Genomic DNA, 230,686 nt, shown 5'->3' with positions numbered 1-230,686 from the left:
TGCGGCAGCTCCTACAGAGAACGTATTTCCCTGTAGGAGCTGCCGCAGGCTGCGATCTTTTGGGACCGCCTCAATCTTTGTCAGGCGATATCGCGCAACTCCCGCCGCAGGATCTTGCCCACCGGCGTCATCGGCAACGACTCACGCAACACAATGTGCTTGGGTACTTTGTATGCCGTGAAGTTTTCCTTGCAGTAGGCCTTCAACTCTTCAAGGCTGACCCCCGATTCACGGGCCACCACAAACAACTTCACCGCCTCCCCGGAACGCTCGTCCGGCACACCGATCACCGCGCAGTTGGCGACTTTCGGGTGGGCCATCACCACGTCTTCGATTTCGTTCGGGTACACGTTGAAGCCCGAGACGATGATCATGTCTTTCTTGCGGTCGACGATGCGCACGAAACCGTCCGGGTCGATCACCGCAATGTCGCCAGACTTGAACCAGCCCTCGGCATCCAGCACTTCGGCGGTGGCTTCGGCTTTCTGCCAGTAACCCTTCATGATCTGCGGGCCCTTGATGCACAACTCGCCCCGCTCGCCCAACGCCAGCTCGACGCCTTCATCGTTGATGACTTTGAGCGTGGTGCCCGGCACCGGCATGCCGACCGTGCCGATCCGCGATTTATCGCCGTAGGGGTTGGTGCAGGCCACCGGCGACGTTTCGGTGAGGCCGTAACCTTCAGTGATCCGGCAACCGGTGAGCTGCTCCCAGCGCTCGGCGGTGGCCTTGACCAGCGCGGTGCCGCCGGAGTTGGTGAGCTTGAGGCTGGAGAAATCCAAGGTCTTGAAGTCGGGGTGATCCATCAGCGCGACGAACAGCGTGTTGAGCCCCAGCAACGCCGAGAATCGCCAGTTCTTCAGCTCCTTGATAAAGCCTTTGATGTCCCGCGGATTGGTGATCAGCACGTTGTGGTTGCCGGTCACCATCATGCACATGCAGTTCGCTGTGAACGCATAGATGTGGTACAGCGGCAGCGGCGCGATCATCACCTCCTGCCCTTCGCGCAACAGCGGCTGACCGTCGTTGCCGAACTGGCCCAGGCACGCCCGCGCCTGCTGCATGTTGGCCACCAGGTTGCCATGGGTGAGCATCGCGCCCTTCGCCAGGCCGGTGGTGCCGCCGGTGTATTGCAGCACCGCAATGTCGCCAAGGCTAACGTTCAGCGGCTTGATGCCCAGGCCCTTGCCCAGACGCAACGCACTTTTAAAGGAAATGGCCTGGGGCAAGGCATAGTCCGGGACCATTTTCTTGACCTTGCTGACCATGGTGTTGACCAGCCAGCCTTTGGCGACGGGCATCAGGTCGCCCATCTTCGCTTCGATCAGGTACTGAATGTCGGTGTCGGCCAGCACTTCCTGGACCTTGGCCCCGAACATGTTCAGGTAAACCAGCGCCCGGGCCCCGGAATCCTTGAACTGGTGACGCATCTCCCGCGGGGTGTACAGCGGGTTGGTGTTGACCACGATCAGCCCGGCGCGCAGGGCGCCAAACACGGCAATCGGGTAATGCAGGACGTTGGGCATCTGCACCGCGATGCGATCCCCCGGCGCGAGATCAGTGTGGGCTTGCAGGTAGCCGGCGAAAGCGGCGCTGTAGCGTTCCAGTTCGGCGTAGGTCAGGGTCACGCCCATGTTGCTGAACGCCGGGCGATCCGCGAATTTCTTGCAGGAACGCTCGAACACCTCGATCACCGACTTGTAGGCCCCAAGATCGATGTCCAGGGGCACGCCGGCCGGGCGTTTGTCATTCCAGAAATCAGGTTGCATTGTTCTTGTCCTCTTTACCTGAATCTATCCGGGGCCACTTTTCTGTCATTCTTGAGAAAGGAAAAGCGGAGCTTCACGGACACTAGCAGCTATAGCGAATCAGGCAAATACAGCCAATGCCGTCATAGATCGTGTGAATCTTCCTAACGTGCCGTGGCCTGATCAGACGGCAAGCGTGGGATGCGCTATACAATGCAACGACATCGTGCAAAGGAATCGCCATGATCCACGACACTTTCTGGCTGACCGCAAGTGACCACAGCCGTCTTTTCGTCAACCAATGGCTGCCCGCCCCGCCGTTAAAAGCCGTGATCCTGCTGGCCCATGGCATGGCCGAGCACAGTGGTCGCTACGCCCGGCTGGCGGAGAAACTCTGTGATCAGGGCTACGGCGTGTACGCGCCGGATCTGCGTGGACATGGCAAAACTGCCGAGAACGGCACACTCGGGCATTTCGCCGATGACGATGGCTGGTGCAAGGTGGTCGGCGACCTGGCCAGCCTCAACCAGCACATCGGCCAGCAACATCCCGGCATGCCGATTGTGCTGCTTGGCCACAGCATGGGCAGCTACATCGCCCAGGCCTATCTGCTGCACCACAGCGCCAGCCTGCACGGGGCGATTCTCAGTGGTTCGAATTTCCAGCCGGTGGCGCTGTATCGTGCGGCGCGGCAGATCGCCCGGCTCGAGCGGCTGCGTCAGGGGCCCAAGGGGCGTAGCGCGCTGATCGAGTTCCTGTCCTTCGGCTCGTTCAACAAAAAATTCAAACCGGCGCGCACGCGATTCGACTGGCTGAGCCGCGATCCGCTGGAAGTCGACAAATACGCCAACGACCCACTCTGCGGCTTTCGCTGCACCAATCAACTGTGGGTCGACTTGCTTGGCGGCTTGCAGCAAATCAGCAAAGCGTCCAATCTCGTTCAGATCGATCCGGGCCTGCCATTGCTGGTGATGGGCGGCGAATGTGATCCGGTGAGCGAAGGCAAGCGTCTCAAAGATCTGGCCCATGCGCTGCGCGCGGCCGGCAGCCAAAACCTGCAATTGAATATTTACCCGCAGGCACGCCACGAACTGTTCAACGAGAGCAACCGCGATGAAGTGACTGCCGACGTACTGAACTGGATCGCCCAGGCGCTGAGCCACCGCCGTCCGGCCAGAACCGAATAGCTTTTTTGTGGATTTTTTAATTCGTCACAGGAATTGAGACAGATGACCCAGGTTACCAACACCCCTTACGAAGCCCTTGAAGTCGGCCAGACCGCCAGCTACAGCAAGACTGTCGAAGAGCGCGACATTCAGCTGTTCGCCGCGATGTCCGGCGACCACAACCCGGTGCACCTGGACGCCGAGTTCGCCGCGGGCACGATGTTCAAGGAGCGCATCGCCCACGGTATGTTCAGCGGTGCGCTGATCAGCGCCGCCGTCGCATGCGAGTTGCCTGGGCCGGGCACGATTTATATTGGTCAGCAGATGAGCTTTCAGAAGCCCGTGAAAATCGGCGACACCTTGACCGTGCGCCTGGAAATCCTCGAGAAACTGCCGAAGTTTCGCGTGCGCATTGCCACTCGCGTGTTCAACCAGCGCGATGAGTTGGTCGTCGATGGCGAGGCGGAGATTCTGGCGCCGCGCAAGCAGCAGACGGTGACGTTGCCTGTACTGCCAGCCATCAGCATCGGCTGATTCTTAAATAGCTAAAAGATCGCAGCCTTCGGCAGCGCCCACAGGCGCGTAGGAGCTGCCGAAGGCTGCGATCTTTTGATCTTCAAAAAAAAACGCCAGTCAGACTGGCGTTTTTTATAACTGCGACAAACCCTTAAGAACGAGCACGCGCCTGGTTACGCAGGGCTTTCACTTGATCGTGGTTACGTTGCACGCCGTGGTACTGACGCTCAACCAGGTCACGAATGCCCACCAGGTTGTGCTTGGTGATTTTTTCCAGCGCTTCCTTATAGGCTTTCAGCGCATGGTCTTCACCGCGCTCGGCTTCGTTCAGCACGGCTTCTTCATCCTTGCCGGTGAACATCGCTTTCACATCGACCCAGCGACGATGCAAATCACCGCTGACGCTGGTGGAAGTTTCCGGATCGCCGCCCATCGAACGCACTGCGCTCTGGAGTTCGGCAGCAGCGGACGCGCAATCGGCAGAACGCTGGACGAACAGGGTTTTGAGTTCTGGATGCTTGATGTCTTCAGCGCAAGTCTTGAACCCTTCCTGACCGTCTTTACTGGTTTCAATCAGGTCGTTGAGTACAGAGATGGCTTCTTTATTCACGTCGGTCATTTTCAATTCCTCGCGGGTTGATGAGAGATGCAATAGCTATTGCAGCCTGCATGCCAGCTTCGAATCGAATATTTATTCCTTGCTTTTCAAGTAGTTAACTTTAGCGTCTAAATCTGTATCCGCTTTATTTGCATGATCTGTCATTTGGCCTGCATGCAGAATGCCTGTATTTTCGAGGCTGTTTGAATCAAGACGACTGAGTGATGAATCCTGAAAAGCTCGAACTGCTGATTACCCGTGAAATGCCCTTCGGCAAATACAAGGGTCGCATCATCGCCGACCTGCCCGGCCAGTACCTGAACTGGTTCGCTCGCGAAGGTTTCCCCCATGGCGAACTGGGTGGACTGCTGGCCCTGATGCAGGAAATCGACCACAACGGTTTATCGGAACTGCTCGAACCGCTGCGCGCCAAGCATGGCAAACCAGCGCCCCGCCACTGAACTGACTGAGTAGCCCATGCCCGATAACACCCGCCGTGCCCGTGATGAAGCCTTCTGGCAGACCTTTGCCGACCGTTACGCTGTCGAACCTGGCCCCATCAATCTGGAGAACGGTTACTTCGGGCGTATGTCGCGCACCGTGGTCGAGGAGTACCAGCGCAATATCGAGTTGATCAATCGCAGCAACTCGGTGCATGTGCGCCAGCGCTTCGAACAGGGCGAAAGCCTGGAGATCCGCGCACAACTGGCCGAGATGATGGGTGTGCGTGCGCAATCGGTTGCCCTGACCCGCAACGCCTCGGATGGTCTGCAATCACTGATCCGCAACTACAACCGCTTGCAGCCCGGCGATCAGGTGCTGCTGTGCGACCTGGAGTACGACACGGTCAAGGGCGCCATGCGCTGGCTGGCCCGCCATCGCGGCGTGGAAGTGATCGAAATCGACCACCAGCACCCCGCCACGTTTGACAGTTTGCTGGCGACTTACCGTGAAGCCTTCGTGCGTTACCCACGTCTCAAGCTGATGGCCCTGACCCACGTCACCCACCGCACCGGCCTGGTGATGCCAGTGCAGGCGATTGCCGCGCTCGCCAAGGAGCATGGCATCGATGTGATCCTCGATGGCGCCCACGCCCTGGGCCAGATCGAATTCAATCTCGATGCACTGGGCGTCGCTTTCGCCGGTTACAACCTGCACAAATGGATCGGCGCGCCACTGACCCTGGGCTTCATTTACATCGCGCCCCAGCGCCTGGCCGATATCGACCCGGACATGGGCGAGATGCATTTCCCGATCAACGACATTCGCGCCCGCACGCCCTACAGCACACCCAACATCCCGGCACTGCTGACCCTGCCGCTGGTGTTCGAAGAACATCAGGCCATGGGCGGTGCGGCCGCCAAGGGCGCGCGGCTCAACTACCTGCGCAACCGTTGGGTCAGCGCCGTGCGCGAACTGCCGGGGATCGAAGTGATGACCCCGGACGATCCTCGGTTGTATTGCGGCATCACCTCGATGCGCTTTACCCGGCACGCCGACCAGCACGTCATGGTCGAACGGTTGCTCAACGACTACAACCTGTTCACCGTGGCACGCAGCGGTGCGGCGAGTGGCCCGTGCATCCGCATTACCCCGGGGCTGACGACCACGGCGACAGAAATAGACGTGCTGGTCCGGGCGCTCAGCGAATTGCGCTGACGCTTACACCGTGTACTTGTCGAAGTCCTCGGGTTTGATCTGGGTCGACACCGCAAAGGTGTCGATGCCGATGGTCATGTGCCCGAAAAAGCCGTCCTCCGTGGTGTCTCGACCGATGCTGTGAACCGTCAGGGTCGAGGCTTCGCCGCTCATCTGTTGGTAGTAAGGGTCTTGCTCGTTGGTCAGCGGCGACACGGTTCGGCCACGGTACTCCCTGGCGTTGAGCACCGACCGGGAAGCGACCTCGGGAAAATACAACTGGCCGACCCAGGCCACATGCCGCTCTTCGAGGTAGTTGTTGCCGCCCGTGATGCGTACCGCGACGTGAATGTGCAGTGCGCGGCCGGCATAGAACCCCGGATAGACCGTGGTAAACCGTACCGTGCCTCTTTGGTCGCTGAATTGTCCGCCGCGCAGGTAGGTGTCGTCATCGGTGCGGGCAATGGTACCGATGCCGTCCACATCGACTTCAAGGTCCGGATTGATCCGGCCCCAGCCCGAATAAGCGCCTCGGGCGTTGCAATGCCAGATATCCACCAGCACCCCGCTCACCGGTTCACCGGTCATGGCATCGACAATCACCAGCCGCAGCACCAGCGGAATACCGTCCTGGCCTTCGCTGATGTTTCTTCGGATGAGTTTGGGGTTTCGGAAATACGGGCCGGCGATTTGCTCCGGGGAGAGCAGGCAGACGGTTTCGTGGGGAGTAGCAGAGGTGTAATCCATGAGGTTCTCTCTTCCATAAGATGCTTCAAGGATAGAGAGAGATGGCGGGCTGTCTGCGGTAACTATGTATCGGCTGATGTTTTTGTGCAGGAGCAAAGCTTGCTCGCGATGGAGGCGCCGCTATTCAACAGATAGACCGCGTTATCGTTGATCGCGAGCAAGCTTTGCTCCTACAGGGGCATTTTTTTGCAGGCAAAAAAAAACGGTGCACCGACCAAGCGCACCGTAAAGCCGTAGAACACACAACGAAGTGTTTGTTACAAATCAGTCCAGCAGCGCCAGGGCCTCGGCGGTGCATTCCTGAATGCGGGCCCAGTCGCCGTTCTTGATCCACTCCGGATCAAGCATCCAGCTACCGCCCACGCACATCACGTTTTTCAACGCCATGTAGCTCTTGATATTGGCCGGGCTCACGCCGCCGGTCGGGCAGAATTTCACTTCGCCGAACGGGCCGCCCAACGCTTTGATGGCCGCGACGCCACCGCTGACTTCCGCCGGGAACAACTTGAAGCGGCGATAACCCAGGCCATAGCCTTCCATGATGCCCGAAGCGTTGCTGATGCCCGGCAACAGCGGGATCGGGCTGTCGACACTGGCTTCGAGCAAGTCACGGGTGATGCCCGGGGTGACGATGAATTGCGAACCGGCGCGCTCGGCGGCGGCGAGCATCGTGCGATCAAGCACAGTACCGGCACCGGTCACCAGCTCCGGACGCTGCTCACGCAGGATCTGGATGGCTTTGAGGCCGAACTGTGAACGCAGGGTCACTTCCAGGGCGGTCAGGCCACCGGCGGCCAAGGCGTCGGCCAGCGGCAAGACGTCCTGTTCGCGGGCGATGGTGATCACCGGCAGAATCCGCGCCTTGGCGCAGAGGCTGTCGATCAGGGCAACTTTGTCCGCCATGGAAACGGTCGGGGATGGGTTTGTCATAGCGGCTGATCCTTGGCTCATGGGCACCAGTAAATCTCTAACGTAGGTTGCAGAAACGCGCGAATCGGCATGGCGGCGACGTCGTCACCGGCCAATGCGGCACTCAAAGTGGTCAGTTTGGACTGACCGGAAATCGATAGAACGGTGTTCTTCGCCGAAGCCAGCAGCGCCAGGCTCATGGTCAGGCGCTGGTGCGGCACGGTCGGCGCCAGCATTGGCCAGCAGCGACGGGTGCCATCGGCTTTCAAGGCTTCGGCCAGGTTCGGGCTGTTGGGGAACAGCGAGGCGGTGTGACCGTCATCGCCCATGCCCAGCACCAAAACATCAATCGGCGGCAGCTCGGCCAACAGGCGATCGGCTTGCTCGGCGGCCAGTTCAAGGTTGGCGGTGGCGCTGTACAGACTCAGGAACTGAGCCTTGGCCGCCGGGCCTTGCAACAGGTAACGCTTGAGCAAACCGGCATTGCTGTCGGTGTGTTCGACCGGCACCCAGCGCTCGTCGGCCAGGGTCACGACAACCTTGGACCAGTCCAGCGTCTGTTTGGCCAGGTGCTGGAAAAACGCCACCGGGCTGCGACCACCGGAAACCACGAGGGTCGCCGTGCCGCTTGCATCGATGGCCTCGCTCAGTTGCTTGGCCACATTCAGCGCCAAGCCTTCAGCCAACAGCACCGGACTCTTGAACTCATGGGCGTTGACGCCCTGAGGCAGTTTCAATTCAGATATCGCCATACCACGACCTCCCGTCCCGCGTGATCAGTGCAATGGAGCTCATCGGTCCCCAGGACCCGGCCGCGTACGGCTTGGGCGCATCACCGGATTTTTTCCACCCGGCGATCAACTGGTCACACCACTTCCACGCGGCTTCGATTTCATCTTTACGGACAAACAGGTTCTGATTGCCGCGCATTACTTCCAGCAACAACCGCTCGTAGGCGTCGGGAATCCGCGCGCTACGCCAGGTGTCGGAAAAATTCAGCTGCAACGGACCGCTGCGCAACTGCATGCCCTTGTCCAGGCCTTGTTCTTTGGTCATCACGCGCAAGGAAATGCCTTCGTCCGGTTGCAGGCGGATAATCAGCTTGTTGCTGATTTGCAGGCGCTGCTCCGGGGCGAAAATGTAGTGCGACGGTTCCTTGAAGTGGATGACGATCTGCGACAGTTTCTGCGGCATGCGCTTGCCGGTACGCAGGTAAAACGGCACGCCGGCCCAGCGCCAGTTGCGGATGTCGGCACGCAGGGCGACGAAGGTTTCGGTGTCGCTCTGGGTGTTGGAGTTCGGCTCTTCCAGGTAGCCCGGCACCGGTTTGCCTTCGCTGTAACCGGCGATGTACTGGCCGCGCACCACTTGTGTGGTCAGGCCTTCCGGGCTGATCGGCGCCAGGGCCTTGAGCACTTTGACTTTCTCGTCACGGATGCTGTCGGCGGACAGGTCGGCCGGCGGGTCCATGGCGATCAGGCAGAGCAGTTGCAGCAGGTGATTCTGGATCATGTCCCGCAACTGGCCGGCCTTGTCGAAGTAACCCCAGCGGCCTTCGATCCCGACCTTCTCGGCCACGGTGATTTCCACGTGGGAGATGTAGTTCTGGTTCCACTGGGTTTCAAACAGGCTGTTGGCGAAACGCAGGGCGATCAGGTTCTGGACGGTTTCTTTGCCCAGATAGTGGTCGATACGGTAGGTGCGGTTCTCCGGGAAGAACTGCGCCACAGCGTCGTTGACCTTGCGCGAGGATTCCAGGTCCGAACCGATGGGTTTTTCCAGGACGACGCGGGTATTTTCCGCCAGGCCGACCTTCGACAGGTTCTCGCAGATCGCGCCATACACGGCGGCCGGGGTGGCGAAGTAGGCAATCACCCGCTGGGCGGTGCCGGCCATCTCAGCCAGGGCGACATAATCGTCAGCCTTGAGGAAATCGACGTGCAGGTAATTCAAGCGAGCGAGGAAGCGCTCGACCACGGCTTCGTCCAGCTCTTTGGCATCGACGTAGCGGCGCAACTCCGAGGCGATGAACCCCAGGTGTTGCTGCTCGCTGCCGGGTTCACGGGCCAGCGCGATGATGCGCGTGTCCTCGTGCAACAGGCCGGCGCCGTCCAGTTGATAGAGGGCAGGAAACAGCTTGCGCAGGGCCAGGTCGCCCAGGGCGCCGAACAAGGCAAAGGTGCACGGTTCAACCGTAATCGAAGGCATGATGTTTGTTCTTTTATCAAGTTAAGCTACAAATACCTTTTTTCAAGGCATCACTCAAGGGAAAATGTAGTAATAACCACAACATTTTCGCAAAATACAGATTCCGAGTGGTGGTCGGTCGGAGCCATCAGTAGGATAGGCCACCGTTACGGGCCGCATCAAAGGCCCTTTTTGCATAGCAGACTGCGTGTTTGCGCTGCTGACTTAAGGAACATCTATGGACCGCGTGCGAAATTTACTGGAACAAATCCAGAGTCGCCTCGAAGACCTGAACAAGGCCGAACGCAAAGTCGCCGAAGTGATCCTGCTCAACCCACAGCAGGCCACCCGGTTCAGCATCGCCGCCCTCGCCCAGGCCTCCAAGGTCAGCGAGCCGACGGTCAACCGCTTCTGCCGTTCGTTCGGCGTCAGCGGCTACCCGGAACTCAAACTGCAACTGGCCCAGAGCCTGGCCAGTGGCGCGGCGTATGTCAGCCGTGCGGTCGAGGCCGACGACAATCCGGAGGCCTACACCCAGAAGATCTTCGGCAGCGCCATCGCCTCCCTGGACAGCGCCTGCCAGGCCCTGGACCCGAACCTGATCAGCCGCGCCGTCGATCTGTTGATCCAGGCCCGGCAGATCCACTTCTTTGGCCTCGGCGCTTCGGCCCCGGTGGCGCTGGATGCGCAGCACAAGTTCTTCCGGTTCAACCTGGCCGTGACCGCCCACGCCGACGTGCTGATGCAACGCATGATCGCTTCGGTAGCGCACACCGGTGAGTTGTTCGTGATCATTTCCTACACCGGCCGCACTCGCGAACTGGTGGAAGTAGCGCGCATCGCCCGGGCGAACGGCGCATCGGTGCTCGGTTTGACGGCGGAAAACTCGCCGCTGGCCAAGGCCAGTACGTTGAGCCTGAACATTCCGTTGCCGGAAGACACCGACATCTATATGCCGATGACCTCGCGGATTATTCAACTGACCGTGCTGGATGTGCTGGCGACCGGCATGACCTTGCGTCGCGGGGTGGATTTCCAGCCGCATCTGCGCAAGATCAAAGAGAGTTTGAATGCCAGCCGGTATCCGGTGGGTGACGAGTTTAATTAATCCGTTGTGTCGAAAAGATCGCAGCCTCGTTTCACTCGACAGCTCCTACACAGGTGAACGCCGATTCTTCTGTAGGAGCTGTCGAGTGAAACGAGGCTGCGATCTTTTACTCTTGCTTCAAACCCCAACCCGCGCCTGCAAACTCAAATGCGCACGCTCCCCCGGCGCCAGGCTCAGGCTGTCGGTCCCGCCACTCGCCGCCTCGACACACACAAATTCCAACACCTCGTTCCAACTCACCCCCAGCAACGGCCGCGCCCCCGGATGCCAGACCACCGTGTCCGCCTGATCCCCGGTGTCGATGCACAACTCGCGCTGCCAGGCGTGATCCTTGAGCTGCAATTCGCCGTCATGCTGAAACACCCGCTGACAACCGCCATCGACCCGCAACTCGCCTTACTGATGGCAAATCTGGCGACTCAACTGATCGTAACCTTGCGCCCCTTCGAGTCCAGACAGCGCTACCTCACCCACATCACCAATACGCCAATAGGCATGCAACGCTTGGCTCAACTGGCACGGCAGGCTGTCCTGATGCTCGGTGCTCAGGCGCAAATCCATGCGTTCGCCCAGGTGCGCGTGCAGTTCGACGGTCCAGTCGCACAGTTGCAATTGCCAGTGCAAATGCACGCCCTCATCGTCATGGCGACTGTCCAGCAACTTCCAGTCGAGCAACCGCGCCCAACCATGGGACGGCCAGGCGTTTTCGCTCGGATGCCGACCAAACCACGGCCAGCACACCGGCACGCCGCCGCGAATGGCCCCCACGTGCGGCCACTTCGCTGCGCACCACAACCAGGGCTTCTGCCCCGTTGGCTGAAAGTGCAGCAACTGCGCGCCCTGACGACTGAACACCGCCTGACACAGCGGGTGATCGATCACCAGCACATCGCGCATCTGATAGCGCTCCCACGCAAACACCGGACGTTCGCGCAAGGATTTGAAGAAGCGTTGTAGCGGATGCTCATGCATGTGCCGCAGTCCTGAAAATCATCTGTAGCCCAGGGTGTGCAGCCCCCAAAAAAAAGCGGACAGCCTTGGCCGTCCGCAAATATGCGCACATAGAGAGGAGCTTATCGCAACAGCGTTAGAACACCGACTGAATTTTCAGACCGGCCACCAGCGCGTTGTCGACTTCATCCACACCGCCCGGGTGAGTGATGTATTGCAGGTTGGGACGTACGGTCAGCCAGTTGGTGACATGGAAGCCGTAGTTGATTTCGTAGTTGTACTCGGTGGAACGCAGTGGCGCGAACAGTGGATCTTCATAGTCGCTGACGCCATTGGAAGCGTTGATCAACTCGGCGTTTTTCTTCACGTCATCGTTGACATGGATACGGGCGAAGCCGATACCGACGTCGTCTTTTGGACGTGCATCAAACGGGCCTTTGTAGACAAACATCAGCGACTGATAGTTGTCGACGACGTTGGTGTCCTTGTCGTGGAACGTGGCGTTGGCGGCAACGTTCAGACCACGGGACGCGTCACCGTTGTGGGTGGTGAGTTGTTGCTGTGCAACAAACCAGTAGCCGTGTTTGCTGTCATGACTGCGGTAAGCGTTGCCGCTGGTGGCCGCGTCATTGCCGTTGTCGTCCTTGAGGACGTCATCAGCCTTGGCCGTGCTTTTGTAGTAACCGACACGGTATTCGCCCGGCAGGTTGTTCGGGTTAGGCAGCCAGACCAGTTCGACCGGAATGACGGTACCCGCCGTACCACTGCCGCTGAGCTTGAAGCCGTTGCCGTGTTCCAGTTGCGACGGGTTCTGGTTGTACGCGCCGATCTGCGCATAGAACTCAGGCGAGATGTTGTACTTCACGCGAACAGCCGCCTGCATGACCGGCCAGTTGTACCAGATGTTGGTCGCCCAGTTACCTGCCTGGGAACCGCAGAACGCCAGGTTCTGGAACTCGCAAGGGAAGGTGTTGAAGTCTTCGCCTTCGCCGAAGTAACCAGCCTTGACGTCCAGTTTGCCGTCGAGGAACTGGTGCTTGATCCACATCTGGGTCAGACGGACCATGTGGCCACGACCGTAGACTTCCTGGGAGGAACTCAAGGTGCCGGCACGCGGGTCGCCGACACGGTCATTGGAGATGTTTTCGCCGTTACGGTTGGTGAACTGGACCTTGGCCTGAGTGTTATCCCAGCCCAGCAGTTTTTGCAGATCCAGCGCTACGCCCAGGCCGAACTGGTCGGAGTAACGTGCAGTCTTGTCGTTGTTGTAGCCGCCGTGAAGGTTACCGCCCACTTCACCGACATAGTCCATCTTGATGTCGACACCTTGCTCGATCAGCTTGGTCCGCTCGCCGCCCCAGTCACCGGTCATCCACTGGGAATCGGCGCTGAACGCGTCAGCCGCATGAACGCTACCGGCCATGGTCATTACCGCAACAGCTGACAGTTGGCAGATAAGCTGAGCGTTGTTCTTCTTCTTCATCCCTACATCCTCGTTTTATTGTTATTAACTGTTTTTACCTAACGCGGTTTACATCGATTGCGCCGGATGTCCCCATCCGCCGCGAATCCCCCTGTAGGAGCCAGGCTTGCCGGCGAAGGCGTCTTTGAAATCGCCTTCGCCGGCAAGCCTGGCTCCTACAGTTTCTGATCCTCAGCGCCCCTTGAACTGGGCGACGTTGCCTACCGATGCTTCGGCTTTCGGCACACCGGCAACGCCGAGGCGCTCACCGGTCTTGGCATCGAACAGCAACACTTTCGACGGATCGAATTGCAGGGTCAGGGTCTCGCCCACACCCGGTGCAACGTCTGGCGCCAAGCGGCAGCAGACCTTGGTTTCGTTGAGGTTGACGAACACCAGGGTGTCCGGGCCGGTCGGCTCAGTCACTTGAACTTCGGCGCGAATGGTCGGCAAACCATTGGCGTCGGCGCCGGCCAGAACGATCTGCTCCGGGCGCAGGCCGAGGATCACTTCGCGATCTTCCAGACCGGCGTCCTGCATGCCCATCGGCAATTCGCAACGGGCCTGACCGCTGTCGAGCAGCGCCACCAGACGACCGTCCTTGCGCTGCAAACGCAGGGGGATGAAGTTCATCGGCGGCGAACCGATGAAGCTCGCCACGAACAGGTTGGCCGGGTTGTTGTAGATGTCTTTCGGCGTGCCGAACTGCTGAATGATCCCGTCCTTCATCACCGCCACTTTGTCGCCCAGGGTCATCGCTTCGATCTGGTCGTGGGTCACGTAGACCGTGGTGGTTTTCAGGCGCTGGTGCATCAGTTTCATTTCGGTACGCATCTCGACCCGCAGCTTGGCGTCGAGGTTGGACAGCGGTTCGTCGAACAGGTAAATCTTCGGCCGCCGCGCCAAGGCACGGCCCATGGCCACGCGCTGTTGCTGACCACCGGAGAGCTGGCCGGGTTTACGGTTGAGCAGGTGTTCGATCTGCAACAGCTTGGACACCCGCGCCACTTCCGCTTCGATGTCGGCGGCGGGCATTTTGCGGATCTTCAAACCGAAGGCGATGTTCTCGCGCACGCTCATGGTCGGGTACAGCGCGTAGGACTGGAACACCATGGCGATGTCGCGGTCTTTCGGGCTCATGCCGCTGACGTCCTGGTCACCGATCATGATCGCGCCGCCGGTGATGGTTTCCAGGCCGGCGATGCAGTTCATCAGGGTCGATTTACCACAACCCGAAGGTCCGACCAGGATCAGGAACTCACCGTCCTTGATCGACAGTTCGATGTTCTTGAGGGTGTCCGGCAGGCCTGGGCCATAGGTCTTGTTTACATTGCGAAGTTCGAGCGTAGCCATGATTACCCCTTGACTGCGCCGGCCGTCAGCCCGCGCACGAAATACTTGCCTGCGACCACATAGACCAGCAGGGTCGGCAGCCCGGCGATCATCGCCGCCGCCATATCAACGTTGTATTCCTTGGCACCGGTACTGGTGTTGACCAAGTTGTTCAGCGCCACTGTGATGGGTTGCGAATCACCGCTGGAGAACACCACACCGAACAGGAAGTCGTTCCAGATCTGAGTGAACTGCCAGATCAGGCAGACCATGATGATCGGGGTGGACATCGGCAGGATGATCAACCGGAAGATGGTGAAGAAACCCGCGCCATCGAGCCGCGCCGCTTTCACCAGCGCATCGGGAACGCTGACGTAGTAGTTACGGAAGAACAGCGTGGTGAACGCCAGGCCGTAGACCACGTGCACGAACACCAAGCCCGTGGTGGTACTCGCCAGGCCCATCTTGCCGAGGGTGAACGAGGCCGGCAGCAGCACGGTCTGGAACGGCAGGAAGCAACCGAACAGCAACAGGCCGAAGAACAGTTGCGAGCCACGGAAGCGCCACATCGACAGCACGTAACCGTTCAGCGCACCGATGGCGGTGGAGATCAGTACCGCCGGGACGGTGATCTTGATCGAGTTCCAGAAATACCCGTCAACCGTGCCCCAGGCCTTGATCCAGCCAATGCCGGTGACCACGGTCGGCCAGCTCAGCAAGTTGCCGGTGTTGATGTCTTCCGGCGTCTTGAAACTGGTCAACAGCATGACCACCAGCGGAATCAGGTACAGGAATACGGCGAGGATCAGCACCGCGTAGATCGCGATACGACTCAGGCTGATGGAAGGTTTGGCAGCGAAACTAGTCATGACGCTTGGTCCTCAGCTCGGAGTACAGGTAAGGCACGATGATTGCGAGAATCGCACCGAGCATCAGAATCGCACTGGCCGAGCCCATGCCCATCTGGCCGCGACTGAAGGTGAAGGAGTACATGAACATCGCCGGCAGGTCGGAGGAATAACCCGGGCCACCCGCCGTCATGGCCGCGACCAGGTCGAAGCTCTTGATCGCGATGTGAGCGAGGATCATCACGGCGCTGAAGAACACCGGACGCAGGCTCGGCAACACCACTTTGAGGTAGATGCGCGGCATGCTCGCGCCGTCGATCTGGGCGGCACGGATGATCGATTGATCAACGCCACGCAGACCGGCGAGGAACATTGCCATGATGAAGCCCGAGGCTTGCCAGACTGCGGCGATCACCAGGCAATACACGACGCGATCCGGGTCGATCAGCCAGTCCAGGCGAAAGCCTTCCCAGCCCCAGTCCCGCAGCAATTTGTCCAGGCCCATGCCCGGGTTGAGCAGCCACTTCCACGCGGTACCGGTGACGATCATCGAGAGCGCCATCGGGTACAGGTAAATGGTGCGAATGAAACCTTCGCGACGAATGCGCTGATCGAGGAACACCGCCAGCAGCACACCGATCACCAAGGTGATGCCGATGAACATGCCGCCGAAAACAGCCAGGTTTTTGCTCGCTACCCACCAACGGTCGTTCTCGAACAGCCGCTGGTACTGGGCCAGGCCTGCCCACTTGTAGGTCGGCAGAAAGGTCGAACTGGTGAACGACAGCACGAACGTCCAGAGGATATAGCCATAGAAGCCCACCAGGACGATGAACATGCTCGGCGCCAGCACCAGTTTTGGGAGCCAGCGCTGCAATGCATCGAACGGCGAGGCCTTGCTGAACACAGCAACAGAACTCATGGGAAGATCCAGTACGAAGAGAAAGGGATTACGGGTGCATTCCCTTGTGGGAGCGAGCCTGCTCGCGAAGGCGGTGTATCAGTCGACATCAACGTTGAATGTCAGACCGCTTTCGCGAGCAGGCTCGCTCCTACAGGGGCCAAGCATTACTTGGCAGACTTGACCGCTGCGCCGAGTTTCTTGGCGGCATCGGCCGGATCGGCTTTCGGGTCGTTGATGAAGTTGGTCACCACATCAAAGAACGCGCCCTGTACCGCCAGCGTGGTCGCCATGTTGTGCGCCATGCTTGGTTGCAGGCCGCCGGACTTGGCGTCCGCCAGGAAGTCCTTGGCCGCAGTCTGGGCGCAGGAGTCGAAACCGTATTTGCCCATGTCGTTCAGCATGTCGATCCGAACCGGGATCGAGCCTTTGTTGATGCTGAAGACTTTCTGGAAGTTCTCACCCAGCACGACCTTGGCAATGTCCTGCTGACCGGCCGCAGTGCCCGCGTCTTTCTGCTTGAACACGGCCAGGGAGTCGATGTTGTAGGTGAACGCCTTGTCGGTGCCCGGGAACGCTACGCACTCGTAGTCCTTGCCGGCGACTTTCTTGGCGGCGGTCCATTCGGACTTGGCCCAGTCACCCATGATCTGCATGCCGGCCTTGCCGTTGATGACTTTGGCCGCTTCCAGGTTCCAGTCCTGGCCTTTGCCGTCGACGTCCATGTAGGTCGCGACTTTCTTCAGCTCGGTCAGCGACTTGACCATTTCAGGCCCGGTCAGTGCCGCGTTGTCCAGGTCAACCAGGGCTTTCTTGTAGCCGTCGACGCCCATGACCGAAAGGACCACCGCTTCGAACACGGTGCTGTCCTGCCAAGGCTGACCGCCGTGGGCGAGCGCGATGAAGCCGGCTTTTTTCAGCTTGTCGCCAGCGGCGTAGAACTCTTCGAGGGTGGTCGGGGCTTTTTCAATACCGGCTTTCTTGAAGACTTCCGGGTTGATCCACAGCCAGTTGACGCGGTGAATGTTCACCGGCACGGCCACGTAGTCACCTTCGTACTTCACGGTATCGGAGACTTTCTTGTCGAGCAGGCTGTCCCACTTTTCCGATTTGGAAACGTCTTTCAAGACGTCGGTGTCGAGCAGACCGGTAGACGCCCATTCCTGGATGTCCGGACCTTTGATCTGTGCGACACCCGGCGGGTTACCGGCAACGGCGCGGCTTTTGAGCACGGTCATGGCAGTCGCACCGCCACCACCGGCCACTGCGCCGTCCTTCCAGGTAAAACCGTCTTTTTCGACTTGGGCCTTGAGCACATCAACAGCGGCTTTTTCGCCACCGGACGTCCACCAGTGAACGACTTCTACCGAACCTTTGGAATCGGCGGCAAGTGCACTGACAGGGAATGCAGAGATAGGAAGCAATGAGGCAAGAGAAATGACAGTAGCGAGGCGAGAAATCGCATTCATCTAGAATTACCTTTCTTGTTGTTATGCATGCAAGTCTGGTGCTTGCGCTGCAGGGGATTTTAAACAGGAGTTATCCCTTCGCAGGTAACGAAGGGACGCGTGAATGTCACCACATGGTTACACAGGAACGCTCTGGGACAACTGCCCCAAGGCTGTCGCCATGCTCGGCGCCAACGGCAGACGCGGAATCAGCACGGCTTGCCAAGCGTGATACAGGTCGGGTTTACCGCCCCAGATATCGGCGCTCGGACGGTTTTGCGGGTCGAGTTCGTGATGCCAGCTACCGTCACAACGGTCGATGAAATGACTGTCACAAAATTCCCAGAACAGCCGGTACCAGGTTTCGTAACGCGCATCGCCCGTGCGTTTGAGCAAGGCACTGGCGGCGGCGCTGGCTTCGCAATGGGTCCAGTGCAAACGATGGCGAACCACCGCGCGATTATCCCAGTCGAGGGTGTAGACAATCCCCGGCAGCCCGTCGACGTTCCAGCCGTGACGGCAATTGTGATCGAAGAGTTTTTGCGCATCGGTCGCCAGCCAACCGGGCGTGAGCATCCCGGCCTGCACCCGCGCCGCTTCGAGGTGCAGCAACAGCCGCGCCCATTCGAAGCCATGGCCCGGGGTGGTGCCGTAAGGGCGAAAACCATCGGCCGGGTTGTCGTGGTTGTACTCGCGCAGCGGCTGCCAATCACGGTCGAAATGCTCGACCACCAGGTAATCGTTGGCGGCGGCGTGATCGTGGATCACCCGCTCGACGATCCGCTGCGCGCGGCATAACCAGCGGTTGTCTGCGGTGACATCCGCCAGCGCAAGGAAGGCTTCGGTGGCGTGCATGTTGCTGTTGGCGCCGCGATAGTGTTCCTCTTCACTCCAGTCGCGGTTGAAGGATTCGCGCATTGTGCCCTCCTCCTCGCTCCAGAAATGCGTGTCGATGATCTGGATCGCATCATCGAGCAACGCTTGCGCGCCGGGCCGTTGCGCGACCACCGCCGAACTCGCGGCGAGGGCGACGAAGGCGTGCAGGTAAGCGGCTTTGCCGGTGTTGTCGTCGCGATGATGGGCGGTGGCGAACCAGCCGCCGTGTTTAGCATCCTTCAACGGGCCGTTGAGGGCGTGGACGCCGTGATCTACCAGCTCGGCAAACCCCGGCAGGCCCTGGATATGAGCCATGGCGAAGCTGTGGGTCATGCGCGCGGTGTTCATGGTTTCGGCGCGGGCGTTGGCCGGGAGGCGGCCCTTTTCATCGAGATTGCCGAAGCCTTCCGCGAGCTTCGAAGCCTTGGCGAACGCCAGCAGGCGCAGGCCCTCGGCGGCGAGCCATTGCTGATGGGCAGGCGCATTCAGCCAACTGCTGAACGCGGGTTGGAACGTGTCCATGGGGGGCCTTTTTTGTTGTTATGACTGGGGGGCAGTCTAAACAACCGTCAAGGCGTGGCAGGTAACGAAGGGGGCGGGTTTTGTCACCAGGCTGTGACAAACGGAAAAGCCAGATCAAAAGATCGCAGCCTTCGGCAGCTCCTACAGAGATCGGTGTAGGAGCTGCCGAAGGCTGCGATCTTTTAATCTTTCAATCGATTGAACGCGGCAACTGCAGCGTCACCCGTAACCCGCCTTCACGAAGGTTTTGCAGGCTGACCTCACCGCCATGGCTATGGGCAATATTGCGCGCAATCCCCAACCCCAACCCGTAACCCTGCTGCTGCCCGGCCAGGCGGAAATGCGGTTCGAACACTTGCTCCATCCGCTGCTCCGGCACGCCCGGGCCTTCGTCGTCCACATGCAAAATGAACGCGCTGTGGTCATCATCGATATGCAAGTGCGCGTTTTGTCCGTACTTCAAGGCGTTGTCGATCAGGTTGCCGATGCAACGCTTGAGCGCCAGCGGTTTGCCGGGGTATGCCGCCAGCGCCCGGCCCTGCTGGGTTACGCGACCATTGCCGTTGGGCGCCAGATACGGCTCGACCAAACAATCGAGCACGTGATTGAGGTCCACCGGCTCGATGTTTTCGTGAATGTCGGTGTCTTTCACGCATTGCAGCGCGCCTTTGACCAACAACTCCAATTCATCCAGATCGCGGCCGAACTTGGCTTGCAGCTTTTCGTCTTCGAGCAATTCGACCCGCAGGCGCAAGCGAGTGATCGGTGTGCGCAGGTCGTGGGAGATGGCGCTGAACAACTGGCTGCGTTCGGTCAGGTAACGGCTGATGCGCTCGCGCATGGCATTGAACGCGCGGCCCACTTCAACCACCTCACTGCCGCCGCCCTCGGGCACCGGCTCGACTTCGGCACCGAGGGACATGTCCCGCGCCGCCCGGGCCAAACGCTTGAGCGGACGGCTCTGCCAGTGCACCAGCAAGCCGATGAACAACAGCAACAAGCCACTGGTGAGCACGATAAACCAGACCTGCTGCGCCGGCAGGCCTTGCTCTTCAAGACTGGTGTAGGGCTCGGGCAACAACGAGGCGATGTACAGCCATTCACCCGGCGCCATCTGGATTTGCGTGACCAGCACCGGCGGGTTCACCGGTTCCAGGGTCAACGCGTAATGCGCCCAGGAGCGCGGCAACTCATCGAGCTTCAGACCGCTGTTGAAGATCCGCAGGTCTTCGGGGCTGACGAAGGTCACCGAGATATCCGTGTCGTGGCCCAGGGACTCGCGCAACACTTGGTCCACCGCTTTGAGCACGGCTTCTTTGCGTGGTGTGCTCGGCAGCACTTCCATGCCCAAGGGTTTGTCGTTGAGGGTTACCACGAACCGGGTGCCGCCCATGCTGCGCAACTGGTCGAGCACCAGCGGCCGGAACGCCACCGGCAACGAGCGGAAGTAACTGACACTGGCAGTCATCGAATGAGCAAGGCTACGGGCGCTGGTGACCAGGCCTTCAAGCTGAGTGGCGCGCAGTTGCGAGACCCAGATCACGCTCGACAGCGCCTGGGCAAACAGCACCACCAACAGAGTCAGCAGCAACATCCGCCCCAACAGCGAACGCGGCACCGGCACCCTGGCGGCGAGCCGGCGCAGAAACTCAGTGGCCATTGCTGGCAACCACATTGGCCGCCAGTTGGTAGCCGCTGCCACGCACGGTACGGATCAATCGCGCAGGCTTTTCGGTGTCACGCAGGCGTTGGCGCAAACGGCTGACGGCCATGTCGACGATCCGGTCCAGCGGCATCAGATCGCGGCCACGGGTGGCGTTGCCGATGGTGTCGCGGTCGAGGATTTCCTGGGGGTGATCGAGGAACAGTTTCAGCAATGCAAAGTCGGCGCCGGAAAGAATCACTTCCTCGCCGTCGATGTGAAACAGCCGATGGCTGACCATGTCCAGGCGCCAGTCATCGAAGGCCAGCACTTCACCACCGGAGCGGTCCTGACCGAACTGTGCGCGGCGCAACAAGGCCTTGATCCGCGCCTGCAATTCCCGGGGGCTGAAGGGTTTGCCGAGGTAATCGTCGGCACCCAGTTCCAGGCCGATCACACGGTCGGCTTCGTCGGAGCTGGCGGTGAGCATAATGATCGGCACCTGGGCCTGGCGCGGGTGCTGGCGAATCCAACGGCAGAGGCTGAAACCGTCCTCGTCCGGCAGCATCACATCGAGGATCACCAGATCGCTCGGTGCCTCGTTCAGCGCCTGACGAAAGCCTGCGCCATCCGGCGTGGTGCGCACCTGAAAACCTGCACGGGTAAGGTAGGTGTCCAGCAACTCGCGTATCTCTTGATCGTCATCGACCAACAAAATCGACTTGTTGACTGAGCTCACAGGGGCGGCGTCCTTGTTGTTTGAATTGGGCGGATTATGCCTGATCGTGCGTAGATCGTTGGTGTCTGTGCGGACGCCATCGCGGGCAAGCCTCGCTCCTACAGGATTAGCGTCGATCCAAAGAACACCGACAACCTGTAGGAGCGAGGCTTGCCCGCGAAGGGCGCAACGCGGTTTCAAGCCTGATCGAGTGCCACACCCGCGCCCATCAGCCCGGAGTACGGCGCCGTCACCAGCCACACCGGGATGCCTTTGAAGTAATCGCTCATGCAGCCCTTGTCGGCGAAGCACCGGGCGAAACCGCTTTTGACGAAGAAATCGGCAAACCGTGGAATCACCCCGCCAACGATGTACACACCGCCGCGCCCACCCGTGGTCAGCACGTTGTTGCCGGCCACGCGACCGAGCCAGCAGCAGAACTGCTCCAGCACTTCCAGGGCAATCGGGTCACCCGCCAGACCGGCCGCGGTAATCGCCTCTGGGGTATCGAGCACCGGCTCATGACCGTCCACCGCGCAAATCGCCCGATAGACGCGCGGCAAACCGCCGCCACTCAATGCCGTCTCGGCACTGACATGCCCGATCTCATTGAAAATGTGTTGCCACAGTTGAGTTTCCCGTGGGCTGCTCAACGGCAAATCGACGTGACCGCCCTCCCCCGGCAACGCGGCAAACCGCCCTTCGCCGAGATCAAGCAATGTACCGACGCCCAAACCGGTGCCGGGGCCAATCACCACTGCCGGGCGCAACGGTTCCGGCGTGCCTTCGCAGACCACCTGGAACTCGCCCGGCTGCAAACGGGTCATGCCCAGGGCCATGGCCGAGAAGTCGTTGACCAGCAGCAGTTGATCCACCTGCAACGTCTGGCAGAAGGCCTTGCGGCTCAGGCGCCAGTGATTGTTGGTGAACTTGAATTCATCGCCACTCACGGGACCGGCCACCGACAGGCACACCGAGCCGATGGCCCCCGGCGCCAGGCCCAACCCGCTCAGGTAGACACCGATGGCCTCCTCCGGGCTGGCGTGATCCACCGTCGCCAGCACCTGGACTGATTCCAGTTGCTGGTTTTTCCACAACGCGAAACGTGCGTTGGTCCCACCGATGTCACCGACCAAAGCCAGTTTCAATTAAGCGTCTCCAGGGCAGAAGTAAAGGCGCTGGCGCCCTGCTCTGCGGAGCTGAAGGCCATGCGCATAAAACCAAACAGCTCGCGCCCGCTGCCGATGTTGTTGCCCAACAGGCCTTTGGCGGGAGTGCGCGCTGCGAATTCTTCGGCGTCCACCTTAAGCTCCAGGGTGCCTTTGACGCCATCGACGCGGATGATATCGCCCTCTTGCACCCGCGCAAGCGCGCCGCCCACATAGGCTTCGGGGCTGACGTGAATCGCCGCCGGGATTTTCCCCGAGGCGCCGGACATCCGCCCGTCGGTCACCAGCGCGACTTTGAAGCCGCGATCCTGCAGCACGCCGAGGAACGGCGTCATTTTGTGCAGTTCCGGCATGCCGTTGGAACGCGGGCCCTGGAAGCGCATCACCGCGACAAAATCCTTCTCCAGCAAACCGGCCTTGAACGCATCGGCCAGATCCTGTTGATCCTGGAACACCATGGCCGGCGCTTCGACCACCTGGTTTTCCAGCGCCACGGCGGAGACTTTCATTACCCCGCGACCGAGATTGCCTTCCATCACCCGCAGGCCGCCCTCGGGCGAGAACGCGCGAGCGACCGGGCGCAGGATGGTTTCGTCGAGGCTTTCAATCGGGCCTTCGCGCCAGACCAGTTCGCCGTTATCGAGGAACGGTTCGACGGTGTAGCGGCTCAGGCCATGGCCGAGCACGGTGTTGACGTTTTCGTGGAGCAGCCCGGCTTCCAGCAGTTCGCGGATCAGGAACGACATGCCGCCCGCAGCCTGGAAGTGGTTGATGTCGGCTTTGCCGTTCGGGTAGACGTGGCTCAGGGTCGGCACGACTTCAGAGAGGTCGGCCATGTCCTGCCAGGTCAATTGAATGCCCGCCGCCATGGCGATGGCCGGCATGTGCAAGGTGTGGTTGGTCGAACCGCCGGTGGCGTGCAGCGCCACGATCGAGTTGACCAGCGAACGTTCGTCGACGATTTCGCCGATCGGCATAAAGTCGCCGTTCTGCTTGGTCAGACGCGTGACTTGATGCGCGGCTTCGCGGGTCAGGGCATCGCGCAGCGGGGTGTTCGGGTTGACGAACGAGGCGCCCGGCAAGTGCAGGCCCATCACTTCCATCAGCAACTGGTTGGTGTTGGCAGTGCCGTAGAAGGTGCAGGTGCCAGGGCTGTGGTAGGAGTTCATTTCCGATTCCAGCAGCTCTTCGCGGCTGGCCTTGCCTTCGGCGTAGCGCTGGCGCACATCGGCTTTCTGCTTGTTGGAAATGCCCGAGACCATCGGCCCGCCCGGGACGAAGATCGTCGGCAGATGACCGAAACGCAGCGCGCCCATCATCAGGCCCGGCACGATCTTGTCGCAGATGCCGAGCATCAGCGCGCCGTCGAACATGTTGTGGGACAACGCCACCGCCGTGGACAACGCGATCACTTCGCGGCTCGGCAGGCTCAGTTCCATGCCGGGCTCGCCCTGGGTCACGCCATCGCACATGGCCGGGGTACCGCCGGCGAACTGGCCGACCGAGCCGATTTCGCGCAGGGCTTTTTTGATCTGTTCAGGAAAGACTTCGTACGGCTGGTGCGCCGAGAGCATGTCGTTATATGACGAAACAATCGCGATGTTCGCGGAGTTCATCATCCGCAGGCTGTTCTTGTCTTCCGTGCCACACCCGGCCACGCCATGGGCGAAGTTGGCGCATTGCAGCTTGCCGCGCATCGGACCGTCGCTGGCAGCGCCGCGAATGAGCGCAAGGTAAGCCTCACGAGTTGCACGGCTGCGGGCGATAAGCCGTTCGGTGACCTCAAGGACGCGGGGATGCATGTGTAGAACTCCAGGCTAACGGATGTGGCGACCTGATTGTCTATGCTGATCAAGGGCCGTTGTCGATGGGCTGACGGGCGGTTTCTTGATCGATCGGACCAGTTGATTCAGGTCACTCGTTGTAGATTGAACAAAATATTGCCATTAAAAAGGCTTGTTTTCTATTTTTATGCGAATAATCTTGTAATTCCAACAACAAAACGACGGCGGCGCTGTTAAATGACTCTTCGAATCGCAATCAATGGTTTTGGCCGAATTGGCCGTAACGTCCTGCGCGCACTCTATACCCAAGGCTATCGCCAGGATCTGCAGATCGTCGCCATCAATGATTTGGGCGACAGCTCGATCAACGCTCATCTGCTCAAGTACGACACCGTTCACGGCACTTTCGACGCTGATGTCCAGCACGATAACGAAAGCCTGACCGTCAACGGCGACCGCATTTCGGTCAGCGCCATTCGTAACCCGGCTGAACTGCCATGGGCCGCCGAGAAGATTGACGTGGTATTCGAATGCACCGGTTTGTTCACCGACCGGGCCAAAGCCGCCGCGCATATTACGGCCGGCGCGCGCAAAGTGATCATCTCGGCCCCGGCCAAAGGCGCTGACGCCACCGTGGTTTATGGGGTGAACCACGACATTCTGCGCCAGTCGCACCAGATTATTTCCAACGCCTCGTGCACCACCAACTGCCTGGCCCCGGTGGCCCAGGTGCTGCACCGTGAACTGGGTATCGAAAGCGGTCTGATGACCACGATCCACGCCTACACCAACGACCAGAACCTGACCGACGTCTACCACACCGACCCGTACCGCGCGCGTTCGGCCACCCAGAACATGATCCCGAGCAAAACCGGCGCCGCTGAAGCGGTGGGCCTGGTGCTGCCGGAACTGGCGGGCAAACTGACCGGCATGGCGGTGCGTGTGCCGGTGATCAACGTGTCGCTGGTGGACCTGACCGTGCAGCTCAAGCGCGAAGCGTCGGCCGATGAAGTGAATGCGCTGCTCAAAGAAGCCGCCCAGCATTCCAAGATTCTTGGCTACAACACCCTGCCGCTGGTCTCCAGCGACTTCAACCACAACCCGCTGTCGTCGATCTTCGACGCCAACCACACCAAGTCCAGCGGCAAGCTGCTCAAGGTGTTGGCCTGGTACGACAACGAGTGGGGCTTCTCCAACCGCATGCTCGATAACTGCCTGGCGCTGTGTAACGCGGAATAAGCCACAGCTTATTTTCCTATTGGCACGACGTCATTACGTGCCAAAGCGCGGACCTGTAGGAGCTGCCGAAGGCTGCGATCTTTTGATCTTGTTTCTCAGCGATCCCGGAAAGATCAAGATCAAAAGATCGCAGCCTTCGGCAGCTCCTACGCGGCGTATTACGCCTGGGAGCAGCATTCGATGATCGGTATCAGCTTCACGCAAAAGACCCTGGCGGCGCGCAAGCGTATCGCCCTGGTCGCCCATGACCACTGCAAAGTGTTTTTGCTGGAATGGGCCGAGCGACAAAAAGACAAACTCGCGCAACATGAATTGGTCGCCACCGGCACCACGGGGTTGTTGTTGCAACAACGCCTCGACCTGCCCGTGGAAAGCATGATCAGCGGCCCGTTGGGCGGCGATCAGCAACTCGGCGCCCGCATCGCCGAGCAGCGGGTCGACATGCTGGTGTTCTTCTGGGACCCGTTCGAACCGCAGCCCCACGACCCGGACATCAAGGCATTGCTGCGGGTCGCGGCGGTCTGGAACATCCCGGTGGCCTGCAACGAATGCAGCGCCGATTACCTGTTGAGCAGTCCGTTGATGGATCAGGTGCACACGCACCGGATTCCGGATTACGCGACCTATCTGGCGGGTCGCGGTTAACGCTTTACAAATCAGCACTTGACCATTTGAGCGGATGATAAGCATTATCATTCGCTCAAAATGGATCAGGTCCTCCCGTGAGTCAATCGCGCTTCAATCACGTCTTCATTGCCCAGCGGGTTTCCCTGCTGCGCACCCTGGAGCGGATGGTCAACAATCACAGCACCGCCGAAGACCTGTTGCAGGAAACCTACCTGCGCGTGACGCGGGCGCTCAGTGAACGGGCCATCGATCACCTCGAACCCTTCGTGTTCCAGACTGCCCGCAACCTGGCGCTGGACCATTTGCGTGCGCGGCGCATTCAATCGCGGACCCTGCTCGACGACGTCCCGCCGGAGGTGGTGGAAAGCATCGCCGCCCCCGTCAGCAGTGCCGAAGACGCCGCCCATGCCGAACAATTGCTGGAGCGTTTGAACGTGAGCCTCAGTGAACTCAGCAACCGTCAGCAGCAGATTTTCATCCTCAGCCGCCTGCATGGGCACAGTTATCTGGAGATCGCCGAGAAGCTCGACGTCTCGTTGAGCACCGTGCAAAAAGAGCTGAAGCTGATCATGGCGATTTGCATCGGTGTCGCAGAACGGCTAAATGCCGACTGAGCCTGTAGGTTTTTTCTGTAAGTGCCTTGAGCGACTGCGCAGGCCTTGCGGCTTTGCTACCCTTGCCGCACTTTCAAGCTTCACTAAAAAACAGCCGTGCACAGACACTGCCGAGGAAACACCGTGACGGACACCCACCGCTCCTCAGCGCCCTCCCCGGCGCGGGACCCCGCCAGCGCGATGGACCAGGCTTTGGACTGGCTGATCGTGCTCGGCAGTCCGAGCGAAGAACAGACCCGACAGTTTCACGACTGGCTGGCCGCCGATCCCTTGCACGCAGAAGCCTTCGCCAAGGCCCAGTCGATCTGGGACGGTCCGTTGATCACACAGTGTGCGCAAAGCCTTGCCGATCAACCGGCGAAAGTCAGCGTGCTGTCGCGCCTGCGTCCGCACTGGAAACCCTTGGCCACGGCGGCGGTGTTGATCCTCGGTTTGTTCAGCTTCAGCAATCTGCCGATGCGCCTGCAGGCCGATCACCTGACTGTGGTCGGTGAGCGCCAGCGTCTGCAACTGGAGGACGGCTCGAAAGTCCTGCTCAATACCAATTCGGCATTTTCCAGCACCATCAATGATCAACAGCGCGTGGCCCGGTTGTATCAGGGCGAGGCGTTTTTCGAGGTGCCGGCCAACCGTGGCCAGGCCCTGGAAATCGATGCCGGGCCAGTCCAGGCCAGCGTGCGCAATACTGCGTTTTCCGTGCGCTACCTCGACGGCGTGGCGCAGGTTCGTGTGCAGCGCGGCGATGTGGATTTGCGCGCCACCCGTGACGATGCGCGAGTGCGGCTCTCGGCCGGCGAAAGCATCCGCATCGGCCCCAACGGTTTCGACCGCCCGGCCAAGCTCGATGCCGCCACCGACCTGGCCTGGGTCCAGGGCCGACTGGTGTTCGAAAACTGCCCGATGAGCCAGGTGCTGGCGGAACTGCGGCGCTACTACCCGGGCTGGATCATCAACAACAACGAGCAGTTGGCCGACGTCGCCGTCACCGGCAATTACCGACTCGACCAGCCGCTGGACGTGGTCCGTTCCCTCGCCCACATCACTTCTGCAAGGCTCCAGGAATTTCCCGCTCTGGTGATCTTGAACTAAATGAGAATTATTTTTACTCGATAGCCGAAGCTCGTACGTCTCGTTATAGCCAATGCAATTGATTCGCATCTATCGATGCCAATCTGCACCTATAAAGATTCGTGCGACACGGAGCACTATCGATGTCCTCTCGCCTCACCCGCCAAGCGTCTTCACCTTCCCGCGTGCTGTCACTGCTGACTGCCGCCATCCTGATGGCCGGCGCCGCGCCGCTCATGGCGGCCACTGCCGCCGAGCAGCCGAGCCGTAACATGGGCGATTACGCCTTCGCCATTCCACAGCAGTCGCTGGTGTCGGCACTCAATGCCTTTACCGCCGTGACCGGCTGGCAGGTCGGTTTGCCGGCTGAACTGGCGCAAGGCGTGGCCTCGCCGGGTGTGCGCGGTTCCCTCTCGCCGGAAAGAGCCCTGGATCGCCTGTTGGTGGGGACCAACCTGAGCTATCGCAAACTGGGCACTAACAACATCGTGCTGGAAAAACGCAGCACCAGTGGCGCCCTCAACCTGCAACAAGTCACCATCAGCGCCACCCGCCAGGAACAGAGCATCGACAGCGTCCCGGCCACCGTCAGTGTGCAGACCCGCGAAGACCTGGACCGCAACAACGTCAACACCATCAAGGATCTGGTGCGCTACGAACCGGGTGTTTCAGTAGGCGGTGCCGGCCAGCGCGCCGGGCTGACCGGCTACAACATCCGTGGCATCGACGGCGACCGCGTACTGACCCAGGTTGACGGCGTGCAAGTGCCCGACAGCTTCTTCAACGGCCCTTACGCCCAGACCAACCGCAACTACGTCGACCCGGAAATCGTCAAACGCGTCGAAATCCTCCGCGGCCCGGCCTCGGTGCTCTACGGCAGCAACGCCATCGGCGGCGCGGTCAGCTACTACACCCTCGACCCGGACGACATCATCAAGCCTGGCAAAGACGTCGGCGCCCGTTTGAAGACCGGCTACAGCTCGGCGGACGATAGCTGGCTGACCTCCGGCACCGTCGCCGGCCGCACCGGTGACTTCGACGGCTTGCTGCACTTGAGCCAGCGCAACGGTCATGAAACCGAATCCTACGGCGAAACCGGCGGCACCGGCCTGAACCGTACCGAGGCCAACCCCGAGGACGTGCGCACCACCAACGTGCTGGCCAAACTGGGCTGGAACTACGCCGACGATGCGCGCCTGGGCCTGACCTACGAGAAATACAAAAACGACCGCGACACCAACCAATTGAGCGCGGTCGGCGGTCCGTTCAACGCCGGACGCGGGTTTGGCTTCTACAAATCCCGCACCGGCAACGACACCGTCACCCGCGAACGTTTTGGCATCGAGCACAGCTTCGGCCTGGACACCGCGCTGGCCGACAACATCAAGTGGTCGCTGAACTACCAGATCGCCAAGACCGACCAGAGCACCGAAGAAATCTACGCCCCATCGCGCACCGTGCTGCGCGAACGCAACACCAACTACAAGGATCGCCAATGGGTGTTCGATGCCCAGGCCGACAAGTCCTTCGCCATTGCTGACACCGATCACACCGTCACCTACGGCACCACCATCAAGCAAGACAAAGTCACCGGCCTGCGCACCGGCAGCGGCACGTGCCTGACCGTGGCCGGCGCTTGCCGCGTCATCGGTGCACCGAGCGCCGCCGACACCCTGAAACCGGCCAGCGACTTCCCGGACCCGACCATCAACAGCTATAGCCTGTTCGCACAGGATCAGATCAGTTGGGGCAACTGGACCTTCCTGCCCGGCGCGCGCTACGACTACACCCAACTCAAGCCGCACATCACCGACGAGTTCCTGGCCACCGCCGACCAGAGCGGCAACGGTGTGATCAGCGACGACACCAAGACCTGGCATCGTCTGTCGCCGAAGTTCGGCACCACGTACAGCTTTAACGATAACTACACCTGGTACGGCCAATACGCCGAAGGCTTCCGCACGCCGACCGCCAAGGCCTTGTACGGCCGCTTCGAAAACCTGGCCGGTGGTTATCAGGTCGCGCCGAACCCGGATCTGGAACCGGAAAAAAGCAAAAGCTATGAAACCGGCCTGCGCGGCAACTTTGAGGCGGGCACCTTCGATGTGGCGGTGTTCTACAACAAGTACCGCGACTTCATCGACGAGAACGCGATCACGCCCGGCTACACCGAGACCACGTTCCAGAGCAACAACATCAAACACGCCACCATCAAGGGCGTGGAGCTCAAGGGTCGCCTGAACCTCGACACCTTCGGCGCGCCGAGCGGCCTCTACACCCAAGGCTCGGCGTCGTACCTGTATGGCCGTAACGATGACACTGGCCAGCCGCTGAACAGCATCAACCCGCTGACCGGCGTGTTCGGCCTCGGTTACGACCAGGACAACTACGGCGCGCTGTTGAGCTGGACCCTGGTCAAGCGCAAGGACCGCGTCGACAGCACCAGCTTCAAGACCCCGGACGGCACCAGCACCCAGTTCAAGACCCCGGGTTATGGCGTGCTCGACCTCGCCGGTTTCTACAAGGTCACCGACGATGTGACGGTCAACGCCGGTCTCTACAACCTGACCGACAAGAAATACTGGCAGTGGGATGACGTGCGCGGCTACGACAGCGTCGGCGAAGCCTCGGTGACCCAACCGGCCAACCTCGATCGCCTGACCCAGCCGGGTCGCAACTTCGCGATCAACCTGGTCTGGGACATCTGACCCTGAACACCTCGCTGCGACACATTTGTTAATGAGTCGCCGTGAGGTTTTTTTACGCTCAGGCGTCTTCTTGTTCGTCTCGTTACCAAGTGCCTCTTTTTCTCAAGGATTTTCCATGACCTCCCCGGACACTGCTCAACGCCCAGCCCTGCGTTCGCAACGTTTGAACCAGATCACTCACGAGCCACATAGCAAACTCGATACCTTGGTCAAGGCTCACGCACCGTTCGAAACCCAGGCCAACTTCGCCCGTTTCGTGGTCGCGCAGTACTTGTTTCAGTCGGAACTGGTGTCGCTGTACAACGATGCCGAACTGACCGCCATCGTCCCCGACCTGCCGGCACGCTGCCGCGCCGAAGCGGCCAAGGCTGACCTGGCCGATCTGGACACCGAAGTTCCGGCACCGGTGGCTGGCGCGGTGAACAACCCGAGCAAAGCCTCGGCCCTGGGCTGGCTGTTTGTCTCCGAAGGCTCGAAACTCGGCGCGGCGTTTCTGATCAAGCGCGCCGTAGGCCTGGGCTTGAGCGAAACCTTCGGCGCCCGTCACCTCGGCGAGCCGGCCGGTGGCCGTGCGGAAGGCTGGAAGAGCTTCGTCAAAACCCTCGATGCGCTGGAGTTCAGCGCTGAGGAAGAAGCTGAAATCGAGCAGGCTGCGGTTGATGCGTTCAACCGTTTTACCGTGCTGCTGGAACAGGCCTACACCCCGGAACTCGCTTAACAACACCTTCGCAGGTACGCTGGCACCTGACAGGGATATCCCCGTGTAGGAGCTGGCGAAGCCTGCGATCTTTTGATCCTGATTCTCCTGTGTCCCAAAAAAGATCGCAGCCTTCGGCAGCTCCTACCACCATGCCCCACAAACCTCTAGCCTCCTCCAAACTCGTCCGTCTCCTGTTCGGCCTGCTGGCCTACGTCAGCCTGGGCATCGGCTTGATTGCGATTGTCGTGCCGGGCCTGCCGACCACCGAATTCATTCTGCTCGCCGCCTGGGCCGCGACCAAGAGTTCACCGCGCCTGAGTGCCTGGCTGGAAAACCATCGGTTGTTCGGGCCAATCCTGTGCAACTGGCGCAACGGCAAGATCATCGCCCGCCGGGCCAAAGTCAGCGCCACCGTCAGCATGTTTCTGTGCGCCGGTTTGATGCTGCTGATGCTCGATCACGGCTGGCCGATTTACCTGGCGATCGCCGGCATGAGCCTGGGCAATCTGTGGATCTGGTCGCGCCCCGAATCGGCGCCACAACCTTCCTGAAACCTGCACATCTCCCTCGCCACACAATCACCGCAAATCACCTGATTTTCAGCCTCTTTTCAGGGTATTTCCCCGCGCAAACGGTCAACTGCTACCGCTCGTCGGCGTGCCATTCATGCGAGCCCTGCCCGCGCCGATGTGCATTAAATGGCGCTGAATGGACTTGGCGGACGGGAGTACTCCCGTTTCTTGGCCAACACCTCATCCATTTGCGAGTTCGCCCTATGTTCGACTCTCTGTCCATCCGCCTGAAAATCGTCCTGTTGTCCGGCCTGTGCCTGCTCGGGGTCGTCGCCCTGATCGTCGGCATGAACATGTACCAGACCAATCAGAATGACGAACTGGTCAACGCCTCCAGCAGCAAGATGCTCACCGCCAGCGTCCAGGACTTGCTCCAGGCCAAAGCCGCCGAGCAAGCCGTGCGGGTGCAGAAGACCTTCGGTGAAAGCCTGCTGGTGGTCACGGCCCTGGGCGACCAGATCAAGGACATGCGCACCATGGCCGCCAAGCGTTCGCTGGACGCCGGGGCCCTGCGCGAAGAGTTGAACCAGAGCCTGAAAACCGCGTTCGAGCGCAACGGCAAAGTGCTGGGGATCTGGCTCGCGTTCGAACCCAACGGGCTGGACGGCAAGGACAGCGAGTTCGCCAATGACGCGGCCCGCCAGTCCAACGAATCCGGGCGTTTCGCCAGTTACTGGAGCCGCGCGGGCGGGGTCGGGTTGAACACGATCATGGTCGAAGACGACATGACCAAAACCACCCTGAGCCTCAGCGGTACGCCGTACAACAGTTGGTACACCTGCCCCCGCGACAACAAGCGCACCTGCCTGCTCGACCCGTATTCCGACACCGTGGGCGGCAAGGAAGTGCTGATGACCACCATTTCCGTGCCGCTGCTGGTGGACGGCAAGGCCATCGGCGTGGTCGGCGTCGACATTGCCCTCGACGCATTGCAAGCGGCGGCGGTGGATTCCCAGCGTGAATTGTTCAACGGTGCCGGCCACATGCTGATCGTCTCCGGCAGCGGCGTGCTCGCCGGTTACAGCGTCGACGCCAGCAAGGTCGGTAAAAGCATCGGCGACACCTTGGGTGCCGATGGCAAGGAAGCCCTGCAATTGCTCAGCGGCGGCTCGCCAAAGATTCTTGAACAGGGCGACCTGATTCGCTCGGTGTACCCGGTCAGCCCGATCCCCGATTCAAAAGCCTGGGGCGTGGTGATCGACCTGCCGAAACAAGTGCTGCTGGCCGACTCGGTGAAGCTGCAAGCGGTGCTCGATGACGCGCAACAAACCGGCACGATCAAGGCGTTGCTGGTGGTAGTCGCGGCGGGCCTGGTCGGTCTGCTGCTGATCTGGCTGACCGCGTCGGGCGTTACCCGGCCGATCAACAGCGTGGCGCAAATGCTCAAGGCAATCGCCAGCGGCGACGGCGACCTGACCCAGCGTCTGAACTACAGCAAAAAAGACGAACTCGGCGAACTGGTGAGCTGGTTCAACCGCTTCCTCGACAAGCTGCAACCGACCATCTCGCAGATCAAGCAAAGCATCACCGACGCCCGTGGCACCGCCGACCAGTCTTCGGAAATCGCCCGCCAGACCAGCGAAGGCATGCAGGTGCAGTTCCGCGAAATCGACCAGGTCGCCACCGCTTCCAACGAAATGAGCGCCACCGCCCACGACGTCGCCAACAGTGCGTCGAACGCGGCTAACGCGGCCAAAGGCGCCGACCAGTCGGCCCGCGATGGCATGCAGATCATCGAGCGCAGCACCCGGGACATCAACTTGCTGGCCGACGAAGTCAGCAAAGCCGTGACCGAAGTCGAAGCCCTGGCGGTGAACAGCGAACAAATCGGTTCGGTGCTGGAAGTGATCCGCAGCATCGCCGAACAAACCAACCTGCTGGCGCTCAACGCAGCGATTGAAGCGGCCCGTGCCGGGGAAAGCGGTCGCGGTTTTGCGGTGGTGGCCGATGAAGTGCGCAACCTGGCCAAACGCACCCAGGACTCGGTGGAAGAAATCCGCATCGTGATCGAACGCATCCAGACCGGCACCCGTGGCGTGGTCGCGACCATGCATTCGAGCCAGACCCAGGCCCACAGCAACGCCGGGCAAATCCAGCAAGCGGTCCAGGCGTTGGGCAAAATCAGCGATGCGGTCACGGTGATCAGCGACATGAACCTGCAAATCGCCAGCGCCGCCGAACAGCAAAGCGCCGTGGCCGAAGAGGTCAACCGCAACGTCTCGGCGATCCGCACCGTCACCGAGACCCTGACCGGGCAAGCCACCGAGTCGGCGCAGATCAGCAGCCAGCTCAATGCATTGGCGACCCACCAGATGAAATTGATGGATCAGTTCCGCGTTTAGCCTTTGAAAGATCGCAGCCTTCGGCAGCTCCTACACCGATCTCCGTAGGAGCTGCCGCAGGCTGCGATCTTTTGATCTTTTGCACTATGCTGCCCTCTCATTCCGGAGGGCCTTCGATGACTGGTTTACTCACGTCCATTCAAGCCGCACTCGGCTTGCCGCACACTCCAATTCCCTTCATGTCGAGCGGCGCCCTGCCCTCGGCGTTTGCCGTCACCGACCTGGCCTGCGCCAGCATTGCCGCCGCCGGCCAGGCTGTCAGCGAGCTGCTGCATGCGCAAACCGGCCGCGTGCCCGGCCTTGAAGTCGACCGTCGCCTCGCTTCGTTCTGGTTTGCCACCTCGATTCGCCCGCAGGGCTGGAGCGTGCCGCCGCTGTGGGACCCGGTCGCCGGAGACTACGCGACGAAGGACGGTTGGATTCGCCTGCACACCAACGCCCCGCATCACCGCGCCGCCGCTGAAAGCGTGCTCGGTGCGTGTGCTGACCGGGCGGCCATGGAAAGCCAAGTGGCGAAGTGGGCCAAAACCGATCTGGAACTCGCCGTGGTCGAGGCCGGTGGCTGCGCCGCCGAAATGCGCACCTGGGCGCAATGGCAGGCCCACCCCCAAGGCATCGCAGTGAACGCCGAGCCGTTGATCCAATTCACCGCCGGCAGTCACCCAAACCCCCAACCGTGGCAAGGCTCGGTGGCGCGACCACTGGCCGGGATCAAGGTGCTGGATTTGACCCGCGTACTCGCCGGCCCCGTTGCCAGCCGTTTCCTCGCGGGGCTCGGCGCCGACGTATTGCGCATCGACCCGCCGACCTGGAACGAGCCCGGCGTCGTCCCGGAAGTCACCCTCGGCAAACGCTGCGCACGTCTGGACTTGCACGACCCGGCTGACCGCGCGGTGTTCGAAAATTTGCTCAAGGACGCCGACATTCTGCTGCACGGCTACCGCGCCGATGCGCTGGAACGACTGGGTTACGGCGTCAGCAAGCGCCAGCAACTGGCCCCCGGTTTGATTGATGTCAGCCTCAACGCCTACGGCTGGAGTGGGCCGTGGCAGAACCGCCGGGGCTTCGACAGCCTGGTGCAGATGAGCAGCGGGATCGCCGAGGCCGGCCAGCAGTGGAAGAAGGCCGAGATACCAACCCCATTGCCGGTGCAGGCGCTGGATCACGCCACCGGGTATTTGATGGCGGCAGCGGCGATCACGTTGTTGGGGCGTGGCGGTTCGGCCCGGTTGTCGCTGGCGCGGACGGCGAAGTTGTTGATCGAGAATGGACCTGGGACTGATGAGCCGCTGCGGGCGGAGGATGAAAACGATCAAGGCCTGCTGATAGAACAAACACCTTGGGGGCCGGCGCATCGGCTGCACGTACCGCTGAAGATCAACGGGACGCCGTTGCAGTGGGCCATTCCGGCTGCGGATTTGGGTTCCCATCGCGCGCAGTGGTGGTGATCTTCAGATAGCGTTCGCGAGCAAGCCCGCTCCCACAGAGAGTATGCATTCCAACTGTGGGAGCGGGCTTGCTCGCGAAGAGGCCGGCCCCGCCACCACAAATTCCGCCCCTGCTCACAATGACAACAACCCGCTATACAACCCATACGCCGCCAGCCCCGCACCGCTGACGACACAGGCAAAAATCCCCTTCTCGATAGGGGTGAACAACGGTTCACCCTGCTCGCGCTTGGCCTTGGCAAACAGGATCACCCCCGGCGCGTAAAGCAGCGCCGACAGCAGCAGGTACTTCACCCCGCCGGCATACAACAACCACACCGCATAGCTCAACGCGATACCGCCAATCAGCAGGTCTTTGGTGCGCTCGGCCGAAGCGTGTTCGTAGGTTTCGCCGCACCCGCTCAACAGCACCGCATAGGCCGCCGACCACAGGTACGGCACCAGAATCATCGAGGAAGCGAGGTAGATCAGGCTGGTGTAAGTGCCGGCGGAGAACAGGGTGATCAACAGGAAAATCTGGATCATAGAATTGGTCAGCCACAGCGCATTGACCGGCACATGGTTGGCGTTTTCCTTGGTCAGGAACGCCGGCATGGTTTTGTCTTTCGCCGTGGCGAAGAGGATCTCGGCGCAGAGCAACGCCCAGGACAGCAGCGCCCCGACGAGGGAAATCGCCAGGCCAATGCTGATCAGCAGCGCGCCCCAGGGGCCGACGATACGCTCCAGTACCGAGGCCAGCGACGGGTTCTGCAACGCGGCCAGTTCCGGCTGGCTCATGATCCCCAGCGACAGCACATTCACCAGCACCAGCAGCGCCAACACCCCGAGAAAACCGATGACCGTCGCCCGCCCCACGTCAGCACGTTTTTCCGCCCGGGCCGAGTACACGCTGGCCCCTTCGATGCCGATAAACACGAACACCGTCACCAGCATCATGTTGCGCACCTGGTCCATCACCCCGCCGAAGTTCGGGTTGCTCTCGCCCCAGATGTCACGGGTAAAAATGTCAGCCTTGAACGCCACGGCGGCGATAACGATGAACATGATCAGCGGCACGATCTTCGCCACGGCGGTCAGTTGGTTGATGAACGCCGCCTCCTTGATCCCGCGCATCACCAGAAAATGCACCGACCACAACAACACCGACGCGCAGCCGATGGCGATCGGCGTGTTGCCCTGGCCAAAGATCGGGAAGAAATAACCGAGGGTGCTGAACAGCAAGACGAAATAGCCGACGCTGCCCATCCACGCGCTGATCCAGTAACCCCAGGCCGAAGAGAACCCCATGTAGTCGCCGAACCCGGCCTTGGCGTAGGCGTACACCCCGGAGTCCAGCTCGGGTTTGCGATTGGCCAGGGTCTGGAACACGAACGCCAGGGTCAACATGCCGACAGCGGTGATCGCCCATCCAATCAACACCGCCCCGGCATCGGCCCGGGCCGCCATGTTTTGCGGCAGAGAGAAGATCCCGCCACCCACCATCGACCCGACCACCAGGGCGATCAACGCGCTCAGGCGTAGCTTTTGCGTCGGTTGCGACATTCCTGCATTCCTCTTTATTGAACTGAATCTGTGGCGAGGGGCCCCCTCACCACAGCAAACCCCTGGCCACAGCAACCGTCACACAATTGAATTTAACTAAATAGATAAGGCGTTATTACGTTTATTAATTAACGCCCATGAACGTCTCTTATTTATAGCCGATCAATCTATCGCTATTGGCGTATAGCAGTTTTATGTGTCAATCCTGATAAAGCAATTCTGTACTGAAAACAGACACCAAAAAGTTGCGAAAACCAGAATACGAACTAGCTTAAAAAGCTCCATGCACTACGGGTTATACCCGTTCGATCTATCCAAGCCGTCTGGAATGGGCTTTCCAGCGATACCTTTATGCCGGCGAAAAGTTCATAAGTCTTTCATTAACAATGGAATGTGCCCATGCACTGATCTATATCAGCTAATTGCACAGTTAACAGATTTAATCTGTTGTCTCTCTTCTCCTGCATTGGAGTCATGCAATGTCTGAATCCCCCGGAAAACTGAAACTCGGCGCGCTGGTTGCGTTAGTGGTTGGCTCAATGATTGGTGGCGGGATCTTCTCCCTGCCGCAAAACATGGCGGCCAGTGCTGACGTCGGCGCCGTATTAATTGGTTGGGCCATTACTGCCGTTGGCATGCTGACCCTGGCGTTCGTCTTTCAAACCCTCGCCAACCGCAAACCTGACCTGGACGGCGGTGTGTACGCCTACGCCAAGGCCGGTTTCGGTGACTACATGGGTTTCTCGTCAGCCTGGGGTTATTGGATCAGTGCCTGGCTGGGTAACGTCGGCTACTTCGTGTTGCTGTTCAGTACCCTCGGCTACTTCTTCCCGATTTTCGGCGAAGGCAACACGGTCGCGGCGGTGATCGGCGCCTCGGTGCTGCTCTGGGCCGTGCACTTCCTGGTGTTGCGCGGGATCAAGGAAGCGGCGTTCATCAACCTGGTGACCACCGTTGCCAAGGTCGTGCCGTTGCTGCTGTTTGTATTGATCGCCGTGTTCGCGTTCAAACTGGACATCTTCACCGCTGACATCTGGGGCGCAAAAAACACCAGCCTGGGCAGCGTGATGAACCAGGTGCGCAACATGATGCTGGTCACCGTCTGGGTGTTCATCGGCATCGAGGGCGCGAGCATCTTCTCGGCCCGCGCGGAAAAACGCAGCGACGTCGGTAAAGCCACCGTGATCGGTTTCATCACCGTGCTGTTGTTCCTGGTGCTGGTGAACGTGTTGTCCCTGGGCATCATGACCCAACCGGAACTGGCCAAGTTGCAGAACCCGTCGATGGCGGCGGTGCTGGAACATGTGGTCGGTCACTGGGGCGCGGTGCTGATCAGCATCGGCCTGATCATTTCCTTGCTCGGTGCCTTGCTGTCCTGGGTGCTGCTGTGTGCGGAGATCATGTTCGCCGCCGCCAAGGACCACACCATGCCGGCGTTTTTGCGCCGCGAAAATGCCAACCATGTGCCGGCCAACGCGCTGTGGCTGACCAACGCGATGGTGCAGATATTCCTGATCATCACCCTGTTCTCGGCCAGCACTTATCTGTCGCTGATCTACCTCGCCACCTCGATGATTCTGGTGCCGTACCTGTGGTCGGCAGCCTATGCCCTGCTGCTGGCGGTACGCGGCGAGACTTATGAAAAGGCCCTGGCCGAACGCAAGAAAGACCTGACCATCGCCGGCATCGCCGTGATCTACGCGGTCTGGCTGCTGTACGCCGGCGGCATCAAATACCTGCTGCTCTCCGCTTTGCTCTACGCCCCCGGCGCGATCCTGTTCGCCAAAGCCAAGATGGAAGTGGGCAAACCGGTTTTCACCAATGTCGAGAAGCTGATTTTCGCTGCAGTTGTCGTGGGCGCCCTGGTGGCGGCTTACGGGCTGTACGACGGCTTCCTGACCCTGTAACACCTGAATGATTTGTCATCTGGAGGATCACTGTAATGACCACGGAAAAAGTTAAGTACGGCGTACATTCCGAAGCCGGCAAACTGCGCAAAGTCTTGGTTTGCTCCCCCGGCCTGGCCCACCAGCGGCTGACCCCGAACAACTGCGACGAATTGCTGTTCGATGACGTGCTGTGGGTCGCCCAGGCCAAGCGTGACCATTTCGATTTCGTCACCAAAATGCGTGAACGCAACATCGACGTGCTGGAAATGCACAACCTGCTGACCGACATCGTTGCGATCCCCGAAGCCCTGGACTGGATTCTTGAACGCAAGATCACCGCCAATTCGGTGGGCCTGGGCCTGGTCAACGAAGTCGGTTCGTGGCTGCGCAGCCTGGAGCCGCGCAAGATCGCCGAGTTCCTGATTGGCGGTGTGTCCGCCGATGACCTGCCGAACAGCTTCGGCGGCAAGACCATCGAGATGTTCCGCGACTTCCTCGGCCACTCCAGCTTCATTCTGCCGCCACTGCCCAACACCCAGTTCACCCGCGACACCACCTGCTGGATCTACGGTGGCGTGACCCTGAACCCGATGTACTGGCCGGCGCGCCGTCAGGAAACCCTGCTGGCCAGCGCCATCTATAAATTCCACCCCGAGTTCACCAACGCCGACTTCCAGGTCTGGTACGGCGACCCGGATCAGGAACACGGCAACGCGACGCTGGAGGGCGGCGACGTGATGCCAATCGGCAATGGCGTGGTGTTGATCGGCATGGGCGAACGCTCGTCCCGCCAGGCCATCGGCCAATTGGCGCTGAACCTGTTCAAGCACAAAGCCGTGGAGCGCGTGATCGTTGCCGGTCTGCCGAAGTCCCGCGCCGCGATGCACCTGGACACCGTGTTCAGCTTTTGCGACCGCGACCTCGTCACCATTTTCCCGGAAGTGGTCAGTCAGATCGTCGCCTTCACCCTGCGTCCTGACGAGAGCAAACCGGGCGGCATCGACATCCGACGCGAAGAAACCAACTTCCTCGACACCGTCGCCAAGGCACTCAACCTCAAAACCCTGCGTGTAGTGGAAACCGGCGGCAACAGCTTCGCCGCCGAACGCGAGCAGTGGGATGACGGCAACAACGTGGTGGCCCTGGAACCGGGCGTGGTGATCGGCTACGACCGCAATACCTACACCAACACCCTGCTGCGCAAGGCTGGCGTGGAAGTGATCACCATCAGCGCCGGCGAACTCGGTCGCGGCCGTGGCGGCGGCCATTGCATGACCTGCCCGATCATTCGCGACCCTATCGACTATTAATTCGTATGCCCTGCTTCGTGCTTATAAAGCGCGGAGCAGGCGGATAACCGAAACCCAAGGAGATCCAAAATGGCTTTTAACATGCGCAACCGCAGCTTGCTGAGCTTGATGCACCACACCACTCGCGAGCTCAACTACCTGATCGACCTGTCCCGGGACCTCAAACGCGCCAAGTACACCGGCACCGAGCGTCCACACCTGCAAGGCAAAAACATCGCGCTGATCTTCGAAAAAACCTCGACCCGCACCCGTTGCGCCTTCGAAGTCGCGGCCCATGACCAGGGCGCCCACGTCACCTACATCGACCCGGTGTCGTCGCAGATCGGCCACAAAGAAAGCATGAAAGACACCGCTCGCGTGCTGGGCCGGATGTTCGACGCCATCGAGTACCGTGGCTTTGAACAGGAAATCGTCGAAGAGCTGGCCAAGTTCGCCGGCGTGCCGGTGTTCAACGGTTTGACCGCTGAATTCCACCCGACGCAAATGATCGCCGACGTGTTGACCATGCGTGAGCACAGCGACAAACCGATGCACGAAATCAGCTACGCCTACCTGGGCGACGCGCGCTACAACATGGGCAACTCGCTGCTGATGATCGGCGCCAAACTGGGCATGGACGTGCGCATCGCCGCGCCGAAAGCCCTGTGGCCACACGCGGACTTCATCGCCCAGTGCAAAGCCTTCGGCGAAGAAAGCGGCGCGCGCATCACCATCACCGAAGACCCGAAAGAAGCGGTCAAAGGCGTGGACTTCATCCACACCGATATCTGGGTGTCGATGGGTGAGCCGGTGGAAGCGTGGGACGAGCGCATCGAGCAACTGCTGCCGTACCAGGTCAACACCAAGATGATGAAAGCCTCGGGCAACCCGCGCGTGAAATTCATGCACTGCCTGCCGGCGTTCCACAACAGCGAAACCAAGGTCGGCAAAGACATCGCCGCGCGTTATCCGCACCTGGCCAACGGCGTTGAGGTGACTGAAGAAGTCTTCGAATCGCCGGCCAACATCGCCTTCGAGCAAGCGGAAAACCGCATGCACACCATCAAGGCGATCCTGGTGTCGGCGTTGGCGGATATCTAACAGCCGAAAACAGCTTCATGACCTGACCCCGTAGGAGCTGCCGAAGGCTGCGATCTTTTGATCTTGATTTTAAAAAGCAAAGTCAAAAGATCGCAGCCTTCGGCAGCTCCTACGGGGACGATGATCGTTCCCACGACCCAACGTGAACGATCATTGTGCTGCCCGTTCCCTTTTCTGAAAGGACTGCATTATGCGTATCGTCGTTGCTCTGGGCGGTAACGCCCTGCTCCGCCGTGGTGAACCCATGACCGCGGACAATCAACGCGCCAACATCCGCGTCGCCACTGAACAGATCGCCAAGATCTACCCCGGCAACCAACTGGTCATCGCCCACGGCAATGGCCCGCAAGTCGGGCTGCTGTCGTTGCAAGCGGCGGCCTACACCTCGGTGTCGCCCTACCCGCTGGACGTGCTCGGCGCCGAAACCGAAGGCATGATCGGCTACATCATCGAACAGGAACTGGGCAACCTGCTGGACTTCGAAGTGCCGTTCGCCACCCTGCTGACCCAAGTCGAAGTCGACGCCAAGGACCCGGCCTTCCAGAACCCGACCAAACCCATCGGCCCGGTGTACCTGAAAGCCGAAGCAGAAAAACTCGCCGCCGAAAAAGGCTGGGCGATTGCCCCCGATGGCGACAAATATCGCCGCGTGGTCGCCAGCCCACGGCCGAAGCGCATCTTCGAAATCCGCCCGATCAAGTGGCTGCTGGACAAGGGCAGCATCGTGATCTGCGCCGGCGGTGGCGGTATCCCGACCATGTACGGCGCCAGCGGCAAACTCGAAGGCGTGGAAGCGGTGATCGACAAGGACCTGTGCTCGGCGCTGCTGGCCGAGCAACTGGAAAGTGATCTGCTGGTGATCGCCACCGACGTCAGCGCCGCGTTCATCGATTTCGGCAAACCGACCCAGAAAGCCATCGCCCAGGCCCACCCCGACGACATGGAAAAACTCGGCTTCGCCGCCGGGTCCATGGGGCCGAAGGTCCAGGCCGCCTGCGAGTTCGCGCGCAATACTGGCAAAGTCGCGGTCATCGGTTCACTCTCGGACATCGAAGCAATCGTCCAGGGCAAGGCCGGCACCCGCATCAGCACCGCGACACCCGGCATTACTTACCTCTAAAAAGAAACTCAGCGGCAGGCCCGGGGTCTGCCGTTCTCCAATGCCTTCGAAGGAGAAACGCTTATGGCCACGTTCGAATCCGGTCACTTGCACATCGAGCGTCATGCGCTGAACGGTGACGATGTCAGCTACAACGTGCACATCGATTATGAGGTGACGCAAGATCCTCATGACGGCAAGGGAATGCTGTTCACCGTGCATGGCACGATTCAGGGCAAGGAAATGAAAGAGTCGTTTTTCCTGCCCAAGGATCAGGCCTACAACTTCGCCAGCAACGTGACGAAAATCGCCGAGCAGTACGGGATTCCCAAGACCCACAGCCAGATCGGCTCGGTGCACAAACATTACGATGCGATGTTTGAAGATGTGCGGGTGCAACTGAATATGAAATCCGGCGACCCGGTAAGCCCCGAACACCTCGAATAACCGTTGAAAGATCAAAAGATCGCAGCCTACGGCAGCTCCTACGCCGAGCGTGTACCCCCGTAGGAGCTGCCGAAGGCTGCGATCTTTTCCGCCAATCCCCATTGCCGATTTCACCTGACACCCCGCTCCAAGGCATACTTGCCACCCTCCGCACGCCAGAACCAAAAACCGCCCCATGCGTATCCACGTCAGCTTCATCGACCGCGTTGGCATTACCCAGGAAGTCCTGGCCTTGCTCGGTGGGCGCAATCTCAATCTGGATGCGGTGGAGATGGTGCCGCCCAACGTCTACATCGACGCCCCGACCCTGAGCCCGGAAGTGCTCGAAGAGCTGCGCGATGCGCTGTTCAGCGTGCGCGGCGTGCAAGCGGTGACGGTGGTCGACATCCTGCCGGGCCAGCGTCGGCACTTGCAGCTCGACGCCTTGCTCGCAGCGATGACCGACCCGGTCCTGGCCCTGGACAGCGCCGGCAAAGTGCTGCTGGCCAACCCGGCGCTGATTGCCCTTTACGGTCGCGAACCGGCCGGTGAAAGCATCGCCGATCTGTTTGCCGACCCGGCGCTGCTCGATGCCTTGCTGGAAAACGGCTTTCGCCTGCCGCTGCGCGAGATCACCGTCAACGGCCAGACCCTGCTGCTGGACGCCACGCCGATCACCGACGCCGGCGCCCTGTTGACCCTGTATCAACCGAGCCGCATCGGCGAACGCCTGTCGGCGCTGCACCACGATCATGCCGAAGGCTTCGATGCGCTGCTCGGCGAATCCCCGGCGATTCGGACGTTGAAGGCCCGTGCCCAACGGGTCGCGGCCCTCGATGCACCGTTGTTGATCCAGGGCGAAACCGGCACCGGTAAAGAACTGGTGGCCCGGGCCTGCCACGCCATCAGTGCAAGGCACAGTGCGCCGTTCCTGGCGCTGAACTGCGCGGCCCTGCCGGAGAACCTCGCCGAAAGCGAACTGTTCGGCTATGCCCCCGGCGCCTTCACCGGCGCGCAACGGGGCGGCAAACCGGGGCTGATGGAACTGGCGAACCAGGGCACGGTATTTCTCGATGAGATCGGCGAGATGTCGCCGTACTTGCAGGCCAAGTTGCTGCGCTTTTTGAATGACGGCAGTTTTCGGCGGGTCGGCGGTGATCGCGAGGTCAAGGTCAATGTGCGCATCCTCAGCGCGACCCACCGCGACCTGGAAAAAATGGTCAGCGAAGGCACCTTCCGCGAAGACCTGTTCTATCGCCTCAACGTGCTCAACGTCGAAGTCCCGCCATTGCGTGAACGCGGCCAGGACATTCTGCTGCTGGCCCGCTACTTCATGCAGCAGGCCTGCGCGCAGATCCAGCGCCCGGTCTGTCGCCTGGCGCCCGGTACTTATCCGGCGCTGCTGGGCAATCGCTGGCCCGGCAACGTGCGCCAATTGCAGAACGTGATCTTCCGCGCCGCCGCGATCTGCGAAAGCAGCCTGGTGGACATCGGCGACCTCGACATCGCCGGCACCTCGGTGGCACGCCAGAGCGACAGCGAAGTGGATAGCCTTGAGCAGGCCATGGAAGAGTTCGAGAAAAACCTGCTGGAAAAACTCTACGTCAGCTACCCCTCGACCCGGCAACTGGCCAACCGCCTGCAAACCTCCCACACCGCAATCGCCCATCGATTGCGCAAGTACGGCATTCCCAACAAACCGTAAGCCTCGGCTCCCCAAACACCAAAGCCCCGTAGGAGCTGCCGAAGGCTGCGATCTTTTGACTTTGACCTTGCGGCGCCAAGAACAAAATCGCAACAACCCACATACATGCACAGACCCCCGTAGGAGCTGCCGAAGGCTGCGATCTTTTGACTTTAGCCTTGCGGCGCCAAGAACAAAATCGCAGCAACCCACATACATGCACCCACCCCCCGTAGGAGCTGCCGAAGGCTGCGATCTTTTGACTTTAGCCTTGTAGTGCCTGGGACAAGATCGCAGCCTTCGGCAGCTCCTACGGGTCGGGTTTCAATTCGAGGGCTTTTAACCTGTTTAAAAGCGACCTGCATCTGTACTGAAAGCGCTACAGCGGAATGATATCGTTACACCCTCTTCCAATCACCGCTGTGCAAGGCTTTGATCCTCATACGCTTTTTTCCAGGCTTTGGGCTGTAGCGATTTCGCTACACGCTTTTAATTCGCCCGCCCATTACAAACTCTTAACTCATTGTTTTATAAGCACTTAACAACATTGGCCGCGATTTTGCTAAGTAACCGCTCATAAAGCAGGGCTTTTAGCCCGAGCCTTCAATCGCGTCCACCAGACGAGTCTGGCCCCCTTAGGAGTTTCCATGAGCGAGTTGCGTTTTACTGAAGATCACGAATGGCTGCGCACCGAAGCTGACGGCAGCGTCACCGTCGGCATCACGGCTTTCGCACAGAACGCCTTGGGCGACGTGGTTTTCGTACAACTGCCGGAGCTGCAGTCCTACGACAAAGGCGCAGAAGCCGCCACCGTGGAATCGGTCAAAGCCGCCAGCGGCGTGTACATGCCACTGGACGGTGACGTGCTGGAAGTGAACCCGGCCCTGGACAGCAGCCCTGAACTGGTCAACGAAGATCCACTGGGCGAAGGCTGGTTCTTCCGCTTTCAGCCAACCGACGCCTCGGCGGTCGCCAAGTTGCTGGATCAAGACGCCTACGACCGTCTGATCAAAGCCAACGCCGAAGCCTGAGGAGCCGCCATGACGATCAATCTCAGCACTGCCAACGAATTCATCGCCCGCCACATCGGCCCACGCGCCGGTGATGAGCAAGCGATGCTCAACAGCCTCGGGTTCGACTCCCTGGAAGCCCTGAGCGCCAGCGTGATTCCGGACAGCATCAAAGGCACCAGCGTGCTTGGCCTCGAAGATGGCCTGAGCGAAGCCGATGCCCTGGCGTTGATCAAATCCATCGCCAGTAAAAACCAGCTGTTCAAGACCTTCATCGGTCAGGGTTACTACGGCACCCACACGCCGTCGCCGATCCTGCGCAACCTGCTGGAAAACCCGGCCTGGTACACCGCTTACACCCCGTATCAGCCAGAAATTTCCCAGGGCCGTCTCGAAGCGCTGCTGAACTTCCAGACCCTGATCAGCGACCTCACCGGCCTGCCGATCGCCAACGCCTCCCTGCTCGACGAAGCCACCGCCGCTGCCGAAGCCATGACCTTCTGCAAACGCCTGAGCAAGAACAAGGGCAGCCACGCCTTCTTCGCTTCCGTGCATTGCCACCCGCAAACCCTCGACGTGCTGCGCACCCGTGCCGAGCCGTTGGGCATTGACGTGGTGGTCGGCGACGAACTCGAACTGACCGACGTGACGCCGTTCTTCGGCGCACTGCTGCAATACCCGGCCAGCAACGGTGACGTGTTTGATTACCGCGAACTGACCGAACGCTTCCACGCCGCTAACGCGCTGGTCGCCGTAGCCGCTGACCTGCTGGCCCTGACCGTGCTGACGCCGCCGGGCGAGTTCGGTGCTGACGTGGCCATCGGCAGCGCACAACGCTTCGGCGTGCCGCTGGGTTTCGGTGGCCCGCACGCGGCTTATTTCTCCACTAAAGACGCGTTCAAGCGTGACATGCCTGGCCGTCTGGTCGGTGTCTCCGTGGACCGTTTCGGCAAGCCGGCCCTGCGCCTGGCGATGCAGACTCGCGAGCAACATATCCGCCGCGAGAAGGCCACGTCGAACATCTGCACCGCACAAGTGCTGCTGGCCAACATCGCCAGCATGTACGCCGTGTACCACGGTCCGAAAGGTCTGACGCAGATTGCCAACCGCATTCATCACCTGACCGCGATTCTGGCCAAGGGCTTGAGCACAATCGGTCTGACGGTTGAGCAGGAAAACTTCTTCGACACGCTGACCATCAAGACCGGCGCCCACACCGCCAAGCTGCACGACAAGGCACACGCCCAGCAGATCAACCTGCGCGTGGTCGATGCCGAACGTCTGGGCCTGTCCCTCGACGAAACCACCTCGCAAGCCGATGTGGAAACCCTGTGGGCGCTGCTGGCCGACGGCAAAGCGCTGCCGGACTTCGCGGCATTGGCTGCAAGCGTTCAAAGCACAATCCCGGCCGATCTGGTTCGCCAATCGCCAATCCTCAGCCACCCGGTGTTCAACCGTTACCACTCGGAAACCGAGCTGATGCGCTACCTGCGCAAGCTCGCCGACAAGGACCTGGCGCTGGATCGCACCATGATCCCGCTGGGTTCGTGCACCATGAAACTCAACGCTGCCAGCGAAATGATCCCGGTGACCTGGGCTGAGTTCGGTGCCTTGCACCCGTTCGCCCCGGCCGCACAAAGCGCCGGTTACCAGCAACTGACCGACGAACTGGAAGCGATGCTCTGCGCCGCGACTGGCTACGATTCGATCTCCCTGCAACCGAACGCCGGTTCCCAGGGTGAATACGCTGGCCTGCTGGCGATTCGCGCCTATCACCAGAGCCGTGGCGAAGACCGTCGCGACATCTGCCTGATCCCGTCCTCGGCCCACGGCACCAACCCGGCCACCGCCAACATGGCCGGCATGCGCGTAGTCGTCACCGCGTGCGATGCCCGTGGCAACGTCGACATCGAAGACCTGCGCGCCAAAGCCATCGAGCACCGCGAGCACCTCGCCGCGCTGATGATCACGTACCCGTCGACCCACGGCGTGTTCGAAGAAGGCATCCGCGAAATCTGCGGCATCGTTCATGACAACGGCGGCCAGGTGTACATCGACGGCGCCAACATGAATGCGATGGTCGGCCTCTGCGCACCGGGCAAGTTCGGCGGCGACGTGTCGCACTTGAACCTGCACAAAACCTTCTGCATCCCCCACGGCGGTGGCGGCCCGGGCGTTGGCCCGATTGGCGTGAAATCGCACCTGACGCCGTTCCTGCCGGGCCACGCCCAGATGGAACGCAAGGAAGGCGCGGTCTGCGCGGCACCGTTCGGCAGCGCGAGCATTCTGCCGATCACCTGGATGTACATTCGCATGATGGGCGGCGCCGGTTTGAAGCGTGCTTCGCAACTGGCGATCCTGAATGCCAACTACATTTCCCGTCGCCTCGAAGAGCATTACCCAGTGCTCTACACCGGCAGCAACGGCCTGGTGGCGCACGAATGCATCCTCGATTTGCGTCCGTTGAAAGACAGCAGCGGCATCAGTGTCGATGACGTCGCCAAACGCCTGATCGACTTCGGTTTCCACGCACCGACCATGTCGTTCCCGGTGGCCGGCACCTTGATGATCGAGCCGACCGAAAGCGAATCCAAGGAAGAACTGGACCGCTTCTGCGACGCCATGATCCGCATCCGCGAAGAAATCCGTGCGGTGGAAAACGGCACGCTGGACAAGGACGACAACCCGCTGAAAAACGCTCCGCACACCGCAGCGGAAATTGTTGGCGAGTGGACGCATCCGTACAGCCGTGAGCAAGCGGTGTACCCGGTTGCCTCCTTGATCGAAGGCAAATACTGGCCGCCGGTCGGTCGCGTCGACAACGTGTTCGGTGATCGCAACCTCGTGTGCGCCTGCCCGTCGATCGAAAGCTACGCTTGATCTAGAGGGGGCGGGCTTGCTCGCCCCCTCAAGAACACCCCATACCCCGTAGGAGCTGCCGAAGGCTGCGATCTTTTGATCTTACGTATCAAGAGCAAGATCAAAAGATCGCAGCCTTCGGCAGCTCCTACGGGTGCAATTCCGTGATGTTGGCGGCTATAACAAGAAACCGGAGAACAACTCATGTCGTTAAGCGTGTTCGACCTGTTCAAGATTGGTATCGGCCCCTCCAGCTCCCACACCGTCGGCCCGATGCGCGCAGCCGCGCGTTTCGCCGAAGGTCTGCGCCGTGAAGGGCTGCTGACGGCAACCGCCAGCATCAGGGTCGAGCTCTACGGCTCGCTCGGCGCCACCGGCAAGGGTCACGGCAGCGACAAGGCTGTGCTGCTCGGCCTGGAAGGCGAACACCCGGACACCGTGAACACCGAAACCGTCGCCGCCCGCCTGCAAGTCATTCGTGGCAACGGTCGCTTGAACCTGCTCGGCGAACACAGCATTGCGTTCAACGAGAAAGAACACTTGGCAATGATCCGCAAACCATTGCCCTACCACCCCAACGGCATGATCTTTCGTGCGTTCGATGTGGCCGGCCTGCAGATCCGCAGCCGCGAGTACTACTCGGTCGGCGGCGGCTTCGTCGTGGATGAAGACGCCGCCGGCGCCGACCGCATCGTCGAAGACGCCACGCCGCTGACCTTCCCGTTCAAAAGCGCCAAGGACTTGCTCAGTCACTGCACCACCTACGGCTTGTCCATCAGCCAGGTGATGCTGACCAACGAAAGCGCCTGGCGCCCGGAAGCGGAAACCCGCGCCGGGCTGCTGAACATCTGGCAAGTGATGCAGGACTGCGTCGCCGCCGGTTGCCGCAACGAAGGCATCTTGCCCGGTGGCTTGAAGGTCAAGCGGCGGGCGGCGGCGCTGCATCGGCAATTGTGCAAAAACCCGGAATCGGCCCTGCGCGATCCGCTGTCGGTGCTGGACTGGGTCAACCTCTACGCCCTGGCGGTCAACGAAGAAAACGCCAACGGCGGACGCGTGGTGACGGCGCCCACTAACGGTGCGGCCGGGATCGTCCCGGCGGTGCTGCATTACTACATGCGCTTCATCCCCGGTGCCAATGAGGACGGCGTTGTACGTTTTCTGCTGACCGCAGCGGCCATCGGCATTCTCTATAAAGAAAACGCCTCGATCTCCGGCGCTGAAGTCGGTTGTCAGGGTGAAGTCGGCGTGGCTTGCTCGATGGCGGCCGGCGCGTTGTGCGAAGTCCTCGGCGGCAGCGTGCAGCAAGTGGAAAACGCGGCGGAAATCGGCATGGAACACAACCTCGGCCTGACCTGCGACCCGATTGGCGGCCTGGTGCAAGTGCCGTGCATCGAGCGCAACGCCATGGGTTCGGTGAAAGCCATTAACGCGGTACGCATGGCCCTGCGCGGCGACGGTCAGCATTTCGTCTCCCTCGACAAAGTCATCCGCACCATGCGCCAGACCGGCGCCGACATGAAAAGCAAATACAAGGAAACCGCCCGTGGCGGTTTGGCGGTCAACATTATCGAGTGCTGATGCGCGCGCATCGGCATCTGCACACTTTTTCAGGAGCTGAATATGTCCACCGAACCATTGCTGAAAACCCCACTGCACGCCCTGCACATCGAACTCGGCGCGCGCATGGTGCCGTTCGCCGGCTATGACATGCCGGTGCAATACCCGCTGGGCGTGATGAAAGAACATCAACACACCCGTGATCAGGCCGGGCTGTTCGATGTCTCGCACATGGGCCAGATCCGCCTGACCGGCGCCCATGCTGCCAAGGCCCTGGAAACCCTGGTGCCGGTGGACATCATCGACCTACCGGTGGGCATGCAGCGTTACGCGATGTTCACCAACGCGACCGGCGGCATCCTCGACGACCTGATGGTCGCCAACCTGGGCAACGACGAACTGTTCCTGGTGGTCAACGCCGCTTGCAAGGATCAAGACCTGGCGCACCTGCGACAGCACATCGGCGATCAGTGCACCATCGAACCGCTGTTCGAAGAACGTGCGTTGCTGGCCCTGCAGGGGCCGGCCGCCGTGACAGTACTTGCGCGCCTGGCGCCTGAAGTGGCGAAGATGACCTTTATGCAGTTCGCCCGGGTGAAGCTGCTGGGCGTGGATTGCTTTGTCAGCCGTTCGGGCTACACCGGTGAAGACGGTTTCGAGATCTCCGTACCGGCCGCGAATGCCGAAGCCCTGGCCCGCGCCCTGTTGGCCGAACCGGAAGTGGCCGCCATCGGCCTCGGCGCTCGCGACTCCCTGCGCCTGGAAGCCGGCCTGTGCCTCTACGGCCATGACATGAACACCCAGACCACCCCGATCGAGGCAAGCCTGCTGTGGGCCATCTCCAAGCCACGTCGTGCCGATGGCGCGCGGGCCGGCGGCTTCCCTGGCGCGGAAAACGTGTTCGCCCAGCAACAGGGCGGTGTCAGTCGTAAACGCGTTGGCCTGCTGCCGCAAGAACGCACGCCGGTGCGCGAAGGCGCGGAAATCGTCAACGAAGCCGGCGACATCATCGGCAGCGTGTGCAGCGGTGGTTTCGGGCCGACCCTCGGCGGTCCACTGGCCATGGGTTACGTCGACAGTGCTTACATCACACTCGACACACCGGTTTGGGCGATAGTTCGTGGGAAAAAGGTGCCTTTGCTTGTAAGCAAAATGCCATTTGTTCCACAACGCTACTATCGTGGTTGATTGACTGTTTCTATAAGTAACGCGGTTGCGTTAACAGTGCACTAATCTGTAACGCAACCGCCATAAAACAGTGCAAGCTTTCGCTTATGAACTTGGCTTATAACGATCGAAAACATTTGAACACTGCAATCGTATAAGCCTGCACTAGTGGACCGACTAACAGCCACCAAGCCGAGCAAAACCGGGCCTCACACAGGGGGTTGTTTTTTATCGGCTAGTTGGCGTAGAGTTTGTTCACTGTGTTTGCATGGGTCGCTTGGAATCGTGACCTGGGCAGTAGCCTACAAGTTAGCTACATCCCGTTCGACGTCTTCTTACTCTCCTGCAACCAGCCCCAGTACTCTTTCATGAGAAGGAGACTGTCATTAATTTTTGCGTCAAAGGAAATAAGAAATGTCCCAACGTCAGAGCGGTACCGTCAAGTGGTTTAACGACGAGAAAGGTTTTGGTTTTATCACTCCTGAAAGCGGTCCGGATCTGTTCGTGCATTTCCGCGCCATCCAGGGCAACGGCTTCAAAAGCCTGAAAGAAGGCCAGAAAGTGACTTTCGTCGCTGTGCAAGGCCAGAAAGGCATGCAGGCTGACGAAGTACAAGCAGAAGGCTAACCTTCTGTAACGAAAAAGCCCCTGATGCTGACATCAGGGGCTTTTTTGTGCGCGTAAATCCGTAAAATGGCTTCTTTTTCCGCCCAGAGGCTGCCATGTCGAAACACCTGCTCAACCCCCAGGGCGACTTTCCCGCCGCCACCCTGGGTCGTCGCCTGGCAGCGATGTTCTATGACTTCCTGTTGTGCACCGCCCTGCTGATCGTCACCAGCGGCATCTACAAGATGATCCAGATGGCGATCATCGGCGAAGACAAGATGCGCACCCTGACCGAAGCCGGCGCACTGGACGGTGATCCACTGCTGTCGACGGTGCTGTTTTTCGTACTGTTCGGTTTCTTCGCCAAGTTCTGGACCTGGTCCGGCCAGACCCTGGGCATGCAGGTGTGGTGCATCCGCGTGCAGAATGCCGATGGCTCGTCGATCAGCCTGTGGCAGGCGCTGCTGCGGTTTGTAGTGTCGATTGCGTCGTGGCTGTGCGTGGGGCTGGGGTTTATCTGGCCGCTGTTCGATAAACAGAAACGCAGCTGGCATGACATGTACTCCAACACCCAGCTCGTTCGTATTCCAAAGAAACAAAAGTAGCGCCCACAAAAAAGATCGCAGCCTTCGGCAGCTCCTACGGGGTTTTGCATACACCTGTGCAGGAGCTGCCGAAGGCTGCGATCTTTTGATCTTGCCTTTAAATTCCGCTCTATTAAGCGTTACCCGCCAACTTCATCCGCGCCGCCTGAGTAAAGTCCAGCATCCGCTTCAACGGCCGAATCGCCTGCGGAATCAACGCCGGATCAACAAAGATCTCATTCGTCCCTTCCTTCAAGCTCTTGAGCGTGCGCTCAAGGGTGTTCATTGCCATCCACGGGCAATGTGCGCAACTGCGGCACGCTGCACCGTTACCGGCCGTTGGGGCCTCGATAAAGACCTTGTCCGGGCACAACTGCTGCATCTTGTAGAAGATGCCGCGGTCGGTGGCGACGATAAAGGTCTTGTTCGGCAGGGTCTGCGCCGCAGCGATCAACTGACTGGTGGAACCGACGGCATCCGCCAGCTCAATCACCGACGTCGGCGACTCCGGGTGCACCAAAATGGCCGCGTCCGGGTACAGCGCCTTCATGTCTTCGAGCTGCTTGGACTTGAACTCCTCGTGAACGATGCAGGCACCGTCCCACAGCAGCATGTCCGCGCCGGTCTTGCGCTGGATGTAAGTGCCCAGGTGTTTGTCCGGGCCCCAGATGATCGTCTCGCCGTTGTCCATCAGGCTTTCGACGATCTCCAGCGCGCAGCTGGACGTCACCACCCAGTCGGCCCGGGCTTTGACCGCCGCCGAAGTGTTGGCGTACACCACCACCGTGCGCTCCGGGTGCTGATCACAGAACGCCGAGAACTCGTCCACCGGGCAACCCAGATCCAGCGAGCAAGTCGCGTCCAGGGTCGGCATCAGTACGCGTTTTTCGGGATTGAGAATCTTCGCGGTTTCGCCCATGAACTTAACGCCGGCGACCACCACGGTCTTGGCCGGATGGGCATTGCCGAAGCGCGCCATTTCCAGGGAGTCAGAGACGCAGCCCCCGGTTTCTTCGGCCAAGGCCTGAATCACCGGATCGCAATAGAAGTGAGCCACCAGCACCGCGTCCTGAGCCTTGAGCTCGGCGGCGATGGCAGCGCGGTAGTAAGCCTCTTCCTCAACCGTCAGCGGCTTGGGCTGCTTGGCGTCGAGGTGGGCTTGAACCAGTAGGCGTTCGGAAATTTGCGTCATGATCGCAAGACCTGCGGGCGCTTTCGCGCGAAAGTCGAGTATACACCCGGCTCCGGACCCTACTGGGTACCGCCGGGAGAGTGAGTATTCATCAGGCACAGCGTTGGAGCTGGGCAAGGCTACAGAATATCCCTCGGATGCAAAAGATGATTCTGACCTGCGTCATATGGCGCAGCCCCGGACGTGAACAAGCACAAATCGCGGGCAAAAAAAAATCCGGAAATCCTCACTTGCGTGGGCCTTCCAGACTTTTAAAACTGCTACAAAAATGGTGGGTCGTGTGGGATTCGAACCTACGACCAATTGGTTAAAAGCCAACTGCTCTACCAACTGAGCTAACGACCCGCTGTGTGGTGGCGCGTATAATACTGATTTTTAAGGACTATTCAACACCTAATTTGAAATAAATCAAAAATAAGGGGTTGGGTCAGTGATTCCGGCGGCTGCGAAGCCCTCTGCACGCAGGCGGCAGCTATCGCATTTGCCGCATGCATAACCTTTATCGTCGGCCTGATAGCAGGAAACGGTCAGCCCGTAATCGACGCCCAGCTTCACGCCAACCTCGACAATCTGCGCCTTGCTCAGGTTTTGCAGCGGTGCCTGGATACGGAAACCGTTGCCCTCAACCCCGGCCTTGGTCGCCAGGTTGGCCATGCGTTCGAAGGACTCGATGAACTCGGGGCGGCAGTCAGGGTAGCCGGAGTAATCCACCGCGTTCACACCGATAAAAATGTCACGGGCACCGAGCACCTCAGCCCAGCCGAGTGCAAGGGATAGGAACACGATGTTGCGCGCGGGCACGTAAGTCACCGGAATGCCTTCACCTGGCGCTTCCGGAATATCGATGCTGCTATCAGTCAGTGCCGAGCCGCCCATACCGTCCAGGTTCAGGCCGATCACTTTGTGTTCGACCACACCCAGGTCACGAGCGACCCGCGCAGCCGCGTGCAATTCGGCGTGAGAGCGCTGACCGTAGTCGAAGCTCATGGTGTAGCAGCTATAGCCTTCAGCACGAGCCATGGCCACGACGGTCGCCGAGTCTAGGCCGCCGGACAGCAGGATCACTGCGCGTTTTTCGGTAGTGTTCAGTTGTTCAGTCATCTCAGCGCCCCGGCTCGTCATTCCAAAGATATTTATGCAGCTGCAATTGCAGACGCACTGGCAAGTTGTCCGCCACCACCCAGTCAGCCAAGTCTCGTGCATTGAGGTCATGGTGACTCGGCGAGAACAGCACTTCGCCGGCACGTCGCTCAAGACCGTACTGAATCAGCTTGGATACGGACCAGTCGTAGTCTTCCCGCGAGCAGATGACAAACTTCACCTGGTCGTTGGGCGTCAGCAGTTCGATGTTTTCGTAGCGGTTGCGGTGTGCTTCTTTCGACCCCGGTGTTTTCAGGTCGACAACGCGACTGACTCGGGAATCTACCGCCGAGATATCGATCGAGCCACTGGTTTCCAGTGACACTTCGTAACCGGCGTCACACAACTGCTTGAGCAATGGGATGGCATTGGGTTGCGCCAACGGCTCGCCGCCGGTGACACAAACATAGCGCGGACGAAAACCGGCCACTTGCTCGAGGATGTCCTCGAGCGTGCGGACAGTGCCGCCAGTGAACGCGTAGGCGCTGTCGCAGTATTGGCAACGCAACGGGCAACCGGTCAGGCGCACAAAAACAGTGGGCAGCCCGGCAGTCCGCGTTTCACCCTGCAACGAGTAGAAAACTTCGGTAATTCTCAATGTGTCTTGCATAGTTGCCACGGGCGTAACAGCTAAACAGGCTGTCCGCCTCCGTCAGGCTCTTCAAGGAACCCCGCCAACGCGCGAATCCCAAAAAGCGTGTTTCAGAAAAAGGGCGTGAATTCTAACGAAAAAACCCGCGACAAGCGCGGGTTTCTTCCTGAACGGATCAAGCAGCCTTACATGCGTTGCAGATCGCGTTGAGCCAGCTGAGCGGCGGAAGTGCCCGGATATTGGGACACAACCTGTTGCAGAATGCCTTTGACCTTGTCGGTATGACCCAGGCGGCGCTCTACATCAGCGAGCTTGTACAGCGAATCAGGCACTTTGGCGTGCTTGGGATACAGCTGCGAAACCTTGGCAAACGCCTGACCTGCGCCTTGCAGATCGCCTTTGGCCAAGTTGACTTCGCCCAACCAGTACTGGGCGTTGCCCGCGTATTGGCTGTTCGGGTATTTGCGCAGGAAAGCGGCGAAGGCCTGGCTGGCCTTGTCGAAATCCTTGGCTTTGATCAGGTCGAAGGCAGCATCGTAATAGAGCTTTTCCTTCGCCGGATCACCCGGTTCACTGCTGGCGGCCGGGGCTTGAGCGGCAACCGCTCCAGCACCTGCGCCTGCAGCGGCTGCTGCACCGGGGGCATTCAAATTGCCACCGGTGGAAGAATTATCAGGAGTCGCGGCTGGTGCAACGCCGGTTCCTATGCGCCGATCAAGATCCTGGTATCGCTCCAGGTTTTCCTGCTTCATGCGCGCTACATCATTTTGCAGAACTTCAATCACACCCTGTTGGCGCGAGATCTGCTCTTGCATCGATTGCAGTTGGTTGAACAGCTCGCCCTGTGCCGAGACAGGGGCCGAAACCCCTCCCCCGGCATAGGCGCCGTTCGTACCGTAACCCGCAGGCGGATAACTGCTCCCGCTATTGTTATAACCGGAGTTGTTATCGACCACAGGAACCGCAGCCCACACCGCAAGCGGTGCGAGACTGAGAGCCAAAACAGTTACAGCACGACGGCACGTTCGCATGACGAATTACTTACGCAGTTCGACGCGACGGTTTTGAGCCCAGGACTGCTCGTCGTTGCCGGTAGCAACTGGACGCTCTTCGCCGTAGGAAACCAGTTCCAGCTGAGCTGGGGAAACACCTTGCAGTACCAGGTAGCGCTGAACGGCTTTCGCACGACGCTCGCCCAGTGCCATGTTGTACTCACGAGTACCACGTTCGTCGGTGTTGCCTTCCAGAACAACGCGAGCGCCGTTAGCTTTCAGGTCTTTAGCGTGAACATCCAGAGCGCGCATGGCTTCTGGCTTCAGGTCCGAGCTATCGTATTCGAAGTAGAAAGTGGTGATTGCGCGCAGAGCAGCTTCTTCGCTCAGGGAGCCGTCAACTGCACCAGTGTTAGCGCCGTAACCAGCGTTTGGATCAACAGCGCCTTCACCGGCATTGTCGCCGCCTTTGGACGAGCAACCTACAGCTACAGCCATGGCCAGAGCCAGCGCAGCAAATTTACCAAACTTCAGCATTTCCATCGTGAAACTCCTAATGAACCCCAGTGTGTTAAGTAAAACGTGTAGCGCCGCGTCAGTTCAGGTAAGGGGACCAGGAAGGTTCTCTGACTTCGCCTTGTGCGGTAGGAAGCGGGAGCCTTACGCGTCCATTAATGGACACGAGCATCAAGACTCCCCGGCCCTGCTGGCGGGTGGCGTAGATTACCATGGTGCCGTTGGGCGCAACAGTAGGCGACTCGTCCAGAGTGCTATCAGTGAGGATTTTTACGCTTCCGCGCTGCAAATCCTGGGCCGCCACCTTGAAATTAGTGAAGCCATCCTGGCGATGAATCATCACCAGGGTCTTTTCATCGGCCGAAAGTTTCGGGTTTGCGTTGTAGTTACCGATGAAAGTCACACGTTCAGCACCGCCACCACCGACGCTGGTCTTGTAGATTTGTGGCTTGCCGCCACGGTCGGAGGTGAAGTAGATGGTCGAACCATCCTTGCCCCAAAACGGTTCGGTGTTGATGCCGGGACCGTTAGTGACGCGGGAAATCTGACGAGAACCCAGGTTCATCACATAGATGTCAGGGTTACCGTCTTTCGACAGTACGAAAGCCAGGCGATTGCCATCCGGTGACCAGGCTGGTGCGCCATTCAGGCCTTCGAAGTTGGTGATCTGCTCACGGCGACCGGTGTCGATGTTCTGCATGAAGATACGCGGACGCTTCTGCTCGAACGATACATAAGCGATGCGCTTGCCATCCGGTGCGAAACGCGGCGACAGGATCGGCTCGCGCGATTGCAGCAGGGTCACGGCGCGGGCACCGTCGTAGTCCGAACGTTGCAGCGTGTAACGCGTGTTCTTCTCGGAGAAACGCTCAGCCGTTACGTACAGCAGACGCGTCGAGAACGCACCTTTGATACCGGTGAGTTTTTCGAACGACTGGTCAGCGATGTAGTGCGCCATGTCGCGCAGTTGATCGACGCTGCCCGATACGCTGCCGGTCAGCACTTGCTGCTCGGTGGCGACGTTGAACAAAGCGTATTGAACCTGCAGGCGACCGCCCGCAGGGACAATGCTGCCGACCATGATGTATTGAGCGCTGATCGCCTTCCAGTCACGGAAAATGATTTCGCTGGCCTGGCTCGGCTGGCTGATCATCTGCTGCTTGGCAATCGGCGAGTAGTAGCCCGAGTTGCGCAGGTCATTGCCAATGATTTCGGCCATGTCGTCCGGCAGGACGGTGCCGCCCTGGAAGCCAAACGGTACAACTGCGATCGGGGTAGCCCGATCACTGCCGCTGGTGACCAGAATGTTTTTTTCATCTGCTACCGCCATCCCTGCCAGGCAGCAGATAACGACAAGCATTCCTCGAAGAAGGTTTCTCACAAGGCTAGATCCTCAGGTGTGAATGTCATCTTGAATGAACGATACGGAGCAAAATCGCTCGGCTTCATTCCCTGCATTTCTGTCAAACGTCCAATATTCTTGACCGCAGCAACAGCCGACGAGTCGAACGGACCGTCACCACTGGACTTGGAAACGCTGACCGAAGTCACCGTACCGTCCGGCAACATGCCGATTTGCAACACGACCGTCATGCCTTTGCGTGCCGAAGGTGGACGAGCCCAGCCTTCCGCTGCACGAGCACGAATCAAATCATCGAAACTGCCGGCGACTTCGTCACCCTGCTCATCGGCCAACGCCTGCTGACGCTGTGGCGTGTCGGAAAGCAAATCTGCCAAGGCCTGGGCCTTTTTGTCTTCGGTAGATTTACGTGCCGCATCCTGCGATTTCTTCTTCGCAGCATCGGCAGCAGCTTTCTTCTTCGCTTCGTCGGCGACTTTCTTCTTCGCCTCTTCAGCTTCAGCTTTCTTCTTGGCGTCGTCCGCGGCTTTCTTCTTCGCGTCTTCGACGATCTTTTTCTTAGCTTCTTCAGCGGCCGCTTTCTTGGCCTCTTCTTCAGCAGCCTTTTTGGCTTCTTCTTCAGATTTCTTCTTGGCTATATCAGCCAATTGTTTCTCTTCTGCCTTTTTGGCTTCGGCGGTCTTCTTGGCTTCGTCGGCTTTCTTGGCTTCATCTGCCTTTTTCGCCTCGTCCGCTTTCTTCGACTCGTCGGCCTTCTTGGCTTCCTCGGCTTTTTGAGCCGCTTCTTCTTTCTTTTGTTCCGCAGCCTTCACCGCTTCCTGCTCGACCTTCTTCTGTTCCATCTGTTCGACTTCGGTTTGACGCGCAGCAGACTTCACCGCTTCACCCGCAATCTTTTGATTGGTCTGGGTGGTCGCCCGACTTTTCGATTTCAGCTGGTACAGGGTCGCCTGGACAATCGGCTTGGCCGGCGGCAACTCAGGCGTCATGGCGAAACTGACAAACAGCATGCCGAAAACCAGCACGTGCAAGCCAATCGCCCAGACGCTAGGCCAGAAGTAGCTTTCCGAGGCTGTTGGCTCTCGTTGTTGCTGCATCAGGGCGCCTCGGTAATCAAGCCAACATTACCGACTCCGGCCTTCTGCAACCCGCCCATGGCGCCCATGACCGAACCGTAGTCGACGGTCTTGTCGCCACGAATGAAGACTTGGGTGTGCTTGCCGTTTTCGTTGCCGGCGCTGATGATTTTGGTCACGGCGCTGGTCATCTGCGGCAAGGTCATGGCCTTGTCCTGCTGCTTATCGGTGTCGACTTCGCTGCCAAGGTTCCAGTAGTAGGTCTTGTCAGCCTTGATCGAAATGGTCAGGACCTGGGTGTTGTTGTCCTGCGGCAAGGCTTCGCTGGAAACCTTGGGCAGATCAACTTTCACGCCCTGATTGAGCATCGGCGCGGTCACCATGAAGATGACCAGCAGCACCAGCATCACGTCGATGTAAGGCACCACGTTCATCTCGGCAACCGGCTTGCGCTTTTTGCGAGCTCGAGCGATTAAAGCCATTGGAAATTACCTGCTTATTCTTCGCTGGTGTGCACTTTGCGGTGCAGGATCGCCTGGAATTCATCGGCGAAGGTGTAGTAGCGGCTCAGCAGGGTTTCGCTGCGAGCAGAAAAACGGTTGTAAGCGATAACCGCTGGAATGGCGGCGAACAGGCCGATGGCGGTGGCCACCAGTGCTTCGGCGATACCCGGGGCCACGGTGGCCAGGGTCGCTTGCTGGGCCGTTGCCAGACCACGGAAGGAGTTCATGATGCCCCAGACCGTACCGAACAGACCGATGTACGGGCTGACGGAACCGACGGTGGCGAGGAACGGCAGGCTCTGCTCGAGCTTCTCTTCTTCGCGGGAAATGGCGACGCGCATGGCACGGGCCACGCCTTCCATGACTGCTTCCGGATCAACGCCTGGCTGCTGGCGCAGACGGGAGAATTCCTTGAAGCCGGCGCGGAAGATCTGCTCGACGCCCGAATCCGGATCAGGGTTGCTGCCGGCCTGACGGTAGAGTTTGGACAGGTCGATCCCGGACCAGAAGCGCTCTTCAAAGCTCTCCAGGGCACGTCGACCGGCACGTATCAGATTGCTGCGCTGAAAAATCATGATCCATGAGGTCACCGATGCGGCTACCAGAATCAGCATTACCAACTGCACCACGACGCTGGCATTGCTGACCAGGCTCCACATGGAGGAATGGTCGACGACGTTAGCTTCCACGCTTTATCTCCTGCTTTAAGTGTGTACCCGCGCCGCTCACGTCGGCAAAGGCCGCACGTAGAGCTTCGGGAATGGCCCGGGGTTTCAAACTGTTAGTGCGCACACAGGCCACCAAAAACTGCCCTTCACAGAGCAGCACATTATCCGTAGCCCGCCTGACCTGCTGTTTAAAGCGCAGGCTGACACGGTTCAATTCGATTACTTCAGCGCTTACCAGCAGTTCGTCATCCAGTCGCGCCGGCGCGTGGTAACGCGCTTCGCTGGAATGCACGACGAACAACAGGTCCTCCCCTGCCAGCTGGGATTGGGCAAAACCCAGATCCCGGAGCCGTTCGGTTCGAGCCCGTTCCATAAACTTGAGGTAATTAACGTAATACACGATGCCGCCCGCATCGGTGTCCTCGTAATAAACGCGACAACGATGTGCGAAAGGCTCAAGCCCGTTTTGCGCGCGCATACTCTAGTGCTTACTCCTCAGGTTGCCAATCCGGCGAGGCAACTGTTTTTCATTGTTGTGCGGCTTTCTAGTGAAAGATTCGTCATGTGAGCCCCTAGGACCACACAAACCTTCATTCGATCAGCCCGCAAACGTTAATTAATCGTCCACTGCATCGAGAAACTCGTCTACCACGGGCATCTCGCCCAATCGTGACGGAATGTTTAAACCGAAATGCAGATAAGCGTGCCGGGTCACTACCCGCCCCCGTGGTGTACGCATGATGTAGCCCTGCTGGATCAGGTACGGTTCCAGCACGTCTTCAATGGTGTGCCGCTCTTCACTGATGGCCGCTGCCAGGCTGTCGACACCGACCGGACCGCCATCGAATTTCTCGATCATGGTCAACAGCAGGCGCCGGTCCTGATGATCGAAGCCGCGTTCATCGACATCCAGTAGGTTCAGGGCCAAGTCGGCAATCGGCTTGGTGATGTGGCCCTTGGCACGAACTTCGGCGAAATCCCGCACCCGACGCAGTAAACGGTTGGCAATTCGCGGCGTGCCACGGGCGCGACGGGCGATTTCGAAGGCGCCCTCCGGATCGAGCGGCAGGCCAAGAATGTTCGCCGAACGGCTGACAATCGTTGCCAGGTCCGCAGTGCTGTAGAACTCCAGACGCTGGACGATCCCGAAACGGTCGCGCAACGGGTTGGTCAGCATGCCGGCACGGGTGGTCGCACCGACCAGAGTGAATGGCGGCAGATCCAGTTTGATCGAACGCGCGGCCGGCCCTTCACCAATCATGATGTCGAGCTGGAAATCTTCCATGGCCGGATAGAGCACCTCTTCGACGATCGGCGACAACCGATGGATTTCGTCGATAAACAACACGTCATGGGGCTCAAGGTTGGTCAGCAACGCCGCAAGGTCACCCGGGCGCTCAAGCACGGGACCCGAAGTGCTCTTGATCGACACGCCCATTTCCTGGGCAATGATGTTGGCCAGGGTGGTTTTACCCAAACCCGGCGGACCGAAGATCAGCGTGTGGTCGAGGGATTCGTTGCGACCACGGGCGGCCTGGATGAACAACTCCATTTGCTCGCGAACGGTCGGCTGGCCGATGTACTCGGCCAGGCTGAGGGGACGAATCGCGCGGTCCTGGACTTCCTCGCGGTCGCGAGGGCCAGGCGTGGCGGCAATCAGACGATCAGCTTCAATCACTTAAATCATTCCCTTCAGGGCACGACGAATCATGTCTTCACTGCTCAAGCCTTTCTCCTTGATCGCGGAAATCGCCTTGCTGGCCTCCTGCGGCTTGTAGCCCAGGGAAATCAGCGCGCTGACCGCGTCATTTTCGGCGGTGGCCACCGGGGCCGGGGCATCCGGCCCACCCGGTTGGTTCGGCACCAGCGCGAACATCGCCGGCACGGTTTCCCAGGCCTTGAAGCGGTCCTTGAGTTCCACCAGCAATCGCTCGGCAGTCTTCTTGCCCACGCCCGGCACCTTGGTCAGTGCCGAGGTGTCCTGAGATTGCACGCAACGGACCAGTTCATCGACTTCCAGGCTCGACATCAGGGCCAGGGCCAATTTCGGCCCGACACCATTGAGACGGATCAACTCGCGAAAAAAGTCTCGCTCACGCTTGCCGTAGAAGCCATAGAGTAACTGCGCGTCTTCGCGTACGACTAAATGGGTGTGCAAGGTCAGCGGTTCACCGACCGACGGCAAGCGATACAGCGTGGTCATGGGTACTTCCAGCTCATACCCCAGACCATTTACATCCAGAATCAGGTGCGGCGGCTGTTTCTCAGCCAGGGTGCCGCGCAAGCGTCCAATCACGTTTCAGATCCTTGAGCGTTGGCCAGCCCGAGGCCAGCGACTGACAGAACAAGGAGTTGACGCCGACAACCCAGGCGCAAAACCCTCATCCCGTAAAAATGATTGCTGATGCTATCAGAGACGCAGGCGCCCGCCACGACTGCGTGCAGTCCCCAGGCCATGAGGCAACAGGCTGGAACGGGTGTGCGCGTGACAAATCGCAATTGCCAGGGCATCCGAGGCGTCGATTTGCGGCTTGCTGGTCAATTTGAGCATGTGCATGACCATCATCTGCACCTGCTCTTTATTCGCCGCACCGGTCCCGGTCACCGCTTGCTTGACCTGGGTTGCGGTGTATTCAGCGATTTCCAGGCTTTCTTCGGCGCCGGCAACGATGGCTGCACCGCGGGCCTGACCGAGTTTCAGCGCAGAGTCAGCGTTACGCGCCATAAACACCTTTTCGATGCCCATGGTCACCGGGCCGTAGGTCTGAATGACTTCCCGCACGCCGCGATAGACGATTTGCAGTCGCTCGTGCAACTCGCCGGAGCCGGTGCGAATACAACCCGATGCCACGTACACGCAACCACGCCCGGTATCGCGTACCACGCCATAACCGGTGATGCGCGAACCGGGGTCGATACCAAGAATTAAAGTCATAACGCCTGCGGAATGTGGTGCGATAGCTGAGGGTAACCGTAGGAGCTGCCGAAGGCTGCGATCTTTTGGCTCTTAAAATCAAAAGATCGCAACCTTCGGCAGCTCCTACAGTGTAGGCCTGGCGAAGGTTGCGATCTTTATCAATGCATCAACCGAGCTGTGCGGCGACCGCCTCCGGAATGTCCGCGTTGGAGTAGACGTTCTGCACGTCATCCAGGTCTTCAAGCATGTCGATCAGCTTCAAAACCTTCTCCGCACCGTCCAGGTCCAGTTCGGCACTGGTGGTCGGCAGCATGACGATTTCCGCGTCATCGCCTTTAAAACCGGCTGCTTCCAACGCGTTACGCACCGAGTAGAAACCAGCGAACGAGGTGAACACGTCGATCGAGCCGTCTTCGTGGGTGACCACGTCATCGGCATCGGCTTCCATCGCCGCTTCCATCAGCGCGTCTTCGTCAACGCCCGGCGCGAAGGAAATCTGCCCCTTGCGCTCGAACAGATACGCCACCGAACCGTCAGTGCCCAGGTTACCACCACACTTGCTGAACGCATGGCGCACGGCGGCGGCGGTACGGTTACGGTTGTCGGTCATGCATTCGACCATCACCGCCACGCCACCCGGGCCGTAGCCTTCGTAGCTGAGTTCGACCATGTCGTCGGTATCGGCGGCACCGGCACCGCGGGCCACCGCGCGATCAATGATGTCGCGGCTCATGTTGGCGCCAAGCGCCTTGTCCAGCGCCAGGCGCAGACGCGGGTTGGAGCCCGGATCGCCGCCACCCTGACGGGCCGCAACGGTCAGCTCACGAATCCACTTGGTGAAAATCTTGCCCTTCTTGGCATCCTGACGTTCTTTGCGGTGCTTGATGTTCGCCCACTTGGAATGACCCGCCATATCTCGCTCCGAATTCTCTTTGAAACTTTGCCCGCCGCGCGTCTTCGCGCCGGCCAGCAAGAAAAAATCTCGACCTGTAAAAAAGGCGCATCCCATGAGGATGCGCCTTCAGGGTCAGCCTTACTCAGCCTTTGGCGTTTCGCGCAGACGAATGTGCAATTCGCGCAATGCCTTGGCATCGACCACACCCGGGGCCTGCGTCATGACGTCGGCAGCACTCTGGGTTTTCGGGAAAGCGATCACTTCACGAATCGACTGGGCGCCGGTCATCAGCATCACCAGACGGTCGAGGCCGAAGGCCAAGCCACCGTGGGGCGGCGCGCCGTATTTGAGGGCGTCGAGCAGGAAGCCGAATTTCTCTTCCTGTTCCGCTTCATCGATACCCAATAGGCGGAACACGGTCTGCTGCATTTCCTTGCGGTGGATACGGATCGAACCGCCACCCAGCTCGGTGCCGTTCAGAACCATGTCATAGGCACGGGACAGCGCGGTCGCCGGGTTGGCTTCCAGCTCTTCCGGGGTGCACTTCGGCGCGGTGAACGGGTGGTGCAAGGCACTGAAGCTGCCGTCGTCGTTCTCTTCGAACATCGGGAAGTCGACAACCCACATTGGCGCCCACTTGCAGGTCAGCAGGTCCAGGTCGTTGCCGACCTTGATCCGCAGTGCACCCAGCGCTTCGCTGACGATCTTCGACTTGTCGGCGCCGAAGAACACGATATCGCCATCAACCGCGCCAACGCGATCGAGGATCACGTTGAGGTTGGCTTCAGGGATGTTCTTGACGATTGGCGACTGTAGGCCTTCAACGCCCTTGGCGCGCTCGTTGACCTTGATGTACGCCAGGCCCTTGGCACCGTAGATGCCGACGAACTTGGTGTAGTCGTCGATCTGCTTGCGCGGCATGCTCGCCCCGCCTGGAACGCGCAGTGCGGCGATGCGGCATTTCGGGTCGTTGGCCGGGCCGCTGAACACCTTGAAATCGACTTCTTTGAGTTGGTCGGCAACGTCCACCAGTTCCAGCGGGTTACGCAGGTCCGGCTTGTCGGAACCGTAACGACGCATGGCTTCTTCGAAGGTCATGTGCGGGAAGTCGCCGAATTCCAGATCCAGCACTTCCTTGAACAGGTTGCGGATCATTTGTTCGGTGATCGCCATGATCTCTTTTTCATCGAGGAAGCTGGTCTCGATGTCGATCTGGGTGAATTCCGGCTGGCGGTCGGCACGCAGGTCTTCGTCACGGAAGCACTTGGCGATCTGGTAGTAGCGGTCGAAGCCGGCGACCATCAGCAGTTGCTTGAACAACTGCGGCGATTGCGGCAAGGCGAAGAAGGAACCGGCGTGGGTACGGCTCGGCACCAGGTAATCGCGAGCGCCTTCCGGCGTGGCGCGGGTCAGGATCGGCGTTTCGACGTCGAGGAAGCCGTTTTCGTCCAGGAAGCGACGGATGCTGGTGGTCATGCGCGAACGCAGACGCAGCTTCTCGAGCATTTCCGGGCGACGCAGGTCGAGGAAGCGATAGCGCAGGCGGGTTTCTTCGCCAACGTCGGAGAACTCGTTGAGCGGGAACGGCGGGGTTTCCGACTCGTTCAGCACTTCCAGCTCGTAACCCAACACTTCGATCATGCCCGACGCCATGTTGGCGTTGGTGGCACCGGCCGGGCGCAGACGCACCTTGCCGGTGACCTTCACGACGTACTCGCTGCGCACGCGATCGGCGACAGCAAAGGTGTCAGCCCGATCCGGGTCGAACACTACCTGGGCCAGACCGTCACGATCACGGATATCGAGGAAAATCACCCCGCCGTGGTCACGGCGACGGTGTACCCAACCGCAAAGAGTAATTTCCTGGCCTTCCAGGGCTTCGTTCAGCTGGCCGCAATAATGGCTGCGCATCATGGTAGTGGTTTCACTTCTCGTAATCGAAATTCGGTTGGAGGCCTTGCACATCAGATGATGCAAGAACTCGCTCGTGTCGTTCAACTCAGGTTCCAGACCTTAGTCAGCTTTGTCGCCGCCAGCCAGATTCTTCTTGGAACCGGTCTTGAAATCGGTTTCGTACCAGCCGGTACCGCTGAGGCGGAAACCCGGCATGGACAGCATCTTCTTCAACTCTGGCGCCTGGCAGGCAGGGCAGTCGACCAGCGGTGCTGCGCTGATCTTTTGAATGGCTTCCAACTGATGACCACAGGAAGCACATTGATAGTCGTACATCGGCATGGGGGTTGTCTCGGCGATCAGATTGCTACCGCATACGCAGGGTTTTGCGGCAAAGAGCGGGATTATATCCATTAAATGCAGCCTGTGCAGCCGTAAGACTGCACAGACCGATACTACTTCAGGCTGTGTACGACACAGACGACGCGCACCAGCCCGCTGAAATTCTTCACACCGCCGTGACGCAAATGCACCTCGCGATCCACATGGGACAACAGGGCACTGACCGAGCAGCCATTGAGTGTGGCCATTTCACCCAAAATCTCCCAGTAGACCTGCTCCAACCGCAGGCAGGTGGAAAAACCATTCAAGCGAACCGAGCGGGATAACGGCTTGGCCAGCCCCATATCAAACTCACTGACGAACGGATCAACCTTTATAGCCGGCTGCGAACCGGGTCTCCACTCGCTTCGACCTTCTCCATAAACCATACCGTTGACACTCCTTTGCCATCCCTGGTTTTCATAAGAGCAACTCCTGTTTCCTTATAAAAACGCAGGCGCAAAGTTATATCCAGATGACTTTTTGACGGTCATCGTAGGATAAGCCAACAAGGTGGAGAGGATCATGGAGACGGTCCTACGCCGGACCTTTTCCTACCGACTGCGTGCTGTTTTCCTGAACCGAGAGGGCATTTGCCTGAGAGAAAAGCTGCACGCGAACAACGCCCCCAGGCGCCATCCGCGTATTGACGGTGTTACTGATCCAGCAGCGAGCGCAGCATCCACGCGGTTTTTTCATGGACCTGCATACGCTGGGTCAGCAAATCCGCCGTGGGCTCATCACTGACTTTGTCCAGCAATGGGAAGATGCCGCGCGCCGTGCGGGTGACGGCCTCCTGCCCTTCGACCAGTTGCTTGATCATGTTTTCGGCGCTGGGGACACCCTCCTCTTCTTTAATAGAAGAAAGACGCGCATACACCGAATAGGCACCCGGCGCCGGAAAGCCCAGGGCACGAATCCGCTCGGCAATCAAATCGACCGCCAGGGCCAACTCGTTGTATTGCTCCTCGAACATCAAGTGCAGGGTTCGAAACATGGGCCCCGTGACGTTCCAGTGGAAGTTGTGGGTTTTCAAATAAAGTACATAGGTGTCCGACAGCAGACGCGACAGCCCGTCGACGATGGACTTGCGGTCCGCTTCACTGATACCGATATCAATTGCCATGTTTACCCCCTAAAGGTGATGAAATTCATCCAACAAGTGCCAGACCACTGTAGCAAGGCTGTCCACACCCTGCAGCCTCGGTTGGCCGATCGACCTGCGACAAATCGCCCACACGGGCACCGCTGGACTCCCTGATTTGAGTAGCCGCAGGCTTTGCTGTTAAATAGGCAGTGTGTCGCCACGCCCCTATTTTTCGGGGTGTTGCGCATAGGCTGGTAGCGGGTACGTGTCCACCGCCTCTTATTGTTCTGAAGCGGACCGTGCTCAATCAGCTCTTCCTTGTGATCCGTCTTAACGTGAGTCAATCAAAATGTTGAAAATCGTCCACCTGCTAATGGGCGCAGCAGCCTTGCTGCTGTCCTTCATCCCTAGCTTGCGATCCGAAGCAGTACCTTACCTGCAACAACCCGATGCGCTGTACCTGGCCTTTTTCGGCTTGCTCAACCTCACCCTCGCTCCGGTTATTCCTTACTGGAACAAAGGTCCTCGTCATCAACTGCAAAACCTGGTCAGCGCCCTGCTGGTCCTGGCTGTCGTGCTGCAAACCCTGACACTGATCGCACCCATGCCGGTTATCGCCGGTCAACCTGCGGTGCTGTTCAGCCTGGTCATTACCCTGGTCGCCGTGCTCCTGCACCTGGCCATCAGCTTCTACAAATCGTCACCGGCCGCCGCCTCGCCAAGCTATGACATGAGCAACCGCGATACCGGCACCGTCAAGTGGTTCAATACCTCCAAAGGCTTCGGCTTTATCTCCCGTGATTCCGGCGATGATATTTTCGTGCACTTCCGGGCCATTCGTGGCGAAGGTCACCGCGTTCTGGTCGAAGGCCAGCGCGTTGAATTCTCCGTCATGAATCGCGACAAAGGCCTGCAAGCCGAAGATGTGATTGCCGCATTGCCCCGTCGCTGATTCCAGGCGATAAAAAAACCGCGAGCAGCCTGGCTGTTCGCGGTTTTTTTTGGTCTGGACTCTAAGCCAGTCACTCAATAGTGCGGCGGCGGAGCCTCTTCTTCAGAGGATTCGAACTGACCAACCATCTCTTCCTGACGCCGCAGCAACGCAGCCATTTGCAGTTGCAGGCGCTCGACGACCCGCTGTTGCGTCACCAGGATATCGTTCAATGACTGAATGGTGTCGTCCTGGAACGCCAGTTGGCTTTCCAGATCGTTGACGCGCTCTTCAAGGCTCATGGCTCAGCCCTCCAGAAACGTGAATTGATCGGTCAGGACCAGGCGCAGCCGTTCGCGAATCACGGCGACCTGCTCGACTGTATAAGGCTTGGCCGGGTGTTTGCCCCAGACCGGGGCCGGCCAGGCGGCATCCTCGCGCTTGCGCACAATCACATGCATGTGCAACTGGCTGACCACGTTACCCAACGCGGCCACATTCAACTTGTCGGCGTCGAACGAGTCCTTGAGCATCTCTGCCAGGGCTGTTGTTTCCTGCCATAGCTGCTGTTGATCTGCGACATTTAACTGAAACAACTCGCTGATATCCTCGCGGCGTGGCACCAGGATGAACCAGGGGTAGTTGGAATCGTTGGACAGCAGCAACCGGCAGAGTGGGAAATCCCCAATCGGTAACGTGTCTTGTTGAAGTCGTGGATCTAAAGCGAACACTGTGCGCACTCCCGCCTGTTCATCATTTTCAGCTTAGCGCCTCTCATCCGAGGCAGTGCGCCAAGCGACAGGACGGCAGCATACCTGCGAATGCCCCGAGCTTCACGACGAACCGCATTTGTAGCCTGCCCGGTCATTCTTCAATCGAAGACACGCGCCCCGACATGAGACATTTTTTGCCGGAGCGCACCATTACGGAACCAATAGCCACACAAAAAACGCTGGAATGACCCATTGCGAACCGTGCGTTCCGCTAATGCAAACGTGCGCACTGTATGAAATAGGTACAGCGATTAAAATTTTTTGCACCAAAACCGCACAGCGCGTCTACGCTGAGTGCGTCGGGGTTGCGCCAATTACTCACTTTTGGGGTGAACCGGTAACGTTTTTTGTGGTCGCGCGATGAGCGCGACGTTGCAACACCATGCAATCCATGGCGTCAAGCGCAAACAAAAGGCGCTTGAAAGCCCCGGTTTTATGAGGTTTTTACAGCGGCAAGCGGGCCTTCAGAAAAAAACAGCAACAGATTTCTGGTTTGAGCACGCTTGTTGCATTCACACCCATATCGTCTATAAGTGCACCGCTGGAAGTGGGAGCCTTAAGACAAATAAAAACAGTGGCAGGGTTGCCCGATGGAGATTCAAACGTTTCACCAGGGACTCTTTTTACCGATGCTCAAGCCCCGAAAAACAACGCTCAAGTTGTCAATCCGGTTGCGTCGGGGCAGTGAATTTGCGACATCTACCAAGCCATTTGCGACAGGGTCGTAAAGAAGCTGAAAGGTTAGATACGCAAGTATCGCCAACATTGTCGGCGTGATATAAGTTTGCGCCGACACAAAAAGAAAGAGCCGCCCAGATAATAAAACAGGTGGGACGGCAGTACTCTTCTAAAAACCAAAGGAGCAAATCACGATGCGCGTGATGAAGTGGAGCATGATCGCACTGGCAGTTGCAGCAGCAGCCAGTACTCAATTGGCTACGGCCGCACCTTTCGTAAGCGACCAGTCCGAAGCCAAAGGCTTTGTAGAAGACAGCAAGTTGGATTTGCTGGTTCGCAACTACTACTACAACCGTAACAAGAAAGACGGCGCAGTCGATGACAAAGACTGGACCCAGGGCATCCAGGGCGTATTCAGCTCCGGTTACACCCAAGGTACCGTTGGTGTCGGCGTTGAAGCTTGGGGCCAATTGGCAATCAAACTGGACGGCTCCGACAAGTATTCCGGTTCGGGCAACCTGAGTGTTAACTCTCAGGGCGAGAACGATGACAGCCAAGGCAAAGCCGGCGCAGCCATCAAGTTCCGCGTATCCAAAACCGAACTGAAAATCGGTGATCAGCAGCCAAGCACCTCCCCAGTGTTCGCTGTTGGTGGTTCGCGCATCCTTCACCAAACTGCTAGCGGTATCCAACTGCAGAGCAGCGAAGTCAAAGACCTTGACCTCGAAGCCGGTCACTTCTATTCGGCTACCAGCCAGGACCGCAACGCCCGTGACGGCGACCTGTGGGCTACCTACGCTGGCGTGAAAGCCAACTCCATCGACTACTTCGGTGGCAAATACGGCATCAACGAAAACCTGTCCGCATCGCTGTACGGTGCCAAGCTGGAAGACGTCTGGAACCAGTACTACGGCAACCTGAACTACACCATCCCAATGGGTGGCGATCAGTCGCTGAACCTGGACGGTAACCTTTACCGTACTACCGATACCGGCAGCGCTAAAGCTGGCGATATCAGCAACACCGCGTACTCCCTGGCTGCTGCTTTCTCGTTCCTGAAAGCACACACCCTGACCGTAGCCTTCCAGAAGGTTAACGGCGACACCCCGTTCGACTACATCGGTGTGGGTAAAAACAACCGCGGCGGCGACTCGATTTTCCTCGCCAACTCCATCCAGTACTCTGACTTCAACGCCCCAGGCGAGAAGTCGGCTCAGGTTCGCTACGACCTGAAAATGGCTGAGTACGGCGTTCCAGGTCTGAGCTTCATGACCCGTTACGTGAAAGGTTGGGACATTGACGGTACCAACACTCCGTCGAACAGCACCTACACTGGCCTGTACGGCGCAGATGGCAAACACCACGAAACCAACGTGGAAGCCAAATACGTAGTTCAAGCCGGTCCAGCTAAAGATCTGTCGTTCCGCATCCGTCAAGCATGGCACCGCGCCAATGCCGACGAAGGCGAAGGCAACATCGACGAGTTCCGCCTGATCGTTGACTACCCACTGTCGATCTTGTAATCGCAGTTGGTTAGTTAGTAAGCATAAAAAAGGCCCATCTTCGGATGGGCCTTTTTTTTAACTACTGCACAGCACTTTAATGATTAGCTTGCTACTCAATTAGCCTGACCGTTAAGTCAGGCATTAATAGCACTCTGCTCAGTTCACCGACGCTTCCTGAACCACACGAATAACCCGCTGTGGAAATGGAATATCGATACCGGCTGTTTTCAACCGATCACGGGATTGTTCATTGAACATGAACATCACATCCCAGTAATCAGCCGTCTTGACCCACACTCGCAGGGATACAGTAATCGAACTGTCGCCCAGGGTAGAAATAACGGCTTGCGGTGCCGGTTCTGCCAGGATGCGCTCATCTTTGGCCAGTTCCAGCAGCACTTCACGGGCCTTCTGCAAGTCCGCTTCGTAATCCACGCCTACATCGAACACAACCTTGCGGGTCGGCTGACGGTTAGTGTTGGTGATGATGCCGTTCGACAAGTTACCGTTCGGGACAATGATGGTCTTGTTGTCGCCAGTGCGCAGCACGGTATGGAAGATCTGAATGCTGTCGACCGTACCGGCCACGCCTTGGGCTTCGATCCAGTCACCAATGCGGAACGGACGGAACAACAGAATCAGCACGCCGCCAGCGAAGTTCGCCAGGCTGCCTTGCAGTGCCAGACCGATGGCCAGACCCGCAGCACCGATAGCCGCAACGAACGAGGTGGTTTCAACACCGATCATCGAGGCCACGCTGACAATCAGCAGCACCTTGAGAATGATATTCGCCAGGCTGCTGATAAAACCTTGCAGCGCCAGGTCGGCGTTACGCAGCGCCAGCAACCCGCCGAGTTTTTGCGTGACCTTGTTGATCAGCCACCAGCCCACGGCCAGGGTGATCACCGCCAGCAACACGCGACTGCCGTATTCCATGATCATCGGAATCCAGGCTTGAGACGCCTTGACCAGATTGTCCACTTCAGTATTCAAGTCCATCTACTTTCTCCTGGGTTAAACACAATCCAGGTGGGAGCGGGCTTGCTCGCGAAGAGGGTGTGTCAGTCAATATCAATGTTGACTGACGCACAGCTTTCGCGAGCAAGCCCGCTCCCACAGGTTCCGCGTCGAAAACTTAGTCGCGGAAGTTATTGAATTGCAGCGGCATGTCGAAGGTCTTGGCGCGCAGGGCCGCGATGGCCTCCTGCAAATCATCACGCTTTTTGCCGGTGATGCGCACTTGCTCGCCTTGAATGGCGGCCTGGACCTTGAGCTTGGCATCCTTGACGTGAGCGACGATTTTCTTCGCCAGCTCTTTGTCGATGCCTTCCTTGAGGACCGCTTCCTGCTTCATCAGCTTGCCCGATGCGTAGGCGTCCTTGACCTCAAGGCACTGCACGTCGATCTTGCGCTTGACCAAGGCCAGCTTGAGGATCTCGATCATCGCTTCGAGCTGAAAATCCGCTTCAGCGGTCAAATTGACGGTCAGGTCCTTTTCCTTGAACTCGAAGGTGCCTTTGCCTTTCAGGTCATAGCGACGATCGAGCTCCTTGACGGCGTTCTCGACCGCGTTGGTGACCTCGTGTTTGTCCAGTTCGGATACCACGTCGAACGACGGCATGTAGTTTCTCCAATAAAAAGGCGCGCTCAATCACGATGGCGCGCGCTTGGCTTGCGGTTAAAATCGGGCTCATTATAACGGGTCTTTCCCCACCGATACTGCGAGCCTCACATGCCTGCCTCAAACCGAGCAAAAAGCTGATGTCCGCCACTTGGCATGTTCTGGGCGCCGGCAGTCTAGGCACCTTGTGGGCCACGCGCCTGGCGCGGGCCGGCGTTCCGGTCCGGCTGATCGTGCGTGATGGGCAACGCTTGCAGGCCTATCAAACGGCGGGCGGCCTGACGCTGGTAGAACACGGGGAAGCAAAAACCTATGCGATTCCCGGCGAAACACCCGACGGCGGCGCGCCGATCAGTCGCCTGCTGGTGGCCTGCAAAGCCTACGACGCCGAAAAAGCCGTCGCCCAACTGGCGCCGCGCCTGGCCCCCGGTGCCGAGCTGATCCTGTTGCAAAACGGCCTCGGCAGTCAGGACGCCGTCGCCGCTCAGGTGCCCCAGGCGCGCTGCATCAGTGCATCGAGCACCGAGGGCGCGTTTCGCGACGGCGACTGGCGCGTGGTGTTCGCCGGCCACGGCTACACCTGGCTGGGGGACGTAGGGCATCCGGTCGCGCCAATCTGGCTGGACGACTTGAGCGCCGCCGGGGTTCCCCACGAGTGGAGCACCGACATCCTCACGCGCCTATGGCGAAAACTCGCGCTCAACTGTGCAATCAATCCCCTGACCGTCCTGCACGACTGTCGCAACGGCGGTTTGCAACAGCACCATTGCGAAGTCGCCACCCTCTGCGCCGAATTGACTGAACTGCTGGAGCGCTGTGGTCAACCGGCCGCCGCCGAACACCTGCAACAGGAAGTCGAGCGGGTGATTCAGGCCACCGCCGCCAATTACTCCTCGATGTACCAGGATGTCGCCCATCAGCGCCGCACCGAAATCAGCTATCTATTGGGCCATGTCTGCAAAGTCGCGGCGCGGCACCAGTTGAACCTGCCCCATCTCTTTCAATTACAGCAGCGGCTGATCGCTCATCTGCACAGCCTTGGATTGCCCAGCGACTAAGCAGCGGCTACGCTGGCCACTTGTTCCTTTGCCGCGATGAACCTGATGCCACTGCGCCAGCGCCTCGAAAACCTCCCCGTCGGCCAGAAACTGCTGGCCGCCCTGCTGGTGTTGTTGATCACGGTCCTGCTGGTCGCCAACCTGACGTTTATCAGCGCCGCGTACTACATCTCCCAGGAAAGTATGGCGCCCCAGGCCTTGCAGACCATTGGCCGACTGGTGTCCAACCCGAGCCTGGTGTCCGAGGCGTTGAAGTCGCCGCAAAGCGCCGAACGCCTGCTCAACGAACTCAACAGCTATTCACCGTTGCGCGCGGCAGCGCTCTATGACGGCAACGGCGAACGCCTGGCGCAGTTGCAACACGGCGACAAACTCAAGCTGCCGGAGCACTACAAACGCATCGAAGCCTGGCAAGCCACGGAATTTCGCAGCAATCAGATCATCACCCTGCCTCGCCCCGGCACCGAGCCGGGCCACCTGCTGCTGGTGGCGAGCAGTGAACTGCCGATGGCGTTCTACACCGGCACCCTGACTGCGAGCCTGGGGATTCTGATTTTCAGCGTGCTGCTCTGGCTGGTGATCGCCCGGCAGATCAAACGCCTGATCACCCGGCCGATCCACGAACTCGAAGAGCTGTCCCGGCAAGTTACCCGGGAAGAGAACTACGCCTTGCGCGCCTCAAAGGGCAACCACGATGAAATCGGCAGCCTCGCCGAGGCGTTCAACACCATGCTTTCGCGCATTGAAGCCCGGGAACAACAGCTCAAACGCGCTCGGGACGACTCCCAAGCCGCTTACGATCAGGCCCAGGGCCTGGCGGAAGAAACCCGCCACACCAACCGCAAACTGGAACTGGAAGTCCAGGTGCGGAGCAAGATCGAGAAGAAACTCACCGGTTTCCAGAACTACCTCAACAGCATCATCGACTCCATGCCGTCAGCGCTGATTGCCCTCGATGAGCAGCTCTACGTGACCCAGTGGAATCAGGAGGCCAGCGCCTTGTCCGGCACGCGCCTGGATGAAGCCTTGAACCAGCCCATCTTCCTCGCGTTCGAACCGCTCAAGCCGTTTTTGCCGCAACTCAAGCAAACCGTCGAGCAGCACACCGTGGCCAAAATCGAGCGGGTGACCTGGTTCAAGGACGACGAGCCCAAGCATTACGCCCTGACCTTCTACCCGCTGATGGGCGGTGCCGGGCGCGGCGTGGTGATCCGCATCGATGACATCACCCAGCGCCTGTCCCTGGAAGAAATGATGGTGCAGTCGGAAAAAATGCTCTCGGTCGGCGGCCTCGCCGCCGGCATGGCCCACGAAATCAACAACCCGTTGGGCGCGATCCTGCACAACGTGCAAAACATCCGTCGACGCCTCTCCCCGGACTTGCCGAAAAACCTCGAGCAAGCCGAACACATCGGCATTGAGCTGGACACGGTCAACCAATACCTGAAGGCCCGGGAAGTGCCGCAGTTGCTCGACGGCATCCAGCAGGCCGGCGCCCGGGCGGCGAAAATCGTCACGCACATGCTCAGCTTCAGCCGCCGCAGTACCCGCCAAATGGCCCCGTGCGACTTGCCGGCGCTGATAGATCAAGCAGTGGACATCGCCGGCAATGACTTCGACCTGGCCATCGGTTTCGACTTCAAGGGCCAGGCGATCATTCGTCAGTTCGACCCGGCGCTGGGCCCGGTGCCCGGCACCGCCAACGAATTGGAACAGGTGCTGCTCAACCTGCTGAAAAACGCCGCCCAGGCCATTCATCAGCGCGAAGACGATAGCGAGCCGGGGCGAATCATCCTGCGCACCAAGCTCAACCCGCCGTGGGCGGAAATCCAGGTCGAGGACAACGGCGTCGGCATGAGCGAGAACGTGCGCAAACGTACCTTCGAGCCGTTCTTCACCACCAAGGAAATAGGCCAGGGCACCGGGCTCGGGCTGTCGGTGTCGTATTTCATCATCACCAACAACCACAAGGGCCAGATGGAAGTGCAATCGACCCTCGGCCAAGGCACCTGCTTCACCTTGCGCCTGCCGTTGGCGGGCACCCCGCTTGTCTCCCAAGAACTCAATCAGCTACCGAGGTAACCATGGGCTTTCGCTTGTCGAAGATTTACACCCGCACCGGCGACAAAGGCGAAACCGGCCTGGGCGATGGCCGCCGCGTGGCCAAGGATCATCCGCGCATCGAAGCGATTGGCGAAGTCGATACGTTGAACAGCCAGGTCGGCGTGTTGCTGGCCGGGTTGGCGGCGGAAACTGATGCGTATCCGGGCTTGAACGAAGTGATCGAGGTGTTGGCGCCGTGTCAGCATCGGTTGTTCGATCTGGGCGGTGAACTGGCGATGCCGGTGTATCAGGCGCTGAATGCAGCGGAGATCGAACGGCTGGAAGCGGCGATTGATGTCTGGAATGAAGAACTGGGGCCACTGGAGAATTTCATTCTGCCTGGGGGTTCGGCGTTGATTGCGCAGGCTCATGTGTGTCGCAGCCTGGCCCGTAGCGCAGAGCGGCGGTGTCAGCATTTGAATGCCGTGGAACCGCTGAACGGGGTTGGCCTGGCGTATATCAATCGGTTGTCGGACTTGTTGTTTGTGGCGGCGCGGCTGATTGCCAAGCGCCAAGGGATTGCCGAGATTCTTTGGCAGCCGGCGGCTAAACCAGAGGCTTAGTCGGCAATTCAAAGACGCCATCGCGGGCAAGCCTTGCTCCTACGGATGTTTGTCGTTCACAAAATCAGGGAACACCACCAAACCTGTAGGAGCAAGGCTTGCCCGCGATGGCGCCAGCCGCCTCACCGCAAAATCAGGCCTCAGGCCAAAACGCCCGAATCCCCGCCACACCCTGCGCCCCGATTTCCCACGCCTTCTGCCGCTCCGCCGGCCCAACACCGCCTAGCAAGAACACCGGTTTGCTGAAGCCCGAGATCAGGGTTGCTGCCTGCTCCCAACCCAACGGCTCGGCATCAGGATGCGTCTGAGTCGGCTGCACCGGCGACAGAGTCACGAAATCCACGTCCATCTGCTCGGCCAACGCCAGTTCTTCAGCGTTATGGCAGGACGCCGCCAACCAGCGCGACGCCGGCAGCGGTCGGCCCTTCGCCGCGTACTTGCGCAGTTGCGCGGCGGTGATGTGCCAACCGGCGGACGGGAAGTCCCCCAGCCACTCAAACGGGCCCTTGATCATCAATTGCGCCTTGCCGGCACACAGCCCCGCCGCATCCACCGCCAGATCGCGATATTTAGGGTCGTAGCCGTTAGGTGCCCGCAACACAATCAGCTTGATGCCACCGGCAATGGCTTTCTGGATACCGCGCAGCAAGGCTGGAGTCTCCAGATCTTCCGGGGTAATCAGGTACTCGGCGGGCAACCGCGCAGCCGCAACGATCGGCTGGTTGGCTGCCGGGAACTCGTAGTTCAGCAGATCACGCGCAGCGACCCACTCCAATGGCTGGCCTTCGACGCCGTGGGGCTCGCCGGTAAACGCCGAGACTTCCCAGACATCCAGCAACACTTGCTTGTCCGGATAGTCGTGTTGAACCTTGATCAGCGGACGCGCCGCACTGACGACAATCCCCAACTCTTCCTGAAGCTCACGGGCCAGGGCGGTTTCGACGGATTCGTCGGCCTCGACCTTACCCCCGGGAAACTCCCACAAGCCGCCCTGATGCTGGGTATCGGCACGGCGGGCAATCAGGATCTTGCCGGCGCTGTCACGAATAACAGCGGCGGCGACGTGGACTCGTTTCACCGGGCAATCTCCTCCAGAGCGTCTTTCTGCCAGGCCTTGAAGGCTGGCCATTGGTAAATGGTTTCGACATAGGCCTCGGCCTCGGCCGGCAGCTTCACCTGATAGGTGCGCAGACGCACGGCAATCGGGGCGAAGAACGCGTCAGCCAGGGTCGCTGTGCCGAACAGGAACGGGCCGGTTTCGGTGGCAACAGCGCGGCATTCCGCCCACAGCGCCAGCATCCGCTCGATGTCGGCCTGAGCGTCAGCAGGAATCGATGGCAGCGCTTCGTCACGGCCAAGATCAAACGACATATTGGTGCGCAAACCGAAGAAACCGCTGTGCATTTGCGCGCAAGCCGAGCGGGCCTGGGCACGGGCGGCGGTGTCTTTGGGCCAGAGGCCGGCGTCGGGGAACTGTTCGGCCAGGTACTCGGCAATCGCCAGGGAATCGGCAATGACCCCGTGCTCGGTTTTCAGCAGCGGGACTTTACCGGTCGGCGAATGCTTGAGCACACGTTCACGGGTGTCTGGCTGGCCGAGTTTGATCAGCTCTTCAGTGTAAGGCGCCCCGGTCAAATCAAGGGCCAGGGCACCCCGCAGGGACCAGGAGGAAAGCAATTTGTCGCCGATGATCAGGTGCAGGCTCATGTTCGGGTCCTTCTGATGAGGGATACAGGCCAGAATATCCAGCGTCTGGTAGTGCGCCTTCGCGAGCAAGCCCGCTCCCACAAATCACATCATCTGTAGGAGCGAGGCTTGCCCGCGATGGGAGCGACTCGGTCTTACGTACGGTACTCCGCGTTGATCTTCACGTATTCGTGGGACAGGTCAGTCGTCCAGATGGTTTCGCTGCAATCGCCGCGACCCAGTTCAATACGGATGGTGATTTCTTCCTGCTGCATCACCGCCGAGCCCTGGGCTTCGGTGTAGGTCGACGCCCGAGCACCATGACTGGCGATGCACACCTCACCGAGGAACACGTCGATCTTGCTCACGTCCAGGTTCGGCACGCCGGCACGGCCGACGGCGGCCAGGATGCGGCCCCAGTTCGGGTCGGAGGCGAACAGCGCGGTCTTGATCAGTGGCGAGTGGGCCACGGTGTAACCCACGTCCAGGCATTCCTGGTGATTGCCGCCGCCGTTGACTTCAACGGTGACGAACTTGGTCGCGCCTTCGCCGTCACGCACGATGGCCTGGGCCACGTCCATGCACACTTCGAACACCGCTTGCTTGAGCTTGGCGAACAGTTCACCCGTGGCGGAAGTGATTTGCGGCAACGCAGCCTGACCAGTGGCGATCAGCATGCAGCAATCGTTGGTCGAGGTGTCGCCGTCGATGGTAATGCGGTTGAACGACTTGTTCGCCCCGTCCAGCAGCAGGTTTTGCAGCACGTCGCGAGCAACTTTGGCGTCGGTGGCGATGTAGCCGAGCATGGTCGCCATATTCGGACGAATCATGCCCGCGCCTTTACTGATGCCGGTGACGGTGATGGTCACGCCGTCATGCTGGAACTGGCGGCTGGCGCCTTTGGGCAGGGTGTCGGTGGTCATGATGCCGGTGGCGGCCGCTTCCCAGTTATTCACCGACAGGTCATCGAGGGCCGCTTGCAGGGCTCCTTCGATTTTTTCGACCGGCAGTGGCTCGCCGATCACACCGGTGGAATAAGGCAGCACCAGGCTCGCGTCCACACCGGCCAACTCAGCCAGTTTGGCGCAGGTGCGCTCGGCGGCCGCCAGGCCAGGTTCGCCGGTACCGGCGTTGGCATTGCCGGTGTTGGTCAACAGGTAACGCACCGGCCCCTGCACACGTTGCTTGGCCAGGATCACGGGCGCGGCGCAAAACGCATTCAGCGTAAACACGCCCGCCACCGTGGAGCCTTCGGCACAGCGCATGACCACGACATCCTTGCGCCCCGGGCGCTTGATGCCGGCCGAGGCGATACCGAGTTCAAAACCGGCAACCGGGTGCAACGTTGGCAAAGGACCAAGACCAACAGCCATGAAAGCGCTCCTTTAAAAATGATGTCAGCACCGTCAGCAGGAAGAACGGTGGTTTAAATGGCAAAACGCCGCGACGGCTGATGCCGGTCGCGGCGCGGGTATTTCAGCGTTTGAAACGGGTTTTACTGGATCTGCCCGTGGCAATGCTTGAATTTCTTGCCCGAACCGCAGTAGCACAGTTCGTTACGGCCCAGCTTCTGTTCATTGCGTACCGGCGCGACAGCCAGGGCGACATCGACCTCTTCACCGAGCAGTTCCGGTTGCTCAAGACCCGGTGCTTCGTCATGCAGGAACTGCATGCGCGCGGCCAGTGCCTCGGCTTCCTGACGCAGGCGTTGCTCTTCTGCTTCCGGGTCTTCGCGGCGAACCTGAACGTGTGACAGCACACGGATCGAGTCGCGCTTGATCGAATCCAGCAGCTCGGAGAACAGCGTAAACGACTCGCGCTTGTACTCTTGCTTCGGGTTCTTCTGGGCGTAGCCACGCAAGTGGATGCCGTGACGCAAGTGGTCCATGGTCGACAAGTGGTCTTTCCACAAGTCATCCAGAACGCGCAGCACGATTTGCTTCTCGAAGGAGCGCAGCGCTTCGGCGCCCGCCTGGTCTTCTTTCTCGTTGTACGCGGCGATCAGCTCGTTCATCAGCTTCTCGCGCAGGGTTTCTTCGTACAGGTGATCGTCTTCGTCGAGCCATTGCTGGATCGGCAGGGCTACGCCGAAGTCGCTTTGCAACGAGGCTTCCAGACCGGCCACGTCCCACTGCTCAGGCAGTGACTGTGGTGGAATGTGGGCACTGACGGTGGCGTTGAGCACGTCCTGACGGAAATCAGCGATGGTTTCGCCAATGTTGTCAGCGGCCAGCAACGTGTTACGCATGTGATAAATCACTTTACGCTGTTCGTTGTTGACGTCGTCGAACTCGAGCAGTTGCTTGCGAATGTCGAAGTTGCGGCCTTCAACCTTGCGCTGAGCCTTCTCGATGGCGTTGGTCACCATGCGGTGTTCGATCGCTTCACCGGACTGCATGCCCAGGGCCTTCATGAAGTTCTTCACCCGGTCAGAGGCGAAGATGCGCATCAGGCTGTCTTCCAGCGACAGGTAGAAACGGCTGGAACCGGCGTCACCCTGACGACCGGCACGACCACGCAACTGGTTGTCGATACGGCGCGATTCGTGACGCTCGGAAGCGATCACTTGCAGGCCGCCGGACTCCAGCACTTGCTGGTGACGTTTCTGCCAGTCAGCCTTGATCTGGGCGATCTGCTCAGGGGTCGGGTCTTCCAGCGAAGCCACTTCCACTTCCCAGTTGCCGCCCAACAGGATGTCGGTACCACGACCGGCCATGTTGGTGGCGATGGTCAGTGCGCCTGGGCGACCGGCCTGGGCAATGATCTCGGCTTCTTTTTCGTGGAACTTGGCGTTCAGAACCTTGTGTTCGATGCCTTCCTTCACGAGCAGGCTGGACATGTGCTCGGAGGTTTCAATGGTCGCAGTACCCACCAGCACCGGACGGCCATGGGTCATGCATTCCTTGATGTCGGCCACGATCGCGGCGTACTTCTCTTCCGCAGTGAGGAACACCAGGTCGTTGTAGTCTTTACGCGCCAGCGGCTTGTTCGGCGGGATAACCATCACCGACAGACCGTAGATCTGGTGGAATTCGAACGCTTCGGTGTCTGCGGTACCGGTCATGCCGGACAGCTTGTTGTACAGACGGAAGTAGTTCTGGAACGTGGTCGAGGCCAGGGTCTGGCTTTCGGCCTGGATGTTCAGGTTTTCCTTGGCTTCGATGGCCTGGTGCAGGCCTTCGGACAAACGGCGACCCGGCATGGTACGGCCGGTGTGTTCGTCGACCAGTACAACCTGACCGTCCTGCACGATGTATTCGATGTTGCGATGGAACAGCTTGTGCGCACGCAGACCGGCATAGACGTGGGTCAGCAGGCCCAGGTTATGCGCCGAGTACAGGCTCTCGCCTTCAGCCAGCAGGCCGATACGGGTGAGCATTTCTTCGACGTACTGGTGACCCGCTTCGTTGAGTTCGACCTGACGGGTCTTCTCGTCCACGGTGTAGTGGCCAGCCTTGGTGACTTCGCCTTCGACTTCTTCGACGTGCAATTCCAGCTGCGGGATCAGTTTGTTGATCTCGATGTACAGCTTGGAGCTGTCCTCGGCCTGACCGGAAATGATCAGCGGGGTACGGGCTTCGTCGATGAGGATGGAGTCGACTTCGTCGATCACGGCAAAATTGAGTTCGCGCTGGAATTTTTCTTCCATGCTGAACGCCATGTTGTCGCGCAGGTAGTCGAAACCGAATTCGTTGTTGGTGCCGTAAGTAATGTCGGCAGCGTAAGCCAGGCGTTTCTCTTCCGGCGGCTGGAACGGCGTAACGACGCCGACCGTCAGGCCGAGGAATTCGTAGAGCGGACGCATCCAGTTGGCGTCGCGACGGGCCAGGTAGTCGTTCACGGTAACAACGTGCACGCCCTTGCCGGACAGCGCGTTGAGGTAAACACCCAGTGTTGCCACCAGGGTCTTGCCTTCACCGGTACGCATTTCCGCGATCATGCCTTCATGCAAGGTCATGCCGCCGATAAGCTGGACATCGAAGTGGCGCATACCCATGACGCGCTTGCCGGCTTCGCGGGCGACCGCAAAGGCTTCTGGCAGCAGCTTGTCGAGGGTTTCCCCTTTGGCGATGCGGGCCTTGAATTCATCGGTCTTGGCACGCAATTGATCGTCCGAAAGGGCTACCATTTGCTCTTCGAAGGCATTGACGAATTGCACCGTCTTGAGCATGCGTTTGACTTCACGCTCGTTCTTGCTTCCAAAAAGTTTCTTTAACAAAGGCGCAAACATATCGGCAGGATCTTCCACACTAAAGGGATGGAGGGCGGCCCCGTGAGTCGCCCGAGCAGCCCTCATGGCCGCATGCGAACGAGCATTCTACCCGGAAACGATGGTGAGGAAAGTGGCGTTATTCCACGATGCATGCACTGCGCTATAACGGGGCTCACTTAAAATAAGGGCTTTTTACTGAACTTCAAGCCATTCACGGCAGAAGTTACTTGTTGATTTAATGAGTAAAGCGCGCACAAAGCAATGGGTCGGGTGCAACCAATGCTTTCTGCTACCATGGCCGCTCTGTTACTTCAGGTGTCTGATCATGGCATTTCGCCCTCTTACGGCCAGAGCACCCGCCGTTCTGCTTCGCGAAGCCAAACCGCTGAAAGCCATCTTTGGCCATGCTCAACGCCTGGGTCATTTACAACGCCTGGTGGAAAGCCAGTTGCAACCCGCTGCACGCGAACACTGCCATGTGGCTTCGTGGCGCGAAGGTAGCTTGCTGCTGATTGTCACCGACGGGCATTGGGCAACGCGCCTGCGCTATCAACAAAAACGCCTGCAACGGCAACTGATGCTGTTCGACGAGTTCGCCAGCCTGACCCGGATTCTGTTCAAGGTGCAACCGCCGACCGTCCAGCAAGGTGCGGCGGGACACACCATCAGTTTGTCCGTGGATGCCGGCGCGACCATTCAGGCGACGGCTGATGGCATCACCGATCCGAACCTGCGGGCGGCGCTGGAACGCCTGGCGGCGCACGCCAAACCCAAAGATTAAAAGATCGCAGCCTTCGGCAGCTCCTACATTTAATGGCGTACACCCCGCAGGAGCTGCCGAAGGCTGCGATCTTTTGCTTTTATCGGCGTTTGCTGCCACCGAGCAGTGAGCCCATCAACCCGCGCACCAACTGTCGGCCCAACTGATTCGCCGCCTGTCGCATCGCCGATTTAAGCGCCTGCCCCGCCGCCGTCCCAAGGAACTCCCCGGCTTTATCGGTGAAACTCGGCTCCTCGGGTGCCGGTTTACCCGCCGCCACCTCAGCCTCAGGCGCCAGGCCCTTGCGCCCCATCAACACTTCATACGCCGACTCGCGGTCGATCGGTTTGTCGTAGCGCCCTTTGAACGGCGACCCGGCGATCAGCATCGTGCGCTCGGTTTCGGTCAACGGCCCGATCCGCGATTGCGGCGGCGCGACCAAGACCCGCTGGACCATTTCCGGTGTGCCTTTATCCTGCAAGGTGCCGACCAGTGCCTCGCCGATCCCCAGTTCGGTCAACACCGACAAGGCGTCGAACGCCGGGTTCGGCCGGAAGCCTTCCGCCACTGCCCGCAGGGATTTCTGTTCTTTGGCGGTAAACGCCCGCAGACCGTGCTGAACACGCAAACCGAGTTGCGCCAGCACATCGTCAGGCAAATCCCCCGGCGACTGAGTGACGAAATACACCCCGACGCCTTTGGAGCGAATCAAACGCACCACTTGCTCCAGCCGATCCTGCAACGCTTTGGGCGTGTCGGCGAACAACAAATGTGCTTCGTCGAAAAACAGCGCCAACAGCGGTTTGTCGGCGTCGCCACGCTCCGGCAGTTGCTCGAACAGCTCCGCCAGCAACCACAGCAGGAACGTCGCGTAGACCTTCGGCGCTTCGTGCACCAGACGACTGGCATCGAGCAAATGAATGCGCCCACGCCCATCGGCGGCCGGTTGCAGGATGTCTTCAAGTTGCAGCGCCGGCTCGCCAAACAAGGCTTCGGCGCCCTGCTGTTCCAGAGTAGCCAAGCGCCGTAGCAGCGCCTGACTGGAACCGGTGGTCATCAGTGCCGCGTCTTCACCCAGCAACTGTGGGTTGTCGCGCAAGTGGTTGAGCAGCGCCTTGAGGTCCTTGAGGTCCAGCAGCAACAGGCCTTCGCGGTCCGCGACTTTGAACGCGGCGTACAGCGCCGACTGTTGGCTGTCGGTCAGTTCCAGCAGCGCGCCGATCAGCAGCGGGCCCATTTCACTCAGGGTGGTGCGCAATGGATGACCGGACTCGCCGTGAATGTCCCACAGCGTCACCGGATAGGCCTGCGGCTTGTAATTGAGCCACGGCATCCCGGCAATTCGCTCGGCGACTTTGCCCTGAGGATTGCCGGCCGCGCCCAGCCCACACAGGTCACCTTTGATGTCAGCGGCGAACACCGCCACGCCGGCATCGCTGAACGCTTCGGCCAGACGTTGCAAGGTGACGGTCTTGCCGGTACCGGTAGCGCCCGCGACCAGACCGTGACGGTTCGCCAGGCGCATGGCCTGGGCGATTGGCTGCCCCGCGAGGTCGGCGCCGATAACGAGTTGCGATGAGTCAGGCATTTTGTCACCCATGGTTAATCTTTGATCCTTCACGGCCGATAAATAGAGGCGAGAGACCAGACTGAAAAGAGCGTCGGTAATTCCCTAAGGAGAGACGGAATATCAGCTTACTTTCACCCCTGCACTTTTTGCGCGTCTTTATAAAAGCACGCCCTGGACATAAAGACCTTAGCGGACCCCCAAGCCATGAACAACAATCTGCGCTTCAGCCATAAAATCCTGCTTGCCGCCGCCCTGATCGTCATTGCCGCTTTTGCCTCGTTCACGCTGTACAACGACTATTTACAGCGCAATGCGATTCGCCGTGATCTGAACAACTACCTACAAGAAATGGGCAATGCGACGGCCAAAAACATTCAAACCTGGCTGGCCGGTCGCAGCCTGTTGATCGAAAACCTGTCACAAACCGTTGCGCTGAACCCGGAAACCGGCAACGTGGGCACCCTGCTTGAACAAAAGTCTGTGAGTTCGACCTTTATGGGCGCATTCCTGGGTAACAAGGATGGCTCCTTCACGATTCGCCCGAACAGCAAGATGCCCGACGGCTACGATCCTCGCGTTCGCCCGTGGTACAAAACGGCGCAAGGCTCCAGCGGCTCGGCGCTGACTGAACCCTACATCGATATGGCCACCGGTCAATTGGTGATCTCCATCGTGAACCGCGTCATCAAGGACGGTCAGGACATCGGCGTGGTCGGCGGCGATTTGAGCCTGCAAGTGATCGCGGACAGCCTCAACGCCCTGGACTTCGACGGCATGGGTTATGCCTTCCTGGTCAGCGCCGACGGCAAGATCCTGGTTCACCCGGATAAAGCGCTGGTGATGAAAACCCTGAAAGATGTCTACCCGCAGGACACCCCGGCGATCGGCACTCAACCGAGCGAAATCCAGGTGGATGGCAAAACCCGCATCGTGACCTTCACCCCGATCAAAGGGCTGTCGTCGGTCAACTGGTACATCGGCCTCTCCGTGGACAAGGACAAAGCCTTCTCCATGCTCAGTGAGTTCCGCACCTCGGCGATCATCGCGACCCTCATCGCCGTGGCCATTATCATCGCCCTGCTCGGCATGCTGATCCGCATCCTGATCCAGCCGTTGCACGTCATGACCCGCGCCATGGAAGACATCGCCGACGGTGAAGGCGACCTGACCAAACGCCTGACCATCCAGAACCAGGACGAATTCGGCATCCTCGGCACCGCGTTCAACCGCTTCGTGGAGCGGATTCATACCTCGATCCGCGAAGTGTCCTCGGCCACCGGCCAGGTCAACGAAGTGGCCTTGCGTGTGGTCGCGGCTTCGAACTCGTCGATGTTCAACTCCGACCAGCAAGCCTCGCGCACCAACAGCGTGGCCGCCGCGATCAATCAGCTCGGCGCCGCCGCCCAGGAAATCGCCCGCAACGCCGCGCAAGCGTCGAACCAGGCCAGCGATGCCCGCAGCCTGGCCGAAGATGGCCAGCAAGTGGTGGATCGCAGCATCAAGGCGATGAATCAACTGTCGACCATGCTCAGCGCCTCGAGCACCAATATCGAGTCGCTGAACAGCAAGACCGTGAACATCGGGCAGATTCTCGAAGTGATCACCAGCATTTCCCAGCAAACCAACCTGCTGGCGCTCAACGCCGCGATTGAAGCGGCGCGTGCCGGTGAAGCCGGGCGTGGGTTTGCGGTGGTGGCCGACGAAGTTCGCAACCTGGCGCACCGCACTCAGGAATCGGCGCAACAGGTGCAGACCATGATCGAGGAGCTGCAAGTCGGCGCCCGGGAATCCGTGAGCACCATGAGCGAGAGTCAGCGCCACAGCCAGGACAGCGTGGAAATCGCCAACCTGGCCGGCGAACGCCTGAACAGCGTGACCTTGCGCATTGGCGAGATCGACGGGATGAACCAGTCGGTGGCCACGGCGACTGAGGAACAGACGGCGGTGGTGGAGTCGATCAACGTCGACATTACCGAAATCAACACGCTGAACCAGGAAGGCGTGGAAAACCTGCAATCGACGTTGCGTGCGTGCTCGGATCTGGAGCAGCAGGCGGCGCGGTTGAAGCAGTTGGTCGGCAGTTTCCGTATCTAAGCCGTTCTCTCGGGCCCCTTCGCGGGCAAGCCTCGCTCCTACAGGGTTATGCGATCACCTGTAGGAGCGAGGCTTGCCCGCGAAGGCGACCTCGCCCCCCCCATCGCTCGCTGACACCCCGCCCCACAACCGCAACCGAACATCTATCCTTCATAAAGGTCAACCAAGGGAGTGCCACCGACCGGGAGGGATGTTCATCGTGCATATCGCGGACATAACCATGTTCTACGCCCCGGCCAGCGGTGGCGTGCGCACTTATCTGGATGCCAAGCACCGTCGCCTGAGTGTCAAACCGGGCATTCGTCACAGCTTGCTGATCCCAGGCAAACACCTGAGCGAACGGGACGGAGTGTTCACGGTTCCCGCCCCGGCACTGCCCTTCGGCAAGGGTTATCGTTTCCCCCTCCGACTGGCGCCATGGCGCAATGTCTTGCAGGATTTGCAGCCCGACCTGATCGAGGTCGGCGATCCTTACCTCACCGCGTGGGCGGCGCTGGATGCCCGGCGGCAACTGGATGTGCCGGTGATCGGTTTTTATCACTCGGACCTGCCGCTGCTGGTCAGCAACCGTATGGGCCACTGGGTGACCACCAATGTCGAGGCGTATGTCAGCAGGCTCTACAGCAACTTCGACCGGGTGCTCGCGCCGAGCCAGGTCATGGCGGACAAACTGATCGGGCTGGGGGTGCGCAATGTGTTCGTGCAACCCCTCGGCGTCGATTTGCAGACCTTTCACCCCAGCGCCCGCGACCCGGAACTGCGGGCCGAATTGGGCATTGCTGAAGACACCCGGCTGCTGATCTTCGCCGGGCGCGGTTCCAAGGAGAAAAACCTGCCGGTGCTGCTCGGCTGCATGAAGCGACTGGGAGCTCATTACCATTTGTTACTGGTGGGCTCCTCAATGCCGGCCGTGGTGCCAGACAACGTGACCGTGATCGACGAGTTCTGCCCGGCGTCGCAAGTCGCACGCCTGATGGCCAGTGCTGATGCGCTGCTGCATGCCGGTGATCAGGAAACCTTCGGCCTGGTGATCCTTGAGGCCATGGCCAGTGGTATCCCGGTGGTGGCCGTGGCGGCCGGCGCCTTCAAGGAAATTGTTACCCCGCAATGCGGCGTGCTTTGCCTACCCGACAATCCGCTGGCGATGGCCAACGCGGTGCGCGAGTTGTTCAGTCTCGGCAGCACCGTGCTGGGCAAACAGGCGCGCAGTCATGTCGAACGGCATTACGCCTGGGACGCGGTGGTCAATAGCCTGCTCGGCCACTATCGGGCCGTGCTCGGCAACCATTGGCCGCTGACCGCGAATGGTTGAGCCGATGAAACCCCACCTGTTACTGGTCCTGCACGACGTGGCGCCGAACACTTGGGCCGATTATCGACCGTTCGTCGAAACCGTCGACGCCATGGGCGGGGTGCCCATGACCTGGCTGGTGGTCCCCGATTTCCACAAACGTAATGCCCTCGAAGCCCACCCGGAATTTCGCCGCCTGCTCGGCAACCGTCTCGCCCTCGGTGACGAATTGGCGCTGCATGGCTACTTTCATTGCGATGACAGCCCGACGCCCACCACGCCACGGGACTGGTTCATGCGGCGCGTCTATACCCATGAAGCCGAGTTCTACCGTTTGTCCCGTGAGGCGGCCCTCGCCCGCTTGCAGGCCGGGATTGAAATGTTTCATCGTTACCGCTGGCCACTGGCGGGTTTTGTCGCCCCTGCCTGGCTGATGAGCGAAGGGACGCGCCAGGCCTTGCGTCAGTTGCCATTGAGTTACACCAGCGACCCGCAACATCTGTATCGTCTGCCGGACTTTTGCCCGATCGAGGCGCCGGGCCTGGTCTGGAGTGCCCGCAGTGCCTGGCGCCGAGGGCTGTCGAAAGTGCTCAGCGATCAACGGGAACAGCGCTGGCGACAGGCGCCGGTGATTCGCCTCGGCCTGCACCCGGTGGACATGCAGCATGGGTTTTCACGTAACTACTGGCTGCAAACACTTGAACGCTTACTCAACGAGGGACGTGTACCGATGACCAAGGCCGGTTGGCTGACACTGCAAAATAAGCGCATGGGCCACGCCGCATGAGTCGGGGGATTCTGCTGTTTCTCGCCCTGCTCGCGGCGGTATTGATCCCGCTGGTGCTGGGCGGCAACGAAACCTGGTCGCGTTTGCAAAACTTTCCGCTGAGTGTGTTGCTGATCATGTTCGGCATGATCCTGCTCTGCTGGGTGGTGAACACGATGCGCCTGCGCCTGTTGCTGGGCGATCAACTCGGCAAGGTCAGCCCCGTCAAAAGCCTCGGGGTGGTGATGGCCGCCGAGTTCGCCTACTGCGCCACGCCCGGCGGCAGTGGCGGACCGCTGACCATCATGGCCCTGCTGGCGCGCAACGGCGTGCGTCCGGCTCGGGGCAGCGCGGTGTTTGCCATGGATCAGTTGAGCGACCTGCTGTTTTTCCTTTGTGCCCTGAGCGGGATTCTGATTTATGCGCTGTTCCAGCACCTCAGCCAACGCATGGAATGGCTGCTGACGGTCAGTGCGGTGTCGATGTTCGGCGGTTTGGTCAGTTGTGTGGTGGTGGCCCGCTATCACCGTTTGCTGATTCGCCTGAGCGGGCGCTTGCTCGCCAGGCTGAATGTCAAAGCCACCACGCGCCTGCGCTGGGCGCGAAAACTCCTGCACTTTCTGGCGGCGTTTACCGACACGCTGAAGTTACCGGCTCAGACACTGATTAAAGTATTTGCCCTGACCTGTGTGCATTGGGTACTGCGCTACAGCGTGTTGTATCTGGCGTTACGCGGGCTCGGGGCGGATTTGCAGTGGGCCTGGAGCTTTCTGATCCAGATGCTCTCGCTGAGCGCGGGGCAGTTCAGTCTGTTGCCGGGCGGTGCCGGGGCGGCGGAATTGACCTCGGCGGCGTTGTTGGCGCCCATGGTAGGGAAATCCACCGCAGCGGCGGCGATTTTGATCTGGCGGGCGGTGACTTATTACTTTTATCTGGTGGTGGGTGGGCCGGTGTTTTTAATGATGCTTGGCAGGCCGCTGATTAAGAAGTTGCTGAAGTTTAAACAGGCCTGAACAGCAAAAGATCGCAGCCTTCGGCAGCTCCTACGGGGGAATGTGATTCATGTAGGAACTGCCGAAGGCTGTGATCTTTTCAGCGTTTTTATCTCTTCATCGTCAGGCGCGGGCTTCAACTCTTCCCACAACTCGGCAGCCCCCGGAAACTCCGTCCCATCCTCCGGGCTCATGTCTTGCGGGTCATAACGACTCAAACAACCCTCGCCTAATGTTGCGGGCGCCCTGGAAGTGGCTTTGTCCAGTGGATCGGCCATGGTCAATATCCTCAGTGCAGAAACGGCGAAGGGCCTGAAGCGATTGAACGCCCAGGCCCTTCGAATTTCAACCGCGGTGTTTTAGAACACGACGGTTTTATTGCCGTGTACCAACACTCGATCTTCCAGGTGATAGCGCAGACCACGGGCCAGCACCATCTTCTCGACGTCGCGACCGAAACGCACCATGTCTTCGATGCTGTCGCTGTGGCTGACGCGCACCACGTCCTGCTCGATGATCGGACCGGCGTCCAGTTCTTCGGTGACATAGTGGCAAGTGGCGCCGATCAACTTCACGCCACGCAGGGAAGCCTGGTGATACGGCTTGGCACCGACGAACGACGGCAGGAAGCTGTGGTGAATGTTAATGACCTTGTGCGCATATTCGCTGCACAACTCCGGCGGCAGGATCTGCATATAACGGGCAAGTACCACCACTTCTGCAGCGTGCTGTTTGACCAGGCGCGAGACTTCGGCGAACGCCGGTTCTTTGTCCTGCGGATTGACCGGGACGTGGTAGTACGGAATGCCGTGCCACTCAACCATGCTGCGCAAGTCATCATGGTTGGAAATCACACAGGAGATTTCGCAATCGAGTTCATCGCTGTGCCAGCGGTGCAGCAAGTCGGCCAGGCAATGAGACTCACGGCTGGCCATCAACACCACGCGTTTCTTCTGGGCGGTATCGGTGATGCGCCAGTTCATCGAGAACTCTTCGGCGATCGGCGCAAACGCCTCACGAAAAGCTTCAATACCAAAAGGCAGCGAATCGGCACGAATCTCGTGACGCATGAAGAACCAGCCACTGAGATTGTCCGAGTGGTGGCTCGCTTCAGTGATCCAGCCGTTATGTGACGCCAGAAAGTTACTGACTTTAGCAACGATGCCGACGCGGTCCGGGCAAGCAATCACCAGCCGAAAAGTGCGCATGAGGGGAAACTCCAGAACTTCGCAAAGGCCGCCATTCTAGCGATTGCGCGGCAAAACTGCAGTATTGATCACGCCTTGCGCCGCACACTGCCGGGCGACAGCGATTCTGGCAGTGCCGCGTCCCGCGCGATGGAGTTCATGTTGCCCCTCTTCAAGCGCTCAGTTGTGAATATGTGTGAGCATTAGCCCGACACTATTTAACAATACATCGAAATTTGTGACCGGCTCGCCGCAACTAAATTAAATAAACTCCGGTTAAATGTTTACTTGATGAAACACCCTGACTATTATTGCCGCACTGTCCCCTGCCATCCCGCGTCCTACATAAGGTAGTCCTCATGTCCTTGATCAACGAATACCGCGCCACCGAAGAAGCTATCAAAGAGCTGCAAGCCCGTTTGAAGAACCTGTCCCAAGACGACAAACTGCAAACCGAGCTGGAATTCGAAGGCAAACTGCGCACCCTGATGGGCGAATATTCCAAATCCCTGCGTGACATCATTGCGCTATTGGATCCAGAGTCCAAATCCAAAGCACCACGCGGCGGCGCAGTAAAAACTACTGGCACCAAGCGTGCTCGCAAAGTTAAACAATACAAAAACCCGCACAACGGCGAAGTCATCGAAACCAAAGGTGGCAACCACAAGACTCTGAAAGAGTGGAAAGCCAAGTGGGGCGGTGATGTGGTTGAAGGCTGGGCTACCCTGCTGGGCTAAGCCGCACGCTCGTCGCAGACAGATTCTGTGACGCAAAAAGAACGCCAGCAAATGCTGGCGTTTTTTTATGCCTGGCATTCAGGCTGGCTGATTTTCGAATTCAAAGACTCAAACGATTGCGTAATTCCAAGACATAATTTTGCCACTCATTCAGCACCTCCCGCTGAATCGATGTAGCACTAGTCGCCCATTGGGCCGCTGCCTCTGTAAAAGTTTCGAGGGTATTTGGCGCCCCGTACTCCGGTACCAACAAACGTTGCTGACAGAATATTCGCCAGCGTTCTTGCTCTTCAAAATTCAAGGTGTCGGGGAAGTTGCGTGCGCGATATCGAAACAATAATTCCGGTAAACGTTCATCATCGAACGGCCATTGTTGTTGCGCTAATTGCGCAGGGTCCGCCGCCCGGACTTGCTCACATAAACGCCGGTCCCGATCACCGATAAAGCCATCGTATAACTGTTGCTCCGGGTCCAGGCTCGGGGCGAAATCTTCGTTGGCATAAATCGCCGTGACTTTATCGCGCCAAACTTGTTGTGCGTCACTTAGCCGCAGCGCTCGCGCCTGATAAAGCGCCATGTCCAGGCCCAGGCGTTGCTGATCTTCAGGGCGAAGTACCGACAACGGCGCCACCACCGGGCACTTATTGATGTGGATGAGTTTGAGCGGCACCGGCAGTTCGCCTTCGGCCAGATCATCGCGCCGGGTGTACAGGCGCTGACGCAAGGTCTCGGCGTCCAGATCGAGCAAGCCCTGGGGGGCCAGGTGCAGATCACAAACGATCAACGCGTTCTTGTTGCGCGGGTGCCAGGCCAGCGGCAGCACCACGCCGACGAAGTGACGGGCCGCGGAAAAACGCCCGGAGATGTGCACCATCGGCTGCAACAACCGAACCTGATCCATCACCTTTTGCTTACTGCGCAACTGAAACAGCCAGTCATACAACTTCGGCTGTTTCTCGCGAATCAAACGGGCCAGGGCGATGGTGGCGCGAACGTCCGACAAGGCCTCGTGGGCATTGCCGTGATCGATGTTGTTAGCGACCGTCAGGCGATCCAGCTTAAGCGTCACCCGCCCTTCATCGTCGGTAGGCCAGGCCAGGCCATCGGGGCGCAGGGCATAAGCGGCGCGCACCACATCGATCAGGTCCCAACGACTGTTGCCGCCCTGCCACTCGCGGGCATAGGGGTCGAAGAAATTTCGATACAGGCTGTAACGGGTCATCTCGTCGTCGAAACGCAAGGTGTTGTAACCGGCCCCGCAGGTGCCGGGCGCTGCGAGTTGGGCATGCACCCGGGTCATGAAATCGGCTTCGCTCAAGCCTTGTTCGGCCAATTGGCGCGGGGTGATGCCGGTGATCGCGCACGCCGCCGGATGCGGCAGGATGTCGTCGCTGGGCTGGCAATACAGATTGACCGGTTCGTCTATTTCATTGAGCTCGAAGTCGGTGCGAATCCCGGCCACTTGCAACGGGCGGTCGCAACGGGGGTTGATGCCAGTGGTTTCATAGTCGTACCAGAAGATGGAGGTCACGGGCTGTTCCTGAACTGAAGACCGACGAAGTCTAGGCGCAGACAAGTCGCTGCGGCCAGTCAATCTGTCATTCAATCACCTGCGGCTTCGCATCGTGCAATACATAGTTATGTCGTTTCCCCCCGAGAGGCTGCTAGCATCGGACGGACATTGAATCCCGATCCGGCCCCATCATTCAGGTTGCCCATGCTCGAGACCACAGCACTGCCAAGGAAAGCGACGCTGCCCCCGCCACTGGATACGCGGTATCAAGTCGAAACGCCCGAAGGCATCGACTTGCCACTGCGCCCGGCCGGGTTGCCGGTCCGTGCGCTGGCGTTCTGCATCGACCTGGGCTTGCGCGGGTTGATCCTCGGCGTGTTGTTCACCGTGCTGGCATTTCTCGGCAAACTCGGCGCCGGGCTGGGCTCGATCCTGCTGTTCGCGGTCAGTTGGTGGTACATGGTGCTGTTCGAGGTGCTCAATCAGGGGCGCTCGCCCGGCAAGCAGTGGATGGGTTTGCGCGTGGTCCAGGACGACGGCACGCCCGTCGGCTGGGCGGCCTCGCTGCTGCGCAACCTGCTGCGTTTTGTCGACCTGTTGCCGTTCGGCTACTTTCTGGGCGCCATCAGTTGCCTGCAACATCCGACCTTCAAGCGCCTCGGCGATCTGGCCGCCGGTACGCTGGTGATCTATAGCGAACAACCGCTCCCCCGCCCCGACCTGCCCGAAGCAACGCCCCGGCGCCCGGCCTTCGCCCTGACACTGACCGAGCAGCGCGCCATCCTGGGTTTTGCCGAGCGTCAGGGTGAACTCTCCGAAGCACGGGCCAACGAACTGGCGAGCATCCTCGCCCAGCCGTTGCAGGTGCCGACGCCACGGGCGGTGGCCGAACTCAACGGCATCGCCCGCGGCTTGTTGGGCCCCGCATGAAGCAAAGCCTTTTCGAAAGTCGCCACAAGGCCGAATGGGAGCAGTTCGCCTTCGTCCTCGACCGGTTGGAGCAGGGCAAGGACGCCTCACGCATCGCCAGTTTTCCGAAAGACTATCGCCGGCTCTGCCAACACCTGGCCATGGCCCGGGAGCGCGGCTACAGCAGCTTCCTGGTGGACTCGTTGCAGCATCAAGTGCTGCGCGGGCATCAACAGTTTTATCGGCATCGCAGCCGCTTGGGGGCCAATGCACTGGCGTTCATCCTCGCCGACTTCCCGCGCCTGGTGCGCGAGCAATGGCGCTTCGTACTCGTCGCCGGCCTGATGTTTTTCGGCAGCCTGATCGGCATGGGTCTGCTGGTGTACCTGTTCCCGGACCTGATCTACAACCTGATCCCGGCCGAGCAGGTCAGCGAGATGCAAAGCATGTACGACCCGGTCGCCGGGCACCTCGGTCGCTCGGCCGAACGTGCAGCCAGCGAAGACTGGGTGATGTTCGGCTACTACATCATGCACAACATCGGCATCGCCTTTCAGACCTTCGCCAGCGGTGTGCTGTTTGGGTTGGGCAGCGCGTTTTTCCTGGTCTTCAACGGCCTCACCATCGGTGCGGTGGCCGGGCACCTTACGCACATCGGTTATGGGCAAACCTTCTGGTCCTTCGTGATTGGCCACGGCGCGTTCGAACTGAGCGCCATCGTTCTGTCCGGTGCCGCCGGCCTGCAATTGGGCTGGGCGCTGATTGCACCGGGGCGCCTGCGCCGGGGCGAGGCCTTGCGCCTTGCGGCGCGTAAAAGCGTGCTGCTGATTTGCGGGGTGATGCTGTTTCTGCTGATGGCGGCGTTTATCGAAGCCTACTGGTCGTCCATGACCGCGCCCGCGCCCATGACCAAATACCTGGTCGGCGCCGGGCTCTGGTTGTTGGTGGCGGCGTATCTGCTGTTGGCCGGACGGACTCGCCATGCGCCTGAGTGACGCCACGGTGGTGATTCGCCCGCGCAGCACCTGGGAAGCCATGGACCTGGGCGTGTTGCTGAGTCAACGGCACCGACGCTTGCTGATGACCAGTTGGGCCATCGTGACCTTGCCGGTGTTCGCCCTGCTGAGTCTGCTGTTGTGGGACTCGCCGTCGCTGGCGGTGTTTATTTTCTGGTGGCTGAAACCGGCGTTCGAGCGGCTGCCGCTGTACATCCTGTCCAAATCCCTGTTCGGTGAAACCCCAACGCTCAAACAAGCCCTGCGCCAATGGCCCAGCCTGCTCAAGCCGCAATTGCTGGCAAGCCTGACCTGGCGGCGCCTGAGTCTGAGCCGCAGTTTTGTGATGCCGGTGGTGCAACTCGAAGGCCTGGGCGGGACAGCGCGCCAACAACGCCTGCGTGTTTTGCTGCAACGCAATGCCGGTGCCGGGCAATGGCTGACGATCATCGGCGTGCACCTGGAAACCGCCCTGTGGATCGGCTTGATGGTGTTGTTCTACCTGCTGCTGCCACAACAGATCGAGCTCGACTGGGACTGGCAGACCCTCATCGCTGCCGCCGATCATGACTGGCGCTGGCTGGAACACCTGACCAACGCCTTTTACGCCTTGGTGCTGGTGCTGTGGGAACCGATCTACGTGGCCTGCGGCTTCAGCCTTTATTTGAACCGGCGCACGGTGCTGGAGGCCTGGGACATCGAGTTGGTATTCCGGCGCATGCGCCAACGCCTGAGCAGTGCGGCGGTTGCCCTGCTGTTGGTGGTGATCCTGCTGATGCCGACGACACAAAGTGTCTGGGCCGCAGAGCCGGTCATGACACCGGACACCCCGCGCCTGCTCGACCAGCCGCTGACCAGCCAGGCGTCACGGGACAGCATCAAGGCAATCCTCGAACAGCCGCCGTTCAAGAACAAGGAAAGCATCACCCGCTACCGTTTTGGCGAAGAAAAACCGGCCCCGCAAAACGCGGGTGATGGTGATGCCAACGCGCCCGAATGGTTGAAGGCCTTGCTTCGAGCACTGGATAGTCAACGCTTCGGCGCATTGGCCACGTTAGTGGAAGTGCTGTTGTGGGGCGCGCTGATCGGGGGGCTTGCGTTGTTGATCTGGCGTTACCGCGAATGGCTTCAGGCGTTTGTCAGCCGCCGACCGGCACTGCGGAGCAAGATCCAGCGCCCGGTGCCCAAGCAACTGTTCGGGTTGGATGTCCACCAGGAAACCTTGCCCGCCGATGTCGCGGCCACCGCCGAAATCCTCTGGCAAACCAACCCGCGTGAAGCCCTCGGGCTGCTTTATCGGGCCTTGCTCAGCCGCTTGCTGCACGACTTCAATCTGCCCCTCAAAGACGCCGACACCGAAGGCCAGGTACTGACGCGGGTCGGGCAACTGCAACAACCAGCCTTGCTCGCCTTCAGCCAAAACCTGACCCGACACTGGCAGAACATGGCCTACGGGCATCGCTTGCCCCCGGCGGCGCTGCAACAGGAACTCTGCGACGGCTGGCGAGCGCTGTTCAACCCGGGAGCCGCCCGTTGAACCGGCGCGGGTGGCAGGCGCTCGGCGCGCTGTTTGCTGTGTTGTTGGCCGCGCTGTGCGTTTTTCTATATCTCAAAGCCACGCCCTACCAGGAGATTGTCGATCACGGCGCCTCGCCCGAAGCCAAGGCCAATCCTTACCTCGCCGCCGAACAGTTCCTGCGCAAAAACGCCGTTACCGTCACCCACGCCAACAGCCTCGACGTGCTGCCCGGCATCGACCCGCGTCAACACAGCCTGTTGCTGTTGGGGGATCGTTCGAACATGACCCCGCGCCAGATCGATCAGGTCCTGAACTGGACCCGGGCCGGTGGCCGCTTGCTGTTCGTCGCCGAGTCGCTGTGGGATGAAAAGACCGGCCAGAGCAATGACCTGCTGCTCGATCGGGTGCAGTTGCATCAATCCTTGAGCAAAGACCTCAAGGACCCGCCGCCCGACCCGGCCGACGATCCATATCCAGACCTGACCAAGCTCTACCTCGAAGACGAGGATGCGCCGGCGTACTTCAGTTTCGACACGGCATTCCATCTGGACGACCCGAAAAACCTCGCCCGGGCCTGGGCCAACAGCGGCAAGGGCACACACATGATGCAACTGGCCTACGGGGCCGGTTCGATCACCGTGGTTACCGACGCTGACCTGTGGAAAACCCCGGCCATCGAAAAATACGACAACGCCTGGCTGCTCTGGTACTTGAACGCCGACACCAATGTGACGCTGCTGTACAACACCGATCACGATTCGCTGCTGACCTTGCTGCTGCGCTACTTTCCCCAGGCACTGGTGGCCCTCGCCGCGCTGATCATTCTCGGTGGCTGGCACGCCGGCGTGCGCCACGGCCCGCTGCTGGAACCCGTGCCGAGGGCGCGCCGACAACTTCAGGAACACTTGCGCGCCAGCGCCGATTTCATGCTGCGGCGCAACGGCCAAAACAATCTGCTGCTGGCCTTGCAGCAAGACATCCTGCGCCGCGCCCGCCGCCGCCATCCCGGTTTCGAACAATTGGCGGTTGCCGAACAATGGCTGGTGCTTGCGCGCCTGACCCGGCAACCCACCCGCGCCATCAGCCAGGCCCTGAGCCCCCGCCCGAAACAGCGGCTGTCGAGCGCTGAATTCAGCCGTCAGGTCGCCCACCTGCAAACCTTGAGGAATGCCTTATGAGTGAGATCCAGCCGGACGCGCAACAGCACGCCGCCCAGCAACGCCAGCGCGCCAGTCAATTGGCTCAGGCGGTGCGCAACGAATTGCAGAAAGCCGTGATCGGCCAGAACAGCGTGATCGATGATGTGCTCACCGCGCTGATCGCCGGCGGCCATGTGTTGCTCGAAGGCGTGCCGGGGCTGGGCAAAACGTTGCTGGTGCGCGCCCTGGCCCGTTGCTTCGGTGGCGAGTTCGCACGCATCCAGTTCACCCCGGACCTGATGCCCAGCGACGTCACCGGGCACGCGGTGTACGACCTGCAAACCGAGCAGTTCAAACTGCGCAAGGGCCCGCTGTTCACCAACCTGTTGCTGGCCGACGAGATCAACCGCGCTCCGGCCAAGACCCAGGCCGCGCTGCTCGAAGCCATGCAGGAACGCCAGGTCACCCTCGAAGGCCGGGCGCTGCCGATTGCCCAGCCGTTCATGGTGCTGGCCACGCAAAACCCGATCGAACAGGAAGGCACTTACCCGCTGCCGGAAGCCGAGCTGGATCGCTTCATGCTCAAGGTGCGCATGGACTATCCCGACGCCGAGCAAGAGCTGGACATGGTGCGCCAGGTCACCCGCTCGACCCGCGCCGACATGCTCGACGTGCAACCGCTGCGCACCGTGTTGCAAGCCAAGGATGTGCTGGCGCTGCAACGCATCGCCAGCGATCTGCCGCTGGATGAACAGGTGCTCGACTACGCCATCCGCCTGGCCCGTGCCACCCGCACCTGGCCCGGCCTGAGCCTTGGCGCCGGGCCACGGGCGTCCATCGCCCTGGTGCGTTGCGCGCGGGCGCGGGCGTTGTTGCGCGGCGGCGAATTTGTGATTCCGGATGACATCAAGGGCTGCGCCCTGGCGGTGTTGCGTCACCGGGTGCGGATGGCACCCGAGCTGGACATTGAAGGGCTGGATATCGATCAGGTGCTCGGCCAGATGCTGGATCAAGTTGTGGCACCGAGGGTTTGAACGTCTTGAAAGATCGCAGCCTTCGGCAGCTCCTACATCGATCGCACGCCCCTGTAGGAGCTGCCGAAGGCTGCGATCTTCTAAATACCCAACGCGGTATCGCCCAATGAAGCCATCCCGCCTGCTGCTGATCTGGCTGTCGGTGCTGCTTGGCTTGGGCATCGTGCTCGGCGCCTTGCGGGCGCTCGAAATCCCCCTGCCGAAAAACCTGCCATCGATCAGTTGGGGGCTACTGCTGGCGCTTCTGGCCTTGAGCGTTATCGACGCCATCCGCCTCAAGCGAATGCCCGCGCCGCGCCTTAAACGACACATGCCCGGCAGCCTGGCATTGGGGCGTTGGGGCGAGGTGCAACTGGATATCGAGCACGCATTTGCTCACCCTCTGCAGGTGCAGATTTTCGATCACGCCCCCGATGGGCTGATCTTCGAACACTTGCCGCAAACCGTGGAACTGCAACCCGGCCAGCACAGCCAGATCACCTATCGCCTGCGGCCCCTGCGCCGTGGTCACTTCGCCTTCGAACACGGCGAAATCAACCTGCCGAGCCCCTTGGGTTTGTGGTCCGGCAAACGCTTGATCCGGGTGGCCGACACCACCCGCGTCTACCCGGACTTCGCCCGCCTCTATGGCGGCGAACTGTTGGCGGTGGACAACTGGCTCAGCCAGCTCGGTGTGCGCCAACGGCAACGCCGGGGCCAGGGGCTGGAGTTCCATCAACTGCGCGAATACCGCGAAGGCGACAGCCTGCGCCAGATCGACTGGAAAGCCACCGCCCGCCAACGCACGCCGATTGCCCGCGAGTACCAGGACGAGCGCGACCAGCAGATCATTTTCATGCTCGATTGCGGTCGGCGGATGCGCAGCCAGGACGGCGAGCTCAGCCATTTCGACCATGCGCTCAACGCCTGCCTGCTGCTCAGTTACGTGGCTCTGCGCCAGGGCGATGCCGTGGGCCTGAGCACCTTCGCCAGCGACCCGCCGCACTACCTCGCACCAGTCAAGGGCTCGGGGCAGCTCAAGAAGTTGCTCAACACCGTCTACGACCTCGACACCACGCAACGTCCTGCCGACTATCAGGCTGCGGCCAGCCAGTTGCTGGCCCGGCAAAAACGCCGGGCGCTGGTGGTGCTGGTGACCAACCTTCGGGATGAAGACGATGAAGAACTGCTCAATGCCGTGCAACGCCTGGGGCAACGACATCGGGTGCTGATCGCCAGCCTGCGCGAAGACACCCTCGACACCTTGCGGCAGTTGCCGGTGCAAACCTTGCCCGAGGCCTTGCTGTATTGCGGGACGGTGGACTATTTGAATGCGCGGGCCGAACTCCACGAGCGGTTGAGTGCTTATGGCGCCCACATAGTGGATGCCCGGCCCGCAGCGTTCGGGGCCGAGCTGATCACGCGTTACCTGAGTTTAAAAAGAGGTAACGTGCTCTGAGAACATCTCAGTCCGGCCCAACGAACTTCATGGTCACAAACTGCTGATCAGCGACGCCACCTTGCGAATCCTTGATGTACACCCTCACCTGCAAATAGCCGGAGAAACCCGGCGACAGGGAAAAAGCCCTGTCTACCCAGCCATCCGGGCCGGACCTTGTTGAATCTTCAACCTCTCTAACGACCCAGAATATTTCTTGATTTTCTATCGGCTCGCCCGTCTCAAGTGAGATGACCCTAAATTTGATTGCCCCGGAGCCGCCTACCGGATAGGTCCCTCCCCCACGAAACTGGGACATCATGCGCACGGGTTTCACCACCGTGAGCTGTTTTTCCCGTGTCGCCGAAGGATCACCCTCAAGGGTCGCAACCAGACTGAATGTTCCGACCTGAGCAAGCTTGAACTCGACCGGCGCCAACCCCTCACCATTGGTGAGAGAGGGCGCTAGCTGCAACTGTGCAAAACGCCAATTCACCCGCACATCAGGTGCGGCGATGCCACCACGGTCATACACCACCTTCGCCTTGGCGCTTGCGGTTTCCCCGATAACACTATTCGCTTGGTCGACGATCAAGTCGTCCAGTCGCAACGCGTCTTCCAGCGTCGTGATTAACAGTGACTTCATATCCCAGCCACCTTCACCACCGCGCACCGATGCATCCAGTACGGTCGTACCGGGCACGCCAAGCCTGAAGCGGACAGTGGCCTGACCCTGCGCATCGGTCAGGGTCGGTGCAAGCGACGCACCTGCGTAATCCCACATCACCTCCACGCCACTCAGCGGCTGACCGGTAATGGCCGACACAACGGTGGCCTGTGCCTCGACCTCTTCCCCCGGATAACCATCGGCAGTGGCACGGGTCAGGGCTGCGATCTCACGCGGTTCATTGACCACAAAGGCCAGTGAAACCGATTCCGAATACACGTGATCACCCACCGTCACCTTCACCGTTCCCGCGCCGGCGGTGAGGGGTTTGAAGTGCAGCCGCGCTACGCCATAAAAGTCAGTCTGACTGGTGATTACGCCCAGGTCGGGGCTTTCCCAAGTCACGGTCATACCGGCCAGGGGCTTGCCACTGATGGCCGACACCACGCTCACCTGCTCGTACAATGCCTGCCCCCAGTCGAGCGTCTGCTGAACGCGGTTTTCAACAATAAGTTTCAACACCTGTGAGCCCGTGCCCAGCGACATGGCATTGGCCGGCGACAGGTTCGCCAACCTGGTCGCCGCCAGTCGCAAGGCAAAGCTGCCGTCACGCAAGTCGTCGCATTTGAATTCATAGAGCAGCCCGGCAGAAGAGAACCAGCGAGGCGCGCCGAGCGGCGACAGCATAAAGTCCAACCCCAGTGCCGCAGGCCCGGTGCCGGTCAGGCCGAGCGTCAAGTCATGCCCAAACAACGGACTGCCCGCCTCGGCCAGCACCTCGATGCTGTGCGTGCCCTTGCGGCGCGGGAAATAGGTCTTGCTGCCCCAGGGCTGCTCGGGTTGCCCATCGAACCTGATGCGGATGCCTTTCCACGGGTCCTGCGCCAGCACCTTGACCGTCATGTTTCGGGTCTCTTCAAAACCGTCATAACGGCTCAACACGCTGACCTTGACCTCCTGCGTCTGCGCCACAGCGGGCAACAGGCCAAACCCGGACCAGCCACTCGCATCGGTCTCCAGCGTCTGCGAGTTCTGCCCCGCCGACCAGGTGACGGGCACCTGCGCAACCGGTTGGCGGGTATACGCCGAGATCACCTGCGTCCACATCCAGGCCCGATCCTGCCCCACGACCGGGTCCACTACCGGCTCATGCGCCAGCGCGATGCTGACTTTGTTATGCCCCAACTCCATCGCGTTGGCAGCGGATGTCAGATTGAGCTGCGGCAATTCCAGCGCCAGGGAAAACTGTCCACGCTGCTGACTGGCGCTGAAGTCCAGTAACCAGAGTGCGCCGCCATCGCTGAAGGCCTGCGCCACACTCAGCGCGGGGTCGACCGTGGCCCCCAGTTGTTCGGCGCTAGTGCCCGACCATTTCAGTTTTGCGTCCAGCCCCACCAGCGGGCTCAGGGCATGTGGCAACACATTGAAGCGGTGCAACGCCCCCAGGCACGGGTACAGCGTCTGCGCACCAAGCGTTGCCGGCACTTGATCGAGCACCACGGTGACTTCATCGGCGAGGTTCTGCGACAGCAAGCGGCCCGATAGCATGCGTTCTTGTGTCCAGACATCGCTGAGCAGCCCACACACAAACATTCCACTCTGACTGGCGCCCGTGGAGGTCAGCGGCCATTGCCAGCCACCGTCGGCAGTCGCTGTCGGTGCGCCGATCGTCAACCCCAGCCCTGGCTCCTGAACGTTGATGCGCAGAGTCATGGGTTGGTCCTGCGCCGGGCTGCCCGGCCTCGGCGCGACGCGAAAAACATGGGAACGGCCGAGCCGACAGGCAATACCGACGGCCGGATCAACCTCAACGTCGTCCAGATAAAACCTCGCCTCACCTTTCCATGGGCTGGTCGCCTGCGCCGTCACCGCAAACGGACGTTCAACCGGGGCCATGTGTTCATGGGCCCTGACCCTGGCCGTGATCGTGTAGGTGCCGGCCTGGTGAGGGACGTCCAGCACGCTGGCCCACCCCCCCGCGCCGGTGACCGTCGCAACGCTGCCATTGGGCCCGTCCCACTCAACCAGTGCATTGACCACCGGATCACCGTTACCACTGGCGATCATATGCACCACTTGCAACCTGAGCAGCACACTTTCCTGTTCATCGACCACCGGCGAGCGGTTCGCATCACGCACCTCACCAATTCTGACCAGGTTACGCGCCAGCGACATCGGTTTGCGGGTAGAAGGCAGCAACAGCCTCGAGCAGCCCAGCCGCAGATCAAAGCGAGCGTCCAGACGATCCTCGCAGGTCAATATCCACTCAGGGGCCTCATCCGCGACCGGCACCGCGCTCTCAAGCGCCGGGCTCACCGTCACGCCCAATCGGTCCGGCGAGTCACCCTCCCACTTCAAGTACAGGTCCGTTCCCCACAGAGGGCTGTCGGGCGGCAGTTTCAGTTGCAGCGGATACGCCGACCCACGATTGGGGTAACCGGTGACGTCGTCCCACAGCAGCTCCTGCCCCTCGACCACCACTTTCAGGTCGTCCCACGGGTCGGTGGCCAGCGCACGCACGCTCACCGACTGGGTCGCCACGCCGCTGGTGTAATACAAACTCTCCACTGAGGCTATGAGTTCGAAATCGCCGGCCTCTGGCGGTTCATAGTCAAAGTACGCCCAGCCGCTGTCGTCGCTCGTGACGGCGGCCTGAACGCGGTGGGCATTGTGTGTCCAGGTCACGGTTCGTCCACCGAGGGGCTGACCGGTGTAATACGAGGCCACCAGAACACCGACACGAACACTCTGCCCGTATTCCACCACCGGGTAATACGCGGCCTCCAGCACATCACGGAACACCAGTCGGTGATGCCCGAACGACGCCGCCATCGAGTAGGCCTGGGCGGTGTATCGGTTCAATAGGCTGATCGAAAACGCCACGGGCTCCTGGTCCGTCATCAGCGGAGCGTCCAGGTGCCAATTTGCACTAAGCGGCTGGTCCACGCCCCAGGCCGGGGTGGCGATAATCGCACCCTGCGGGTTGTCGTCACTGACCAGCGCGGCCTCAGTGTTCAACCACGGATTACCCGCCACCGGCACACAGAAAAACCGATGCTGCATGCTTTCGACCGCTCCCACGCACAGGTACAACGGACGGTCCGGTGACAACACCTGCCCATCCAGTACCAGCCGTTCCAACACCAGCGGCCCGAGGTGCACAAGGATCTGGATACGCGTGATGCATAGACCCGAGATCACATCGCTGGGTCGATTCACCGGGCTGACAACATTGATGCGGATTGCGCCGCCGTGCTGGAGCGGCAATGCCAGTTCGACCTCGTAAAACCTCGGGATGAATTCCAGCGGCTGTCCGGCATCCCGTCGCAACTGATCCTCTGCACTGTCCCGCGCATTGTCGGCAAGCAGTTCGATGTCCAGTTGCTCGCCGCTGCCATCGACACTGATGAGCAATCGCCCCGGGGCGGTGTGGCGGTTTTCACACAGAAAACTGAGGACGTACCGCGCATCGGCGCTGCGGTCCACAGGCAACCCCATCGACTGGCTGACGGATGCGCCATCCTGCATGAACAGGTAACGAATCCGCTCACCCTCGTACCAGTCCGATTGAGTCGCGATCAAGTGCGAGTTATGCGACCCCTTGGTCCATTGAGTTAATCCCTGGCTGAAGTCGCCGTTGAGGATCAGGCTGGTATCGGCCTGGATGACGGGCTCATTCATGACGGTTGACTCCGTTTGCGACCCCCGGCGTGGTGGCTGACGCCTCCGCTTCCGTGACCATGTCCATCACTCTTCTGGTGAACGTCGGCTCTGCGTCCCGGGCCGTATAGCGAACACGCACAATGACGTCCGTCAAAGAGGCCAGCATGGCCTGTTGCGCAGGCTTTTTCGGCCACGGGAACCTCAAGACCCAGCGTGAGACGACCCCGGTACATTCGAAGGGGTTAAGCAAACCTTCCTCTGGCTTCATTGTGGTCATGCCGGAGTCGGCAAGCCCAACCGACAAGGCGATTTGCTGGCCACTGCGCAGGTTGACCTGCACGTCGGCAGGCGCCGGGTTATTGTCGGGGGCGTGCAAATACTCCACCGATCGCAGCGATGCCTTGGTCGCGGTCATGCTTGAGACCTGCAACAAGGTTGCTCTGACATCTTCGAATGGCCCGGTCAACACCGGCAGATCGACTTCCACCGAACTGATCTGACGGCAGTAGTGCCCTGGATGATCGCGATCAAACAGCAACTGCGTCAGTCGGAATTCCAGGGTCCCGGTGTCTTGCAGTGACAGGAGCGCGCTCGCCCAGTCATCAAAACCCACTTGCCGATCCACAGCGTCATCAAACAACTGCCGCAGGGACACGGTTTTGATCAACTCCAGACGACGCTCGTAACGCTGGATGTATTCGGCGTCCATGCGCAGCAAATAGAGACGCAGGTGCTCGCCCGCTGTCAGGCCGTGGCGATTGTCCAGCCAGACCTGAGGCAACAAGATCGACGAGTCGTAGTCGCCGGTGTCGGCACTCAACGAGGCCTGAGCACTGATGCACAGGCTGACGACGGCGTCATAGGCCTGGTAGTGAAGGGCCTTGAGCTGACCCAACAGCCAACCGTACAACTCGGCGCCGGTCGCACGTTTTTTGAGGAAGTTGTAAAGCACCAGCGCCTGGCTGTTGGCCGTCAGGGTTTGCTGCTGGCTGACTTTGGCGGCCTCTATCGCATGTGTCTGCGCGATGATTTGCTCATCAATGGCACGGACCTCTGCCAGGGCCTGCTGACGTTGAAAATCCCAGTCCTGACGCCGGCGACGATAGGCTTCGGTGGTGGCCTCTTTATCCGCGTCCATTTGCAGCACCGCAGCGGAGATGTCCAGGCCGAAAACCACCGCGTCCGCGATTTTTTCCAGGCGATGCCCGCCGTTGGCCACGCCAAAAATATTGGGCGCCACGGCCAGTGCCGCGCCGACACCTTTGATCGCCGTTGACGTGATGCTCAACTGCTTGGCCAGGTGCAGCGTGTTCATCACGTCGTATTCAGCGGCGGTAACGTTTTCTTCATAACGCAGCGCGTAAGTATCGGCGCGCTCCTGCGCCACGGACCGGCTCTGTCCGAGCGCCGAGAGCGTCGACTCCATTTGCGCGATGGTCTGCTCTTGCACGCTTCTGGCATAGGCGCCCAGTTCGACAAGATGGTTTTGTTGCATCTCTTCCTGCTCGGCACGATCACGTTGTTCCAGGAACCGCAGCACCTGACTGCCGAACTCTTGCAGCGTTTGTGCGGCGCGCAACGCCGCCTCGAAGACCACTCGCCAACGATACGCCACCACCACCAATCGCCCCCCCATGGGTCGCGGTGAACCCGCACCACCGGCCGCCAGATCTCGCAGCAACTGATTGGGGTCCGTTGGGGGGCTGAAGAACGGGATCTGCATCGGCTTGCCGTCGAGGGTGAGGTTATGGCGCAAGTTGTTCAGGCGACTGCCGGGTATGGCATACAGCGCCAGCAACTGCTCGTTGATCGGCTTTTGGAAAGGTTTATTGGCCAACAGGCCAAGCAGTGGCGGCTCTTTGGCCCTTGAAGGCACGTCCGCCAGACTGAACGCGAAGGATTGCTCGAAGGCCTCAAGCGCTGGCCGGGAAAGGGAGAGGTCCAGCAACTCGCCTAGGGTTTTCGGTTCCCATCGGCTAACGGTTTGCGTCGACGGGGCCTGGCCCATCAGGAACTCGGCCTGGACGTAGCACAGCTTGGCGGCCACCAGACTGTCACGGGTCAGTTGCCGGTAATGCCAGTCACCCCAAGCGATCAGGTTTTTTACATAGTCGACGTAGACAACAATCTGAAAATGTTGAGGCGCCGAGTAGCCGATAGCATCCGGATCGGTCGGTGCAGCGGCTTCACACCCGGTGTTGCCTAACGTGATCAAGGGTCGGCACCGCCAGTAATCATATTTGTGCGGCTCCGTTTTATTGTCCGCTGCCGCTTGAGGGGCAAACAGGTAGTGCAGCCAGTTTTGCGCCTCGAGGTAACGATCTTCAGCGCTCAGACGGATGGCGACCAAATGCGGCAGATGAAAAAACAGCTCCCAGAAAAACAGTCCGTTGGCCCCGTCAAAGGCCCCTTTAGGCTCAATGATCGCGCCAGAGGTCGGTGGTGGCTCCGCCAAAAACTGGGTATCCCAATCCAGCAGCGCGTCGATGGAAACGTTGGCGCGCTGTACCAGCTCCGGCCCGAACAACGAATTGAGCCGCACGTTCTTGAGCGCCAGCCCCGCTTGCTTGAGGGCAAGAAACTGGGCCCCCAGTGCGTTGGCCTTGTCCAGCTCCGGCGGTGCAAAGCCGAGCACCACGGGAGCGGTCACCACATACTGTTTGCGTCCCGCTTGCGTGGCGGGCGCAGACCCGAAAGTGAACGTCGTGGGGCCGGTAAACCCACCGGCCTGGCGCTTCACCGCCAACACTGAAGTGCGCCAGCCGCCCCCCATGGAAAAAGAACCGGTCGCGGGGGCCGGGTCGCCTGATGCCGGGTTGGCCATCGTCAAGTCAAACGTTGCGACAGGCGCATCGACACTGCCCGGTACTGGCAGGCACTGGCCACTGACGAGGAGTATGTCCTCACTGCCAGCACGCAATACCAACGCTTGCAGGCTGTAGAACGCAGTCAATGGACCTTCATCCTCAATAGTGTCGACAATCCCCGGCGTACTCTGTGATGAAAACGGGTTCTGCAAGATATCCCGCGTGACGAAGCGGTAATCTGCCAAGGCTTCCAGCCATCCGCCATAGTCGACCACGGGACGCAACAGCACGTCTCGGACCACGACCACATCCAGCCGCTCGTCGGGTGCGGGTGCGGGGTCATCGACGAGGTTGCGGTTGGTCAACAACACGCCCAGTTTGCCCTTGGGATGCTGGGAGTCCGCAAACAGGGTGGCAATCAGCCGGGCCTCACCGGAAAACACCTTCTCCTGCTCGGCGCTGTACAGGGACAACGGTGCCGACCAATGACCGTTCGACATCATGAATGCCAGATTGATATCCAGTTTGGGCGCCATGAACTCGTTCTGTTGCCGGCTCTTCACACCATCGAGCCACTCAGCCCAGACCACACACAAACGCCCTCCCCAGAACACCGGGCGGATATCCAGCACCCTCTCCCCCGTCGGGATCTCGACCGGTTGCCATTCACTCCACGCCGCCGGGTTGATCGCCGTGCTATCGGGCGCCAGCACCACCTCGGCCCGGCGCCAGTAATACGGATACGGTGAGGTGCGCTTGCGCCCAATGAAGTAATAATCGGCTTGAGCGGCCGATGTACCGTCGACGTAACCGCTGATGACATCCAGGTTGCAGATCTGCTCGAACTCTTGCAGGTAATCCTGCAGGGCCAGCAGCACCGTATCGGCGCTCAGACGGGTTTGATTGAGGTTGTCGGCCAGCGCCTTGAACAGCGACGTCTGACGTCGCCGCACATAGGGGTTGATGTAGTTTTCCGGATAGCAGCCAATCATTTGCACCGCTGCCCAATCCGGGTAATTGCTGTAAAGCTCCCAGGTTTGCAAATCCCCTTTGCTGAACTCTTCTTCATAACCCGGTTCAAGCTTTCGATACGCGGCATGGATAAATTGTTGCGCACAGCTGACAGCCTCGGCGACCGGAGTAGTCTGGACCGCGAAGCTGTCCAGCGGGTCCATCCGCAGCAACTCGAACAGATCCGCGGGTGTTCTGACGAAATTAAAACGGTTATCGACGGTGCTTTTTTTGATCTGCCCGATGCTGTACTCGACCAACGCCGAGCGACGCTGTTCCAGCAGACCGGCGATTCGCTTGTTGTCCATGACGCCTCTCCCGAGACCGGATTCGTTGCTGTCAAACCACCTCAACCGCCCCAGCCCTCAACCCGGCAAGGTGTCGCCGGCGAAGGTGATGGCTTCAAAATACAGGGTCGTATCGCTGGCCTGGATGAGCACACCGAATTCGAACACGCCGCCCGTACGGCTTGAAACAAAGACCCGTGTGAGCCCTTGCTGATTGGTGAACCCCTGACTTGGCCTGATGATCGCAGTCCCCGTACCGCTGGTCTCACTGAGCCAGTCCACCAACATGTTCGCCCCGACATTGCCGTAGCTGTCCTGTACGCCGGCGTAAAGCTCGACTTCCTGACCTCGCGGCACAATGCCCAGCGGCTCCCGGGACTTGTAGCGCAGAGGAAACATCATGCTCGTGGCATCGGCGATGATTTCCACCGTGGGGGCGTAGTGTTTGTCCTGCAGGTCCAGCCAGAAAACCGGGGTGACCGTGCCCATGACCGCGCCGGGAGTAAAGGTGGCGACGGCTACCCCGTCCGTCGTGGTGACCGATTTGTTGAAGCTGCCCAGTTCGGTTTCCCAGTGCACCTCGACCCCACTCACAGACCGGTCCTCAAGGTCCCTGACCGTCACGGTGAAGGTGATGGTTTCACCAGGCTTATTGGCGATGACCTGGGTGGCGTTCACTGAACACGTCATCGTCACGACCTGCTCATCGATTTCGCCTGTAACGGCGACCAAGGGCTCGCGCTGCTCAGAGAGACTTAGCAGCGCATGCCCGGCAGCGGTTTCATAAGCCGGTTCGTTCAGCGTCGCGGGGAGCGCGCCGATCAGAAAAATAGTCTGCGCATCCATGCCAGTACGCATCGCCGATGCACGGACGCGCATCAGCAAATCCAGTTACCGGAGGTTTCTGATGATCCGTTGCGGGTCTACCCGATTTGCGCATTCGCGCACTTCCTGGACGCTCCAGGCGAAAAACCTGGCCAGTTTGATCGACGCCGCTTGCTGCGCCAGACTCAACGCATCCCCGGTCAGTGGATCGGGCAAGGCATGCACCTGACGCAGGTAGTCGAGCAATGTGCTGGCGGGCGATTCGCTGGCGGCAAAGGCCCGATTGAGCACGGTCAGGTCATACAGCGTGTTGACCGTCAACGCGTATTTATCCGCTTGCCCCATCCAGGCCAGATGACCGTATTCCAGATAGTCGCGCAGTAATTCGGGGCTCAGGTCCAGCTTCATCACCACCGCGCTGCGCCGGCGCACCTCGGCCAGCACTTGCAGAAACGGGTCGACTGGCGCTTCCCAGCGCAAGCCCGAAGCCCGGGCCGTATCGATTTGGACAGAGCGATCCAGCACCTGACGCAATAGATAGTCGACGCTGATGTTCGTCCACTCAATGATCGCCAGCACCCGCTCCGAATCCAGCCCGGCGTAAACCGCCAGGCACTCCTTGACCACCGACTGTTGAGCGCCTCTGACTTGCAGCAGCACACCTGACATTTTGTCGACAATATCGCTGTAATCGACATCGTCATCGCCCCCAAAACCATCGCGCACCGCGATCAGAAGACGTGCGCGTGCGTGCGCCCGGTAATCGGATTCGCTCATGTGTCGCGGGTTGATCACCAGGCCTTTGTTGTCGACCAGCGAGGTCAGCAGGTCCAACCAATCAGCACCACCCGCCAACGCAGGGACACCCGCCATCAGCAACGCGGTATTGGTGAAAAAAGCACCCGACAACAAATTCCGCACCTGATCGAACAACTGCAACTCATCCACCGTCGACGCCGCCGGCATCTGCGCCACCGACGCCTGCTGCACCATCCATGACACGGACATCTGTTGCTCATCGCACCAGCGTGCGCAGGAATCCAGGGCATGGATGATATTCAGCACATTGGGCGGGTCTTGCGCGGTGACGGTTTTGATGGTCGGGACGCCGGCCAACACCCCAAGCCAGCGATCTGCGCCCAGCAGGGCCAGCATCAGCACACCTTCGATCGGCGTGATGCCCAGCAATCGGGGCAGCCTGACCAGACGGTAAAAACTCGAAATAATCGCCGGACTACGGATCAACGTGTCAGTGCGGCCATGGGCCTGGGCAATCACCATCGCCAGATAACGGTAGGTCTGCAAATCGATGCCCAGGCCATGGCACAGCAGATTGACCGTCAGTTCACTCACACCCACCCCGGGAAATACCGCGAACGCCCCTTCATCCAGAATCAGCGCATTGCGATAACCGTCCTCGATATTGAAGGTTCGATCAAAGGACGAAAGCACCTCGCCCCGCCCGTAAATCGACAGTTCATCGATAAACACTGCGAAGTCTTCAGCAGTGCAGCCGTAACGCTCACGCAAGGTTTGAAACAGGCCCAGCGCCTGCACGGTACTGTCCGAAATCCACCAGGGCGGGGTGGTCGGCCCTCCGCGACTCTGCGCTCTGGAGGCAGCCACCAGCAAGGCATCCACTTGATCTGAAGGCAGGTCCAGCCATTGATCCAGACGCACTTTGCGATTCATGCGGTCGTAGGGGGCGGGATCGTTAACATCGGCCGTCAGTCGATTGAACTGCTCATTGCCAGCCCTTACGTCGATACCAATAGCGGGCGTGCGACCCGCATTGATGTACACCGACCCTGAAGCCGCCCCGTCGGGTATCGCAGGATCACCGGGCTTGAGCGGGGCATTGGCCGAGCGCAGCGGAACGAAACGGCGTACCGACAACAATGCCTCGAGCCTGGTGGTGTCGAGCTTTGTTCGCTCACAGAAGAACTGCACCTGGGAGAGGTTCTGCCAGGTCAAACCCACACCGCCAAAGTTCGCCTCGTAGAACGCCTCTTTGTCCGCACTGACAACCGACTGCTCGGTCAACAACGAGCGCTGTTGAGGCCCCAGCCTGGAGGCGTGGAGCAAGGCCCGTCCCGCGTCGTCGTCCCAGGCATCGGGTTGCAGGAAATACGGAAAAGCACTATCGATCAGGTGCGCGATGCTCCCCACGGAATGGCCGTTTTGCCGAGCGACAAAATCGATCGTGGCCCATGGCTGATAGTAGGGCAGCCCGTTGGGATAGCGGGCCAGCGCCATCACGGCATCCGGCGCCTCGACATTGGCGTGAGCCCGGATGAACGCCTCCAGCACTTTGATAATGATGTCCACGGACGACCAGGCGCGATTCACCGCGTTGTCATCGATCGTCAACGCCAACAGGTCCGTGCGACGCTCCAGCAACGGCATTTTTTTTTGGCCATCACCGACAGATTCGATGCGTTCCTGGACCCATCGCACCAGTTCGATCAGATACGCCACCGGCGAGGTGAACGATTCCAGTGCATCAGGCAGGCAGTTCTCGCTAAAGCGCGGATTGAACAACCGCTCAAAACTGGGCCCGAGAACCATTGATAGCAACCCGCTTTGTGCGCTCACCGGCGTGGCGTTATCGTCCACCCGCCGGTGTTCGATAAACAGTCGCCGGACATGGATGGCCAGCGCATTGGCTCGCCACAAAAAGACCTGCGCGTCATCGGCGCTCAGGCCGAAATCACGCACCAGGCCTTGCACGCCCTTCTCCACCAGGGGAAAAACCGAGCCCCCCGCTTCCAGGTAACCGCTCAAATCGCTATAGCTTTCACGCTGCGATACCGAGGCGAAGACCTGCTCAAACAGCTGCACGCCAGGGAGATCCTGAGTCACGGCCATGGTCAAACTCCCTGCACCGCCGACGGCTGGCCGGTCGGGCCGCCGAGGATCGGGCGGTGCACTTCAATGAATCGATTGGGCGCCTGTACAACGGCGGCGTCTACTGTCAGAAATGACAGTAAAAGCAACCGTTTGTCGGAGAATCAGGGCAACGGTGGCTGGGCCGCGAGCACTTCAAAACGTTCGCTTTCGGTCCAGTCGGAAGTCGTCGCGGGCGTCGATTCACTGATTGTCTGCTGCAACCGCACCCAACTGCCCCCGCCGGGCAGCGACTGACTCGCCGTGCCCTCCCACTGGGCAGCAGGTACTCGAACGTCTGCCAGCCATCGGGTATCCGGGTTGAACCAACTCACTACACTCATGACACCCGGCTTGCCTGTACCCGCCAACTCAATCGGGTTGGCAACCCGCTGCCCCGGCGCCGGCCGGTCGATCACCGGCAAATACGTGCCCAGGTTCACTGCCCGCAAGGAGCGCCCGGAGTCAAACTCACCCTGCCACTGCACGACAATCAGTTCCCTTTGCCCGCTCGGCGCGTCCAGCTCCACCGTCACCGACCAGGTCCGGTCATCCAGTACCGTCCCTCGCCCCAGCACCTGCTGCGGTGCCTGGGCCAGCGCCACCGTCACCGAATCCCCCGGGTAACCAAAACCGGAGACAACCGCATGGCGTCCGACAAACTCATTGAGCGCCGGCGTTTCGATAGAGGGTGCAGCGGGGACCACGCGGAAGCTCTGGAGCGGGCTGTCCCTGGAGGTTTTATCTTCGAAAGTCTGCCGCGCAAAGAGGGTTTCATGCCCGACGTCCAGGGTCACGACACCGTCCCAGGAGCCGTCAACACCTACCAGCAACGGGCCGAGCAACGGCTGCGGCCGCCCCTGCAAAAAAACCTCGACCAGAGCGCCCGGCATGCCGGTGCCGGAGACGGTGCCCACGCGTGGCAAGTCCCCACCCGCCACAGGCACAAGGATTTGCGGGGGCAGCACCACCACGTAAAAGTTACGCTCGAGGCTGCGTTCGGAGTCGCGACCATCGAGACTTTGCTGGGCATCGATCTGGTACAGCCTGAATTCCAGCCCCGTCAGGCTGATCTCCCAGTCGCCGTCGCGGGTCAGGACTTTAGGTGCGCCTAACGGCCGGCCAAATTGCGCATCGCGCAGTTGCATGCTCGCCCCGGCGACACCGCTGCTGCCACGCACCGTCAACTCGCGTCCTGCTTCCGCGTTCTCTTGCGGCTCGGTGATCACCGGCTTAAGCAGCGTCCTGGCAACCGTAAACGTGCGTTGAACAGAGGGCGAGATCTGGCTGGCGGCGGTCTGGGTCACGGTCACCGTATGGGTGACACCGGAGGCAAAATCGGTGGGCCGCCGAAAGGTCCAGGTGCCCGTCGCTCCGGAAGGGCTGTGTACGACCGTGGGCCGGTCGCTGAAGACCAGACTCACCACGGCCCCCGGCCAGCAGGTGCCCGTGACGGTGGGCGATAAGCCATTTTCCACCAGGCTGGTGATGACCGGCGCCAGAGGCGCGATGGTCACCTTGATTTCAACCCAGCCCTCCGACTGCTGCCCGTTCAGTATTTGCTTCAAATGCACGACTTGCTCGAGCGTAGGTCCCCATGGCACTTCGGATTGACTCGACCACTGATTATTCACCACCGTCGCATCCGGCGCGACAATCGCCCCACCGGACTTCCTGACCCACACAGTGGCGCCGGTTGTGCCGCGTCCGGAGAACGTTGGCGTGTAATCGGTCACGGTGTAAGTCACATCGCTCGGGCTGGCCACCGCCCAGGTGAAAGCGAACTGCCTTGGCTGCGAGATGATCCAGCCACCGGCACCGTCGGAAACCTTTTGGGTCACCGAGAAGGTGTAACTGCCGGGCGGCCAACCGGTCGCTGTCACCTCCCAAGCGCCACCCGCCACCGAGACGGGCGGTAACGTTTGAGCGCCCGGCCCATTGACATAGGTGAACTCGACCGTGGCGCCAGTAAAACCGCTGCCTGATATTTTCACCTTGTTGTCGGGCAGGACCGCCATGGTCGGGGAGGTCAATATCGGTGGGCGGATTTTGTAGAGCCGCACGGCGCTGCGTTCAGAAATAACGCCAGCCTGACTTTGCTCTGCCACCAACGAAACGGGACCGGGCGACAGCGTCACCGTACCTGTCCAGTCCAGATTGTTAAGCACACCGGTTTGCCCCACCTTCGTGTCGCTGCGGTCAATGTAGAGGGTAACAACAGACCCCGCCAAACCGTTGGCACCGGACAGGTTGAAGGTCGTGTCCTGTTCACCGGCGGCGGTGATGAGGGTGGGAGTGCCTAATACCCTGAATGTGAGCGGGGCCGAATACCCCACGGAATGCTTGGCCTGGACCGTCAAATCGCCGCTGGGCAAGGACAACTGAGTTCTGACAGCGGCCCTCCATGAAGCGTTCGAATTGACAGTGACGGTTTCGCTGATTGCATCGTAGTGATTGTCCGCCTTGACCAGACCGACATTGGACCCCGGCAGGCCGATGCCCTGGAACAAGATTTGATCGGCGCGCACGAGCTGATGGGGCGTCGGCGAAGTGAGAGTAGTTTCTCTATAAATCAAGCTCTTCACTGGGGAAGACAACTCATAGCCCCCGAGGTCCTGCTTTACGACGAGGGTATTAACTACCAGCGGCAGATCCTGATTAGGCCGCACGCTCCACCGACCTCCTGAGGGTATCTGCTGTGTATCGCTGATTGGAATAAGCGTGTTGCCATTCACCCTATAAAGCGTGAACAGCGCCCCCTGCTGCCCCGTACCGGAGAGCAGAGGCCGTGGCTCAGGGGTTTGGCCGCCACCTGGCAAATCAAACGTCATCTCGGCCATGACGCAAAAACGACCTGAGTAATGCCACTGTGACCAATGACCATTGCTGCTTAATAAAGCGTAATGGATGTAGGTGATCCCTACAGGCAGAAATTCTTCAAGCCTCACTTGAAACGGGTATGTACTAAAGTTCGACTTCTGCCGACGATAAAAAGCGGTGCCCGGCTGGTAAAAATCCAGATCCACCTGGACGTAACCATCTGTTTGGGCGGGATTGCCAATCAAGGTGAACAATGTGTTGGCCACTCCTTCCCAGGGTACGGGAAACTGCAGAGGCCAATAGACAGGATCAGTCTCAGCTAATGGCTCCATAGGTGCGTCTGGTTTGTCTGGTTGGTCCGACATGATCAGGCTCTCCAACGTGGGGCGCGATTGGCGTTTCGTTGAGGCCATTCAACGCGAACAGAGCCTGCGCCAACACCTGTCAAACCTGACAGTTCAGACGAACGGTCCTACGGACTTTTCCGACGAATTTTGAAGCCTACGCAACCTTGCGTCTTTGCCTACAGCTGCGCCAGAATCGGCCGGCTTGTGCGCTTCGTGCCTGCCCCGTAACTTGATCCGTGTCGCTGATAGGCAGCGGCCGGGTTTAGTCGCCCGGCGGTGATACGAAGTTGCACTTTCCTCCAGACGGTCGGGATGTCCCTATCCCCCTTCCTGAACGTTATGGTGGCTGTGCACAGGGCGCCCTCGGGCGCGCCGGAATTTCGTATCTCCGCCGGTCGACTAACCTGTGTACAGCCGCCACCTCATTCGTTTAGTCGCGAATCGGTGGTAGCTCCACGGAGATATGACGATGTTCAAAGCCACACCCAATCCGCCGAAAACGGACCCGTTTTCGGCCACCCTCGATGCAAAAAAACTCCGCGAGGCCGCCGACCGCGCCCTCGATCACTACCTCAAGCCCAACACCCATCACCTGCGCGTCCCAAAGGATCGAGCCATGCAAATGTTCGCCGTCGCCCCCGATGCCAATGCCCAAGCCATCAATATCCAGACGTTCGAAACCTTTACCTCGGTCAACCTCCTGCTGCTCGACCTGGCCGAAAGCCTGGACGACAAGCCACGGCACCTGGCGATGGCGATTTATCAGTTGAGTGAGTTGGGGTTATTGCTGGTCGAGAAGACGCTGGAAAACGAGCCGGCGATTAGTACGCCTTAACGCCAAGGTCAAAAGATCGCAGCCTGCGGCAGCTCCTACAGAGCGGTACCAAATCGTCCGCGTAGGAGCTGCCGCAGGCTGCGATCTTTTGCTTCTCAGGCAGAAGCCGGCAACGGCTGAAAACTGAGTTGGGGTTGTTGCTGGTCGAGAAGACGCTGGAAAACGAGCCGGCGATTAGTACGCCTTAACGGCAAGGTCAAAAGATCGCAGCCTGCGGCAGCTCCTACAGAGCGGTACCAAATCGTCCGCGTAGGAGCTGCCGCAGGCTGCGATCTTTTGCTTCTCAGGCCGAGGCCGGCAACGGCTGAAAACTGAGTTGGGGTTATTGCTGGTCGAGAAGACGCTGGAAAACGAGCCGGCGATTAGTACGCCTTAACGGCAAGGTCAAAAGATCGCAGCCTTCGGCAGCTCCTACAGAGGAGTACCAAATCGTCCGCGTAGGAGCTGCCGCAGGCTGCGATCTTTTGCTTCTCAGGCAGAAGCCGGCAACGGCTGAAAACTGAGTTGGGGTTATTGCTGGTCGAGAAGACGCTGGAGAACGAGCCGGCGATTAGTACGCCTTAACGCCAAGGTCAAAAGATCGCAGCCTTCGGCAGCTCCTACAGAGCGGTACCAAATCGTCCACGTAGGAGCTGCCGCAGGCTGCGATCTTTTGCTTCTCAGGCCGAGGCCGGCAACGGCTGAAAACTGAAGTACTGGCGCAACGCACTCACCAGTTGCCCATATTCCGGCGGCGCCCATTGCAGGCTGAACCCGGCGTCATAGTGGTGAGGGGTCGCGTCTTCGTGGCACCACAAACAACACGCCCGCAGGTCGATCACCTGCATGCAACCATCGCTGGCAGGGATTTTCAGGCGCAAGTCGAAGTCAACGCCAAGCATCATCGGCAACTGACTGATCAGCATCAGCCCGTCTTCAGACACATTGCCCAGAAAGCCGATGGGTTTGTCAGTGATGCTGTTGAACACTTTCAGAAAATACGGCAGTTGATGCCGCTCGATACGGCGGTCAGTAAACATGCTGAATTCGCTACGCAAGGCCCTTAAGCAGAGCCGCACTAATGCTTCGGAACGGGCCTTCTGCACTTGATAGGCAGGACGGGCACGCTCTCCCCGCTTCCGGTGTGACAGTCCATCCCATCCGCTGCCACTTACCGCTGCCAGTCGCAGGTGTTGCCTCGGTCTGGAGGCAAGGCTCCAGGACCGTTATTCGACTATAGCTCAGCCTATACACACGGCCAGCCTTTGTATGAGATTCATCATCAGAAGCGGGTAGGTTGTACAACCGCAGCGCTGCGGGTCGGGTAATGGCCCAGCGACTCAAGCGTTTCCAGGCGTGCCCGGGCACGGTAGGCGTATTCGCTTTGCGGGTACGAGGCAATGATGAACTGGTAGGTTTGCGCGGCATCGACAAACAGTTTCTGCCGTTCCAGACACTGGCCGCGCATCATCGACACTTCCGGTCGCACATAAGGCCGGGCACGGCTGGCGCGGTCGACTTTGGACAATTCGAGCATCACTTGCTCGCAATTGCCCCGGTCATAGGCGCTGTAGGCGTTATTCAAATGATGGTTCATCGACCAACGGGTGCAGCCCGTGACACTGAGGACACTGAGGGCAAGGGCGGCAATGGGCACGAATCGCATGGGAGGTTCTCCTGTCTTGAGTTCTGTATCGACCCCTTGGCGGAAATCTTCAGGAATGTTCGTTTAAAGAAAGAAACGAATAAGTAGTGCAAACGAACAATGACTACAGCCGGAGAGCATAGTAGCCTCACTCAGCGCTTGAACTCAGGAGTCTATGCATGTCCGTCCGTCGCACCAAAATCGTCGCTACCCTTGGCCCGGCCAGTAACTCGCCGGAAGTTCTCGAACAGCTGATTCTGGCTGGCCTGGACGTCGCCCGCCTGAACTTTTCCCACGGCACCCCCGACGAGCACAAGGCTCGCGCGAAGCTGGTGCGTGACCTCGCCGCCAAGCACGGCCGCTTCGTCGCCCTGCTGGGTGACCTGCAAGGCCCGAAAATCCGTATCGCCAAATTCGCCGGCAAGAAGATCGAGCTGAAGATCGGTGATCAATTCACCTTCTCCACCAGCCATCCGCTGACCGAAGGCAACCAGCAAGTGGTCGGCATCGACTACCCGGACCTGGTCAAGGATTGCGGCGTGGGCGACGAGCTGCTGCTCGACGACGGTCGCGTAGTGATGCGCGTCGATACCGCCACCGCCACCGAACTGCACTGCACCGTGCTGATCGGCGGTCCGTTGTCGGACCACAAAGGCATCAACCGTCGAGGCGGTGGCCTGACCGCGCCAGCCCTGACTGAAAAAGACAAGGCTGACATCAAGCTCGCCGCCGAAATGGAAGTCGACTACCTCGCCGTGTCCTTCCCGCGTGACGCGGCCGACATGGAATACGCCCGTCAACTGCGCGACGAGGCCGGCGGTACTGCCTGGCTGGTGGCGAAGATCGAACGCGCCGAAGCCGTGGCCGACGACGACACCCTCGATGCGCTGATCATGGCATCCGACGCCGTCATGGTGGCCCGTGGTGACCTGGGCGTGGAAATCGGCGACGCCGAGCTGGTGGGCATCCAGAAGAAAATCATTCTGCACGCACGCCGCCACAACAAGGCAGTGATCGTCGCGACCCAGATGATGGAGTCGATGATCCAGAACCCGATGCCGACCCGCGCCGAAGTCTCCGACGTAGCCAACGCCGTGCTCGACTACACCGACGCCGTGATGCTCTCGGCTGAAAGTGCCGCTGGCCTGTACCCGCTGGAAGCCGTGCAAGCGATGGCGCGCATCTGCGTCGGCGCTGAAAAGCACCCGACCAGCAAGACCTCCAGCCACCGCATCGGCAAGGTCTTCGAAAGCTGCGACCAGTCCATCGCCCTGGCGGCCATGTACACCGCCAACCACTTCCCGGGTGTGAAGGCGATCATCGCTTTGACCGAAAGTGGTTACACGCCGTTGATCATGTCGCGCATCCGTTCCTCGGTGCCGATCTACGCGTTCTCCCCGCACCGCGAAACCCAGGCCCGCGCGGCCATGTTCCGTGGCGTCTACACCGTCCCGTTCGACCCGGCATCGCTGCCGCCTGAGCAAGTCAGCCAGGCCGCGATCGACGAGTTGCTCAAGCGCGGCGTCGTGGAGAAAGGCGACTGGGTCATCCTGACCAAGGGCGACAGCTACCACACCATCGGCGGCACCAACGGGATGAAAATCCTGCACGTTGGCGACCCGATGGTTTAAGTACCGAGCGCTGAAAAACCAAAGCCCCGCCATGTGAATGGCGGGGCTTTTTGGTTTCTGGGCCAGGGTTTGTGTGGTCTGGGCGGGCCTCTTCGCGAGCAAGCCCGCCCACATTGGATTTGCAGTGTTCACCGATCCCCTGTGGGAGCGGGCTTGCTCGCGAAGGGGCCCGCCCAATCACTACAAGGCTCAATACCGACTCACCCGTGATAGCGCAAAATGAGGCCGTCATAGAAGTTGTTATTGGCAGCCACGAGGATTTTCCCGTCGACTTGCACAGCCAGGCTGCTCGCCACCAGTTTGTTTCCTTGCTCAGCGGCGGTTCGTACCCAGCCCTTGCCGTTGAACGAAAGGTCGAAGGCGCCGTCGATCAGACGGGCCACCACCACATCGGCGTCAAAACTGACAACAGCGGAACCTCCAGTCACGAGGATTTTCCCATCCCGCTGAATCGCGCCGCTGTACCAAACGGTGTTATCTGCGTCATCGGGTGCGCTGAGCAGCGGATTACCCCCGTTGAACTGGATACTGGGGCTGCCGTCAGGTTCCAGGCTGACCAGAGCGCCCAGATCTTTTTCAACGTGAGCGTAGCCGATACCGAGAATGCGCTGGTTGGGTTGCCGGGCCATCGCATAGAACCGTAAAGAACTGCCGTTGCCGGGGACTGCGGTCAGCACCCAGCCGTTCTGACCGAACGAGGGGTCAAGACGGCCATCAACCCCATAACGCACGAACATACCCGCGGGCCTGCCGCCTACGGAAGTCTCCCCGCAGCCCAGGCACTTGCCGTCGGCCTGAACCATGATGTTATTCAATACGGTATTGCTGTTACCGGGCTTAACCACCCGCACATAGCCATCACCGTTGAAGCTGTTGTCCAGCGAACCGTCAGGGTGAAGACGGAAAATCACCCCGCCATCCATCTTAAAATCTGCAAAACCGAGAATTTTGCCGTCCGGGAGCACTTCCAGCCCACCCGAGCTCGCATCACCCAAGACTGAAGACGAGGCTTGTGCAGCCGGGGCTGACGCTTCTGTGTTGCCGAGCCGATCAAGGCGCACATAACCGTCAGTCCCAAAGCGGGTATCGAGCGTTCCATTTTCGGTAAACCGCGCCAGGGCTGGCGCCTGGTTCGCAGCCGAGGTCGCCGTCCCCAGCAGCAGCAATTGGGAGTCCTGGGTAAAAGCAAACGAATGGACGGTGGAGTTTTGAAAGGCAAGTCGCCCGCTGGTCAGGCCATTGTCACCAAAGCTCAAGTCGGGACTGCCGTCGGTGTTCAAGCGGCCCAATGCGTAACTGTGAAGGTTGATGCCGGTTTCTGCGGCAAAGTAAATCTTTTGCCCGGGCCCGGTACGAACGTCTTTGACCCTGATTTTGTCACTATTGGGTCCAACGAGGTGCACCCTGCCTTGATCGCCAAAATCCAGGTCCAGATCACCTGCCGCCGCTGTGTGTTGGGTTGTCATTGCTCGCCACTCCTGAAGTCAGAGGAACGTAGGTGACTGCCTGGCAGAGCGGAGCAATACAACGTGCTGAACGCCGTTGAGAAATCGTCGGGGCAATCCCTGCGTGAGTGGGCATTAAAGATCAGTGCTTTTGCAGGCGTCTACTGTCAAACCTGACAGTAGACACACGAGGCAATTTGCGAATCAGCGGTAGGGAAAGCGCCGGCAGCGGGGGTTTTGGCAACCTCGAGGATTTGTGTGGTCTGGGCGGGCCTCTTCGCGAGCAAGCCCACACATTGGATCTCTAGTGTTCACCAATCCCCTGTGGGAGCGGGCTTGCTCGCGAAGAGGCCCGCCCCATCACCACAAGGTTCAACGTCGATTGATAAACCCCGACAACGCCGCCATCGCTTCCGGCGAGCGCAAGCGCTGGGTAAACAACGCGCCCTCCTCTTCAATCACCTTGCGGATCAGTTCCCGGTCCGGCCCTTTCATCAATTGCTTGCTGATGCGCACCGCCTCCGGTGGCAGCGATTCAAAGCGCAACGCCATCTCCCGCGCCTTGGCCAATGCCGCTTCGCCACTGCCCAGCGCTTCGGTAGCGACGCCCCACGCGGCGGCTTGTTCGCCCGTGAAACCTTCGCCGAGCAACAGCAATTCCGCCGCTTTGGCGTGGCCGAGCAAACGGGGCAGGATCAGGCTGGAACCGAATTCCGGGCATAACCCGAGATTGACAAACGGCATGCGCAACCGCGCATCACGGCTGACATACACCAGGTCGCAATGCAGCAACAACGTCGTGCCAATCCCCACCGCCGCCCCCGCCACGGCGGCGATCACCGGTTTGCGGCAGTCGAGCAGGTTGAGCATGAAGTGGAACACCGGGCTGTCGAGGTTGCTCGGCGGTTGCTGGATGAAATCAGCGATGTCGTTGCCAGCGGTGAAGCACTCGCTGCTGCCGGTGATCAGCACGGCGTTGATTTCCGGGTCGCTGTCGGCCTGCTTCAGTGCCTCGGCCAAGTGGCTGTACATGGCGCGGGTCAGGGCGTTTTTCTTGTCGGGGCGATTGAGGCGCAGGGTCAGCAGACCGCGCTCGCGTTCAACCTGGATGGCATTGGTCATGGTGAGTCTCGCGTCGTTAAACGATCAGCGCTCAACCACGGGGCAGGAAGGTATCGGCCAGCAGTTGGTTGCGCGGCAGTCCCGCCAGGTACAGGCGCCGGGCAAAGGCGTCGACGCTGTCGGGGCCACCGCAGAGTAAGGCCAGGGTTTGCCGGGAAACAAGCCGCAGTTGCGCCAACGCCTGGGGCAACTCGGCCGGAGTCCAGAGCTCGACCGTGAGGTTTTCGCGGCCGGCGGCCATGGCTTGCAGCGGTTTGGCCAGGTAATGCTCGTCGGCGTCATGGGCCAGGTGAATAACGCGGATGGCGCCTTGGTGATCCTGGCGCAACGCCTCGCGCAATACGCCGAACAACGGTCCCAACCCGGTGCCGGCGGCCAACAGCCACAATGGTCGGCCTTGCCAGTCCGGGTCGTAATGCAAGGCGCCGCCGCGCAATTCGCCGAGGCGCAGCGTGTCGCCGATCTGCAACTGACGGGCCGCATCGCTGAATTCACCGGGCTGACGGCAATCGAGGTGAAACTCCAGGAAACGGTCTTCTTCCGGCAGGCTGGCCAGTGAATACGGCCGCGCCACGTGACCGGTCCACAACACCAGGTGCTGACCGGCGCTGTAGCGCAACGGCCGCTGAGGGATCAGGCGCAACCGCAACACATGAGCGCTGAGCCAATCCACCGCAGCGACATCGGCCGGGCGACCGTCGCGCTGCGGGTCAAAGGTGTGAACCTGCAAGTCTTCGATGACCGAACACTGACAGGCCAGGCGCCAACCTTGCTGACGTTGTTCGGCGCTCAGGGCATCGGGGCGACTGTCGCCGGGCGTGCCTTGCACGCATTGCACCAGGCACGCATGGCAACTGCCGGCGCGGCAACTGTAAGGCACCGACACGCCGTTTTGATTCAGGGCATCGAGCAAGTTGCTGCCCGCCGCCACCGACCAGTGGCGGTCGCCGACCCGCAACTCAGGCATCGACGTTCTCCCACGCCGCCGCGCACCGGTTACGGCCATCGCGCTTGGCGCGGTACAGCGCCTGGTCGGCGCGTTGCAGGGCGTCGTCGAGGTCGTCGCCCAGTTCCAGCAAGGTCATGCCCGCCGACAGGCTGAGGTTGCGCACCTTCAGGCCCACCAGTTCGACGTCGGTGAAGGCAATGCGCAGTCGCTCGCAACACGCGGTCAGGCGCTCGGCGTCGCAATCGGGCAACAGCACTACAAACTCTTCGCCGCCATAGCGGGCCAACACATCGCCGTCGCGCAGGCACGCCGTGGCCACGGCGGCGAAGGCTTGCAACACCTGATCGCCGGCGGCATGGCCGTGCACATCGTTGATGCGTTTGAAATGGTCGAGGTCGATCAGCGCCAGGCCGTGGACCACGCCGGCGTCCATGGCATTGAGTTCCCGGGAGGCCAGGCGCAGGAAGTGGCGGCGGTTGAACAGCCCGGTCAGCTCATCGGTGGCCACCAGGTCTTCGAGCTGGCGCATCATCCCGCGCAGGGTGTCCTGATGCGCCTGCAAGGCAAAGCGCCGTTGGCGCATGCGTTGGCGGGAGGTCTGCACGTAGCGGGCGTAAAGCACCAGCCACACCAGCACGATGAACAACACACAAACTTGCAGCGCCGCCAGCGGTGGGTCGGCGAGCCGGAACTGGTAGGCATCCCACAAGGTGATCGCGCTGAAACTGAAGAACACCAGCAACGCGCACCGCACGAACACCCGCCGCGACAGGTGAAACAGGCCGAACAACAGGATCAGCACGTAAAACACCAGAAACGCGCCGCGAGCCTCATCCAGATGCGCGATAAACCAGGTTTGCCAGCCCAGGCCCATCAATACCTGGGCTTCGGTCAGGCTGGGGTCGCTGAACCGCAGGTTGCAGCCGCTGTGAAAAACCGCGAACAGCGCCGCCTGACTGATCACCACCAACGCACTGCCAATGGCCACACTGGCCAACGGCGCATCGTAGTGCCCGGTAAAAAACGTCAGCCACAGCAGCAGCAATGCCAGGGCATAGGTGCCGGCCGCGAGGGCGAAACGTTTGAGCAACAGGCGCTGGATGGCGTTATGGGTCAATCGTTGACTCACCGAAGGAATAGAGGCTGAAAAGTGTCCTACTCAACAGGCCGATTGCCACTTTAGTGGCGTGCCTGATAAATGACCATTCAATTTTTCGGGCGGAAAAATGGCGTCAGAACACTGACTTAAATCCCCCGTTTTTCACCTGACACACCGTCTCCCCTTGTAGCTGCGTAGGAGCTGTCGAGTGAAACGAGGCTGCGATCTTTCCGAGTTCACTTGAGTCTCAAGCGAAATATCAAAAGGTCAAAAGATCGCAGCCTCGTTTCACTCGACAGTTCCTACACAGCTCCTACGCAGCTCCTACGGGCATCGGATTCACAGAGCGGGCCTGCGTATGCGACCAACGACTGACTGCTGACGCGTGTGCCCGCCAGCGAGGCGCGTTATACTGCCGCGCCTTTTTAGCGTCGCGCCAGCAGCCCCGGCGTGCCTTGTAAAGGTGCTTGCAACCGACCGATGCACCCAAGCTGCAAGCACCTTATTGAATGTTCCCGTCTTTTAGAGGAGCGCGACTCATGACCGTGATCAAGCAAGACGACCTGATTCAGAGCGTTGCCGACGCCCTGCAGTTCATTTCTTATTACCACCCCGTTGATTTCATCCAGGCGATGCACGAAGCCTACCTGCGCGAAGAATCGCCAGCGGCCCGTGATTCGATGGCGCAAATCCTGATCAACTCGCGCATGTGCGCCACCGGCCACCGCCCGATCTGCCAGGACACCGGCATCGTGACCGTGTTTGTCCGTGTGGGCATGGACGTGCGCTGGGATGGCGCCACCATGAGCCTGGACGACATGATCAACCAAGGCGTGCGCCAGGCTTACAACCTGCCGGAAAACGTCCTGCGTGCCTCGATCCTCGCCGACCCGGCGGGCGCTCGTAGAAACACCAAGGACAACACCCCGGCCGTGATCCACTACTCCATCGTTCCGGGTAACACCGTGGAAGTGGACGTGGCGGCCAAGGGCGGCGGCTCCGAAAACAAATCGAAAATGGCCATGCTCAACCCGTCCGACTCGATCGTCGACTGGGTTCTGAAGACTGTGCCAACCATGGGCGCCGGCTGGTGCCCACCGGGCATGCTCGGCATCGGCATCGGCGGCACCGCCGAGAAAGCCGCGGTGATGGCCAAGGAAGTGTTGATGGAATCCATCGACATCCACGAGCTGAAAAAGCGCGGCCCGTCCAACCGTATCGAAGAGATGCGCCTGGAACTGTTCGAGAAGGTCAACCAATTGGGCATCGGCGCCCAGGGCCTGGGTGGCCTGACCACCGTGCTCGACGTGAAGATCATGGACTACCCGACCCATGCCGCTTCGTTGCCGGTGTGCATGATCCCCAACTGCGCCGCCACCCGTCACGCCCACTTCGTGCTCGACGGTTCCGGCCCGGCCTCGCTGGAAGCGCCACCGCTGGACGCCTACCCGGAAATCGTCTGGGAAGCCGGCCCGTCGGCCCGTCGCGTCAACCTCGACACCCTGACCCCGGAAGACGTGCAGAGCTGGAAGCCGGGCGAAACCGTCCTGCTCAACGGCAAGATGCTCACCGGTCGCGACGCCGCGCACAAGCGCATGGTCGAGATGCTGAACAAGGGTGAAACCCTGCCGGTGGACCTCAAGGGTCGCTTCATCTATTACGTCGGCCCGGTTGATCCGGTGCGCGAAGAAGTGGTGGGGCCTGCCGGTCCGACCACCGCGACGCGGATGGACAAGTTCACCCGTCAGATCCTCGAGCAAACCGGCCTGCTGGGCATGATCGGCAAATCCGAGCGCGGCCCGACCGCGATCGAAGCGATCAAGGACTACAAAGCCGTGTACCTGATGGCAGTCGGCGGCGCGGCTTACCTGGTGGCGCAAGCGATCAAGAAGTCCCGCGTCGTGGCGTTCGCCGAACTGGGGATGGAAGCCATCTACGAGTTCGACGTGAAGGACATGCCGGTCACCGTTGCGGTTGATAGCAAGGGCGAGTCGGTACACATCACCGGTCCTGCGATCTGGCAGAAAAAGATCAGTGAAAGCCTGGCGGTCGAAGTGCAATAAGCGCTTCGCCTTCCAGACACGGCCGGGTCGTCTCTCCAGATGACCCGGCCGTTTTTTTTACCCGCCCCAAACACCACACATCCCATTGTGGGAGCGGGCTTGCTCGCGAAAGCGGTGGGTCATTCAACATGGAGGGTGACTGGCACGGCCTCTTCGCGAGCAAGCCCGCTCCCACAATGGATTTTTTGTCGATTTGTTATAACCCGCCGAAAAATGTAATCCATTTGTTCTAGAAAAACCGCCTACCCCTGTCAAATCTGACAGGTTACGCACAGCCGCCGACTTGATAGCGTTGACCCATCACGATGCCGCACCGGGAGCGGACTCAAGTCAGGATCAAGCGCAATGGACGATCAAGCGTCGCTGAGCATTACCACGCCCGCCATTTCCAGAAGTGGCTCGATTGCCACGGTGGGCAAAAGCTGGGGGGCGATCGGTTTTACCGGGGCGGCCTCGTTCGAACTGCCGTTGCCGATGTCGGCCGGGCGCGGCTTTGACCCGAGCCTGTCGCTGCACTACAACAGTCAGGCCGGCAATGGCCCGTTCGGTATCGGCTGGGGCGTGAACAACAGCGCTATCACTCGCCAGACCAGCAAAGGTGTGCCGGCGTATCGCGACGACGACGCGATGCTCGGCCCCGACGGCGAGGTGTTGATGCCGGATCGCGATGACGCGGGCAACATCGAATCCCGCACCGAAACCCATTACCGCAATGTCGCGGTGGGCACGCATCGCGTGGTTCGCTACCAGCCACGGGTCGAAAGCACGTTCGCGCTGCTCGAACTCTGGCAACCGGAAAACGCACCGCCCTTCTGGCTGGTACACGGCGCCGACGGCAGCCTGCACGTGTATGGCAAAACCGCCGCTTGCCGTCGCGAAGAACCACCGGCCCCCGACCAACCGGATGCCCCTCGGCGCATCGGCATGTGGCTGCTGCTCGAAAGCATGAATGCCCGTGGCGAACACATCAGCTACGACTACCTCGCCGAGGATCAAACCCGCAGCCCTGATACCCCGCACGACTACCGCGCCCAACGCTATCTGCACCACGTGTGCTACGGCAATGTCGAACCCGGCGCCGACCTTTATGCCTGGACCGTGGAAAATCCTGCCTCACTGGACTGGCATTTTCACCTGCTGTTCGACTACGGCGAACGAACCGGCCAATGGGATCAAAGCCCCATCTATGGCCCACCCTGGCAGCCAGAACAAGCACTGGCGCCGTGGCTGGAGCGCAGTGACCCGGTGCACGCTTACGGCTTCGGCTTCGAAATCGGCACTCGGCGCCTGTGCCAGCAGGTGTTGATGTTCCATCACTTCCCCGAAGAGCTCGGGCCAGCCCCGGCGCTGGTGCGACGTCTGTTACTCCAGTACCGCCCCACGGCGCTGGGCTACAACCAATTGGAAGCCGCGCACTATCAGGCGTACGACGCCAGCAGCGCGATGGAACCGATGCCGCCGGTGCAATTCGAGTATTCGGCGTTCGAACTCAATCCCCAACCCAGCGCTTTTTTCCCGTCCGAACACATGCCTGGCCTTGAGGATGGCCAGCGCTATCAATGCGTCGACCTGTTCGGCGAGGGCGTACCCGGTTTTTTGTGTCGCTACGACCAGTGCTGGTACTACCGCGAACCCTTGCGCGGCGAGGCCGGTGACGATGACATCGCTTACGGCCCGTGGACAGCGCTGAGCCAGATACCCCGCGCCGATCAGACTAAACCGCTGCAACAAACCCTCACCGACCTGACCGGTGACGGGCGCCTGGACTGGATCATCGCCCAACCGGGCCTGAGCGGTTTTCACACCCTCAACCCCGACCGCAGTTGGTCCGGGTTTATTCCGTTCACCGCGTTCCCGGTGGAGTACTTTCATCGCCTGGCGCAACTGGGCGACCTGACCGGCGACGGCCTCAGTTCCCTGGCCTTGATCGGCCCCAAAAGCGTGCGCCTGTACGCCAATCGCCGTGAAGACGGGTTTGCCAAGGGCCAGGACATGCCCCATGAACCTGATGACGACCGCTTGCCGCTGATCAGCAACTCACGCAGCGAACTGGTGTTGCTGAGCAATCTGCTGGGCAGCGACATGAACGAGCTGTGCCGCATTCGGCACAACGAAATCAGATGCTGGCCGAACCTCGGGCACGGGCGTTTCGGCCGGGGTTTTGTGATGAGCGCCCTGCCCTTCGCCTACGCCGAATTCGATGCCGCCCGCGTGCGCATTGCCGATCTGGACGGCTCCGGGGCGCCGGCGCTGATTTACCTCAACGCCGATGGCTTTGACATTTACTTCAACCATGGCGGCAATGGCCTTGAGCAAACGCCGCTGCACGTGTCCTGGCCCGAAGGCGTGCGTTACGACAACCTGTGCCAGGTGACGTTCGCCGACCTGCAAGGCCTGGGTTGCAGCAGCCTGATCCTGACGGTGCCGCACATTAAACCGCAGCACTGGCGTTACGACTTTGTCGACGCCCGGCCCTACCTGTTGAACGCCAGCAACAACCATATGGGCTGCAGCACTCAGGTGACCTATCGCAGTTCGGCGCAGGAATGGCTGGATGAAAAGCAGCGGTTGTTCCTGCACAACATGCTGGCGGCGTCGTACTTGCCGTTCCCGATTCAAGTGGTCAAAGAACAGTCCCGGCAGGATGAAATCACCGGCAATCGCCTGGTGCAGAGCTTCAGCTATGCCGAAGGCACCTACGACGGTTTCGAACGGGAGTTCCGTGGCTTCGGCCAACTGCGCCAGACCGACAGCGAAGCCAGCCCGGATGAAGACACCCCCGGTTTCACGGCGCCCGCGCGGGTCTGTACCTGGTTCCATACCGGACGCCAGGTCGACATGCCCCGCGCCGGCTATTTCAGCCGTGATCCCGAGGCCCGGCCACTGGGCGACACACTGTTCTGCCGTTATCACGCCAACGATGAATTCGATGAGCCGCTGCTTCCCGACGAGACCAGCGCCCGGGAAATCGCCCGGGCCCTCGCCGGTTCGGTCATGCGCTCGGAAACCTATGCACTGAACGACGACCGACCCTATCAGGTGCAAGAGCACCGCTACAAAGTCCGGGAATTGCGCGCGAAAAGCCGCCATTCACCCTACGCGATCCTGATGCCTTCGCCGCTGGAAACCCTGCGCTATCAGTACGAACGTTTTATCGATGACCCGCTCTGCCAGCACGAATTCACCCTGGCTCAGGATCAGTTCGGCCTGCCGACCCATGCGCTGACCGTTCACTACGCCCGGCGCAGAACCGCCGACGACACGCCGCCGTTCGAAGACGCCGATGAGCAAGCCTGGTGGCGTGACGCCCATGACCCGGCCCAGCAGTTTTATTACCTGAACGAAAGCCGCGCCGAGTTCATTCACCTCACCGCGCCTCAGGGCTGGCGCCTCGGGCTGCCTTATCGGCAACGGGGCAATGCGCTGAAACTGCCCAAAGGCTCGTTGCCCTCGGGGCTCAATCCCGATGACATCAGTTACGAACGCCTGGCCGAATATGACTCCAGCGCAGCCTGGAATGAACAGCGGCAACTGACGACCCAAGCGTTGCAGCGCTACGTGAAAACCGCAGATCGGAGCACGCTGCTGCCCGATGGCAGTGCCGAGTTCGAAGCATTGGCCGCCCCCCAGGAAATCGCCCAACTCGATGAAACCGCACTGAACGCCTACAACGTGCTGCCACCGCCGTTCGACATCCGGGCAGAGCTGGCGGCGATCGGCTATCTGCCCATGCCGCTATTTCTTGAGCCGGACCCGCTGGAAGACCAGAAGCAAAACCTGTGGTCGGCCCTGTACGGCTATGCCGCGTACGGCAACCTTGTCGACTTCTACACCGTGAGCGAATACCACGAAACCCAAAGTCATGGGCCCACCCTGGCCGACTATGACCGGTACAACCTGGCGATCACCCAGGTCACCTTGCCGGACGGCTGCACCACGCAGGTCGCCTACGACTACCACGCGCTGCAACCGCTGCGCATCATCGATGCCAACGACAATCTCCAGGAAGCTATTTACGAACCCTCCGGACAGCCGCTGGCCATCAGTTTTTACGGCAGCGAAAACGCCCGGCCTGTCGGGTTCCGGCCGCTGGACGAATACGTTCGCCCCGACAACGTGCTGCCGGACCCGGCGATTGCCGACCCACAGGCCGCCCTGCAAAAAACCGCCAGCGTGCTGCGCAAAGACCTGTTCAGCTGGATGGGCCAACTCCCCGAATCCGTGCGGCAAACACCCGACTGGCTGGCCGACTGGATCGCCCAGGGTTATGTGCTGCCCAGCCTGCACATTTGCGCCAGCGCCCGTTGGCGGTTGCCACGGCTCAAATCCCGAACCTTGGCCGAACAGGCACTGAAGGGCCTGATCGCGACAGCACCGCGTGAACCGGTGCACAGCGTGGTCCTCACCGCCGACCGCTACCCCGACGATCCGTTGCAGCAGATCCAGATCCTCAAGTCGTGCGTGGATGGCTTCGGCCGTGTCCTGCAAACCCAGCAAAAAGTCGAGCCGGGCCTGGCCTTCAGCGCCGATGAAAATCTCGAACTGGAGGTGGTGGACGGCAAACCCGTGGAGGCATTCGCCGACCCGCGCTGGCGCATCAGCGAACGGGTCGAATACAACAACAAAGGCGCGGTGACACGGGTGTTCCGTCCCTACTTCTGCAATACCCACGGCTACATCCGCGACTCGTCCTTTCGTGAGTTCGGCCCTCACGACCAACAGTTCTACGACGCCCTGGGCCGGCCGATCAAAGTGATCAGTGCCAAAGGCTACGTGTCCTTCGACAGCGTGCATCCGTGGTATCGCGCCAGCCACGACTTCAACGATACCGAACAACCAGCGCCACCAGATAAGCCGCTTGAGCCATGAACAGCGCCGTGCACTGGCACACGCCTTCGCTGGCGGCCAATGACTGTCGCGGGTTGCCGGTTCGTCAGGTCGATTATCTGCGCAGGGAGGCCGGTGCCACGGTCCAAACCCTCATCACCCGCCAGCAGCATGACGACGCTGGCCGACTGATTGCGCAATGGGACCCGCGCCTGTTCGGCCATGCGCCAAGACCTAACCTGGGCACGGTCTATCGGCTGTCGGGGGAACCGGTCAGGGTCGACAGCGTCGATGCCGGCTGGCGCCTGAACTTGGCCGGAGTGGGCGGTGAAGTACTTAGGCGCTGGGACCAGCGGGGCAATCACTGGCGAAGCACTTACGACGAGCAATTGCGCCTGATCGCCGTCGAAGAAAACGCTGTGCCGGATGTCGAGCGATTCACCTATGCCAATGCCTCGGCCAGCGCCGGGCACAACGTGCGTGGCCAGATGATCGAGCAAGTCGATCCGGCGGGCAGCCTGAACATCGACGGCTATAGCCTGGGCAGCCAGGCATTGAGCGAAACCCGGCAGTTTGCCGATGGCTCGGCTTATCACAGCCGCCGGGTTTTCAGCGCACTCGGCGTGGTGCTGGAGCAGACCGATGCCGGCAATCATCAGCAACTGTTTCGTCACGACATCGCCGGGCAGCTCATGCAGGTGCAACTGCGGATCGACCCGGCCAGCGCGGTGCAAGGCCTCATCACCGAGACCCATTACACCGCCACCGGTCAGCTCAGCGAACAGCACGCGGGCAACGGCGTGGTCAGCCGCTGGGCATATGACCCCGCTGACGGTTTGCTCACGCAACTGCAGGCCGGCGTGCCTGGCCGGCCACTGTTGCAAAATCTCAGCTACCGCTACGACCGGGTCGGCAATGTGCTGGCCATCGACGATCAGGCCTTTGCGCCGGTGCACTTCGCCAACCAGCGCATCGACGGCCGTCGCGAATTCACCTATGACTCCTTGTACCAATTGACCAGCGCCAGCGGTTTTGAAACGCAAACCCCGCATCTGCGCCCGGGTTTGCCGACACCGGTCACGCCCATCGACAACGGCCAGCTCTACAACTACGTCCAGCGCTATGAATACGACGAGGGTGGCAACCTGACGACGCTGCGCCATGTACGCGCGGGCAATAATCACACGCAAACGATGCGTATCGACCCGGCCAGCAACCGCGCCGTACGTTGGGCCGAGGGCGATCCTGCTCCTGTGTTCGACGATCATTTCGACGCCCACGGCAATCTGCTGTCGCTGCAAACAGGCCAGCCGCTGATCTGGAACAACCGCGATCAAATAGCCGTGGCCCGGCTGGTGGAACGCAGCGGTGGGCCACACGATGAAGAAACCTACCTCTACAGCCAGGGCCAGCGCGTCAGCAAACGGCTGGTGACCCAGGCGCAATCGGTGGCCCATGTTCGGCAGGTGCGCTACCTGCCAGGTCTGGAAATCCGCACCCTGGACGACGCCGAAGAACTGCACGTCATCACCCTGGGCGGTGTTCGTTGCCTGCACTGGGTCAAGGGCAAACCGGCGGCTATCGAGCAGGATCAGTTGCGCTACAGCCTCGAAGATCACCTGGGTTCCAGCACCCTGGAACTGGACCGCAACGGGGCGCTGATCAGCCAGGAAATCTACTACCCCTTCGGCGGCACGGCCTGGTGGGCGGCGCGCTCGGCTGTCGAGGTCGATTACAAGACGATTCGTTATTCGGGCAAGGAGATGGATGTCAGCGGGTTGTACTACTACGACGCCCGCTATTACGCGCCGTGGTTGCAGCGCTGGGTCAGCGCGGACCCGGCGGGCGATGTGGACGGGCTGAATCTGTATGGGTTTGTGGGCAACAATCCGCTGCGCTATGTGGATCAGATGGGGGCGGCGAAAGCAGAAAACGTGATTCTTCTGTATTCGGGTTTTATTTCCATGCTTGAGGGTCATGCCGAGCTGACACTGGAGCAAGTCCACAACATCATCCATCAAACGAACATCAATAGAAGTTTGCTCAAAAACCTGGTGGGGGAAACCCTCGCCGGCGTCATCGGCTATGAAGGCGGAATTTTCGGGGCTGGGCAAGCAGGCAACTATCTTCCAGACCTCAGCCGTCGCGCCGTGCAATTCACCGATCCGAATGCGTTGATCGGTGGCAACGCTGGCGGGGATGTGGCCGGAGCCCTGGCAAACCCCATCACAAGCACCACGGGGTGGATGTCCGCGCTCATCCCCCAAACCTCGACGATCTCCGTCGCAGCGATTGACAGCGATTTGGGTATCCCTGCCCCCGTCAACGATATCCAGCCCAACTGGAGAAGCATCAAGGACGAATTGATCCATCCTGCGCTCAACTCAGTGCTCAATCCGGTGTTCGTGATGAACAGAGTGATGGCCTCGTGGATATCGATCATTCCCGGCGCGCTGAACATGTTCGCCCGGGCGGTGGAAGCCGAAGACATCAAGAACCGGCTCGACCCGGTCAAGGTCGGCAAAATCGAGAATATGGTCGAGCAATGGAAAGCCGCCACCGAGCAACGCTGGGCCTGGGCCGAAAATGCTTTTGATGCATTGGGCACAAACATCATCTACCCGGCCGACGTGTTGCCCAACGTCAACGGCACGACCCCCGAGGAAATGCTTGCGCCGATTACCCGCGCAGGATTGAAAAAGGCAACCCGCAAAACCCTTGATTACATCAGCCGCATTCAAAAGGGCATGACGCAGTACAAAGAAATGGGCACCACTGACAACCTTTTTCTGGCCAGGCAAGCACGTGCGAACAGGTAATGTTGATTGGCAAATATGAACAGGCTCTGACCATGGAAGCGAACGTTCACCGGCATACACCGACGCTGATGGCCATCGACAGTCGCGGCTTGCCCGTCAGGCAAGTCGCTTATCTGCGCAACGTCGTTGACGGTGCAGCGCAAGCACTGATCACCCGTCAACTCCACGACGTGGCTGGCCGAATGACTGAACAATGGGACCCGCGCTTGTTTGGCAGGGCACCGAAGCCGAACACGGCATCGGTCCATAGCCTCTCGGGCGAACCGCTGAAAACCGACAGTGTCGATGCCGGCCGGCGCCTGAGCCTGACCGGGATCGCCGGTGAAGTCCTGCAGCTCTGGGATCAGCGCGGCAATCACTGGCGCACCACCTTCGACAATCAATTGCGCGCAATCAGCGTTGAAGAGAACGCTGTACCGCAGGTCGAAAGCCTCACGTATGCCAACGCCTCGGCCGACCCCGAACACAACTGGCGCGGCCAACTGATCGAATGCTCCGACCCCTCGGGCGTGGTGAGTTTCGGCAGCTATGACCTGCAAGCACAACCCCTGAGTGAAACCCGGACATTTACCGACCAGCAGACGTTCACCAGCCAGCGGATCTGGAGCCCGCTCGGCAACCTGTTACACCAGACCGATGCCGGCGGGCATCGACAAGATCTTTACTACGACATCGCCGGGCAGCTCAAACGGGTATTTGTGCAACTCAAGAATGACAGCCAGCCACAAGCGATCCTGCGGGACGCGCTCTACAACGCCGCCGGGCAGATCGAGCAGCAGACAAGCGCGAACGACGTGGTCAGTACCTGGACGTACGACCTGGCTGACGGTCGGTTGTGCACTCTCAAGTCCGGCAAGCCCAACCAAGCCTTGCAACAACACTTCAAGTACAGCTACGACCCCATGGGCAACGTGCTGCGCATCGAGGATTTCACCTTGCCCACAGTGTTTTTCGCCAACCAGCGCGTGGACGGTGTTCGGGAGTTCGCCTACGACTCGTTGTACCGCTTGATCCGTGCCAGTGGTTTCGAAGGCGAAATACCCCACCTTCAACCCGGTTTGCCGGAGTTGATCAGCCCCATCGACCCGGGCCACCTCTACAACTACGTTGAACACTACGAATACGACGCAGGCAACAACCTCGATACGTTGCGCCATGTGCGCAGCAACAACACCTACACCCGGCAATTGCGCATTGATGCGGCCAGCAATCGCGGGGTGCGCTGGCAGGACGGTGAGCCAGAGCCGGACTTCGACTCATTGTTCGATTGCCACGGCAACCTCCTGGCGCTGCAACGAGGCCAGCCCATGAGCTGGAATGCCCGGGATCAATTGAGCAATATCACCTTGCTCAGCCACGGCAACGGCCTGCCTGACGATGAAGAAACCTGCCTCTACAGTCAGGGTGAGCGAGTCCTCAAGTGCCATACAACACACACCCCTTCAGTCACCTATCGCCACGAAGTGCGCTACCTGCCGGGGCTGCAGATTCGCAGCGACAGCCGTGGCGAGTTATTGCATGTCATCACCCTGCCCCTGGCTTCTGGTTCGGCTCGTTGCCTGCATTGGGTTGCCGGCCAGCCTGCCGGTGTCGAGCCGGATCAATTGCGTTACAGCCACGACGATCAACTGGGTTCCAGCAGCCTTGAACTGGATCGCCAGGGCCTGAAGATCAGCCTGGAAATTTACTACCCCTACGGCGGCACGGCTTGGTGGGCGGCCCGCTCGCAGATTGAAGCCGAGTACAAGACCCTTCGCTACTCGGGCAGGGAAATGGACCTCAGCGGCCTGTATTTTTACGGCGCCCGTTACTACGCGCCCTGGCTGCAACGCTGGATCAGTGCCGACCCCGGCGGCGACGTGGATGGGCTGAACCTGTACGCGATGGTGGGAAACAACCCGCTCAACTACACCGACATCAACGGCCAGATTCGCTGGCCAAAAGTAGCGGATTTCGATGCCGGGATAGACCGGATCATTCACTCGGAAAACGCCGAGTACGCGCAAAACAGACAAGAACTCGCGACACGCCGCGCCAAACAACACTTGAACAAGCAAGTGGTGCGTCAGATCGAGATATTGGGCATCACCACTCGCCGGGCGCGCGATGCCAGCCAGCAGCTCGGCGCCATGGGTTCCGATTCAGACATCGCTCTGGCCGCGACGCGCAGGACGATGGTGTTGGTGGCAAGCAAGGCCATCAGTTACGGCGTGGGGATTGGTGTCGGAGTCGGGGCCCAAGCGCTGGGTGCCGTGGCGCCGGGTATCGGCAACATTGTGGGTGCAGGGTTGGGACTGGCCGCCAAAACCGCCGCCAGCGGCCTGGTGGACTACGTTGCCGAAAGGACTGGGCTGAGCGCATCCGTCAACTTGAAAACCAAAAAGCTGACGACCGAGAAAATCATACAAAAAGCCGAATACAAGCTGATGGACCTGGTTGAATACATCAAGGCCAAGTACCAGAACATGAACTTGAGCTCCCAGAGCTCACAGTTGAAGCTGACAAAAGAAGTCACGGCGCAAGCCTCCAGCGAACTATTGAAGGCGACCCTGACCGGACTTCCCTCCGAAGCGATCAGCGCCATCAGCAGTGGCGTCGGCGTGTTACTCGGGCTACCTGAAATCATCGATGAAACGATAGGGGCCAGCCGGGAGAAATCCGGCGTCAAACTGGATGAGTACGAGCGTGGCATTCTTGGCCTCGCCGAGGCGATTGAATCGAGCATGGCTAACATTCACCAATTTGCCGATGCTCTTTCCATCACTCACATCTACGGGATCGACATTCAAAGCCTGCAAGATGAAACGAACGTCGTCACCGGCATTCTCCACAATGTTGTGAATACCCTTCGAGAGCACAGAAACAGCCATAAAGCCGCTGCATAAGCGAATCGGTTTTACACGGGCAAGCCTGCCCGCACACACCGGCATGCTATGGTGCGCACCCGTATTGCTGACTGTTTACTTCGCCATGCTTGCGACTTCCCGTACCCTGCGTCTGTCGTTGTACACCCTGCTGATCGTTGCCGGCGCAGTCATCGCCGCCGGGCTGGCCATGCACCACGCCGAGCGCCAGGCCCTGGAAGAAGACGCCGCCCGCGCCAATCAGCAACTGGCGTTGTACGCCAACTCCCTGCACACCTTGATCGACCGCTACCGCGCCCTGCCCGCCGTGCTGGCGCTGGACCCGGAACTGCGTTCGGCCCTGGATGGCGCGGTGAGCCCCGAGCAGCAGGACTTGCTGAACCGCAAACTGGAAAAGATCAACGGCGCCGCGCAGTCCTCGACCCTGGAATTGCTCGATCACACCGGCCTGGCCGTGGCCGCCAGCAATTGGCGTTTGCCCAGCAGTTACGTCGGCCACAACTACGGTTTTCGTCCCTACTTCAGCCAGACCCGCACCCAGGGCACCGGGCGTTTTTACGCGGTGGGCGTGACCAGCGGCATTCCCGGTTACTTCCTGTCCAGTGCGGTGACCCGCGACAACGGCGAGTTCCTCGGCGCCATGGTGGTGAAACTCGAATTCCCCGAGCTTGAGCGCGAATGGCGTCAGGGCACGGACACCCTGCTGGTCAGTGATGCTCGCGGGATTATTTTTATCGCCAACCAGCCAGGCTGGCGCTATCGCACCTTAAAACCGCTGAGCGACGGCGATCACGCCGAGCTCAAAGCCACCCGCCAATACGACAAGCAACCACTGACGCCGCTGGCCTATCAATCGAAACGGCGCTTCGACGACAACAGTGACCTGGCCCGGGTCGAGGGCCCCGACGGTACGGCGGATTACCTCTGGGAATCCCTGCCGCTGCCCGCCGAAGGCTGGACGCTGCACCTGTTGCGGCGGCCGCAAATCGCTTTCGAAGACAGCCGCAACGCTGGCCTTGCCGCCGCCGGGTTGTGGCTGGCGGTGGTGTTTCTGTTGCTGTTCCTCAACCAACGCTGGCGCCTGGCGAAAATGCGCCAGCGCAGCCGCGAAGAACTCGAACAACTGGTGGAAGAACGCACCCGCGCCCTGCGCACCGCCCAGGACGGTTTGGTGCAATCGGCCAAACTCGCGGCGCTGGGGCAGATGTCGGCGGCGCTGGCCCACGAGATCAACCAGCCATTGACCGCCCAGCGCATGCAGCTTGCAACGCTGAGGTTGCTGCTCGATCACGGCCGGGTTGACGACGCCTACAAGGCGCTGAAACCGGTGGACGACATGCTCACGCGCATGGCCGCGCTCACCGGGCACCTGAAAACCTTCGCCCGCAAAAGCCCCAGCGGCTTGCGCGAACGGTTGGACCTGGCGGCGGTGGTCGATCAATCCTTGCAACTGCTCGACGCGCGCCTGCGGGACGAAAACGTCAGCACGGTGCTGCACCTGACCCGCCCGGCGTGGGTCCGTGGCGATGCGATTCGCCTGGAACAGGTGCTGATCAACCTGCTGCGCAACGCCCTCGACGCCGTGCAGAGCAAACCCTGCAAACGCCTGGAAATCCGCCTCGAAGCCGATGAGCAATTGTGGCGCCTGACCGTCGCCGATAACGGCGGCGGGATTGCCGAAGAACACTTGGCGAACGTCTTCGATCCGTTTTTCACCACCAAACCGGTGGGTGATGGTTTGGGCCTGGGGCTGGCGGTGTCGTTCGCCATCGCGCACGAATCGGGCGGACGCTTGGCGGCCGGCAACCACGACAATGGCGCGGTGTTCACCCTGACCCTGCCGATCGACCTGGAGGTGCCCGTCTCATGCTGAATTCGGTGATGGTGGTCGACGACGAAAGCAGCATCCGCAGCGCCGTCGAGCAATGGCTGAGCCTGTCGGGGTTCGAAGTGCAACTGTTCAGCCGCGCCGATGAATGCCTGGCGCAACTGCCGGCGCATTTTCCCGGGGTGATCCTCAGCGACGTACGCATGCCCGGCATGACCGGCCTGGATCTGCTGGCCGAAGTGCAACGGCGCGATGCCGACTTGCCGGTGATTTTGCTCACCGGCCACGGCGATGTGCCAATGGCCGTCGAGGCCATGCGCGATGGCGCCTACGACTTTCTGGAAAAACCGTTCAGCCCGGAAACCCTGCTCGGCAGTTTGCGCCGGGCCCTGGAAAAACGCCGGTTGGTTTTGGAAAACCGCGCCCTGCACGTCCAGGCCGACAACCGCGCCAAACTCGACGCCACCCTGCTCGGCGTATCCCGAGGTTTGCAGACGCTGCGCCGGCAAGTGCTGGACCTGGCGACGTTGCCGGTCAACGTGTTGATCCGTGGCGAAACCGGCAGCGGCAAGGAATTGGTCGCCCGCTGCCTGCATGACTTCGGCCCGCGCGCGGACAAGCCTTTTGTCGCACTGAATTGCGCGGCGATACCTGAGCAGTTGTTCGAGGCCGAGTTGTTCGGTCACGAGAGCGGCGCGTTTACCGGTGCATCGGGCAAGCGCATCGGCAAGCTTGAATACGCCGATGGCGGCACGTTGTTTCTCGATGAAATCGAAAGCATGCCGTTGGCGCAGCAGGTCAAGTTGCTGCGGGTGTTGCAGGAGCAGAAGCTGGAGCGGCTGGGGTCGAACCAGAGCATTCGGGTGGACTTGCGGATCATCGCCGCGACCAAACCCGACCTGCTGGACGAAGCCCGGGCCGGACGCTTTCGCGAAGACTTGGCGTATCGCTTGAACGTCGCCGAGTTGCGCTTGCCACCGTTGCGCGAACGCCGTGAAGACATTCCGTTGTTGTTCGAAACCTTCGCCCAGCAGGCCGCCGAACGTCTGGGCCGGACCTTTGCGCCCTTGAGCGGCCCGCAATTGAGCCATCTGCTGAGCCACGACTGGCCGGGCAATGTGCGGGAACTGGCGAACGTCGCCGAGCGTCAGGTGTTGGGGCTGGGTGAGCCAGAACCGGTGGGCATCGACCCTGGCCAGTCGCTGGCGGCACAGCAGGAAGCCTTCGAAGCCCATTGCCTGCGCGCAGCGCTGACCCGGCACAAGGGTGATGTGAAAGCGGTGCTTGAGGAGCTGCAACTGCCGAGGCGCACGTTCAATGAAAAGCTGCAGCGCCATGGGTTGAGTCGGGAGATGTTTATCCCCGAGTAACATCAAGATCAAAAGATCGCAGCCTTCGGCAGCTCCTACATGGGATCAGCGTAGGAGCTGCCGAAGGCTGCGATCTTTTTCGGCGGTTATCCGCTCACCATTTACTGCCAATAAGCGGATTTCCGCTCACCAAACCCCGCCGCCCCCTCTAAACCGGCCCTCCGCCCCTTGGCACAGCTCCTGCTATAGCCCCAGCAGGCTGCGTTAACTCGCGCTCCACAAAAACAATTAAACGAAGGATCCTTCAATGGATAACTCCAACGCCCTGCCCCTCGGGTCGGCCGTCGCGCCTGCCAAAGAAAGAACCACCTCCAGCCGGATCAAATCGATCTTCAGCGGCTCCGTCGGCAACATGGTCGAGTGGTACGACTGGTACGTCTACGCCGCGTTCTCCTTATACTTCGCAAAGTCGTTCTTCCCGGCGGGCTCCACCACTGCACAGCTTATGAACACAGCGGCGATCTTCGCCGTGGGCTTCCTGATGCGTCCGATCGGTGGCTGGCTGATGGGCCTCTACGCCGACCGCGCCGGTCGTAAACGTGCATTGATGGCCTCGGTGTACCTGATGTGCTTCGGCTCTCTGCTGATCGCCCTGAGCCCCAACTATGAAACCATCGGCATCGGTGCGCCGATCCTGCTGGTGTTCGCGCGCTTGCTGCAAGGCCTGTCGGTGGGTGGCGAGTACGGCACCTCGGCCACGTACCTCAGCGAGATGGCGACCAAGGAACGTCGCGGTTTCTATTCCAGCTTCCAGTACGTGACCCTGATCTCCGGTCAGCTCATCGCCCTGGCGGTGCTGATCGTGCTGCAACAGGTGCTGACCACCGAACAACTGTACGCCTGGGGCTGGCGCATTCCGTTCGCCATCGGCGCGCTGTGTGCGGTCGTGGCGCTCTACCTGCGTCGTGGCATGGAAGAGACCGAGTCGTTCAACAAGGTCAAGAAAGAGAAGAAAGAAAGCGCCATGCGCACGCTGATGCGCCACCCGAAAGAGCTGATGACTGTGGTCGGCCTGACCATGGGCGGCACCCTGGCGTTCTACACCTACACCACCTACATGCAGAAATACCTGGTGAACACCGTCGGCATGAGCATCACCGACTCCACCAGCATCTCGGCCGCCACACTGTTTTTGTTCATGTGCCTGCAACCGCTGATTGGCGGGCTGTCGGATAAAGTCGGTCGTCGGCCGATCCTGATTGCCTTCGGCGTACTCGGCACCCTGTTCACCGTGCCGATCCTGACCGCCCTGCACACCATCCAGAGCTGGTGGGGCGCGTTCTTCCTGATCATGGCGGCGCTGATCATCGTCAGCGGCTACACCTCGATCAACGCGGTGGTCAAAGCCGAACTGTTCCCGACCGAAATTCGTGCACTGGGCGTGGGCCTACCGTATGCGCTGACCGTTTCGATCTTCGGCGGCACCGCTGAATACATTGCGCTGTGGTTCAAGAGCATCGGCATGGAAACCGGTTACTACTGGTATGTCACCGCATGTATTGCGGTGTCGCTGCTGGTGTACGTGACCATGAAAGACACCCGCAAGCATTCGCGGATCGAGACGGACTGACCCCCTGAAAAACGCGCAAAGGTGCAAGGCCTTTGCGCGCAAGGTGTCGGATAGTCCGCCAAGATCGCAGCCTTCGGCAGCTCCTACAGGTCAACCTGCATCTGTAGGATCTGCCGAAGGCTGCGATCTTTTCAATTGCGCCGAACGCATCCATTCCCCCGTGACGCACGTATATCAATCACAAGCCGCCAAAACGCTGTCGGCCTGTGGATCGGGTGATTCCATGAAAAAACTGTCATGCAGGCACGCCGGCAGATTAATCACCGGTTAATGCCCGGAATACACCCTGACCCTGCCTGATCGATTAATTGCCTTGCGTCCGTTCCAGTCGTGAAAACGACAAAGCTTGACGGCCTTAACATCGAATTAATCGATACTTTCTAGCATTAAGTTGCAGATTCAAATCAACTTTAATGAACTGGAGTCACTGACATGAAAACCCAACTGTTCCTCGCCCTGGCCCTATCCGTACTGGCCGCCAACACCTACGCCGCCGATGGTTCCGACAAAACCGGTACGTCGGACTTCATCTCTGGAGCCACGGCGGCCGTCGAGTACACCCACTCGTCCGCTGTCGCCTCGGATGGTTTTGACCATACCGGTACCGCTGGCGCGATTGCCGCCGACGGCTTTGATAAAACCGGCACAGCGGGTGCTATCGGTTAACGGGCTGGAGGGATTGAACAGCCCGGCTTCGGCCGGGCTTAGTCATTTCTGGGGGGAAGATCAAAAGATCGCAGCCTGCGGCAGCTCCTACAGGTTTACGTCCCCCCGTAGGAGCTGCCGCAGGTTGCGATCTTTTGGCGGCCGCCCAGACACTGGAATTTACCTGCCGGCACTTGCACTATGGCGTTCACTCGAACCCCCGCCAGGAATCCGCGCATGCCCGACGACATCCACTACTACGAACCCGCCAACGGCCACGGCCTGCCCCATGACCCGTTCAACGCCATCGTCGGCCCGCGTCACATCGGCTGGATCTCCTCACAGGACGCCAACGGGCATCTGAACCTGGCGCCCTATAGCTTTTTCAACGCGTTCAACTACATTCCGCCGATCATTGGTTTTTCCAGCGTCGGACGCAAAGACAGCCTCAACAACATCGAGCAGACCGGCGAATTCGCCTGGAACCTCGCGACCCGGCCACTGGCCGAGCAGATGAACCAGAGCTGCGCCATGGTTCCACCGGAAACCAACGAATTCGAACTGGCCGGGCTTACGCCAGTCGCGTCGACCATCATCCAGGTGCCACGGGTCGCCGAAAGCCCGGTGTCCTTCGAATGCAAGGTCACGCAGATCATTCAGTTGCAACGCGCGGACGGGAACGTGGTGCCGAGCTGGCTGATTCTCGGCGAAGTGGTCGCCGTGCATATCGCCAAGTGGCTGTTGAAGGATGGGGTGTACGACACCGCCGCGGCAGAACCGATTCTGCGCGGCGGCGGGCCAGCGGATTACTTTCAGTTGGGACCAGAGGCATTGTTCAAAATGTATCGCCCGGGGGCGAAAAAATAACTTACCAGAGCAGGTCTGCGTCTTCTTTGACGTCTTTGAGGCGGGTCAGCTCTTTGGCGGCGGCCAGGTCAGCCTCGTTGGCCGTCTTGAAGATTTGCCCTTCCAGCACTTTATGAAAACGTGGCGCCCCGGTGCCACCGATGGCTTTGACGGCGATCGCGGCGTGGTAACCACCTTCGCCCGGTACTACAGCGGAAACCGCTTCGAAATGATCAAAGGCTTTGCGTGCCATGTCGCAGATCCTGGCTAATTGAGAATGGAGCCATTAAACCCTCAACCGACCAGTTTGTGTACCTGCGCCTTCGACTGACCGAGGGCCTGGGCGGCCGAAACATCCTTGAAGGTGTGGAAATCCAGGCTGTTGACCACCAGGTCCTGCACCAGGTCGGCAAAAATCTGCATGGCGGGGGTGCTGAAGTACGCGGTCATGGCTTGTTGATGTGTCCAGAAACCGGACACCAGCCACAAATCGGGATCGCATTGTGAATGTTGCAGGGCAAAGCTCAGGCAACCGCTGGCGGAGCGTGACGGCTCGATCAACGCGCTCAGGCGTGCGCCGAGTTCCGCCGAACGCCCGGCGCGGGCGCGGACGAAGGCCATGTGACTGACGGGGATCTGCATAGACATGTTCAACCCTCCCAAGGAGTTGCGTGGCAGCCAGGGGCGGGCTGCGACAGGATCAAAGGTTAGGCGGCGCGCGGGGAGTGCCGTTAGTCGATTCCTGCCGGCTTGTTGCACAATCCTGCGAGTATCGCCAAATCGCCCTGAATCAACGGCTTAGACGTGTCCGAGAGATGACACAACGGTTTCAAGCAAGTTTCAGCCCGGCAATACGGCTGCGGCAACGCCGCGAAATAACCCCATGCAGAATCAGGCAAGCATCAGGCAGGATGTGTCTACCGCTGTCGATTGCACAAACTTAAGCTCTGCCCATCCACAACGCCTCACCGAGGAGCCCCGCATGTCGTCGCTCGATCACTTTGAAGCCCCGCTGGACGCCGACATGGAGAAACAGCGCGAGGAACTGGCCGCGATCATCCGCCGCAACACGACGGAGGATGGCAATTACGCCACCGCCGTCGGCTCGCTGTTCATGTCTCGCTACAGTCAAACCCACCAGTTTTCTCCGGGGCTGGCACAACCGGCGCTGTGCATCATGGCCCAGGGGCGCAAGGAAGTTCGGCTGGTCGATGAGGTCTTCACCTACGACCCGCTCAATTACCTGGTGGTGTCGGTGTCGATGCCGGTGAGCGGTCGCGTGGTGACCATCACGTCCGAAGAACCGATTCTCGCCATACGCCTGGACATCGACCCGGCGGAAATCACCGCGCTGATCGCCGACGCCGGCCCCATGGGCGTGCCCACCCGGCCCACCGGGCGTGGCTTGTATGTGGAAAAACTGGACGCCGCGATGCTCGACGCCGTGCTGCGCCTGGCCCGTTTGCTCGACACCCCGAAAGACATCGCCATGCTCGCGCCGTTGATTCGCCGGGAGATTCTTTATCGCCTGTTGCGCAGCCAGCAGGGCCATCGCCTGTATGAAATCGCCATCGCCAACAGCCAGAGCCACCGCGTCAGCCAGGCGATCAAATGGCTCAACGGTCACTATGAACAACCGCTGCGCATCGATGATTTGGCGAAGGAAGTAAACCTGAGCGTGTCGACCCTGCATCACCGCTTCAAGGCGATGACGGCGATGAGTCCGTTGCAATATCAGAAGCAACTGCGCTTGCAGGAAGCCCGGCGCTTGATGCTGGCCGAAGGGCTGGAAGCGTCGGCGGCGGGGTATCGGGTGGGGTATGAAAGCCCGTCGCAGTTCAGCCGGGAGTACAGCCGCTTGTTCGGCGCGCCGCCGTTAAGGGATCTGGCGCGGTTGCGGTTAACCGTATAGCGCCGCCGTCCTGTAGGAGCAAGGCTTGCCCGCGATTGGCTTGATGCGGTGTATCCGGTCTACCGCGTCATCGTTCATCGCGGGCAAGCCTCGCTCCTACAGGGTTGGAGTCAGGCGCTGAGTACGCGGCAAGCCTCCGCCGGCAATGTCACCGACACCGGATTGCCAATGCTCAACCCAAACCCCTGACACGGCGTGCTCAGCGCGGTAAACGACACCCCGGAACATTCCACCGTGGTTTCAATCGTCGCGCCGATGTCCCGCACAAACGTCACCTTGCCCAACAAGCGATTCCCCGCCGTGGCCTGCGGTTGCGACAGTTGCAGGTCTTCCGGGCGAATCAGCATTTTCACTTTCTCGCCCACCACAATGCTGCTGCAGATCGGCACTTCCAGCGCATCACCACCGGGCAAACCAACCTTGCCATTACCCAACGCGGTGGCCGGGAAGATGTTGCCCGAGCCGATAAAGTCCGCGACAAATTCATTGGCCGGATGCCGGTAGATCTCAATCGGCGTGCCCACCTGTTGCACCTTGTGCTCGCCCAACACCACGACGATATCGGCCATGGTCATCGCCTCGCGCTGATCGTGGGTGACCATGATCGTGGTGATGTTCAGCCGTTGTTGCAGTTGACGGATTTCCACCTGCATCGACTCACGTAACTTCGCATCCAGCGCCGACAGCGGCTCATCGAGCAGCAGGATTTTCGGCCGCGAGGCAATCGCCCGGGCAATCGCCACGCGCTGACGTTGACCGCCGGAAAGCTTGGCCACCGGACGATCAATCATTTCCTTGAGTTGAATCAGTTCCAGCAACTCCACCACCCGCGCCTGCTGATCCGCCTTGCTCACGCCACGCAGTTTCAGCGGGTAAGCGATGTTCTCCCCCACCGTCATGTGCGGAAACAGCGCCAGGGATTGAAACACCATGCCGAAGTTACGCAAGTGCGCCGGAGTGTGGCCGATGTCTTCGCCATCCAGGCGAATCTCGCCGCCGGACAGGGTTTCAAGCCCGGCGATCATCCGCAGCAACGTGGTTTTGCCGCAGCCCGACGGGCCGAGGAAACACACCAGTTTGCCCTCGGGCAAATGCAGGTTTACATCCTTTACCGCGCAGGCCGAGCCGTAGTGTTTCTCGACGTTTTCCAGAATCAGACCAGACATAAATCACCTCAAGAATCAGAACGAAACGCCACCTTCACCGACCAGCTTCTCCAGCGCCCAAATCAGGACGAAGTCGATCAGCACGATCAGCACGGCAAACGAGAAAACGGTAGGGTCGAGGGATGACACGGTGCGGCTGTACATCCAGATCGGCACGGTCATGACATCGATGGTGTAGAGGAAATAGGTCACGGTGAATTCGTTGAACGAGACGATAAATGCCAGCAGCGCTCCCGCCAGAATCCCCGATTTCATCAACGGCACCACCACATCGACAATCGCCCGGGTCGGCGAGGCGCCGAGCATTTGCGCGGCCTCTTCGACTTCGCTGCCAATCGACAACATCGCCGCCGTGCAGTTTTTCACCACGAAGGGCAGCGCCAGGATCACGTGGGCAATCACCAGTCGCGAGGTGGTCATCTGGAACGGCAGGCTGTCGAACACCAGCAGCAGCGCCAGGCCCAACACCACCATCGGGAACACCAACGGCAGCGACATCAATTGCAGGGCCACGGCTTTGCCACGGAACTCGCAACGGGTCAGTGCGTACGCCGCCGGCACCGCGATGATCGTGGCGAAGACCATGGTCAGGCACGCCACCATCAGGCTGGTGGTCATGGCTTTGCCCAGGCTCAGCACATCGCTGGCGTCCGGCGAGACAAAGGTGTGCCAGGCGGCGCGATACCATTGCAGGCTATAGCTGCTGGGCGGGAAGTCGAGGTTCGACGCGCCGCTGAACGACATCACGATCATCGTCAGGATCGGCAACACCGCCAGCAACAGAATGAAGCCCGACAGGATGCCGGCAAACTTGCCGGTTTCGCCCGGCAACAGGCCATAACGTTTCTTGGTCAACGTACTCATTGCGAAGCCTCCAGCATGCGCCGACGACGGCCCGTGATGTATTCGGACAAGGTCATGATCGCCAGCGTCGTGACAATCAGCACCACCCCGGCAGCGGACGCGGCGGGCCAGTTCATCAGTGGGGCGATCTGGTCATGCACCATCACCGCCAGCATCGGCACGCGACGGCCGCCAAGCAGCAAAGGCACCACAAAACTGCTGGCGTTGTAGGCGAACACCAACGTTGCACCGGTGATGATCCCCGGCAAACTCATCGGCAACACAACCTGGCGGAACACCTGGAAACGACTGGCGCCGAGGGTCGCGGCGGCTTCTTCATAGGTGCGCGCAACGCCGCGCATGGCGCTGGCAATCGGCAGCACGGCCAGCGGGAATGCGGTTTGCACCAGGCCCATCAACACGCCGTTCTGGTTGTACAGCAGCATGATCGGGCGCTTGATCAGGCCCAGGCCCAGCAGCGCCTGATTGAGCATCCCGGCGGGGCCGAGAATCACCAGCCAGCCGTAGCTTTGCAGCAGCAGGTTGACCAGCAGCGGCAGCAGCACCGCCGCGAGGAAGATCCGCCGGATAAACGGCGAGGTCAGCCGCGACATGGTGTAAGCCACCGGGATCGCCAGCAACACCGCGATCACCGCGCTGAACAGCGCCAGGCGCAGGGTCAGCATCAGGGATTTGAGGTAGTAGGGCTCCAGCAACTGCGCGTAACTGGCCAGGCTGAACCCGGTCCATTCCGCGCCTTTGGTGCCGACGCTCATGCGCAGCACCAGCAGGCTCGCGGCAATCAGCACGCCGAGAAACAGCATCGACGGCGAGAGGAAAAGCCATGCGCGTGCGGTCGGCGACACACCCCGGCGCGAAGGCGCTGGCGCGGCGGCGACCGGATGAGTCAGATGGGGTTGGTGTTCCATAGCAAAGGTCTCGTCAATGGAAGATCAATTGCGCTGAAGTGCTAACCCGCCCCCCGGTAGGAGCTTCCGAAGGCTGCGATCTTTTGATCTTGATCTTTTCCAAGCCACATCAAGATCAAAAGATCGCAGCCTTCGGCAGCTCCTACCGGGGGATTCGGGTTCCTTCAGTCAGGCGCAGATCAGGAAGAAAAGATTTCCGTGTAGCGACGAATCCATTGGTCATGCACGGTGGCCAGGAAGGCGTTGTCGTGCATGATCGCCTTGTCGGCAATCTGCTCTGGCGTGAGGATGTACGGGCTCTTGCGCGCTTCGGCGGAGATGATCGCCTTGGCGTTGACCGGGCCGTTGTAGATGTCTTCGGCCATTTTGCCCTGCACCAACGGGTCCAGGGAGTGGTTGATGAAGGCGTAGGCCAGGTCGGTGTCGCCCGGGCGATTCTTCGGCATCACCGAGAGCATCAGGTCGGTGTAGAAGCCTTCCTTCATGCCGAAGGTAGCGCCGAGACCGTAGTTCGGATCACGGATCTGCTTCGGGAAAAACGCCGGAGCGTACAGGCCGCCCATGTCCAGGGAACCGGTGCGGAACAGCTCGGCAATCTGGTTCGGATTTTCGCCCAGAGTGACCACGCGCTCCTTCAACTCGGCGAGTTTCTTGAAGCCCGGCTCAATGTTGTGTTCGTCACCACCGGCCAGTTTGGCGGCGATGATGATCAGGTCCATCGCTTCGGTCCAGTTCGGCGGCGGCAGGAAGATGTTCGGCGCCAGATCGGCATCCCACAGCGCGGCGTAACTGTCCGGCGCTTCCTTCTGGGTGCGGGTGCTGTAGACCAGGCTGTTGCACCACAGCAGGTAACCGATGCCGTGACCGTTGGCGCCCGTGCGGTATTTCTCCGGCACGTCCACCAGGTTGGGGATGCGGTTGAGGTCGGGTTTTTCCAGCAAGTCGGCGGCGGCCAGGCCTTCGGCGCCGACGCCGGCCAGGGTGATGACGTCGTACTGCGGACGATCACCACCGGCCTTGAGTTTGGCGACCATTTCCGAGGTACTGCCGGTGCGGTCAGCGATGACCTTGCAGCCGTACTTGGCCTCGAACGTCGCGGCGATGTTGCGCAGTGCCGCCAGCCCGGTGTCATCGGACCAGGTGAGCAAACGCAGGGTCTTGCCCTGGAAGCGGGTGTCGCTGGCGTTGGCCCGGATGAAGGGCATGCTCATGGCCGCCGCAGCGACCGACGCCACGCCCACGGTTTTGATGAATTGACGCCTGTTCAGATCATGCTGGCCCATGAAGGACTCCCTTTGTTTTTTTAAGTATGAGGTTGGTCGCAACCGTTGCATCCGCGCGGCCAGATCAGCTTCAAGCCCCCGGTTTCAAAGGACTTGAGCTGAGCCGACGGGTTCATCCTGAGGTCGTGCAAAACACCTGACTATCGATAAAAACTCATTGAAGCCATGACGCTGGCGCATGCCTCAGAACGAGGCATGCGCTCACCTTTTTCGAGCGTCTACACCGCCCGAATCACGTGTTTGATTTCCTGGAACGCCTGCAAACCCCATGGCCCCAACTCGCGGCCGAGGCTGCTCTGTTTGTAGCCACCCCACGCGGTCTGCGGAAAGATCACTTGCGGCGCGTTGATCCACACCAGGCCCGCCTGCAAGGCGTTGGCGACCCGATCCGCCGCTTCGGCATCACCGCTGACCACGCTGGCCACCAGACCAAACTGGCTGTCGTTGGCCAGGGCAATCGCCTCGGCTTCGGAGGCGAAACTGCGCACGCAGATCACCGGGCCGAAAATCTCTTCACACCACAGCGCACTGTCGAGGGGCACTTCGGTGAAAATCGTCGGCTGCAAAAAATATCCGCGGGTGAGTTCGGCGGGACGATTGCCACCGCAAATCAGCTTGGCGCCGGCACTCAGACCGCGATCGATGTGGCCGAGCACACGCTGGTATTGCGCCTGATTGACCAGTGCGCCCATTTCCACATTCGGGTCAAACGGGTCGGCCACGCGAATCGCTTCGGCGCGGGCCTGCAAACGGATCAGGAACTCGTCCGCCAGTTCATCGGCGACCAGCACGCGACTGGTGGCGGAACACATCTGCCCGGCATTGAAGAAACCACCGCCACACGCGACTTCCACCGCCAGTTCGACGTCGGCGTCTTTGAGCACCAACAGCGAGGATTTACCGCCCAGTTCCAGGCTCACGCCCTTCACGGTTTCGGCGGCGCGCTGCATCACCTGGACGCCCACCGCATTGCTGCCGGTGAAAGAGATTTTGGCGATACGCGGGTCGGACGACAGTGGCGCACCAACCGCCAGCCCCGTGCCGCAGACCAGGTTGAACACGCCGTTGGGCAAACCGGCCTCGGCAATGATCGTGGCCAGTTCCAGCTCCGGCAGCGGCGTGACTTCCGACGGTTTGAGCACCACGCAGCAGCCGGCAGCCAGGGCCGGGGCGAGTTTCCACGCGGTGGTGACCATCGGGAAATTCCACGGCACGATCAGCCCGACCACGCCGCACGGTTCACGGCGCAGGCGAGCGCTGAAGTCGTCACTTGGCAGCTCGACGGTGCTGTCCTGCTTGGCGTCGAGGCCTTCAGCCAGACCGGCGTAGTACTCGAACGTAGCGATCACGTCATCGACATCGATGGCCGCTTCGAACAGGGGTTTGCCGTTGTTGCTCGACTGCAAGTGCATCAATTGTTCGCGGCCTGCCGCCACACCAGCGGCGATCCGGCGCAGGATCGCGCCGCGCTCGGTGCCGGTGGTTTTCGACCAGTCCTTAAAGGCGATGGTCGCGGCGTTGACGGCTTGATCGACGGCGTGTGCATCACCGCCGTTCACCGTGGTGAGCAGCGCTTCGGTCGCCGGGTTGATTACCCGCAAATGTTCCTGGCCGGCGGACCATTGGCCGTTGATGTACAGGCCGTCCAGCGTGGTTGGAAAACTCATTTCGACACCGCCTTCATCCACTGGGTCTGATCGATTTCAATCAGGGTCGGGCCCTGACGATCCGTGGCCGCACGCAATGCGCTGCGCAGTTGCTCAACGCCGTTGACCGCTTCGGCGGCGCAACCCAGGGCCTTGGCCACACCGATAAAGTCCGGGGTGTAGATGTCCACGCCCACCGGTTCGATGGCGCGGTTGACCATGTATTTCTTGATCTCTTCGTAGCCCTGGTTATTCCACAGCAGCACGATCACCGGCGTGCGCGCTTCCACGGCGCTGGCCAGTTCCGGCAGGGTGAATTGCAGGCCGCCATCGCCGATCAGGCACACCACCGGCGGCCGCGACCCGCCCTCGACGCTGCCGCCGAGCCAGGCGCCAATCGCTGCCGGCAAGGCGTAACCGAGGGTGCCGTAACCGGTGGACGAGTTGAACCAGCGGCGTGGACGTTCGGGGTTGAAGGTCAGGTTGCCGGTGTACACCGGTTGGGTCGAATCGCCGACGAATACTGCGTCCGGCAATTCGTGCAGCACGGTTTCGAGGAAACGGGTCTGGGCCAATGTTGGGGCATCCCAGGTCGCGGCCAACTCTTCACGCAAACGGGCGGCACGTACCTGGCCCCAATCGTTGCGGCGCTCGGCCAGGGACTTGTGGGACAGCGCGCTGAGCAAGGCTTGCGCGGCGTTGCGCGAGTCGGATACCAGCGCTACGTGCGGCGGGTAGTTGCGCACGGTCTGGTCCGGGTCGATGTCGACGCGCAGCAGTTTGCCGGGGATTTCGAAGCCGCCGGCGAAGGTCACGTCGTAATCGGTCTCGGCCAGTTCAGTGCCGATGGCCAGTACCACGTCGGCCTCGGCGACCAGGGCGCGAGTGGCGACCAGGCTTTGGGTCGAACCGATCAGCAGCGGGTGATTGGATTCCAGCAGGCCTTTGGCATTGATCGTCAGCGCGACCGGCGCGGCGAGCAACTCAGCCAGCTCAGTCAGTTCAGCAGCGGCTTCGATGGCGCCGCCACCGGCCAGGATCAATGGGCGCTTGGCCCCCGCCAGCAGTTCGGTCATGCGCGACACGGCGGTCGGCGCGGCACCGGCGCGGTCGATGTTGACCGGGACACTGGTCAGCAAGTCGTCAGCCTCTTCGACCAGCACGTCCAACGGAATTTCGATGTGCACCGGACGCGGGCGCCCGGCCTGGAACAGCGCGAACGCACGGGCCAATACGCCCGGCAATTCCGACGCTGACATCAGAGTGTGGGAGAACGCAGCGACGCCACCGACCAATGCGCTCTGGTTCGGCAGCTCGTGCAGCTTGCCGCGTCCACCGCCCAACTGGTTGCGGATCTGCACGCTGGAGATCACCAGCATCGGGATCGAGTCGGCATAGGCCTGGCCCATCGCCGTGGTGATGTTGGTCATGCCCGGGCCGGTGATGATGAAGCACACACCGGGTTTGCCGCTGGTGCGCGCATAGCCGTCGGCCATGAAACCGGCGCCCTGTTCGTGACGCGGCGTAACGTGGTTGATGCTCGAACGGGCCAGCCCGCGATACAGCTCAACGGTGTGCACCCCGGGAATGCCGAACACCTGCTCGACCCCGTAGTCTTCGAGTAACTTGACCAATACTTCGCCGCACGTCGCCATGTCTTTGCCCTTCTTGTTCGTTTGAGACGCCGGGCCTGCGCAGTGTTTATGATGCGAAGGCAAGCCCAGGGATGGCCTCATTGGAACGGGCGACACGTAGCCGCAACAATGGATAAAAAGTCATACTAGCCATGTCCTCACGTCATACCTTGGGTCCTCATGAAACGACTGCCTCCCCTGCCCGCCCTGCACACTTTTCTGATCACCGCCCAGTGTTGCAACTTCACCCGGGCCGCCGAGCAGTTGCACATCACCCAGGGCGCGGTGAGTCGCCAGATCGCCGGGCTGGAAGATCATCTGGGTTATGAGTTGTTCATTCGCCAGGCCCGGGGCCTCGATTTGACGACTGAAGGACGGGAATGGCTGCCACGGGTGCAGCAGATTTTCGGCCTGATCGGCGAGGCGGTGGAACAGATCGGCGCCAAGCGCGAAACCCTGCAACTCAAGGCACCGACTTGCGTGATGCGCTGGTTGCTGCCGCGCCTGATGCAATGGCAAAAGGAACGCCCCGACGTGCCGGTGGAGCTGACCACCACCGTGCGCCACGGCGTGGATTTTCACCGTGAGCAGTTCGATGCGGCGGTGATCTACGGCGTGCCGCCGGACACCTCGCTGACGTCCCACCGGCTCTTCGATGAGCAACTGACGCCGGTCTGTTCCCGGCCGTTGCTCGATGGTCCAGTGCCACTGCACACACCGCAGGATCTGGAACAACACATGCTGCTGCACCCCACCCGCGACGAACGCGACTGGAAAGCCTGGCTGGCCACGGCGGATATTCAGTTGAGCAATGTCGGCAAGGGTCAGCACTTCGAGACTCTGGATCTGGCGATGTCGATGGCGTCCCAAGGGACGGGGGTAGCGATTGGCGATTGGTCGCTGATCGGCGATGACCTGAGCGCCGGGCGGCTGGTCATGCCGTTTGAATTGAAGGTGAAAACCGGGTTGGGCTATTACCTGGTATTGCCGCAGAAGCCCACACCTTCGCCGAAGTTGCAGGAATTGTTGGGATGGTTGGTGGAACAGGCTCAAGCTCGATAAAACGAAATCCCCCGTAGGAGCTGCCGAAGGCTGCGATCTTTTGATCTTGACGTTGTTTGTAAAAGATCAAGGTCAAAAGATCGCAGCCTTCGGCAGCTCCTACGGGGATCATGTGCCTGGCTTAGTAGCCGACGGCAAACCGCTGGCGCGAATGCTTCGGCGCTTCCACTTCATCGAGCAGCGCAATCGCGTAATCGGCGAAGGTAATCCAGCTGCGGCCTTCTGCGCTCACCAGCAAATCATCCTTGCCGATCCGGAACTTACCGGTGCGCTCGCCTTCGACAAACTCCGCCGACGGTGACACAAACGTCCAGTCCAGTTCCTGCTCCTTGCGCAGGTTTTCCAGGAACAAGGCACCGGCACTCGCCTCAGCCTTGTACGCCTCCGGGAAGCCTTCGCTGTCGATCACCCGACCGCCATTGGGCAGCAACAACGATCCGGCACCGCCCACCACCAACAGACGTTTAACCCCGGCCTTCTTCACCGGCCCGATCACTGCACTGGCCGGCAACGTCGCGAAGTGCGCAGCGCTGATCACCACGTCATGACCGGCCACCGCTGCTTGCAGCGCTTGAGCATCCAGCGCGTCGACGTTCTTGCTGACCACACCGGCGCGCTGGCCGATCTTCGAAGTGTCGCGGGCGATGGCGGTGACGCTGTGACCGCGACGCAGGGCTTCTTCCAACAGTTGGCTACCGGCACGACCGGTGGCCCCGATGATTGCGATTTTGCTCATGACGTTCTCCAGTTGGTATCCAGTTCAATCGGCATATTCACGGACGGCTCTTCGTAGGAGCTGCCGAAGGCTGCGATCTTTTGATCTTGATGTGGCTTGTAAAAAAGATCGCAGCCTGCGGCAGCTCCTACGGGGGTCAGTTAAGACTTTGGGTTACCACTTCATCTCGCCCTTGGCGACTTTGGCGCTCAGTTCCAGCGAGCTTTCTTCGCCCAGGGTCGGGTAGCGTTTTTTCATCGCTGCAATCAGTTCAGCAGAATCTTTGGCCTTGGCGGTTTCTTCGTCGAAGGCCTTGATGTAGTCGGCGGTGAATTTCACAGCGGCCAGGGAGCGGGCGCTCTCACCCAGGTAATGACCCGGCACGATGGTGTTCGGTTTCAGGGTTTCGATCGAATGCAGCGTCGTCAGCCAATCGGCATGGGATTGGGCGGTTTGAGTGTCGGCCATCCACACGTGAATGTTCTCGGCGACCACCACGCCACCGACCACAGCCTTGATCGACGGAATCCACACAAAGCTGCGATCCGGCTGCTTACCGTCCAGGCCCACGACCTGCAATTTCTGCCCTTCAAGCATCAGGCTGTCGCCCTTGAGCACGCCCGGCACGATGGTTTTGGCCGGCACGTCGGAGCCCATTTTCGGGCCCCAGAACGCCAGTTTGCCGTCGACGGTTTGCTTGATGTGATCGACGGTCGGCTGCGAGGCCAGCACTTTGGCGTTCGGGAATGCCGCCGTCAGGGTGTCGAGGCCGAAGTAGTAATCCGGGTCACCGTGGCTGATGTAGATGGTGGTCAGTTGCTTGCCGCTGGCACGGATTTTCTGCACCACTTGCTCGGCCTGGGATTTACCGAATTGCGCGTCCACCAGGATCGCGTCTTTTTCGCCGCTGACCAGTACCGAAGTCACCGGGAAGATCGCTTTGTCGCCCGGGTTGTAGACGTCCAGGGTCAGGGTCGAGGCGGCAGCGGCGTGGGCAGCGAAACCGAGGGTGGCGGTTGCCAAGAGAATGCGCTTGAGTGCAGTGAAACCGATCATCTGTTGCTCCGTTGTCAATGGCCCGGGTTGGCCGAAGGCTATGTTGGATCTCTGTTGGATCTCTGTTGAACTCCGTTAGGTCTCTGTTGGAGCTGGTAGGAGCTGGTAGGAGCTGTCGAGTGAAACGAGGCTGCGATCTTTCCGAGTTCACTTGAGTCTCAAGCGAAAGATCAAAAGATCAAAAGATCGCAGCCTCGTTTCACTCGACAGCTCCTACGCGCGCCGACAGGGGACAGAGCTTAGTTGCCTGACTCAGTACAAAAAATGCGATGCTTGAACATAGTTTGTTTCTAAAAGTGGGCAAATCATGGATCGTCTTCAAGCAATGCAGGTGTTTGTCTCGGTGGTGGACCTGGGCAGCCAGTCGGCGGCGGCCGATCACCTGGACCTGTCGCGGCCAGTGGTGTCGCGTTATCTGGCGGAACTGGAGGATTGGGTCGGCGCCCGGTTGATGCATCGCACCACGCGCAAGTTGAGCCTGACGGCGGCGGGCAGTGAAATCCTGCCGCGCTGCCGGCAGATGCTTGAGCTGTCCACCGACATGCAAGCGGCCATCAGCGAACCGGACGAAGCGCCCCGTGGCCTGCTGCGAATCAGCGTCAGCACCTCGTTCGGCCAGGCGCAACTGGCGGACGCCATGGCCGCTTACGTCAAGCGCTACCCCGGCGTCAGCATCGACATGCAGATGATCGACCGCACGGTGAACCTGGTGGACGAACGCATCGACCTGGCGATCCGCACCAGCAACGACCTGGACCCGAATCTGATCGCCCGCCGATTGACGGTGTGCCGCTCGGTGATCTGCGCCTCCCCCGCTTACCTGCAAGAACACCCGACGCCGCAAAGGGTCGAGGACTTGAGCCTGCACAATTGCCTGACCCACTCCTACTTCGGCAAAAGCCTCTGGCATTTCGAGCAGGACGGCGAACAGGTGTCGGTTCCGGTGCAGGGCAACATCAGCGCCAACGAGGCCAGCACATTGCTGCGCGCCACCATGGCCGGCGCTGGCGTAGCGATGCTGCCCAGCTATCAGGCTGGCGTGCACATCCACAGCGGCGAGCTGATCCGCCTGCTGCCCCACGCCGAACCCCGGCAGATGAACATGTACGCGGTCTACGCCTCACGCAAACACATGCCGGCGACGATGCGCAGCATGCTCGACTTTCTGGTGCTCCGGTTCCCCGAAGAACCGGCGTGGGATATCGGGCTTTAAAAGCAAAAGATCGCAGCCTTCGGCAGCTCCTACATTGGGGCGGTGTACACCCAGTAGGAGCTGCCGAAGGCTGCGATCTTTTGATCTTGACCTATGCTGAAAGAAGTACCCAAGGGTATTCGTTCAGAGGTCAACGCCATGAACATCAGAACAAGAAGATACATCGCCATTTTCATCACCTGCGCGGCGACACTGGCGCTGTATGGCACCGCTGCCTGGCGGGTCGAGCAACTGCGCAACCTGCCCCGTGAATTCGCGAGTTGCAACTACGAACGCTGCATTCCCCACAGCGCGACCCTCAACGCCCTTCGCTAGCGAAGAACGTCAGGCCTCGCTGTCCTGATCGGCCTTCAAACGGTCGCGAAACGCTTTGGGCGAGATCCCCACCCGTCGCCGGAACAGGCGCGTGAAGTTGGTCGGATCGGAAAACCCCAACACGTCGGACATTTCGTAAATGGTCATGCTGGTGTAAGTCAGCAAGCGTTTGGCTTCCAGCAACTGGCGCTCGTGCATGATCTGCAACGCCGGCTGCCCCGCCAGTTCACGGCAGGTGCCGTTGAGGTGGGACACGGAAATTCCCAGGCGATGGGCCAGGTCCTCGACCTTGACGTGCTGGCGATAGGTCTCTTCCACCAGTTGAATAAAGCCGTTGAGGTATTCCCGGGCGCGTTGCGGTCGCTGACTGGCGCTACGGCGCTGCAGCACCTGGCGGCTGACCCAGACCATGATCACGCTGACCAGCGAATGCATGAGCATTTCCCGGGCCGGTTGATGGCCGGTGTATTCGCTTTGCAGGGCGCAAAACAGACTGTTCAGGTATTCGCCGTCCTTGCCCGCCGGATAGCTTTCGGCCTGGGCCAGGGCGTTCACCGTGTTGCCCAGTTGCGTTTGCAAATGCGCCACCAGCGGCGCAGCCAGGGTCACCACGAAACCTTCGACGTCCTCGGAAAACCGATAACCGTGCACCGACAGCGGCGGCAGGATCAGCATCGCGGGTTCGGTCAATTGTGTGCGTTTACCTTCGATTTCAAGCTCTGCCTGACCTTTGAAAACGAAGAGTAACTGGCACAGATCAGCGTGGCGGTGGGGTTTGATTTCCCATTGATGTTCGCGGCTGCGTTTGGAAATGGTTTCACAGTGCAGCAAGTCCGGGGTCGGCCAATCCAGGCTTTCACCGTAGAGCTTGAACACCGGAATCGAAGGCAGGTCAGGCTTGTTCATCACTTCAATCCAGGCCTCGGAGTAGACGGGGCGATAATCGCACCGATTGGCAGAATGTACAGGTATCGGCTCAGTTTTCACCTTCAATTGACCGACTCGCAAGGGAAAAATGCAAGCACTCGATCCATAAAAATCATTCACCGGCTCTGGTCGCGTGAAGCTTGCGAGTCATAACAACAATGAAAATGCTGAAAACCCAAATCGCCATCATTGGTGCCGGTCCGTCCGGTTTACTGCTCGGTCAGTTGCTGCATAACGCTGGCATCGACACCCTCATTCTTGAACGCCAGACACCCGATTACGTACTCGGCCGAATCCGCGCCGGGGTCCTTGAACAAGGCATGGTAGAGCTGCTGCGCCAGGCCGGCGTGGGTCAGCGCATGGACGCCGAAGGCTTGGTCCATGGCGGCTTCGACCTGGCCCTCGATGGCCGCCAGGTGCACATCGATCTGCAGGCCCTGACCGGCGGCAAAACCGTGATGATCTATGGTCAGACCGAAGTCACCCGTGACCTGATGGCCGCCCGTCGGGACGCTGGCGCGCAGACGATTTATGGCGCCAGCAACGTCGTCCCCCACGACATGAAAACCGATGAAACCTTCGTCACCTTTGAGAAGGACGGCGAAATGTATCGCCTCGATTGCGATTACATCGCCGGCTGCGACGGTTTTCACGGCGTGGCCCGCCAGTCGATTCCCGCCGAGTGCCTGAAGGTCTTCGAACGGGTCTACCCGTTCGGCTGGCTGGGGATTCTCGCCGACACGCCGCCGGTCCACGAAGAACTGGTCTACGCCCGCCACGAACAGGGGTTTGCCCTGTGCAGCATGCGTTCGGCGACGCGCACCCGCTATTACCTGCAAGTGCCCGCCGAGGAGCAGGTCGAGGACTGGTCCGATCAGCGTTTCTGGGCTGAACTCAAATCCCGGTTGCCCCAAGCGTTGGCGGACAAATTGGTCACCGGGCCGTCCATCGAAAAAAGCATCGCGCCGCTGCGCAGTTTTGTCGTCGAACCGATGCAGTACGGGCGGATGTTCCTGGTCGGTGACGCGGCGCACATCGTCCCGCCCACCGGCGCCAAAGGCCTGAACCTGGCCGCCAGCGACGTCAGCACGTTGTTCAATATTCTGCTGAAGGTCTATCGCGAGGGCCGCGTGGACTTGCTGGAGAAATACTCCGAGATCTGCCTGCGCCGGGTCTGGAAAGCCGAACGGTTTTCCTGGTGGATGACCTCGATGCTGCACCGCTTTGACGAGCACGACGCCTTCAGCCAGCGCATCAGCGCCTCGGAGCTGGACTACTTCGTCAACTCCGAGGCCGGGCGAAAAACCATTGCAGAAAATTACGTCGGGCTTCCATACGAGGCTATCGAATAGCTTGCTACCGACTTACACTGGCGAGCATCCCCGCTCGCCTTGCTCCTTGCGGGTCCCTCACTGCCCGCAGGTTTTATCGTGACCAATCTGAACCAGCCTGAAACGCCCAAACCGGCCATTCGCAGTGTGCTGATCTCGCTCATGCTGGCGATCTTTCTCGGCGCGCTGGACCAGACCATCGTCGCCGTGTCGATGCCGGCCATTTCCGCGCAGTTCAAGGACGTCAGCCTGCTGGCCTGGGTGATTTCCGGCTACATGGTGGCCATGACCGTGGCGGTGCCGATCTACGGCAAGCTCGGCGATCTGTACGGTCGGCGCAAGCTGATGCTGTTCGGCATGGGGCTGTTCACGATCGCGTCGTTCTTTTGCGGCATGGCCCAGAGCATGGAGCAACTGGTGCTGGCGCGAATCCTTCAGGGGATTGGCGCGGGCGGGATGATTTCGGTCAGCCAGGCGATCATCGGCGACATCATCCCGCCTCGGGAGCGCGGTCGTTATCAAGGCTATTTCAGCAGCATGTACGCGGTGGCCAGTGTGGCCGGGCCGGTATTGGGCGGTTACATGACCGAATACCTGTCGTGGCGCTGGGTGTTCCTGATCAACCTGCCGCTGGGGCTCGGCGCCTGGCTGGTGGCCAATCGCACGCTGGTGGGGCTGCCGGTGCCGCAACGCAAACCGATCATCGACTACCTCGGCACGCTGTTGATGATCATCGGTTTGACCGCGCTGTTGCTCGGCATCACCCAGGTCGGCCAGGGGCATTCGTGGCGCAGCGCTGAAGTGCTGGGGCTGCTCGGTTGCGCGGTGGTGGTGCTGGCGGTGTTCGTCTGGCATGAGCGCCGCGCCCGGGAGCCGTTGCTGCCGATGCACTTGTTCGCCAATCGCAACGCGATCTTTTGCTGGTGCACGATTTTCTTCACCAGTTTCCAGGCCATTTCCTTGATCGTGCTGATGCCGCTGCGCTTCCAGAGCGTCACCGGCGCCGGGGCCGACAGCGCCGCAATGCACCTGCTACCGCTGGCGATCGGTTTGCCGATTGGCGCGTATTTCGCCGGGCGCCGCACCTCGGTGACCGGGCGCTACAAACCGATGATCCTGACCGGTGCGCTGTTGATGCCGATCTCGATTGTCGGCATGGCGTTCAGCGCGCCGCAAGACGTGCTGATGAGCAGCCTGTTCATGTTGCTCAGCGGAATCGCCAGCGGCATGCAATTCCCGACGTCGTTGGTCGGCACGCAAAACTCGGTGGAACAACGGGACATAGGCGTGGCCACCAGCACCACCAATCTGTTTCGCTCGCTGGGCGGCGCGGTGGGCGTGGCGCTGATGTCGGCGCTGTTGCTGGCGTTGTTGCAGGACTCGAGCTTCGCCCACCTGGCGGGCTCGGCGGTTGGCGAGGGCGGTTCGGGGAATGTCTTGCTCGACGGTTTGAACGCCGCGCCGGGGGATGCGCAAAACGCTTTACGCGCGGAGCTGCTGCTGACGTTTCGGCATTTGCTGATGGTCAGTGCGGCGGTGTCGTTGCTGGGGTTGGCGGCGGCGATTGCGATGCCGAACATGGTGTTGCGTGGGCGGGAGGATAAGGTTCTTTAAAGCAAAAGATCGCAGCCTTCGGCAGCTCCTACAGGGTGCACACGCTTCCTTGTAGGCGCTGCCGAAGGCTGCGATCTTTTGCTCTTCAAGGGCTGTAATAACCCACGGCCACCAGAAAATGCCCAACCTTCTTCAAGTAGGCATGCTTGTCCTCAACCTTGCCGGTCACCGGATTCTTCCAGCGATATTCGTACTCGCCGTAATCCTGCTTGGCGATCAGCGCCAGGATCGGCTCGCCCACCGGTTTGCCTTCCGGGTCGTTGACCTTGCTGAAATCGGTATTGATCAGCCGCAGATTGGTGCCGTGGGCCACATAGCGCTGGTTATCCAGGTCCACCACGAAGACGTACAAGTCGTCCTGCAAATAGCCGCCCTTGAGGGAGTTGATCGCTGTCAGGGTGCCCTTCTCGTCCTTGGTCAGGTCCACGGCAGCTTTGTTTAGCAGGGCCATCGCCTGTTCAGCCGAAGCCCGTGGCAGGTAGTAACCGACCGCCAGAATCCGCTGGCCGATGCGCTGATAGAACACGTGCTTGCGTTCGACCTTGCCGTCGGCCCAGTTCTGCCAGCGGTATTCGGCCTGCTGAATGCCGTTGCCTTCCGGCACTTTCAAGGCGTCTTTGAAGGCTTTTTGCAGATCTGGCGGCAGCGTCTCGGACACATCGCGCCCGATCAACGCCGAGGATGGCCCACCACTGGCGAGCATCACGCCGTTGGTGTCGACCACGAACACGTAACGATCCTTGTCAACGAATTCGCCCTGACGACTGAACGCCGCAAAAGCCTTGTCGCCGTTGTCGTGGTAATACGCCAAGGCCTTTTCCAGCAAGGCCCTGGCTGCCTGGCCGTCATCCTTTGGCGCCGTGGCGGCCTGAGCCTGGCCCAGGCTCAGCAACAGCATCCCCACCACCCAGGCCATCTTATGCACAACCCCCATAACGCATCCCTCGTTCTTATTGATGTTTCAAGAGCGTAGACGGCTTGGGGATATGTATGAATATTCAGCAAAACGTAGTTTGCGGGTGGTGCGTTGAGCTTTTGTGGCGAGGGGGCCCGCCCGCCACAATAGGGCGGGCCGGGCTTACTGCGCCCGGGCGTTGATTTGTTGCTGCAGATTCTGGATCTGCGCTTGAAGGGTATTGAGGTTGCGGGTGGTCTGGCCGCGGAAGGCGTCGAACTCGGCGGTGTTGGCCGTGCCTTGCGGGGCCGCCGGGCGGTTGTCCTGCTGGGCCTTGAGGATGACGATTTCCTGTTCCAGACGATCGATCGCCGTACTCGGGTTGCCCTGCTTCTTCAGCGCCGCGATATCGGCGTTGAGGTTTTTCAGCTCGGCGTCGACCTTGCTGGTGTCGGCAGGGGCACTTTTCAGGGCCGCCAATTCAGCGCTCAAGGCTTTGACCTGAGCTTGTAACTGGTTGTTGGCCGCCGTTTGCTCAGCGGTTTGCGCGGTCATTTGCGCCAGGCGCTTGTCCAGGTCGCTGGTCTGGCCGACCACCCCTTGCTGGGCCTGGCTCTGGTCCTGGAGTTTGCTTTCCAGTTGTTTGATCTGCAGCTTCAGCGCTTCGCTGTCACTGTTGACGTTGGACTGACTGGCCACGACCTTGCCGGAAATGTCCTGCAAGCGCCCCGCCGCTTCCTCGCTGATCCGCGCGAAGCTTTCCTGGGTCGCCACCAGTTGCTGCTCCATCAGCGAGATCTGCTGGAAGCTCCACCAGGCCAGGCCCGCGAAGGCAAAGAACAACGCGCCGACCAGGGCCCACAGCGGCCCGGTGCTCGGGCCTTTGACTTTCACCGCCGCCGCACTGCGGGCAGGCGCACCGGTGCGTTCACGAACGACCGGAATGGTGGGAAATTCATCGTGATCGTGAACGTCGGCACGCAGGCTCGGAACATCGTCGAAATCGTCGTTGGCATCGTTACGCATGGACATTGAGTCAACCTTTGTGGAACGCGGTGATGGCTTGATGCGGCGCAGTATACCCCCCACTGCCGCCTGGGTTGACCCTCAACCCTGAACTCGGTTCAGTGTCGGGACAGGTCCTGCGCCGTTCAGCGAATATCCTGAGCCTTCCACCAGCCGCAAAATTCGTCGAGGGCCGCCCAGAGACTGACTTTCGGATCGTAGTCCAGATAATGCCGGGCGCGACTGATGTCCAACGTGAAATTTTTGTTCATCACCTGCATGCCCAGGCGCGACAGGGTCGGCTCGGGACGCCCCGGCCACAACTTGCACACGCCTTCATTGAGCGCCGCGACGCTATAGGCCAGGCCGTAGGTGCGATAGCGCGTGACCTGCGGGACGTCCATTTTTCGCATCACGTAATTCACCACATCCCACAACGGCACCGGCGAACCGTTGCTAATGTTGTAGGCCTTGCCCAGCGCCGACCCGCCGGCCAGCAAACTGCTGAGCAACGCTTCATTAAGGTTTTGCATGCTGGTGAAATCGACCTTGTTCAAGCCGTTGCCGACAATCGCCAGCCGTCCCTTGCGCTGCATCTTCAGCAGGCGCGGGAAAATGCTCATGTCGCCGGCGCCAGTGACGAAACGCGGGCGCAGGGCGATGGTTTCGAGGCCGAATTCCTGGGCGCCAAAGACCTTTTGCTCGGCCAGGAACTTGGTCGCGGCGTAGTGATGCTTGAAGCGTTTGGGCACTTGTTCTTCGGTCAGCCCCAGGTGATCGCGGCCATCGAAGTAGATCGACGGCGAGGACAAATGCACCAGGCGCCGAACACGTTGCTTGAGGCACGCTTCGACCACGTTTTCGGTGACCTGGACGTTGCCCAGGAGAAAGTCCTGATAACGGCCCCACAAACCGACGGCGCCAGCACAATGCACCACGGCTTCGACGTCCGAGCACAGGTCGCGCACCAGTTCCGGGTCGCTCAAGTCACCCTGGATAAATTCGGCGCCACGGCGCACCAAGTGCTCGACACCCTCGGCCCGGCGACCGTTGACCCGCACGTCCAGGCCCTGCTCCAGGGCGAAACGCGCAAAGCGCCCGCCAATGAAGCCGCTTGCGCCGGTGACCAGAATTTTCATGTAGAGCTCCGATGTCTTTCGTTTTGCGTAATGCGTGAGTCTTGACGCTGCCCGTCAGTCCAACGGCACCAGCCATTGCTTCGACGAACGTACCAATTGGTCAGTGAGTAAACCCAGCAACTGACCGCCATTGCGCCAATGATGCCAGTACAGCGGCACATCGATCGGCTTATCTGGCAAAAGCTCCACCAAAACGCCGCGCTCCAGTTGCTCGCGAACCTGCAGCTCCGGCACCAGGCCCCAGCCGAGCCCGGCTTCGGTGAGGCGGATAAAGCCTTCGGACGAGGGGCATAAATGGTGTTCGAAACCGCCGTCCACGCCCAGGGAAGCAAGGTAGCGATGCTGTAGGAAATCGTCCGGGCCAAACACCAGCGCGGGGGTGCGCGGCAGCAGTTCGGCGCGCACACCATCCGGAAAATGCCGGGCCACGAACGCCGGGCTGGCCAACGCCCGATAACGCATCGCGCCCAACAACACGCTGCGAGCCCCGGCCACCGGGCGTTCGCTGGCGCAGACACACGCCGCCACTTCCCCGGCGCGCATGCGTTTTAGGCCCACGGTCTGGTCCTCCACGACCAGATCCAGCAACAAATGTTGCTCAGCGCAAAAATCCCCCACCGCTTCGGCCCACCAAGTGGCGAGGCTGTCCGCATTGAGGGCGATGCGCAGGCGTTCCGGCAGGCCTTCTTCATCCAGCGCCGGCACCAGCGTCTGCAAATCCCGCTCAAGCAAGCGCACCTGCTGCACATGGTTAAGCAAACGCCGACCGATTTCGGTGGGCGCCGGCGGCGTGACTCGCACTAACACCGGTTGGCCGACCCGCGCCTCCAGCAGTTTGATCCGCTGGGAAATCGCCGATTGCGACAAACCCAGCACTTGGGCGGCCCGTTCGAACCCGGCCTGCTCGACCACGGCGGCCAGGGCAGAAAGCAATTTATAGTCGAACATCAGTTTTCCTAATGAGCGATCAGCACTATTGGTTTTTCTTATACAGCGTCGGGCCGGAGAATGGCCAGCAAGAACTCTTGAACAAGGAACACCGACATGGCTGGCGAAACATCATTGGCAACCCTGCTGCGCAGCATGAGCCCGCAACTCAACGTCGGCGAATACGTGTTCTGCACCCTGCGCGACGGCACGCTGCCGACCGGTCTGGAGATCATCGGCAGCTTTCGCGAACAGGAAGGCCTGACGGTCATTCTGGAAAAGTCCCACGCCGAAAAGGCCGGTTTCAGCTTCGACTATGTCGCTGCGTGGATCACCTTGAACGTGCACTCGGCCCTGGAAGCCGTCGGTCTGACCGCCGCGTTCGCCACGGCGCTGGGCAAGGCCGGGATCAGTTGCAACGTGATCGCCGGTTATTACCACGACCATTTGTTTGTCGGCCAGGCCGACGCTGATCGCGCCATGCAAGTGCTGCGGGATCTGGCCGCCAACGGGGAGTAGAACGTTATGTGGCAAAGCTATGTAAACGGCCTGTTGGTCGCGGCAGGGCTGATCATGGCGATCGGCACCCAGAATGCGTTTGTGCTGGCGCAAAGCCTGCGCCGCGAACACCACCTGCCGGTCGCGGCGCTGTGCGTCGTTTGCGATGCGCTGCTGGTGGCCGCTGGCGTGTTCGGCCTGGCGACGGTGCTGGCGCATAACCCGACCCTGCTGGCCGTCGCACGTTGGGGCGGCGCGGTGTTCCTGATTTGGTACGGCAGCCAGGCGCTGCGCCGGGCCTTCTCGAAACAGAGCCTCGAACAGGGCGAAAACCAGACCGTGCGTTCGCTGCGGGCGGTGATGCTCAGTGCCTTGGCGGTGACGCTGCTCAACCCGCACGTTTATCTGGATACCGTGTTGCTGATCGGCTCCCTCGGCGCACAACAGACCGAACCGGGCGCTTACGTCGTCGGCGCCGCAAGTGCTTCGCTGCTGTGGTTTTTCACCCTGGCGCTCGGCGCCGCATGGCTTGCACCGTGGCTGGCGCGGCCGAGCACCTGGCGGATTCTCGACCTGCTGGTGGCGGTGATGATGTTTACCGTGGCGGCGCAATTAATCATCAGTGCGTGATTTATTCCAAAAGGCTCTGGAACCTCTATTCCACACAGTTGTTGCGTGGTTATGCCGCACCCCCGGTGCTATGATCCGGTTCGATGCGCCGCAAAGAGTACAAACTCCCCGGCGCTTGTCTGGCCGCCCGTGATCGGCCTTGCGCTCACCGCAACTGACCTGATTAGGAGAATCATCATGGCTTTCGAATTGCCGCCGCTGCCTTACGCACACGATGCCCTGCAGCCGCACATTTCCAAGGAAACTCTGGAATTTCACCACGACAAGCACCACAACACCTACGTCGTGAACCTGAACAACCTGGTGCCTGGCACCGAGTTCGAAGGCAAGACCCTGGAAGAAATCGTTAAATCTTCTTCGGGCGGTATCTTCAACAACGCCGCTCAGGTCTGGAACCACACCTTCTACTGGAACTGCCTGGCGCCAAACGCCGGCGGTCAACCTACCGGCGCGCTGGCTGAAGCCATCAACGCTTCGTTCGGTTCGTTCGACAAGTTCAAAGAAGAATTCAGCAAAACCTCCATCGGCACCTTCGGTTCCGGTTGGGGCTGGCTGGTGAAAAAGGCTGACGGTTCCCTGGCCCTGGCCAGCACCATCGGCGCCGGCAACCCGCTGACCAACGGCGACACCCCGCTGCTGACCTGCGACGTCTGGGAACACGCTTACTACATCGACTACCGCAACGTTCGTCCGAAATACGTCGAAGCGTTCTGGAACCTGGTCAACTGGAAATTCGTGGCTGAGCAGTTCGAAGGCAAAACCTTCACCGCTTAAGCTCGATGCCAGACAAAAAAACCCGGCTTAGGTCGGGTTTTTTTATGGGCTCAGGAAAGGTGTTGCCTGCTCTGACGCCTTCGCGGGCAAGCCTCGCTCCTACAGGGTTTGGATTGAATCGCGGTTATGCGCACGACACATAACCTGTAGGAGCGAGGCTTGCCCGCGAAGAACGATGACACGGTCAACCTGACGAAATACCTAGTCCTGCGGATCGACGATATCCAATGCCCTGTTCACGGCAAGATCCGCCAGCATGACGACCTGCGCAATGGCTAGCGCGGTGCTGCGTTGGGAACCACTCAGGTAGGTGGCGAAATCACTGGCCAGGACACTTGCCGAAGCCAATGACTCACAGGCGTGGGCCAGGAGGGTTTCGAAGTTCATGTCCTGGGAAACCTGGAACATGGGGTTGGATTTGTAGGGTGGGTCTGGGATTAATTTATCCATAAAAATCCCTCACGCGTTGAGGGCCACCACTTACCGTTCTCACGCGGCGAAGAGGTGGCAGCTATGTGCGGGGTGAGAAACCGGTTATGGACACCCGGGCCAGACCTAAGTCTGCCCGCACACAGCCGCCATAACGCATTTACGACAGGATAAGCTGGCGGCAATTATGCGTGTACGAGCGCTGTATGACCATAAGTTGCCGGGTTCTCACACTCGATCGCTGAGATGTCAGCGACAGCCAAAGACTATTAAACCGACTTCCTACGGGCAACCTGAAAACCTCGTGGGAAGCTTCTGAAACTTCCAAAAACTTTTAAACACACCCGCCCCGTAGGAGCTGCCAAAGGCTGCGATCTTTTGGCGTCGTAAGGCCCGACGAAGATCAAGATCAAAAGATCGCAGCCTTCGGCAGCTCCTACAGGGGAAGACGTACAGCCAAAAGAGAATGGTCGGCTGTCAGGCCGCCTTCGCGGGCAAGCCTTGCTCCTACAAGGTTCGGTGTACGCCCCCGCTTCTAACCACTCATCAGGCCGAGCGTTAGCTCGCCTGCAGCTCTTGATCTTGCTCTACCCGCCCCTTCGGGAGGCTGAGTGGAGGTGTTCATCTGGGGGTGGGCGCGTAGCGCCGTGCGACGAAGTCGCACACATCGAGAGGAGGTCGAAGCGAAGCCGACCGGAGGCGATGCCCCCGGATGAACACCGGAACGAAGGCACGCCGAGCCTAAGCGAGGGGCCGGACGCTCGGGGCGAGCCTTTTTTTGCTTACTTTTTTTTGGCGTTTGAAAAAAAAGTGAGTCGCCGTAAGGGCGAAACCCTAAGCCGCCGTTACCGCAGCAACGGATATGTACACAATCACCCAGAACATGGTCGGCCCAAAGGCCGCCAAGCCAAATCCCATTTTCCTACGATGAAACAAGCCAACACCCCCTTGCCCCAGAGCCACAGCGGACTAACATCAACCAAGAAGAAAAATAGTCCCCAACCGCCTCAAGTTGAAGGCCAAAACTACCGACACAGTACAAACAGGACAAATAATCAAAACAGCAGCATATTGGCCAAGCCACAGGCAAATCGCCCTGAGCTTCATTGTCCCTTTGACTGCCATCACGGGATTGCCAATACTCATGGCAACTTGATGCTACCCGCACGGAACAAGGAATAACCCTTTGAAGCTGGAACTCAAGAACAGCTTGTCGGTGAAGTTGCTCCGGGTCGTGCTCCTGTCGGCATTGATCGTCGGCGTAGTCTTGAGCTGCGCGCAGATCGTTTTCGATGCCTACAAAACACGCCAGGCCGTGGCCGGCGATGCCCAACGCATCCTCGACATGTTCCGCGACCCCTCGACACAGGCCGTCTACAGCCTGGACCGGGAGATGGGCATGCAGGTGATCGAAGGCCTGTTCCAGGACGACGCCGTGCGCCAGGCCTCCATCGGCCATCCCAACGAAGCCATGCTCGCGCAAAAATCCCGCGAGCTGCAGCACTCCAACAGCCGCTGGCTGACCGACCTGATCCTTGGCCAGGAACGCACCTTCACCACACAACTGGTGGGTCGCGGGCCCTACAGCGAGTACTACGGCGACCTGAGCATCACGCTCGACACCGCCACCTACGGCCAGGGGTTCATCGTCAGTTCGGTGATCATCTTTATTTCCGGGGTGCTGCGCGCCCTCGCCATGGGCCTGGTGCTGTACCTGGTTTACCACTGGCTGCTGACCAAACCGCTGTCGCGGATCATCGAGCACCTGACCGAAATCAACCCCGACCGCCCCAGCGAACACAAGATCCCGCAGCTCAAGGGTCACGAAAAGAACGAACTGGGGATCTGGATCAACACCGCTAACCAGTTGCTCGAATCCATCGAGCGCAACACCCATCTGCGCCACGAAGCGGAAAACAGCCTGTTGCGCATGGCCCAGTACGACTTCCTCACCGGCCTGCCGAACCGTCAGCAATTGCAGCAACAACTGGACAAAATCCTGGTGGACGCCGGCAAGTTGCAGCGCCGGGTGGCGGTGCTGGTAGTAGGCCTGGACGATTTCAAAGGCATCAACGAACAATTCAGCTACCAGACCGGCGACCAACTGCTGCTGGCCCTGGCCGATCGCCTGCGCGCCCACAGTGGTCGCCTCGGCGCCCTCGCCCGTTTGGGGGGCGACCAGTTTGCGTTGGTCCAGGCCGATATCGAACAACCCTACGAAGCTGCCGAGCTGGCCCAAAGCATTCTTGATGACCTGGAAGCGGCGTTTGCCCTCGATCACCAGGAAATCCGTCTGCGCGCCACCATCGGCATCACCTTGTTCCCCGAGGACGGTGACAGCACCGAGAAGTTGCTGCAAAAAGCCGAGCAGACCATGACCCTGGCCAAGACTCGCTCGCGCAACCGTTATCAGTTCTATATCGCCAGCGTCGACAGCGAAATGCGCCGGCGCCGCGAACTGGAAAAAGACCTGCGCGACGCCCTGACCCGCAATCAGTTCTACCTCGTCTACCAACCGCAAATCAGCTACCGCGATCACCGGGTGGTGGGGGTCGAAGCGTTGATTCGCTGGCAGCATCCCGAACATGGACTGGTTCCACCGGACCTGTTCATCCCGCTGGCCGAGCAGAACGGCACCATCATTGCCATCGGCGAATGGGTGCTGGACCAGGCCTGCAAACAGTTGCGCGAATGGCATGACCAGGGGTTCGCCGACCTGCGCATGGCAGTCAACCTGTCGACGGTGCAATTGCACCACGCCGAGTTGCCACGGGTGGTTAACAACCTCTTGCAGATCTATCGCCTGCCGCCCCGCAGCCTGGAGCTGGAAGTCACCGAAACCGGCCTGATGGAAGACATCAGCACCGCCGCCCAGCATCTGCTGAGCCTGCGACGCTCCGGCGCGTTGATCGCCATTGACGACTTCGGCACCGGTTACTCATCACTCAGCTATCTGAAAAGCCTGCCGCTGGACAAGATCAAGATCGACAAGAGTTTCGTCCAGGACCTGCTCGACGACGACGACGATGCGACCATCGTTCGGGCGATCATCCAGTTGGGCAAGAGCCTGGGCATGCAGGTGATTGCCGAAGGCGTGGAAACCGCCGAGCAAGAGGCCTACATCATTTCCGAAGGCTGCCACGAAGGTCAGGGCTACCACTACAGCAAGCCGCTGCCGGCGCGGGAGTTGAGTGCCTACTTAAAGCAGGCCCAGCGCAGTAACGCGGCGATTTTGTAAAAATCAAAAGATCGCAGCCTCGTTTCACTCGTCAGCTCCTACATGGATTGCATTCCCCGTAGGAGCTGCCGAAGGCTGCGATCTTTTGATCTACGGCACCACAACCCTGCGAATAAGAAATATTTCCAAGCACACCCTTTACACATAATGCGAAAGATTTGCATTATGTCGCAGTTTTGCGCGCCCCCGGCGCCATTCCACCCCCTATCGAAGCAGGATGTTCGCCATGATTCGTATGCCTCTGGCTACCGCCAGTCTGTTGGCCATCGCTATTTCCCTCGCCGGTTGCGGCGAAGGCAAAGACAAGACCGCCGCAGCGCCAACGCCTACGCCGGCCGCCAGCACCACTGCTGCTGCGCCAGTTGCCGCACCAGCCGCCGCCGGTAACGTCGACGAAGCTGCCGCCAAAGCCGTGGTCGCGCATTACGCCGACATGGTCTTCGCCGTTTACAGCGATGCCGAATCTACCGCGAAAACCCTGCAAACCGCCGTCGACGCCTTCCTCGCCAAGCCGAACGCCGACACCCTCAAAGCCGCCAAGGCTGCCTGGGTCGCCGCTCGCGTTCCTTACCTGCAGAGCGAAGTGTTCCGCTTCGGCAACACCATCATCGACGACTGGGAAGGTCAGGTGAACGCCTGGCCACTGGACGAAGGCCTGATCGACTACGTCGACAAATCCTACGAACACGCACTGGGTAACCCGGGCGCCACCGCCAACATCATCGCCAACACCGAAGTTCAGGTTGGCGAAGACAAGGTTGACGTCAAAGACATCACCCCGGAAAAACTCGCCAGCCTGAACGAGCTGGGCGGTTCCGAAGCCAACGTTGCCACCGGCTACCACGCCATCGAATTCCTGCTCTGGGGCCAAGACCTGAACGGCACCGGCCCAGGCGCTGGCAACCGTCCTGCGTCCGACTACCTGGAAGGCGCCGGCGCTACCGGCGGTCACAACGATCGTCGTCGCGCTTACCTGAAATCCGTGACCCAACTGCTGGTCAGCGACCTGGCAGAAATGGTCGGTAACTGGAAGCCGAACGTGGCCGACAACTACCGCGCCACCCTGGAAGCCGAGCCTGCCGAAACCGGCCTGCGCAAAATGCTGTTCGGCATGGGCAGCCTGTCCCTGGGCGAACTGGCGGGCGAGCGCATGAAGGTTTCCCTGGAAGCCAACTCCCCGGAAGACGAACAGGATTGCTTCAGCGACAACACCCACAACTCGCACTTCTACGATGCCAAAGGCGTTCGTAACGTGTACCTGGGCGAATACACCCGCACCGACGGCACCAAAATGACCGGCGCCAGCCTGTCGTCCCTGGTGGCCAAGGCCGACCCGGCTGCCGACACCGCACTGAAAGCGGACCTGGCTGCTACCGAAGCCAAGATCCAGGTCATGGTCGATCACGCCGCCAAGGGTGAGCACTACGACCAGTTGATCGCCGCAGGCAACACCGCCGGCAACCAGATCGTGCGTGACGCCATCGCCTCCCTGGTGAAGCAGACTGGCTCGATCGAACAAGCCGCTGGCAAACTGGGCATCAGCGACCTGAACCCGGACAACGCTGATCACGAGTTCTGATCAACGCTGGCTGAATAAAAAGGCGACCTCCGGGTCGCCTTTTTCATGCCGATCGTATGCGAACTACTGTGGGAGCGAGCCCGCTCGCGAAGAGGCCATCACAGGCAACACCTGCTGTGCGGTCGATGCCGCTTTCGCGAGCAGGCTCGCTCCCACATTGGATTGCGGTGAACCTGTAGGAGCGAGGCTTGCCCGCGAAGACGGCCTCACATTCAATATTTTTGGTGACTGATACACCGCTTTCGCGAGCAAGCTTCGCTCCTACAGGTGAGCGCGGTTACCTGTGAAAACCTGTCCCACATCAACCAAACGATAATTCCTCTTATTCAATCTCCCCTGCCCTGTTAGACTTTGCGCCCTTGTTTTGCTCGTCTTCCGGGAAGTCTGATGCCGCCGTTGTCTCTTCGTTTGTGCACCCTGTTCATGGCCCTGGGCCTGAGTGCCTGCGATGACGCCCCGCGTTTTACCAAGGCCGAACCCGGTGAAGCCCGCTCCGGTGGCAGCGCGACCGTGCGCAAGACCGATCAGAATTCGTTTTCCCTGCCCTCCGCCAACCTGCCGCCGTCACGGCGCGTGGACTTCAGCGTCGGTAACAGTTTTTTCCGCAGCCCCTGGGTGATTGCGCCGTCGACCACCACCGCCCGGGATGGCCTCGGCCCGTTGTTCAACACCAACGCCTGCCAGAACTGCCACATCAAGGACGGTCGCGGCCATCCGCCGACGCCTGATGCGGCGAATGCGGTGTCGATGCTGGTACGCCTGTCGATCCCCGATACGCCGGCCTACGCCAAGGTCATCGAGCGCATGGGCGTGGTCCCGGAGCCGGTCTACGGTGGTCAGTTCCAGGACATGTCGATCCCCGGCGTTGCCCCGGAAGGCAAGGTGCGGATCGACTACACGCCAGTGCCGATTCGCTTCAAGGACGGCACCGAAGTCGAACTGCGCAAACCGGTGTTACAAATCACCCAGCTAGGCTACGGCCCTATGCACCCCGACACCCGTTTCTCGGCGCGGGTTGCCCCGCCGATGATTGGCCTGGGGCTGCTCGAGGCGATTCCCGAAGCAGCGATCCTGGCCAACGCCGAAGCTCAGGCAAAAGACAAAAACGGCATCGCCGGACGCCCGAACAAAGTCTGGGACGACGCCGAGCAGAAAACCGTCCTCGGACGCTTTGGCTGGAAGGCCGGGCAACCGAACCTCAATCAACAGAACGTTCACGCGTTCTCCGGCGACATGGGCCTGACCACCAGCCTGCGACCGTTCGATGACTGCACCGACGCGCAAGTCGCGTGCAAACAGGCGCCCAACGGCAATGGTCCGAATGGCGAGCCGGAAGTCAGCGACAACATTCTGCGCCTGGTGCTGTTCTACAGCCGCAACCTCGCCGTCCCGGCCCGCCGCGATGTCGGCGCGCCGCAAGTGCTGGCCGGCAAGAACCTGTTTTTCCAGGCCGGTTGCCAGTCCTGTCACACGCCGAAATACACCACCGCCGCCACGGCCGCCGAACCTGAACTGGCCAATCAAGTGATTCGCCCCTACAGCGATCTGCTGCTGCATGACATGGGCGACGGTCTGGCGGATAACCGCACCGAATTCCAGGCCAGTGGCCGCGACTGGCGCACCCCGCCGCTGTGGGGCATTGGCCTGACGCAAGCGGTCAGTGGCCACACCCAGTTTTTGCATGATGGCCGCGCGCGCAATCTGCTCGAAGCCGTGCTTTGGCATGGCGGCGAAGCGAGCGCGGCGCAGCAACAGGTTTTGTCTTTCAATGCCGAGCAGCGCGCTGCGTTGCTGGCGTTTTTGAATTCTCTTTAAACACTTATAAAAGAATCGGGAGCCCGACATGTTCCGTCCCAAATTGTTGTTCACCAGCCTTGCAGCCCTCGCCCTCGGCGCCTGTTCGCCCCAGGACCCGCAAGCCGTCACCTCGGCGGCCATCGCCAAGCAAGTGATCCTGCCGACTTACAGCCGCTGGGTCGAAGCCGACCGCCAACTGGCCGTCAGCGCTTTGGCCTTCTGTGAAGGCAAGGAAAACCTCGACACCGCCCGCGCCGACTTCCTGCACGCGCAAAAAGCCTGGGCCGAGCTGCAACCGTTGCTGATCGGGCCGCTGGCCGAAGGCAACCGTTCGTGGCAGGTGCAGTTCTGGCCGGACAAGAAAAACCTGGTGGGCCGTCAGGTCGAGCAACTGGTCACCGCCCAGCCGCAGATTGATGCCGCTGCCCTGGCCAAATCGAGCGTGGTGGTTCAGGGCCTGTCGGCCTACGAATACATCCTGTTCGACAGCAAGATCGACATGGCCGATGCCGCGCAGAAAGCCAAGTACTGCCCACTGCTGACCGCCATCGGCGCACGTCAGCAGCAACTGGCCGAAGAGATCCTGTCGCGCTGGAACACCACCGACGGCATGCTCGCGCAAATGAGCAAATTCCCGAACCAGCGCTACGCCGATTCCCACGAAGCGATCGCCGATCTGCTGCGGGTTCAGGTCACCGCGCTGGACACCCTGAAGAAAAAACTCGGCACGCCGATGGGTCGTCAGACCAAGGGCATTCCGCAACCGTTCCAGGCTGATGCCTGGCGTAGCCAGTCGTCGCTGCAAGGGCTGGAAGCCAGCCTGGCTGCGGCGAAAACCGTCTGGGTCGGCGTCGACAACAAAGGCCTGCGCGGTCTGTTGCCGAGCGAGCAGAAACCATTGGCCGACAAAATCGACGCCGCGTATGCCGCCGCGCTGAAACTGTTCGCCAGCAACCAGCGCTCGCTGACCGAAATGCTCAACGACGACGCCGGTCGCCAGCAACTCAACGATCTCTACGACAGCCTCAACCTCGTCCATCGCCTGCACGAAGGCGAACTGGCCAAGGCGCTGGGCATTCAACTGGGCTTCAACGCCAACGACGGTGATTGATGAGGGCAAGTGCCATGCTGCGACGTCAGGCTCTGACTTTAGGTAGTTTGCTGCTGGGAGCAGTGACACTGGGCGGCTGGACGCTGTTCAAGCACAAGGACAAGAGCCCGCTGCTGCTGTCGGCGCGGGACGATACCGACGGCCAGCATTACGCCGTCGGTTATCGGCTGGACGGTACCCGGGTGTTCGCCACCCAGGTCGGCCAGCGTTGCCACGACATCATCAATCACCCGACGCTGGCGATCGCGCTGTTTGTGGCCCGTCGTCCCGGCACCGAGAGCTATTTGATCGACCTGCGCGACGGCACGCTGCTGCAAACCGTGACCTCGCAGCCGAACCGGCATTTCTACGGTCACGCGGTGATTCACAAGGATGGCGAGTGGCTGTACGCCACCGAGAACGACACGTCCGATCCCGGCCGGGGCTTACTGGGTGTGTATAAGTTCGACGGTGAGCGACTTATCCACAGCGGCGAAATGGCGACCCACGGCGTCGGCCCGCATCAAGTGTCGTGGATGCCCGATGGCGAAACCCTGGTGGTGGCCAACGGCGGGATTCGCACCGAGGCCGAAAGCCGGGTTGAGATGAACCTCAACGCCATGGAACCGAGCCTGGTGTTGATGCAACGGGACGGCACGTTGTTGAGCAAGGAAACCCTCGCCCAGCAAATGAACAGCGTGCGCCACCTTGGGATCGCCAGTGACGGCACCATCGTCGCCGGCCAGCAATTCATGGGCCCGTCCCATGAGTCGTCGGAGCTGCTGGCGATCAAGCGTCCGGGCCAGCCATTCGTCGCGTTCCCGGTGCCGGAACATCAGTTGCAAGCCATGGGGCATTACACCGCGAGCGTCGCGGTGCACAGCGAATTGCGCCTGGTCGCGCTGACTGCGCCTCGGGGCAACCGGTTCTTTATCTGGGACCTGGACAGCGGTGAAGTGCGCCTGGATGCGCCATTGCCGGACTGCGCCGGGGTGGGCGCCGTGGCCGACGGATTTGTCGTGACCTCAGGCCAGGGGCGTTGCCGGTTCTACGATTGCCGCCAGACAGATCTGGTTGCAAAACCGCTGGAGCTGCCGGCGGGGCTCTGGGATAACCACCTTCACTTGATGGCGTGAGCAACATCAAAAGATCGCAGCCTGCGGCAGCGCCTACACAGATCGCGTTTATCGGTTATTGCGTGTGAACCCGATCCCGTAGGAGCTGCCGCAGGCTGCGATCTTTTCCGCCTGCCCCCCAAAACATCAATTGGAATCCCCCCCGTACTCAGAGTAATGTTCCCGCCTGTCTCACCTGATTTTCTCCAAGGAAGTGGAAATATGCTGCGTCGCCGCATGCTGATCATGTTGGGTGTTGTGTTGCTGATCGTGCTGGCCCTGGGAGGCTACAAGGCCTTCTCGATTTACACGATGATCCAGGGTTTCGCCAAGCCGAAACCGCCCATCAGTGTCGCCGTGGCCACGGCCGCCGAACAGCCGTGGCAAATGCGCTTGCCCACGGTTGGCACGCTCAAGGCGTTGCAAGGGGTGAACCTGAGCTTGGAGATTTCGGGCACGGTCAAAGACCTGATGTTTGAATCGGGACAAAAGGTGAAGGCCGGGCAGCCGCTGCTGCAACTGGACAGCGCCGTGGAGAGCGCCCTGCTCGAAACCGCCCAGGCCGACCTCGGTCTGGCGCAACTGGATTTCGGCCGTGGCAGTCAGTTGGTGGACAGCCGGGCGATCTCCAAAGGCGAGTACGACCGGCTCTCGGCGCAGTTGCAAAAGAACAAGGCCACGGTCAATCAGCTCAAGGCGTCCCTGGCGAAAAAACGCATCCTCGCCCCGTTCAACGGCACCATCGGCATTCGTCAGGTGGATGTCGGCGACTACCTCGCCAGCGGCACCATGATCGCCACCCTGCAAGACCTCAGCAGCCTCTACGTCGACTTCTACATCCCCGAGCAATCGGTACCGAAAATCGCCCTCGGCCAACCCGTGCAAGTGATCGTTTCGGCCTACCCGACGCAGAACTTCCCCGGCACCGTCAGCGCGATCAACCCGAAAGTCGAAAACAGCACGCGCAATATTCTGGTGCGCGCCACGCTGGCCAACCCGGAGGGCAAGTTGCTGCCGGGGATGTTCGCCAGCCTGCAAGTGATGCTGCCAGATCCGCAGCAGCACATCGTCGTCCCGGAAAGCGCGATCACCTACACCCTCTACGGCAACTCGCTGTACGTGGTCGGGCAGAAAAAAGCCGAGGACGGCACGCTCGAAAAAGATGAGAAGGGCCAACCGATCCTGATCGCCGAACGGCGCTTCATCGAAACCGGCGAACGCCGCGATGGCCTGGTGATGATCAACAACGGCGTGCAGAGCGGCGAACAAGTGGTCACGGCCGGCCAGATCAAACTGGACAACGGCGCACACATTGCCATCAGCGCCGACAAGACCCTGACCGATAAGAACAGTCAGCCACGTACTGACTGATCAAGGAATCCTCATGGCTTTTACCGATCCGTTCATCCGCCGCCCGGTGCTCGCCACCGTGGTCAGCCTGTTGATTGTGCTGCTGGGCTTCCAGGCCTGGAGCAAGTTGCCGCTGCGCCAATACCCGCAAATGGAAAACGCCCTGATCACGGTGACCACCGCCTACCCCGGGGCCAACGCCGAAACGATCCAGGGCTACATCACCCAACCGATGCAGCAAAGCCTGGCCAGCGCCGAGGGCATCGACTACATGACCTCGGTCAGTCGCCAGAACTTCTCGGTGATCTCGATCTACGCGCGCATCGGCTCCAACAGCGACCGCTTGTTCACCGAGCTGCTGGCCAAGGCCAACGAGGTCAAGAACAAGCTGCCCCAGGACGCCGAAGACCCGGTGCTGAGCAAGGAAGCGGCGGATGCCTCGGCCCTCATGTACATCAGTTTTTTCAGCAAGAACCTGAGCAACCCGCAGATCACCGATTACTTGTCCCGGGTCATCCAGCCCAAACTGGCGACGCTGCCAGGCATGGCCGAGGCCGAGATTCTCGGCAACCAGGTGTTCGCCATGCGCCTGTGGCTCGACCCGGTGAAACTCGCCGGTTTCGGTTTGAGTGCCAGCGACGTGACCAACGCGGTGCGCCAGTACAACTTCCTTTCCGCTGCCGGCGAAGTGAAAGGCGAGTACGTGGTGACCAGCATCAACGCCAACACCGAACTCAAGTCCGCCGAGGCCTTCGCCGCGATCCCGCTCAAGGTCTCGGGCGACAGCCGCGTGCTGCTCAGCGATGTGGCACGGGTCGAGATGGGCGCCGAGAACTACAACGCCATCAGCTCGTTCGGCGGCACGCCGTCGGTGTACATCGGCATCAAGGCCACCCCCGGCGCCAACCCGCTGGACGTGATCAAGGAAGTTCGCAAGATCATGCCGGAGCTGGAAGCCCAGTTGCCGCCCAACCTGAAAAGCGAAATCGCCTACGACGCCACGCTGTTTATCCAGGCCTCGATCAACGAGGTGATCAAGACTTTGTTCGAAGCGGTGCTGATCGTGATCGTCGTGGTGTTCCTGTTCCTCGGCGCGCTGCGGTCCGTGGTGATCCCGGTGGTGACCATTCCGCTGTCGATGATCGGCGTAATGTTCTTCATGCAGATGATGGGGTACTCGATCAACCTGCTGACCCTGCTGGCCATGGTGCTCGCCATCGGGCTGGTGGTGGACGATGCCATCGTGGTGGTGGAAAACATTCACCGGCACATCGAGGAAGGCAAGACGCCGCTGGACGCCGCCATCGAAGGGGCTCGGGAAATCGCCATGCCGGTGATTTCCATGACCATCACCCTGGCGGCGGTGTATGCGCCGATTGGCTTCCTGACCGGCCTTACGGGCGCACTGTTCAAGGAGTTCGCCCTGACGCTGGCAGGGGCGGTGGTGATTTCCGGGATCGTCGCCCTGACCCTGTCGCCGATGATGTGTGCCCTGCTGCTGCGCCACGATGAAAACCCCAGCGGTCTGGCCCATCGCCTGGACCTGATTTTCGAAGGCCTCAAGCGCCGCTATCAGAGCATGCTGCACGGCACCCTCAATACCCGGCCGGTGGTGCTGGTGTTTGCGGTGATCGTGCTGTGCCTGATTCCTGTGTTCCTCAAATTCACCAAGTCGGAGCTGGCGCCGGACGAGGACCAGGGCATCATTTTCATGATGGCCAACGCGCCGCAACCGACCAATCTCGACTACCTGAACACCTACACCGACGAGTTCATCACGATCTTCAAGGAGTTCCCGGAGTACTACTCCTCGTTCCAGATCAATGGTTTCAACGGCGTGCAATCGGGCATTGGCGGTTTCCTGCTCAAGCCGTGGAACGAGCGCCATCGCACACAAATGCAAATCCTGCCTGAGGTCCAGGCCAAACTGGGGAACATCCCCGGTTTGCAGATTTTCGGCTTCAACTTGCCGTCTCTGCCGGGCACCGGTGAAGGGTTGCCGTTTCAGTTCATCATCAACACCGCCAACGACTATGCGTCGCTGCTGGATGTGGCGGACCGGGTGAAAAAACGTGCGCTGGCGTCCGGCAAGTTTGCCTTCGTCGATATCGACCTGGCGTTCGACAAACCGGAAGTGGTGGTGGATATCGACCGCGCCAAAGCTGCGCAGATGGGCGTGTCGATGCAGGACTTGGGCGGCACCCTGGCGACGTTGCTGGGTGAGGCGGAAATCAACCGGTTCACCATTGAAGGGCGCAGCTATAAGGTCATCGCCCAGGTCGAACGGGCGTATCGGGATAACCCCGACTGGCTGAACAATTACTACGTCAAGAACAGCCAGGGCGAACTGCTGCCGCTGTCGACCCTGATCAAGGTGAGCGACCGGGCGCGACCACGGCAGTTGAACCAGTTCCAGCAACTCAACGCGGCCGCCGTGACCGGTTTCCCGCTGGTCAGTATGGGTGAAGCCATCGAAACCGTGCGCCAGATTGCCCAGGAAGAGGCGCCGGCCGGTTTCGCCTTTGACTATGGCGGCACGTCACGCCAGTTCGTTCAGGAAGGCAGTGCGCTCTGGGTCACCTTCGCCCTGGCGCTGGCGATCATTTTCCTGGTGCTGGCGGCGCAGTTCGAAAGCTTCCGCGATCCGCTGGTGATTCTGGTCACGGTGCCGCTGTCGATTTGTGGCGCGTTAATTCCGTTGTTCCTGGGCTGGTCGAGCATGAACATCTACACCCAGGTCGGGTTGGTGACGCTGATCGGGCTGATCAGCAAGCACGGCATCCTGATCGTCGAATTCGCCAACAAACTGCGCAAGGAAAAGGGCCTGAGCCCACGGGAGGCCGTGGAGGAAGCGGCAGCCATTCGTCTGCGGCCGGTGTTGATGACCACGGCGGCGATGGTGTTCGGCATGGTGCCGCTGATTCTGGCGACCGGTGCGGGGGCGGTCAGCCGGTTTGATATCGGGACGGTGATTGCCACCGGGATGTCGATCGGGACGTTGTTTACCCTGTTCGTGTTGCCGTGTGTGTACACGTTATTGGCGAAACCCGATAAACCTTAAAGTCAAAAGATCGCAGCCTTCGGCAGCTCCTACAGGGCGGACATAATCCCAATGTAGGAGCTGCCGAAGGCTGCGATCTTTTGACGCCCGAAAAAAAAGACCTCGCATTGGCGAGGCCTTTTATTTTGGCTTCAATCGGTTCAACTTTGCGGCCTCAATCCCTGTGAAAGTCCGAACATGAACAACAACAAGTCATGATCAGGTTGTGTGGCCACGGCTACCTTGGCAACCCGTGGCAACGGGCAATGAGCACCATCGCTCATTGCGCTGAGGACTTGCGTGCGGGGCTGCTCCCAGGCAGCCACCGCCAATGAAGCAACTGCCAAGGCTCCTACCAAAAACAAACCTCGTGCAATTTCGAGTTTCATCGCTATAAACCCTTGATAGCGCTGCCAAACGCCGTCTCATAAAAGTAGACCAGGTTTTTCCAGTCTGTATCGCTGAACGACGAGTGGCGACGCAATTGCTTCAGGTCATGCGCCGCAGCGCGCTGGGCGGATAGACGCTGCCGGCACTTCTCCAGATCAATCAGCGCCACTTCAACAACGGCCGCATCCCCTTCGCCAGTTACCCGCACGAACACGTGCTTGATGTAGATGCAGCTGTGCTGCCAGCGGCCCTTGTGCATGCGGGCCAGGTTCTCGGCCAACTCCTTGAGGACGCGTTCATGCACCACTTCGCCATGACGTTCGCGACCACCACCGGCGTACCAGTGTTCGATTTCCTCGAAACCGTCCAGGGACTTGGTGACCAGCAACGCACGCCATTTGTGCACCGGGTCGCGCTGGGCACCGCAGAACACCATTTCCGGAACGCGCACGCCCAGTGCCGTCAGGCCGATCAGCGCATCACGCTCGCGCAACACGGTCGGTCGACCAAAAGGGTGCAACCAACTGCGATAGATATGCCCGGTCTGACGCTTGGCATATAGCAACTGTCCATTACTGCCCTTGACGCGTTGCACGCCACTTTCTCCACCGCGACGAACGTTGGGCTCTTCTACCCACTCACCGCGCTGGTTCCAGAAATAGTCGAAGCGGTCCTGGGGAGCGACTTCCGTTTCTGCTGCACATTGCACTGCCATCCTGTTACCTCTTGCGTAATACGTAAACTCGCCACATGGCATAGAGCGGTAAAAAGTCCAGTTGTTCCTGGATACGGAAACCCGCCTGTTCGAATTCCTTTTCAACCGTGGCGGCCGGTAACACAAATCGATTTTGGTAACCTTCCTGCCCGCGTGCTTTCTCGGCGCGCTTGCGTTTCCAGGCCTTGAAATTGCCGTCCACCCACAACGAAACGATCACGCTGTCACGGGTGACGCGCTCGAACTCGCGCAGAATCGCCAGTCGATGCTCGGCTTCACCAATGTGATGGAGCAAACGCATGCAGAAAATGCTGTCGACGGCGTTATCGGGCAAGGCAATGTCGAATGCAGAAGTGTGCAAGGGTTGTACCCGTTTTACCACTTCGGCAGGTTGCGACTGGGTCGCAATTTTCAACATTGACTCGGAGTTGTCGGCTCCGATGATCACGCGGTTGGGTTTTTCTGCCAGCAACGGCCAGAAACGCCCTGCACCGCTCGGTAGGTCGAGGACCAGCCCCGGCTCGCCGGCCAGGGTCAGTGCCTTGCGAGCCAGTTGTTCGTCACGCCAGTGGGACAATCGACGACCGAAGCCTTCCTGATGCTTGCGCAGGTATTTCTGCGCGTGTTGATCGTCGTACTTTTCGGAAAAATCCAGTTTGATCGGGCCTGCCATCATCAAAGTCTCCTGAATTGCTGATGACAACCACCTTAGGTAGCGCCATGTCAGCATCAGGTCAGAGCTTTGTGAAAACTTCGTTGTGTAAAAGCGGGAAGTATTTCAGGGTTTTACAGGGTTGAAATGATGGCGCGGGGCCACCCTTTTGAAAGATCGCAGCCTTCGGCAGCTCCTACATAGGGATGACGTACCTCCTGTAGGAGCTGCCGAAGGCTGCGATCTTTTCAGCTCAATCAGATCCGAGGCGTGCCCAGCTCCACCTCAAACCGGCAGCCATTGGGCTCCATGGTGGTCAGGCTGACGGTCCAGCCCTGGTTCTCGCAGATCCGCTGCACCAGCGACAAGCCCAGCCCCAGGCCTTCACCGCGTTTTTCGCTGCCGCGCACGAAGGGCTCGAACATCGCCTCGCGTTTTTCCTCGGGAATCCCGACACCGCTGTCTTCGACACGGAATCCGGTGGCCGTGAGGGTCAGGCGAATGAAGCCGCGTTCGGTGTAGTGCAACGCATTGCGCAACAGGTTGCCCATTACCGCGTGCAACAGGGTCGCGTTGTAGCCCTCGTTAGACGAGCGGCCCGGTTCGAAGTCGAGGGTCAGGCCTTTGGACTCGATCGGCTCACGCCACAGATTGAGCAAGCCGTCGGCGACCTGACTGACGGTCTGCTGCGGCGACATGCTGGCGTCTTCACGCTGGGCACGGGCGAGCATCAGGAAGGTTTGCACCAGTTCGCGCATTTCCTCGCAGGCCCGGGCAATTCGCTCGACCTGAGCGCGACCACGCTGGTCGATGCCCGGGTTCTCCAGCAGCAGTTCGCAAGAACTGGCCAGGACCATCAGCGGCGTGCGCAATTCATGGCTGACGTCACTGGTGAACAGGCGCTCACGAGTCAAGGCCTGACGCAGACGTCCCAGGGTGGCGTCGAAAGCCACCGCCAGTTCGCCCACTTCATCGGCGGCGTAGTCCGGCGCCAGGGGCGGCGCCAGGCCCAGCAACTGATCGCGGTGGCGTACCTGACGGGCCAGCCGCACCACCGGTGCCATCACTTTGCGCGCCAGAATCCAGCCCAGAAATACTGCCAGCGCCAGGCTCAGCACGAAGCCCACCAGCACCACGGCAAACAGCACCCGCTCGCGCTCTTCGAAATCACTTTGATCTTGCAACAGCACGTAACGCCGACCGTCGACGATTTCGACCATCGCGTGGTACGACAGTTGTTCGCGAAACACTTCGTGAAAACCGGCGTCCAGGTGCCGCAGATCCTTGGGCAACTCGAAGTCCCCCTGCCCGCCGCTGAAGTAGAACAACTGGTCGGGTTCGGGACGGTGGCTCCAGTCCGAAACACTGTCCATCAGCAGCAGGCGCTGCAAATCGCCGCCCAGCCCTGCCGAAATCAGTTTCTCTTCGACCAGGTGCACGGTCGCCACAATCCCCATGGCGAAGGCCCCGGCCACCAATGCGCTCATCAGCGCAAAGGCGATGATGATCCGTTGAGCGAGGCTCTGCCTAAACTCCATCACGGCCCTCGGCCAAGCGATAGCCCACACCGTGCACGGTTTGCAGCAGTGGCTTGGCAAACGGTTTGTCGATCACCTGGCGCAGTTGATGAACGTGGCTGCGCAGGCTGTCACTGTCCGGGCAGTCATCGCCCCACAGGGCTTCTTCGAGGATTTCACGGCGCAGCACGTGGGGGCTTTTCTGCATCAGCACGGCGAGCAACTTGAGGCCGACCGGGTTGAGTTTCAGCAAACGACCTTCGCGGGTCACTTCCAGTGTGTCGAGGTCGTAGCTCAAGTCGCCGACCTGCAACGAACGGCGGCCGCCACCCTGGGTACGGCGCATGACCGCTTCGATACGCGCGGCCAGTTCAGACAGGGCGAACGGTTTGATCAAGTAGTCATCGGCGCCGGACTTGAAGCCCTGCAACCGGTCATCCAGTTGATCCCGGGCGGTGAGCATGATCACCGGGGTGTCGCGGCGGGCGTCTTCACGCAGGCGCTTGCACAGGGTGTAGCCGTCGATGCCGGGCAGCATGATGTCGAGCACGATCAAGTCGTAATGCTCGGTGGCGGCCAGGTGCAAGCCCGACAAACCGTCCTGCGCGCAATCCACGGTGTAGCCCTTGAGCCCCAGGTAATCGGCCAGATTGGCGAGGATATCGCGGTTGTCTTCAACCAATAGAATTCGCATGGGCACTCCTCCGTACACAGTAACAGCCGTCATGGCCCGCGCAGCTTAAGGCCTCGAGTGGCTTAGGGCTAGGGCCGGGTATCGCTGGCATCAATTCGTTCAACTAAAGGTCAGGTTTGACAAGTTTTTCACTATCGGTTCACACCCTCATTACAGGAGTGCGGATAGACTCGCGCGGCTGATAATAAAAGGAATGTAACCAATGGATGTTTTCAAGACTGCGCCTATGCGCTTTCTAATGCTCGTCACCGGTGCCTGGCTGGTGATTTTCTTTCTGACCCGAACGGTTTTGCTGCTCACTCACCTGGATGAGGCCGGCAGCGGCTTTCTGTCGGTTTTTGGAATCGGGCTTCTATACGACCTTGGCTTCCTCGCCTATGCGGCTTTGCCGATGGGTCTTTATCTGCTGCTCTGCCCGCCAGCCTTGTGGCGCCGCCGGGGCCATCGCTGGTTTTTGCAAGGGCTGCTGACGGTCAGCCTGTTCGCCATGCTGTTCACCTCCGTGGCCGAATGGCTGTTCTGGGATGAGTTCGGCGTGCGCTTCAACTTCATCGCCGTCGACTACCTGGTGTATTCCGACGAAGTCTTGAACAACCTGCTGGAGTCGTACCCGATCGGCACGTTGCTGAGCGTCCTCGCCGTGCTCGCCGTGGTCCTGAGTTTCGTGTTGCGCAAGCCGTTCAATGCCGCGCTGGACGCCCCGCTGCCATCACTGCGCCCGCGTCTGCTCAATGCCTTGGGCCTGTTGATCGTCGCGGGCCTGAGCCTGCAACTGCTCAGCCAGGACGCCCCCCGCGCCCAGGGCGGCAACGCCTATCAGAACGAACTGGCGAGCAATGGCCCGTATCAGTTCTTCGCCGCATTCCGGAATAACGAACTGGATTACCCGCAGTTCTATAAAAGCCTGCCGCCCGACGTTGTGGCCCAGCAGATTCGCGCCGAGCTGAGCGAGCCGAACGCCCGTTTCGTCGGCCAGGACCCGCAAGACATCCGCCGCAACATCGACAACCCGGGCACTCCACGCACACCGAACATTGTGCTGGTGACCATCGAAAGCTTCAGCGCCAAGTACATGGGCAGCAACGGCGACGAGCGCAACCTGACGCCGAACCTCGACGCCCTGCGCAAACAGAGCCTGTATTTCAACAATTTCTACGCCACCGGCACCCGCACTGACCGAGGCCTGGAAGCCATCACCCTGGCCATTCCGCCGACCCCGGGGCGCTCTATCGTCAAGCGCGTGGGTCGTGAAAGCGGTTTCGCCAGCCTGGGCCAACAGCTCAATGCCGTCGGTTACGACAGCGTATTCGTCTATGGCGGGCGCGGTTACTTCGACAACATGAACGCGTTCTTCAGCGGCAACGGTTATCGCGTGGTCGATCAGAGTAGCGTCGATGAAGCGGAGATTCACTTCAAGAACGCCTGGGGCATGGCCGACGAAGACCTCTACAACCAGACCCTGAAACTGGCCGACGCCGATTACGCCAAGCAGCAGCCGTTTTTGTTGCAACTGATGACCACGTCCAACCATCGTCCTTACACCTACCCGGACAACCGGATCGACATCAAGTCCGGCAACGGTCGCGACGGCGCGGTGAAGTACACCGACTACGCCATCGGCCAGTTCCTTGAGCAGGCGCGGCAGAAGCCGTGGTTCGACAATACGATTTTCGTGTTCGTCGCCGACCACACGGCGGGCAGCGCCGGCAAGGAAGACTTGCCGATCAGCAACTATCAGATTCCCTTGTTCATCTACGCGCCGAAACTGATCGATGCCCGGGAAACCGCGCAACTGGCCAGTCAGATCGATCTGGCGCCGACCCTGCTGGGTTTGTTGAACATGGACTATCAATCGACATTTTTTGGCCGCAATCTGTTGCAGGACAATCCGTTGCCACCACGGGTGGTGGTCGGCAACTATCAACACTTGGGGCTGTTCGACGGCAAGGACCTGGCGATCCTGAGTCCACGCCAGGGGCTGCGCCGGCATGACGAGGCGCTGACCGAAAGCCGTGAATCGAAGGCACAAGCCAGTGATCCGTTGATCACTCGTGCGATTACCTATTACCAAACCGCCAGTTATGGCTTCAAGCAACAGCTGCTTGGCTGGAAAGCGCCCAAGGAGGGCGACCACCAAGTCAGCGAACGTTAACCGAATGGCCCCGGGCTGATGCCCCGGGGCTTTTTCCCCTGTTCAGGATTCACCATGTCATCAACTGCTGTTCGCCCCGCCTCCAAGCCACTCAATTTCTGGGTGTGCCTCGGGGTTCCCGCCCTTGCGGCGATCGTTCTGGTGCTGCTCGAACTGACCGATCTGGACATGGACCTGGCCAAGCTCTTTTATGACCCGGTGGCCGGCGATTTCATTGGCCGTCACAGCTACTTCCTGGAAGACATCCTGCACGACCGGGCCAAGGAAGTGGTCATCGCTTTCTCGGTGTTTGCAGTGATTGGTTTCATCTGCTCGTTTTTTGTCGAACGACTCAAACCGTTCAAACGGGAACTGGGTTGCCTGGTGCTGTCCCTCGGCCTGGCGACGTCCTTCGTCACGCCGGTCAAAGTGGTGACGTCGGTGCAATGCCCGTGGAGCCTGGAACAGTTCGGCGGCCACGAAACCTACAGCGAGCTGCTCAGCCCGCGTCCGCACACTGATAAGCCCGGCCGTTGCTGGCCTGGTGGTCACGCGGCCACCGGTTTCACGTTGTTTGCGCTGTTCTTCGTGCTGCGCGACCGCCGTCCACGGCTGGCCCGCAAGGCATTCATCTTCGCCGCTGCGCTGGGCACGGTGTTTTCCATCAGCCGGATGATGCAGGGCGCGCACTTCTTCTCCCACAACGTGTGGACGGCGATTTTCTGCTGGCTGATTTGCCTGGGGTCGTATTACTACATCCTGTATCGACCGGCGAGCAAGGTTGAGCAAGTGACCAAGACGCAACCGGTTAGCGCCTGAAGATCAAAAGATCGCAGCCTTCGGCAGCACCTACAAGGTGGCCTAATGTAGGAGCTGCCGAAGGCTGCGATCTTTTGACGTTGATCTTTATATGAGGCAATAAAAAACCCCGCCTGCTTTCGCAGGCGGGGTTTTTCAATACAGGGGTAAGGCTGGCTTACATCATGCCGCCCATGCCACCCATACCGCCCATGTCTGGCATACCGCCGCCAGCACCGCCTTCTTCCTTGATCTCGGCGATCATGGCTTCGGTGGTGATCATCAGGCTGGCGATGGAAGCCGCTGCCTGAAGAGCCGAACGAGTCACTTTAGCCGGGTCCAGGATACCCATTTCGATCATGTCGCCGTATTCGCCGGTAGCAGCGTTGTAACCGTAGTTACCCGAACCCTGCTTGACCTTGTCGACAACTACGCTTGGCTCGTCGCCGGAGTTGGCAACGATCTGGCGCAGTGGCGCTTCAACAGCGCGACGCAGCAACTGGATACCAACGTCCTGATCAGCGTTGTCGCCTTTCAGTTCGGAGATAGCCTGCAGGGCGCGAACCAGTGCCACGCCGCCGCCAGGTACCACGCCTTCTTCAACGGCTGCACGGGTAGCGTGCAGGGCGTCTTCAACGCGGGCTTTCTTCTCTTTCATTTCAACTTCGGAACCAGCGCCAACCTTGATCACTGCAACGCCGCCGGACAGCTTGGCCAGACGCTCTTGCAGTTTTTCACGGTCGTAGTCGGACGAAGTGTCAGCCACTTGCTGACGGATTTGCAGAACGCGAGCCTGGATATCAGCTTCAACGCCGGCGCCGTCGATCACGGTGGTGTTTTCTTTGGACAGGATCACGCGCTTGGCATTACCCAGGTGTTCCAGGGTAGTGCTTTCCAGGCTCAGGCCGATCTCTTCGGAGATAACGGTACCGCCAGTCAGAACAGCGATGTCCTGCAGCATGGCCTTGCGACGGTCGCCAAAGCCTGGAGCCTTGACGGCTGCGACTTTAACGATACCGCGCATGTTGTTCACAACCAGAGTCGCCAGGGCTTCGCCTTCAACGTCTTCGGCCACGATCAGCAGTGGACGGCCGGCTTTGGCGACGGCTTCCAGTACTGGCAACATTTCGCGGATGTTGGAGATTTTTTTGTCGACCAGCAGGATCAGCGGACCGTCGAGCTCGGCGGTCATGGTCTCTGGCTTGTTGACGAAGTACGGGGACAGGTAGCCACGGTCGAACTGCATGCCTTCAACAACCGACAGTTCGTTTTCCAGGCCCGAGCCTTCTTCAACGGTGATCACGCCTTCTTTACCGACTTTTTCCATGGCTTCGGCAATGATGTCGCCGATGGAGTTGTCGGAGTTGGCCGAGATGGTGCCGACCTGAGCGATCGCCTTGGTGTCAGCGCAAGGCTTGGACAGGGCTTTGAGCTCTTTGACGATAGCGATGGTCGCTTTGTCGATGCCGCGTTTCAGGTCCATCGGGTTCATGCCGGCAGCGACGGCTTTGAGGCCTTCGTTGACGATCGACTGAGCCAGAACGGTAGCGGTGGTGGTGCCGTCGCCTGCGTCATCGTTGGCACGGGAGGCAACGTCTTTGACCAGCTGCGCGCCCATGTTTTCGAAGCGATCTTTCAGCTCGATTTCTTTGGCTACGGAAACGCCGTCCTTGGTGATGGTCGGAGCGCCGAAGCTCTTCTCGATGATCACGTTACGGCCTTTAGGGCCCAGGGTCGCTTTTACTGCGTCAGCCAGGACGTTTACACCGGCGAGCATTTTCTTGCGGGCGGAGTCGCCGAATTTAACTTCTTTAGCAGCCATGATCGATATTCCTTAAATACTTTGTAGTAGCGGGAAAATGAGCGGGGAATCAGCCTTCGATAACAGCGAGAATCTCGTTCTCAGCCATTACCAGCAGGTCTTCGCCGTCAACTTTCACGGTGTTGCTGCCGGAGTACGGGCCGAACACAACCTTGTCACCCACTTTGACGGCCAGTGCACGCACTTCACCGTTTTCCAGCACGCGGCCGGTGCCGACAGCGAGGATCTCGCCGCTGTTGGCTTTTTCAGCAGCCGAACCTGGCAGGACGATACCGCCAGCGGTTTTCTTTTCTTCTTCGCTGCGACGGATGACGACGCGGTCATGCAGAGGACGAAGCTTCATTGTCGATCTCTCCTAATTGTGGTTTTCATCGGCCGGTGTATTCCCGGCGGGTTTAACAAATCCGGCGGTGCCGGGTGCGGTTCGTCAAGCGAACCGCGGAAGTCTGTCTGGCATGATCGCCAGAAACCTTGCGGTGACCGTTACATAAGGGCGCACAAGCTTATTACAAGGGCGAGCCCGCAAATTTTTTCATGTGGCTGCCCGCAAACGAACACGGCACCCGAGGGTGCCGTGTGGCTGAAACGCTTTACTTCGGATCGCGGTGCTCGAACTCGCCTTCAATCACGTTGGGCTCGCGGCCCAGCGGTTGCTGACGTGGAGCGGGACCGCCCCGGGGCTGCAGGTCATCCGCGAAGGCACGTTGGCGAATCGCCTGTTCTTCGGCGCGCTGACGCATTTTGTTCGCCAGCAGACGGCGAGACAGCGGCAACAGCATGATCAGGCCCAGCACGTCGGTGACGAAACCCGGCAGGATCAACAAACCGCCCGCCAGGGCCAGCATCAGGCCTTCAAGCATGGTCTGGGCCGGCAGTTCACCACGGTTCAGGCTTTCACGGGCCCGCAGTGCGGTCGCCAGACCGGCGATACGCAGCACGAACACGCCGAGCATCGAGCCGAGAATGATCAGCAGCAGGGCCGGGAAAAACCCGATGGCCCCGCTGACCTTGACGAATACGAACAGCTCCAACACCGGAAACAGTACAAAGAGCAATAAAAAAGGGCGCATCAAATGGTTCCTCAACGCAAGAATGCCTTGCCAGTGTTCCCTAGATGACGTCGCCGATTCGTGAATTCAAGCGTCGGCCGCTTCATTTTTCGGCCAATGCTCGGCGTGAGCCAGGAAAACCAAGGCTTCGCGCACTTGTGTCGGCGTATTACAAGGCGCCTGAAACGGCAGCCAGTACAGGCCCTGGCCGATGCGCAGGTGCATGCCCTCGGTATCGATGCCGGCCAGTTGCGCCGGGGCCGTGGTCGGCAAACCGGCCAGTTCGACATAGTGGGCAATGGCTTTGGTGTGATCGGCATTCATGTGCTCGACCATGCTCACTTCCGCCTTGCCCGCGAACGGGTTGGCCAGGGTCAATTGATCGACCCAATGAATCGCGCCGAAACCGCCAATGTAGCGATGACGCACCGGCTTGAGCACCCAAAAATCAAAATCGTGGGCCTTGTGATAGCTCTGGGACTCCGGGAAATAGCGGTAGTAACGCTCGGCGGCGGCTTCGATGGCTGCCTCATCCTCGAGCTTTTCGGCTTCGGCGAGGTAGGTCAGGCGACCGACGGCTTGTGCGTCTTCAGCCCCACGCTCGCCGACGAACAGCGAGCATTTCGGATCTTTTTGCAGGTTGTGGGTGTGCTGGGCGATGCGGCTGATCAGGATCAGCGGCCGGCCCAGTTCGTCCAGGCAGTACGGAACCACCGAACCAAACGGGAAACCGGGCATGGCCTTGGAGTGGGTCGAAAGCACCCCACGGTATTCCTTGAGAAGCAATTCTCGGGCATTCTTGGCCGCTTCAACGCTCAATTTATGACTCCTTATAAAGAATCCGTCGAAAAAACGGACAGGCGTCTGGGGATAAGTTTCCAGCACGCCATCGGGCGGTTCTCATGTGCAACCAGGCCACATCAGGTGCAAATCGAGAGGCCCTCTAAAGGAAACCACTTTCTGACCTGCTATTGGGGCATGCGAATGCAACTCACTGACAAAGTAATCATTATCACTGGCGGTTGCCAGGGTTTAGGCCGTTCGATGGCCGAGTATTTCGCCGGCAAAGGCGCGAAACTGGCGCTGGTCGATCTCAACCAGGAAAAGCTCGACGACACCGTTGCCGCGTGCAAGGCCAAGGGCGTCGAAGCCCGCGCCTACCTGTGCAACGTCGCCAATGAAGAACAAGTGACGCACATGGTCGCCCAGGTGGCCGAAGACTTCGGCGCAATCCATGGCCTGATCAACAACGCCGGGATCTTGCGCGACGGCCTGCTGCTCAAGGTCAAGGACGGCGAAATGACCAAGATGAGCCTGGCCCAGTGGCAGGCAGTGATCGACGTCAACCTGACCGGCGTGTTCCTGTGCACCCGTGAAGTCGCGGCGAAAATGGTCGAGCTGAAAAACAGCGGCGCGATCATCAATATTTCGTCGATCTCCCGGGCCGGCAATGTGGGCCAGACCAACTACTCCGCCGCCAAGGCTGGCGTGGCAGCGGCGACCGTGACCTGGGCCAAGGAGCTGGCACGCTACGGCATTCGTGTGGCGGGCATCGCGCCCGGTTTTATCGAAACCGAGATGACGCTGGGCATGAAGCCGGAAGCGCTGGAGAAGATGACCGCCGGGATTCCGCTCAAACGCATGGGCAAACCGGACGAGATCGCCCATTCGGCGGCGTACATTTTCGAGAACGACTATTACACCGGTCGGATTCTGGAGATGGATGGCGGGTTGCGTATCTAGAGCAAGATCAAGAGATCGCAGCCTCGTTTTACTCGACAGCTCCTACACGGTTTGGGCATTCCCCTGTAGGAGCTGTGTAGGAGCTGTCGAGTGAAACGAGGCTGCGATCTTTCAACAGTCGACGCCGATCAATCGTCACTAATGGTGATATTCGGCATCGCCGGCGTCGCCGCTTCCTGCAACACAATCCGCGCGCCGACATGGCGGGCCAGTTCCTGGTAAACCATGGCAATCGGGCTGTCCGGCTCAGCGATCACCGTCGGCTTGCCGCCATCGGCCTGTTCACGAATAGCCATCGCCAGCGGCAACGAGGCCAGCACTTCAACGCCGTACTGGTTGGCTAGCTTCACCCCACCGCCCTCACCGAACAGATGCTCGGCATGCCCGCAGTTGGAGCAGATGTGCACGGCCATGTTTTCCACCACGCCCAGCACCGGAATGTTGACCTTGCGGAACATTTCCACGCCTTTGCGCGCGTCCAGCAAGGCCAGGTCTTGAGGCGTGGTGACGATCACGGCACCGGCCACCGGGACTTTCTGCGCCAGGGTCAGCTGGATGTCACCGGTGCCTGGCGGCATGTCGATGACCAGGTAATCCAGGTCGCCCCACGCGGTTTGTGTCACCAGTTGCAACAGCGCACCGGACACCATCGGCCCGCGCCAGACCATCGGCGTGTTGTCGTCGGTCAGGAACGCCATGGACATCACTTCGACGCCATGGGACTCGATTGGTACGAACCACTTCTGATCCTTGACCTTTGGTCGGGTGCCTTCGGGAATGCCGAACATGATGCCTTGGCTCGGACCGTAGATATCAGCGTCGAGAATCCCCACCTTGGCGCCTTCACGGGCGAGCGCCAGCGCCAGGTTGGCAGCGGTGGTGGACTTGCCCACGCCGCCCTTGCCGGACGCCACGGCCACCACGTTCTTGACGTTGGCCAGGCCCGGAATCTGTGCCTGGGCCTTGTGCGCAGCGATGACGCTGGTGATCTCGACGCGCGCGCTCGTCACGCCGTCCAGGCCCTGAATGGCCATTTCCAGCATCTGTGCCCAGCCACTCTTGAACAGACCGGCGGCATAACCGAGTTCGAGCTGGACGCTGACGCGATCGCCCTGGATGTCGATGTTGCGCACGCACCCGGCGCTGACCGGGTCCTGGTTCAGATAAGGGTCGGTGTATTGGCGAAGGACGGCTTCCACCGCTGCGCGATTGACGGCGCTCATGGGCAACTCCGATAACAAGACTGGAAAATCAGGCGGGTATCGTACCTGTTCTGATCGTTTCGCGGGTTGCCGAAAAGATCGCCACCTTGTAGGAGCACGGCTTGCCGGCGATGGCGTCCTCAGGCCCGCTATCGCCGGCAAGCCGTGCTCCTACAAGTGACTCACTCAATGAAACAGGCTCACAAGGTGAAAAATATGCGCCAGCGCTTTATAGTGGCCGACCTCTGTTTCATCAAGTAGCCGAGCCCCATGTCCGAGCCACGCAAGATCCTCGTCACCAGCGCCCTGCCCTATGCCAATGGTTCGATCCATCTTGGCCACATGCTGGAATACATCCAGACCGACATGTGGGTGCGCTTCCAGAAGCACCGCGGCAATCAATGCATTTATGTCTGCGCCGACGACGCCCACGGTTCGGCGATCATGCTGCGCGCGGAAAAGGAAGGCATCACCCCGGAACAACTGATCGCCAACGTCCAGGCTGAACACAGCGCCGACTTTGCCGAGTTCCTGGTGGACTTCGACAACTTCCACTCCACTCACGCCGAAGAAAACCGTGAGCTGTCGAGCCAGATCTACCTGAAGCTGCGCGACGCCGGGCACATTGCCCAGCGCTCGATCACGCAGTACTTCGACCCGGAAAAGAAAATGTTCCTGGCCGACCGCTTCATCAAGGGCACCTGCCCGAAATGCGGCACCGAAGACCAGTACGGCGACAACTGCGAAAAATGCGGCGCGACCTACGCCCCGACTGACTTGAAAGATCCGAAGTCGGCGATCTCTGGCGCCACCCCGGTGCTCAAGGACTCCCAGCACTTCTTCTTCAAACTGCCGGACTTCCAGGAAATGCTGCAAGCCTGGACCCGCAGCGGCACCCTGCAAGACGCCGTGGCGAACAAGATCGCCGAATGGCTGGACGCCGGCCTGCAACAGTGGGACATCTCCCGCGATGCGCCGTACTTCGGCTTCGAAATTCCGGGCGAGCCAGGCAAATATTTCTACGTGTGGCTGGACGCGCCAATCGGCTACATGGCCAGTTTCAAGAACCTCTGCGCCCGTCGTCCGGACCTGGACTTCGACGCGTTCTGGGCCAAGGATTCCACCGCCGAGCTGTACCACTTCATCGGCAAGGACATCGTCAACTTCCACGCCCTGTTCTGGCCAGCGATGCTTGAAGGCGCCGGTTTCCGTAAACCGACCGGCATCAACGTGCACGGCTACCTGACCGTCAACGGTCAGAAAATGTCCAAGTCCCGTGGCACCTTCGTCAAGGCCCGGACGTACCTGGATCACCTCTCGCCGGAATACCTGCGCTACTACTACGCGGCCAAGCTGGGCCGGGGCGTCGACGACCTGGACCTGAACCTCGAAGACTTCGTACAGAAGGTCAACTCCGACCTGGTGGGCAAAGTCGTCAACATCGCCAGCCGTTGCGCCGGTTTCATCCAGAAAGGCAACGCCGGTGTGCTGGTGGCGGGTAACGCTGCGCCGGAACTGACCGACGCGTTCCTGGCTGCCGCGCCAAGCATCGCCGATGCCTACGAGGCGCGCGACTTTGCCCGGGCCATGCGCGAAATCATGGGCCTGGCCGACCGCGCCAACGCCTGGATTGCCGACAAGGCGCCATGGTCGCTGAACAAACAGGAAGGCAAGCACGACGAAGTCCAGGCCATCTGCGCCCTGGGCATCAATCTGTTCCGCCAACTGGTGATCTTCCTCAAACCGGTGCTGCCGCTGCTGGCCGCCGACGCCGAGGCGTTCCTGAACGTCGCGCCGCTGACCTGGAACGACCACGCCACGCTGCTGAGCGATCATCAGTTGAACGAGTTCAAACCGTTGATGACCCGCATCGACCCGGTAAAAGTCCAAGCCATGACCGACGCCTCGAAAGAAGACCTGACCGCCAGCGCTACCGACACTGGCGCCGCTGCCCCGGCCGGCAACGGCGAACTGGTCAAGGAACCACTGTCACCGGAAATCGAGTTCGATGCGTTTGCCGCCGTCGATCTGCGTGTTGCGCTGATTCTCAAGGCCGAAGCAGTGGAAGGCGCCGACAAGCTGCTGCGCCTGACCCTGGACATCGGGGATGAGCAACGCAACGTGTTGTCCGGGATCAAGAGCGCCTACCCGGACCCGTCCAAGCTCGAAGGTCGCCTGACGATGATGATCGCCAACCTCAAGCCGCGCAAAATGAAGTTCGGGATCTCCGAAGGCATGGTGATGGCGGCCGGCCCTGGCGGTGAAGAAATCTACCTGCTGAGCCCCGACAGCGGCGCCAAGCCGGGTCAGCGCATCAAGTAAGGCTCGATCCGCTCAACCGATCCCACAGTCGTGCCCGGCATGACTGTGGGATTTTCATGTCTGGCCCATAATTACTCTCAACTCTGGCCTCACCGTGTAGGAGCTGCCGAAGGCTGCGATCTTTTGATCTTGCCTTTTCAAGATCAAAAGATCGCAGCCTTCGGCAGCTCCTACGGGGTTAATCAGCAGCCTGCAACATCGTGTGAATACGGACGATCATGACCGAACTGCTTCTAACGCTTATCAGCGCCGCCCTGATCAACAACCTCGTGTTGCACTGGCCGCTGGGCGTCGATCCGCTGTTGACCACGCAGCGCAGGCAGGTTCACGCACTGGGCATTGCCACGGCGAGCCTGATGTTGATCGTCGGCATGCTCGGTTACGCGTTCTATCATGGGTTGCTGGTGCCGCTGGAGCTGACGGCCCTGCGCCTGTTCGTGTTCCTGCCGCTGAGCGTTTTGCTGATCGCTCCGTTGTTGAAACTGCTTTCACGGTTACTTCCAAAGCTCTCTTTCGATGGCCTGTGGCCATTGCTGCTCGGCAATGCCGGCGTCCTCGGGCTGACGTTGATCAACGCTCAGGACGACAAGGGGTTCTTCCACGCCACCGCCCTGAGCCTCGGTGCCGGGCTCGGTTTCTGGCTGGTGCTGAGCCTGTTCAGCGACTTGCAACAGCGCACACTCGATAACGATATTCCCCTGCCCTTTCGTGGCTTGCCGATCCAGTTGATCGGCGCCGGACTGATCGCAGTGGCCTTTCTCGGATTCAGCGGACTGATCAAAACATGAGTCTGATTCAACGCATCGACGCCCTCTTGCCCCAGACCCAATGCGGCAAGTGTGGCCATCCCGGATGCAAACCCTACGCCGAAGGCATCGCCCAGGGCGAGCCGATCAACCAGTGCCCGCCGGGTGGCAGCGAAACCATCGCGGCCTTGGCCGAACTGCTGAAAGTGCCGGTGCTGGAACTGGACACCAGTCGCGGCGCGGCACCGGCGCAGATCGCCTACATTCGCGAGGCCGAATGCATCGGCTGCACCAAGTGCATCCAGGCCTGCCCGGTGGACGCCATCGTCGGCGCGGCGAAGTTGATGCACACGGTGATCGTCGACGAATGCACCGGTTGCGACCTGTGCGTAGCGCCGTGCCCGGTAGATTGCATTGAAATGCGCCCACTGCCGCTGGCCACGGTGCTGCCGATTGTCGGCGGGCTGGCGTTCAGCCTTGAAGAGCAACGGGCCCGGGCCACCAAGCGCAATCGTGCGCGGCGGCGGTTCGAACAACGCAACGCCCGCCTGCAAGGTGAAGAGCAACAAAAAATCGCCGAGCGCCAGGCTCGCGCTCAACGCGCCGCGCAACCCAGTGAAGTCACCCTCAACCCGGTACAGGCTGCCCTTGAGCGGGTTCGCGCGCAGAAAGCGGCGAGCGCTGACGCCGCGTTGAAAAAAGCCAAGATCGATGTCGCGATGAGCCGCGCGCAATTGAACAAATCGCTGAAAGCTTTCGGGCATCCGCCAACCTTCGAGCAGCAGTCGCAATTGATCGTTTTGCAGCAGCAATTCGAAGTCGCCGAGCAAGCGCTGGCGCAACTGGAAAGCACCGCCCCACCGGTTCCGGCCCCTGTTGCCCCGGCGAAAGATGCGGAGCTGAAACGGGCGAAGATCCAGTTGGCCATGCGCCGCGCCGAACTGAAAAAAGCGCAGACCGCCGAAGCGCCGACAGAACAGATCAGCGCCTTGGAGCACGCATTGAAAAATGCCGAACAGGCCTTGCACGACGCTGAAGCCGTCAGCGATCAACCTTTGCCTGACCTGATACGCGTCGAAAAACGCCCCATCGACAGCCAACTTCGACAGCTGAAAACCGAATTGGCCTACGCCCGCGCCGACGTCAGCAAACTGGGACGCCGCGCCGACACTCCAACCGAGCAGATGGACAAGGCCCGCGCCCGCCTTCAGGAAGCCGAACGCCTGATGGAGGCTTATGTCGCCCCTTGAATCGGTGGACGAACGCCTTCAGCAGGCCATGAAGCTGGTGTTGCTGGCCACGGTGCCGGGAGCACTGGCGTTGTTTTGGCTGTACGGCTGGGGCGTATTGATCAACCTGATTCTGACGGCGGTGACCGCGCTCGCCGTGGAGGCCGCCGTGCTCAAGCTGCGCCAGCGCCCGCTCGGGCCGACCTTGAGCGACGGCAGCGCGTTGGTCACCGCGACGCTGCTGGCGCTGGCGTTACCGCCGTACTGCCCGTGGTGGCTGACGGTCACGGCCGCTGCCGCCGCGTTGTTGTTCGGTAAGCATCTGTACGGCGGTGTCGGCAAGAACCCATTCAACCCGGCCATGCTCGGTTTTGCCCTGGTGCTGGTGACGTTCCCGCAACCGATGACCCATTGGCCGTCATCCCATGGCATGGACTTGCTCGGAGGCCTATCCCAGGTCTTCGGTTTCAGCGTCAGCCAGACCCCGGATGCGTGGGTCCAGGCCACGGCGCTGGACAGCCTGCGCATCAACAAAAGCTTGACCATGGATGAGCTGTTCGCCGGCAACCCGGCGTTTGGCCGGTTTGGCGGCCACGGTGTGGAATGGGTCAACCTGGCGTTTCTGGCCGGCGGCGCGTTTCTGTTGCAACGGCGGGTGTTCAGTTGGCATGCGCCGGTGGGCATGCTGGCCAGCCTGTTTATCATCAGCCTGCTGTGCTGGAACGGTTCGGGTTCCGACTCCCATGGCTCGCCGCTGTTTCATCTGCTGACGGGCGCCAGCATGCTGGGCGCCTTTTTTATTGCGACGGAGCCAGTGTCCGGCGCAAAAAGTGCCGGCGCGCGATTGTTATTCGGCGTGGGGGTCGGATTGCTGACTTATCTGATTCGAACCTGGGGCGGCTACCCCGACGGCGTGGCGTTTGCGGTCCTGCTGATGAACCTCTGCGTGCCGGCACTGGAGCGGTTTGTCGCCGCCCGGCAGGAGCGAATCTCTCCATGAACCGAGCAATGAGCGTCGCGACATTGGTGTTATTGGCCGGACTGGGCATCGGCGCAACCTACGTTGTGCAAAACCTCAGCGCGGCACGCATTGCCACGGAACAACGCCTGATCGACAGCCGCACCCTGCTGGATATGCTGCCTCCCGGCAGCTACGACAATCAGCCGTTGGAACAGCCGCTAGCCCTCGAAAACCTTGCACTGACCAACAGCACGCTGCTGACGGGTTACCTGGCGACCAAGGGTGGCCGACCCAACGCCGTGTTGCTGCGCAGTCAAACCCTCGGTTACGCCGGGGCCATCGAGTTGTTGATCGCCATCGATGCCAACGGCAAGCTCTTGGGGGTCAAGACGCTCAAACAGACAGAAACACCAGGGCTGGGCGGCCGACTGGCCGACTGGCCGAATACGTGGCTGCAACTTTTTACCGGAAAATCGCGCACCGAGCCCGCTGACAATGGCTGGGCGTTGAAAAAGGATCAGGGACAATTCGATCAAATGGCCGGGGCGACCATCACCTCAAGAGCCGTGATAAACGCGATCCACGATGCCTTGCGCTACTTTGACGAACACCGGCAACAACTGGTCGGGAGCATTCCCCATGAATAAGGCGTCGCTACAGAACTCATTGATGCTGGCGCCGCTGGTGGGTGCCACCGGCTCGCTGATGAGCGCCTTGGGCCTGTGGATGATGTTCGTGGTGGTGATAGGGGCCTATGCCTTGGGGATGGGCGCCTTGCGTCCCCGGCTCGCCTCATCGACGCATTTGATTGCTGGCGTGCTGCTGGCAGCCACGTTGACCGCTTGTGTTGAACTCGCCGGGCAATCCTGGTCATTGCAATGGCAGCAACACTTGGGGCTGTATGCCGGGTTGATCGCCTTGCAATGCGTCGTGCTGGACAACAACGGTTTTTTCCAGAGCCCAGGACGTGATCGTCTGCGCCTGTGTGGCCTGTTCGGCCTGCTGATGGTCGTCCTGGGCCTGCTGCGCGAAATCATCGGCAACGGCACTCTTGGTGCTCATCTGACCTGGCTGATGGGTGGGGCGGATTGGCCCGGTTGGGTGCTGACCGTCGACGGCGGTCTGCGCCTGGCGACACTCGCCCCTGGCGGATTCATATTGCTGGGGCTATTGATCGCCGCCAAACAAGCCTGGCATCGTCCGACGCCCTCAAATTGATCGCTTTCGAGGAAACGCATTACCCATGAATGCCGCAAAACGTTATGAAATCTTCCGCAGGCTTCACGAAGACAACCCGGAACCGAAGACCGAACTGGCCTATTCCTCGGCATTCGAACTGCTGATCTCGGTGATTCTGTCGGCGCAGTCCACCGACGTTGGGGTCAACAAAGCCACGGCCAAGCTGTACCCGGTGGCCAATACGCCAGCGGCGATCTATGCCTTGGGCGTCGAAGGCTTGTCGCAGTACATCAAAACCATCGGCCTGTTCAACAGCAAGGCCAAGAACGTGATCGAAACCTGTCGCCTGCTGATAGAGCGCCATGGCGGCGAAGTCCCGCAAACCCGCGAGGAGCTTGAGGCGTTGCCCGGCGTCGGGCGCAAGACCGCCAACGTGGTGCTGAACACCGCGTTTCGCCAACTGACCATGGCGGTGGACACCCATATTTTCCGGGTCAGCAACCGCACCGGCATTGCCCCGGGCAAGAATGTGGTCGAGGTGGAGAACAAGCTGATGAAGTTCGTGCCCAAGGAATTCCTGCTCGACTCCCATCACTGGCTGATCCTCCACGGACGCTACGTTTGCCTGGCGCGCAAGCCTCGTTGTGGTAGCTGTCGGATCGAAGACTTGTGCGAATACAAGCAAAAGACTTCGGACGATTGACGCACTATTGGGTTTATTGATTTACCGATTGAAAAAATCTTTTTTACCCGCCGGGAGAATGTCGATATAAGGAGCGCCAAAGGCAGTCTTAGCCTGGAGTAACAAAATGAGCACTGGCAAAGAGCAATTGGACGTAGAAGACGACTTCACCCCCGTTGAAGCCGATGACGCTGAACCGGTGGTCGAGGTAGCGAAAACCAACCTGAGCAAGCGCCGCACCATCGACAATCTGCTGGAGGAGCGCCGACTGCAAAAGCAATTGGCCGATTACGATTTTGATCTATGACACCTAAAAGCCTCCCGAAATGGAGGCTTTTTACTATGTGCCGATCGTCACTGCATCCGGCAGAACGTGGAAGCCGTCATACCAGGCCATTACGCTGGGCCAGTTCGATAAGGTCCACCAGTGAGCGCGCATTAAGTTTTAACAATAACCGGGTCTTGTAAGTACTGACGGTCTTGTTGCTGAGAAACATTCCATCGGCAATCTCCTTATTGGTCTTTCCCCGGGCCAGTTGTTGCAACACCATCATCTCCCGCCCCGACAGACGATCCACCATATCGGCTTCACTGGCATTACCCAAACTGGCGCGAACGGTATGCAAGGCTTGATTGGGAAAGTAACTGTAGCCTGACAACACAGCCTTGATAGCACTGAGTAATTCTGTGAGGTCCTGTTGTTTGCAAACATAACCGGCGGCACCCGACTGCATGCAGCGCATTGAAAAATGTCCGGGTGCCTGGGAAGTCAGCACCAGCACTTTTAAAGGCAGCGCTACTGAAGTCAGACGCGCAATGACTTCCAGCCCATCCAGTTTCGGTATTCCAATATCCAGAATGACAATATCCGGCATATGCTCACGGGCTAGTTGCAAGGCATCCACGCCATTGTCTGTTTCGGCGATAACTTCGTAGCCATGACGTTCCATTAGCAAACGCACCGCAAGACGAATGACAGGGTGATCATCCACGATCAGCACTTTATTCATGGGCAAGTCCAATTTTCGCTGTTCGAATTTTTAGAGCCCGCACAATAGCCTAGTCGTTTCACCCATGGCATGCCGCTCCGCTCAAGCACCCACACCGAGAGACATTCCCTACAAGCAACGCGGATCAATCCTACAAAAAAACCTTGAATTTGAGGCGTTTTAAAACAGGAGACCTTAATAAGAGGCGGCTCTCAAAGAGCTTTTTTGTATCGCTTTACAACCAACAAACGGCCTGAGCATAAGCCGCTCAACGGCTTCCGTACCGGCGATCAACGGGGCCCCACTTAAAAACAACTGCTGTTTCCCAGCTGAAAATTCATACCGAAACAACAATTAAATCTTTTCTCCATGGTTTGTTAACTCAAGCAACGCAGCCCGAAAAACTTTTGATACAAGAACACCCGACATATAAAAATCACCAGCACTACAGTAAACCCATACCCATACATTCACTCCTGAAAAGTGGAGTCAACCTAGAAACAGTACCGTCCCTTAAAACAACACAAAAACACTTTTATTCACACGAGAAAAAGACACCACCTTATGAGTCACCACCATGATGAAATTCAAAAAAAGAATCTCAAACCCTATGACTGTTATTGCAATATTCGCCGCACTGTCCGAGACTTCCGCGGCCATCTCGCTACCCTTTCTGGATAATAACCAACGGGAAATCTATGTCTGGTTCTTGATCAGCTTTCCGTTTTACCTGCTCTTTCTTTTCTTCCTCACGCTCAACTTAAACTACCGCTCACTTTATGCCCCTTCTGACTTTGAAAAAGAAAAAAACTTCGTCAAAGTCATCGACAACACCGTGCGATCGGACAGTAAAAAACAGCCGTGCGCAAAGGATTCGCCTGCAAAGCTGGACGAATCCATGACCACTCCGACATCAGAACGCTCTCTCCCAGGCCTTTCAGCCCAGCTTTACCGGGCCTGGAAACCCCGGAGGCCACCGTCACAGGCCAACTGCTGGGTGCAGCACAACGTCTTGTTTTCAGCACACATGAAAGACCTGAGCATCATTGATGCCCGCAAGATGACGGCGAAAGCGGATATCACCACCCTGCTGGACAAAATCCGGGAGCCACGTGAGCCCGCCACGAAAGTGGTCGTGTTTCTTGCTTATAGCGAGTCGGAGAGATTATTGAAGGAAAGCACACACAAGTATTCAAAACACAGGAAGAAAGGCGCATGCCCAACCTTCTGGGTTGTTTACAACTTGAATTCACAGGGCGTGACAGTGCTGGATGAGGATTGATAACCGCCGTGTTCCGGAGTGGGAAGCCAGAACAGGAAAGGAACAGGCAACGACAAGATGCCAGGCAGAACACACTTTTTAGCGTTGTGGCCCTGTCGACGACAGGGCCACAATTTCACTTACCGACGCAAAGGTCTCAGAACAGCTTGCGACCTTTGTTGGCGGCAATGCGCATGCGCAAGGCATTGAGCTTGATGAAGCCCGCCGCATCGGCCTGGTTGTAGGCGCCGCCATCTTCTTCGAAGGTGGCAATGTTGGCGTCGAACAACGACTCATCGGACTTGCGACCGGTGACGATCACGTTGCCTTTGTACAGTTTCAGGCGCACAACGCCGTTCACGTGGGCCTGGGACGCGTCGATCATCTGTTGCAGCATCAAACGCTCAGGGCTCCACCAGTAACCGGTGTAGATCAGGCTGGCGTATTTCGGCATCAGCTCGTCTTTGAGGTGAGCCACTTCGCGGTCCAGGGTGATCGATTCGATCGCACGGTGAGCGCGCAGCATGATGGTGCCGCCAGGGGTTTCGTAGCAGCCACGGGACTTCATGCCCACGTAACGGTTCTCAACGATGTCGAGACGGCCGATACCGTGTTCGCCACCGATACGGTTCAACGTCGCCAGCACGGTGGCCGGGGTCATTTCGACGCCGTCCAGTGCAACGATGTCGCCGTTACGGTAGGTCAGTTCCAGGTACTGCGCTTTATCAGGAGCGTTCTCCGGGGAGACGGTCCATTTCCACATGTCTTCTTCGTGCTCGGTCCAGGTGTCTTCCAGCACGCCGCCTTCATAGGAGATGTGCAGCAGGTTGGCATCCATCGAGTACGGGGATTTCTTCTTGCCGTGGCGCTCGATCGGGATGTTGTGCTTTTCAGCATAATCCATCAGCTTTTCACGGGAGAGCAGGTCCCATTCGCGCCAAGGCGCGATCACTTTCACGCCTGGCTTGAGCGCGTAGGCGCCCAGTTCGAAACGCACCTGGTCGTTGCCCTTGCCGGTCGCGCCATGGGAAATGGCGTCGGCGCCGGTTTCGTTGGCGATTTCGATCAGGCGTTTGGCGATCAACGGACGAGCGATGGAAGTACCCAGCAGGTACTCGCCTTCGTAAACGGTGTTGGCACGGAACATCGGGAACACGAAATCACGCACGAATTCTTCGCGCAGATCGTCGATGTAGATTTCTTTTACGCCCATGGCCTGAGCCTTGGCGCGGGCCGGCTCGACCTCTTCGCCCTGACCCAGGTCAGCGGTGAAGGTCACCACTTCACAGTTATAAGTATCCTGCAGCCACTTGAGGATCACCGAAGTGTCCAGGCCGCCGGAATACGCCAGAACGACCTTGTTTACGTCCGCCATGCCATCACTCCACGGGGTTCTACGGAAAGCCGTGAAGTCTACCGGTCATACGGAATAATTTACAGAGGCGCGACAGCTTATGACGACGAAGCGACAGATTATGTCGAGCGAGCGACGATTTCAGCGGCTTCAGGAAGTCGCTGCGGCGCTCGCGGCAGAGGCCGATTGCGGGGCCGGCTTCTCGGCGGGCGCCACGCGTTCGAGACGCACGGCGACCCGGCGATTCTTGGCCCGGTTGGACGCGTTGGTGTTCGGCGCCAGCGGATAGCGCTCACCGTGGAAACGCATGGTGATCTGCGATTCCTGGATGCCATTGGCCTTGAAGAAGTCCATCACCGCCAGCGCCCGGCGCCGCGACAGTTCACGGTTGGTCAGGCGATTACCGCTGTTGTCGGAGTGCCCGTCAAGTTCGATGTGATTGACTGTCGGGTCGGCTTTCATGAACTCCAGCATGACCTGCAACTTGGCCTTGGCGGCGGGGTCCAGGTCGACGCCTTCGCCCGGGAAACCGACTTCCGATTGTTTCACCTGTTCAAAATTCTGCGGCAAGAGCTTGGCCACGCAACCTTGATAGTCATTGAAGGCCTTGCTGAACTTGACGGGCAGCAGACGCACTTCCGACACCCGACCATCGCCCGAGGCACGCCGAATGACCGGGCTGCGGCCGTCCATCAACCCGCTGATCAGGCGCCCGGCCTGCACTTGCGAACTGTTGAACAGCACATTGCCGCTACCGATATTCACCGACCCCAGGTTGATGTCGCCACGCCCCGGTTGCCAGGGTGCAGCCGCCGCCAGCAAGGTCGCCGAGCCACCGCCGATCACCGAGTTGTAGGCTTTGAGACGGAATACCGCCTGCTCGCCGGCACGCCGCACGAACTCGCCCGAGCCGAAATCGGTGATCGGTTGAGCCAGTCGGCATTCGAACTTGTCACCTTCGACCGTCCACTCGATGCTCTCCAGACGGGTCTGGAAAGTGAGCGCCATCGCGGGAAGGCTGGCAAACACACTGAGCAAGGCTAAATAACGCTGGCGCACGGGAGGCTCCACTGGCTTCTACAACAAAAAGACCGATACAGATGTTTAAGGCATACCTATTGGATATCGGAAGCTTGCTGCAAAACTTGATAGCGGGTGCCTGCATCAGTCTTTTCCGGTAGCATTCCCCTCAGTTTGACCCGCCTGGAATCCCCTCATGTCCGACCGCCTGACCCTGCTGCGTCCCGACGACTGGCATATTCATCTTCGCGATGGTGCTGTTTTGTCCAATACCGTTGCGGATGTCGCGCGCACCTTTGGTCGCGCCATCATCATGCCCAACCTGGTACCTCCGGTGCGCAACGCCGCTGAAGCCGACGGCTATCGCCAGCGGATTCTCGCTGCACGCCCGGCCGGCAGTCGTTTCGAACCGCTGATGGTGCTCTATCTGACCGACCGCACCCAGCCCGAAGAAATTCGTGAGGCCAAGGCCAGCGGTTTCGTTCACGCCGCCAAGCTGTACCCGGCCGGCGCCACCACCAACTCGGATTCTGGCGTCACCAGCATCGACAAGATTTTCCCGGCGATCGAGGCCATGGCCGAAGTCGGGATGCCGTTGTTGATCCACGGTGAAGTCACCCGTGGCGATGTCGACGTCTTCGACCGCGAAAAAATCTTCATCGATGAGCACATGCGCCGTGTGGTCGAGCGTTTCCCGACGCTCAAAGTGGTGTTCGAACACATCACCACCGCCGACGCCGTGCAGTTCGTCAACGCGGCCTCGGCCAACGTCGGCGCGACCATCACCGCCCATCACCTGCTCTACAACCGCAACCACATGCTGGTGGGCGGGATTCGGCCGCACTTCTACTGCCTGCCGATTCTCAAGCGCAACACGCACCAGGAAGCCTTGCTCGACGCCGCCACCAGCGGCAGCGAGAAGTTCTTCCTCGGCACCGACTCGGCGCCCCACGCCCAGCATGCCAAAGAAGCCGCGTGTGGCTGTGCCGGTTGCTACACCGCTTACGCAGCAATCGAGATGTACGCCGAAGCCTTCGAACAGCGCAATGCGCTGGACAAGCTCGAAGCCTTCGCCAGCCTCAACGGCCCGCGTTTCTACGGCCTGCCGGTGAATACAGATCGCATCACCCTGGTCCGCGACGAGTGGACCGCCCCAACCAGCCTGCCATTTGGCGAGCTGACCGTAATCCCGCTGCGCGCCGGTGAAAAACTGCGCTGGCGCCTGCTGGAGGAACACGCGTGAGTGAAGACCATTTCGACGACGAACAGGACGGTCAAGGCGGCGGAGGCGGTCCTCGTCATCCAATGGCGGCCCGATTCCGTGGCTACCTGCCGGTTGTCGTCGACGTAGAAACCGGTGGTTTCAACTCGGCCACCGACGCCTTGCTGGAAATCGCGGCGACCACCATCGCCATGGACGAAAAAGGCTTTGTGTATGCCGATCACACTTACTTCTTCCGCGTAGAGCCTTTTGAAGGCGCGAACATCGAAGCGGCGGCCCTGGAGTTCACCGGGATCAAGCTCGATCACCCGCTGCGCATGGCCGTCAGCGAAGAAACCGCGCTGACCGATATCTTCCGTGGCATCCGCAAGGCCCTGAAAGCCAACGGTTGCAAACGGGCGATCCTGGTCGGGCACAACAGCAGTTTCGACCTGGGTTTCCTCAACGCCGCGGTTGCGCGTCTGGACATGAAGCGCAACCCGTTTCATCCGTTCTCCAGCTTCGACACTGCCACCCTCGCGGGCCTGGCTTACGGTCAGACCGTATTGGCCAAGGCTTGTCAGGCAGCGGACATCGACTTTGACGGTCGCGAGGCCCACTCGGCTCGCTACGACACCGAGAAGACCGCCGAGCTGTTCTGCGGCATCGTCAATCGCTGGAAACAAATGGGCGGCTGGGAAGATTTCAACGACTGAGTCAGTCGCCGGATTTTATTCCGCCCACAAAAAAACCGGCCTCAAGGGCCGGTTTTTTTATGCCTCGAACGGTGCTTACAGCGCAGCAGCGTTTTCGGTCAGATAAGCCGCGACGCCTTCGGTCGAAGCGGTCATGCCTTTGTCGCCTTTTTTCCAATTGGCAGGGCAAACTTCGCCGTGCTCTTCGTGGAATTGCAGCGCGTCGACCAGACGGATCAGCTCTTCCATGTTACGGCCCAGCGGCAGGTCGTTGATGATCTGCGAGCGGACAACGCCTTTGTCGTCGATCAGGAATGCGCCACGGAACGCCACGCCGCCTTCGGATTCAACGTCGTAGGCCTTGGCGATTTCGTGCTTCATGTCGGCAGCCATGGTGTAGCGAACCTGGCCGATACCGCCATTGTTCACCGGGGTGTTGCGCCATGCGTTGTGAGAGAAGTGCGAATCGATCGATACCGCGACCACTTCAACGTTGCGTGCCTTGAAGTCAGCCATGCGGTTGTCCAGAGCAATCAGCTCGGATGGGCAAACGAAGGTGAAGTCCAGTGGGTAGAAGAACACCAGGCCGTATTTGCCTTTGATGGCCGACGACAGGGTGAAGCTGTCTACGATTTCGCCATTGCCGAGTACGGCCGGTACGGTGAAGTCAGGGGCTTGTTTGCCTACGAGTACGCTCATTGGATATCTCCTGGTCAAATAACGTGAAGCAATGGATTGGTGTCAGCCTGCCACCCTCAGGCGACAGCGCTGTGACACAAACCCGCTTCGCAAGGACCGAACATCATACACGGCGTTTTTGAGCTGTCCTTAACGGTTTTTACCGCTGGGTTAAATTTGCAGACGCGACGGTGGGTGGCAGATTGCCCCGGCCTGAACCGTTCGTCAGGCATCGGCCGATGTTGCATCAGGTTTACAGAAAGCACTTTGACAATCATTCTCGTTAACATTAAGATCCACCGCAATTGAGTCACAACCAGCGACGGTTCTCACTTATGTATGTCTGCCTCTGCACTGGCGTCACCGACGGTCAAATCCGCGATGCAATCTATGAAGGTTGCTGCAGCTATAAGGAAGTCCGTCAGGCCACCGGCGTAGCGAGTCAATGCGGTAAATGTGCCTGCCTTGCCAAGGAAGTGGTGCGCGAAACCCTGACCAAGCTGCAAACCGCCCAAGCCGCGATTCCCTTTCCTGTTGAATTTACTGCCGCATAATTACCGTATTTCAAAGAACCGGACTGATGTCCGGTTTTTTTATGCCCGTAAATCAACCGCTTAGGCTCAAGACGCGGAACACAAACATTCTTATTCCGATTAATTTTCATATAAGTTTCAATAACTTAGGTTTGACACTCTTAATTACGCGGCTCAAACTCTGCCTTATAGTCAGTTAATACAGGGCAGGACCCCATCATGAAAGGCGACATTACAGTCATCCAGCATCTCAACAAGATCCTTGCCAATGAGCTGGTCGCGATCAATCAATACTTTTTGCATGCACGCATGTACGAAGATTGGGGCCTGAACAAGCTCGGCAAGCATGAGTACAAAGAATCCATCGACGAGATGAAGCACGCGGACAAGCTGATCAAGCGCATCCTGTTTCTTGAAGGCCTGCCGAACGTCCAGGACCTGGGCAAGCTGCAGATCGGCGAGCACACCAAGGAAATGCTTGAGTGCGACCTGCGCATCGAACGCACCGGTCACGCGGATCTCAAAGTCGCGATCGCCCACTGCGAAACCGTTGGCGACTTCGGCAGCCGTGAACTGCTTGAAGATATTCTTGAAGCCGAAGAAGAACATATCGACTGGCTGGAAACCCAACTGGGCCTGATCGATAAAGTCGGTCTTGAGAACTATCTGCAATCGCAGATGGGCGAAGAGTAAGAGCTGTGTAGGAGCTGTGTAGGAGCTGTGTAGGAGCTGTGTAGGAGCTGTCGAGTGCAACGAGGCTGCGATCTTAACGATGACAGCAGCGACATCGCAGTAACTTACCAAGCGCAATAAAAAGCCCCGCCTCTTTAAAAGAGAGCGGGGCTTTTTACATGCTGAAGATCAAAAGATCGCAGCCTTCGGCAACTCCTACAGAGGAGCCTGTGCCTTAGGCTTCGGTCTTGGCAGCAGCCGCTTTTTCAGCCGCGGCTTTGATCGTGGCCTGAAGCGAACCGTCTGCAGCCATCTCGGTCATGATGTCGCTACCGCCGACCAGTTCACCACCGACCCACAGTTGCGGGAAGGTTGGCCAGTTGGCGTACTTTGGCAGGTTGGCGCGGATTTCCGGGTTTTGCAGGATGTCCACGTAAGCAAACTTCTCACCACACGCCATCACGGCCTGCGCGGCTTTCGCGGAGAAGCCACACTGCGGGGCATTCGGCGAGCCTTTCATGTAAAGCAGAATGGTGTTGTTAGCAATCTGCTCTTTAATCGTTTCGATGATATCCATGGAACACCTCGGCTGAACTTTCCGACTCAAAGGTCGGCACGGTGGCGCATTGTAACGGAAAGCCGAGCGCCATGCTCGGTCTCCCCGACAGACACGCTCAAGCGGCCGCCACCGTCACCGGCACACCATTCAATGCCGCATTCCCCGACAACTCATCGAGCTGGCATTCATCCGTCAGGTCGTTGGCGCTGGACCCCGGCTGGCTGCTGGCAATCGTCATCTGCACACCCGGGCGCGCATGCCCCCAACCGTGGGGCAGGCTGACCACGCCTTTCATCATGTCCAGACTGCCAAGCACTTCGACTTCAATCACCCCGACCCGCGAGCTGACCCGCACCCGCTGCCCGTCATTGAGCCCACGGCTGACCAGGTCCTCCGGGTGCATCAACAGTTGATGCCGAGGCTTGCCCTTCACCAGACGGTGATAGTTGTGCATCCACGAGTTGTTGCTGCGCACATGCCGGCGGCCAATCATCAGCAATTCATCAGCAGCCGGGGCTTGCAGGGCGGCGAAACGTGCCAGGTCAGCCAGGATCGCGGCCGGTGCGGCCTGGACGCGCTGGTTCGACGTCTTGAGTCGTGTCGCCAGGTTGGATTTCAGCGCGCCCAAATCAACGCCATGGGGATGATCGAATAGGGTCGTCAGCGACAACTTATGTTCGGACGCATCGCCATACAGCCCCGTGCGCAAACCACGGTCGATCATCTGCGCCGGTGCAATGGTCGGCTTGAGTTCCTTGCCGGTCTTGGTGGCGAACGCCTTGGCCAGGCCGACAAAAATCTCCCAGTCGTGCAGCGCGCCGGCCGGTTTGGCCAGGATCGCCCGGTTGAAGCGCGAAACGTTGCGCACGGCAAACATGTTGAACGTGGTGTCGTAATGATCGTTTTCCAGCGCCGAAGTCGACGGCAAGATCAGGTCCGCGTAACGCGTGGTTTCATTGATGTACAGGTCGATACTGACCATGAACTCCAATCCATCCAGCGCTTGCTCCAGTTGCCGGCCGTTGGGCGTGGACAACACCGGGTTGCCCGCCACGGTGATCAGCGCCCGCACCTGCCCTTCCCCGCCGGTCAGCATCTCTTCGGCCAGGGCCGACACCGGCAGTTCGCCGCCGTACTCCGGACGCCCGGACACCCGGCTCTGCCACAGGTTGAAATGCCCGCCCGAGGTGGAGGCCACCAGATCCACCGCCGGCTCGGTGCACAGCGCACCGCCCACTCGGTCAAGATTGCCGGTGACCAGATTGATCAACTGCACCACCCAATGGCACAGCGTACCGAAGGCTTGAGTCGAAACGCCCATGCGCCCATAGCAAACCGCCGTCGGCGCCGCCGCGAAGTCCCGGGCCAGCTGGCGGATCTGCTCGGCAGGCACCGCGCACAGCGGGCTCATGGCTTCGGCAGTGAAACCGGTGACCGCCGCACGCACCTCGTCTAGACCGTCCACCGGCAAATGGCTGTCGCGGGTCAGGCCTTCGGCAAACAATGTGTTGAGCAACCCGAACAACAGCGCAGCATCGCCGCCGGGGCGAACGAACAAATGTTGATCGGCAATCGCCGCCGTTTCGCTGCGGCGCGGATCGACCACCACCACTTTGCCGCCCCGGGCCTGAATCGCTTTCAGGCGTTTCTCAACATCCGGCACGGTCATGATGCTGCCGTTGGAAGCCAACGGATTGCCACCGAGGATCAGCATGAAATCGGTGTGATCGATGTCCGGGATCGGCAACAGCAAGCCGTGGCCGTACATCAAATGGCTGGTCAGGTGATGGGGCAATTGATCGACCGAGGTCGCCGAAAAGCGGTTGCGGGTTTTCAGCAGGCCGAGAAAGTAATTGCTGTGGGTCATCAGCCCATAGTTGTGCACGCTGGGGTTGCCTTGATAGACCGCCACCGCGTTCTGCCCGTGACGCTCCTGAATCCCGGCCAGGCGTTCGGCGACAAGATTGAAGGCGTCTTCCCACGCGATAGGCTGCCATTCGCTGCCAACTCGCAGCATCGGCTGGTGCAGGCGATCCGGGTCATTCTGGATGTCTTGCAGGGCCACGGCTTTGGGGCAGATGTGACCGCGACTGAACGTATCCTGAGGATCGCCCTTGATCGAGGTGATCTGCACCTGGCCGTCGGTTTCAGTGGTTTCGATGGTCAGGCCGCAAATGGCTTCGCACAGGTGGCAGGCACGGTGATGGAGAGTCTTGGTCATGGCCAGTCTCTGTTTTGTTTTGGGCGGGCAATAGCGGCCGCGGGAACAAAACTATGGCGCGTGCCCCGCCGCTGCGCCAGCGACGTTCGTCTTGTGAATCGGCGGCCATCAGGCCAGCCGATGGCTGAGCGGATTCAGTTCGGCGGTAACCGGGGCGGCACCTGTAACTGGATTTCCTGGATGGTTTCGATCTGCTCGTGGGCGACATGCACGCCGGTGAGTTCACCGATCAGTCGCCAATGCTCATCGAGCCCGGAACTGATAGTGGCCATGCGGTCGATCATCCGTCGACCGGCGGCCTTGGTGACTTCATCGTTACTGCGCATCAACTCGAAGGACATCGAGGTCATGGACGCGGTGAGGTGGGTCAGGGACCGGGCCGTGAGCCCGAGTAATTCCATTAATTGCTGTTCTTTCGATTCCATTCTCAAGTCTTCCTGCGTCGCTCGTCAGCTAGTTATAACCCAGCACTTTGCATTAGCAAATGTTTCAGACGAGACACAGAGTCCAGAAATGCAATGCGTTCTCACTGAGCCTGAGAAACTGCCAGTGCTTTCTTCTTGAATGGCGAGATCAGAGCCGTCCATATACCGCCGATAGCCAGCCAAAGCATGACCCCTGATCCGATCAGGATGATCGCTTTTTGGTTTGCCAGGATGCCCAGCTGATGAGGTTCGGCCTGATAAACCTGCAATGCGATATCAATGACACTCACTACGGTAAACCACGCAACCACCAATGCAGCGCCGTGCTTGAGATCAGGCGTAGATCGGGCCAGCAGCGAAGCCCCCAGATAAATACCCATTGCGATCAATCCGCCAATTACCAAAAACTGGGTCGAATCAATCTGCAATCGCATCATCCTTGAAATTCTTCACACCGACAAAAGCGCCAATGATGGCGCCTACCACTGCACTCGGAACGCCTGGGTAAATCGTACTTGCGATAAGTGCGAAGCCCATCACGGTGGAAATCACAGCCATATCAAACGCCGGAGACACACGACGCAGACGTGTCAGGCCTATGTTTCCGGTTTTATTGATCGACATACAGAACTCCCTCCTTGGGTGTTTGACTGGACCGGCTCGAGGATTGGCAATGCGGCCGATAATACCGGACGAGCACACCACTACCGGCACGCAAAACCGTAACAACAAGCAACGCGCGCCATTGAAACCTGACCCTTATTGGCCTGGGCCGCAGCCGCTGATTTGCAAACCCGCTTCGGCACCGTGTACAAATGCGGCACTTGGCTATGAATCTGGAAACATCGCAGTCACTGGAAAAATAAGCCTCCTATTGGTAAGACGCGACATTTAATTATAAGATCGCGCCTTTCCCTATTTCGTCGCCCCGTGCGGCTTACGCCGCAGGTCTCGCCCGTTTTTCAGTTAAACAAGGCTTTGAGTATCTGCGGTCTGTTGCAAAAAGGTAGTCAATGATGAGCGCAAGGCACTTTCTCTCCCTGATGGATTGCACGCCCGAAGAGCTGGTCAGCGTGATCCGTCGAGGCGTTGAGCTCAAGGACCTGCGTAACCGCGGCGTACTGTTCGAGCCTCTGAAAAACCGTGTCCTGGGGATGATCTTCGAGAAGTCCTCGACCCGCACCCGCATCTCGTTCGAAGCCGGCATGATCCAGCTCGGCGGCCAGGCGATTTTCCTCTCGCCCCGCGACACCCAACTGGGGCGTGGCGAGCCGATCGGCGACTGCGCCATCGTTATGTCGAGCATGCTCGACGCGGTGATGATCCGCACCTTTGCCCACAGCACCCTCACCGAATTTGCCGCCAACTCTCGCGTTCCGGTCATCAATGGCCTGTCCGATGACCTGCACCCGTGCCAGTTGCTGGCCGACATGCAAACCTTCCTTGAGCACCGTGGCTCGATTCAGGGCAAGACCGTGGCCTGGATCGGCGACGGCAACAACATGTGCAACAGCTATATAGAAGCGGCGATCCAGTTCGACTTCCAGTTGCGTATTGCCTGCCCGGAAGGTTACGAACCAAGCCCAGAGTTCGTGGCCAAGGCCGGCGATCGTGTGACCATCGTCCGCGATCCACAGGATGCCGTGCGTGGCGCGCATCTGGTCAGCACCGACGTCTGGACCTCCATGGGCCAGGAAGAAGAAACCGCCAAGCGCCTCAAGCTGTTCGCCCCGTTCCAGGTCAATCGCGCCCTGCTCGACCTGGCCGCGACGGACGTGCTGTTCATGCACTGCCTGCCGGCTCACCGTGGTGAAGAAATCAGCCTCGACCTGCTGGACGACCCACGCTCCGTCGCGTGGGACCAGGCAGAAAACCGTTTGCACGCACAAAAGGCCTTGCTTGAGTTTCTGGTCACGCCGGCGTACCACCACGCATGAGCCAGCCATTACTGCTCAACCTGCGCAACCTTGCCTGCGGTTATCAGGACCAGCGGGTTGTGCAGAACCTCAACCTGCACTTGAACGCCGGCGACATCGGTTGCCTGCTGGGCTCTTCGGGCTGCGGCAAGACCACCACCCTGCGGGCCATTGCCGGTTTCGAGCCGGTGCACGAAGGTGAAATCCAGCTGGGCGGCGAGACCATCTCCAGCGCCGGTTTCACCCTCGCCCCGGAGAAACGCCGAATCGGCATGGTCTTCCAGGACTACGCGCTGTTCCCGCATTTGAGCGTGGCCGAGAACATCGCCTTCGGTATTCGCAAGCATCCGCAAAAGGATCGCGTCACCGAAGAGTTGCTGGAACTGGTCAACCTGAAAAACCTCGGCAAGCGCTTCCCCCACGAGTTGTCCGGCGGTCAACAGCAACGCGTTGCACTGGCCAGGGCCCTCGCGCCGGAACCGCAATTGCTGCTGCTCGACGAACCCTTCTCCAACCTTGATGGCGAATTGCGCCGCAAGCTCAGCCATGAAGTGCGCGACATTCTCAAGGCCCGTGGTACCAGTGCGATTCTGGTGACTCACGACCAGGAAGAAGCCTTCGCGGTCAGCGATCACGTGGGAGTATTCAAGGAAGGTCGGCTGGAACAGTGGGACACGCCCTACAACCTGTATCACGAACCGCTGACGCCGTTTGTGGCCAGTTTCATCGGCCAGGGCTACTTCATTCGCGGCCAGTTGAGCAGCCCGGAGTCGGTGCAGACCGAACTCGGCGAGTTGCGCGGCAATCGTGCTTATACCTGGCCGATTGGCGGCGCAGTCGATGTGTTGCTGCGGCCAGACGATATTGTTTATGCGCCGGACAGCGCACTGAAAGCGAAGATTGTCGGCAAGACGTTCCTCGGTGCCTCGACGCTTTATCGGCTGCAACTGCCGACCGGCGCGCAACTGGAATCGATTTTCCCGAGTCATGCCGACCATCAGGTCGGTGCCAACGTGGGGATTCGTGTGGCAGCCGAACACCTGGTGTTGTTCCAGGCATCCGGCAGCACGGCGGCGCAAATTCCGGCCGTTGAATCCGGTGTCCGCCGCTTCAGCACCGCAAACTGACACACCTTCCCTGTAGGAGCAAAGCTTGCTCGCGATGAACGATAACGCGGTGTGACGGAAACACCGCGTCAAGCCAATCGCGGGCAAGCCTTGCTCCTACAGGTGCAGCGTTCCGCGCGCAACGAGCGTCGCATTCCCGCCAATCTTCACCCGCTCTCCGTCCAGCCGACAGAACAACTCCCCGCCCCGCGCCGAACACTGATAAGCCGTCAGACTCGACTTGCCCAAGCGTTTCGACCAGTACGGAATCAAGCTGCAATGGGTGGAACCGGTCACCGGGTCTTCGTTGATGCCGATCGCCGGCGCGAAGTAGCGGGACACAAAATCATGCCGACTGCCCTTGGCCGTGACGATCGCACCCAGCCAGGGTAGCTTCGCCAGCGCCGTCATGTCGGGCTGACAATCGAGCACCGCCTGCTCGGATTCCAGCACCACAAACAATTCATTCGAACCGAGCACATCCACCGCTTCCACGCCCAGCGCACGCTCGATGTCCAGGGTCACAACGACTTCCGACGGCACAATGGCCGGGAAATCCAGCCACAACCGCTCGCCTTCACGGCTGACACTCAACGGGCCGGACTTGCAGATGAAATCCAGACGCTCGACCGGCTCCTTGTAGATTTCAAACAGCACGTAAGCGCTGGCCAATGTCGCGTGCCCGCACAGCGGCACTTCGGTGGTCGGGGTAAACCAGCGGATATGCCAGGCCGACCCTTCACGCACCACGAACGCCGTTTCGGCCAGATTGTGCTCGGCGGCGATCTTTTGCATCAACTCATCGGCGAGCCAGGCATCGAGCCGATACACCATCGCCGGATTGCCACTGAATGGCCGATCACTGAACGCATCGACCTGATGAAATTCAAGCTGCATAACCTTCTCCTTAAGTCAGGTCAGCGAGCATGAAGCCGCCCTCCAAATGGCACCAGTGACAGAGCCGGCAAATTAACGCCATACAGAGCCGTGTCAGGTGCGGCCGATATCGGCGAACGTCGCCTGGGTGTGCTCGGCCAAGACCGCCGGCGCCAACTCCACCTCCAGGCCCCGTCGCCCGGCACTGACAAAAATGCTGGCAAAAGGCTGAGCCGAGAGATCGATGAAGGTACGCAAGCGCTTCTTCTGCCCCAGTGGGCTGATCCCCCCCAGCAGATAACCCGTCGCACGTTGCGCTGCGGCTGGATCTGCCATCTCAGCCTTTTTCACCCCGGCGGCATGTGCCAGATGCTTTAAGTCCAGCGTTCCGACGACCGGTACCACCGCCACCAGCAATTCGCCTTTCTCGCTCGCCGCCAGCAACGTCTTGAACACCTGCGCCGGGTCCAGTCCCAGTTTTTCCGCAGCCTCCAGCCCATAGGACGCCGCCTTCGGATCATGTTCGTAACTGTGCACCCGATGTTCGGCGCGAACTTTTTTCAACAAATCCAATGCGGGGGTCATGACAGCTCCAGGCTTGGCGGCAGAAGAAAAATACTGCCCCGGATTCTAGGACATTGATCAACAAAAGGCTCTATTGCGGCGCTATTTCAAAGGGTTGGCGCGGCCATCCGCAGCCAGGTTGATGCCCGCCCGACAGGTCACGCACAGGATCATTCATGCGACGAATAGTTTAAATATGACTGACGGTTCACTTTCGACCTTTGACATCAGCGTTTCTTGTCTATATTTTTTCGAATGCGAATACTGTAGGAATGATCTACAGGTCGTACTCGGCAGTAAACCAAGATCAGGATGGGGATTCTGTCTCGGTGAAAATCGCGCTTTGACCAAGATGACAAAGCGCCAGACAACAACAAAAAAGAGGTTTTCGATGACAACTGCTTTGAAACAACCATCGCTCTCGAGCCAATGCATGGCTGAGTTCCTGGGGACTGCGCTGTTAATCTTTTTCGGTACGGGTTGCGTTGCCGCGCTCAAGGTGGCGGGTGCCAGCTTCGGCCTGTGGGAAATCAGCATCATCTGGGGCGTTGGCGTCAGCATGGCGATCTACCTGACCGCCGGTGTGTCCGGGGCTCATCTCAACCCCGCCGTCAGTATCGCCCTGAGCATTTTCGCCGACTTCGAAAAGCGCAAACTGCCCTTCTACATCCTCGCCCAAGTGGCTGGCGCGTTCTGCGGGGCGCTGTTGGTTTACACGCTCTATAGCAATCTGTTTTTCGATTACGAACAAACTCACCATATGGTTCGTGGCACTCAGGCCAGCCTGGAGTTGGCGTCGGTGTTCTCCACCTTCCCCCACCCGGCCCTGTCCACGGCCCAGGCATTCCTGGTTGAAATGATCATCACCGCGATCCTGATGGGCGTGATCATGTCCCTGACCGACGACAACAACGGCTTGCCTAAAGGCCCGTTGGCCCCGTTGCTGATCGGCCTGTTGATTGCGGTGATTGGCAGCTCCATGGGCCCGCTGACCGGTTTCGCGATGAACCCGGCGCGTGATTTCGGACCCAAGCTGATGACTTTCTTCGCTGGCTGGGGTGAAATTTCCTTCACCGGCGGGCGCGATATCCCGTATTTCCTGATTCCGATTTTTGCACCGATTGTCGGTGCCTGCCTCGGTGCTGCTGGCTATCGCGGGCTGATTGCCCGTCATCTGCCGAACGCCGAACCTGCTACAAAGGACGTAACACCGGCCATTGACGGCAAACCAAGAACGTCTTGATACCGTTGGCGCGTGATCCTGCCATTTGATCCCGCGCCTGACCTCACTCCCTTATTTCGTCCAAGGCAATCGACATGACCGATATTCAGAATAAGAACTACATCATTGCCCTCGATCAGGGTACGACCAGCTCCCGCGCGATCATTTTCGACCGCGACGCGAACGTGGTCTGCACCGCACAGCGCGAATTCGTCCAGCATTACCCGCAAGCCGGTTGGGTCGAGCATGACCCGATGGAAATCTTCGCGACCCAAAGCGCCGTGATGGTCGAGGCCCTGGCTCAGGCCGGCCTGCATCACGACCAGGTTGCCGCCATCGGCATCACCAATCAGCGCGAAACCACCGTGGTCTGGGACAAGACCACCGGCCGCCCGATCTACAACGCGATCGTCTGGCAGTGCCGCCGCAGCACCGAGATCTGCCAGCAGCTCAAACGCGATGGCCACGAACAATACATCAGCGACACCACCGGCCTGGTCACCGACCCGTACTTCTCCGGCACCAAGCTCAAGTGGATTCTCGACAACGTCGAAGGCAGCCGTGAACGCGCGCGCAACGGCGAACTGCTGTTCGGCACCGTCGACAGCTGGCTGATCTGGAAATTTACCGGCGGCAAAGTCCACGTCACCGACTACACCAACGCCTCGCGCACCATGCTCTTCAACATCCACACCCTGGAGTGGGACGCGAAGATGCTGGACGTGCTGGATATCCCGAGCGAGATGCTGCCGGAAGTTAAATCGTCCTCGGAAATCTACGGCCACACCAAAAGCGGCATTGCCATTGGCGGTATTGCCGGCGACCAGCAAGCAGCCCTGTTCGGCCAGATGTGCGTCGAGCCAGGCCAGGCGAAAAACACCTACGGCACCGGCTGCTTCCTGCTGATGAACACCGGCGACAAAGCCGTGAAGTCCAAGCATGGCATGTTGACCACCATCGCTTGCGGCCCGAAAGGCGAAGTGGCCTACGCGCTGGAAGGCGCAGTGTTCAACGGCGGTTCGACCGTGCAGTGGCTGCGCGATGAACTGAAAATCATCAACGACGCCCACGACACCGAATACTTCGCCAACAAGGTCAAGGACAGCAACGGTGTGTACCTGGTGCCAGCCTTCACCGGTCTGGGCGCTCCGTACTGGGACCCGTATGCCCGTGGCGCGCTGTTCGGCCTGACTCGTGGTGTACGCGTGGATCACATCATCCGTGCCGCGCTTGAATCGATTGCCTACCAGACCCGCGACGTACTCGACGCCATGCAACAGGACTCCGGCGAACGCCTCAAGTCCCTGCGCGTGGACGGCGGCGCCGTGGCGAACAACTTCCTCATGCAGTTCCAGGCCGACATCCTCGGCACCCAAGTCGAGCGTCCGCAAATGCGCGAAACCACCGCACTGGGCGCCGCTTACCTGGCCGGCCTGGCATGCGGCTTCTGGGGCAGCCTGGACGAGTTGCGCGGCAAGGCTGTCATCGAACGCGAATTCGAACCGGCCCTGGAAGAAAGCGCGAAGGAAAAACTCTACGCCGGCTGGAAAAAAGCCGTCAGCCGCACCCGCGACTGGGAACCTCATGAAGGGGCTGAATAAGCCAACGTAAGTACTCGTATCGGTATGTAACTGGTAGGGAGCAGATTCCTGCGGCATCATGGGCAAATTTTGCACGGCAGCCCAAAGGAAGCCCCATGAATCTGCCTCCCCGTCAGCAGCAAATCCTCGAACTGGTCCGCGAACGCGGCTATGTCAGCATTGAGGAAATGGCTACGCTGTTCGTCGTTACACCGCAAACCATCCGCCGCGATATCAATCAGCTCGCGGAAGCCAATTTGTTGCGTCGCTACCACGGCGGCGCGGCCTACGATTCCAGTGTCGAAAACACCGCCTACGCCATGCGTGCCGACCAGATGCGCGATGAAAAGCAGCGTATCGGCGAAGCCATTGCGGCACAGATTCCCGATCACGCCTCGCTGTTCATCAATATCGGCACCACCACCGAATCGATTGCCCGGGCGCTGCTCAACCACAATCACCTGAAAATCATCACCAACAACCTGCACGTGGCCTCCATGCTCAGTGCCAAGGACGATTTCGATGTCCTGCTGACTGGCGGCAATGTGCGGCGCGACGGCGGCGTGGTGGGTCAGGCGAGTGTCGATTTCATTAACCAGTTCAAGGTGGATTTCGCCCTGGTCGGCATCAGCGGGATTGATGAAGACGGCAGCCTGCTGGATTTCGATTATCAGGAAGTGCGGGTGTCCCAGGCGATCATCGCCAACGCGCGGAAGGTGATCCTGGCGGCGGACTCCAGCAAATTCGGGCGCAACGCCATGATTCGCCTGGGGCCGATCAGCCTGATCGATTGCCTGGTCACCGATCAGCAACCGGTGCCGGCGCTGGCGCAGTTGTTGAGTCAGCACAAGATTCGGCTCGAGGTGGTCTAAGGCTTTCAGCCTTTAAAAGATCGCAGCCTTCGGCAGCTCCTACGGGTTCACTCACCTCTGTAGGAGCTGCCGAAGGCTGCGATCTTTTGCATTTAATGTTCGTAAATTTTCCTTTCCCCGTCCTTCGATCAGTATTTTCAATCGAAGCGGGCTGGCTGTGGGCGGCTTTATGGGCTACCATTTTCGCAAATGAACATTAATGTTCGAATTCCAATACAGAAATCATAAAAAGCCCGAGGCCAGCCGATGCCCACTTCTACCTTGCCTACGCCCCCTCTCGCCGAGGTCTACGATATCGCCGTCATCGGTGGTGGGATCAATGGCGTGGGGATCGCAGCGGATGCCGCCGGTCGCGGTCTTTCGGTGTTCCTTTGTGAAAAAGACGACTTGGCCAGCCACACGTCATCGGCCAGCAGCAAGCTGATCCACGGCGGCCTGCGCTACCTCGAACATTATGAATTCCGTCTGGTGCGCGAAGCCCTGGCCGAACGCGAAGTGCTGTTGGCCAAGGCCCCGCACATCGTCAAGCAGATGCGCTTTGTGCTGCCGCATCGCCCGCACCTGCGTCCGGCCTGGATGATCCGCGCCGGCCTGTTCCTGTACGACCACCTCGGCAAGCGGGAAAAACTGGAAGGCTCGAAAAGCCTGAAGTTCGGCCCGGACAGCCCGTTGAAAAGCGAAATCACCAAAGGCTTCGAATACTCCGATTGCTGGGTCGACGATGCCCGCCTGGTGGTCCTGAACGCCATGGCCGCCCGCGAGAAAGGCGCCCACGTTCACACCCAGACCCGTTGCGTCAGCGCCCGTCGCACCAAGGGCCTGTGGCACCTGCACCTGGAACGCGCCGATGGCAGCCTGTTCTCGATCCGCGCCAAAGCGTTGGTGAATGCCGCCGGCCCATGGGTTGCCAAGTTCATTCGTGACGACCTGAAAATGGATTCGCCCTACGGCATCCGCCTGATCCAGGGCAGCCACTTGATCGTGCCGAAACTGTACGAAGGCGAACACGCGCACATCTTGCAAAACGAAGATCAACGCATCGTGTTCACCATTCCGTACCTGAACCACTTCACCCTGATCGGCACCACCGACCGCGAGTACACCGGTGACCCGGCGGCTGTCGCGATCACCGAAACCGAAACCGATTACCTGCTCAAAGTGGTCAACGCCCACTTCAAGAAGCAAGTCAGCCGCGACGACATCCTGCACAGCTATTCCGGTGTGCGTCCGCTGTGCAACGACGAATCCGACAACCCGTCGGCCGTGACCCGCGACTACACCCTGGCGTTGTCGGGCAGTGGCGAAGAAGCACCGCTGCTGTCGGTGTTCGGCGGCAAGCTGACCACTTACCGCAAACTGGCCGAATCGGCGCTGGCGCAACTGGCCCCGTACTTCTCGCACATCAAGCCGACCTGGACCGCTACGGCGACTCTGCCCGGCGGCGAAGACATGACCACGCCGCAAGCACTGTGCGCGAAGATTCGCGACACGTTCGACTGGATACCGACTGAAATCGCCCGCCGCTGGGCCACCAGCTACGGCAGCCGCACCTGGCGCATGCTCGAGGGCGTGCAAGGCCTCAGCGACTTGGGTGAGCACATTGGCGGCGGGCTCTACACCCGCGAAGTCGATTACCTGTGCAGCGAAGAATGGGCCACCACCGCCCACGACATCCTGTGGCGCCGCAGCAAGCTCGGGCTGTTCACTACCCCTGACGAACAGCAGAAACTGGCGGCCTACCTGAGTAAGGTCGAGCAGAACCGCAGCAAGATCGAAGCGGCCTGATCGGGAAACCGGTTAAACGAAAAGCCCCTGAATCTCACGATTCAGGGGCTTTTTGCATTCTGCCAGACACCACCGCCCCCGTAGGAGCAAGGCTTGCCCGCGATGGCGTCCTCACAGAAAGGAATGTAGTGCCTGATACACCGCTATCGCGGGCAAGCCTTGCTCCTACAGATCTACGGTGCATTACATTCGGTTTTCCGAACGCGACCTGCCGGTCAATTCGGTTAACCGGATTATTCAGCGCCCGTTTAATCGCCATAAAACTTTAATCCCCTTATAAATCAATACGTTGATCCGTATCACCTGGCTTGGCATGAGTCATGCTCTACACTCTGGGACGAATGTACTGCCGTGCCCGATCTTCAGGAGCATCCAGGCGTTCGAAGCACAAAAGGGCCGACGAACTGGCTCCATAAAAAAAACAATGTCGAGGAAAATTTGATGCGCATCGTTCCCCATATCCTGGGCGCAGCCATTGCTGCCGCTCTGATTACCACTCCAGTTTTCGCGGCCGAACTCACCGGCACACTGAAGAAGATCAAAGAGTCCGGCGTGATCACCCTCGGGCATCGTGACGCTTCCATTCCGTTTTCCTACATCGCGGACGCTTCCGGCAAACCGGTCGGCTACTCCCACGATATCCAGCTGAAAATCGTCGAAGCCATCAAGAAAGACCTCGACCTGCCGAACCTCCAGGTCAAATACAACCTGGTCACTTCGCAAACCCGTATCCCGCTGGTGCAGAACGGCACCGTGGACGTCGAGTGCGGCTCCACCACCAACAACGTCGAGCGTCAGCAGCAAGTTGACTTCTCCGTCGGCATCTTCGAAATCGGCACCCGCCTGCTGTCCAAGAAAGACTCCGCATACAAGGACTTCGACGACCTCAAAGGCAAGAACGTCGTGACTACTGCGGGCACCACGTCCGAGCGCATCCTCAAGTCGATGAACGCCGACAAGCAGATGGGCATGAACGTCATCTCCGCCAAAGACCACGGCGAGTCCTTCCAGATGCTGGAATCGGGCCGCGCCGTTGCCTTCATGATGGACGACGCCTTGCTGGCCGGTGAAGCCGCCAAAGCCAAGAAGGCTGATGACTGGGCCGTCACCGGCACCCCACAGTCCTACGAAATCTACGGCTGCATGGTCCGCAAGGGCGACGAGCCGTTCAAGAAAGCCGTCGACGACGCGATCGTGGCCACCTACAAGTCGGGCGAGATCAACAAGATCTACGAAAAATGGTTCATGCAGCCAATCCCGCCTAAAGGCCTGAACCTGAACTTCCCGATGAGCGACGAGCTCAAGAAACTGATCGCCAGCCCGACCGACAAAGCGGCTGACGACAAGAAGTCCTGATTCCTGACTAACCTTACCCTCTGACCGGGCCCCGCCCGTTCAGAGGGTTGTCACTCCCTGCTGGCATATTCTGGAAACACTCGAACCGGTGGCTGTCGAGCCGATCGCGTGTGCCTGATCTTCAAGGTCAGGCGGGAACGGAGCTTCCCCAGGCGGGCACTTGTACATTGATCGATCCGAGGGGAGACCCTAATGAATTACAACTGGGACTGGGGCGTGTTCTTCAAGTCCACCGGCGTGGGCAGCGAGACCTATCTCGACTGGTTCATCTCCGGTCTGGGCTGGACCATCGCCATCGCCGTCGTGGCCTGGATTGTTGCCTTGATACTGGGTTCGATCCTGGGTGTCATGCGCACCATACCGAACCGCATCGTATCGGGCATCGCGACCTGCTACGTCGAACTCTTCCGTAATGTGCCGCTGCTGGTTCAGCTGTTCATCTGGTACTTCCTGATACCCGACCTGCTGCCGCAAAACCTGCAGGACTGGTACAAGCAAGACCTCAACCCGACCACCTCGGCTTACCTGAGTGTTGTCGTGTGCCTGGGCCTGTTCACCGCTGCACGGGTTTGCGAACAAGTGCGCACCGGCATCCAAGCGTTGCCCCGTGGCCAGGAATCGGCCGCTCGCGCCATGGGTTTCAAGCTGCCACAGATCTACTGGAACGTGCTGCTGCCCCAGGCCTACCGGATCATCATTCCGCCGCTCACCTCGGAATTTTTGAATGTCTTCAAGAACTCGTCCGTGGCCTCGCTGATCGGTCTGATGGAGCTGCTCGCGCAGACCAAACAGACTGCCGAGTTCTCCGCCAACCTGTTCGAAGCCTTCACCCTGGCCACGCTGATCTACTTCACCCTGAACATGAGCCTCATGCTGCTGATGCGCTTGGTCGAGAAGAAAGTCGCCGTCCCGGGCCTGATCTCGCTAGGGGGTAAATGATGGAATTCGATTTCTCGGGCATCGTTCCGTCCCTGCCGGGTTTGTGGAACGGCATGGTCATGACCCTCAAGCTGATGGTCATGGGCGTCGTCGGCGGGCTGATCCTCGGCACGATCCTGGCGCTGATGCGCCTGTCCCATAACAAACTGTTGTCGCGCCTTGCCGGCGCCTACGTGAACTACTTCCGCTCGATCCCGCTGCTGCTGGTGATCACCTGGTTCTACCTGGCGGTGCCGTTCGTGTTGCGCTGGATCACCGGCGAAGACACCCCGATCGGCGCGTTCACCTCGTGCATCGTGGCCTTCATGATGTTCGAAGCGGCGTACTTCTGCGAAATCGTCCGCGCCGGCGTGCAATCGATTCCCAAGGGCCAGATGGGCGCTGCCCAGGCACTGGGCATGAACTACGGCCAGATGATGCGTCTGATCATCCTGCCGCAAGCGTTCCGCAAGATGACCCCGCTGTTGCTGCAACAAAGCATCATCCTGTTTCAGGACACCTCGCTGGTCTACACCGTCGGCCTGGTGGACTTCCTCAATGCTTCGCGCGCCAGTGGCGACATCATTGGTCGCTCCAATGAGTTCCTGATCTTCGCAGGTCTGGTGTACTTCACAATCAGCTTTGCCGCCTCGCTGCTGGTCAAGCGTCTGCAAAAAAGGTTTGCCGTATGATCTCTATCAAGAACATCAACAAGTGGTATGGCGACTTCCAGGTACTGACTGATTGCAGCACCGAGGTCAAAAAAGGCGAAGTGATTGTGGTCTGCGGCCCGTCGGGCTCGGGCAAATCGACCCTGATCAAATGCGTCAACGCCCTGGAACCGTTCCAGAAAGGTGACGTGATCGTCGATGGCACCTCCATCGCCGACCCGAAGACCAACCTGCCGAAACTGCGCTCGCGGGTCGGCATGGTGTTCCAGCATTTCGAACTGTTCCCGCACCTGACCATCACCGAAAACCTGACCATCGCGCAGATCAAGGTGTTGGGCCGCAGCAAGGAAGAAGCCACCAAGAAAGGCCTGCAACTGCTGGAGCGCGTCGGCTTGTCCGCTCACGCTCACAAGCACCCCGGCCAACTCTCCGGTGGTCAGCAGCAGCGCGTGGCAATTGCCCGGGCTCTGGCCATGGACCCGATCGTCATGCTGTTCGACGAACCGACTTCGGCCCTCGACCCGGAAATGGTCAACGAAGTGCTCGACGTGATGGTGCAACTGGCCCACGAAGGCATGACCATGATGTGCGTGACCCACGAAATGGGCTTCGCCCGTAAAGTGGCCGACCGTGTGATCTTCATGGACGCGGGCAAGATCATCGAAGACTGCCCGAAAGAGGAATTCTTCGGCGACATCAGCGCCCGCTCCGAGCGTGCGCAGCACTTCCTCGAGAAGATCTTGCAGCACTAAACACCACACAGCCGCCCCCGTAGGAGCTGCCGAAGGCTGCGATCTTTTGATCTTGATCTGCTGGGATTCTCAAAGAATCAAGATCAAAAGATCGCAGCCTTCGGCAGCTCCTACGGGGTTGCTCAGGCTTGTAGTGGTTGACCCAAGGCATCTGTGATGAAATGCGACCCCACTCTCTATCGCGCCGCGCCGCCATCACTCGCCGTGAAACCCCGTCTGATTCGTCATCTGTTCCTGCCGCCGCTGGTCATCGCCCTGATGATCGGGTTGGGTTACATCGGCTTCTGGGTCAGTGAACACTACGGCATCCGCAGCCTCAGCGAGAACGGCCAGCGTCAGTTGGAACTGCACGCCCGCGCCGTCGAGAGTGAGATCAGCAAGTACACCTACCTGCCCAGCCTGCTGGAACTTGAATCCAGCGTGTCAAAACTGCTGGACGACCCGTCGCCGCAAATCCGGCAAACGGTCAACGATTACCTGGAAGGCCTGAACCGGCGCAGCCGCAGTCGGGCTATCTATGTGATGGACACCACCGGTCGCGTACTGGCCACCAGTAACTGGCGCGATGTCGACAGCTACCTCGGTGAAGACCTGTCCTTCCGAGCCTATTTCCAGAGCGCCATACGTGGGCAGCCGGGGCGGTTCTACGGCATCGGCAGCACCAACGGCGAACCCGGTTATTACCTGGCCCACGGCCTGGAAGAACACGGCAAGATCATCGGCGTGGCCGTGGTCAAAGTGCGCCTCGAAGCCATGGAAGAACGCTGGCAACGGGCGCGTCTGGAAGCGTTCGTCAGCGACGAGAACGGCATCATCATTCTCTCCAGCGACCCGGCGCGCCGGCTCAAGTCCGTGGTGCCGCTGAGCGACGAGACCAAGGAAAAACTCGCCCGTAGCCTGCAGTACTACTGGTTCCCGCTGAACGAACTGCAACCCCTGGCCCGGGAGACCCTGGCCGAAGGCGTGGAGAAACTGACCTTCCCCGCCAACAGCGAACTGGCCTCCGACGAACAGGACATCAGCTACTTGGCCCAGACCCGGCCGCTGAGCGATACGCCGTGGAATTTCACCCTGCTCACGCCCCTCGCGGATTTGCGCCGGGAAGCAATCAACCAGGGCATTCTGGTGGCCGTGGCGTTTGCCCTGGTGGCGTTCCTGCTGATCGCCTGGAACGAGCGGCGCAAGGTCATCGCCACCCGCCTCGCCGCCCGGGAAGCCTTGCAGGAAGCCAACAATCAACTGGAGCGTCGGATTACCGAACGCACCACCGACCTGCGCGCCAGCAACGAACGGCTCAAGGGCCAGATCCGCGAACGACGGCAAGCCGAAGAGACCTTGCGCCGGGCCCAGGATGAACTGGTCCAGGCCGGCAAACTGGCGGCCATCGGCCAGATGTCGACCAGCATCGCCCACGAACTGAACCAGCCGCTGGCCGCGTTGCGAACGTTGTCCGGCAACACGGTGCGCTTCCTGGAACGTGGTCAGCTGGACATCGCCAGCACCAACCTGAAAACCATCAATGAACTGATCGACCGCATGGGCCGGATCACTGCCAGCCTGCGCTCCTTCGCCCGCCGCGGCGATGACAAGGGCCAGGCCAGCCTCGGCAAAGCGGTGGACGCTGCGCTGCAACTGCTCGGCGGTCGCGTAGAAAGCGCACACCTGCAGCAACATCGCGACTTCCAAGATATGCAGGTGCAAATCGACCAGACGCGCCTGGAGCAGATTCTGGTCAACCTGATCGGCAACGCCCTTGACGCCATGCAGGCGCAACCGCTGCCAGAGTTGTGGCTGGAAGGCGAAGAGTTCGATGGCAAATATCGCCTGCGGGTGCGCGACAACGGCCACGGCATCGACGCCGAAGCGCGCAAGCATCTGTTCGAACCGTTCTTCACCACCAAACCCGGCGAACAGGGCCTGGGCCTCGGCCTGACCCTTTCCGCCAGCCTGGCCGCGGCCACCGGCGGCCACTTGGGTGTCGAACACCCGGCCAGCGGTGGTACCACCTTCGTCCTCAGTTTACCGTTGGTAAGCCCCACTCCCGCCGAGCCAATATGAACAACGACCTTAGTGTGCTGATCGTCGAAGACGACCCCCATGTGCTGCTCGGCTGCCAACAGGCGCTGACCCTGGAAGACATTCCCTGCATCGGCGTGGGCAGCGCCGAAGAAGCCCTGGAACGGGTCGGCGAGAACTTTGCCGGGATCGTCATCAGCGACATTCGCCTGCCGGGCATCGATGGCCTGGAGCTGCTGACCCGGCTCAAGGCCCGGGACCGCAGCCTGCCGGTGGTGCTGATCACCGGCCACGGCGACATCTCCATGGCGGTGGGCGCGATGCAGAAAGGCGCCTACGACTTCATGGAGAAACCCTTCTCCCCGGAACGCCTGGTGGACGTGGCCCGCCGCGCCCTGGAACAACGCAGCCTGGCCCGGGAAGTCTCGTCGCTGCGCCGGCAACTGGCCGAGCGCGATTCCCTCGAAGGACGGATCATCGGCCGCTCGCCAGCCATGCAGAACTTGCGCGAATTGATCGCCAACGTCGCCGATACCTCGGCCAACGTGTTGATCGAAGGTGAAACCGGCACCGGCAAGGAACTGGTCGCCCGTTGCCTGCACGATTTCAGCCGCCGCCACACCAAGCAGTTCGTCGCGCTGAACTGCGGCGGTCTGCCGGAAAACCTGTTCGAAAGCGAAATCTTCGGCCACGAAGCCAATGCCTTCACCGGCGCCGGTAAACGGCGGATCGGCAAGATCGAACACGCCGACGGCGGCACGCTGTTCCTCGATGAAGTGGAAAGCATGCCGCTGCCGTTGCAGATCAAACTGCTGCGGGTGTTGCAGGAGCGCACCCTTGAACGCCTCGGTTCGAACCAGAGCGTGGCGGTGGATTGCCGGGTGATTGCGGCGACCAAATCCGACCTGGTGGAATCGAGCAAGGCCGGGGAATTCCGGAGCGATTTGTATTACCGCCTCAACGTCGTCACCCTGGAATTGCCGCCGCTGCGCGAACGTCGTGAAGACATCCTGCAACTGTTCGAACATTTCCTGCAGCAGTCATCCCTGCGTTTCGACCGCGCGGTGCCGGAGATGGACAACCAGACCCTGTCGCACCTGATGAGCCACGACTGGCCGGGCAACGTGCGGGAATTGCGCAACGTCGCCGAGCGTTTCGCCCTCGGCTTGCCGGCGTTCAAGAAGACCGGCACCAGCAGCAATCAGGGCCTGGGGTTTGCCGAAGCGGTGGAAGCCTTCGAACGCAACCTGCTCAACGACGCCTTGCAACGCAGCGGCGGCAACCTGACCCAGGCCAGCCTGGAATTGGGGATGGCCAAGACCACGCTGTTCGACAAAGTCAAGAAATACGGGCTGAGCCACTGATGGACCTGATTCTTAAAGCAGCACTGGGCGCGGCGGTGGTGTTGATCCTGGCGGCGCTGGCCAAGACCAAAAACTATTACATCGCCGGTTTGGTGCCGCTGTTTCCGACCTTTGCGCTGATCGCCCATTACATCGTTGGCAAGGGCCGCTCGGTCGACGATTTGAAGACCACCATTGTGTTTGGCATGTGGTCGATCATTCCGTACTTCGTTTATTTGGCGACGTTGTACGTGATGGTGGACCGGATGCGATTGGAGGCTTCGCTGGCGGTGGCGGCAGTCGGCTGGTTGATCGCCGCGACCGTGCTCGTGACTGTTTGGGTTCGTCTTCACGCCTAAGATCAAAAGATCGCAGCCTTCGGCAGCTCCTACAGAATTGCGCGCCCCCCTGTAGGAGCTGCCGAAGGCTGCGATCTTTTGATTCTCCAAGGGCTGGCCCGGCCCTTGCATTTACCCCCAAAGCCCTCTCGGCCGGCCTTCATGCTGGATGAACCCCGGTGTCGGAGAGCGCCCGCCAAAGGGTGAATCCTGACCGTGACCTTCTTAGATCCCGACCTGACGCTGACCGTCATCCTGCTGGTCGCCTTTTCCATCGCGCTGGACGTCATCGGCCAGCTCTGTTTCAAACTCGGCCTGGACCGTTTGCCAGAACTCGAGGGCGGTTTTCGCCTGAACGCATTCTGGGGCCAGGTGTTCAACGCCCCGTTGCTGTGGGCCGGGATCGGCGCCTACACGCTGGAGTTTTTCGTCTGGCTGGAAGCCTTGTCCCGCGCCCCGTTGAGCCTGTTGTTCCCGGCCGGGGCCCTGGCCTATTGCGGCGTGGTGCTGGCAGGCAAAGTGGTGCTCGGTGAAACCGTCAGCCGCCGGCGCTGGCTCGCGACGCTGGTGATTACGGTGGGCGTGATGCTCGTGTGTGTCGGCCATGCGTGATTCTGAACCGATGGACTGGCTGTATGGGCGACTGGGCACCGTGGTGCTCTGGGCGTTGCTGATTATTCTGGAAAGCGCCGGGCAGATCGCAACCAAGGTCGGCGGCGATCAAATCGGCCAGATGAGCTTTACCCTGCACTGGCTGCAATCGGTGATCGTCGATCCCGGCGTGCTGTTCGCTGTGGGCTGTGGCATCGGCGCGTTCTTCGTGTGGATGCTGATTTTGCGCCGTAGCAGTTTGTCCCTGGCGTTTCCGCTGAGTTCGCTGGTGTTTGTTGGGGTGTTGCTAGGGTCGTGGCTGGGGCTGGGCGAGCAGATCAGCCTGCTGCACTGGGTGGGTGTGGCGGTGATTATTGGCGGGATTGCGCTACTCGCCGAGGGTGAACAAACCTGACTCAGCAGGTTTGATCCCCCCGAACGCTGCGATGTTAGATCAACAGATCGCAGCCTCGTTTCACTCGACAGCTCCTACGGAGCTATTGCCAGGCGCGGTCAATGTAGGAGCTGCCGAAGGCTGCGATCTTTTGATGTGGATTCCGGGGATTAAAAGATCGCAGCCTCGTTTCACTCGACAGCTCCTACAGAGCCATTGCCAGGCACGGTCAATGTAGGAGCTGCCGAAGGCTGCGATCTTTTGATCTTGATTC

General features: G+C 60.0%; 196 protein-coding genes, 1 tRNA gene and 2 pseudogenes. 102 read left to right on the top strand and 97 right to left on the bottom strand.

What is annotated here, in order from left to right:
• Nucleotides 1-80 precede the first annotated feature (80 nt).
• Nucleotides 81-1,769 (bottom strand): long-chain-fatty-acid--CoA ligase FadD2, encoded by a 1,689-nt coding sequence (gene fadD2, locus V5E99_RS07995; RefSeq protein ID WP_499801950.1) that lies wholly within the window; start codon nt 1,767-1,769, stop codon nt 81-83.
• A gap of 221 nt (nt 1,770-1,990) precedes the next feature.
• Between fadD2 and V5E99_RS07990 the strand changes: the two genes are divergently transcribed.
• Both V5E99_RS07990 and V5E99_RS07985 read left to right on the top strand, forming a co-directional pair.
• Nucleotides 1,991-2,935, top strand: a complete 945-nt coding sequence (locus tag V5E99_RS07990) for an alpha/beta hydrolase (RefSeq protein WP_499801949.1) — start codon at nt 1,991-1,993, stop codon at nt 2,933-2,935.
• Between the two features lie 42 nt (nt 2,936-2,977).
• Nucleotides 2,978-3,448 carry a MaoC family dehydratase gene (locus V5E99_RS07985; protein ID WP_054044906.1) on the top strand — a complete coding sequence of 157 codons (471 nt, stop codon included), beginning with the start codon at nt 2,978-2,980 and terminating at the stop codon, nt 3,446-3,448.
• 133 nt (nt 3,449-3,581) lie between these two features.
• Here V5E99_RS07985 and V5E99_RS07980 read toward each other — a convergent pair whose 3' ends face one another.
• Nucleotides 3,582-4,049, bottom strand: coding sequence for a ferritin-like domain-containing protein (locus tag V5E99_RS07980; protein WP_499801948.1), 468 nt, complete (start codon nt 4,047-4,049; stop codon nt 3,582-3,584).
• Between the two features lie 203 nt (nt 4,050-4,252).
• Between V5E99_RS07980 and V5E99_RS07975 the strand changes: the two genes are divergently transcribed.
• On the top strand, nt 4,253-4,489 hold the full coding sequence (locus V5E99_RS07975; RefSeq protein WP_007949456.1) for a DUF3820 family protein: 237 nt from the start codon (nt 4,253-4,255) through the stop codon (nt 4,487-4,489).
• Between the two features lie 16 nt (nt 4,490-4,505).
• The gene (locus V5E99_RS07970) at nt 4,506-5,687 is read left to right on the top strand and encodes an aminotransferase class V-fold PLP-dependent enzyme (RefSeq protein WP_499801947.1); all 1,182 of its coding nucleotides are present in this window, start codon (nt 4,506-4,508) and stop codon (nt 5,685-5,687) included.
• 3 nt (nt 5,688-5,690) lie between these two features.
• Here V5E99_RS07970 and V5E99_RS07965 read toward each other — a convergent pair whose 3' ends face one another.
• From V5E99_RS07965 to zwf, 4 genes are all read right to left on the bottom strand, one after another.
• Entirely contained in the window at nt 5,691-6,413 is a 723-nt protein-coding gene (locus V5E99_RS07965) for an intradiol ring-cleavage dioxygenase (RefSeq protein ID WP_499801946.1), read from the bottom strand.
• 264 nt (nt 6,414-6,677) lie between these two features.
• Entirely contained in the window at nt 6,678-7,343 is a 666-nt protein-coding gene (locus tag V5E99_RS07960; RefSeq protein WP_499801945.1) for a bifunctional 4-hydroxy-2-oxoglutarate aldolase/2-dehydro-3-deoxy-phosphogluconate aldolase, read from the bottom strand.
• A 17-nt stretch (nt 7,344-7,360) separates the two neighbouring features.
• The gene (pgl, locus tag V5E99_RS07955) at nt 7,361-8,074 is read right to left on the bottom strand and encodes a 6-phosphogluconolactonase (protein ID WP_499801944.1); all 714 of its coding nucleotides are present in this window, start codon (nt 8,072-8,074) and stop codon (nt 7,361-7,363) included.
• The gene (gene zwf / locus V5E99_RS07950) at nt 8,061-9,530 is read right to left on the bottom strand and encodes a glucose-6-phosphate dehydrogenase (protein ID WP_499801943.1); all 1,470 of its coding nucleotides are present in this window, start codon (nt 9,528-9,530) and stop codon (nt 8,061-8,063) included. The genes pgl and zwf overlap by 14 nt, the downstream gene beginning before the upstream one ends.
• A 226-nt stretch (nt 9,531-9,756) precedes the next feature.
• On the opposite strand from zwf, the gene V5E99_RS07945 reads away from it, so the two are divergent.
• On the top strand, nt 9,757-10,617 hold the full coding sequence (locus V5E99_RS07945; protein ID WP_499802018.1) for a MurR/RpiR family transcriptional regulator: 861 nt from the start codon (nt 9,757-9,759) through the stop codon (nt 10,615-10,617).
• A 117-nt stretch (nt 10,618-10,734) separates the two neighbouring features.
• Here the strand turns inward: V5E99_RS07945 and V5E99_RS07940 are convergent, their stop codons facing one another.
• From V5E99_RS07940 to edd, 12 genes and pseudogenes are all read right to left on the bottom strand, one after another.
• On the bottom strand, nt 10,735-10,980 hold the full coding sequence (locus V5E99_RS07940; RefSeq protein WP_499801942.1) for a hypothetical protein: 246 nt from the start codon (nt 10,978-10,980) through the stop codon (nt 10,735-10,737).
• Between the two features lie 33 nt (nt 10,981-11,013).
• Nucleotides 11,014-11,589, bottom strand: a complete 576-nt coding sequence (locus V5E99_RS07935; protein WP_499801941.1) for an aldose epimerase family protein — start codon at nt 11,587-11,589, stop codon at nt 11,014-11,016.
• Nucleotides 11,590-11,704: 115 nt separating this feature from the next.
• Nucleotides 11,705-13,051 (bottom strand): carbohydrate porin, encoded by a 1,347-nt coding sequence (locus V5E99_RS07930; RefSeq protein ID WP_499801940.1) that lies wholly within the window; start codon nt 13,049-13,051, stop codon nt 11,705-11,707.
• A gap of 237 nt (nt 13,052-13,288) precedes the next feature.
• Nucleotides 13,289-14,383, bottom strand: a pseudogene (locus V5E99_RS07925) (ABC transporter ATP-binding protein); the annotation flags it as partial.
• A gap of 2 nt (nt 14,384-14,385) precedes the next feature.
• The gene (locus V5E99_RS07920; RefSeq protein ID WP_140667516.1) at nt 14,386-15,231 is read right to left on the bottom strand and encodes a carbohydrate ABC transporter permease; all 846 of its coding nucleotides are present in this window, start codon (nt 15,229-15,231) and stop codon (nt 14,386-14,388) included.
• The gene (locus V5E99_RS07915) at nt 15,224-16,132 is read right to left on the bottom strand and encodes a carbohydrate ABC transporter permease (RefSeq protein ID WP_092278877.1); all 909 of its coding nucleotides are present in this window, start codon (nt 16,130-16,132) and stop codon (nt 15,224-15,226) included. The genes V5E99_RS07920 and V5E99_RS07915 overlap by 8 nt, the downstream gene beginning before the upstream one ends.
• A 146-nt stretch (nt 16,133-16,278) precedes the next feature.
• On the bottom strand, nt 16,279-17,580 hold the full coding sequence (locus V5E99_RS07910; protein ID WP_499801939.1) for an ABC transporter substrate-binding protein: 1,302 nt from the start codon (nt 17,578-17,580) through the stop codon (nt 16,279-16,281).
• A gap of 117 nt (nt 17,581-17,697) precedes the next feature.
• A complete protein-coding gene (locus V5E99_RS07905) occupies nt 17,698-18,957 on the bottom strand; it encodes a D-mannose isomerase (protein WP_499801938.1) in 1,260 nt (419 codons plus the stop codon).
• A 190-nt stretch (nt 18,958-19,147) separates the two neighbouring features.
• On the bottom strand, nt 19,148-20,617 hold the full coding sequence (locus tag V5E99_RS07900; RefSeq protein WP_499801937.1) for an ATP-binding protein: 1,470 nt from the start codon (nt 20,615-20,617) through the stop codon (nt 19,148-19,150).
• Entirely contained in the window at nt 20,607-21,338 is a 732-nt protein-coding gene (locus V5E99_RS07895) for a response regulator (RefSeq protein ID WP_499801936.1), read from the bottom strand. The genes V5E99_RS07900 and V5E99_RS07895 overlap by 11 nt, the downstream gene beginning before the upstream one ends.
• A gap of 176 nt (nt 21,339-21,514) precedes the next feature.
• The gene (locus V5E99_RS07890; protein ID WP_499801935.1) at nt 21,515-22,465 is read right to left on the bottom strand and encodes a glucokinase; all 951 of its coding nucleotides are present in this window, start codon (nt 22,463-22,465) and stop codon (nt 21,515-21,517) included.
• Nucleotides 22,462-24,288, bottom strand: coding sequence for a phosphogluconate dehydratase (gene edd, locus V5E99_RS07885; protein ID WP_499801934.1), 1,827 nt, complete (start codon nt 24,286-24,288; stop codon nt 22,462-22,464). Before edd ends, V5E99_RS07890 begins: the two co-directional genes overlap by 4 nt.
• 219 nt (nt 24,289-24,507) lie before the next feature.
• Between edd and gap the strand changes: the two genes are divergently transcribed.
• From gap to V5E99_RS07840, 9 genes are all read left to right on the top strand, one after another.
• On the top strand, nt 24,508-25,509 hold the full coding sequence (gap, locus tag V5E99_RS07880) for a type I glyceraldehyde-3-phosphate dehydrogenase (RefSeq protein ID WP_054044940.1): 1,002 nt from the start codon (nt 24,508-24,510) through the stop codon (nt 25,507-25,509).
• A 180-nt stretch (nt 25,510-25,689) separates the two neighbouring features.
• A complete protein-coding gene (locus V5E99_RS07875) occupies nt 25,690-26,154 on the top strand; it encodes a methylglyoxal synthase (RefSeq protein ID WP_499801932.1) in 465 nt (154 codons plus the stop codon).
• 77 nt (nt 26,155-26,231) lie between these two features.
• The gene (locus tag V5E99_RS07870; protein WP_499801931.1) at nt 26,232-26,750 is read left to right on the top strand and encodes an RNA polymerase sigma factor; all 519 of its coding nucleotides are present in this window, start codon (nt 26,232-26,234) and stop codon (nt 26,748-26,750) included.
• A gap of 123 nt (nt 26,751-26,873) precedes the next feature.
• A complete protein-coding gene (locus tag V5E99_RS07865) occupies nt 26,874-27,839 on the top strand; it encodes a FecR family protein (RefSeq protein WP_499801930.1) in 966 nt (321 codons plus the stop codon).
• Between the two features lie 122 nt (nt 27,840-27,961).
• A complete protein-coding gene (locus tag V5E99_RS07860; protein ID WP_499801929.1) occupies nt 27,962-30,526 on the top strand; it encodes a TonB-dependent receptor in 2,565 nt (854 codons plus the stop codon).
• Between the two features lie 115 nt (nt 30,527-30,641).
• The gene (locus V5E99_RS07855; RefSeq protein WP_499801928.1) at nt 30,642-31,244 is read left to right on the top strand and encodes a biliverdin-producing heme oxygenase; all 603 of its coding nucleotides are present in this window, start codon (nt 30,642-30,644) and stop codon (nt 31,242-31,244) included.
• Nucleotides 31,245-31,375: 131 nt separating this feature from the next.
• Nucleotides 31,376-31,777, top strand: coding sequence for a YbaN family protein (locus V5E99_RS07850; RefSeq protein WP_499801927.1), 402 nt, complete (start codon nt 31,376-31,378; stop codon nt 31,775-31,777).
• Between the two features lie 224 nt (nt 31,778-32,001).
• Nucleotides 32,002-34,140, top strand: a complete 2,139-nt coding sequence (locus V5E99_RS07845; protein WP_499801926.1) for a methyl-accepting chemotaxis protein — start codon at nt 32,002-32,004, stop codon at nt 34,138-34,140.
• A 116-nt stretch (nt 34,141-34,256) separates the two neighbouring features.
• On the top strand, nt 34,257-35,588 hold the full coding sequence (locus V5E99_RS07840; RefSeq protein ID WP_499801925.1) for a CoA transferase: 1,332 nt from the start codon (nt 34,257-34,259) through the stop codon (nt 35,586-35,588).
• A 114-nt stretch (nt 35,589-35,702) separates the two neighbouring features.
• Here V5E99_RS07840 and arcD (V5E99_RS07835) read toward each other — a convergent pair whose 3' ends face one another.
• Nucleotides 35,703-37,130 (bottom strand): arginine-ornithine antiporter, encoded by a 1,428-nt coding sequence (gene arcD / locus V5E99_RS07835; protein WP_499801924.1) that lies wholly within the window; start codon nt 37,128-37,130, stop codon nt 35,703-35,705.
• A 479-nt stretch (nt 37,131-37,609) separates the two neighbouring features.
• Between arcD (V5E99_RS07835) and arcD (V5E99_RS07830) the strand changes: the two genes are divergently transcribed.
• The 12 genes from arcD (V5E99_RS07830) (at nt 37,610) to V5E99_RS07775 (ending at nt 52,425) form a co-directional block, all read left to right on the top strand.
• Complete coding sequence (gene arcD, locus V5E99_RS07830) at nt 37,610-39,037, top strand: arginine-ornithine antiporter (RefSeq protein ID WP_499801923.1); 1,428 nt, start codon at nt 37,610-37,612, stop codon at nt 39,035-39,037.
• A gap of 35 nt (nt 39,038-39,072) precedes the next feature.
• Complete coding sequence (gene arcA / locus V5E99_RS07825; protein ID WP_499801922.1) at nt 39,073-40,329, top strand: arginine deiminase; 1,257 nt, start codon at nt 39,073-39,075, stop codon at nt 40,327-40,329.
• A 69-nt stretch (nt 40,330-40,398) separates the two neighbouring features.
• On the top strand, nt 40,399-41,409 hold the full coding sequence (locus V5E99_RS07820; protein ID WP_169373424.1) for an ornithine carbamoyltransferase: 1,011 nt from the start codon (nt 40,399-40,401) through the stop codon (nt 41,407-41,409).
• A gap of 190 nt (nt 41,410-41,599) precedes the next feature.
• Nucleotides 41,600-42,529, top strand: a complete 930-nt coding sequence (arcC, locus tag V5E99_RS07815) for a carbamate kinase (RefSeq protein WP_499801921.1) — start codon at nt 41,600-41,602, stop codon at nt 42,527-42,529.
• Nucleotides 42,530-42,592: 63 nt separating this feature from the next.
• The gene (locus V5E99_RS07810; protein ID WP_499801920.1) at nt 42,593-42,955 is read left to right on the top strand and encodes a DUF5064 family protein; all 363 of its coding nucleotides are present in this window, start codon (nt 42,593-42,595) and stop codon (nt 42,953-42,955) included.
• Nucleotides 42,956-43,130: 175 nt separating this feature from the next.
• Nucleotides 43,131-44,639, top strand: coding sequence for a transcriptional regulator GcsR (gene gcsR, locus V5E99_RS07805; protein ID WP_499801919.1), 1,509 nt, complete (start codon nt 43,131-43,133; stop codon nt 44,637-44,639).
• Between the two features lie 626 nt (nt 44,640-45,265).
• Complete coding sequence (gcvH, locus tag V5E99_RS07800) at nt 45,266-45,649, top strand: glycine cleavage system protein GcvH (protein WP_163912573.1); 384 nt, start codon at nt 45,266-45,268, stop codon at nt 45,647-45,649.
• A 9-nt stretch (nt 45,650-45,658) separates the two neighbouring features.
• Complete coding sequence (gcvP, locus tag V5E99_RS07795; RefSeq protein WP_499801918.1) at nt 45,659-48,508, top strand: aminomethyl-transferring glycine dehydrogenase; 2,850 nt, start codon at nt 45,659-45,661, stop codon at nt 48,506-48,508.
• 183 nt (nt 48,509-48,691) lie between these two features.
• Complete coding sequence (locus V5E99_RS07790; RefSeq protein ID WP_499801917.1) at nt 48,692-50,068, top strand: L-serine ammonia-lyase; 1,377 nt, start codon at nt 48,692-48,694, stop codon at nt 50,066-50,068.
• Between the two features lie 42 nt (nt 50,069-50,110).
• Nucleotides 50,111-51,235, top strand: a complete 1,125-nt coding sequence (gene gcvT, locus V5E99_RS07785) for a glycine cleavage system aminomethyltransferase GcvT (protein WP_499801916.1) — start codon at nt 50,111-50,113, stop codon at nt 51,233-51,235.
• 393 nt (nt 51,236-51,628) lie between these two features.
• Nucleotides 51,629-51,841, top strand: a complete 213-nt coding sequence (locus tag V5E99_RS07780) for a cold-shock protein (protein ID WP_007934683.1) — start codon at nt 51,629-51,631, stop codon at nt 51,839-51,841.
• 95 nt (nt 51,842-51,936) lie between these two features.
• Nucleotides 51,937-52,425, top strand: a complete 489-nt coding sequence (locus V5E99_RS07775) for an RDD family protein (protein WP_499801915.1) — start codon at nt 51,937-51,939, stop codon at nt 52,423-52,425.
• A gap of 112 nt (nt 52,426-52,537) precedes the next feature.
• Here V5E99_RS07775 and nadA read toward each other — a convergent pair whose 3' ends face one another.
• The 19 genes from nadA to V5E99_RS07680 form a co-directional block, all read right to left on the bottom strand.
• The gene (gene nadA / locus V5E99_RS07770; protein ID WP_201206148.1) at nt 52,538-53,596 is read right to left on the bottom strand and encodes a quinolinate synthase NadA; all 1,059 of its coding nucleotides are present in this window, start codon (nt 53,594-53,596) and stop codon (nt 52,538-52,540) included.
• Between the two features lie 269 nt (nt 53,597-53,865).
• A tRNA-Lys gene (locus tag V5E99_RS07765) sits at nt 53,866-53,941 on the bottom strand.
• A 63-nt stretch (nt 53,942-54,004) separates the two neighbouring features.
• Nucleotides 54,005-54,697, bottom strand: a complete 693-nt coding sequence (queC, locus tag V5E99_RS07760; protein WP_499801914.1) for a 7-cyano-7-deazaguanine synthase QueC — start codon at nt 54,695-54,697, stop codon at nt 54,005-54,007.
• Between the two features lies 1 nt (nt 54,698).
• Nucleotides 54,699-55,346 carry a 7-carboxy-7-deazaguanine synthase QueE gene (gene queE / locus V5E99_RS07755; protein WP_499801913.1) on the bottom strand — a complete coding sequence of 216 codons (648 nt, stop codon included), beginning with the start codon at nt 55,344-55,346 and terminating at the stop codon, nt 54,699-54,701.
• A 167-nt stretch (nt 55,347-55,513) separates the two neighbouring features.
• Nucleotides 55,514-56,329, bottom strand: coding sequence for a tol-pal system protein YbgF (gene ybgF, locus V5E99_RS07750; protein WP_499801912.1), 816 nt, complete (start codon nt 56,327-56,329; stop codon nt 55,514-55,516).
• 36 nt (nt 56,330-56,365) lie between these two features.
• Nucleotides 56,366-56,863 (bottom strand): peptidoglycan-associated lipoprotein Pal, encoded by a 498-nt coding sequence (pal, locus tag V5E99_RS07745; protein WP_003178634.1) that lies wholly within the window; start codon nt 56,861-56,863, stop codon nt 56,366-56,368.
• A 52-nt stretch (nt 56,864-56,915) separates the two neighbouring features.
• Nucleotides 56,916-58,166, bottom strand: a complete 1,251-nt coding sequence (gene tolB, locus V5E99_RS07740; RefSeq protein ID WP_499801911.1) for a Tol-Pal system beta propeller repeat protein TolB — start codon at nt 58,164-58,166, stop codon at nt 56,916-56,918.
• Between the two features lie 47 nt (nt 58,167-58,213).
• Entirely contained in the window at nt 58,214-59,293 is a 1,080-nt protein-coding gene (gene tolA, locus V5E99_RS07735) for a cell envelope integrity protein TolA (protein WP_499801910.1), read from the bottom strand.
• Nucleotides 59,293-59,754, bottom strand: coding sequence for a protein TolR (gene tolR, locus V5E99_RS07730; protein WP_207202655.1), 462 nt, complete (start codon nt 59,752-59,754; stop codon nt 59,293-59,295). Before tolR ends, tolA begins: the two co-directional genes overlap by 1 nt.
• A 14-nt stretch (nt 59,755-59,768) precedes the next feature.
• Nucleotides 59,769-60,434 (bottom strand): protein TolQ, encoded by a 666-nt coding sequence (gene tolQ, locus V5E99_RS07725; protein ID WP_206770386.1) that lies wholly within the window; start codon nt 60,432-60,434, stop codon nt 59,769-59,771.
• Between the two features lie 19 nt (nt 60,435-60,453).
• The gene (gene ybgC / locus V5E99_RS07720; protein WP_499801909.1) at nt 60,454-60,921 is read right to left on the bottom strand and encodes a tol-pal system-associated acyl-CoA thioesterase; all 468 of its coding nucleotides are present in this window, start codon (nt 60,919-60,921) and stop codon (nt 60,454-60,456) included.
• A gap of 138 nt (nt 60,922-61,059) precedes the next feature.
• Nucleotides 61,060-62,121, bottom strand: a complete 1,062-nt coding sequence (gene ruvB / locus V5E99_RS07715) for a Holliday junction branch migration DNA helicase RuvB (protein ID WP_201194072.1) — start codon at nt 62,119-62,121, stop codon at nt 61,060-61,062.
• The gene (ruvA, locus tag V5E99_RS07710; RefSeq protein WP_090187430.1) at nt 62,122-62,739 is read right to left on the bottom strand and encodes a Holliday junction branch migration protein RuvA; all 618 of its coding nucleotides are present in this window, start codon (nt 62,737-62,739) and stop codon (nt 62,122-62,124) included.
• A gap of 114 nt (nt 62,740-62,853) precedes the next feature.
• A complete protein-coding gene (gene ruvC / locus V5E99_RS07705; protein WP_008147379.1) occupies nt 62,854-63,378 on the bottom strand; it encodes a crossover junction endodeoxyribonuclease RuvC in 525 nt (174 codons plus the stop codon).
• A gap of 148 nt (nt 63,379-63,526) precedes the next feature.
• Nucleotides 63,527-64,273 (bottom strand): YebC/PmpR family DNA-binding transcriptional regulator, encoded by a 747-nt coding sequence (locus V5E99_RS07700; RefSeq protein WP_499801908.1) that lies wholly within the window; start codon nt 64,271-64,273, stop codon nt 63,527-63,529.
• Nucleotides 64,274-64,393: 120 nt separating this feature from the next.
• Entirely contained in the window at nt 64,394-66,166 is a 1,773-nt protein-coding gene (aspS, locus tag V5E99_RS07695; RefSeq protein WP_499802017.1) for an aspartate--tRNA ligase, read from the bottom strand.
• Between the two features lie 102 nt (nt 66,167-66,268).
• Nucleotides 66,269-66,562 (bottom strand): FmdB family zinc ribbon protein, encoded by a 294-nt coding sequence (locus V5E99_RS07690; protein WP_499801907.1) that lies wholly within the window; start codon nt 66,560-66,562, stop codon nt 66,269-66,271.
• A gap of 41 nt (nt 66,563-66,603) precedes the next feature.
• Nucleotides 66,604-66,918 carry a ribbon-helix-helix domain-containing protein gene (locus V5E99_RS07685; protein WP_499801906.1) on the bottom strand — a complete coding sequence of 105 codons (315 nt, stop codon included), beginning with the start codon at nt 66,916-66,918 and terminating at the stop codon, nt 66,604-66,606.
• A 266-nt stretch (nt 66,919-67,184) separates the two neighbouring features.
• Nucleotides 67,185-67,655 carry a Dps family protein gene (locus V5E99_RS07680; protein WP_499801905.1) on the bottom strand — a complete coding sequence of 157 codons (471 nt, stop codon included), beginning with the start codon at nt 67,653-67,655 and terminating at the stop codon, nt 67,185-67,187.
• 310 nt (nt 67,656-67,965) lie between these two features.
• On the opposite strand from V5E99_RS07680, the pseudogene V5E99_RS07675 reads away from it, so the two are divergent.
• Both V5E99_RS07675 and V5E99_RS07670 read left to right on the top strand, forming a co-directional pair.
• Nucleotides 67,966-68,289 (top strand): annotated as a pseudogene (locus V5E99_RS07675) (cold shock domain-containing protein membrane protein); the annotation flags it as partial.
• Between the two features lie 57 nt (nt 68,290-68,346).
• The gene (locus V5E99_RS07670) at nt 68,347-68,568 is read left to right on the top strand and encodes a cold shock domain-containing protein (RefSeq protein ID WP_080267996.1); all 222 of its coding nucleotides are present in this window, start codon (nt 68,347-68,349) and stop codon (nt 68,566-68,568) included.
• Between the two features lie 74 nt (nt 68,569-68,642).
• Here the strand turns inward: V5E99_RS07670 and V5E99_RS07665 are convergent, their stop codons facing one another.
• Both V5E99_RS07665 and V5E99_RS07660 read right to left on the bottom strand, forming a co-directional pair.
• Nucleotides 68,643-68,849, bottom strand: coding sequence for a SlyX family protein (locus V5E99_RS07665; RefSeq protein ID WP_123598145.1), 207 nt, complete (start codon nt 68,847-68,849; stop codon nt 68,643-68,645).
• 3 nt (nt 68,850-68,852) lie between these two features.
• Entirely contained in the window at nt 68,853-69,278 is a 426-nt protein-coding gene (locus V5E99_RS07660) for an HIT domain-containing protein (RefSeq protein ID WP_499801904.1), read from the bottom strand.
• Nucleotides 69,279-70,192: 914 nt separating this feature from the next.
• Here V5E99_RS07660 and V5E99_RS07655 point away from each other — a divergent pair.
• Entirely contained in the window at nt 70,193-71,521 is a 1,329-nt protein-coding gene (locus V5E99_RS07655) for an OprD family porin (RefSeq protein ID WP_499801903.1), read from the top strand.
• A 138-nt stretch (nt 71,522-71,659) separates the two neighbouring features.
• Here V5E99_RS07655 and V5E99_RS07650 read toward each other — a convergent pair whose 3' ends face one another.
• Nucleotides 71,660-72,502 (bottom strand): mechanosensitive ion channel family protein, encoded by an 843-nt coding sequence (locus tag V5E99_RS07650; protein ID WP_499801902.1) that lies wholly within the window; start codon nt 72,500-72,502, stop codon nt 71,660-71,662.
• Between the two features lie 136 nt (nt 72,503-72,638).
• Nucleotides 72,639-73,124, bottom strand: a complete 486-nt coding sequence (locus tag V5E99_RS07645; RefSeq protein WP_007906601.1) for a YajQ family cyclic di-GMP-binding protein — start codon at nt 73,122-73,124, stop codon at nt 72,639-72,641.
• A 140-nt stretch (nt 73,125-73,264) separates the two neighbouring features.
• Between V5E99_RS07645 and V5E99_RS07640 the strand changes: the two genes are divergently transcribed.
• The 3 genes from V5E99_RS07640 to V5E99_RS07630 are packed head-to-tail and all read left to right on the top strand — an operon-like array spanning nt 73,265 to nt 76,848.
• Nucleotides 73,265-74,182: a putative 2-dehydropantoate 2-reductase gene (locus tag V5E99_RS07640; protein ID WP_499801901.1), complete on the top strand. Its 918-nt coding sequence runs from the start codon at nt 73,265-73,267 to the stop codon at nt 74,180-74,182.
• A 45-nt stretch (nt 74,183-74,227) separates the two neighbouring features.
• Entirely contained in the window at nt 74,228-76,264 is a 2,037-nt protein-coding gene (locus V5E99_RS07635; RefSeq protein WP_499801900.1) for a sensor histidine kinase, read from the top strand.
• 2 nt (nt 76,265-76,266) lie between these two features.
• Nucleotides 76,267-76,848 (top strand): cob(I)yrinic acid a,c-diamide adenosyltransferase, encoded by a 582-nt coding sequence (locus V5E99_RS07630; RefSeq protein ID WP_499801899.1) that lies wholly within the window; start codon nt 76,267-76,269, stop codon nt 76,846-76,848.
• A gap of 133 nt (nt 76,849-76,981) precedes the next feature.
• On the opposite strand, the gene V5E99_RS07625 is transcribed toward V5E99_RS07630, so the two are convergent.
• The 4 genes from V5E99_RS07625 to secA form a co-directional block, all read right to left on the bottom strand.
• Complete coding sequence (locus V5E99_RS07625) at nt 76,982-77,926, bottom strand: Nudix family hydrolase (RefSeq protein ID WP_499801898.1); 945 nt, start codon at nt 77,924-77,926, stop codon at nt 76,982-76,984.
• Nucleotides 77,923-78,624, bottom strand: a complete 702-nt coding sequence (locus V5E99_RS07620; RefSeq protein WP_499801897.1) for a glutathione S-transferase family protein — start codon at nt 78,622-78,624, stop codon at nt 77,923-77,925. The genes V5E99_RS07625 and V5E99_RS07620 overlap by 4 nt, the downstream gene beginning before the upstream one ends.
• Nucleotides 78,625-78,689: 65 nt before the next feature.
• Entirely contained in the window at nt 78,690-79,907 is a 1,218-nt protein-coding gene (gene argJ, locus V5E99_RS07615) for a bifunctional glutamate N-acetyltransferase/amino-acid acetyltransferase ArgJ (RefSeq protein ID WP_499801896.1), read from the bottom strand.
• 122 nt (nt 79,908-80,029) lie between these two features.
• On the bottom strand, nt 80,030-82,765 hold the full coding sequence (gene secA / locus V5E99_RS07610; protein ID WP_499801895.1) for a preprotein translocase subunit SecA: 2,736 nt from the start codon (nt 82,763-82,765) through the stop codon (nt 80,030-80,032).
• Nucleotides 82,766-83,072: 307 nt separating this feature from the next.
• Here secA and V5E99_RS07605 point away from each other — a divergent pair, with 307 nt between their 5' ends.
• Entirely contained in the window at nt 83,073-83,528 is a 456-nt protein-coding gene (locus tag V5E99_RS07605) for a DUF721 domain-containing protein (RefSeq protein ID WP_499801894.1), read from the top strand.
• Between the two features lie 79 nt (nt 83,529-83,607).
• Here the strand turns inward: V5E99_RS07605 and V5E99_RS07600 are convergent, their stop codons facing one another.
• Nucleotides 83,608-85,095, bottom strand: coding sequence for a helicase HerA-like domain-containing protein (locus V5E99_RS07600; protein ID WP_499801892.1), 1,488 nt, complete (start codon nt 85,093-85,095; stop codon nt 83,608-83,610).
• A 186-nt stretch (nt 85,096-85,281) separates the two neighbouring features.
• On the opposite strand from V5E99_RS07600, the gene V5E99_RS07595 reads away from it, so the two are divergent.
• The 4 genes from V5E99_RS07595 to gpgF all read left to right on the top strand — a co-directional run bounded on the left by V5E99_RS07595 (nt 85,282) and on the right by gpgF (nt 90,241).
• Nucleotides 85,282-87,171: a methyl-accepting chemotaxis protein gene (locus tag V5E99_RS07595; RefSeq protein WP_499801891.1), complete on the top strand. Its 1,890-nt coding sequence runs from the start codon at nt 85,282-85,284 to the stop codon at nt 87,169-87,171.
• A 190-nt stretch (nt 87,172-87,361) separates the two neighbouring features.
• Nucleotides 87,362-88,483, top strand: a complete 1,122-nt coding sequence (gpgS, locus tag V5E99_RS07590) for an N-acetylglucosaminyl phosphatidylglycerol synthase (protein WP_499801890.1) — start codon at nt 87,362-87,364, stop codon at nt 88,481-88,483.
• A 4-nt stretch (nt 88,484-88,487) separates the two neighbouring features.
• Complete coding sequence (gene gpgD, locus V5E99_RS07585; RefSeq protein ID WP_499801889.1) at nt 88,488-89,249, top strand: N-acetylglucosaminyl phosphatidylglycerol deacetylase; 762 nt, start codon at nt 88,488-88,490, stop codon at nt 89,247-89,249.
• Nucleotides 89,246-90,241 (top strand): glucosaminyl phosphatidylglycerol flippase, encoded by a 996-nt coding sequence (gene gpgF / locus V5E99_RS07580; RefSeq protein ID WP_499801888.1) that lies wholly within the window; start codon nt 89,246-89,248, stop codon nt 90,239-90,241. The genes gpgD and gpgF overlap by 4 nt, the downstream gene beginning before the upstream one ends.
• Before the next feature lie 47 nt (nt 90,242-90,288).
• Here the strand turns inward: gpgF and V5E99_RS07575 are convergent, their stop codons facing one another.
• Nucleotides 90,289-90,498: a hypothetical protein gene (locus V5E99_RS07575; protein WP_499801887.1), complete on the bottom strand. Its 210-nt coding sequence runs from the start codon at nt 90,496-90,498 to the stop codon at nt 90,289-90,291.
• A gap of 81 nt (nt 90,499-90,579) precedes the next feature.
• Entirely contained in the window at nt 90,580-91,428 is an 849-nt protein-coding gene (purU, locus tag V5E99_RS07570; protein ID WP_499801886.1) for a formyltetrahydrofolate deformylase, read from the bottom strand.
• A gap of 338 nt (nt 91,429-91,766) precedes the next feature.
• Between purU and mvaT the strand changes: the two genes are divergently transcribed.
• The gene (gene mvaT / locus V5E99_RS07565) at nt 91,767-92,144 is read left to right on the top strand and encodes a histone-like nucleoid-structuring protein MvaT (protein WP_007945872.1); all 378 of its coding nucleotides are present in this window, start codon (nt 91,767-91,769) and stop codon (nt 92,142-92,144) included.
• A 100-nt stretch (nt 92,145-92,244) separates the two neighbouring features.
• Here mvaT and sbcB read toward each other — a convergent pair whose 3' ends face one another.
• Nucleotides 92,245-93,675 (bottom strand): exodeoxyribonuclease I, encoded by a 1,431-nt coding sequence (sbcB, locus tag V5E99_RS07560; protein WP_499801885.1) that lies wholly within the window; start codon nt 93,673-93,675, stop codon nt 92,245-92,247.
• 186 nt (nt 93,676-93,861) lie between these two features.
• On the opposite strand from sbcB, the gene V5E99_RS07555 reads away from it, so the two are divergent.
• From V5E99_RS07555 to V5E99_RS07530, 6 genes are all read left to right on the top strand, one after another.
• Nucleotides 93,862-94,587 carry an RDD family protein gene (locus V5E99_RS07555; protein WP_499801884.1) on the top strand — a complete coding sequence of 242 codons (726 nt, stop codon included), beginning with the start codon at nt 93,862-93,864 and terminating at the stop codon, nt 94,585-94,587.
• Nucleotides 94,584-95,561, top strand: a complete 978-nt coding sequence (locus V5E99_RS07550; protein ID WP_499801883.1) for a stage II sporulation protein M — start codon at nt 94,584-94,586, stop codon at nt 95,559-95,561. The genes V5E99_RS07555 and V5E99_RS07550 overlap by 4 nt, the downstream gene beginning before the upstream one ends.
• Entirely contained in the window at nt 95,548-97,098 is a 1,551-nt protein-coding gene (locus tag V5E99_RS07545) for a DUF4129 domain-containing protein (protein WP_499801882.1), read from the top strand. The genes V5E99_RS07550 and V5E99_RS07545 overlap by 14 nt, the downstream gene beginning before the upstream one ends.
• Nucleotides 97,095-98,258, top strand: a complete 1,164-nt coding sequence (locus V5E99_RS07540; protein ID WP_499801881.1) for a DUF4350 domain-containing protein — start codon at nt 97,095-97,097, stop codon at nt 98,256-98,258. The genes V5E99_RS07545 and V5E99_RS07540 overlap by 4 nt, the downstream gene beginning before the upstream one ends.
• Nucleotides 98,255-99,253 (top strand): AAA family ATPase, encoded by a 999-nt coding sequence (locus tag V5E99_RS07535; protein WP_499801880.1) that lies wholly within the window; start codon nt 98,255-98,257, stop codon nt 99,251-99,253. Before V5E99_RS07540 ends, V5E99_RS07535 begins: the two co-directional genes overlap by 4 nt.
• Before the next feature lie 106 nt (nt 99,254-99,359).
• Nucleotides 99,360-100,691 carry a DUF58 domain-containing protein gene (locus tag V5E99_RS07530; RefSeq protein ID WP_499801879.1) on the top strand — a complete coding sequence of 444 codons (1,332 nt, stop codon included), beginning with the start codon at nt 99,360-99,362 and terminating at the stop codon, nt 100,689-100,691.
• 7 nt (nt 100,692-100,698) lie between these two features.
• Here the strand turns inward: V5E99_RS07530 and V5E99_RS07525 are convergent, their stop codons facing one another.
• The 5 genes from V5E99_RS07525 to V5E99_RS07505 form a co-directional block, all read right to left on the bottom strand.
• The gene (locus V5E99_RS07525; protein ID WP_499801878.1) at nt 100,699-105,018 is read right to left on the bottom strand and encodes an Ig-like domain-containing protein; all 4,320 of its coding nucleotides are present in this window, start codon (nt 105,016-105,018) and stop codon (nt 100,699-100,701) included.
• Entirely contained in the window at nt 105,011-109,126 is a 4,116-nt protein-coding gene (locus V5E99_RS07520) for a Tc toxin subunit A-related protein (RefSeq protein ID WP_499801877.1), read from the bottom strand. Before V5E99_RS07520 ends, V5E99_RS07525 begins: the two co-directional genes overlap by 8 nt.
• 57 nt (nt 109,127-109,183) lie before the next feature.
• Nucleotides 109,184-109,984 carry an Ig-like domain-containing protein gene (locus V5E99_RS07515; protein WP_499801876.1) on the bottom strand — a complete coding sequence of 267 codons (801 nt, stop codon included), beginning with the start codon at nt 109,982-109,984 and terminating at the stop codon, nt 109,184-109,186.
• Between the two features lie 12 nt (nt 109,985-109,996).
• On the bottom strand, nt 109,997-112,798 hold the full coding sequence (locus V5E99_RS07510; protein ID WP_499801875.1) for a Tc toxin subunit A: 2,802 nt from the start codon (nt 112,796-112,798) through the stop codon (nt 109,997-109,999).
• Between the two features lie 143 nt (nt 112,799-112,941).
• Nucleotides 112,942-115,890 (bottom strand): hypothetical protein, encoded by a 2,949-nt coding sequence (locus V5E99_RS07505; RefSeq protein ID WP_499801874.1) that lies wholly within the window; start codon nt 115,888-115,890, stop codon nt 112,942-112,944.
• A 562-nt stretch (nt 115,891-116,452) separates the two neighbouring features.
• Here V5E99_RS07505 and V5E99_RS07500 point away from each other — a divergent pair.
• Nucleotides 116,453-116,818, top strand: coding sequence for a DUF6124 family protein (locus tag V5E99_RS07500; protein WP_499801873.1), 366 nt, complete (start codon nt 116,453-116,455; stop codon nt 116,816-116,818).
• A gap of 659 nt (nt 116,819-117,477) precedes the next feature.
• Here the strand turns inward: V5E99_RS07500 and V5E99_RS07495 are convergent.
• Nucleotides 117,478-117,837 carry a PilZ domain-containing protein gene (locus V5E99_RS07495; protein WP_499801872.1) on the bottom strand — a complete coding sequence of 120 codons (360 nt, stop codon included), beginning with the start codon at nt 117,835-117,837 and terminating at the stop codon, nt 117,478-117,480.
• 242 nt (nt 117,838-118,079) lie between these two features.
• Entirely contained in the window at nt 118,080-118,463 is a 384-nt protein-coding gene (locus V5E99_RS07490; protein WP_499801871.1) for a tetratricopeptide repeat protein, read from the bottom strand.
• A gap of 158 nt (nt 118,464-118,621) precedes the next feature.
• On the opposite strand from V5E99_RS07490, the gene pyk reads away from it, so the two are divergent.
• Nucleotides 118,622-120,073 (top strand): pyruvate kinase, encoded by a 1,452-nt coding sequence (gene pyk, locus V5E99_RS07485; protein ID WP_499801870.1) that lies wholly within the window; start codon nt 118,622-118,624, stop codon nt 120,071-120,073.
• A gap of 200 nt (nt 120,074-120,273) precedes the next feature.
• On the opposite strand, the gene V5E99_RS07480 is transcribed toward pyk, so the two are convergent.
• The 4 genes from V5E99_RS07480 to V5E99_RS07465 form a co-directional block, all read right to left on the bottom strand.
• On the bottom strand, nt 120,274-121,539 hold the full coding sequence (locus V5E99_RS07480; RefSeq protein WP_499801869.1) for an NHL repeat-containing protein: 1,266 nt from the start codon (nt 121,537-121,539) through the stop codon (nt 120,274-120,276).
• 351 nt (nt 121,540-121,890) lie between these two features.
• Nucleotides 121,891-122,640 carry an enoyl-CoA hydratase-related protein gene (locus tag V5E99_RS07475; protein WP_499801868.1) on the bottom strand — a complete coding sequence of 250 codons (750 nt, stop codon included), beginning with the start codon at nt 122,638-122,640 and terminating at the stop codon, nt 121,891-121,893.
• A 31-nt stretch (nt 122,641-122,671) separates the two neighbouring features.
• Nucleotides 122,672-123,607 (bottom strand): iron-sulfur-binding ferredoxin reductase, encoded by a 936-nt coding sequence (locus tag V5E99_RS07470; protein ID WP_499801867.1) that lies wholly within the window; start codon nt 123,605-123,607, stop codon nt 122,672-122,674.
• Nucleotides 123,600-124,706 (bottom strand): GGDEF domain-containing protein, encoded by a 1,107-nt coding sequence (locus V5E99_RS07465; protein ID WP_499801866.1) that lies wholly within the window; start codon nt 124,704-124,706, stop codon nt 123,600-123,602. The genes V5E99_RS07470 and V5E99_RS07465 overlap by 8 nt, the downstream gene beginning before the upstream one ends.
• Before the next feature lie 521 nt (nt 124,707-125,227).
• On the opposite strand from V5E99_RS07465, the gene V5E99_RS07460 reads away from it, so the two are divergent.
• The 9 genes from V5E99_RS07460 to V5E99_RS07420 all read left to right on the top strand — a co-directional run bounded on the left by V5E99_RS07460 (nt 125,228) and on the right by V5E99_RS07420 (nt 143,541).
• Complete coding sequence (locus tag V5E99_RS07460; RefSeq protein WP_499801865.1) at nt 125,228-126,751, top strand: fumarate hydratase; 1,524 nt, start codon at nt 125,228-125,230, stop codon at nt 126,749-126,751.
• 345 nt (nt 126,752-127,096) lie between these two features.
• Entirely contained in the window at nt 127,097-131,620 is a 4,524-nt protein-coding gene (locus V5E99_RS07455) for a SpvB/TcaC N-terminal domain-containing protein (protein WP_499801864.1), read from the top strand.
• Nucleotides 131,617-134,397 carry an RHS repeat-associated core domain-containing protein gene (locus V5E99_RS07450; RefSeq protein WP_499801863.1) on the top strand — a complete coding sequence of 927 codons (2,781 nt, stop codon included), beginning with the start codon at nt 131,617-131,619 and terminating at the stop codon, nt 134,395-134,397. Before V5E99_RS07455 ends, V5E99_RS07450 begins: the two co-directional genes overlap by 4 nt.
• A 32-nt stretch (nt 134,398-134,429) precedes the next feature.
• Complete coding sequence (locus tag V5E99_RS07445; RefSeq protein WP_499801862.1) at nt 134,430-137,282, top strand: RHS repeat domain-containing protein; 2,853 nt, start codon at nt 134,430-134,432, stop codon at nt 137,280-137,282.
• Between the two features lie 85 nt (nt 137,283-137,367).
• Nucleotides 137,368-139,134: a sensor histidine kinase gene (locus V5E99_RS07440; RefSeq protein WP_499801861.1), complete on the top strand. Its 1,767-nt coding sequence runs from the start codon at nt 137,368-137,370 to the stop codon at nt 139,132-139,134.
• Nucleotides 139,128-140,459 (top strand): sigma-54-dependent transcriptional regulator, encoded by a 1,332-nt coding sequence (locus V5E99_RS07435; protein ID WP_499801860.1) that lies wholly within the window; start codon nt 139,128-139,130, stop codon nt 140,457-140,459. Before V5E99_RS07440 ends, V5E99_RS07435 begins: the two co-directional genes overlap by 7 nt.
• 247 nt (nt 140,460-140,706) lie before the next feature.
• Nucleotides 140,707-142,029 (top strand): MFS transporter, encoded by a 1,323-nt coding sequence (locus V5E99_RS07430; protein WP_499801859.1) that lies wholly within the window; start codon nt 140,707-140,709, stop codon nt 142,027-142,029.
• 432 nt (nt 142,030-142,461) lie between these two features.
• A complete protein-coding gene (locus V5E99_RS07425) occupies nt 142,462-142,695 on the top strand; it encodes a hypothetical protein (RefSeq protein ID WP_499801858.1) in 234 nt (77 codons plus the stop codon).
• Nucleotides 142,696-142,911: 216 nt separating this feature from the next.
• Complete coding sequence (locus tag V5E99_RS07420; RefSeq protein ID WP_499801857.1) at nt 142,912-143,541, top strand: flavin reductase family protein; 630 nt, start codon at nt 142,912-142,914, stop codon at nt 143,539-143,541.
• A 1-nt stretch (nt 143,542) separates the two neighbouring features.
• Here V5E99_RS07420 and V5E99_RS07415 read toward each other — a convergent pair whose 3' ends face one another.
• Nucleotides 143,543-143,773, bottom strand: a complete 231-nt coding sequence (locus V5E99_RS07415; RefSeq protein WP_083375873.1) for a hypothetical protein — start codon at nt 143,771-143,773, stop codon at nt 143,543-143,545.
• A gap of 41 nt (nt 143,774-143,814) precedes the next feature.
• Nucleotides 143,815-144,168: a putative quinol monooxygenase gene (locus V5E99_RS07410; RefSeq protein ID WP_499801856.1), complete on the bottom strand. Its 354-nt coding sequence runs from the start codon at nt 144,166-144,168 to the stop codon at nt 143,815-143,817.
• Nucleotides 144,169-144,502: 334 nt separating this feature from the next.
• On the opposite strand from V5E99_RS07410, the gene V5E99_RS07405 reads away from it, so the two are divergent.
• Nucleotides 144,503-145,432 carry an AraC family transcriptional regulator gene (locus tag V5E99_RS07405; RefSeq protein ID WP_499801855.1) on the top strand — a complete coding sequence of 310 codons (930 nt, stop codon included), beginning with the start codon at nt 144,503-144,505 and terminating at the stop codon, nt 145,430-145,432.
• A 110-nt stretch (nt 145,433-145,542) separates the two neighbouring features.
• Here the strand turns inward: V5E99_RS07405 and V5E99_RS07400 are convergent, their stop codons facing one another.
• The 6 genes from V5E99_RS07400 to V5E99_RS07375 form a co-directional block, all read right to left on the bottom strand.
• On the bottom strand, nt 145,543-146,598 hold the full coding sequence (locus V5E99_RS07400; RefSeq protein ID WP_499801854.1) for an ABC transporter ATP-binding protein: 1,056 nt from the start codon (nt 146,596-146,598) through the stop codon (nt 145,543-145,545).
• 15 nt (nt 146,599-146,613) lie between these two features.
• Nucleotides 146,614-147,462, bottom strand: coding sequence for an ABC transporter permease (locus V5E99_RS07395; protein ID WP_499801853.1), 849 nt, complete (start codon nt 147,460-147,462; stop codon nt 146,614-146,616).
• Nucleotides 147,459-148,370, bottom strand: coding sequence for an ABC transporter permease (locus V5E99_RS07390; protein WP_499801852.1), 912 nt, complete (start codon nt 148,368-148,370; stop codon nt 147,459-147,461). The genes V5E99_RS07395 and V5E99_RS07390 overlap by 4 nt, the downstream gene beginning before the upstream one ends.
• A 179-nt stretch (nt 148,371-148,549) precedes the next feature.
• Nucleotides 148,550-149,653: an ABC transporter substrate-binding protein gene (locus V5E99_RS07385; RefSeq protein ID WP_499801851.1), complete on the bottom strand. Its 1,104-nt coding sequence runs from the start codon at nt 149,651-149,653 to the stop codon at nt 148,550-148,552.
• A 218-nt stretch (nt 149,654-149,871) separates the two neighbouring features.
• Nucleotides 149,872-151,320, bottom strand: a complete 1,449-nt coding sequence (locus V5E99_RS07380; protein ID WP_499801850.1) for an aldehyde dehydrogenase family protein — start codon at nt 151,318-151,320, stop codon at nt 149,872-149,874.
• Nucleotides 151,317-152,954, bottom strand: coding sequence for a 5-guanidino-2-oxopentanoate decarboxylase (locus V5E99_RS07375; RefSeq protein WP_499801849.1), 1,638 nt, complete (start codon nt 152,952-152,954; stop codon nt 151,317-151,319). The genes V5E99_RS07380 and V5E99_RS07375 overlap by 4 nt, the downstream gene beginning before the upstream one ends.
• A 159-nt stretch (nt 152,955-153,113) precedes the next feature.
• On the opposite strand from V5E99_RS07375, the gene V5E99_RS07370 reads away from it, so the two are divergent.
• Complete coding sequence (locus V5E99_RS07370; RefSeq protein ID WP_499801848.1) at nt 153,114-153,995, top strand: LysR substrate-binding domain-containing protein; 882 nt, start codon at nt 153,114-153,116, stop codon at nt 153,993-153,995.
• Between the two features lie 121 nt (nt 153,996-154,116).
• Here V5E99_RS07370 and V5E99_RS07365 read toward each other — a convergent pair whose 3' ends face one another.
• A complete protein-coding gene (locus V5E99_RS07365; RefSeq protein ID WP_499801847.1) occupies nt 154,117-154,731 on the bottom strand; it encodes an NAD(P)-dependent oxidoreductase in 615 nt (204 codons plus the stop codon).
• 153 nt (nt 154,732-154,884) lie between these two features.
• On the bottom strand, nt 154,885-155,766 hold the full coding sequence (locus V5E99_RS07360) for an MBL fold metallo-hydrolase (protein WP_499801846.1): 882 nt from the start codon (nt 155,764-155,766) through the stop codon (nt 154,885-154,887).
• A gap of 307 nt (nt 155,767-156,073) precedes the next feature.
• Here V5E99_RS07360 and V5E99_RS07355 point away from each other — a divergent pair, with 307 nt between their 5' ends.
• Both V5E99_RS07355 and V5E99_RS07350 read left to right on the top strand, forming a co-directional pair.
• Nucleotides 156,074-156,979, top strand: a complete 906-nt coding sequence (locus V5E99_RS07355; protein ID WP_499801845.1) for a LysR family transcriptional regulator — start codon at nt 156,074-156,076, stop codon at nt 156,977-156,979.
• 93 nt (nt 156,980-157,072) lie between these two features.
• A complete protein-coding gene (locus tag V5E99_RS07350) occupies nt 157,073-157,294 on the top strand; it encodes a hypothetical protein (RefSeq protein ID WP_499801844.1) in 222 nt (73 codons plus the stop codon).
• A gap of 9 nt (nt 157,295-157,303) precedes the next feature.
• Here V5E99_RS07350 and V5E99_RS07345 read toward each other — a convergent pair whose 3' ends face one another.
• On the bottom strand, nt 157,304-158,200 hold the full coding sequence (locus V5E99_RS07345; RefSeq protein ID WP_499801843.1) for a helix-turn-helix domain-containing protein: 897 nt from the start codon (nt 158,198-158,200) through the stop codon (nt 157,304-157,306).
• A gap of 188 nt (nt 158,201-158,388) precedes the next feature.
• Here V5E99_RS07345 and pobA point away from each other — a divergent pair, with 188 nt between their 5' ends.
• Both pobA and V5E99_RS07335 read left to right on the top strand, forming a co-directional pair.
• Nucleotides 158,389-159,573: a 4-hydroxybenzoate 3-monooxygenase gene (gene pobA / locus V5E99_RS07340; RefSeq protein ID WP_499802016.1), complete on the top strand. Its 1,185-nt coding sequence runs from the start codon at nt 158,389-158,391 to the stop codon at nt 159,571-159,573.
• A 78-nt stretch (nt 159,574-159,651) separates the two neighbouring features.
• Nucleotides 159,652-161,166: an MDR family MFS transporter gene (locus V5E99_RS07335; protein WP_499801842.1), complete on the top strand. Its 1,515-nt coding sequence runs from the start codon at nt 159,652-159,654 to the stop codon at nt 161,164-161,166.
• Between the two features lie 85 nt (nt 161,167-161,251).
• Here V5E99_RS07335 and V5E99_RS07330 read toward each other — a convergent pair whose 3' ends face one another.
• The 4 genes from V5E99_RS07330 to V5E99_RS07315 all read right to left on the bottom strand — a co-directional run bounded on the left by V5E99_RS07330 (nt 161,252) and on the right by V5E99_RS07315 (nt 165,153).
• On the bottom strand, nt 161,252-162,100 hold the full coding sequence (locus V5E99_RS07330) for a cache domain-containing protein (RefSeq protein ID WP_499801841.1): 849 nt from the start codon (nt 162,098-162,100) through the stop codon (nt 161,252-161,254).
• 144 nt (nt 162,101-162,244) lie between these two features.
• Nucleotides 162,245-163,093: a hypothetical protein gene (locus V5E99_RS07325; RefSeq protein ID WP_499801840.1), complete on the bottom strand. Its 849-nt coding sequence runs from the start codon at nt 163,091-163,093 to the stop codon at nt 162,245-162,247.
• Between the two features lie 119 nt (nt 163,094-163,212).
• Entirely contained in the window at nt 163,213-164,205 is a 993-nt protein-coding gene (locus V5E99_RS07320) for an NAD-dependent epimerase/dehydratase family protein (RefSeq protein WP_499801839.1), read from the bottom strand.
• Between the two features lie 54 nt (nt 164,206-164,259).
• Nucleotides 164,260-165,153: a LysR family transcriptional regulator ArgP gene (locus V5E99_RS07315; protein WP_499801838.1), complete on the bottom strand. Its 894-nt coding sequence runs from the start codon at nt 165,151-165,153 to the stop codon at nt 164,260-164,262.
• Nucleotides 165,154-165,249: 96 nt separating this feature from the next.
• On the opposite strand from V5E99_RS07315, the gene V5E99_RS07310 reads away from it, so the two are divergent.
• From V5E99_RS07310 to V5E99_RS07300, 3 genes are all read left to right on the top strand, one after another.
• Entirely contained in the window at nt 165,250-165,651 is a 402-nt protein-coding gene (locus V5E99_RS07310) for an ACT domain-containing protein (RefSeq protein WP_499801837.1), read from the top strand.
• 6 nt (nt 165,652-165,657) lie between these two features.
• A complete protein-coding gene (locus tag V5E99_RS07305; RefSeq protein WP_499801836.1) occupies nt 165,658-166,260 on the top strand; it encodes a LysE/ArgO family amino acid transporter in 603 nt (200 codons plus the stop codon).
• Nucleotides 166,261-166,437: 177 nt separating this feature from the next.
• Complete coding sequence (locus V5E99_RS07300) at nt 166,438-167,034, top strand: superoxide dismutase (protein WP_499801835.1); 597 nt, start codon at nt 166,438-166,440, stop codon at nt 167,032-167,034.
• Nucleotides 167,035-167,235: 201 nt separating this feature from the next.
• Here V5E99_RS07300 and V5E99_RS07295 read toward each other — a convergent pair whose 3' ends face one another.
• Nucleotides 167,236-167,484, bottom strand: a complete 249-nt coding sequence (locus V5E99_RS07295; RefSeq protein WP_499801834.1) for a DUF6124 family protein — start codon at nt 167,482-167,484, stop codon at nt 167,236-167,238.
• A 1,165-nt stretch (nt 167,485-168,649) separates the two neighbouring features.
• On the opposite strand from V5E99_RS07295, the gene V5E99_RS07290 reads away from it, so the two are divergent.
• The 7 genes from V5E99_RS07290 to V5E99_RS07260 all read left to right on the top strand — a co-directional run bounded on the left by V5E99_RS07290 (nt 168,650) and on the right by V5E99_RS07260 (nt 180,693).
• Entirely contained in the window at nt 168,650-170,701 is a 2,052-nt protein-coding gene (locus V5E99_RS07290) for a putative bifunctional diguanylate cyclase/phosphodiesterase (RefSeq protein WP_499801833.1), read from the top strand.
• A 226-nt stretch (nt 170,702-170,927) separates the two neighbouring features.
• Nucleotides 170,928-172,280 carry an imelysin family protein gene (locus V5E99_RS07285; protein WP_499801832.1) on the top strand — a complete coding sequence of 451 codons (1,353 nt, stop codon included), beginning with the start codon at nt 170,928-170,930 and terminating at the stop codon, nt 172,278-172,280.
• A gap of 387 nt (nt 172,281-172,667) precedes the next feature.
• Nucleotides 172,668-174,095, top strand: a complete 1,428-nt coding sequence (locus V5E99_RS07280) for a di-heme oxidoreductase family protein (protein WP_499801831.1) — start codon at nt 172,668-172,670, stop codon at nt 174,093-174,095.
• A gap of 28 nt (nt 174,096-174,123) precedes the next feature.
• Nucleotides 174,124-175,188, top strand: a complete 1,065-nt coding sequence (locus tag V5E99_RS07275) for an imelysin family protein (RefSeq protein WP_499801830.1) — start codon at nt 174,124-174,126, stop codon at nt 175,186-175,188.
• 14 nt (nt 175,189-175,202) lie between these two features.
• Complete coding sequence (locus tag V5E99_RS07270) at nt 175,203-176,303, top strand: DUF1513 domain-containing protein (RefSeq protein ID WP_499801829.1); 1,101 nt, start codon at nt 175,203-175,205, stop codon at nt 176,301-176,303.
• Nucleotides 176,304-176,504: 201 nt separating this feature from the next.
• Nucleotides 176,505-177,653, top strand: a complete 1,149-nt coding sequence (locus tag V5E99_RS07265) for an efflux RND transporter periplasmic adaptor subunit (protein ID WP_499801828.1) — start codon at nt 176,505-176,507, stop codon at nt 177,651-177,653.
• 13 nt (nt 177,654-177,666) lie between these two features.
• Nucleotides 177,667-180,693: a multidrug efflux RND transporter permease subunit gene (locus tag V5E99_RS07260; RefSeq protein WP_499801827.1), complete on the top strand. Its 3,027-nt coding sequence runs from the start codon at nt 177,667-177,669 to the stop codon at nt 180,691-180,693.
• Between the two features lie 370 nt (nt 180,694-181,063).
• Here V5E99_RS07260 and V5E99_RS07255 read toward each other — a convergent pair whose 3' ends face one another.
• From V5E99_RS07255 to colR, 4 genes are all read right to left on the bottom strand, one after another.
• Nucleotides 181,064-181,777 carry a lipopolysaccharide kinase InaA family protein gene (locus V5E99_RS07255; RefSeq protein WP_499801826.1) on the bottom strand — a complete coding sequence of 238 codons (714 nt, stop codon included), beginning with the start codon at nt 181,775-181,777 and terminating at the stop codon, nt 181,064-181,066.
• A 4-nt stretch (nt 181,778-181,781) separates the two neighbouring features.
• On the bottom strand, nt 181,782-182,453 hold the full coding sequence (locus V5E99_RS07250) for a class I SAM-dependent methyltransferase (RefSeq protein WP_499801825.1): 672 nt from the start codon (nt 182,451-182,453) through the stop codon (nt 181,782-181,784).
• Nucleotides 182,454-182,686: 233 nt separating this feature from the next.
• Nucleotides 182,687-183,967, bottom strand: a complete 1,281-nt coding sequence (locus V5E99_RS07245) for a sensor histidine kinase (protein WP_499801824.1) — start codon at nt 183,965-183,967, stop codon at nt 182,687-182,689.
• Nucleotides 183,957-184,640, bottom strand: coding sequence for a two-component system response regulator ColR (gene colR, locus V5E99_RS07240; protein ID WP_090180812.1), 684 nt, complete (start codon nt 184,638-184,640; stop codon nt 183,957-183,959). The genes V5E99_RS07245 and colR overlap by 11 nt, the downstream gene beginning before the upstream one ends.
• 202 nt (nt 184,641-184,842) lie before the next feature.
• Between colR and V5E99_RS07235 the strand changes: the two genes are divergently transcribed.
• Together V5E99_RS07235 and V5E99_RS07230 are read left to right on the top strand one after the other, a co-directional pair.
• The gene (locus V5E99_RS07235) at nt 184,843-186,792 is read left to right on the top strand and encodes an LTA synthase family protein (protein ID WP_499801823.1); all 1,950 of its coding nucleotides are present in this window, start codon (nt 184,843-184,845) and stop codon (nt 186,790-186,792) included.
• 54 nt (nt 186,793-186,846) lie between these two features.
• Entirely contained in the window at nt 186,847-187,590 is a 744-nt protein-coding gene (locus V5E99_RS07230) for a phosphatase PAP2 family protein (protein ID WP_499801822.1), read from the top strand.
• A gap of 157 nt (nt 187,591-187,747) precedes the next feature.
• On the opposite strand, the gene groL is transcribed toward V5E99_RS07230, so the two are convergent.
• The 4 genes from groL to V5E99_RS07210 all read right to left on the bottom strand — a co-directional run bounded on the left by groL (nt 187,748) and on the right by V5E99_RS07210 (nt 191,259).
• Nucleotides 187,748-189,391: a chaperonin GroEL gene (gene groL / locus V5E99_RS07225; protein WP_054045163.1), complete on the bottom strand. Its 1,644-nt coding sequence runs from the start codon at nt 189,389-189,391 to the stop codon at nt 187,748-187,750.
• Nucleotides 189,392-189,440: 49 nt separating this feature from the next.
• Nucleotides 189,441-189,734, bottom strand: a complete 294-nt coding sequence (locus V5E99_RS07220) for a co-chaperone GroES (RefSeq protein ID WP_054045166.1) — start codon at nt 189,732-189,734, stop codon at nt 189,441-189,443.
• Nucleotides 189,735-189,981: 247 nt separating this feature from the next.
• Nucleotides 189,982-190,461 carry an FxsA family protein gene (locus V5E99_RS07215; RefSeq protein WP_499801821.1) on the bottom strand — a complete coding sequence of 160 codons (480 nt, stop codon included), beginning with the start codon at nt 190,459-190,461 and terminating at the stop codon, nt 189,982-189,984.
• Between the two features lie 66 nt (nt 190,462-190,527).
• Nucleotides 190,528-191,259, bottom strand: coding sequence for a HugZ family pyridoxamine 5'-phosphate oxidase (locus V5E99_RS07210; RefSeq protein ID WP_499801820.1), 732 nt, complete (start codon nt 191,257-191,259; stop codon nt 190,528-190,530).
• Between the two features lie 165 nt (nt 191,260-191,424).
• On the opposite strand from V5E99_RS07210, the gene V5E99_RS07205 reads away from it, so the two are divergent.
• On the top strand, nt 191,425-192,183 hold the full coding sequence (locus tag V5E99_RS07205; protein WP_054045171.1) for an SDR family oxidoreductase: 759 nt from the start codon (nt 191,425-191,427) through the stop codon (nt 192,181-192,183).
• A 128-nt stretch (nt 192,184-192,311) separates the two neighbouring features.
• Here V5E99_RS07205 and apbC read toward each other — a convergent pair whose 3' ends face one another.
• The gene (gene apbC / locus V5E99_RS07200; protein ID WP_499801819.1) at nt 192,312-193,406 is read right to left on the bottom strand and encodes an iron-sulfur cluster carrier protein ApbC; all 1,095 of its coding nucleotides are present in this window, start codon (nt 193,404-193,406) and stop codon (nt 192,312-192,314) included.
• A gap of 249 nt (nt 193,407-193,655) precedes the next feature.
• On the opposite strand from apbC, the gene metG reads away from it, so the two are divergent.
• From metG to V5E99_RS07160, 8 genes are all read left to right on the top strand, one after another.
• Nucleotides 193,656-195,707, top strand: coding sequence for a methionine--tRNA ligase (metG, locus tag V5E99_RS07195; protein WP_499801818.1), 2,052 nt, complete (start codon nt 193,656-193,658; stop codon nt 195,705-195,707).
• Nucleotides 195,708-195,925: 218 nt separating this feature from the next.
• Nucleotides 195,926-196,495, top strand: a complete 570-nt coding sequence (locus V5E99_RS07190) for an Rnf-Nqr domain containing protein (protein WP_499801817.1) — start codon at nt 195,926-195,928, stop codon at nt 196,493-196,495.
• Complete coding sequence (rsxB, locus tag V5E99_RS07185) at nt 196,492-197,703, top strand: electron transport complex subunit RsxB (RefSeq protein WP_499801816.1); 1,212 nt, start codon at nt 196,492-196,494, stop codon at nt 197,701-197,703. Before V5E99_RS07190 ends, rsxB begins: the two co-directional genes overlap by 4 nt.
• Nucleotides 197,690-198,682: an RnfABCDGE type electron transport complex subunit D gene (locus tag V5E99_RS07180; protein WP_499801815.1), complete on the top strand. Its 993-nt coding sequence runs from the start codon at nt 197,690-197,692 to the stop codon at nt 198,680-198,682. Before rsxB ends, V5E99_RS07180 begins: the two co-directional genes overlap by 14 nt.
• Nucleotides 198,679-199,290, top strand: a complete 612-nt coding sequence (locus V5E99_RS07175) for an RnfABCDGE type electron transport complex subunit G (RefSeq protein WP_499801814.1) — start codon at nt 198,679-198,681, stop codon at nt 199,288-199,290. The genes V5E99_RS07180 and V5E99_RS07175 overlap by 4 nt, the downstream gene beginning before the upstream one ends.
• Nucleotides 199,283-199,861 (top strand): Rnf-Nqr domain containing protein, encoded by a 579-nt coding sequence (locus V5E99_RS07170; protein WP_499801813.1) that lies wholly within the window; start codon nt 199,283-199,285, stop codon nt 199,859-199,861. Before V5E99_RS07175 ends, V5E99_RS07170 begins: the two co-directional genes overlap by 8 nt.
• Before the next feature lie 25 nt (nt 199,862-199,886).
• Nucleotides 199,887-200,525: an endonuclease III gene (gene nth, locus V5E99_RS07165; RefSeq protein ID WP_499801812.1), complete on the top strand. Its 639-nt coding sequence runs from the start codon at nt 199,887-199,889 to the stop codon at nt 200,523-200,525.
• Nucleotides 200,526-200,631: 106 nt separating this feature from the next.
• Nucleotides 200,632-200,811: a PA3496 family putative envelope integrity protein gene (locus tag V5E99_RS07160; RefSeq protein WP_007898493.1), complete on the top strand. Its 180-nt coding sequence runs from the start codon at nt 200,632-200,634 to the stop codon at nt 200,809-200,811.
• A gap of 76 nt (nt 200,812-200,887) precedes the next feature.
• Here V5E99_RS07160 and V5E99_RS07155 read toward each other — a convergent pair whose 3' ends face one another.
• A complete protein-coding gene (locus V5E99_RS07155) occupies nt 200,888-201,514 on the bottom strand; it encodes a response regulator transcription factor (RefSeq protein WP_123515084.1) in 627 nt (208 codons plus the stop codon).
• Between the two features lie 556 nt (nt 201,515-202,070).
• Between V5E99_RS07155 and V5E99_RS07150 the strand changes: the two genes are divergently transcribed.
• Nucleotides 202,071-202,775 carry a hypothetical protein gene (locus V5E99_RS07150; RefSeq protein WP_499801811.1) on the top strand — a complete coding sequence of 235 codons (705 nt, stop codon included), beginning with the start codon at nt 202,071-202,073 and terminating at the stop codon, nt 202,773-202,775.
• Nucleotides 202,776-202,911: 136 nt separating this feature from the next.
• Here V5E99_RS07150 and V5E99_RS07145 read toward each other — a convergent pair whose 3' ends face one another.
• Together V5E99_RS07145 and V5E99_RS07140 are read right to left on the bottom strand one after the other, a co-directional pair.
• A complete protein-coding gene (locus V5E99_RS07145; protein ID WP_088422930.1) occupies nt 202,912-204,129 on the bottom strand; it encodes an argininosuccinate synthase in 1,218 nt (405 codons plus the stop codon).
• A gap of 129 nt (nt 204,130-204,258) precedes the next feature.
• Nucleotides 204,259-205,167: a flagellar protein MotY gene (locus tag V5E99_RS07140; protein WP_499801810.1), complete on the bottom strand. Its 909-nt coding sequence runs from the start codon at nt 205,165-205,167 to the stop codon at nt 204,259-204,261.
• 157 nt (nt 205,168-205,324) lie between these two features.
• Between V5E99_RS07140 and pyrC the strand changes: the two genes are divergently transcribed.
• Both pyrC and rnt read left to right on the top strand, forming a co-directional pair.
• A complete protein-coding gene (pyrC, locus tag V5E99_RS07135; RefSeq protein WP_201206325.1) occupies nt 205,325-206,371 on the top strand; it encodes a dihydroorotase in 1,047 nt (348 codons plus the stop codon).
• On the top strand, nt 206,368-207,045 hold the full coding sequence (gene rnt / locus V5E99_RS07130; RefSeq protein ID WP_499801809.1) for a ribonuclease T: 678 nt from the start codon (nt 206,368-206,370) through the stop codon (nt 207,043-207,045). The genes pyrC and rnt overlap by 4 nt, the downstream gene beginning before the upstream one ends.
• 75 nt (nt 207,046-207,120) lie before the next feature.
• On the opposite strand, the gene V5E99_RS07125 is transcribed toward rnt, so the two are convergent.
• A complete protein-coding gene (locus tag V5E99_RS07125) occupies nt 207,121-207,723 on the bottom strand; it encodes a peroxiredoxin (RefSeq protein ID WP_499801808.1) in 603 nt (200 codons plus the stop codon).
• 314 nt (nt 207,724-208,037) lie between these two features.
• On the opposite strand from V5E99_RS07125, the gene V5E99_RS07120 reads away from it, so the two are divergent.
• Both V5E99_RS07120 and bfr read left to right on the top strand, forming a co-directional pair.
• Nucleotides 208,038-208,256: a bacterioferritin-associated ferredoxin gene (locus V5E99_RS07120; RefSeq protein ID WP_008057530.1), complete on the top strand. Its 219-nt coding sequence runs from the start codon at nt 208,038-208,040 to the stop codon at nt 208,254-208,256.
• 198 nt (nt 208,257-208,454) lie between these two features.
• A complete protein-coding gene (gene bfr, locus V5E99_RS07115) occupies nt 208,455-208,928 on the top strand; it encodes a bacterioferritin (protein WP_499801807.1) in 474 nt (157 codons plus the stop codon).
• Nucleotides 208,929-209,142: 214 nt separating this feature from the next.
• Here the strand turns inward: bfr and grxD are convergent, their stop codons facing one another.
• The 5 genes from grxD to V5E99_RS07090 form a co-directional block, all read right to left on the bottom strand.
• Nucleotides 209,143-209,484 carry a Grx4 family monothiol glutaredoxin gene (gene grxD / locus V5E99_RS07110; protein ID WP_109501982.1) on the bottom strand — a complete coding sequence of 114 codons (342 nt, stop codon included), beginning with the start codon at nt 209,482-209,484 and terminating at the stop codon, nt 209,143-209,145.
• 97 nt (nt 209,485-209,581) lie between these two features.
• A complete protein-coding gene (locus tag V5E99_RS07105) occupies nt 209,582-211,687 on the bottom strand; it encodes a molybdopterin oxidoreductase family protein (RefSeq protein WP_499801806.1) in 2,106 nt (701 codons plus the stop codon).
• Between the two features lie 134 nt (nt 211,688-211,821).
• Nucleotides 211,822-212,112, bottom strand: coding sequence for a PlzR type 4 pili assembly inhibitor (gene plzR, locus V5E99_RS07100; RefSeq protein WP_499801805.1), 291 nt, complete (start codon nt 212,110-212,112; stop codon nt 211,822-211,824).
• A 101-nt stretch (nt 212,113-212,213) separates the two neighbouring features.
• Nucleotides 212,214-212,540, bottom strand: coding sequence for a hypothetical protein (locus V5E99_RS07095; RefSeq protein WP_499801804.1), 327 nt, complete (start codon nt 212,538-212,540; stop codon nt 212,214-212,216).
• Nucleotides 212,530-212,736: a hypothetical protein gene (locus tag V5E99_RS07090; protein ID WP_499801803.1), complete on the bottom strand. Its 207-nt coding sequence runs from the start codon at nt 212,734-212,736 to the stop codon at nt 212,530-212,532. Before V5E99_RS07090 ends, V5E99_RS07095 begins: the two co-directional genes overlap by 11 nt.
• 392 nt (nt 212,737-213,128) lie before the next feature.
• Here V5E99_RS07090 and argF point away from each other — a divergent pair, with 392 nt between their 5' ends.
• Nucleotides 213,129-214,049, top strand: a complete 921-nt coding sequence (gene argF, locus V5E99_RS07085) for an ornithine carbamoyltransferase (protein WP_499801802.1) — start codon at nt 213,129-213,131, stop codon at nt 214,047-214,049.
• Entirely contained in the window at nt 214,046-215,155 is a 1,110-nt protein-coding gene (locus tag V5E99_RS07080; RefSeq protein WP_499801801.1) for an ABC transporter ATP-binding protein, read from the top strand. Before argF ends, V5E99_RS07080 begins: the two co-directional genes overlap by 4 nt.
• Nucleotides 215,156-215,251: 96 nt before the next feature.
• Here V5E99_RS07080 and V5E99_RS07075 read toward each other — a convergent pair whose 3' ends face one another.
• On the bottom strand, nt 215,252-216,031 hold the full coding sequence (locus tag V5E99_RS07075; protein WP_499801800.1) for a PhzF family phenazine biosynthesis protein: 780 nt from the start codon (nt 216,029-216,031) through the stop codon (nt 215,252-215,254).
• Between the two features lie 93 nt (nt 216,032-216,124).
• Complete coding sequence (gene ybaK / locus V5E99_RS07070) at nt 216,125-216,595, bottom strand: Cys-tRNA(Pro) deacylase (RefSeq protein WP_499801799.1); 471 nt, start codon at nt 216,593-216,595, stop codon at nt 216,125-216,127.
• A 121-nt stretch (nt 216,596-216,716) separates the two neighbouring features.
• Between ybaK and V5E99_RS07065 the strand changes: the two genes are divergently transcribed.
• The 13 genes from V5E99_RS07065 to V5E99_RS07005 all read left to right on the top strand — a co-directional run bounded on the left by V5E99_RS07065 (nt 216,717) and on the right by V5E99_RS07005 (nt 230,433).
• Nucleotides 216,717-217,817 carry an MIP/aquaporin family protein gene (locus tag V5E99_RS07065; protein WP_499801798.1) on the top strand — a complete coding sequence of 367 codons (1,101 nt, stop codon included), beginning with the start codon at nt 216,717-216,719 and terminating at the stop codon, nt 217,815-217,817.
• Nucleotides 217,818-217,891: 74 nt separating this feature from the next.
• Nucleotides 217,892-219,397, top strand: coding sequence for a glycerol kinase GlpK (gene glpK, locus V5E99_RS07060; protein ID WP_499801797.1), 1,506 nt, complete (start codon nt 217,892-217,894; stop codon nt 219,395-219,397).
• 95 nt (nt 219,398-219,492) lie between these two features.
• Complete coding sequence (locus tag V5E99_RS07055; protein ID WP_027922833.1) at nt 219,493-220,248, top strand: DeoR/GlpR family transcriptional regulator; 756 nt, start codon at nt 219,493-219,495, stop codon at nt 220,246-220,248.
• A 246-nt stretch (nt 220,249-220,494) separates the two neighbouring features.
• The gene (gene glpD / locus V5E99_RS07050) at nt 220,495-222,033 is read left to right on the top strand and encodes a glycerol-3-phosphate dehydrogenase (RefSeq protein ID WP_499801796.1); all 1,539 of its coding nucleotides are present in this window, start codon (nt 220,495-220,497) and stop codon (nt 222,031-222,033) included.
• A gap of 441 nt (nt 222,034-222,474) precedes the next feature.
• Complete coding sequence (locus tag V5E99_RS07045; RefSeq protein WP_499801795.1) at nt 222,475-223,389, top strand: glutamate/aspartate ABC transporter substrate-binding protein; 915 nt, start codon at nt 222,475-222,477, stop codon at nt 223,387-223,389.
• 192 nt (nt 223,390-223,581) lie between these two features.
• Nucleotides 223,582-224,328: an amino acid ABC transporter permease gene (locus V5E99_RS07040; RefSeq protein ID WP_499801794.1), complete on the top strand. Its 747-nt coding sequence runs from the start codon at nt 223,582-223,584 to the stop codon at nt 224,326-224,328.
• Nucleotides 224,325-224,999, top strand: coding sequence for an amino acid ABC transporter permease (locus V5E99_RS07035; RefSeq protein ID WP_499801793.1), 675 nt, complete (start codon nt 224,325-224,327; stop codon nt 224,997-224,999). The genes V5E99_RS07040 and V5E99_RS07035 overlap by 4 nt, the downstream gene beginning before the upstream one ends.
• On the top strand, nt 224,996-225,730 hold the full coding sequence (locus tag V5E99_RS07030) for an amino acid ABC transporter ATP-binding protein (protein ID WP_124361503.1): 735 nt from the start codon (nt 224,996-224,998) through the stop codon (nt 225,728-225,730). The genes V5E99_RS07035 and V5E99_RS07030 overlap by 4 nt, the downstream gene beginning before the upstream one ends.
• Nucleotides 225,731-225,886: 156 nt before the next feature.
• On the top strand, nt 225,887-227,788 hold the full coding sequence (gene aauS, locus V5E99_RS07025) for a two-component sensor histidine kinase AauS (protein WP_499801792.1): 1,902 nt from the start codon (nt 225,887-225,889) through the stop codon (nt 227,786-227,788).
• A complete protein-coding gene (gene aauR / locus V5E99_RS07020) occupies nt 227,785-229,110 on the top strand; it encodes a two-component response regulator AauR (protein WP_499801791.1) in 1,326 nt (441 codons plus the stop codon). The genes aauS and aauR overlap by 4 nt, the downstream gene beginning before the upstream one ends.
• Complete coding sequence (locus V5E99_RS07015; protein ID WP_499801790.1) at nt 229,110-229,448, top strand: GlpM family protein; 339 nt, start codon at nt 229,110-229,112, stop codon at nt 229,446-229,448. Before aauR ends, V5E99_RS07015 begins: the two co-directional genes overlap by 1 nt.
• Nucleotides 229,449-229,643: 195 nt before the next feature.
• A complete protein-coding gene (locus tag V5E99_RS07010; protein WP_499801789.1) occupies nt 229,644-230,039 on the top strand; it encodes a DMT family transporter in 396 nt (131 codons plus the stop codon).
• The gene (locus V5E99_RS07005; protein WP_499801788.1) at nt 230,032-230,433 is read left to right on the top strand and encodes a DMT family transporter; all 402 of its coding nucleotides are present in this window, start codon (nt 230,032-230,034) and stop codon (nt 230,431-230,433) included. The genes V5E99_RS07010 and V5E99_RS07005 overlap by 8 nt, the downstream gene beginning before the upstream one ends.
• The last annotated feature ends 253 nt before the right edge of the window (nt 230,434-230,686 follow it).

The organism is Janthinobacterium sp. LPB2021202312-11-4, assembly GCF_037049705.1.
Taxonomy (GTDB): domain Bacteria; phylum Pseudomonadota; class Gammaproteobacteria; order Pseudomonadales; family Pseudomonadaceae; genus Aquipseudomonas.
Note: the sequence above shows the minus strand (reverse complement) of the source record. Positions and strands in the feature narration are given on the sequence as shown.

Coding starts and splice junctions, on each gene's coding strand:
- fadD2 (WP_499801950.1), bottom strand. CDS start 1,769: ATGCAACCTGATTTCTGGAATGACAAACGCCCGGCCGGCGTGCCCCTG.
- V5E99_RS07990 (WP_499801949.1), top strand. CDS start 1,991: ATGATCCACGACACTTTCTGGCTGACCGCAAGTGACCACAGCCGTCTT.
- V5E99_RS07985 (WP_054044906.1), top strand. CDS start 2,978: ATGACCCAGGTTACCAACACCCCTTACGAAGCCCTTGAAGTCGGCCAG.
- V5E99_RS07980 (WP_499801948.1), bottom strand. CDS start 4,049: ATGACCGACGTGAATAAAGAAGCCATCTCTGTACTCAACGACCTGATT.
- V5E99_RS07975 (WP_007949456.1), top strand. CDS start 4,253: ATGAATCCTGAAAAGCTCGAACTGCTGATTACCCGTGAAATGCCCTTC.
- V5E99_RS07970 (WP_499801947.1), top strand. CDS start 4,506: ATGCCCGATAACACCCGCCGTGCCCGTGATGAAGCCTTCTGGCAGACC.
- V5E99_RS07965 (WP_499801946.1), bottom strand. CDS start 6,413: ATGGATTACACCTCTGCTACTCCCCACGAAACCGTCTGCCTGCTCTCC.
- V5E99_RS07960 (WP_499801945.1), bottom strand. CDS start 7,343: ATGACAAACCCATCCCCGACCGTTTCCATGGCGGACAAAGTTGCCCTG.
- pgl (WP_499801944.1), bottom strand. CDS start 8,074: ATGGCGATATCTGAATTGAAACTGCCTCAGGGCGTCAACGCCCATGAG.
- zwf (WP_499801943.1), bottom strand. CDS start 9,530: ATGCCTTCGATTACGGTTGAACCGTGCACCTTTGCCTTGTTCGGCGCC.
- V5E99_RS07935 (WP_499801941.1), bottom strand. CDS start 11,589: ATGCATGAGCATCCGCTACAACGCTTCTTCAAATCCTTGCGCGAACGT.
- V5E99_RS07930 (WP_499801940.1), bottom strand. CDS start 13,051: ATGAAGAAGAAGAACAACGCTCAGCTTATCTGCCAACTGTCAGCTGTT.
- V5E99_RS07920 (WP_140667516.1), bottom strand. CDS start 15,231: ATGACTAGTTTCGCTGCCAAACCTTCCATCAGCCTGAGTCGTATCGCG.
- V5E99_RS07915 (WP_092278877.1), bottom strand. CDS start 16,132: ATGAGTTCTGTTGCTGTGTTCAGCAAGGCCTCGCCGTTCGATGCATTG.
- V5E99_RS07910 (WP_499801939.1), bottom strand. CDS start 17,580: ATGAATGCGATTTCTCGCCTCGCTACTGTCATTTCTCTTGCCTCATTG.
- V5E99_RS07905 (WP_499801938.1), bottom strand. CDS start 18,957: ATGGACACGTTCCAACCCGCGTTCAGCAGTTGGCTGAATGCGCCTGCC.
- V5E99_RS07900 (WP_499801937.1), bottom strand. CDS start 20,617: ATGGCCACTGAGTTTCTGCGCCGGCTCGCCGCCAGGGTGCCGGTGCCG.
- edd (WP_499801934.1), bottom strand. CDS start 24,288: ATGCATCCCCGCGTCCTTGAGGTCACCGAACGGCTTATCGCCCGCAGC.
- gap (WP_054044940.1), top strand. CDS start 24,508: ATGACTCTTCGAATCGCAATCAATGGTTTTGGCCGAATTGGCCGTAAC.
- V5E99_RS07875 (WP_499801932.1), top strand. CDS start 25,690: ATGATCGGTATCAGCTTCACGCAAAAGACCCTGGCGGCGCGCAAGCGT.
- V5E99_RS07860 (WP_499801929.1), top strand. CDS start 27,962: ATGTCCTCTCGCCTCACCCGCCAAGCGTCTTCACCTTCCCGCGTGCTG.
- V5E99_RS07855 (WP_499801928.1), top strand. CDS start 30,642: ATGACCTCCCCGGACACTGCTCAACGCCCAGCCCTGCGTTCGCAACGT.
- V5E99_RS07850 (WP_499801927.1), top strand. CDS start 31,376: ATGCCCCACAAACCTCTAGCCTCCTCCAAACTCGTCCGTCTCCTGTTC.
- V5E99_RS07845 (WP_499801926.1), top strand. CDS start 32,002: ATGTTCGACTCTCTGTCCATCCGCCTGAAAATCGTCCTGTTGTCCGGC.
- V5E99_RS07840 (WP_499801925.1), top strand. CDS start 34,257: ATGACTGGTTTACTCACGTCCATTCAAGCCGCACTCGGCTTGCCGCAC.
- arcD (WP_499801924.1), bottom strand. CDS start 37,130: ATGTCGCAACCGACGCAAAAGCTACGCCTGAGCGCGTTGATCGCCCTG.
- arcD (WP_499801923.1), top strand. CDS start 37,610: ATGTCTGAATCCCCCGGAAAACTGAAACTCGGCGCGCTGGTTGCGTTA.
- arcA (WP_499801922.1), top strand. CDS start 39,073: ATGACCACGGAAAAAGTTAAGTACGGCGTACATTCCGAAGCCGGCAAA.
- V5E99_RS07820 (WP_169373424.1), top strand. CDS start 40,399: ATGGCTTTTAACATGCGCAACCGCAGCTTGCTGAGCTTGATGCACCAC.
- arcC (WP_499801921.1), top strand. CDS start 41,600: ATGCGTATCGTCGTTGCTCTGGGCGGTAACGCCCTGCTCCGCCGTGGT.
- V5E99_RS07810 (WP_499801920.1), top strand. CDS start 42,593: ATGGCCACGTTCGAATCCGGTCACTTGCACATCGAGCGTCATGCGCTG.
- gcsR (WP_499801919.1), top strand. CDS start 43,131: ATGCGTATCCACGTCAGCTTCATCGACCGCGTTGGCATTACCCAGGAA.
- gcvH (WP_163912573.1), top strand. CDS start 45,266: ATGAGCGAGTTGCGTTTTACTGAAGATCACGAATGGCTGCGCACCGAA.
- gcvP (WP_499801918.1), top strand. CDS start 45,659: ATGACGATCAATCTCAGCACTGCCAACGAATTCATCGCCCGCCACATC.
- V5E99_RS07790 (WP_499801917.1), top strand. CDS start 48,692: ATGTCGTTAAGCGTGTTCGACCTGTTCAAGATTGGTATCGGCCCCTCC.
- gcvT (WP_499801916.1), top strand. CDS start 50,111: ATGTCCACCGAACCATTGCTGAAAACCCCACTGCACGCCCTGCACATC.
- V5E99_RS07780 (WP_007934683.1), top strand. CDS start 51,629: ATGTCCCAACGTCAGAGCGGTACCGTCAAGTGGTTTAACGACGAGAAA.
- V5E99_RS07775 (WP_499801915.1), top strand. CDS start 51,937: ATGTCGAAACACCTGCTCAACCCCCAGGGCGACTTTCCCGCCGCCACC.
- nadA (WP_201206148.1), bottom strand. CDS start 53,596: ATGACGCAAATTTCCGAACGCCTACTGGTTCAAGCCCACCTCGACGCC.
- queC (WP_499801914.1), bottom strand. CDS start 54,697: ATGACTGAACAACTGAACACTACCGAAAAACGCGCAGTGATCCTGCTG.
- queE (WP_499801913.1), bottom strand. CDS start 55,346: ATGCAAGACACATTGAGAATTACCGAAGTTTTCTACTCGTTGCAGGGT.
- pal (WP_003178634.1), bottom strand. CDS start 56,863: ATGGAAATGCTGAAGTTTGGTAAATTTGCTGCGCTGGCTCTGGCCATG.
- tolB (WP_499801911.1), bottom strand. CDS start 58,166: ATGGCGGTAGCAGATGAAAAAAACATTCTGGTCACCAGCGGCAGTGAT.
- tolA (WP_499801910.1), bottom strand. CDS start 59,293: ATGCAGCAACAACGAGAGCCAACAGCCTCGGAAAGCTACTTCTGGCCT.
- tolR (WP_207202655.1), bottom strand. CDS start 59,754: ATGGCTTTAATCGCTCGAGCTCGCAAAAAGCGCAAGCCGGTTGCCGAG.
- tolQ (WP_206770386.1), bottom strand. CDS start 60,434: ATGTGGAGCCTGGTCAGCAATGCCAGCGTCGTGGTGCAGTTGGTAATG.
- ybgC (WP_499801909.1), bottom strand. CDS start 60,921: ATGCGCGCGCAAAACGGGCTTGAGCCTTTCGCACATCGTTGTCGCGTT.
- ruvC (WP_008147379.1), bottom strand. CDS start 63,378: ATGACTTTAATTCTTGGTATCGACCCCGGTTCGCGCATCACCGGTTAT.
- V5E99_RS07700 (WP_499801908.1), bottom strand. CDS start 64,273: ATGGCGGGTCATTCCAAGTGGGCGAACATCAAGCACCGCAAAGAACGT.
- aspS (WP_499802017.1), bottom strand. CDS start 66,166: ATGCGCAGCCATTATTGCGGCCAGCTGAACGAAGCCCTGGAAGGCCAG.
- V5E99_RS07690 (WP_499801907.1), bottom strand. CDS start 66,562: ATGGATATAATCCCGCTCTTTGCCGCAAAACCCTGCGTATGCGGTAGC.
- V5E99_RS07685 (WP_499801906.1), bottom strand. CDS start 66,918: ATGGTTTATGGAGAAGGTCGAAGCGAGTGGAGACCCGGTTCGCAGCCG.
- V5E99_RS07680 (WP_499801905.1), bottom strand. CDS start 67,655: ATGGCAATTGATATCGGTATCAGTGAAGCGGACCGCAAGTCCATCGTC.
- V5E99_RS07670 (WP_080267996.1), top strand. CDS start 68,347: ATGAGCAACCGCGATACCGGCACCGTCAAGTGGTTCAATACCTCCAAA.
- V5E99_RS07665 (WP_123598145.1), bottom strand. CDS start 68,849: ATGAGCCTTGAAGAGCGCGTCAACGATCTGGAAAGCCAACTGGCGTTC.
- V5E99_RS07655 (WP_499801903.1), top strand. CDS start 70,193: ATGCGCGTGATGAAGTGGAGCATGATCGCACTGGCAGTTGCAGCAGCA.
- V5E99_RS07650 (WP_499801902.1), bottom strand. CDS start 72,502: ATGGACTTGAATACTGAAGTGGACAATCTGGTCAAGGCGTCTCAAGCC.
- V5E99_RS07645 (WP_007906601.1), bottom strand. CDS start 73,124: ATGCCGTCGTTCGACGTGGTATCCGAACTGGACAAACACGAGGTCACC.
- V5E99_RS07640 (WP_499801901.1), top strand. CDS start 73,265: ATGTCCGCCACTTGGCATGTTCTGGGCGCCGGCAGTCTAGGCACCTTG.
- V5E99_RS07635 (WP_499801900.1), top strand. CDS start 74,228: ATGCCACTGCGCCAGCGCCTCGAAAACCTCCCCGTCGGCCAGAAACTG.
- V5E99_RS07630 (WP_499801899.1), top strand. CDS start 76,267: ATGGGCTTTCGCTTGTCGAAGATTTACACCCGCACCGGCGACAAAGGC.
- argJ (WP_499801896.1), bottom strand. CDS start 79,907: ATGGCTGTTGGTCTTGGTCCTTTGCCAACGTTGCACCCGGTTGCCGGT.
- secA (WP_499801895.1), bottom strand. CDS start 82,765: ATGTTTGCGCCTTTGTTAAAGAAACTTTTTGGAAGCAAGAACGAGCGT.
- V5E99_RS07605 (WP_499801894.1), top strand. CDS start 83,073: ATGGCATTTCGCCCTCTTACGGCCAGAGCACCCGCCGTTCTGCTTCGC.
- V5E99_RS07600 (WP_499801892.1), bottom strand. CDS start 85,095: ATGCCTGACTCATCGCAACTCGTTATCGGCGCCGACCTCGCGGGGCAG.
- V5E99_RS07595 (WP_499801891.1), top strand. CDS start 85,282: ATGAACAACAATCTGCGCTTCAGCCATAAAATCCTGCTTGCCGCCGCC.
- gpgS (WP_499801890.1), top strand. CDS start 87,362: ATGTTCATCGTGCATATCGCGGACATAACCATGTTCTACGCCCCGGCC.
- gpgD (WP_499801889.1), top strand. CDS start 88,488: ATGAAACCCCACCTGTTACTGGTCCTGCACGACGTGGCGCCGAACACT.
- gpgF (WP_499801888.1), top strand. CDS start 89,246: ATGAGTCGGGGGATTCTGCTGTTTCTCGCCCTGCTCGCGGCGGTATTG.
- V5E99_RS07575 (WP_499801887.1), bottom strand. CDS start 90,498: ATGGCCGATCCACTGGACAAAGCCACTTCCAGGGCGCCCGCAACATTA.
- purU (WP_499801886.1), bottom strand. CDS start 91,428: ATGCGCACTTTTCGGCTGGTGATTGCTTGCCCGGACCGCGTCGGCATC.
- mvaT (WP_007945872.1), top strand. CDS start 91,767: ATGTCCTTGATCAACGAATACCGCGCCACCGAAGAAGCTATCAAAGAG.
- V5E99_RS07555 (WP_499801884.1), top strand. CDS start 93,862: ATGCTCGAGACCACAGCACTGCCAAGGAAAGCGACGCTGCCCCCGCCA.
- V5E99_RS07550 (WP_499801883.1), top strand. CDS start 94,584: ATGAAGCAAAGCCTTTTCGAAAGTCGCCACAAGGCCGAATGGGAGCAG.
- V5E99_RS07545 (WP_499801882.1), top strand. CDS start 95,548: ATGCGCCTGAGTGACGCCACGGTGGTGATTCGCCCGCGCAGCACCTGG.
- V5E99_RS07535 (WP_499801880.1), top strand. CDS start 98,255: ATGAGTGAGATCCAGCCGGACGCGCAACAGCACGCCGCCCAGCAACGC.
- V5E99_RS07530 (WP_499801879.1), top strand. CDS start 99,360: ATGAAGCCATCCCGCCTGCTGCTGATCTGGCTGTCGGTGCTGCTTGGC.
- V5E99_RS07525 (WP_499801878.1), bottom strand. CDS start 105,018: ATGAATGAGCCCGTCATCCAGGCCGATACCAGCCTGATCCTCAACGGC.
- V5E99_RS07520 (WP_499801877.1), bottom strand. CDS start 109,126: ATGGACAACAAGCGAATCGCCGGTCTGCTGGAACAGCGTCGCTCGGCG.
- V5E99_RS07515 (WP_499801876.1), bottom strand. CDS start 109,984: ATGCGCGTCCGTGCATCGGCGATGCGTACTGGCATGGATGCGCAGACT.
- V5E99_RS07510 (WP_499801875.1), bottom strand. CDS start 112,798: ATGGCCGTGACTCAGGATCTCCCTGGCGTGCAGCTGTTTGAGCAGGTC.
- V5E99_RS07500 (WP_499801873.1), top strand. CDS start 116,453: ATGTTCAAAGCCACACCCAATCCGCCGAAAACGGACCCGTTTTCGGCC.
- V5E99_RS07495 (WP_499801872.1), bottom strand. CDS start 117,837: ATGTTTACTGACCGCCGTATCGAGCGGCATCAACTGCCGTATTTTCTG.
- V5E99_RS07490 (WP_499801871.1), bottom strand. CDS start 118,463: ATGCGATTCGTGCCCATTGCCGCCCTTGCCCTCAGTGTCCTCAGTGTC.
- pyk (WP_499801870.1), top strand. CDS start 118,622: ATGTCCGTCCGTCGCACCAAAATCGTCGCTACCCTTGGCCCGGCCAGT.
- V5E99_RS07480 (WP_499801869.1), bottom strand. CDS start 121,539: ATGACAACCCAACACACAGCGGCGGCAGGTGATCTGGACCTGGATTTT.
- V5E99_RS07475 (WP_499801868.1), bottom strand. CDS start 122,640: ATGACCAATGCCATCCAGGTTGAACGCGAGCGCGGTCTGCTGACCCTG.
- V5E99_RS07470 (WP_499801867.1), bottom strand. CDS start 123,607: ATGCCTGAGTTGCGGGTCGGCGACCGCCACTGGTCGGTGGCGGCGGGC.
- V5E99_RS07460 (WP_499801865.1), top strand. CDS start 125,228: ATGACCGTGATCAAGCAAGACGACCTGATTCAGAGCGTTGCCGACGCC.
- V5E99_RS07455 (WP_499801864.1), top strand. CDS start 127,097: ATGGACGATCAAGCGTCGCTGAGCATTACCACGCCCGCCATTTCCAGA.
- V5E99_RS07450 (WP_499801863.1), top strand. CDS start 131,617: ATGAACAGCGCCGTGCACTGGCACACGCCTTCGCTGGCGGCCAATGAC.
- V5E99_RS07445 (WP_499801862.1), top strand. CDS start 134,430: ATGGAAGCGAACGTTCACCGGCATACACCGACGCTGATGGCCATCGAC.
- V5E99_RS07440 (WP_499801861.1), top strand. CDS start 137,368: ATGCTTGCGACTTCCCGTACCCTGCGTCTGTCGTTGTACACCCTGCTG.
- V5E99_RS07435 (WP_499801860.1), top strand. CDS start 139,128: ATGCTGAATTCGGTGATGGTGGTCGACGACGAAAGCAGCATCCGCAGC.
- V5E99_RS07430 (WP_499801859.1), top strand. CDS start 140,707: ATGGATAACTCCAACGCCCTGCCCCTCGGGTCGGCCGTCGCGCCTGCC.
- V5E99_RS07425 (WP_499801858.1), top strand. CDS start 142,462: ATGAAAACCCAACTGTTCCTCGCCCTGGCCCTATCCGTACTGGCCGCC.
- V5E99_RS07420 (WP_499801857.1), top strand. CDS start 142,912: ATGCCCGACGACATCCACTACTACGAACCCGCCAACGGCCACGGCCTG.
- V5E99_RS07415 (WP_083375873.1), bottom strand. CDS start 143,773: ATGGCACGCAAAGCCTTTGATCATTTCGAAGCGGTTTCCGCTGTAGTA.
- V5E99_RS07410 (WP_499801856.1), bottom strand. CDS start 144,168: ATGTCTATGCAGATCCCCGTCAGTCACATGGCCTTCGTCCGCGCCCGC.
- V5E99_RS07405 (WP_499801855.1), top strand. CDS start 144,503: ATGTCGTCGCTCGATCACTTTGAAGCCCCGCTGGACGCCGACATGGAG.
- V5E99_RS07400 (WP_499801854.1), bottom strand. CDS start 146,598: ATGTCTGGTCTGATTCTGGAAAACGTCGAGAAACACTACGGCTCGGCC.
- V5E99_RS07395 (WP_499801853.1), bottom strand. CDS start 147,462: ATGAGTACGTTGACCAAGAAACGTTATGGCCTGTTGCCGGGCGAAACC.
- V5E99_RS07390 (WP_499801852.1), bottom strand. CDS start 148,370: ATGGAACACCAACCCCATCTGACTCATCCGGTCGCCGCCGCGCCAGCG.
- V5E99_RS07385 (WP_499801851.1), bottom strand. CDS start 149,653: ATGGGCCAGCATGATCTGAACAGGCGTCAATTCATCAAAACCGTGGGC.
- V5E99_RS07380 (WP_499801850.1), bottom strand. CDS start 151,320: ATGAGTTTTCCAACCACGCTGGACGGCCTGTACATCAACGGCCAATGG.
- V5E99_RS07375 (WP_499801849.1), bottom strand. CDS start 152,954: ATGGCGACGTGCGGCGAAGTATTGGTCAAGTTACTCGAAGACTACGGG.
- V5E99_RS07370 (WP_499801848.1), top strand. CDS start 153,114: ATGAAACGACTGCCTCCCCTGCCCGCCCTGCACACTTTTCTGATCACC.
- V5E99_RS07365 (WP_499801847.1), bottom strand. CDS start 154,731: ATGAGCAAAATCGCAATCATCGGGGCCACCGGTCGTGCCGGTAGCCAA.
- V5E99_RS07360 (WP_499801846.1), bottom strand. CDS start 155,766: ATGATCGGTTTCACTGCACTCAAGCGCATTCTCTTGGCAACCGCCACC.
- V5E99_RS07355 (WP_499801845.1), top strand. CDS start 156,074: ATGGATCGTCTTCAAGCAATGCAGGTGTTTGTCTCGGTGGTGGACCTG.
- V5E99_RS07350 (WP_499801844.1), top strand. CDS start 157,073: ATGCTGAAAGAAGTACCCAAGGGTATTCGTTCAGAGGTCAACGCCATG.
- V5E99_RS07345 (WP_499801843.1), bottom strand. CDS start 158,200: ATGAACAAGCCTGACCTGCCTTCGATTCCGGTGTTCAAGCTCTACGGT.
- V5E99_RS07330 (WP_499801841.1), bottom strand. CDS start 162,100: ATGGGGGTTGTGCATAAGATGGCCTGGGTGGTGGGGATGCTGTTGCTG.
- V5E99_RS07325 (WP_499801840.1), bottom strand. CDS start 163,093: ATGTCCATGCGTAACGATGCCAACGACGATTTCGACGATGTTCCGAGC.
- V5E99_RS07320 (WP_499801839.1), bottom strand. CDS start 164,205: ATGAAAATTCTGGTCACCGGCGCAAGCGGCTTCATTGGCGGGCGCTTT.
- V5E99_RS07315 (WP_499801838.1), bottom strand. CDS start 165,153: ATGTTCGACTATAAATTGCTTTCTGCCCTGGCCGCCGTGGTCGAGCAG.
- V5E99_RS07310 (WP_499801837.1), top strand. CDS start 165,250: ATGGCTGGCGAAACATCATTGGCAACCCTGCTGCGCAGCATGAGCCCG.
- V5E99_RS07305 (WP_499801836.1), top strand. CDS start 165,658: ATGTGGCAAAGCTATGTAAACGGCCTGTTGGTCGCGGCAGGGCTGATC.
- V5E99_RS07300 (WP_499801835.1), top strand. CDS start 166,438: ATGGCTTTCGAATTGCCGCCGCTGCCTTACGCACACGATGCCCTGCAG.
- V5E99_RS07295 (WP_499801834.1), bottom strand. CDS start 167,484: ATGGATAAATTAATCCCAGACCCACCCTACAAATCCAACCCCATGTTC.
- V5E99_RS07285 (WP_499801832.1), top strand. CDS start 170,928: ATGATTCGTATGCCTCTGGCTACCGCCAGTCTGTTGGCCATCGCTATT.
- V5E99_RS07280 (WP_499801831.1), top strand. CDS start 172,668: ATGCCGCCGTTGTCTCTTCGTTTGTGCACCCTGTTCATGGCCCTGGGC.
- V5E99_RS07275 (WP_499801830.1), top strand. CDS start 174,124: ATGTTCCGTCCCAAATTGTTGTTCACCAGCCTTGCAGCCCTCGCCCTC.
- V5E99_RS07270 (WP_499801829.1), top strand. CDS start 175,203: ATGCTGCGACGTCAGGCTCTGACTTTAGGTAGTTTGCTGCTGGGAGCA.
- V5E99_RS07265 (WP_499801828.1), top strand. CDS start 176,505: ATGCTGCGTCGCCGCATGCTGATCATGTTGGGTGTTGTGTTGCTGATC.
- V5E99_RS07260 (WP_499801827.1), top strand. CDS start 177,667: ATGGCTTTTACCGATCCGTTCATCCGCCGCCCGGTGCTCGCCACCGTG.
- V5E99_RS07255 (WP_499801826.1), bottom strand. CDS start 181,777: ATGGCAGTGCAATGTGCAGCAGAAACGGAAGTCGCTCCCCAGGACCGC.
- V5E99_RS07250 (WP_499801825.1), bottom strand. CDS start 182,453: ATGATGGCAGGCCCGATCAAACTGGATTTTTCCGAAAAGTACGACGAT.
- V5E99_RS07245 (WP_499801824.1), bottom strand. CDS start 183,967: ATGGAGTTTAGGCAGAGCCTCGCTCAACGGATCATCATCGCCTTTGCG.
- colR (WP_090180812.1), bottom strand. CDS start 184,640: ATGCGAATTCTATTGGTTGAAGACAACCGCGATATCCTCGCCAATCTG.
- V5E99_RS07235 (WP_499801823.1), top strand. CDS start 184,843: ATGGATGTTTTCAAGACTGCGCCTATGCGCTTTCTAATGCTCGTCACC.
- V5E99_RS07230 (WP_499801822.1), top strand. CDS start 186,847: ATGTCATCAACTGCTGTTCGCCCCGCCTCCAAGCCACTCAATTTCTGG.
- groL (WP_054045163.1), bottom strand. CDS start 189,391: ATGGCTGCTAAAGAAGTTAAATTCGGCGACTCCGCCCGCAAGAAAATG.
- V5E99_RS07220 (WP_054045166.1), bottom strand. CDS start 189,734: ATGAAGCTTCGTCCTCTGCATGACCGCGTCGTCATCCGTCGCAGCGAA.
- V5E99_RS07215 (WP_499801821.1), bottom strand. CDS start 190,461: ATGCGCCCTTTTTTATTGCTCTTTGTACTGTTTCCGGTGTTGGAGCTG.
- V5E99_RS07205 (WP_054045171.1), top strand. CDS start 191,425: ATGCAACTCACTGACAAAGTAATCATTATCACTGGCGGTTGCCAGGGT.
- apbC (WP_499801819.1), bottom strand. CDS start 193,406: ATGAGCGCCGTCAATCGCGCAGCGGTGGAAGCCGTCCTTCGCCAATAC.
- metG (WP_499801818.1), top strand. CDS start 193,656: ATGTCCGAGCCACGCAAGATCCTCGTCACCAGCGCCCTGCCCTATGCC.
- V5E99_RS07190 (WP_499801817.1), top strand. CDS start 195,926: ATGACCGAACTGCTTCTAACGCTTATCAGCGCCGCCCTGATCAACAAC.
- rsxB (WP_499801816.1), top strand. CDS start 196,492: ATGAGTCTGATTCAACGCATCGACGCCCTCTTGCCCCAGACCCAATGC.
- V5E99_RS07180 (WP_499801815.1), top strand. CDS start 197,690: ATGTCGCCCCTTGAATCGGTGGACGAACGCCTTCAGCAGGCCATGAAG.
- V5E99_RS07175 (WP_499801814.1), top strand. CDS start 198,679: ATGAACCGAGCAATGAGCGTCGCGACATTGGTGTTATTGGCCGGACTG.
- V5E99_RS07170 (WP_499801813.1), top strand. CDS start 199,283: ATGAATAAGGCGTCGCTACAGAACTCATTGATGCTGGCGCCGCTGGTG.
- nth (WP_499801812.1), top strand. CDS start 199,887: ATGAATGCCGCAAAACGTTATGAAATCTTCCGCAGGCTTCACGAAGAC.
- V5E99_RS07160 (WP_007898493.1), top strand. CDS start 200,632: ATGAGCACTGGCAAAGAGCAATTGGACGTAGAAGACGACTTCACCCCC.
- V5E99_RS07155 (WP_123515084.1), bottom strand. CDS start 201,514: ATGAATAAAGTGCTGATCGTGGATGATCACCCTGTCATTCGTCTTGCG.
- V5E99_RS07150 (WP_499801811.1), top strand. CDS start 202,071: ATGATGAAATTCAAAAAAAGAATCTCAAACCCTATGACTGTTATTGCA.
- V5E99_RS07145 (WP_088422930.1), bottom strand. CDS start 204,129: ATGGCGGACGTAAACAAGGTCGTTCTGGCGTATTCCGGCGGCCTGGAC.
- pyrC (WP_201206325.1), top strand. CDS start 205,325: ATGTCCGACCGCCTGACCCTGCTGCGTCCCGACGACTGGCATATTCAT.
- V5E99_RS07125 (WP_499801808.1), bottom strand. CDS start 207,723: ATGAGCGTACTCGTAGGCAAACAAGCCCCTGACTTCACCGTACCGGCC.
- V5E99_RS07120 (WP_008057530.1), top strand. CDS start 208,038: ATGTATGTCTGCCTCTGCACTGGCGTCACCGACGGTCAAATCCGCGAT.
- bfr (WP_499801807.1), top strand. CDS start 208,455: ATGAAAGGCGACATTACAGTCATCCAGCATCTCAACAAGATCCTTGCC.
- grxD (WP_109501982.1), bottom strand. CDS start 209,484: ATGGATATCATCGAAACGATTAAAGAGCAGATTGCTAACAACACCATT.
- V5E99_RS07105 (WP_499801806.1), bottom strand. CDS start 211,687: ATGACCAAGACTCTCCATCACCGTGCCTGCCACCTGTGCGAAGCCATT.
- plzR (WP_499801805.1), bottom strand. CDS start 212,112: ATGGAATCGAAAGAACAGCAATTAATGGAATTACTCGGGCTCACGGCC.
- V5E99_RS07090 (WP_499801803.1), bottom strand. CDS start 212,736: ATGTCGATCAATAAAACCGGAAACATAGGCCTGACACGTCTGCGTCGT.
- argF (WP_499801802.1), top strand. CDS start 213,129: ATGAGCGCAAGGCACTTTCTCTCCCTGATGGATTGCACGCCCGAAGAG.
- V5E99_RS07080 (WP_499801801.1), top strand. CDS start 214,046: ATGAGCCAGCCATTACTGCTCAACCTGCGCAACCTTGCCTGCGGTTAT.
- V5E99_RS07075 (WP_499801800.1), bottom strand. CDS start 216,031: ATGCAGCTTGAATTTCATCAGGTCGATGCGTTCAGTGATCGGCCATTC.
- ybaK (WP_499801799.1), bottom strand. CDS start 216,595: ATGACCCCCGCATTGGATTTGTTGAAAAAAGTTCGCGCCGAACATCGG.
- V5E99_RS07065 (WP_499801798.1), top strand. CDS start 216,717: ATGCCCGCCCGACAGGTCACGCACAGGATCATTCATGCGACGAATAGT.
- glpK (WP_499801797.1), top strand. CDS start 217,892: ATGACCGATATTCAGAATAAGAACTACATCATTGCCCTCGATCAGGGT.
- V5E99_RS07055 (WP_027922833.1), top strand. CDS start 219,493: ATGAATCTGCCTCCCCGTCAGCAGCAAATCCTCGAACTGGTCCGCGAA.
- glpD (WP_499801796.1), top strand. CDS start 220,495: ATGCCCACTTCTACCTTGCCTACGCCCCCTCTCGCCGAGGTCTACGAT.
- V5E99_RS07045 (WP_499801795.1), top strand. CDS start 222,475: ATGCGCATCGTTCCCCATATCCTGGGCGCAGCCATTGCTGCCGCTCTG.
- V5E99_RS07040 (WP_499801794.1), top strand. CDS start 223,582: ATGAATTACAACTGGGACTGGGGCGTGTTCTTCAAGTCCACCGGCGTG.
- V5E99_RS07035 (WP_499801793.1), top strand. CDS start 224,325: ATGATGGAATTCGATTTCTCGGGCATCGTTCCGTCCCTGCCGGGTTTG.
- V5E99_RS07030 (WP_124361503.1), top strand. CDS start 224,996: ATGATCTCTATCAAGAACATCAACAAGTGGTATGGCGACTTCCAGGTA.
- aauS (WP_499801792.1), top strand. CDS start 225,887: ATGAAATGCGACCCCACTCTCTATCGCGCCGCGCCGCCATCACTCGCC.
- aauR (WP_499801791.1), top strand. CDS start 227,785: ATGAACAACGACCTTAGTGTGCTGATCGTCGAAGACGACCCCCATGTG.
- V5E99_RS07015 (WP_499801790.1), top strand. CDS start 229,110: ATGGACCTGATTCTTAAAGCAGCACTGGGCGCGGCGGTGGTGTTGATC.
- V5E99_RS07005 (WP_499801788.1), top strand. CDS start 230,032: ATGCGTGATTCTGAACCGATGGACTGGCTGTATGGGCGACTGGGCACC.